The organism is Nannocystis exedens, assembly GCF_002343915.1.
GTDB lineage: Bacteria > Myxococcota_A > Polyangia > Nannocystales > Nannocystaceae > Nannocystis > Nannocystis exedens.
This window is the reverse complement of sequence record NZ_NETK01000001.1, coordinates 10,479,291-10,709,976: the sequence shown is the minus strand read 5'-3', so window position 1 is coordinate 10,709,976 and position 230,686 is coordinate 10,479,291. Positions and strand designations below refer to the sequence as shown.

Below are 230,686 nucleotides of genomic sequence, written 5' to 3'. Positions count from 1 at the left end.
GACGACGGCCACTGCTGGGGCACCCTGTGCGGCTGCGAGCGCCTGGTCGAGTGCCAGGAGCCGACCGCCGAGCAGCTCAACGGCCCGTTCTCGACCGAGATCGGCGGCATCGACTTCGCCGACGACTGCAACGCCTGGATGGTGACGCTGCGCAGCGGGCCCGACTACGTGCGGCGCCTCAAGCCCGACGGCGAGCTGACCCAATGGACAGGTGTGGCCAACCTCAACATGGGCGAGGTCAAGGTGCTGCGCCGCCTGACGATCCCGCAGCTCACCGATGTCCCGCCGGTCGCCGCCGGGCCGAGCCGGCCGACCCCGGTCGAGGGCCTCGGCGAGGTCGCCATCACCTACACCTGCTGTCAGGCCTGCGGCTGCCAGGCCGACCCGCCGCAGGGCGTCGCCCGGCTCGACGAGGCCAACATGATGAGCCCGCTGCCGATCGTCATCGTCGCCCAGGTCACCCAGGGCGACGGCCCGTTCGGCAGCTCCGCCGCCGACGCCGGCCCGCACGGCCTCGCGTGGGGCGAGGACCGCGTCCTCTACGTCGGCAACAGCACGATGAACGGCGAGTACAACAGCGCCGACCTCGACGCCGCCACCCAGGACGTGGTCTTCACCTTCGACGCGCGCGTCACCGCCAGCGCCCCCGTCAGCCCGGTCCACCTGCTGGTCGCGCTCGACGGCGGCATCGTCTACCGCTTCAACGCCCAGACCCAGCAGGCCGAGTTCGTCGTCGACCTCATGTCCGACGTCACCAGCCTCGCCCACGACGCCTTCACCGGCCACGTCTACGCCGGCCTCGCCAACCTCGAGGTGGTCCGGATCGCCCCCTTCACCGGCGAGGTCGAGCCGTTCCAGACCATGCCCGGCGTCGGCCGCGTCGCCGTCAGCCCGAGCGGCAAGCTGTGGTACACGCCGGTCAAGTACCTCGCCGACCTGCCGCTGCAATCGTGGGACCTGCCGATGGCGTTCTGACGCGCCGCCCCGGCGTCGCCCGCGACGACCCCCCGCACCGGCTCCGCGGCACCTGCAAGGTCGAGCCGAAGCCGCGCCACCCGTCGCGCTCACACGCCCGCGAGCCGGGTGTGCCCCGACCATTGCGACCCGCTCCGCGGAGGCCGGCATGTCTGCGCCGGCCCCCAGCGCGGAGCGCCATGTCGACGCTTTCGCCGACCTGCGCCGCGGGTACAATCGGCCGATGCGGCTTATTTACGCTCCTGCGATCGCGATGCTCCTCCTGAATGCCGCGTGCCCGGGCCCGGCCGGCACCGACACCGACGGCACCGAAGGCACCGAAGGCACCGACGGCACCGACGGCACCGCGACCACGAGCAACGGCAGCGTCCCGACCGAGAGCAGCGACGCCACCTCGGTGCCGACCATGGGCGACCCGACCGAGACCAGCGTCGGCCCGACCACCGACGGCGGCGACGGCAACCTCGAGATCGCCATCGTCGGTGAAGGCACCGTCGCGGCCGATCCGCCGGGCCAGACCTGCACCGAGGCCGCCTGCGCCTACGACGTGCCGGCGGGCCCGGTCTCGCTCACCGCCGCCCCGTCGGCCGGCAACCGCTTCGCCGGGTGGTCGGGCGACTGCAGCGGCGCCGAGCTCACGACCGAGGTCGTCGTCGAGACCACCGCGAGCTGCACCGCCACCTTCGAGCCGCTGCCCCAGGGCGCCCTGCCGGCCAGCATCCGCGCCAGCCGCGAGATCGTGCGCGTCCCCGCCGACGACGCCCCGCCGAGCGACAGCGAGACCACCCTCGCGATCGACACCGCCGTCGCGCTGACCGGCGTCCAGTGGGCCGTGTTCGCGGCCGACGACGGCAGCGAGATCGCCACCGCCGACACCGCCGAGTACGTCTTCACCTGCCCCGACGGCCGCCGCGACTACGACGTGCGCGCCACCATCACCGACGGCCAGGTGCAGAGCACCCTGTTCGAGCGGCGGCTCGTCACCTGCGTCCCGCCGCGCAGCGACGCCGGCCGCACCGTGCACACCGCCGACATCGGCCAGGCCTCGTACTTCCAGAACGGCGAGATCGGCGGCGTCAAGGTCCAGCCCGGCGACCTCGTGCGGATCTCCGGCCAGGCCAGCAGCGACTTCGCCTTCTTCAACTTCCAGGGCACCGCCGAGGCCCCGATCCACATCATCAACGAGGGCGCGGTCAGCAACGACGACACGAGCTGGCTGATGCACCTCATCAATTGTCAACACGTCATCATCGACGGCAAGGGCGCCGACGACGTCGAGTACGGCTTCAAGCTGACCAACACCGGCGCCGGCGGCCAGGCGGTGTTCGTCCGCAATTACACGCAGGGCGGCAATACCAACACCGGCTCGACCGACATCGAGATCTTCGGCGTCGAGATCGCCGACGGCCCCGACAGCGGCTTCCGGATCTGGAACGGCGGCAGCGACGAGTTCAACGCCGACAACTGGACCTTCGAGAACCTGCGGCTGCACCACAACTACGTCCACGACGTCCTGACCGAGGGCTTTTACGTCGGCTACTACACCGACAGCATCGAGCAGCAGCCGCCGCCGTACCCGATCGAGGGCGCCAAGGTCTACCGCAACCGGGTCGAGAACAGCGGCTGGGACGGCATGCAGTTCGGCTCGTGCCGCAGCGGCCTCGAGGTCCACGACAACGTCGTCACCGCCTCGGGCCTGGCGAACGAGCCCAACCAGCGCTCCTCCTTGCAATGGAACCCGGGCAACAGCGGCGCCGCCTACAACAACCGCTTCATCGGCGGGGTCGGCGTCGACCTCCAGATCGGCTGCACCGGCGGCGACACCAAGATGTACGGCAACGTCTTCGTCCACAGCGACGGCGGCTTCTACCTCCACGCCGGCCAGGCCGACGCCCCGCGCTACTGGCTGTTCGCCAACAGCGTCGCCACCCCCAACGCCGCCGGCCTGCGGATCAACATGAACAGCGCGCCCGGCAACTGCGGCGCCGGGGCGCCGCTGAGCGAGATGCACTACGCCAGCAACCTGCTGGTCGGCAGCGTCGAGCAATCGTGGGAGTTCGCCGCCGGCGACGCCGACACCGCCGGCTGGACCCTCGCGCCCAACCTCGCCTGGACCGCCGATCCGGCCGAGCTCTGCCTCGACGAGGCGCTCGCGCCGACCTGCAGCGACTCGGCGGCCCTCGCCGGCGGTGGGGCTGCGCTCGCCGACCTCGGCCTCACCGCCGCCGACTTGCCCGGCGGCCACTTCGTCGACATCGACGGCCGCGTCCTGGCGGGCCCGAGCAACTTCGGCGCCCACCAGGCCGCCACCCCTTGACCCGGACCCGACATTCTCGAATGTCGACAGCGTCTGCGCCGACGGACCGTTCGAACTCGCGCCCGGGAGCTGCACCTCCGGCGCTCCCTGGCGTGCGGCGGGCGCCACGACCGCGTCCGCCCCAATCGCGGTTTGTTTACCGTCTTCGCTCGAGTGAGGCATCCTGAAGGCCGTGGAGCCGACGGCAGCCGAGCGCGCGATCGAGTACTACCGCCGGCGGCTCGACGAGCTCGTGCTCGAGTCGTGCGAGCGCGTCCGGGCCGCCGACCTGCCGTTTTACCGCGCCTTGCCGCTCCCGGTGATGCAGGCCTCGGTCAAGCGCGTGTTCGAGGCCGTCGCCGCCGACCTCGAGAGCGACGCTCCGCAGGCTTATCCCGCCATCCTCTCGGCGCTCGGCGTCCAGCGGGCCTCGATGGGCGTCTCGGTCACCGAGATCACCGCCGGCATGCACTTCGGCTTCGAGGTCGTCTCCGAGGCCTTCGCCGTCGACTTCGCCGCCGACCCGGATCCGATCCTGTTCTGGGAGCGCAAGCGCGGCAGGATCGCCTACGCCGGCGTGGCCGCGCTCGCCGACGCCTACCTCGTCGCCCGCGAGAAGCTGATCCGCACCCAGGCCGACGAGATCCTCGCGCTCTCGACCCAGGTGCTGCCGCTCTACCCCGGCGTCCTCGTGTGCCCGCTGATCGGCCACCTCGATCACGAGCGCGCCCAGGCCATGACCACCGCCGTGCTGGCCGCCGTGGTGCGCCACCGCTCGCGCGTCGTCGTCTTCGACCTGTCCGGCGTCCCGCTCGTCGACGCCGGGATGGCAAGCCACCTCGTCGGCGCCGCCCGGGCCGTCGGCCTGCTCGGCGCCCGCCCGCTGCTGGTCGGCCTCGGCCCGGGCGTCGCCCAGGCCATCGTCGCCGTCGGCCTCGACCTCGGCCAGATCCCCACCCTCGGCGACCTCGCCGGCGGCCTCGCCCACGCCCTGGCGGTGCTCGGCAAGACGATCGTCGACGCGTGAGCGCGGGCGCCCCGGCTGTCCTCTCGAACAGGCCACGCTCGCCGACGGACATCCTCGCGCAGGCCCGGCCGCCTCGCCCTCGCTGGCGGTGATCTCGCCCGCGCCCCCAGCCGGCGCAGCCCGACGGCACGCGCCCACGCAACGACGCTCGCGGCTCGCCCCGCGCACAGATACGGCGCCGGATTGACTGCTCTTTCAGACATGCTCAACAAAACATGATTCTTTGAACACGTCCTCATGGACATGTCTCGACTTCCGCACGAGCGGACAAATTTGTCTCGACCCGTTCGTCGCGCCCAGGGAGCCGCTCGCGCTCGCGCGACCGACCGCTCCGCGGCCACGCCCCCACTCCCGGCGTCGCTCGCCCGCCGCGAAGCCCCTCACCGGTCCCGAGGGCCATCCGCCCCGTCACCCTCCGCGCCGCTCGCTCAGCCGCGCCGCGCGGCCCAGCAGATAGTCCCGCTCCGGCAGGCTGGCCGTGCGCCCTGCCGCGCGGCGGTAGCCGGCGATCGCCGCCGCGACCTCGCCCGCGCGCTCGAGCAGGTGCGCGCGCACGGCCTCGAGGCGGTGATGGCCGGCCATCCGCGCGTCGCCGTCGAGGCTCGCCAGCAGCCGCAGCCCCGCCTCGGGCCCGTGGACCATCGCCGTCGCGATCGCGTGGTTCAGGCGCACCATCGGGTTGTCGGCCATGTGCAGCAGCACCCCGTAGAGCGCCAGGATCTGCGGCCAGTCGGTGTCCTCGGCCCGGGGCGCCTCGTCGTGCAGCGCCGAGATCGCCGCCTGCAATTGATACGGACCGACCTGTCCCCGCGGCAAGGTCGCCGAGATCAGGGCCACCCCCTCGGCGATGGCCGCCCGATCCCACCGGCTGCGATCCTGCTCGTCGAGCGGCACCAGCTCGCCCGCGGGCCCGCAGCGGGCCGCCCGGCGCGCGTCGGTCAGCAGCATCAGCGCCAGCAGGCCCGCCACCTCGCCGTCCTCGGGCAGCTGCGCGTGGACCAGGCGCGTCAGCCGGATCGCCTCGTCGGCCAGATCGCAGCGCTGCAGCGCCGGCCCCGAGCTGCTCGTGTAGCCCTCGTTGAAGATCAGGTACAGCACGTGCAGCACCGCCGTGAGCCGCTGCGCCCGCTCTTCCGCCGTCGGCAGCCGGAACGGCACCTTCGACGATTGGATGCTCTGCTTGGCGCGGCTGATCCGCTGGCCCATCGTCGCGTCGGGCACCAGGAACGCCCGCGCGATCTCGCCGGTCGTCAGCCCGCCGACCGCCCGCAGCGTCAGCGCGATCGCCGACGAGCTCGTCAGCGCCGGGTGACAGCACATGAACAGCAGGATCAGCGTGTCGTCCTGCTCGCCCGCCGCCTCGTCGGCCGCGAGCGCGAGCTGCAGCTCGGGCGGCACCAGGCCAACCACGATCTCCTCGCGCCGGCGGCGGGCCGCCTCGCTGCGGACCTGGTCCATCAGCCGCCGCGACGCGACGTGGATCAACCAGCCGCGCGGATTGACCGGCACGCCCTCCTGCGGCCACTGGCGGGCCGCGGCGAAGAGCGCCTCCTGGACCGCGTCCTCGGCGGCTGCGAAGTCGCGGTGGCGCCGGACGACCGCGCCGAGCACCTGCGGCGCCAGCTCGCGCAGCAGTCGCTCGGGGCGGACGTCCGGGAACGACGACGTCACGGGCCGTCGGGGGACGGCGCGGACATCACCTGCCGCACCTCGATCGCCAGGTTGAGCGGCGCCCCGCCGGGTCCGGGAGCCGCCGACGCCTGCGCCGCGAGCTGGTAGGCGCGCTCGGGGCTGTCGACGTCGACGATCCAGTAGCCGGCCAGGAACTCCTTGGACTCGGGGAACACCCCGTCGGTGATCGGCTGGCCGTCCTTGCCGGCGCGCACCCGCTTGGCCTGGTCGGGCCCCGCGAGCCCCTCGGCGGCCACCAGCTCGCCCGACTCGCGCAGCCTGGCCGCGAAGTCCTTCATGAACGCGACGTGCGCGCGGAAGTCCTCCTGCGTCCAGCCCTCGATCTGGTACGGCCCGGCCGGGGTGTTCATCATCATCATGTACTTCATGTTCGGCTCCCTCTCGGTGGGTGCGCCCCGGGGATCGGTGCGCATGCACCGACTCGTCGGAGCCGACGACGGGTTCTCGACATCGCCGCGACGATAACCGAAAAAAAACTCCGGGGCCGGCGCCGAGCAGCGGTCCGCGGCCCGATTCCCCCATACCGCCCCAGAGAACCCGCGCACGGATCGCCGTCGACGCTCACGGCCTGACCATTCGCACATGCCCTCGCGACAGGCCCCGCGCGACATGCTCGATCGAGCATGTCGCGCGGGGCATGTCCCTCACGACGCCGTCGTGGCGCCGCTCGACCGCCCGTCACCGCCGCCGGCGCACCCCGATCAGCCCGAGCCCCAGCAGCAGCAGCGAGCCGAGCCCGCCCTGGCCGTCGCTGTTGCACGCGCAGCCCTTGTCGGGGTCGTTCTCGCCGCCGGTGGCGCTGTCGCTGGTCTCCTCCTGCGCCCCGGTCTCGCTGCTGTCGCCGGTCTCGCCGGTCGCCCCGGTCGTCGGCGCCTCGCCGCTCTCGCTGTCCTCGCCGCCCGTCGGCTCCTCTCCGCCCGTCGAGGCGTCGCCGGTCGTCTCCGTCGCCGGCGCGCAGGCGCTGCCCGGCACCGCGTCGGCCTCGGTCCACAGCGGCTCGGGCGGCAGCGTCGACCCGTCCGCCAGCGGCGCCTCGTCGACGCGCATGAAGCACGGCGGGCACAGCTCGAACGGAGCCGCCGCGTTGCCGGCCGCGTCACGGGCCACCACCTCGAGGCACACGTCGGTGCGCACGTCGGCGGCGCCGAGCGTCCCGCTGTTGAGCGCGACCGGCACGATCGTCGTCGGCTCCAGCCCGCGCGCGACCCGGCGGATCCCGCTCCCGCCCAGCTCCTCGCCCCCGTCCCACGTCACCTCGAACAGCACCAGCGCCTCGCCGGCCGCCGGGGCCGGCTGCTCGAGGTGGACGTACATCGTCTGCGCGATTTCCCACTGATCGCAGCCCGACGTGAACTGGAACGGCGCGTGCTCGAGCACCGCGAAGAACGACGCCTCGGCGAGCGTCGCCGGCGCGGCGACATCCGGTTCACCGGCAGTGAACGTGATCGACGCCGGACAGCCGTCGTTCTCGGCGCAGAACTCGCCCGCGACGACCACCGTCTGGCCCGGCTGCGGCTCCGGTTCGACCTTCACCGCCAGCGGGGCCAGCCCCTCGGCGAACGCCGCCGGCACGAGCGCCGCCGGCTCGCCGTCGACCGTCACCGTCACCTTGTCGACCGAGATGGCGTCGCCCCAGAACAGCAGCGCCGCGTTGGCCGGATAGGTCTCGCCGTCGGCCGGCACGCTCTCGTGCAGCTCGGCCGGCGAAGCGCCGCAGGCGTCGGCGAGGCGGGGCAGACAAAACACGAGGGCGCACGTGCTCGCCAGCACGGCGCCCTCGGCGATACGGGTCCAACTATCAATCATGGGCATGCGACCCCCGTCTTCCACGAACCGTGCCGAGCCGGGTCTCCTGCGATCCCGCCGACCTCGACGCGCTCGGCGGCGCGAGAGGCATGGCGTCCGTGTCGGCCCCCCGACGTCCGCGCCGTGCGGCGATTCCGCATGGACGGCCCCCGGGGGCCGGTTCCGGCGCAAACAGCCGTCTTTCTGTTCGCGGCCGCGCGAGCCCGCGGCGACGCGTCGAGCCCTGTCGGCCCGGGCCGACCGCACGCGAGCAGCTCGGAGCGCACGCGCCGCTCGCCGACGCCGGCATGTCCCGAAGGACATGCTCTCAAGCCGCAGACATCGGACCTCCGGCGCGACCCGGTCGCTTCACCAGCAACGCCTACGACCTCGTCATCGAGGGCGAGTCGTTCCGCAGTCGCCAGAAACTCTCGTTCACCCGTCCGCCGAAAACTGGATCCCGCTCGCGCGCGCGAGCATGATCCCTCGTCACGCAGGGCGAACAAAAGGGGAAAGGTCGTGAGAAGGCCGGGGTCCCATGCTGGTGAAAACCGACACTCCGCGACTACGACGCCGAACCACGTCGAGCCGAGCCCGCGCGCCATGCCGAGGCACGCTCGACGTGCAGCGCCTCCGCAGACGATCGCGTCAGACCCAGGATCCTGGCCCGCGACGGCCGGGACTTTCACCCAACGCGAGCCCGCGCGACACCGAAGGATGCGCCCCGCTCGCCTCGCCGATACGACCCCACACGACAGGCCGCGCGTGCCACCTGCCGGCAGATGTCGCCTCGGGCCGCCCACGGGTTGCACCGTCGCGTCGTGAGCATGCGCGGCGCATCTCGCCGTGATCCCCTCGTCGCGCCGGCGCAGCAACCCGAGAGGGACGACGGCCTTCGCGCGTCGTCTCGACCTCTTCCCCTGAGCGATCTTCCATGCACCACGTCCGCTCGCACCTGAAGCACCGCGCCGACCAGTTCGCGCGCCACCCCTTCTTCGCCCTCCTGCGACCGACGAGCGAGCTGCGGCACGCCCTCGCGTTCGCCCGCGGCCTGTCGTTCTGGGTCTACGTGTTCCAGGACATCATTCGCCTCAACGCCGACCTCGCGCGCGAGCCCCGGCTGCGGGCCCTGCTGGTGCGTCACTGCGAGGAGGATCGCGGCCACGAGAAGTGGTTCCACGCCGACCTGCTCGAGATCTTCGGCGCCCCCGTCCCCCTCGACGAGCTGTTCGCGCCGGAGTTCGCCGACGCCCGCGCCGGCGCTCTGGCGATCGCCGCCGAGGTCTTCCGCCTCTCCGACGACCGCCTGCGCGTCGTCCTCGTCGACGCCCTCGAGGCCGCCGCCAAGGTCGGCTTCAGCCGCTTCGCCGCCCACGTCCGCGCCTCGGGCTGCGTCGATCGCCTGCAGTACTTCGACGGCCGTCACCTCGCCGTCGAGGACGACCACGAGCTCCACGACGAGCACGTCGCCCGCGAGCTCAACGCGCTCCACTTTGAAGCGGCCGAGCGCGCCGAGGCCCTCGCCCTGATCGATCGCGTGTTCGTCGCCTTCGCCCAGATCTTCACCGCCCTCATCCCCTCGATGACGGCCCCGCCGCTGGCCGCATGAGCGGTCGAACCGAATTCGTTCATCGCTCCCCGCGGGCGAGACCGCCGCTCGCTCGCCCGCGTCGCCGCCTCCCCGGCGACCGCCCGCGCGTCACCGCGTGAGCGGTCGATGCAAAATTGTTCACCGCTCCCCGCGCCCATCCCCCTGCTCGCTCGCCCGCCCTCGCCTGACCGCGCGGGAGCATCGGCCGCAGCTCGTCCGGCGCGGCGCGCGTCTCCTCGCCGACCCTCGCGCCTCGCGTCCTCCGACATGTCCTCGGGGACATCCTTTGTATTCGGCCGCGCCGGGCGCCGCAGCCCGGCGTCGCGAGCACTGCGCTCCTGCGGCGAATTGATGGCGACTTGACTGGTCGAGCTCGACGGGACCTGCATCCTCGGAGGACGTAGGGAGACGTGTGAATGCAGCGCGAAGGATGGTCGACGTGGATCCTGGCGAGCGCAGCGCTCGCGGGTGGTTGTTGCCTCGAAGAGCACCCGTCGGACGACGGCCGGACCCGCCGCTGGCTCGAGGCCGGCGAGCTCCATGACGAGCCCGACGGCGTCCCGTGCCGCGGCGGCTGCGACGACGCCCGGGCTTGCGAGCACGGCGCCGCCGACGACGAGTGGGACGTCGACGACAACCCCTCCTGCGACGGCGCGGTCGACGGCCTCGAGCGCGCCGACTGATGTCATCGCCCGCGAGCCGACCGCCGCCGGGGGCGGCGCATTGAACCTGACCTTCGGGCCAGTCGCTCGCTGCCGCAGCTCAGCGCGCGAACCCTCCGCCCCGGCAGCGACCGGACCCGTTCAGGTCACGATTCCCGTTCGTATGACGACACCCGCCGGGAGCGCGCGAGCAACCTGTCCTTCGCGCCAGCTCCACGGCCGCCCCGACGACCCCGCCGCGACTCACGCCGGAAAAGGTCCTCCTCCGCGGCGCTCTGCTCACTGGCTCTGCGCCGGGCAGCCGTCGCCGTCGGCCCGGCCATCGCGGACTTCGGGCACGTCGGGGCACTTGTCGAAGCGGTCGGAGATCCCGTCCCCGTCGCGGTCGACCACCGGGCAGCCGTCCCGCGGCCCGCCGGCCTGATCGGGGCACGCGTCGACGGCATCCGGCACGCGGTCTGCGTCGCGGTCGCTCGGCGTCGTCACCGGCTTGGGCCGCGACACCGGCCCGCTCGTCGCGTCGAGCGACACCGGCGGCGCCTGCGTGGCGCCCGACTGGGCGCACCCGAGGAGCAGGACGGGCAACAGAAGAAAGGCGGCGCGGGCCATGAGGATGCCGAGGGTAACACTCGGCCGGCGAGCGCGCGAGCGTATCGACCGGCCAGCGCGCCTCCGACGAGCCCTGAACGCCGTCGGCGCGGAGCGGCCGATCCCGCCCCAAAACCCCCGCCCGCAGAGCCCCCGAGCCCGTGACCGAGCGGACCGGACCGTTCCGGCCCGCCGCGCCGATCCGGTCGCTCGCGCCCTCATCCGTCCTCCGCCAGCCGACGCCCCGGGCCCGCGCCGTCCAGGGTCCGCTCATGTCCAGGAGAACATGCTCCGATCGCCATGCCTCTCCGAGCATGCCATGAGTCCATGTCCAATGAGACAGGGTCGATCCAGCATGTCCTTTTAAACCATCTCATGAAGCGCGCCGCAGCCGGCGCGCCAGCTCCGGGTAGCCCCCGAGCTCCGCCCAGTCCGCGGCCGTCCCGCCCCAGCGCCCGTCTCTCACCTCCGGATCGGCCCCGTGGGCCAGCAGTCGTTCGACCACCCCCACGTGCCCGCGCCGGGCCGCCTCGTGCAGCGGCGTGCGCGGCGGCTGCCCGCCCGGGCGCACCAGACGGTCGCCCTCCGCGCCGCAGCCCAGCAGCAGCGCCGCGGCCAGGTGTTGCTCGCGGATGCATGCGTACGCCAGCGCCTCGGCCAGCGCCTCGCGGTCGAGCTCCGGGCTGAGCAGATCGGTCAGCGTGTCGATGCGCCCGAGCGCCGCCGCGTGGCGCACGTCGATCTGCGCGCCCCGGTCCACCAGCTCCTCGGCCGTCGCCGGCGCCAGGTTCAGCAGCGGCTTCGACAACAAATCGGGATCGGCGAGATCGAGCCGGGCTCCGCCCGCGACCAGCAAGTCGATGAGCTCCGGCGCCGCCCCGGACTCGGACGCCCGCCGGCTCGTCAACACCAGCTCGAGCGTCGCCTGGGCCGCCCACGCCGCGCTGCCGCGGTCGAGCAGCAGCCGCGTGCACGCGGCGATGTTGCCCGGCAGCGGCCCGCGGTCGGGGTTGCCTGCCACGTGGTGCAGCAGCGTCGCCCCGGCGACGTAGCCCGTCTCGTAGCAATCGCCGACGCGGCAGCGCACCGCCACCAGCCCCGGATCGGCGTCGAGCAGCCGCGTCAGCCGATCGAGGTCTCCGCCGTCGATCGCCGCCACCGCCTCGCGGAACCTGTCCATCTGGGTGCTGTCCGCGTCCTGCATCGGCGAGCCCTCCCGGACGCGCAGATCACCGACGCCCGTTCGCAGGTCTATAGAAGCGATCGGTGAAAGTTCAAGCCCCGCGCCTCCTGCCGCCGTCGCGACGAACACCGTTCGTGAGCCCACAAGCCCCTGCAGCCGCGAGAACCACGATCGCGGACGGAAGCTCCACCGCTCGCCGGCGCGACGCACCTTGAGGCCTGCACGCCACGGCGTCCCGGCGTCGTGCGCCCTGCAGCGGCGATCATGCCGGCACGCCTTCGAGATCTCCATTCACGCGCCCGGGCATCGGAGACCGCGCAGCATGTCCCTTCGAACATGCCCCTCGCATCATCCTCCGATCGTGCAGCGCGCCGGCCGATCCGTCGCGAACGTCATGACCCCGCGCGTCGGCCCCGGGCGAGGCTCGAGCGCCACCGCGCCCGCTCCACGGCGCGAACAACCTCTTCGAAAAGAGAGAAAGAGAACAGAGAAACGGGCGCCGCGGCCCAGGACCGCCTCGGGCAAGACGGTCCTGGACCGCGTCACACGTGGGACGTGCGAGTGTCGGGCAACGCTCGCTCAATCGCCCCAACCGCCGACCACCGGCGGATTCGCGTTCGCTTGCCAGAGCTTCGGGCTCATCGCCCCGTCCTTGGTCACCCACCCGCGCGGATCGATGTGCAGCGGCGCTTGCCAGCCGTACGGATCGATCGCGTAGCGGTGGAAGTCGTGGGAGCCGCCGGTGCAGTACGTGCAGTTGTCGGCGTTGGCGACGAACCACCGGTCCTTCTGCGTCGGCGTGCCCACATTCGTCTCACGGATCACCGTGAGGTGCAGGTGCGGCGCCGTCGTCCAGCCGCCGTTGCCGACGTCGCCGATGATCGTGTTCTTGGTGACGTTCGTGCCGACCGCCGGGGTGACCGTGCGCTTGACGTGGAAGTAGCCGGCCACGAAGCTCTCGTTGTAGGTCGCCGGCGACGCCACGATCTTGTGGCGGACGTACACCTCGCCTTGCAGATAGCCGTCCCAGCCGGAGTTGCGGTACTCGATGTAGTCGCCGGCCGTGATCGCGTTCTGGCACGACGCGCTCATGTCGCTCCAGCTCGTGCAGGTCGCCGGCCAGCCCGCCGGGAAGTCGCGGTTGATGCAGCCGCCGTTCTTCTTCTTCGCCGCCTCGGCCGTCGCGCACACCACCGCCGACGTCTGGTAATCGCGGCTGACGATGATCTTCCCGTCGGTCATCGCATAGAGGTCGGTGTTCTCGGCCACGCCCCAGTCCCAGCCGTCGTGGTCGTCGATGTAGCCGGTGATCGCGTGGCCCTTGAAGTTGACCTTCGTCGCCATGCTGTTGAGGTACGGCGCGACCGCCCCGAACCACCCGGTATTGAGGGTCGGCGCCCCTTCGCGGGCGAAGTCGACGCCCGTGCTGGTCCACGAGAACGTCGCCGGCGAGCGCTCGAAGATCGGCAGCTCGAGCGGCGACACCGTCATCACGCAGTTGGGCTGCTCGGCCGCCACCGACGCGTCGAACGCCCACGTCAGCGGCGCCCCGCCAAACCCGCGGTAGACGCCCGGGCCCCACGCCTGGCCGTCGCACCAGATCACCGTCTCGTTCGCGCCGGCGGCCGAGAACAGGCCCGCCTTGCGGATCGTGCCCGCGCCGAACTCGCTGGTCAGATAGCCGCACGGGTCGCCGCCGTTCGTGTCCCACGCGTAGGCCCAGCCGCCGCCCGGCCAGGTCATGCTGCAATAGTGGCCGTAGCCGGCGGGCTCCGCGATCTCGCCGGCCGCCAGGCTCGGCTTGCTCGGGGCCGCGATGTCGCCTGTCTCGGGGGACAGGTGACGCGACATCTCGCCGGGCGCGAACACCCGGACATCGGGCGCGTCCTCGGTGCCGGCGAAGCCCGCGAACGCCTCGTTCGCCTCCTCGCCGACGATCCGGTCGTACTCCGCGACCTCGGTGATCGCCTGCGGCGCGCCGGGGGCGATGGTCGGCGCCGCCTCGCCGTCCGCCGGCGGCGCCTCGTCACAGCCGACATGGCCGGCGAACACAGCGATGAATAGGACCCGCTTGAAACAAGAATACACGGCTCGCTCCTGCCCCTCTACCGAGTGGGCTCGCAAGACAGGTGACGGCCGGGCCCCGAACAATTGCGTCCTTCGCCGCCGCCGGCAAAAACCGTGACGGGCGACGGATGACCCGGGTCACGTGCCGCGCCGCAATTGATTCGACCGCCGCCGACACCGCGTCGCTCGCTCGGCGCGGGGCGGATCGCACGTGGCTCGGCGCGTCGCCCGGGCTCGGCGTCTAGGACGTCGAGGCGCGGGTCGCCCTCGACATCGCCAGGCCGGCCCGGTCGCCGCCGATCTTGCGCAGGTCGGCCGTCGTGGTGCTCGGGCCGCTCGTGCCGGGGTTACTCGGGCGCGACCGTGGCGGCAGTGCTGCCCGCATCGGCGGCAAGGCCTGGGCCGCCATCGCCCCGCTCCTCCCCGGGCGCCATCGCGCGCGGGGAGGTTCGGCGGGCTTCGCCGCCGAGACAAGAACGCGAAATTTTTGGATCACACCCTCTTCACCCGCGAGCGGCGGGCCCGCCGGGCCCGCCGATACCTGGCGAGACGGCGACGGCCTCCCGTGCATCCGCCCGTCCTCGGCGACCGCACGCGCGACGCCGGACCCGGTAGATTGCCGGGCTCGGAGGACATGCCCTGGAAGACATGCCTTATGAACCATGTCTTTCGATCTATGCCCCGACGGACAGCAGCGCCGCCGCGGCCGCGCGGACGGCCGAGCGGATGGCCGCCTCGTCCGCCTCGTCCGGCGCCTGCAGGGCCCCCGGGAACGCGGCAGTCAGGTCGATGAGCACGTCGAGCTCGACCTCGTCGAGGATCGCCTGGCGGTCGTGGCGGCCCCACTTCGACGCCGCGCTGGCCACCCGCGCCGGGTTCGTCAGCCGCTCGGCCCACGCCACCAGGGCCGCGCGGTCGGGCCGCTGCGACGGGTCCCACGCCTCGCTGTCCTGGAACCGCTGCTCGTCGAACTCGGCGATCTTGCGCTTGTACGTCGGCCGCGCCCCCGGGCGCGCGCGCGCGTCGGGGCGGACCACCAGGCCCTCGGCGAAGTTGTCGGCCAGCGCCGGCAGCCCGAGCAGCGCCGGCACGCGCGTCGGTGACCGCGTCGGCGCCGCCTCGACGTGCGGCCGCGGGCCCGCGCGCACCGGCGGCGGCACCAGCATCCCTGTCTCTCGGGACAGCTCGGCCAGCTCGCTCCACGCCAGCAGCTCGCCCTCGTCGTCCTCGCCGGCGGCCACCAGCGCGTCGAAGACCGCCCAGCGCAGGTCCGGCGCGTACCAGATCCCCGTCTGCACCGGCTGCAGGCCCGGCACCGGCGCCACCTCCGGGTGGGGATAGCCGCCGCCGAACAGCTCGCCGTAGAACACCACCAGCGGCGCGCCGACGCGCCGCGCCGCCGCGCGCGCCGTCTCGGCCAGCCCGGCCCGCACCAGCTGCCAGCCGAAGAACGGGTCGTCGTCGGCGAGCCACGCCTTGCGCTTGCCGAAGCGGACCTGCTCGCCCGCGACCGCGATCAGCATCTGCGCCCCGTGGATCTTCTCCAGCGCGACCCAGGGCCCGCCCGGGACGAGCCCGAGCGGATCGCCGGGCCCCGCGATCTTGCCGTAGTAGCGGTGACGCACCGCGCCAGTGTAGCCGATCCGACGCCGCTCCGTGCCCACCCGCTCGCGCGCTCGCCCCCGCTCGCGCGCGGATCCGGCATGTCCCATCGAACATGTCTCGACCACCATGCGCCCCGCCGCCTCCCCGTCGGCGGCGACTTGTGGCACCGTCGCCCGGCCATGCTCGCCAAGATCTACGTCCAGCGCGACCCTGCCAGCGGCGAGTTCATCAACAAGAACGTCTACAACGCCTGGTACGGGTTCACCAAGATGGGCGTGTGGGCCGAGTCGTTCGTGTTCTCGGACCTCCACGAGGGCCGGCTGGCGCTCGAGCGCGACACTGCGGTGATCGGCGGGATCCTCACCGTCCGCGCCGCCCTGGCCCGGTTAGGCGCTCCGGACCCGATCAACATCGACTATCCGGCCACCCTCGAGCCGTTCCTGCGCCGGCGCGTGCGGCGGGCCACGATCCGCGAGGCGCACGCCCTGTGCCGCGACGACCGCTTCGACCCGCCCGTCTTCATCAAACCCGTCACCGGCCACAAGGAGTTCACCGGCCACGTCCTCGCCGTCTACCGCGATTTGCTGCGCACCGCCGGCTGGGCGCACGAGGAGCCGGACACCCCGGTGTGGCTGTCGGATGTCGTCGAATTCGTGGCCGAGTGGCGCTACTTCGTCCACGCCGGCGAGATCCTCGGCGTCGGCCACTACCACGGCGATCCGCTGCGGTTCCCCGATCCCGAGGTCGTCCGCGCCGCCGTCGCCGCCTACACCGACGCGCCCGCCGCCTACGTCATCGACTTCGGCGTGCTCGCCGACGGCAGCACCGCGATGGTCGAGGTCAACGACGGCTTCTCCTTCGGCTGCTACGGCCTCAACCCCTACGCCCACGCGCGCATGCTGGCCGCCCGCTGGCTCGAGATGGTCGGCCTCGCCGACGCCTGATCGCCCCGCCGCAGCCCGTCCCCTGCCAGCCATGCTCTTGAAGACATGACCTCCAGGACATGTCGACAGAGACATGTCGAGAGGCGCTCCGTCCGGGCCCTGCCCGGCCCCGTCTGCTCCGACCCCGACCGCCGCGCTCAGCGCACGCGATAGCCCCCGTGTTCGGCCGCGATCTCGTTGTAGCGGGCGAACCCGAGCATCCACTTGAGGCCGTCTTCCCGCGACACATCCGCGTCGGGGAAGTAATCGCGGGCGATCACCTCGGCGTGCTGGCGCAGCTTGCGGGCCAGCGCCGCGCACTCCTCGGGCGTCACCAGCCAGCCGTCGTTCGTCTGGAACTTGAACGCGCCGACGCGGCCGTCCTGCAGCGACGACGCCGACACAGCGGCCTCGTGCGCTTGCACGTACGCGCGCGCCGCCGCCAGCTCGGCCTGCGTCGGCGTCGGCGCGTCGGCGGGCGCATCGCCGCGGAGCGCCTCGATCGCCGTGAACACGCGGTCCTCGTCGAGCCCGTTCAGCTCGAGATCGGGGATCTCCGGCGCCGGTCCGTCGTGGATCGCGTCGGCCCACTCGAGCGCGCCGACGGTCATCCGCATGCCCCACAGGTTGAAGCGGTAGTACCCGGCGATCCCGTGCGAGTTCGGCAGCTCGGTCTCGTCGGCGGCCTCGGGGGTGCGCACCATCTGCAGGTCGTAGCCCATCCTCCAGCCCTACCACGAACCGGCGCGCGCCGCGTCGCCTCACGTCCGCCGCAGCGGCCCTTCCGCGGCTTGCGTGCCAAGCTCTCGCCGTGCCGCCCTCCGCCCGCTATCGGCCGGATCCCCGGTTCCTCGCCCTCGGCGACGGCTTCGCCGACGTCGTCGCCCCCGCGCGGTTCCCCGTCCACCTGCTGCGTCACCGCGACGATCGCTGGGCCGCGCGGATCGGCCTCGACAGCTTGAGCGACGCCGAGTGGGAGCGGCACTTCGCCCGCTTCGAGCCGCTGCCGGGCAACCTGCCCGAGCCGCTCGCCCTGCGCTACCACGGCCATCAGTTCGGCAGCTACAACCCCGCGCTCGGCGACGGTCGCGGGTTCTTGTTCGCCCAGCTGCGCGACGCCGTCGACGACCGGCTGCTCGACCTCGGCACCAAGGGCAGCGGCGCCACCCCGTACGCCCGCGGCGGCGACGGCCGCCTCACCCTCAAGGGCGGCGTGCGCGAGATCTTGGCCGCCGAGCTGCTCGCCGCCCGCGGCGTCGACACTTGCAAGATCCTCAGCGTGTTCGAGACCGGCGAGCGGCTGTGGCGCGGCGACGAGCCCTCGCCGACGCGCTCGTGCGTGCTCGTCCGGCTCAGCCACTCCAACCTGCGGATCGGCACCTTCCAGCGCCACGCCTACCACCGCGACGTCGCCCGCCTCGGCGCCCTGGTCGACTACGCCGCCCTGCACCACTTCCCGGCCGCGCGCCGCGGCGACCTGGCCGGCACCACCGCCGCGCTGCTGCGCCTCGTCGTCGAGCGGGCCGCCGCCACCGCCGCCGCCTGGACCGTCGCCGGCTTCGTCCACGGCGTCCTCAACACCGACAACCTCAACATCACCGGCGAGAGCTTCGACTACGGCCCCTGGCGCTTCCTCCCCGCCTACGACCTCGGCTTCACCGCCGCCTACTTCGACGAGACCGGCTTCTACGCGTTCGGCCGCCAGCCGAGCGCCGTGCTGTGGAACCTCGGGCGCCTGGCCGAGACGCTGCTCCCGCTCGCCGCGCGAGATGTCCTCGAGGACAGCCTCGGCGCGTTCGAGCCGGCCTTCCACGCCGCCGTCCGCCGCGCCTTCCTCGACCGCCTCGGCCTCGAGCCCCGCGGCGACGCGGCCGACGACGTCGTCATGGACGCCTGCTACGCCTTCCTCGCCGCCCGCCGGCTCGACCTCGACCGCTTCTACTTCGACTGGTACGGCGGCGAGGCCAGCGCCGCGCGGGCGCTCGCCGGGCCTGCCGCCGCCCATTACGTCCACCCCGAGTTCAGCGAGGTGCGGCGCGCCTGGGCCGAGCACCTCCCGGCCGCCCCCGAGCGGCTGGCCCATTCGTACTACGGCGGCGACGCCCCGTGCTCGCTGCTCATCGACGAGGTCGAGGCGCTGTGGGCCCCGATCGCCGAGCGCGACGACTGGGCGCCGCTCGCCGCCAAGCTGGCCGCGATCCGCGGGGTCGCCGCCCTCCACGGCCGCGACCCGCTCCAGGACATGTCTTGAGCGCCATGTCCGTCGCGACATGGCCCTTTTCACATGTCTCTTCGCGCACGCGCCGCGCGCACACGACCGGTGCAGCCCCCGCCGTCGCGCGCGCCGTGGGCCGCGAGCGAGGCCGGCGGGTTCTCGGCCGGCGCTGCCGCCTCCGGGGCCGGCTCCTCCTCGGCCGCGAGCTCCGCCCACTCCTGCTCGACCTCGTCCTCGGCCAGCAGCCACGCCTCCTCGCCCGCGAGCTCCGCCATCTCCTGCTCGACCCCGAACTCGGTCAGCAGCCCCGCCTCCTCGCCCGCGAGCTCCGCCCTCTCCTGCTCGACCTCGTCCTCGGCCAGCAGCCACGCCTCCTCGCCCGCGAGCTCCGCCCTCTCCTGCTCGACCCCGATCTCGGTCAGCTCCCAGTCGTCCTCCGGAGCGCAGCCTGTCAGCCACAAGCCCCACGCCGCGCAGACGATCGCGCCCACGCTGCGGATCCCTCGATCGCGTCCGCTCTGCTGCATGGGCCCATCCTCGCAGCACCTCTCTGTCTCGCGCGGATCAGGCGTCCCGAGGCCCTGCGCGCGGCTGCGCCCGGTCCCCACGACTCGACGCGTCCGGTACGGCCGGCCCAGCCGCGGGGAGCCGGCTCGCTTCGACGGTCGTCTCGCCCTCGCCACCCGCGACGCGCGTTTCGTCTGCATGGAGCGCGAGCCGCTCGGCGAGCGCCGGTCACGGGTCGAGCGCTGCAGCGACCTTTGAGCCGCTCGCGCCGCCGGCTCGGGCGCGGCGCGACGACCTGTCCCTCGCGCCATCTCCTGCCCTTTTCAAGCATAAACTCAGCCCGAAGGGACATGTCCCTTCGGGCTACTCCTCAGCACGCCGGGCTTTAGCCGATCTTGAAGAAGTTGAGCTTGTTGCCGTCGAGGTCGCGGAAGTACGCCGCGTAGAAGCCGGGCCCGCGCTCGCCGGGGGCGCCCTCGTCGGTCGCGCCGAGGGCGAGCGCGCGGGCGTGCAGGCGATCGACCTCCGCCCGGTCGGCGCAGGCCAGGGCCACCATCACGCCGTTGCCGACCGTCGCGCGCTTGCCGTCGTACGGCGTGCACACGGCGAGCGCCGGCTCGGACGGGCTCTTGCCCCAAATGACGAAGCGGTCGAAGTTCAGCGTGCGTCCCGCCCCCATCTCGCCGAGGAGCGCGTCGTAGAAGGCGGAGGCCCGCTGCATGTCGTTGGTACCGAGACTGACGTAGCCGATCATGGGTGCGGACAGTAGCGCGGCCCGCCGACGTCGAGAAGGCCGCGCCCGTCGCCGGGCGCTCGCATCCTTGCCTCGCGCCGGCCCGGCGAAGCGGCCTGCACGACTGCCCCCTCGTCCCTGCGCCGGCGCAGCCGCCTGCGCGACGACACGGTCAGATCGGCCCACGCGGCCGCACCCGCGATTGGGCGCCGCCTCGCGGTACGTCGTTGAGCGCGCGTCCGACCTCCACGCGTCCTCGCGTATCACGCCGATGCGCGTGCGGCTCCTCGGCCTCGCGCCCCTGCTCGCCTTTACGGCCCCACCCGAGCCGCCCGCGACCCGCAGAACCCCGCCTTCCGCTCAGCCCCCGCCGCTGCGTGAGCAGCGGTCGCCCTCGCGAAGCTCGGAACGCCGAGCCTTCGCGCTGTCCCCCGGGACATCTCGAATGTCCGCGCGGACAGGTCGAGCGCCGCCGGCTCCGCGCCCCCGGGCTCGACCTGTCTCCCCGGACAGGTCTCCTCGCGGCCGCCGCCGACCTGTCTCTGCAGCCAGGTGCGCTGCTGACCCGGGTTCGGCCGGGCCCGCGCGCCCCGGCGCCGCGACTGGCCGGCGCGGGCGTCGACGCGTACACTCCGCCCCCGTTCGATGCCGGTCGTCCTCGCCGCTCTGCTCACCGCGCTCGCGCGCGCGGCCGATCCCGCGGATCCGGTCGTCGTCGCCTGGCAGGTGCCGGAGGGTTGTCCCGGCGTCCAGGCGCTGCATGCAGGGATCCGGCGCTCGCTCGGCAACCTCGCGGTCGACCGCCGCGAGCCCGTGCAGGTCGGCGTGGTCGTCGTCCGCGAGGCGCCGCAGCGGTTCCGCCTCGAGCTGCGGCTCGACGCCGGCGACGGGCCGAGCGAACGCGTGCTCACCAGCGACACCTGCAGCGCCGCCGTCGACACCGCCGCCTGGCTGATCGCCGTCGCCATCGACATCCGCGCCACCGACCCCGCCGCCACCACGAGCCCCGAGACCACCGTCCCCGAGCCGCCCCCCGGGCCCACGCCCGGCCTCGACAGCCCGCGCGTCCCCGAGCCCGCTCCGCAACCGTCCCCGGACCCGAGCCCGCCGCCCGCTCCAGCCCCGCAGCCCCCGCAAGACCCCGCGGGTCCCACCGAGCCCCTCGCGCCCCCGCCCGCGCCGCGAGCGAAATCGCCCCCCACGCGCGATCGCGCCCTCCACCTCGAGCTCTGGGCCGGCGGCGGCCTCGGCCTCGGCGTCTTGCCGCGGCCGGCGCCGACCGCCGCGCTCGGCCTCACCCTCGCCGGTTCCCGCTGGGAGGCCGAGCTCAGCGGTCATTACTGGGCCCTCCGTCGCGTCGATTTCGGCGACGGCCGCGGCGGCAAGTTCGCGCACGGCCACGTCGCCGTCCGCGGCTGCGGCGCCTGGGAGCGCGGCCGCGTGCGCGTGCCCCTGTGCGGCGGCCTGGCGATCGGCGGCGTCAGCGGCGAGGGCGTCGGTGCGCTGATCCCCCGGACCGCCCGCTCCCTGTGGCTCGGCCTGCTCGTCGGCGCCGGCCTGCGGGTCGCGCTGCACCCCCGCGTCGGCCTGCTTTTGCGCGCCGAGGCCGTGTTCGGCCTGCGGCGGCCCGGCTTTTTGCTCGAACCGGCCCCCGGCGTGGTGTTCCGGCCCGCATCCGTGGGCCTCTCCACCTTCCTCGCGCTCACGATTCGCCTGCGCTGACCATGTCCGACTCGGCCCGGTGGTGGACATCTAGGGGTTCGATGCCCGCCAGCGGGGTCCTCTACGACGCGCTCCGGTCTCCGGCCGAGCCGCTCACCGTCGCCGACGTGTACCGCACGCACGCCGACTTCGTGTGGCGCGTGGTCCAGCGCCTGGGCGTCCCCGCGGCCGAGGCCGAGGACGTCGTCCACGAGGTCTTCCTGGTCGTCCAGCGCCGGCTCGGCGAGTTCGACGGCCGCGGCGCGATCACCAGCTGGCTGTACGCCATCGGCCGCGGCGTCGCGGCCAACTACCGCCGCGGCCACGCGCGCGCCGCCCGGCGCATCGATCGCGTCGAGCCCCCGGCCCCGCCGCGCTCGCCCGAGGAAGACGCCGCCCACCGCGAGGCCGCCGACGTCATCGAGACCTTCCTCGGTCAGCTCGACCCGGAGACCCGCGAGATCTTCGAGCTCGCCGACATCGAGGGCATGACCTGCCCCGAGGTCGCGCGCGCCCTCGGCCTCGATCTGCATCGCGTGCACGCGCGGCTCAAGACCGCCCGCCGCCGCTTCAACGCCTTCGTCGCCCAGCGCGGCGCCACTGCGAGGACCCCGTGACCGAACCCCGCGACGACCTGCCGGCCCTCGATCCCCGCGCCGCCGCCCTGCTGGCCACCTATCGCCGCGGCCGCGCCATGCCGCCGGCCGCCCGCGCGCGCGTCCAGGACAGGCTCTCTGGGACAGGTCCGAAAGCACATGTCCTTCCGCTCATGTCCCGGAGCGACCGCGGCACCGCCCGCGGCACCGCGTGGGCCGTCGCCCTCGCGCTGGCCGCCGCCGTCCTGCTGTGGCTGGCCCGGCGCGGCCCCGACCTGGCCGAGCGGACAGGTGACGCCGCCACCATGAGCCCGGCCCACGCCGTTCCGACCGCCCCGAGCGGCGCCAGCCTCGTCGCCCCGCCCCTCATCGACCCGCGCCCCGAGCCGGCCCTCGCGCCCGCCGCCGCGCCCGCGCCCGCGGTCGACGTCGTCCGGCCGCGAACCAGGCCCGCCGGCCCCGCGCCGGCGCGCGACCCCGCGACGAGCGAAGGCCGCGGGGCTCCCACCCCGGCGTCGACCGACCTCGACGGCGCCGCCGCGCGCCCGCAGATCGATCGACGCGACGAAGACCCCGCGGACGCGTCGACCGACCTCGACGGCGCCGCTCCGCCCGCCACCGACCTGCGCGGCGAGCAAGCGCTGCTGGCCCGCGGCTGGCAGTCGCTCGCGCAGGGCGACGCCCGGGCCGCCGCGCGGGACGCCGGCGAGCACGCGCGCCGCTGGCCCGCCGGCGTGCTCGCGCCGGAGCGACGCGCGCTCGCGGCCGCTGCCGCCTGCGTCGACGATCCGTCCCGTGGCGCCGAGCTCGCTCGCGCCTTCCTCGCCGACCACCCGCGGAGCCCGCTCGCGCGGCGCGTCCGCGACGCCTGCGACCTCGCCCCGTGAACCTCGACGCGAAATCTCCACCCGCGTTGTCCCACTGGTTCGCGTTGCGGACATGAAGGGGCGACCCCCGACGAGAGAGGACCTACCCCATGCGACTTCACCTAAACCACACCCCGCTGTACGCCCTCGCCCTCGCCGCCGGCGCGCTGATCGGCGCCTGCGACATCGACAAGCCGATCGGCGAGCTCGGCCCCTACGAGCCCTGCGCGGGCAAGAAGTGCGGCGACGCCTGCACCGTGTGCGACCCCGACGACAAGGACTGCGTCGAGACCGCGGTGATCAAGGCCTGCGACGCCCAGGGCGCCTGCGTGGCCGGCAACCCCGGCGTGTGCGAAGAGGGTCCCGGCTGGAATCCGTGCGCGGACCAGCCCTGCGGTACGAGCTGCAGCGTGTGCGCCCCGGACGACGAGGACTGCGTCGAGACCGACGTCATCAAGGCCTGCGACGGCAAGGGCCAGTGCGTCCCCGAGACCCCCGACCTGTGCGAGCCCTCCGGCTACGACCCGTGCGCGGGCAAGGCCGTGTGCGACCCGTGCACGATCTGCGATCCCGCCGACCCCGACTGCGCCGAGACGCTCGTGCTCAAGGTCTGCGACGAGTCGCTGCAGTGCGTCGTCGGCATCCCCCAGGTGTGCGAGGAGTCCGGGTGGGCCCCGTGCGAGGACAAGCCGTGCGGCGAGCCCTGCACGCAGTGCGACCCCGACGACCCCAATTGCGCCGAGGACGCCGTGATCAAGGCCTGCGACGGCCAGGGCCAGTGCGTCCCCGTGAGCGACGAGCTGTGCGAGTCCCCCGGCTACGACCCGTGCGGCGGCAAGTCGACCTGCGATCAGTGCTCCTTCTGCGATCCCGCCGACCCCGACTGCATCGAGGACGCGGCGGTCAAGGTCTGCGACGAGTCGCTGCAGTGCGTCTACCAGCTCCCGGGCATCTGCCAGCCGGCCTACAACGACTGCGAGGACAAGGCCTGCGGCGACGACTGCACGATCTGCGACCCCGCCGACCCCGACTGCGCCGAGGACTTGATCTACAAGACCTGCAACAGCCTCGGCATCTGCACCCCCGGCCAGCCCGGCGTGTGCAAGTGAGCCGCCCGCGCGGCTGAGCCCCGAGGCACCTGGCCGATCGGCCAGGTGCCTCGCCGTCTTCGCCGGCGACGGGCCCACCTGTCTCTCGGGACAGAAGCCCGTCGCCGCGGCCCCGACGCGATCGCGGCCGCCTGTCCCTCGAGACAGCAGACCATCGCCCCGACCGGCGCGACCGCAGCCGCATGGCCCTTCGGTCCGCGCACCGCCCGCTGCGCTCGTCCTCGTCGCCGTCACCCACCTGGTCGACGGCGCCCTCGAGCCCCCCGCGCCGCGACCGACCGGCGCCCGGCATCCTGTCCTTTCGGCCACACCGGTTTCGCCCGCCCTGCGCCTGCTTTCCCGCGACCCGGACCCCGGGTCAGGAGCGTCGGCGAGCGACGATCACCGGGCTCGCGGCCCTGCGCCCCGGCCTCGCGCGCCTCGGCGGAACCCCGGCTCCCTGCCTGTCCGGCCAGGCCACGCTGTTCCGGGCCCGTCCGCGCCCGGCCCGCGTCGCTCCGGATCGCCCTGCGCGCGCTGGTCAGCCGCCGCATTTTTTGGCACTCCTGCAGCCGGTGCTCCTCGCGCTCGCGATCCTGGCCGTCCTCGCGGCCGCGCCGATCGAAGTCGGCACCGACCTCGTCGACGCCGGGCGGCTCGAGGCCGGCCTGCGCGCGCGGATCGGCCCGACGCTCGACGACTGGAAGATCACCGTCACTCCGACCGGTCAGGCCGGGCAGGTCCACGTCTCGATCGCCCTCCGCGACGGCCAGCGCTTCGGCCAGGCGGTGCAGTTCGCGGGCAAGACCGTCGAAGATCGCACCCGCGAGCTGGCCGCCAGCGTCGCCCTGCTGATCGAGGTCTACCCGCAGCACCAGGCGTCTCCGCTTGACGGTTCGACCTCCCCGCCGGCCTCCGGCTCGTCCGCCGGTCAGGAGCAGCCACCGCGGCAGCCCGGCCCAGGCGAGCCGGCGCCCGCCAAGCCGCTGCGGCCCGCGCTGCGCGGCTGGCTCGGCCTCGGCCCGCGGATCGAGCTCGGCAGCGGCCTGCGCTTCGAGGCCGGCGTCGACCTCATGGGCGGCCTGTGGCTCGCCCGCGACCACGTCCAGCCGATCCTCAGCCTCAATTTCAGCGGCGGCGCGCGCCACGGGATCTCCGTGCTCCACGGTCGCTTCGGCGCCGGCGCGGCCTTCGGCGCCCCGCTCGGCCCCGGCGACCGCCTCTGGCTCGGCGCCCACCTCCTCGCCCACGCCCTCTACATCCACGCCGCCGAGAAGGCCACCGACGCCACCTGGCTGTCCTCGACCGAGATCGGCGGCCTCCTGCAGTACCGCGGCCGCCGCCTGTTCCTCGGCCTGCGCACCGGCATCGACCTCACCCTCCCGGCGGTCTCGATCCGCGGCACGCGGGGGGTGGTCCGGCGGGAGATCCCGCGCTGGTGCTTCGGCCTGATGGTCGGCGTGGTGTTCGGCTGAACGATACCTGTCCTCCAGGACATGTTCGTCCGCCCCTGTCGCGGGACCTGGGCGTTCACGACCGCTGCGAACCGCGCGCGCCAGCCGATACGCTGGCCGTCACGGCCAGGAAGAGCGCGCGCGTCCAGGACCGCTTCGTCGACCCGGACCTCGGTCTCGCCGTCGTCGAGGCGACGGTGCGGGCCGGGCTGGTGGAGACGGACCTGCCACGGGTGCCGACATTCCGGCGCCGAAGCGACGAATGCCGCCTGCGTCCCCGACCTCGCGGGCGCGAAGCTCCCTGTCCGCCTGGACAGGCTCATGAGGACATGCTCCAGCCGACATGTTTGCGAGGACATGCCCGAGAGACCATCTCGGCTCACTCGTGGAGCTTCCCGCCGCGGGCCAGCATCTCGACGAATTGGGCGATCCGTCGCTCCCGCGTCTCCGGCTTCTTCGCCGTCTGCAGGCGCCACAGCATCGCGTAGCGGTTGGCCCCGTCGAGCCCGGCGAACGCCGCCTGCGCGGCGGGGTTGCGGGCCAGCGCCGCCGCGAACGCCTCGGGCACCTCGATGCGGCTCGCCGGCGCGTACGCGGCGTCCCAGCGGCCGTCGGCGCGAGCGCGCTCGACCTCCGCCAGCCCGGCGGGCTGCATCGCCCCGCGCTCGATCAGCGCCTCCACGCGCTCGCGGTTGATCTGCGACCACAGGCTCCGCGGTCCGCGCGGCGTGAATCGCTGCAACCAGCTGTCGGCGTCGTGGGCCTTCTTCTGGCTGTCGATCCAGCCCCACGTCAGCGCCACGTCGACCGCCTCCGAGTAGCTCAGCGAGCGCAGGCGCTTGCCCTTCTTGGCCAGCTGCAACCATAGCCCCGGCGAGCTGCGGTGGTGCGTCGCCAGCCAGCGCGAGAACGCCTCGGCGTCGACGAACAGCATGATGGGCAACGCGGGCGCGGTCGGCACGACCCGAGCAGAGCACCGCCGGGGGCGCTCGCGCTTGTAAAAACCCGACACGCCGGGCCCGCCCGGCGCGCAGGCCGGCGCTGACCCGGCTCTCAGCGCATGTCCGCCGAAGCCCCGTCGACATCACCTGGCCTTCAGGACATGTCCGTCAAAGCAGAGACGCGGCGCCCCGGCCTTCGGCACATGTCCGTCGAAGCAGAGGTGACGCGCCCCGCCGAGCGGGGGCTCGCCGTGGCCGCCCCACCTCGCCATTTTGGGCGGGCGTCCGCGCCACCTGTCGTTCGGGCCAGGTCCTCCTCGCCCGCCCTTGACGCCGGGCTGCCGTTGCCGCACACCTTGCCGACAGTGGCCAGCACCGGCACGGACGACCGCGCCTGCGGATCGAGGCGCGCATGAGCGCGGCGCACCTGCTCTCGTTCGTGCTCGCGCTCCAGGCCCCCGAGCAGCAGGCCGCCGACGCCATCCAGTGGCGCGCCCCGGCCGGCTGCCCCGATCGCGCCGCGCTCCTCGCCGGCATCGCCCGGCGGCGCGGCAAGCCGCTCGAGCCCGGGCAGGCGCGGGTGGTCGCTCGCGCTCGCGCCCAGGGCCCGCACCGCTATCGTCTTCAGCTCGAGCTCGAGGTCGCAGGCCGCCGCGAGCGGCGGGTCCTCCACGCCAGGACCTGCGAGGCCCTCGTCGACGGCGTCGCGCTGGTCGTCGCCCTCGCTGTCGACGGCAACCCGGGCGCGCCCCCGCTCGGAGCCGACCTCCCTGGGCCGGCGGACCCGCCGCTCGAGCCCGACCCGCCCCTCGCTCCTGGGGTCGTCTCGCCACCCGGCAGCCCAGCGACGCCCCCCGAGACCGTCGCGCCACCCTCTGACGGCCCGGCGACGCCCGCCGGAACCGTCCCGTCCGCCCCCGGCAGCGCGCCAACGCCCCCGCCGCCCCCGTCCCGCCCGCTTCCCGGAGCCCGGCGACGCCCCCCACCGCCGTCCCGCCCGCTTCCAACGGCCCGGCGACGCCCGCCGCCCCGTCCCGCCAGCCCCGGGCGCCCCGGCGACGGTCCCCGAGCCCGTCCCCGTCCGCCGGGCCCCCGACGATCGAGCCGCCGCGCCCGGGTCCGTCCCCGTCGCGCCCGCCCCGAGCCCGCCGCCGCGCCGGAATCGCCCCTCGACGCCCCCGTCGACCGCTCGCCCCCCGACGCGCGCGCGCGCTGGCGCCCCGGCGGCTTCCTGCGCCTGCACGGCCTCGGCGAGGTCGGCGCGCTCCCGGGCCCGACCGGCGGCGTCGGCCTCGCGGGCGGCCTCCTGTGGCGGTGGTTCCGCCTCGAGGTGCACGCCGGCTACCTCGCGCCGCGCCTCCTCGACCGCCCGGAGCTGCGCGCTCGCGTCTCCCTCTTCACCGTCGCCGTCCACGGCTGCGCCCGCCTCGGCCGCGGCCGCCTCGAGGTCCCGATCTGCCTCGGTGCCGAGGCCGGCGGGATTCCGGCCGTCGCCGACACCGGCCGCGCCGCCCTCGGCCGCTGGCTCGCCCTGACCGGGGGCGTCGGCGCGGCCGTGCGCGTCCACCCGCGCGTGGCCCTGTGGGCCTTCCTGCAGGGCCTCGCCGCCGTCCAGCGGGGCACCCTCGCCGTGCGCGAACCCGGCCCCGACGGCGAGCTCCGGATCCTCTACGACCCCGGCACCGGCTCTGCGCGGCTCGCTCTCGGGGTCGAGGTGAAGTTCGGCGATCCGCGGTGATAGATCCTCGGACTGCCGGAGACGACCTCTTTTCAGAGCCGCCATGCGCTCCGAACCCCAGCCCGACGACTCGCGGATCCGCGCCTTCCGCGAGCTCTACCTCGCCGAGTTCGCCTTCGTGTGGGCGACCGCGCGGCGCCTCGGCGTCCCGCCGACCCTCCTCGAGGACGCCGTCCAGGACGTGTTCATGACCGCCTTCCGCCGCCTCGACGAGGTCCGGTTCGAGGTCTCGGCGCGGGCCTGGCTGCACGGCGTGACCCGCCGGATCGCCTCCCGGTATCGCCGCACCGCCGCTCGTCTGAGCCGCCGCCTCGCCGCCGTCGCCGCCGTCCCGATCGGCCCCGCCGACCCCCCGCAGGATCGCCTCGCTGCCGCCGAGCAGCTCGAGCGCCTGCTCGCCCGCCTCGGCGGTCCGACCCGCGCCGCCTTCGAGATGGCCGAGCTCTACGGCATGAGCGGCCCCGAGATCGCCGGCGAGCTCGGGATCCCGGTCGCCACCGTCTACTCGCGGGTCCGTCTGGCCCGCGAACAGCTGCTGCGCGAGCTCGGCGGCCCCGGCCTCGAGCGCGAGCTCTCGGCCGCCCGCGCCCGCGAGGCCCCGCCGCCGGCCGCCGTCCAGCGCACCTGGGCCGCCATGCTCCCCGGCCTGTGGACCACCCGCACCGGCCTCGGGCTCGCTGTCCTCGCCACCACTCGCGCCGCCGTGATGACCACCCTCGTCGCCGCCGCCGGGGCCGTCGCCATCGCCTGGCCGAAAGGACAGGTCGAGGGCGCCGCCTCCGTCACCGCCGGACGAGCCGCCGAATCATCCTCCCGCCCGCTCGATCACCCCACCGGCTCCGCCGATCCGCGCACCGACCCCGACCTCCTCGCGACCCCGCCCGATCCCCCGCTCTCGGCGTTCGCTGCCCAGGCAGGCCGCGAAGGCCCCGGCGATGCCGCCGGCGCAGGTCCCTCGCTCTCGGCGTCCGAATCGCGAGCAGGCCGCGCCGCCCCTGGCGAATCCACCGCTCTCACCGCCGGCGTAGGCCCCTCGCTCTCACCGAGAGACCCCTCGGCCGGCCGCCCATTCACCGGCGAATCCCACGACTCCGGCCGCCCCGCCGGTCTCGCCCCCTCGCACGAATCATCACTGCCTCCGGTCTCTGGCGAATCCCACGACTCCGGCCGCCCCGCCGGTCCCGCCCCCTCGCACGAATCATCACTGCCTCCGGCCTCCGCCGGATCCTCGCCTTCGCCGCACCCCGCCCGCGAATCGCCCGCCTCCCGCGAATCCTCGTATTCGCCGCCTCCCGCCGGCCCATCGTCTCCGGCGGCCCGCGACCGCGAATCATCGGCCCCGGCCGACGACGCCCGCGGAACCTCTCACGACCCGCTCGCGACCCTCGCTCACACCACCCCGCGCAGCGGCGACGCCGACGAGCTCGCCGCCGAGATCGCCGTCCTCGATCGAGCGCGCGCCGAGCTCGCGCGCGGGGCCGTCGCGGCCGCCCGCGAGCACCTCGCCGAGCACGCGCGGCGCTTCCCCGCCGGCCAGTTCGCCGACCTGCGCGGCGCCACCGAGATCGAGCTCTTGTGCCGCCAGGGCGACCGCGCCGGGGCGACCGCGCGGGCCGCGGCGCTGGTGGTCGCGCACCCGCGGTCGGCGGTGGCCCAGCGCTTCAAGAATTTTTCGTGCCCGGACTGATAGGAACCGGGCGGGGTGGAGACGACAGAGATCAGAGGACGATGCTTATGCCCCGCTTCACCTATCTCTCCACCCTCTTCATGCTTTCGGCCGCGCTCGCGCCGGCCTGCACCTACCCCAAGGTCCTCGGCGAAGCCCCCCTCGAGGGCGACACCTCGAGCGGCACCGACACCTCGAGCCCCGGCACCGACACCGCCATGCCGAGCACCGACGGCGACCCGCCCGGCGCGTGCGGCAACCCGGCCTTCACCTGCAGCCAGCCCGTCGACTGCGAGCAATGGGACTGCGGCGCCCTCGCCAGCCCCTTCGACGCCGACGGCTGCCTGCGCCCGACCTGCACCGATTCGCCCTGCGCCGCCGACGAGATCTGCTACAGCGTCGAGCAGCCCAGCGAGTGCCCCGTCGGCGTCGTCGCCTGCGGCGACGATCCTCAGACCGGCGAGTGCGTCTGCGAATTGTCCGACGCCTGCACCACCAAGCATTGCATCCCCGCCGACGAGGGCCCGCCGGTCGAGTGCCCGGCGATCACCGACGAGGCGGCCTGCCTGGCCGCCGGCTGCAGCGAGTTCGCCGCCGGCGTCCCGCTCTACCGCCTCGACGAGGGCCAACAGTGCATCCTCGACGAGATCGTCCCCGCCTGCCTGTGGTTCCCGGGCGACTCCTGGGGCGGCCCCGACGCGCCCGGCACCTTCTACGACAAGGCCACCGGCCGCGCGACCCAGTTCGGCACCGACTGGGTCGTCCCGCCGCACGGCTGGGGCGACTGCGACGACCCCGACGCCCCGCCGGTCTGCGCCTGCGTCGGCCAGTGCATCGATCTTCAGGCCGAGGGCGACCACCTGCTCGCGATCGACAAGCCGTGCAACGACGTGAGCGACTGCGTCCTCGCCGACGCCATCTGCTACGCTGGCGACACCTGCGGCAGCGTCGGCGTGCACAAGGACAACATCGACGCCTGGAACGCCCTCCACGCCCAGCTCGAGACCTCGAGCTGCTGCGACGGCGCCGCCGCCTGCGGCTCCGACCTCGCGTGCGAGAACAACCGCTGCGTCGCCGTGTTCCCCCCGTGATCTGTCCGCAAGGACATGCGCCGGTCCTCGCCGCGACCGGGTCCGGCGCGCGCCCGGGCCCGGCCTGTCCTCTTGGACAGGTCGTGGCATCCGGCACCGCTCGGATCGCGGCCGAAGCCGGCAGCGGCCCGCCTCGCCGAGCGCGGGCCCGCTCCGCGGCTGCGGCTCGGGCGGCCGCGAGCGCCGACGAGCGATTCGCTGCATCTACGGGGCGAGCTCGCCCCCTCCACGCCGCGGCGTCGACGAGCGATCCGCGGCCCGGACCGGCGGCGAGGTTCGCCGCGCTCCGTCCGCGTCGTCGCGTCGAGCCCGCGACCCTCGCCCCATCGCCGCCGCGCCCCTGAGTCGCCGGCGCCGCGCGGGACCTCCCTATCGTGACTGCAGCGAACGGACGAGCTCGCTGCGGCCCCAGGGGCGACCCCGACGCGCACGCCCCTGCGCGCTGGCCGGCCCGGCGGCTTTCTTTTAAAAAACGCCGCCATGCATCCACGCTCGCTCGTCCTCTCCTGCCTCGTCGCGACCTTTGCTTGCAGCCCCGAGGAGGAAGACGCCCCGGTCGTCGAGGTGCGCGAGGGCAGCGAGCTGCCCGACCACATCCAGCCGGCCCTGCTCGAGTTCCGCGACGACTGGACGATCGTCAACAGCGGCGGCCCGCTGGTCGCAGGCAACACCGTCCAGGTCGGCTACGACGTCGACCGCCTGACCGACTGCCGCGGCGATCAGAACGGCAAGCCTGCGTGGTCGATCACCGGCTATCACCAGCTCGACGGCGGCGACGTCGGCAGCTTCGAGGCCGGCGGCTACTCGCCGTCGCAGGGCACCGAGCCGCCGATCTTCACCCTCGAGGACTCCGGCGATCTGACGATGTGGTTCCACAACACGAGCGTGTGGGGCTGCTCCGCCTACGACTCGAACTACGGCGCCAACTGGCACTTCGGCGTCGGTGCCAGCCTGTCCTTCAAGGCAGACTGGGTCACCGAGGTGCTCGGCACCCCGCGCGCCGGCGCCCCGCTGGTGATCGCCTTCGACCCGGCGCGCCTGCCCGACTGCCGCGCCACCAAGTACGGCCACGACGCCTGGAACATCCGCGTCCACTACCGCTTCGACGGCGGCCCGGCCAAGTACGCCCTCGTCACCGCCCCCCAGGGCAACATCCAGGTCCCCTGGCCGGCCGTGATCGACGTGCCCGCGGGCGCCGGCGAGGTCGAGCTGTGGTTCGAGAACCAGGACTACTACGGCTGCAAGGCCTGGGACTCGCAGTTCGGCGCCAACTACCACTTCGACCTCGAGTGAGCCGCGGCGGGGCCGTCGCGGGCGCTGTCCGTTCCTGCCGCCAGCGGCCGCACCGCGAGCTCCGACCGCGAGGCCGCAGCGGCGCCGGCGCGCCCCGTCGCAGCTCGGCCGTCCGGCCTCGCCGCCGCCGATGTTCCTCAAGCGTGTTCGCCACGGCTTGCTCGCTGAGACACGCCCTCATGGTCGAGCGATCCCGGCCTCGGCGCAGATGTCTCTCCCAGCATGTTCGAACGGGCATGGTCCGTAAGACATGCCCTTCCGGGCATGCCCTTGAGATCGCCCACCCTTTCTCACGCGCGTCCGCCGAACAGCCGATCCACCTGCGCCTGCGCCGCGGCGAAGCGCTGCGACCGCGTGGCCTCGTCGTGCGCCGTTCCCTCGACCGTGATCACCTCGACCCGGGTGATGCCGACGAAGCCGAGGATCGCCCGCAGATAGGGCGTCTCGAAGTCGTCGACCCGCGCCGAAGTCACCCCGCCGCGCGCGATCACGATCGACGCCGACGTGCCGTCGAGCAGCCCCACCGGCCGGCGGTCGCGGGTCACGAACGTGTGTCCCTCGCGGACCACGTGATCGATCCACGCCTTGAGCGTCGACGGCAGCGATTGATTGTAGAGCGGGCTGCTGACGAGCAGGTGATCGGCCGCGCGGAGCTCGGCGATCAGCGCGTCCGAAAGCGCCACGCCGGCCGGCCGATCCGGGCCCACCGGCGCGCCGTAGAACGCCGCGATCGTCGGTCCGTCGACGTGCGGCACCGGCGTGCGCGCCAGGTCGCGGACGATCACCTGCGCCCCCGGATGGGTCGCCCTCCAGCGCGCTTCGAAGTGATCGGCGAGCCGCCGCGAGCTCGAGCCCTCGAAGCGGGCGCTGGCGTCGATCCTGAGCAAGGTCGTCATCGTCTCTCGAAGACCCGCCAGCCGGTCACGACGTGACCGGCCCGGAGAAGAAACAGGGGACTCGATCGCGCGTCGCGCGGAACCGCTGCGGGCAAGCGCTCGGTGAGCGAACGGACATTATCGACCACGAGCCGTCGACGGTCGACGGGCGCGCGGTGCCCGAGGCGCACGCGTTCGCGGCCGAGCGCGAGGCGGCCGCGTCGCCGACCCCGCCCGTCGGGCTGGTGCGCGACCGAGCGCCCGAGCCTCACTCCCAGCCGTACTGCTCGACCGCCGCCTTGAAGCGCGCCACGTGCTCTTCCTGCAGGGCAGCCAGGTCGCCCAGCGCCGCCTCGCCGAGCGGGTCCAGCACCTCCAGAAACTCTTCGCCGGCGGGGGCCGTCTTCCAGTCGTTCTCGACGAGGATCACCGCCGCCTCGCCGGCCTGGGCCAGCGCCGCCTTGTAGGGCGCGAAGCTGTCCGCCGCCTCCTCGAGGGCGGCGACGAACGAGTCGTCGTCGAGTCCGCTGTACGGCTCGCCGTCGGACCCGCGCAGGTTGAGGTAGATGACCTCCGAGTCGAACGCGAAGTAGCCGCCGCCGAGGCCCGCGTCGACGTCGGCCGCGTGGTCGAAGAACGCCTGGCCGAGCTCCGGGTCGACCTCCGCCACGTCGAACGACACCACCGCGTAGCCCGTCCCGCCGTCCTCCGCCGCGAAGTCGGCCACCAGCACGCTCCACTGGCTGAACACGTAGCCGAGCGCCGCCGCCAGCGACTCGACCTCGGCCCCGCTCGCCATCAGCCGCGTCTGCAGCGACGGGTTCGTCACCCGCTGGAACCCGCCCGGCGTCAGCTCGGTGTCCAGCATCGCGTCCGCCAGCCCGACCAGCGCGACGACGTCGGGCAGCATCGCGTCGCGGACCGCGATCGTGAACGCCTCGCGCTGCTCGTAGCTCGCGTTCTCGAGCGTCAGGTCGAGCATCCCCAGCTCGTACAGCGGCGTCGGGATGACCTCGTACGACACCTGCTGCACCGGCCCGATCGGCAGCGGCCTTGGATCCTCCTCCCCGCCGCACGCCGCCAGCAGCGGCGCGCAGACCCAGCCGAGACCCGACAGAACGACGCGCGACCACGGAGCGACGCACTTCACGCGTCTTTTGCATGCCGGATCGATGCCGCCTCCGTCAAGCCCTTCGGCCGCGCCGAGTGCGGCCACGAATCGCCGTTCGAACGACGTGGCCGCGCCGCCGCATTCTCACGACGTGTCTCGAAGGACATCTCGAACCTCGGGCGCGCGCCGTCGCTCGCCGCTCCCGGGCTCGCCATGGCGCGCGTCGAACATTCACGACGGTGAGCGCGAGCGGCGTACTTCAATTGCAATGAGCGTCGGCACGAGTGTCATCGACGCCGCAAGCCGCAGACCCGCGATCGACCTCGTCAATTCCTCGCCACGCGCGCTGCCGCCGCCGCGAGGATTGCATCTCGCTCCGGCAAATCGTGCCAACCGGCGACCACCTGTCTTTGTCCACACCAACGGCCGCCCGGCCTTCGGCGAAGCACCGTCACCCACAGCCCCGCATGAGCCCCCGCGCCTTCCTGCAATTCCGCCGCGACTCCCCTCTTCGCTCCGTTGGCCGGCCGCCCGCCGTTCGCCGGTTAGCGTTCGTGTCGCTCGGCCCCACCGTCGCCCGCGACGCGGGGGCGACTTCGCCCCACCTCCCGCCCCGCAAGCAGCGTCCCCGCTCGCGGACGATGAGCCGCGGCGCGACATCGACTACCGTGGAACCCAGGAGGCCGCATGACCCGATCGCGCCTGTACATGTTCGGATTCGCGGCCGTGCTCGCGTGCGGCGAGTCCGGCGCCCCGACCACCGAGAGCACCAGCGACGGCAGCACCACCGGCACCACCGGCGCGCCCACCACGGGCACCACCACCGGCACCACCGACACCCCGCCCGCGACCACCGACCTCCCCACCGGCGGCAGCATGGGCGGCACCGACAGCGCGAGCGGCACCACCGACGCCGCCACCGGCACCACCGACGCCAACGAGGGCACCGGCGGCGGCGGCGAGGGCAGCGGCATGGCCTGCGCCAAGTGGTACGACGCCTTCGTCGACTCCTACCGCCCGCAGTGCGAGTGCCAGGTCTCGCTCGGCATGTACGACAGCGTCGACGAGTGCCTCGCCGCCACCGTCCCGCCGCAGAGCTGCACGTGCGAGATCTTCGCCCAGTCGCCCGACACCGCCGACCAGCTCAAGTGCTACGAAAAGGCCGCCCAGGACAAGGCCGACTGTCTGTCCGGCCTCGGCCTGTGCGCCGCCGAGCCGATGCTCGAGCTGTGCGACGACCTCCAGCTCAGCGCCCTCCTGCTGTGCGGCAACCCGCCCAAGGAGATCTGCGACGCCATCACCATGATGTGCGAGGACGCCCCGCTGCTGATCTGCCTGTTTTGAAGCGGCGCTCGCCGCCACCCGATCCTCGCCCCGCAGGTCCGGGCGCGGTCGCCCCGACCGAGCTCCTGCCTCGTCGGAGCCAGCGACCTCTCCGGCGCTCGCCGTCCGCAGACGATCGGCTCTCCACGCGCGCCGCGACGGCACGCCGACGATCGCGAGGAGCCGGACGCGCTCGTGGCCCCGGTGGTACGCTCGCGTCGCATGCCCATCGGCGATCCGCAGGACCTTCGCGTCCGTGCCTTGACCGAGGAATTGATCCATCGTCTGCGCGGCTTCATCGCCGGGCGAGAGACCCCTGCCACCTTGCAGCAGTGGGCCCAGGCCACCTGGGGTAAGGGGCAGGAGGGCCCCGTCGCCGCCAATCGTCTGGCCACCGAGGCGCTCCACGACCTGTGGAACGCCGACTCGCGCTTTCCGCCCGGCGACCTCACCAGTCCCCCCATCTTTCGCCCCGTCGACGCTGCCGCGACGCTGCGACGATTGACGCGCGGCAGCCTCGACGGCCCGGTCTGCGAGGTCGCCGCCCTGAAGGCCCCGCTGCACCAATTCGCCGCCCGACTCGACCTCGAGACCGAGCGCCACGTCCTCGACGGCCTCGGCTGGTTCGAGTTCTTGCAATTCGCCTCGCCCGGCACCGGCAGGGCGTTCGACCTCCAGCGCCCGCTCGAGCGCCGCGACACCGACAATCTCCCCACTTTGGTCCGCGCCTCGGCGACCGGCGACGCGCAGGAGATCCTGCAGGACCTGTTCGAGACCCTCGTCATCGACCACGACGACGTCGCCGCGCTCGCCGACGATTTCGCCGCCCTCGAGCTGCCGAAGCGGACGCTGTGGCGGCAGGACGACAACGGCAACCGCGCTCAGGTGGCCAGCTTCACCGGCGTCCGCAAGGCCGAGGCCGCGCTGACCCATTACGCCGCATTGATGCACAAGCAATTGTACTGGCTCGAATGAGCGCGGCGGCCCGCCGACCGCCGTGTCGACCCCGCACCATCACCGAATCCATCGAGGCGCTGTTTCGTCGCGCCGCGAACCGACGAACCGGCGCGCCTCGTCGATCACGTGTCGCTCCGACGGCTCCGCCCGGACCGCGTCGGACGCACGCACGCATTCGCCTTCGTGGTTCGCGTGATGATGTCCGCGTTCGCGGTGTTCGAGTCGATGTCGAGAGCCGACCCCCATCTCACTCCTCGCAGCGCGCTGTCCGGCGTATCATCCGCGGATGCCCGCAGGTCCCCGGCTCCCCTGGATCGCGCTCGTCGCCCTCGTCGCCGCGTGCGGCGACAACACTCCGGCGCTCGTCCCCGCCACCGCGTCGACGACCGCGGGCAGCACCTCGACCGGCGGCGAGGGTGGCCCCCCGACGAGCACCGCGAACCCCGACGACGGCACCACCGACCCGCCCGTCACCACCGCCCCCCCGACCACCGGCGGCGAACCGGGCACCACCGGCGAGCCGGGCACCACCGGCGAGCCGGGCACCACCGGCGAGCCGACCCTGCCCGGCTGCGGCGACGCCCCGCCGGCCGACTTCGTGGCCGAGCCGAGCGCGCCCGCCGACGGCGCCGCGGTCCCCGGGCCGTCGGTCGATCTCGTGGTCACGATCGGCGGCACGATCCTCGCCGACGCCACCGCCAAGTTCCACCTCCGCGAGGTGCACACGCTGACCGACGCCGACGATTTCACCATCGTCATCCTGCCCGACACGCAGAACTACACCCAGTTCCCGGGCAACTTCCCACAATACCCGGCGCAGACCCAATGGGTGTGGGACCACCGCAACACCGACAACATCGTCGCCGTGCTGCACAACGGCGACGTCGTCCAGCACGGCAACATCGAGGAGATCGAGTGGCAGCGCGCCGACACGGCGATGAGCACCCTCGAGAAGACCGGGACCAAGTTCCCCGACGGGATCCCCTACGGGATCGCCGTCGGCAACCACGACAACGGCGCCAGCTTCCACGACGACATCCCGTTCTCGACCGCCCTCTTCAACAAGTACTTCGGCGTCGACCGCTTCGAGGGCCGCGCCTACTACGGCGGGCACTACGGCAAGAAGAACGACAACAACTGGATCCTCGTCCGCGCCGGCAACCTCGACATCCTCATGGTGAGCCTCGAGTACCGCGGCGACCTCGGCCAGGACCCCGACGTCCTCGCCTGGGCCAGGGGCGTCTTCGAGGAGCACCCCCACGCGCTCGGCATCGTCAACTCGCACCACATCGTCAAGGCGAACGGCGACTTCTCGGCCGAGGGCAAGCAGATCTACGACGTGATGAAGAAGGTCGACAACGTCCAGTTGATGACGAGCGGGCACATCAAGGAGTTCCGGGCGCGCCGCACCGACAATTACATGGGTCACCGGATCCACTCGATGCTCGCCGACTACCAGGACCTCATCGTCCCCGCCGACGACTGCGCCGGCGGCTGCGGCTACATGCGGATCTGGCGGTTCTCCCCGCAGAAGAACCAGCTCAAGGTCGAGACCTACTCGCCGTCGCTCGACAAGTTCATGACCGGCGACAAGGAGCAGTTCACCCTGACCGTCGACCTCTCGGCGGCCACCGGCGTGTTCGAGGTCGTCGGCCAGACCGCCGGCCACGACGCCACGCTCGTCCACACCGTGACCGACCTGAAGCCCGGCGCGACCTACGAGTGGTACGCGATCGTCCGCGAGTGCGGCGCCAAGGTCACGACGCCGACGCGGACCTTCACCGTCGAATGACTCGTTCTTGCCGAGGGTCGCGGCAGAACGGCTGCCACGCCCGACGCGAGCTCACCGGCCTCGGTAGGGGGTGAGCCGGGGGATCCAGCAGCGGACGTGGCCGCGGTAATGATCATAGCTGTCCCCGAAGCGCCGCGAGAGATCGTCCTCCTCCATCGGACGGGCGACGAGGTGCCAGATCACCCCGCCCGCGACGGCGTAGGCGAGCGTGCCCCACGAGCCGACGTACAGGCCGACGGCGAAGCCGACCCCGAGGCCGCCGACGGCCATCGGGTTGCGCAACCAGCGGTACGGGCCGGAGACGACGAGCTCGCGCGCGGTCTGGGTCGGGAACGGGGTGCCGCGGCCGGTGACCGCCAGCGCGACGCCCGACCAGAGGTTGAGCGCCGCGGCGACGACCCCGAACGCGAGCGCGGCGAGCTGCTGCCCCGCGAACGCGAACGCCGGCACCCCGAGCGCGCCCTCGACCCGCCCGATCGCCCACGGCAGCGCGACAATGAAGACGGACCAGAACACGAGCGTCTGGCCGAGCGTCGTGGCGAGGTTGGCGGCGACGGAGCGCTCGGCGGCGGGCGTGAACACCTGCATCTTCGGCCGGCGAGAGTGTAACAAGAACCGGGCGCGGCGGCGTCGCGACCGGGGCATGCCGCGCGGCCCGCGGTCGCGTACCATCCCCGCGTGACCGTCGACCCCCGAGCGCCCGCCGAACGCCGCGCGACCCCGGCGGGGCCATCTGCACGGCGCGCGGGTGCCCTCGCCTTCGGCTGGAAGACCGCGCTCGCGCTGCCGCTCGCCGCGCTCGTGGTCGCCGAGACGCTCACCGCGTTCGCGGCGATCCTTCGGGACCACCTCGCCATCCATTACGACCGCTGGTTCGAGCTCGGCATGGTGGCCGGGCAGGTGGTGTTCCAGTGGGCGGTGCTGTGGCGCCGCACCTGGCGCGACCGGCTCGACTACGCCGTGATCCTCGTGTTCGTCTCGAGCCTCGGCGCCGCGCTCCTGTGGCCGCTGCTGCTCTGGAATCGCGTCGCGCCGGTCCGGCCGCTCGTCGCCGTGACCTACTTCTTCGCGGTCGTCGCGGTGATGTTCGCCGTCCACGCCCGGCTCGTGAAGCAGGCCGCGCTCCCGCTCGTGCTGTGCGTGACGTGGGTCGTGTATCGACTGCTCATCCTGCTCGTCGTGCTCCCCTGGTGACGCGAGGAGGCCGCCCGTCGCCGTGCGACCCTGCAGCCTGCGCCGATGCCCGTCGTACCGATCGACAGGCTTCGCGGCGCAGCTCCGGCGATCCCTCGCTACGCCTGCCGAGCGGGTCGCTGAAGGAAGTCGCGTGTGTCGTGGCCCTTGTCGGCCGCGACGGTGCGACGGGGCACGCGAGGCGCCGCCACCGGACATGGGGCGCCTCGGCTCACCGACGACAGGCAGTCCAGCTCACTCCGGCGATTGCCCGTGGCCGACCCGCGAGGCTGCGCGGGGCCGCAGGACGGCCTTCTGTCCGTGGCCGGGGGCCCGGAGGGTGTGCAGTTCGAGCTCCGGCTGCGGGGCAGGCGCACCGTTGGAGCCGCCGGCGTCGGTGGGGCAGAGCCACGACAGGTTGTCGTCGTCCATCGTCAGCTCGACCTCGAGGTCGGTGAATTGGACCTTCGGGTTGGTCGTGGTCGCCAGGTTGCCGGCGAGCGCGATGTCGGCGGTGGGGACGGTCAGGACGATGGCGTTGCCGCCCGAGAGCACGCAAGGGGTGGCGACTCCGGCGAGCACGGTGAGCCCTTCGATCGCGATCGGCACGCTCGACGGCGGGTCCATGGTCGCAGAGAAGGTCAGGAAGACCTCCGATTGGTTCGGGTCCTCGGCGAGGTAGTAGAATCCGCCGACGTTGAACGAGCCGGCGATCCAGTTCATGCTCACGACGACGCGCGTGAACTGGGGGTCCTGCATCGCCGCCAGCATCGGCTCGATCTCGGCGCCGACGACCATGTTGCGGGCATCGACGGCCGCCTGCGCGTCCGCCTGCAGGGCCCCGTCGTCGGGCTGGGCGGCGGGGGCGACGTCGGCGAGCAATAGGTCCGCGGGCGGGTCGCCGTCCTCGACCTTGAGCTCCCAGCCCGGGACGGCGTCGCGGCGGAGGAGCAGGCCGGACAGCACGCCGAGGTCGTAGAATTCACGGCCGCTGTCGAAGGTGTCGCCGCCGAGGAAGACGCCGTCGGCGAGGTGAGAGACCGCGAGCGCGAGCAATTCCTCGTCGGCGGCGTCGCAGCCGAGCTCGGCGAGGGCGCTCATCATCAGGCTGGCGTACTCCGCCGAGCCTTCGGTGCAATCGTAGCGGCGGCTCGCCGCCATCTCGTCGGCGTGCTCGGAGAGCAGGCGCTCGCGCCAGTGGGCCGCGGCGGCCAGGCCGTCCTCGCCGTGCACTTCGGCGAGCAGCGACCGCAGCAGCTGCGCGCGCAGGTAGCGGGGCTCCCACGGCTCGGGGTACGGCGCGGAGCGGCTGCCGTTGCCGACGTTCCAGTCGTTCTGGTCGCTGAGGAAGTGGAACCCCTCGTGGAAGATCAAGGCGGTGGCGAAGTCGGGCCAGACCACCCCGCCGTTCATCATGATCGCCTCATTGGTCTCCTGCGTCCCGTCGAGCGAGATCCCCAGGGTCAGCGCCCCGCCGAGCTGGTTGATGTTGAAGAAGGCGGTCCACTCCGGCGGCAGCGTATCGAGCGGCCCCTCGGTGACTCTCGGCGGCTCGCCGTCGCCCTGCTGATAATTCCACACCCACGCCCGGTTCTCCGACTCCGAGGCCAGCAGCACCTGGCGCGCGCGATAATTGGCCTCGACGTCGGGCCAGATCCGCTCGGGGCACTCGTACATCGCCACGTCGAGCGCGGCGAGGATCTTCTCGACGCGGGTCAGCGGCTCGCCGTCGGTGGTTTCGCCGGTCGTCGGCGGCATCGTCGTCGAATCGCCGCCGGTCGGCGAATCGGTGGTGGTATCATCGGTCGTGCCGGTGCCGTCGGTCGTGCTCGTCGAGGTCGATCCGGTCGGGCTGTCGGTCGATTCGCCCGAATCGTTGTTGCAGGCGGCGAGCGCCGCCCCGACGAGGATGATCAAGGGTCGTATCGAGATGATCATGACGACCCGAGGGTCACATTCCGCAAGGAGTCTGTCGAGAGACGCCGATCGGACGCGCGAGCCGCGAATTTCGGCTGCGCACGCGTCGACCCGGACTCGTCCTGCGGCGCTGAAGCACCAGCGCGGCGCCATGGTGCCCCCGAGTGCCCGGCCGGCCCGCGCGTCGACGAGGACGCCCCGACGCGCGCGTCGGAGGCGGTGTTGCTCGCGGTGCCGCCGCACGCGCCCAGCCGGCGGCCTCACGGGCAATCGACGGCGTCGGCCGGGTGCGCCTGCAGCACCGCGTGGAGCGTCGCCTCGAGCAGCGCGCTCGCGTCGGCGACCGGGAGGCCGTAGCCGACGTGGATGTGGCCGGCGGCGACGTTGTGCGGGGCCAGCTGGTTGTAGTAGAGGCCGTGCAGGCCGAGGAAGCCGGACAGGAAGTTGCCGCTGGTCTGCTGGTCGACGACGACGCTCGTCAGGCCGAGCGGCTCGGTCGCGGCGACGATCGCCTCGATCGGGAGCTGGCTCGGCAGCGTCTTGCCCTGGCGGTATTCGCTGATCGCGTCCCACGAGCGCGACTCGGTCGTCGCCTTCGTCGGGTGGTGTTCGGCGCCGTGGGCGTCGGACAGCCAGTCCTGGGCGGGACCGCCGGGGTTGTCCAGGCCGTGTCCGCCCTCGCGCGCCTCGACCTCCCAGCCGATGTCGCCGCCGCGGCTGGTCGTCACGAGGATCACCGGCTGGTATTCGTCCACCAGCCGCCAGAAGTCCGCCGAGGTCGCCTGGTAGTCGACGCGCAGGTCGTAATCCGGCGAGCCGACCGCGCCCGGCTCGCCGATATCGTCATCGGTCGGATCGCCGTCGGGCGGAAACTCGGGGAAGAACGCGTAGACATCGTAGCCGTGGCCGCCCCAGTTCGCCCCGATCCAGCCGTCCGGGTTCTGCGTCGGATCGGTGCTCCACGGCCGCAGCATCTCGTTCGTCGGCGGCCAGTAGCCCATCAGCACCACGTTCTTGGCGCAGCCGATCGGGCCGGTGGTGGAACCTTCGCCGGTCGTCGGGTCACCGGTGGTCGCGTCGCTGCTCGACGCGTCGCTCGACCCGCTCGTCGACGAGCCCGTCGACGATTCACCGGTGGTCGGGGCCGTGATCGCGTCGCCGGTCGACGACGTCGTGGACGGCTCGGTCGTCGCCGGGACCGCGGTGGACGAGCCGGTGTTCTCGCCGGGATCCGCCGGCTCGCCGCAGGCCGCCAGACTCGCGAGCAATGTTGCGAGGCGTCGGCGTGAAGCCATGGGTTCGGCAGGCGTGAAGCTCCGGTTTCGCAGGCACAGGGCGTAGGACATCGCCGTACGATACCTGGAGGTCGGTGAGCCTGGATCGGCCGCCGGACGGGTCCGCGCATGCGTTCGCGCCTCCCCCTGGCGTCGCGACCTGCGACCCGCGGACGACGCACGTGATGCCGAGCGCTCGGGGCGAGCTCCGGGGGTCACCCTGCCACGTCCGGCGTGTCGAGGGCGCGACGCGGCTCCCGCCACGACCACGCCGCACCGCTCACCACGACCACGTCAGCGTCTCGCCCTCCGCGACCGCGGCCCAGCGATCGCGGGCGGCGTCGAGCGCCGCGAGGGCCTTCGTCAGCTGGGCGTCCGTCAGCGGGCACGGTTTGAGGCCGCGCCCCTCCGTGCGCTGGCCGCTCCACACCCGGTGGGCCCACGACACCATCAATTCGGCCGGCATGGCCGCGTCGCCGTAGCGGCGCAGCTCCTTGAGCCCGGCGCGCTTGTTGCGGCCCTTGAGGACGAGCTCGAACCCCTCGAACATCGCGCCCTTCTCCACCGCCGCCCAGAAGCCGTCGGTGAGCCCGAGCGCCGCCTCGACGGCCGCGTGCGCCAGATCGTGGGGGATCGTCGGCCCCGTCTCGCGCGCGGGCAGGCGGATGTCGGGCCCGCGTCGCTCGCGGACCTCGATCGAGTGCCGATTGCCGGGCTCCTTCTTGAAAACGATCTGCATGCCGCGATTCGTCCGGGCCCACAGCTAACCGAAGCCCCGCCGCCCTCGCAAGGCCCGGGCTTGGTCCGACCCGGCCCGCGGATCCGCGCCGGCGCGCCGGCCCCCGGTGAGCACGTCTCCGGCGCTCGCCGGCGCCGTGCTCCCAGGGGCGCGCCGCGGCTCACTGCACCACCACGCCGCTCTTCATCACCCCGTGGATGTTGCCGATCAGCACGCTCGTGTCGGCGAGCGGGTCGCCGTCGACCGCGACGATGTCGGCGAAGTAGCCGACGGCGACGCGACCGACCTCGTGTTCGACGCCGATGCTGGCCGCGCCCTCGATCGTCGCCGCGCGCAGCGCCGCGAGCGGCGTCATCCCGGCCTGGATGAACTGCTCGAGCTCGCGGGTGTTCTCGCCGAACCCGCTGAACACCGCGTCGGAGCCCATCGCGATGTCGACGCCCGCGAGGTAGGCCTGGTTGGCGGTGGCCAGGTTCAACGCGATGTAAGCCTCGAACTCCGCGGCCTTGCCCGGGTCGTAGCCGAAGTAGGCGATGTTGTCCCTGTAATAGCGGTTGTGATCGATCGTCGGGACGTACGTGACGCCCATCGCCATCATGTCCATGAAGTCGATGGTATCGAGGCCCTCGGGGTGCTCCAGCGAGTCGGGCCCGGCCATGATCGCCAGCTTCGCCGTGTCCGCGTGGTAGGCGTGGATCGCGATCGGCCTGCCGAGCGCGTGCGCCTCGTCGACCGCGGCCTTGAGCTGCTCGAAGCTGAACTTCGAGCTGCAGACCAGCTTGTCGTCGCTGCAGTCGTCGGCCCACACCTTGATCAGGTCGGCGCCGTCGGCCACGTTCTGCTGGATCCACCCCTTCATCACCTCGATCGACGGCACCGGTCCGCTGATGCCGTAGCCGGCCGTGTAGATCCGCGGACCTGGGACCTCGCCGGCCGCGATCGCGTCGCGCAGCTCGGCGACGAGGTAGTCGCCGGGGCCGCAACCCTTGTCGATCGCCGTGGTGACGCCGAGCTTGACCGTCTTCTCCGCCGCCTGCCGCGCCAGCTCGGCCAGGGTCTCCGGCGAGTTCTGGAACAGCCACCAGCTCCGCTGCCACGGGAAGGTCCCGGGCTCGTCGTCGGTCTGATAGATGAAGTGGGTGTGGGCGTCGACCAGCCCGGGGACGCCGGTGTAGCCCGACCAGTCGATGACCTCGGCGCCGCACGGGATCTCGGCCTCGTCGGTCTCGACCGCGACGATCCGGTCCTCGTGGACGATCACGATCGCGGGCTCGAGCACGCTGCCGTCGGCCGGATCGATCAGCCGCGCGAGCTTGACCGCCCGAGAGCCGCTCTCGCAGCCCTCGGTCGTGCTGGCCTCGGTCGTGCTGGCCTCGGTCGTGCTGGCCTCGGTCGTGCTGGCCTCGGTCGTGCTGGCCTCGGTCGTGCTGGCCTCGCTCGTGCTGTGCTCGCTCGTGCTCTCGGTCGTCGCGCTCTCGGTCGTCGCGCTCGCGGCCGTGGTGTCCTCGGTCGTACCGTTCGTGCCGACCTCGCTCGTGCTCGCCTCGCTCGCGGAGCCGTCGCTCGTGCTGCCGGCGGTCGGATCGGTCTCACTGGTGATCGCGGTGGTGCTCGTGTCCGGCCCGCCGGTGCTCTCCGGCGCGGACGTGGCGGCCGCGGTCGAGCCGTCGCTCGTGCCGTGTTCGGTCGTCCCGGCGGTGCTCGTCGCGCCGCCGCCGTCACAGCCGGCGATCGCGACGATCCAGCAACCCAGGCTCGCGCACCGGGTGATCCTATGGAGCGAGTGCATGCGGCTGCGCAGCCGGACGGCGGAGGTCGTAAAGGAATAGGAGTCGGTGACGGGACGTGGCGTCGAATGCATGCCCGCCCATCTCCGGCAGCGCCGATTCCCGTCGAAAAATTTTTCGACCCCTCACGATTGTCGCGCGGCGCGACGTGACGACGAGCGGCGCGCGGAATGGCGCGCCGATCCTCGGTGTCGACCTGAATCGCGACCCCGCGAGGATCCGCCTCGCGCTCCAGCGGTCCCCCGGAGGTCACGCCGGCGCTCGCAGCCGCCGCCCGGCTTGTCGGCGCCGACCGGCCTCGCTACCCTCGCAGGCCGGCGTCGCGGCGCACATGTCTCTTCGACCATGTCCCTGCCTCGCGGCGCTGTGGCTGGCGCTCCTCGGCCCGCGCGAGGCCGCGGCCGCGCCGTCGTGGCTCGAGCTGCGCTGGCCCGAGCTGGCCGGGTGCCCGCCGCGGGCCGAGGTCGAGGCGACGGCCGCACGGCTGACCGCCGGCGGGACGCCGCGGCGGGTGACCGCCGAGGCCCGCCTCGCCGCCGACGCCGGCGGCTACACCCTCGAGCTGCACGTGCGCGACGCCGGGGCGGTCCAGCGGCGGACGCTCCGCAGCCCGCGCTGCGCCGCGCTGGCGGACGCCACCGCGGTGATCGTGGCCCTCGCCGCCGCGCCGACCGCCGTCGCCGCGCGAGTCGTCCCCGGGCCGCCCGCGAGCGCGGGCGATTCACTCGAGGTCGACGTCGGCCCGGCCCCGCCCGCGCCCCCCGCGAGCCCGGGCGACCCGCTCGAGGGCGACGGCGGCCCGGCCCCGCCCGCGAACCCGGGCGACCCGCTCGAGGGCGACGGCGGCCCGGCTCCGCCCGCGTCGCCCGCATCGGCCGCGGCCGACCCTGGCGAGCAGGCCGCCGCCCCCCCGCGCGCACCGGCGCCCGCGCGACGAGGGCCCGGGCTCGCCCTCGGGTTCGGCGCGGCCGCCGGCATCGGGCCCAGCCAGCGCTTCGCCGCCGGCCTGTCCGGCACCTTCACCCTGCTGTGGCCGCGCGCCCGGCTCGACCTGCGCGGCAGCGGCTGGCTCCCAAGCCCGCTGCGCGACGCCGACCACCCGGGGGCCGGCGCGTCGCTGCGGCTCGCCGCCGGGGCCGTGCGCGGCTGTCCGCGCCTCGTGCGGCGCGCGTTCGCGCTCGAGCTGTGCGGCGGCGTCGAGCTCGGAGAGCTGCGCGCCGCGGGGCTCGGCCTCGAGAGGAGCGAGACCAGCCGCCGCTTGTGGGCAGCCGGCCTGCTCGCGCCCGGCCTGCAGTGGCGGCCGCTGCGACGGCTCGCGCTCGGGTTCGAGGTCGAGGCCGTGGTCGCCTTCACGCGCCGCAGCTACGCCACCCGCGACGGCGGCGTGTTCTACACTGTGCCGCCGGTGGGCGTGCGTCTGGGCGGCGGGATCGCCGTGCAGTTTTTCTGACGGATCCGTCGCCGGCCGGAGATACCGCGACCACATGCAGCTGCAGCCCCTCGAGCCCGAGCTCCGCGCGGACACGCCCGCCTCGTTCGAGGCGCTGTTCCGCGAGCACTTCGGCTTCGTGTACCGCAATTTGCGGCGCCTCGGCGTGCCGCCGGCGGCCGTCGAGGACGCGGTCCAGGAGGTCTTCCTCGTCGTCCTGCGCCGCCCCGACGCGCCGATCACCTCGGTGCGCGGCTGGCTGTACGGCATCGCCCGCCGGATCGCCTGGCGGCAGCGGCGAAGCGTCGGACGGCAGAACCGCCTGGCCCAGGCGTTCGCCGACGAGGCCCCCCGCGCGCTCGACGGCGCCGTCGCGGTCGCCGAGCGCGAGGCCGCCGAGCTGCTCGAGCGCTTCCTCGGCCAGCTCGACGAGGACAAACGCGCGGTCTTCCTGCTCGCCGAGCTCGAACAGATGACGGCGCCGGAGATCGCCCGCGCCCTCGAGGTCAAGGAGAACACGGTGTATTCGCGGCTGCGGGCGGCCCGGCAGGAGTTCGACCGCACCTTCGCGCGCGTCCGCCTGCGCGAGCGCCGGGCCACCGGCGAGGCCGCGCTCGACGAGCGCGCGCTGCTGCTGAGCCGCGCGCGGCGGGCCGGCGAGCCGCACGCGGCCGCGCGTCAGCGCGTGTGGCTCGCGCTGGTCGCGGGGGCCGGGCTGGCCGGGGCCGGCGAGGCCGCGGCCGCGTCCGGCGGCGCCGCGCCGGCCCAGACCTCGGCCTGGAGCGGCGGCGCGGCGCGGGTCGAACCGCTCGCCGCCTGGTCCGGCACCACCGCCGGCGGGCACGCGCTCGGGGTCGCGGTCGTCGGGCTCGTCGGCGCGGTGCTCGTCGCCGCCCGCCCTGCCGTGAGCGACGCCCCCGCGACCCCCGCGGCCCCGTCGCGGCCGCGGCCCGCAGCACGCACGACGGCCTTCCCGCAGCGCCGCCTCCGACCGAAGCCGCCGGAGCCGCGCCCGCCGCCCCCCCTCGGAGGCCTTCGCCCGCCTCGCCGCCGCGGCCGCCCGCGCCAGCCAGGCGCCGCCGCTCGCGTCCCGCCCGCCCGCCGGGGCTCCTATCAATGTCCCCAAGGTCATGTCCGAAAGGTCATCCAACGAATCGCCGCCCGCCTCCGCCCGCACACAGGCCCCGCTCGACCTCGACGTCCTGCGCCGCGAGTCCAGCCTGATGGCCGACGCCCGCGCCGCCCTGAGCGCCGGCGCCTGGTCGCGCGCCCACGCGCTGCTGCAGCGGCACGCGCTCGAGTTCCCGGCCGGCGCCCTGGTCGAGGAGCGCCGGCTCTCGCTCGTCACCGCGCTCTGCTCGCTCGGGCAGGTCGAAGCGGCCCGCGCCGAGATCGCCCGGATCGACGGCGAACGCCCCGGCTCGGCCGCGGCGCGCAAGGCCCGGGGGCTCTGTCCCGCGGCGGCAGGAGGTTGAACGTGCGCTCGCCCCCGCCTCGCCCGCTGCTCCTCGCGTTCGCGCTGACGGCCGCCGCCTGCCCGCTCCCGCCGGACTTCGTCGGCGAGACGCTCCCCGAGCGCACGAGCAGCGATTCGGCCAGCGTCACCGGCCCCGAGACGGGCATGAGCGTCACCACCGTGGCCCAGGACCCGACCACGACCACCACCGGCGGCACGACCGCCACCAGCGACGAGACCGGCGCGAGCACCACCGCGGGGGCCGGCGCCTACGGCTCGTTCTGCGAGCTCGTCGGCGCCGAGCCCGACCTTCAGCGGACGGTGATCGTCCCGCAGCCGGCCTGCGACGGCGGGATCTGCCTGCTCGTGAGCGACGGCGCCCCGCTCGCCTGCATGACCGACGTCGAGTGCGCCGACGAGGCCGAGGGCTCGGTGTGCGCCGGGAACGGCCTGTGCAACCTGTCGCCCGCGTTCATCGAGGCCAACGCGCGCTGCACCCGGGCCTGCGAGACCGACGACGATTGCCCGGCCGTGCCCGGCTGCGCGGACGGGCTTCGCTGCGCCCCGATCACCCTCACCGGCGACCTGTGCTGCCAGCGGGTGTGCGCCTGCAAAGACCACCTGTCCGCCGTGCAGGCGAACGAGGCCGAGGTGCTGTGCACGCAGCCCCGGACGTGCGGCTGACGCGATTCGGCGGGCCGCGGTCTCGATAATAGAACTCCGCCCGGATCCCGTGCTCGGAAGTGTCCTGCGCGCAGCCTTGGGCGTGCGGCTGACGCGATCCGGCCGGGGCCGCGGTCTCAATAATAGAATTCCGCCCGGATCCCGCGGTGCTCGGAATAGTTCAGCTCCGGGTCGGTGTCGCCCGTGAGCTGCTTCGCCGCGGCCTCGGCCTCGGCGTACGTGATCGTGTGGGCGCGGCGGGAGCGGGCGCGGCAGCCGTGGCCGTCCTGGCCGAACAGCATGTCGATCCGGCGCTCGCCGCCGATCGTCCAGTTGTCGTCGAGGCAGGCCTGCAGGCCGCCGCCGGACTTGCACGCGCGGAAGATCGGGTCGCGGTAATTGAGCGCGCCGCCGACCTCGCCGTTGGCCTCGGCGTACCACGGGCGCCAGTCGTCGTTGTCCTTGCGGTCGGGCTCGTTGAAGTCGCCGCCGAAGATCAGCAGGTCGCCGCCGAACTCCTTCTTGTGCAGCTTCGCGTCGGCCTCGAGCACGTTCTGCTTCGCGCAGGCCGGATCGGGCCCCTCGCCCTGCGCGGTCGCCCAGTGCAGCGAGGCGACGGTCACGTCCTTGTCGGCGATCTTGTCGTGCAGCTTGATCATCACGTTGCGGGTGCGCGCCTGGTGGTTGCGCACGCACTCGCCGTCCTTGTTGACCCACGACTGCCACACGTGCTTCTCTGAGGCCTTGGCGAAGCGACCCTGGCGGATGATGATCGCGTTGGTCTGCTTCTCCTTCTCCTTGCCGCACGGCGACAGCTGCGTCCACGGGTCGGCGTCGGCGATGATGCCCTCGAAGATCCCGGGCAGCTCGTCGGTCATGCGCTGGACCAGCGTGTCGAGCTGCGCGGCGTCCGAGATCTGCTGGACCAGGAACAGGTCCGGGCTCGGCTCGATCGACTTCATGTACGCGATGAGGTCGGTCCAGTCGCCCGGGCACTGCTCGCCCTGGATCTTCAGGTTCTCGATGTTGTTGACGTAGACCTGGATGAACGCCGGGTCGTCGTTGATCGCCTTCGGCGCGTCCACGGCCGGCGGGGCGTCGTCCTGGTGCGCGCACGGATCGACCGGCGGCTCGTCGCCGGTCGACGCCGGCTCGCCCGTGCTCCCGGCCTCGCCCGTGCTCCCGGCCTCGCCCGTGCCGTCGGTGGTCGCGGGCTCGCCCGTGTCCGACAGCGCGCCGGTGGTCCCCGTCGTCGACGTCGTCGACGTCGTCGGAGGATCGCCGGTCGTGCGGCTCGTCGGCGCGTCGGTCGTCCCGGCCTCGGTCCCGGTCGTCGCGACCGCGCCGGAGGTGCTCGTCGCGTCGGTGGTCGCGGTCTGCTCGGTGCCGGCGCTCGTGTCCGAGCCGCAGGCGGCGGCGAGGAGCACGAGCAGGAGCGCGAACCGGCGAGCCGGCGCGGGAGGAGAGTCGGCGGGTAGGATGCCTTCCATGGCCGCTCGAGCCTAGCCCATCCCGCGCAGGCTCGCGCGAGCTCGCGAACGCGGGCCTGCTGCCGGGCTCAGGGGTACGTCGCCCGCAGGTTCATCATGTACTCGGCCAGGGTCTGCGAGATCCGGATCCCCGCCGACGAGTAGTCCGTGTTCGCCGCGCAGGTGCTCGAGTTGCACTGGTTCCACACGGTGTTGCCGATGATGTACGGCCCGTTCACGCCGGGGCTGTTGCTGTAGATCGGGCCGCCGCTGTGGCCCGCGCTCGAGTCGCAGCCGGTGCGCAGCTTGCCGTTGGTGCCGTAGAGCGGCCACCGCGAGTCCGGATCCGACACCGCCGGGGCGACGCCGGCGCAGGTCAGGTCGGCGTAGGCGATGTTGCTCGTGCAGGGCGACGGCGCCAGCGAGTCGTCGCAGGCGGGGTAGCCGACGTTGCTGGTCGCCCAGGTCGCGACCGTCGCGTCGCCGGCCCAGTACACGCCGAAGTACCCCGGCGCGCCGTTCGGGCTGCTCGCCCACGGGTTCGCCGGCAGGATCAGGATCGCCCAGTCGTTCTTCACGCACGACGCGGTGTAGCTGGTGTTGCAGCCGTCGTTGAGGTACGAGATCGGATACACCGCGCCCTGCGACGTCACCGTGCCGTAGGGCAGCTCGGCGCCGTTGCGGCGGGCCCGGAAGGTGTGGTTGGCGCTGTAGTTGCCGGCGTCGTCGAAGATGCAGTGCGCCGCGGTCAGCACCAGGCGGTTGCCGAACAGCGCGCCGGTGCAGCCGCCGCCGACCTTGCCGACCCGGCGGAACGTCGAGTGCGTGAGCGAGATGCCCTCGAGCGAGATCCGGTTGTCGACGTCGTGCGACCACCCGCGCGGCGTCACGATCCCCTCGACCTCGTCGTCCTCGCCCGGGCTGGCGTCGCCGAACCCGAGGGCCTGCAGCTCCTCGGCCGCCGCGTGCACCGCCGCCGCATCATAGGTGGCGATGTACTCCGCGCTCTCCTCGTAATCGACGTAGACGACGCCGAACTTGCCGCCCTCGCCGGCCTCGTACTGCGACAGCAGCGGGTCGCGGCTGGCCAGCCGGTGCTGCGGATCCTCGTCGACGATCGTCGGGTGGAACTCGTAGTCGTCCGGCAGCGTGACCAGCTCGATCGGCGCCCGGAACTGCAGCTCGGGCGCGACGCCGAGCTCCGAACCCTCGGCGGCCTGGGTCTCCTCGCCGGCCTCCGGCGCCGCGTCGCAGGCCGCAGCGGGCAGCAGCAAGGCGCTCAGGGCACAGGCGAGGCGGGACGCGGATACGCGACGAGTGCGGGTCGAAATCGTGGAGGCAGGGACTGGGCTGCGATGCATGCCGGAGGAGTGCCACTCGACCGCCCGTCAATTGCACCGCCGTCGTTTTTGCCTCGCAGACCGCTCCGCGCGCTCCTGCGACCCTCCGCGGCCCGCGGCGTGTGACCTCCTTCACCGGCGGCGTCGGCGATAACGTCCCGAACCGCGCCTCATTCGCGGGCCTCTCCCGCGAGCCTGTCGAGGACCCTCTCGATCACCGCACACCGCCTTTGAATGTCCCCAAGGACATGTCTGAAAAACCATGCGCGCTTCGCCCTCGCCCCGCCCGCGCGGCGCCGCGACCTGTCGCCCGGCGGTCCTCGTCTGCACGTCCTGCGCGACCTCGTGGAGGTCACGGTTCGCCGCGCCGCCGCGCCGCCGCACGGGCGCGCTCAGGCCAGGCGGCGCCCGTGGTACACGGTCACCGGCGAGCCCTCGGCGAGGAACGCCGAGCGCGGCGCCGCGGCCAGGGCGGGCGCGAGCTCGCGGCCGTAGAGCGCGGCCACGTCGAGGTCGAGCTGCGGCTCGAGGCCGGCCCAGGCTCGCCAGGGCGGGTGCTCGACGCGGTACTCGACGGTCGGGCGCCCGGGCCCGGCGACGTAGCCCCAGTAGTGCTCGGCGATGAACTCCGCCTCCGACCCGGGCACGAGCGCCGCCGGCTCGCCGCGGTACCCGAGGCTCAGCGCGTGCCAGCGACCGCCCACGCGCACCCCGTAGCCGACCCGGCCCGCCGCCTCGGCCGCGGCCGCCGTCCGGGTATGTCTCATCGGCCAGGCCTCGTAGCGCTCGCCGTACAGCCGCCGCGCCACCATCGCCACCGCCGCCCGCGGCACGATCTCCTTGAGGAACGCGACCCCGCGCTTGTACCCGTCGGGGCCGACGTGGGGCTCGTCGTCGCGTCCGCGGCGACGGACGTAGAACCGGAGGTTGAGCTCCTCGAAGTTCCGGTGCCACGGGATCGGGCAGCCGAGCAGGCGCGTGCGCAGGAACATGAACCCGACCAGGCTGACGTAGGCCTCGCCGGCGAACAGGTCGAGCTCGGTGCCCGGCGGCACGTGCGGCGCGAGCACGGCCGGGTCGACGGCGAAGTTCAACATCACGAGGTCGCGCCACTCGGCGGTGAGGAACGCGGCGTCGGCCATTGGTAGAGAGTAGCCGACTCGCGGCGCGCCGCGCCTGCCCCTCGCGGGCTGCGACCGGATGCCCCGCGAGCAGAACTGCGCGAGCGCGGAACGCGACCGTCAAAGATTTTCTTCGCCGCGGGAAATTGAATCCCCGACGACCACCACTGACCGATCGCCGACCGGCCCGTCCCCCGCTCCGGACGCCGTTCCGCGGCCTCTCCTCGACCTCCCGGCGAGACGACATCGCATGCACGCCCTCACCAAGACCGTCACCCTCATCGTAACCTCGCTCGGGCTCACCGCCTGTCCGGCCGACATCCCCGCCTCGACGGACGGGACGTCGAGCACCGGCGATCCCACCGGCGACACCAGCGACGAGCCGAACCCGACCACCGGCACGCCGACGTCGACCTCCGACGAACCGTCTCCGACCACGACCGACGCGCCCGCGACCACCGACGCCCCGGAGACCACCGACGCCCCGGAGACCACCACGACGACCGAGGGCGCGACCGACACCCAGCCCGTCGACACGACCACCACGGACGGCGAAACCACCACCACGACCTCGACCGACGGCACCACCACCACCCTCGGCGACACCACCACCCCCGACGACACGAGCACGACCGCGGGAGACACCGACGGCGGCGGGCCCGACCTCGACGATCCGCACCAGCTCGACTGCTTCTGGCAGGACGCGCTGCCGAACCTCAAGCTCCCCGGCTACGCCGGCCCGCTGCTCTCGGTCGACCTCGACGGCGACGCCCGCGAGGAGCTCGTCGTCGGCCTCGGCAAGTCCAATTTGCTCCCCTCGCAGACCAGCGTGGCCGTGCTGGGCGGCCTCGGCGGCACCGCCTTCGCGCCGCCCGTCGTCACCCCCACCGGGCCGATGGTCCTCTCGCCCTGGTCGCTCGCCAGCGCCGACTTCGACGGCGACGGCAAGGCCGATCTCGCCGTCGCCGACCGCCTGAACCAGGCCGTGCAAGTGCTGCGCAACCAGGGCGACGGCAGCTTCGCCCCGCCCGTCTCCTACTTCGGCGTGACCAGCCCGAGGGCCGTCGTCACCGGCGACTTCGACGGCGACGGCAAGGCCGACATCGTCGCGCTCACCCCCCAGAGCGACATCGTCTTCCTGCGCAACCAGGGCGACGGCACCTTCGCCATCGCCGGCAGCATCAACTCGGGCGCAAGCAGCTTCCTCAGCCGGCCCGTCGCCGCCGCCGACCTCGACGGCGACGGCGACCTCGACCTCGCGCTGCCGAGCTTCAACACCGACAGCATGGTCGTGCGGTTCGGCAAGGGCGACGGCACCTTCCCCACCTCCGCCGTCCTCCCGACCGGCGACAACCCCGGCTCCGTGGTCGCGGTCGACTTCGACAGCGACGGCGACGTCGATCTGGCGCTCGGCCACGGCGGCGAGGACGCCGCCGTGCAGGTGCTGTGGAACCTCGGCGGCGGCAGCTTCGACGTCCCGCAGACCGTCGAGGTCGACGCCACCTACGACGACACCGTGGTGGTCTTCGCCGCCGACATGGACGACGACGGCCACGTCGACATCATCACCGCCAGCCCCGGCTCGCACTGGATCAACGTCGTCCACAACAGCGGCGTCGGCGACTTCTTCGACAGCGGCACCTGGGACGCCGGGCAGAGCCCGATTTCGCTGGTCGCCCGCGACGTCGACGAGGACGGCCGCCGCGACCTCGTCGTCAGCAACAGCGACGACCTCAGCCTCTCCATCCTGCGCCAGCACGAGGACGGCACGTTCGGCGAGACGCCGACGCGGCTCGACGAGGGCGACTTCTGGGGCGTGCTGCTCGAGGACGTCACCGGCGACAGCAAGCTCGACATCATCGCCGCCGGCTACGGCTTCGTCCGCGTGCTGGCCGACGACGGCGCCGGCAACTTCCTGCCCCCCGTCGCCTACGGCGCGCTGGGCACCAACGGGGAGAACCCGGACGCCGTCGACCTCGACGGCGACGGCGACACCGACCTCGTGGCGTGCGGCGGGAGCAACGTGACGGTGCTCCTCAACCAGGGCGACGGCGCCTTCGTCCCCACCGCCTATCCCAGCGGCCAGTGGCTCCGGGACGCCGTGCCCGGCGACTTCGACGGCGACGGCGTGCTCGACCTCGTCAGCATCGACTTCACCAGCGTCGCCCTCCTGCGCGGCCTCGGCGGCGGCACCTTCGGCCCGGCGGAGGCGAAGTTGGCGGGCACCCATCCGGCCATGATCGAGGCCGCCGACTTCGACGCCGACGGCGACCTCGACCTCGCGCTCGCCGACGACCCCGACAACCAGCCGCACCGGATCACCGTCATGCTCAACGACGGCGCCGGCGGCTTCGCCAGCGCGACCGTCCGCACCGACCCCCTCTACTACATGCATCTGCACGTGCGCGACCTCAACGGCGACGGCAAGCCGGACCTCGCGGTGTCGCGGAACGACCGGATCGACCTGCTCGCCGGCCAGGGCGACGGCACCTTCGTCGAGAGCGGCAGCCATGACATGGGCGTCAACCGCAGCATTTACATCCAGTCCGCCGACGTCGATTTTGACGGCGTCCTCGACCTCATCGCCCCCGACGCCACGCTGTCGGGCGTCGGCGTGCTGCGCGGGCAAGGCGGCGGCGCGTTCGCCCCGGCGGTCAAGACCGTCATGCACGCCAACGCCAACACGTACGGCGACGTGCTCCTCGCCGACGTCGACGGCGACGCCGCGCCCGACCTCGTGTCCGGCGGCAGCGCCCTGTCGACCGCCCTCAACGACGGCGCCGGCAACTTCGCCCCGAGCACCCCGTACACCGCGGACTTCATCCGCGCCGTCGCGGCCCGCGACGCTGACGGCGACGGCAAGGCCGAGATCGTGTACGGCAACGAAAAGGGCCTCTACTTCATCCCGAGCACCTGCCGCTGACGCGCCCGGGGACCGCGGGCGCGGCGCGAACCGCCGCGCTCGCGTTCCCGAGCGAGCACCCCGTGCCTGCCTAGCGGACCTCGTCGAGCCACGCGACCAGCCCGTCGAGCAGCGCGGGCACCACGGGCAGGCTCGGATCGACGTACGCCTGCCACTGCGACGCATCGTCGAGCGTCGCCGCCTTGAGCACGTGATTCATCCCCTCGACGATCATCAGCCGCGCCTTCGGGGCGGCCGACGCCAGCCGCTCCGCGTCGACGATGCTCACCTGAATGTCCGTCGTGCCCTGGACGATCGCGACCGGCACCTCGAGCTCCGCGACGATCGCCGCCGGATCGTGCGGGAACAACGACAGCAGGTACGGCTGCACGCTCGGCCGGAACAGGCCGTACAGCTCGGGCGACACCTCGGCCACCTCCTCGCCGGCCTCGAGCGACGCGATGATCGCGTTCGCCTCCGCGAGCAGCCGCCCGCTCAAACGCTCCGCCAATTGCTCGCGCAGCACCTCCGCCGCGGGCCGACCCGCGCCGGCGATCGACACGAACGCGTCCGCCGGGCTCTCCTGCGCCGCCAGCATCCCGATCAGCGCGCCCTCGCTGTGGCCCGCGATCGTCACCCCGCGGAAGCGCTCGTCCCCGGCGAGCCGCTCCACCCACGCCGCCGCGTCGTCGACGTACATGTCGAGGCGATAGTCGCGCTCCGACGCCGGCCCGGCGGCGGCGCTGGCCGCCACCCCGCGCTTGTCGAAGCGCACCGCCGCCACCCCGCGATCGGCCAGCCCCTCGGCCAACAGCTTCAGCGAGTCGTTGACCATCCCGGGGGAGTTGCCGTCGCGGTCCGTCGGCCCGGAGCCGGCGTGGATCAGCACCACCTCGAACGGGCCGCAACCGGCCGGCAGCAGCAGCGAGCCGTCGATGTCGCCGGTCGGCGTCGCCAGCACGATCGGCGCGCTGCTGGCTCCCGGACACGGCGCCGCCAGCTCGCTCACGGCGCTGTCGCCCGCGCCGGCCGGCTCGTCCGCCGCCACAGCACCGCCCGGCTCCGGGCCGTCGCAGGCGCCCGCCGCGAACAGCAGCGCCAGCGCCGCGCCGGCCAAGCACACAATTCCCGGACGCACGAATCGCCCGGACCCTCGAAGATCGTCGTTGCGCATGAATCACATCACCCCGGAGACCCGCCGTCCGACGAGGCCTCGCACACGAGGCCCGGATGTGCTCCGAGACCCGGCCCGCGTCAAGGCGGCGAGGCGAAAGAAGCGTCATCGGCCGCCTTCGCGGCGAAACGCCCGACCCGGCGCCCGTCTCGCGCGACCCCTTCGCGGTGTAAGCAATGCGTAATGTCTGGACCCGGATCGACCCGGCGAAGCACCGGGTCGACGTCGTCGCCCCGTGCCGCGGCGGACTCGACGGACCGCTCCGCGGCTCGTCCGCCCGTGGCACCGCGCTAGCGATGCCTCCACGCCGCGCTCGCCGGTTGCGGCCCCGTCGCCAGGTTCTGCGACGGCGTCGCCTCCTCGTGGCGCGACGCGAACACCCCGATCGCCGCCTGCAGCGCCTGCGCGGCCGCCTCGAAGCGGCGCACCGAGCCTGCCAGCGTCACCTCGAGCCAGGTCGTGCGCGCGGGCGGGGGCAGGCGCTCGAACGCCTCGCGCGTCATCACGTGGACCCATCCGGCCGTCGTCGCCACGATCGACGCCGTGCGCGCGGCGCCGGCGAACGCATCGATCCCGACCAGCGCGCCCGGCTCGAGGCGACCCAGCAGCAGCGCCCCGCCGCGGGCGTCGACCGTCCGCAGCACGTCGGCCTGGCCCGCCGCCAGCACCAGCACGCGCGCGTCGGCGTCGCCCTGGCGCAGCAGCACCTGGCCGGCGCGGAACGCCTGCGGCGTGAACGCCTCGGCGATCGCCGCGCGCACCTGCGGGGTCGCGCGGCCGAGCAGCGGATGGTGCGCCAGGAACCCGGTCAGCGGCGGACAGTCCGCCGGGTTCGGCGTGGTGCGGGCCACCCGGCGCCACAGTCGGCGGAAGATCCCCGACGACCCCGACGACGGCGCCGCGAACTTGCCCACCTGCAATTGCGCGAGCACCCGGTCGAACACCTGGCTGCGGTGCGTCGCCCCGGCGATCGCCCGCCGCAGCAGCGCGTCGTGGACCGGGCAGCCCAGCGCGCGGAGCTGGACGATGCCGGCCCGCGACAGCACCAGCGCGTGCGTCCGCACGCTCGCGCGCACGCTGGCGAATCGCCGCCCCTCCCCGGTGTAGAGCGCCGACTCGCCGATCGTATCGCCCGCCTCGACCCGCCCGATCACCGTGCCGTCGACCAGCACGTCGAGCGCGCCGGCGAGGACCAGCGCGAACGCGTCCGCGGGTCGTCCTTGCCGCCACAGGAACGACTGCTCGCGGACCTGCACCACGCTCCACAGCGGCAGCGTCGCCCGCAGCGCCGCCTCGGGCACCTCCGCCAGCACCCCCGACAATGCGAACAGCAGCGGCTCCATCTCCCGTTCGTGGCCCGAACTCCTGCGCTGCGCCACGCGACGCGATCACGCGTCACCCGGCGGCCGCTCCCGCGCGTCCGCATGTCATGAATCGCGCGACCTCGGCGACCGCGCGATCACCGTCGGCGTCTGGCGACAGCGCGGGGGCGGGCAGCGCCACGGACGCCGCAGCCACCTGGCCGATCGACCATGGCCTCTGGACCATCCCCGTCCGGCGCCTGCCCTGGGCCGTCGCGCCCGGCCCGGAGCACCGCGGCCGGCGCGAGCCCGGCCCCGGCGTCCCTGCAGCGGCCGATGCCCTCCAAAAAGCCGAGCTTAAATGCGAACGGCGGAAGCATTGCTGCGAACCTGTCGCAGCGCCCCGCCGACACCATCGATTACCATGTCCCATCATTCGCGTCAAATCGCGTTTCCGATCGCGCGCGCCGGCGCTCCCCAGGGCCGGCAGCCCCCGCCCGCCAGCGCTCGCGCGGCATTCGGCGAATCGCGTTCATCCGCCCGCCATCGCCGTCACCGACGGCAATCGTGCATGGCCCTTCCGACAGCGCTCGACGCACCCGTCCCTCCGAACACCGTCAACAAAGCGCCCGACCACCGGCTGTCGTGGCCGGCCGCGCGCACCGATCCCGCCGACGTCCTCGCCGCCGCGCAGCCCCGCCCGTCGGCGCCGACGAGCGGCGGCGCCTCCCCACGCCCTCCTCGCCCGCCCCGCCGCGCTTTCGCAGCGACCCGCGGCGCTCCGACGACCCGGCGACCTGCACCATCGACCATGTCGTCGGGTTCATGCGCATTCCGCCGGTCGTGCCCGTCGCCTCGCGGGCGCGCTGCCGTGAATGCGCCTACATCGCCGCCTCGGTGCATCGCCATCGATCCGCGGACGCCGGCATGAGCACGTCCCCCGCCCGCGCCGCCACGCAAGTCGTCGGCGCGCAGCCGGTCGTCCTCCTCGTGCCCCGGCTCCCGCGGCGGGTCGAACCGTTGCGGCCGGCGGACGCGTCCGAGGGGCGCAGGCCGGTCCCTGGCCGCGCGGCGTGCCGGATCGCCTCGACTCGGCGGGGACCTCTCCGGGGCCGGCCATCGCCGCCGCAGCGTCGAGCCTGCTGTGCGCCGCGAGTCGCAGGGCTCCCTCGCGGCTGGCCTCCGGGGCGCCCGCCCCGCTTGCAGGTACAATTCCGAGTCGGCGATTCGCGGTGAAATCGGCTCGTACGCGCGTGCGGCCCGTGCTACTCGTCTCTCCCGGCGATGCGGATCGGGATCACCTACGACCTCAAACCTGCGGATGCACCGGCCGCGTCGGAGCCGAACGACCTTTACGAGGAGCTCGAGGCGATCGACACCATCGTCGCCATCGAGCAGGTCTTGCGGCGTCGCGGGCACGACGTCGTCCGGCTCGGCGGCGGCCGGGCCCTGCTCGACCTCTTGATCCGCGGCGGCCTCGTCGAGCGCCTCGACGGCGTGTTCAACCTCGCCGAGGGCTTCGGCGGGCGCGGCCGCGAATCGCAGGTCCCCGCGCTGCTCGAGCTGCTGGGCGTCCCGTTCACCGGCAGCGACGCGCCTGCGCTCACCCTCACCCTCGACAAGCGGGTCGCCAAGCTCGTCGCCCTCGATCACGGCCTGCCGACCCCGCCGTTCCGCCTCGTCCCGGTCGGCGACACCTGCGACGACCGCGGCCTGCGTTACCCGCTGTTCCTCAAGCCCGTGGGCGAGGGCTCCTCGATCGGGATCCGCAGCCGCTCCCGCTGCACCGCACCCGCGCAGCTGCACGACCTCGTCCGCTCCTTGCACGCCGCCTACCGCCAGCCCGTGCTGGTCGAGGAGTTCTTGCCGGGCGAGGAGTACACCGTCGGCGTGATCGGCAACGGCGACGACGCGCGCGTCCTCGGCGCCATGCAGATCGTCCCCAGCGGGCCGCTCGACGAGTTCGTCTATTCGCTCGAGTACAAGCGCGATTATTCGGTCGACGTCCGCTATCACATGACCGACGAGCTGCTGCGCCGCGGCGCCGTCTCGCCGGCGCGCCTCGACCGGATCCACGAGCTCGCGCTCGCCGCCCACCGCGTGTTCGAGTGCCGCGACATCTCGCGCGTCGACCTGCGCTGCGATCGCGACGGCCGGGTCCAGTTCCTCGAGATCAACCCCCTGCCCGGCCTGCGGCCCGGCTTCAGCGACCTCGCCAACCTCGCGGCCGGGCACGGCTGGAGCTACGACGCCCTCGTCGGCGGGATCCTCGACGCCGCCCGCGGGCGCTGGCAGGCCGCCTCGACCGTCGCCCGCCCGCCCGCGCTGGCGGCGATCACGGCCGCCGCCTTGCCGGCGGTGACCGGCGATTCGCCCGACGTCCTGACCTGATTCGACCGCCGCGCCGCGCCGCGACTGCCCCCATTCCGGCGGCGCCGCGCCGGCTCCGGGGCCGCGCGATGAAGCCGATTGCGCGCCCCGGGCGGACGCGCGCCCGCAGCCGGCGCGCGTGCTCGTTCGATCCCGCGAATTCGCCCGATCGTCGCGCTGCCGCGGCCCCGGCGTCACCTCGCAATCGCCGCAGCACGCTTCGCCGGTCCGATCCGCAAGCGCCGACTTGTCATCGTCGGGTCGTACGTGGTCCCATCCTCGCAATGCGTCGCGCGATTTTGGCCCCCAACCTCCTCGTAGCGCTCGTCGCCGGCTGCGGCGACAGCGGTCGTCCGGCCGACAGCGCGACCCCGACGACCCCCGGGACCACGCTCCCGGGCACCGAGGGCCTGACCGGCACCACCACCGACGGCACCACCGACGTCGTCCCGACCGAGGGCAGCGGCGGGCTCACCGAGTCCACGAGCACCACCGGCGCCGCCTGCTCCGTCGAGAGCTGCCCCGACGGCACCTGCGTCGGCGACGTCTGCTGCGCCGCCGATCTCGCCTGCGGCGAAATTTGCTGCGAGTCCGACCAGGTGTGCTCGTTCCAGCAATGCGTGGTCCCCGGCGCCGAATGCGTCGACGCCGCCGAATGCCCCGAGGGCAACTATTGCGAATATACCCTCGGCGATCCGGGCAGCATGGGCGGCGACCAGTGCGGCGGCGGCTTCGTGCCGGCGACCGGCAAGTGCCTGCCGGAGCCGCCCGAGTGCGACCCCGGCGTCGTGCCCGAGGGCGACGACATCGACTGCCTGCCCAGATGTGAATACAAGCCGCAGACCAGCTTCGAGCCGGTGCTCAAGTACGCCTGGACCGACGCCAGCGTGATGATGCCGCCGATCGTCATCCAGCTCGACGACGACGACTGCAACGGCGAGGTCGACGAGCGCGACATCCCCGAGATCGTGTTCATGTCGTTCGACGAGGGCAACTACAGCGCCAACGGCACCCTGCACGCGATCTCGATCGTCAACGGCGCGCTGGTCACCAAGTGGACGCAGAAGCCGGCCGTCGACACCCTGTTCCCCGGGCGCGCGCTGGCGGGCGGCAACATCGACGGCGTGCCGGGCAACGAGGTCGTCGCCTGCACCGCCGAGGGCAAGGTGCGGGCCTACACCGCCGCCGGCGCCGAGCTGTGGCTCACCGCCGAGGTCGTCGGCTGCGACCACATCTCGCTGGCCGACTTCGATGGCGACGGCAACGTCGAGATCCTCACCGAGTCGAGCGTGCTCGACGGCAAGACCGGCGCGCTCGAGCTGAGCATCGACGGGCTCACCAGCAGCTGGTGGAACAAGAAGGCGATCGCCGCCGACGCCGACGGCGACGGCCAGCTCGAGATCGTCACCCCGACCCGGATCCTCGAGGCCGACGGCACCGTCCTCGTCGACACCGGCCTCGGCGGCACCTTCCCCGCCGTCGCCGACTTCGACCTCGACGGCGTGCCCGAGATCGTCGGCATCGACAACGTCCACGGCACCGGCACCCACGACCTGAACATCTGGCGCTACGACCCGAACGCCCCCGGCATGTTCGTCGTCGTCCGCCAGGACATCGACATCAACGGCTCGCTGTCGCCCGACCTGTGCCCGGCCGACAGCGCCGGCCACATCGGCGGCGGCGGCCCGCCGACCATCGCCGACTTCAACGGCGACGGCACCCCCGACATCGGCGTCGCCGGCGGGATCGGCTACGCCGTGTTCGACGGCAAGAAGCTGCTCGACCCCAACGTCGCCCCGGCCGACACCTTCCTGTGGATCAAGCAGACGCAGGACTGCTCGTCGGCGTTCACCGGCAGCTCGGTGTTCGACTTCGACGGCTCCGGCTCGGCCGAGGTCGTCTACGCCGACGAGCAGTACATGCGGATCTACGACGGCGCCACCGGCGAGGTCCTGCTCGAGGTCTGCAACACCTCCGGCACCCTCCACGAGTACCCGCTGGTCGCCGATGTCGACAACGACGGCCAGGCCGACATCGTCGTCACCTCCAACGATTACTCGGGACTCATCTGCCCCAAAGAACAGATGAAGACCCGCGGCGTGCGGATCTTCGGCGACGCCAACAACCAGTGGGTGCGCACGCGCCGGATCTGGAACCAGCACGCCTATCACGTCACCAACGTCGCCGAGGACGGCACGATCCCGACCGTCGAGGCGGCCAACTGGACCACCCCGGGCCTCAACAACTTCCGCCAGAACGTCCAGCCCGAGGGCGAGTTCGCCGCGCCCGACCTCGTCGTCTCCGGCCACACCCAGTGCTTCGACGGCTTCAAGGCGTTCGCCCGCGTGCGCAACCTCGGCCAGGCCGCCGTGCCCGCCGGCGTGCCGGTCGGCTTCTACGAGGGCGACCCCGACCAGGGCGGCACCCTGCTCGGCACCCTCAGCACCACCAAGGTCCTGTACCCCGCCGAGGCCCAGGAGCTCGTGCTCGAGCTGCCCGACCTCCCGCCGAGCTTCGTCGACGGCAGCAAGTCGCTGGTGCTCGTCGTCGACGACGGCATGCCCGACCACCCGTGGCACGAGTGCCGCACCGACAACAACACCGCGACCCTCGACCCGGCCTGCAAGGTCATCGGCTGAGCGAAGGCCGGACCGAGACACGCCGCTCGCGGGCGCGTCACGCCGGCGCGACCCGCAGGACGAACCAGTCCTGCATCGTCGCCACCGACACGTGCTCGCTGTCGGGCGCGAACGCGATCGCCTGGACCGCGCGCCCGCGCGTCGGCAGGCGCTCGACCAGCGTGTCCGTCGACAGATCCCACAACTCGAGCCCGCGTCCCGCTCGCGTCACGCGATCGGCGACCAGCCAGCGGCCGTCGGGCGAACCGCCGCGCGCGGCCAGTCGTACGCCGGGCCCAGCGAGCGGCCCGCCCCGCGCGCCAGGTCCCACACCACCAGTTGAAACGCGTCGCCGCCGATCCCCGGCCGGCCCGTCGCCGGATCGATCACCTGCATGTACACGACCGGCCCCGCGGGGTGCCACGCGACCAGCGTCGACGGCGAGAACTCGCCGGCCGGCGCCCGCCAGCAGGCGATGAGCTCCCCGTCCCAGCGCCACTGCGACCACGTATCGAACGTGGCCACCACCAGCGTCTCGCCGAGGTCGCACAGCGCGGTGACGTGCAGCCGCGCCTCACCGAGGATCTGCCGCACCGGCTCGAGCGACCACGGCCGCAGCGGGCCGTGCGCGCCCTCCGCGAACCACGACAGCCTCGACCCGCGCCCGTGGCGGAGGACGATCCGCCGGCCGTCGGTGATCACGCCGGTGTCTACATGTTCTTCCGGCCATGTCCATGCCGACATGTCCTTGTGTCCGCGCGTCACCACGATCCGCGCCCCCGCGCCGCACTCGTGGACGATCACCAGGCCGTCGCCCGCGCGCGGCGCCCCCATGCCCATCAGCCGCGGCCCGCCGCTCGACGCGCGCAGCCCCGACTCCCCGGCCCGGACCGCCGATTCGCGCACCAGTTCGGCCGTATGGAAGTTCCAGCGCACCAGGCAGAGCGGCTCGTCGTCGGCCCACCACGTCCGCTGCGCCTGGCCCCACAGCTCGCCGATCGTCCGCACGAACACCAGCCGCCGACCGGCCCGGAACGGCGTCGTCCGCTGCGACGTCACCGGCGCAGCGTACACCTCCGCCGTCCCGCGATCGACCGACCCCGGAGCCCTCGGCGCGCCTCGGCTACAGCTCGATCCCGGCCTCGATGGTGGCCTCGATGCTGGCCGACACCAGCGCCGGCAGCTCGCAGCGGGCCAGCGCGGCCGCGATCGTGTTGAACCACCCGGACGGGGGATCCTCGACCGGATCGGCGAGCTCGCCGAGGCCGAGGCCGATGTGTCGCAGCGTCGGCGACGCCAGCGGTGGCAGCTGCAGCACCGCCGCGCCGATCACGAGCAGCTCCTCGAGCGCCGGCGCGGCCGCGACCGCCGCCGGCAGCGCGGCCAGCGAGCCTGCGCGGGCGTCGACCACGACCCGGCGCAGCGCCGGCATCGGCGTCTCGGCGAGCGCCTGCAGCCACGCGACGTCGCAGACCAGCAGCTCGGAGAGCACCCGCCAGCTCGCCGTCTGCGGCAGCGCCGGGTCCAGCGGCCCGCCGACCGCCGAGCGCAACCCACCCGGCAGCCACCCTCGCGGCCCGCTCGGCTGCCCGATCTCCTCGAGCACCCAGCCCTCCTCGGTCTCCATCGTCGTGCGCACGATCCCCGCGCCCCAGCGCACCGCCTCGCTGCGGCCGCCGTCGCGCAAGAACCGCTCGACCACCGCGACCGCGGCGTCGCGGTCGATCGCGCAGGCGCTGTCGATCACGAACGGCTCGGCCCCGCCGTCGAACGCCAGCGCCAGGCCGTGACGTCCGCCGCCGATCGCCGCCAGCGTGCCGTGTCCGGTGCGCTCGTGCCACAGGCACAGGAACCCCTCGGCGCCGCAGCGGATGTGGCTGACCTCGAGCACCGCCTCGCCGTGCTCGATCCAGAACGAGCTGTCGAGCGTCTCGTGGCGCGCCACCAGCGACGCGGCGTCGTCCCCCGCGGGCTCCCCCTTGCTGGAGTCGTGGATCCTGGCCATCGCCGCGAGCCTCGCATAACCCGGGCCGTCGCCGCGAGCGGCGATCGCCGACGAACCGCGCCCGCGACGTGGTTCGACCGGGCCGTCCCGTCCCCGCCGCACGCCGAAGGAAACGCACGCGCGCGAGCGCTGCACGCCCGCTCGACGTTTCGCCGCGCACGCTGTCGAACAAGGTTCATTCGCCGGCCAATGGGCATTCGCAGCACCCCCCGGCCTCCGCGCCTCGGCGCCGCTGGCTCGTTCCGGGTCTTTCCTTGCGCGCGCACGCGTGGTCTGCTCGGAGCCGCGATGACCTCCCTTGAACGCCTCCGCGCCTGTGCGGAATCCTTGCTGCCACGAACGGGCCGCGGATCGGGCGGCACAATCGACGATATCGCCGCGGACGCCGCCCGGTGGTTCGGCCTCGACGAGCGGCAGACCGAGCAGGTGCGTGTCACCGCGAGCAAGTGGTTCGCCCGCGCTCCGCTCGATCCTGCCGATCTGAATTGCCTCGAGGCGATCCTTTTACCCAAGGAGCGGCCGGTCGCCGACCTCGCCGACGGCCGAATCGTCGGACTGCCGCCCGGCGAGTTCTTCGACTATTATCATGACACCGTCCTCCGCGCGCGCCTCGAGGCCTGTCTGCCCGCGATCGGCCGCATCGAGCTGCCCGCCAACGTATCGGTCCCGTACGGCGGCACCGGCTTCGTCGTCGGCGACGGCCTCGTCATGACCAATCGCCACGTCGCCCAGCTGTTCGCCAGCGGCGTCGGGCGCCGGCGCCTGCGCTTCCTCCCCGGCCAGACCGTCGGCTTCGCGCCGCGGCGCGAGCAACCCGACGAGCCGGACGGCCCGACCTACGCCGTCTCCGGGCTCGTCATGATCCATCCTTACTGGGACATGGCCCTGCTGCGCGTCGACGGCCTCCGCGTCGCCCCGCTGGCGCTCGCCGTCGACGACGTCGGGGCGCAGCGGCGCGTCGCCGTCGTCGGCTATCCCGGCTTCGATCCGCGCAACGACCACGAGGTCCAGCACCGCGTCTTCCGCGGCCGCTACAACCTCAAGCGCCTCGCGCCCGGGTACTTCGGCGGGCGCCGCTCCGTCCTCAGCTTCGGCCGCCCCGTCCCGGCCGCGCTGCACGACTCCTCGACGCTCGGCGGCTGCTCGGGCGCCGCCATCCTCGACGTCGCCACCGGCCACGTGCTCGGGCTCCACTTCGGCGGCGTCTACCTCGACCGCAACTTCGCCGTCCCGGCCGCCGAGCTCGCCTGGGACCCGCGGGTCGTCGACGCCGGGGTTCGTTTCGCCGGCCAGGCGACCGCGCGCGCCCTCCCTCCCGACTGGAGCGCCGCCTGGACCGACGCGGAAGAGGTCCTGCCCGCGCCCGCGCCGACGCGCGGCCCGCCAGTCGCCGTCGTCGACCCTTCGGCCGGGACCCTGCGCCTCACCGTGCCGATCGAGATCACCGTGCGGATCGGCCAGCCGCTCGCGCAGGGTGCCGCCATTGCCTCGCCCGCCGAATCGACTGCCATCATTCCCCCCGCGCTGCGCCGGCTCGTCGCCGCCGCGCGCGAGCGCAGCTATTACGACGCCGGTCAGGACGCCGCCGATCGCGCCCAGTACTACGCCGACGTCGTCCACGACGTCTGCTACGAGACGCTCTCGGCCCTGGTCGCGGCCACCCACCGCAACACCCCGCCTTACGATCCGAGCCTTCACGTCTATCCCTGGGTCGACCTCCGGCCCGACCTCCGCCTGGCCTCGATCTACTCCGACGCCACCTTCTCGCCCGAGGAGCTGATCGCCGCCGACGCCCGGATCGACGCCGAACGGCGGGCCCGCCGGGCCGAGGCGCTGATCCGCCGGGCGTTCGCCTCGCTGACCGATGTCGACGCCGCGATCGAGGCCGAGCTGCCGTACAACTGCGAGCACGTCGTCCCGCAGAGCTGGTTCCGCAAGCGCGAGCCGATGCGCGGCGACCTGCACCACCTTTTCACCTGCGACGTGCATTGCAACGCCCTGCGCGCCAATCGCTCCTATCATGAATTCCCCGGCGACGAGCCGCTGCCGCCCTGCGGCCTCGGCGACGGTCCGCACTTCGAGCCGGGCAACGGCCACGGCCCCGTCGCGCGCGCCACCCTCTATTTCCTGGTCCGCTACCCCGGCGAGATCGACGCCCCGCACGAGTTCACGCCGAAGCAGATCGAGCTGCTCAAGCGCTGGTCCAAGGACGATCCGCCCGGGCAATACGAGCGCCACCGCAATCAGGCGATCTTCGCCGTCCAGGGCAACCGCAACCCGTTCATCGATCACCCGCAGTGGGTCGACCTCGTCGACTTCGCGCTCGGCCTGAAGGCCGCATGACCGCGCCGAGCGCTCCCGGCGTCGTCGTCGAGCTCACCGTCGTCAGGGCGGCCGAGGCCACCGCGCCGTCGCGCGCGCCGTGGCGGCGCTCCGCCCTGCCGCTCGCGGCTGGCGGGTCCCCGGCCCCGTCGACCCCGGCGCGCCGCGGCGCCGCGTCGAGGCCCTCGCGCCCGCCGGCACCGACATGCGGCGCGCCTGGAACACCGCCCCCGCGCTCGCCGTCCAGCCCGGGCTCGCCGCCGTCGCCGAGGCCGAGGTCGACCACGAGCGAGCCGAGATCGACGCCCGCGTTGCTATACTCGCCGAGGTTTTTCTCGCGGAGTATCGATGCGACGCCAACGGTTGGAGCGACTATTGCTCAGTATGTTCAGCGCCGACGAGCTGCGGCGATTTTTGCGGTACCGCTACGGCGACGAGGTGACGCCGTCGCTGCCGGGCCCGACCAGCTCGCCCGCGCACCTGGTGGAGACCGCCTGCGACGTGCTCGAGCGGCACAGCCTCGTCGACCGGGCCTTCTTCGCCGCCCTGCGCGACGAACGGCCGCGCCGCGGCGCCGAGATCGACGCCGTCATGAAGCTGTGGGACGAGCCGCAGGAGGCCGTCAAGCCGTTCACGTGGAGCTCGCCCGAACAGCTGGCGAAGATCCAGCTCGAGGCCTTGCCGACCCATCGCGACCGCACGATCTCCGCCCGCTTCCTCGTCCGCGGCGCCGCGGCCGCGAGGTCGGTGGCCAAGGTGCTCGTGCATCGCCACTTCGGCGACAAGCCGCGGTTCCTCAGCGACGAGAGCCCCGAGTGCGCCTCGGGCACCGGCTGGCTGATCGCGCCGACCCTCTTCATCACCAACCATCACGTCATCGCCGCCCGTCACGACGGCGACCCGCCCGTCGCGCCCGGCGACTTCGACCGGCAGGCCCGGAGCACCACCCTGCACTTCGACTACCTCGCCGCCGACGCGCAGTTCGAGCCGGTGCGGGCGATCGAGTCGGTCGCCGCCGACCCTGACCTCGACTTCGCGCTGCTGCGGCTGCCCCCCGGCGATCGCCCGCCGCTGCGCCTGCGCAAGCGGCTGCTCGAGCGCAGCCGCGACACGCCGCTGTCCGAGTGCGTCAACGTGCTGCAGCACCCCAACGGCGAGCCGATGCGGATCGGCCTGCGCAACAACTTCGTCGTCCACGGCGACGCCACCTGGCTCAGCTACCTCACCGACACCCGCCACGGCGCCTCCGGCTCGCCGGTGTGCGACGACGACTGGGGCGTCGTCGCCTTGCACCGCGGTCACCGCGAGCTCACGGGCGTCTCGATCAAGCTCGACAACGTCGCCGTGCGCACCGAGAACTACGGCGTCCAGCTCCCGGCCGTCCTCGAGTGGTTGAGACAGCACGCCCCCGCCGTGCAGCGCGAGATCGAAGCCGCGCAGGCGCGGCTCTGACGCGCTGGCGCGGGTTCGGTCAGCCGGCCCGGAACAGCGCCGCGAGCCCGCCCGGCAGCGTCGCCGCCGTCACCCCGCGCAGCAGCGCGACCGGTCCGAGCGCCTTGGCCCGGTGGCGCTGCAGCTCGGGCTCCGGGTAGCGGCGGGTGATGACGTGCCAGTCGAGGATCCCGGCCATCCAGTCCTTGAGGCCCTCGATGTAGGCGTCCAGCGCCGCGCGGGCGTCGGCGTCGAGGTCGAGGTCGGCGATCATCGGCGGCACGTCGTGCGCCAGCACGTGCTCGAACTGCTCCATGCGCGAGGTCATCAGCTTGTTCACCGCCTCGACCGCCTCGTCGCGCGACAGGTCGAGGAACGTCTGCAGCACCAGCACGATGTTGTGGAGCTCGCCCTCGTACTCGATCTCCTTCTGGTACGAGAAGATGTCGTTGGTGAAGCAGGCGTAGTCCTGCGCCGAGACCTCGAGCCAGCGGATCGGGCGGGAGTTCAGCGCCTCGGGCGGGATCCGGCCGCCCTTGGTGATCCGCGCCAGGTTCATCGTCATGTCGGAGCCGAAGGTCGCGCGCCGCATCTCGACGTAGTCGACCGGATCGGGGATCCGGTGCTGGGTCTGGTTCATCAGCTCCCACAACCAGCTCGCGGTCATGTCCTCCACGCTCTTGCGGAAGCTCGCGCGCTGGCTCGGCGACAGCGGGCCGGCGGTGCGGCGCCACAGGTCGGCGAGGCCGGCCTCGACCGGGTTCAGCGGCGGCGGGCTCGGCTCGCCGTCCAGCGGCATGAACAGCGACAGGCGATCGTTCTGCAGCTTGGCCGCCGCGAAGTTGCGCGTGTTGCCGAACACCACCGGGAAGTAGTCGTCGCCGTAGGTGCCCCACGTCAGCCACGCCGACGACACGTCGAGCTCGTCGCCCGTCGCGTCGGGGTGGATCCGCGCCGCGCACTCGGCGAAGTCGTAGCCCGCCAGGCGATCCTCGTCCCAGATGCACGCGCCCGGCACCCCGGGCACCTCGGCGAGCATGCCCGTCGCCCGCGCGTAGTCGATGCAGTGCTGCTTGGCGCGCGCGAGGTTGCCGTTCACCCGCGCCTTGTAGGGCATGTAGAACTCGGGCAGCGTCGTCGGCCCGACCGGCCGGAACAGCAGGTGCGAGTGGTTCTTGAGCCGCTTGAGCCCGAGCGCCGACGGCGACAGCGTCAATCGCACGCCCGAGGTGCCGAGCCCGGTCGGCCCGCGGAGCACCCGCTCGATCAGCGTCGCCGCGCGGCTGGCCGCCTCGTCGCGCTCGCCCCGGGCCAGCCGCCGCTCGGTGCCGACGCGGAAGTGGGTCGGCAGCCCCGCCGGGGCCGGCAGCTCGATCGTCGGCGACGACCCGCCGCCCTCGCCGCCGCCGTTCATGTAGCGGCTCGAGCGCATGTGCCACTCGTGGCCGCCCGACTGCCAGTCCTGCAGCCCCTTGACGTAGAGGAACACCCCCTGGCGCTCGAGCGGGTCGAGCCCGTACTCCTCGAACAGCGGCGGCAGCTCGACGAACGCGGTGTTCTCGAACTGCTGCAGCCGCGACGTCAGCAGGTCGTTGGTGATCTCGGCCGCCTTTTGGGTCGGCACCCCGAAGAAGCGCTCGACGACCAGCACGCAGTTGGCGTTCTCGCCCTCGCGCTCGACCTCGCGCTGGTACGAGAACAGGTCGTTGCGCAGGTGGACGCCGTCGCTGAACGTGTCCTTGAGGACCCGCAGCGGCCGCGTCTCGGCGATCCGCGCCGGGATCTCGGCCCCGACCGCGTGCTCGACCAGGCCGGCCGACCACGGCGCGCCGCCGACCTTGCGCCGCATCTCGATGTACTCGATCGGGTTCGAGACCCGCGCCTGGCGGATGTTGCCGAGCTCCCACAGCGACTCCTCGAGCAGGTGCCGCGTGGCCTCGTGGAACCGCCGCCGCCAGTCGGCCGACGTCGTCGGCGTGGTGCGGCGCCACAGATCGAGCAGCCCCGCCTCGACCGGGTTCGTCGGCTCGGGGATCGGCGTCGCCAGGTCGACCGGCATGAACGCCGGCAAGCGGGCCAGGTACTCCTTCGCGCCGGCCATGTCGCGGGTCTTCTTGTAGACCTCGAGGAAGTGGTCGTCGAAGAAGAACACCCACACGTACCAGTCGGTGATGAGGTCGAGCTCCTCGCCCGAGCAGTCCGGATGGGTGTAGGCGCACAGCAGCGCGTAGTCGTGGTTGTCGAGGTCCTCCTCGGTCCACACGCCGGTGTCGATCATCTCCATCGCGTAGGCCCACTCCTTGGTGTGCCGGCGCGCGCCTTCGAGGTGGGGATTGATCCGCGCCGGATGCGGCATGTAGAAGTCCGGCAACTGGAACGGCTGCTTCTGCGTCATGGCTACTCCTGGCGGCCGATCGCCACGTCCTCGAGCATCCCGAGCGCGTCGGGCACCAGCACGGCCGCCGAGAAATAGGCGGTGACCAGGTATTCGTGGATCGCCCGGTCGTCGACCCCGATCGACCGCACCGACAGGCTCGGCTCGACCTCGTCGGGGATCCCGGTCTGGTGCAGCCCGATCACGCCCTGCGAGTCGGCGCCGGTGCGCATCGCCAGGATCGAGCTGGTGCCTTCCGGCGTGATCGGGATCTTGTCGCTCGGCACGATCGGCACCCCGCGCCAGGCGATCATCGCGCTGCCCTCGAGGTGCAGCGTCTGCGGGTAGAACCCGCGGCGCGTGCACTCGCGGGCGAACGCCGCGATCGTGCGCGGGTGGGCCAGGAACAGCCGCGTCGAGCGGCGGCGGCACAGCAGCTCGTCGAGGTCCTCGGGCGTCGGCGGCCCGCTGCGGGTCGGGATCCGCTGCTTGAGGTCGACGTTGTGCAGCAGCCCGAACTCCCGGTTGTTGAGGATCTCGTGCTCCTGCTGCTCGCGCACCGCCTCGATCGTCAGGCGCAGCTGCTCCCGCGTCTGATCCATCGGCTCGTTGTAGATGTCGGCCACGCGGGTGTGGACGCGCAGGATCGTCTGCACCAGCGAGAGCTCGTACTCGCGCGGCTTCAGCTCGTAGTCGACGAAGCTGGTCGGCAGCGTCACCTCGCCCTTGTGTCCGGCCGCCATGGCGATCGCCTGCTGGCCGTTCTTGTCCTGCGGCTGCGCGCGCAGGCGCGCGTAGGCCTCGACGTGGGCCTGCAGCGCCGGCGAGTCGGCGATCGCCCGCGTCAGCGCCTGCTCCGACAGCGTCAGGACGATGCAGCGGGTGATCGCCTTGACGGTGAACGGCCACACGTCGCCGCGGGCGACCAGGCCGTCGTCGCCGAAGTGGTCGCCGTCGACCAGCACGCCGAGGATCAGCGAATCGTCGTACTTGCCGACGCCGAGCTTGTGGGCCTTGCCGTGCGCCAGCAGCACCACCTGGTCGGCCGGCGCCCCGGCGGCGACGATGACCTCGCCGGCGGCCACCTCGCGCTGGACGAAGCGGTCGGCCAGCGCGCCGAGCACCGCGTCGTCCTCGAACCCGCGCAGCAGCGGCAGCTCGGTCAGCTCGCGCGGGATCACCTGCACGCGCGGGCCGACGCTGGTAAACCCGACCCGGCCGTCGCCGACCGCGTACGTCAGGCGGCGATTGACGCGGTAGGTCCCGCCGGGCACGTCGACCCACGGGAGCAGGCGCAGCAGCCAGCGCGGGCTGATGCCCGCCATCTGCGGCGCCGACTTGGTGGTCGTCGCCAGGTTGCGAGCCGCCGCGACGGCGAGGCTCGTCTGCGCGTGGTCTCTCGGGGTCGACACGTCCGTCATGGCCAAAGGCTCCTCTGCTGCCACGTCCGCCGGCTATCGCCGCCTCAGCGGCCGATCTCCGCGTCCTCGAGCACCGCCAGCGCGTCGGGCACCAGCACGGCGGCCGAGTAGTAGGCGCTGACGAGGTACGAGATGATCGCCTTCTCGTTGATGCCCATGAAGCGGACCGACAGGCTCGGCTCGACCTCGTCGGGGATGCCCGGCTGATGGAGGCCGATCACGCCCTGGTTCTTCTCGCCGGCGCGCAGCAGGATGATCGAGCTGGTGCGCGTGTCGGTCACCGGGATCTTGTTGCACGGCAGGATCGGCACCCCGCGCCAGGCCGGCAGGTGGTGGCCGGCGAACTCGACGGGGTGCGGGTAGATGCCGCGCTTGCTGCACTCCTGGCCGAAGGCCGCGATCGTGCGCGGGTGGGCCAAGAACGCCGTCGGCTCCTTCCACACCAGCGCCAGCAGCTCGTCGAGGTCGTCCGGGGTCGGCGGGCCCGAGCGGGTGTGGATGCGCTGCTTGAGGTCGGCGTTGTGGAGCAGGCCGAACTCGGGGCTGTTGATCATCTCGTGCTCTTGCCGCTCGCGCAGCGCCTCGATGGTCAGCCGCAACTGCTGCTGCGTCTGGTTCATCGGCTCGTTGTACAGGTCGGCCACGCGGGTGTGGATCTGCAGCACCGTCTGCGCCACGCTGAGCTCGTACTCCCGCGGGGCCAGCTCGTAGTCGACGAAGGTGCCCGGCAGCACGACCTCGCCGCGGTGGCCCGAGGACAGCGCGATCTCGGCCTCGCCCTGGCCGGTCTGCGGCTTGTTGCGATTGGCCATGAACTTCTCGACCTGGGCCCGCAGCCCCGGCGACTGCTCGACCGCGTCGGCGAGCGCCTTCTCGGGCAGGGTCAGCGCGATCACGCGGGTGACCGCCTTGACCGTGAAGCCCCACGTGTCGTTCTGCTCGACCAGGTTCTGGTCGCCGAAGTGGGCGCCGTCGGCGAGCACGGCGAGCACGGTCTCGTCGCCGTACTTGCCGGTGCCGAGCTTGTTCACCTTGCCGTGGGCGATGAGGAACACCTGGTCGGCCGGCTTGCCCGCCTCGACCAGCACGTCGCCGGCCTTGTACTCGCGCTGCACGAACTTGCCGGCCAGGGCGGTCAGCACCTCGACGTCGTCGAACCCGCGCAGCAGCGGCAGCTCGGTCAGCTCCTGCGGCACCACCGACACCTTGGCGCCGACGTTGGTGAAGCTGAGGCGGCCGTCGCCGACCGCGTAGCTGAGCCGGCGGTTGACGCGGTAGACGCCGCCCGCGGCGCGCACCCACGGCAGCAGCTTCAGCAGCCACCGCGAGCTGATTCCTTGCATCTGCGGCTCCGACTTGGTCGTCGTCGCCAAATTTCGCGCCGCTGCGGTCGCCAGGCTGGTCTGCTGCGCGCTCTCACCGGGTTTCTGTGCATTCGTCATGACGTACCTCGAGGTTGCTCAAACTGCGACGATTGACCCGCACCGCCGAATCGACGCACCGACACCCGCTGCCGACTCGCAGGGCGCTCGCCATTCGATGGCCACAAGAACCGTACGGGCTCGTGACACTCCGCCGCGCCCGTATTCGCGCGGGGAGTATGGTGATTGGACTTTGCGGGCCGAGCTAGTACCGACTCACCATTGGCCTGTCAACGTTAAACAACGGCGCGAATGCGAGCCGACGCCCCACCAATATTCTCACGCAACGTGGACGCGTATGGCGAGATTCGCCGATGGGCGCCCGGAGGCGCCCAGTGGGCGCCCACCGCTGTCGCCTGCGACATGTTTCAATGCGCGGTTCTGCATGTCGGTTCTTTCATGCAATTTCGTGGAATGCCCCGGAAGAAATCGGTGTACATCGGAGGTCTCGACGAAGTAGCGGCCGATGATCAAGACTGTCGCGCCGATGACCGCCGCCACGTTGTTGAATAACGCGCTCATCTTCGGCGCGGCCCTCTTCCTCGTCATCGCCACGGCGCTGATCGTGTCGCGGCAGTCCGGACGCCTGTTGCGGGTCGCGCTGCGCCTCGTCCGCGCGCCCGACCACGAGGCGCTGGCGGCGACGCTGGCGAGCCGGGCCTCGCGCGCCATCGTCGTCGTCGCCACCGTGGTCGGCATCGCGCTGATCTGCGCCGGCGTGTCGCTGACCATGTACGAAATCGACTGCGCGCCGCGGCTGTGGGCGTGGGCCGAGGCGTCGCTCCTCCGCGATCCGATGGCGACGCTGCGCCTGGCCCTCAGCGTGCTGGGCGTCGCGCTCGGGGCCGTCGTCGTCCACCGCTTCGTCCGCGTCGTCGCCCACTACTTGATCGCCGGCCTGCGACGCAACGCCGCCTTCGCCCACCACGACGCGCAGCTCGCCACCCTGCTCGAGCGCCTGCTCCTCACCCTGCGCTGGGGCATCGCCCTCGGCGCGGCCGGCCTGTGCGTCGCGCTCGCACCTCCCCCCGAAATCGTGGTGCGGGCGCTCGAGACCGTCACGATCATCGCGCTCGGAGTGCTCATCGCGCGGACGATGATCGTCATCGCGCACCTCGCAGTGGACGTCGTGTTTCAGTTCGCCCGCGGGCGCGAGGGCCACCGCACCCTGCGCTACGTCGGCCGGCTCGAGCACCTCGCCGGCATCACCAAGCGCACCCTCGACTACTTCTTCTTCGTCGGCGCGGCCACCTGGATCTTCGATCAGATCAACCCGGGCGGGCGGATGAGCGAGCTGGGCCTCATCGGCATCCGCATCATCGCCCTCGTGTACGCCGGCCGGGTGCTGATCGAGGTGTTCGAGCTGTTCGTGCGCGAGCTGCTGCTGGCCGACCCGGACAAGCGCAGCGAGGCCGAGAACCAGCAGCGCCTGACCCTCGTCCCGGTCGCCAGCAGCATCCTCCGCTACGCGATCTACTTCTGCATGACGGTCATGGCGCTGCAGGAGCTCGGCGTCGACACCTCGCCGATCCTCGCCGGCGCCGGCCTGCTCGGCCTCGCCGTCGGCCTCGGCGCGCAGGCGTTCGTCGGCGACGTCGTGTCCGGCTTCTTCATCCTGTTCGAGGGCCTGTTCCTGGTCGGCGACCGCGTGCGCGTCGGCGACGTCGTCGGCAACGTCGAAGAGATCGGCGTCCGCGTGCTCAAGATCCGCGACGAGGCCGGCGTGCTCCACTGCATCCCCAACGGCGAGGTGCGCAGCATCGCCAACCACGCGCGCCTCTACGTCAACGCGCTGGTCGAGTTCCGCCTACCCTACGCCGCCGACGTCGCCGGCGTCCTCGCCGGCCTCAAGGCCCACCTGGCCGCGTTCCGCCCGCGCTGCCCCGACCTGCTCGAGGACCCCGAATTCGTGGTCCAGGACCTGCAGGACACCGGCGTCCTCATCCGCTGCGTCGCCCGCGTCAAGCCCGGCCGCGACGACGCCACCTGCGAGCTGCTGCGCGCCGGGCTGCTCACCGCCCTGGTCGCCGCCGGCGTCGCGCCGCAGGCCTGTCACGTGGTCGTCCTGCCCAACGGCGCCGCCCCGCGCTGACGCCGCGAGCACATGCCCTCGCGGTCGCGGACGCACCCTGTCAGCCGCGCCCGGCGTGCATCCGGAACGATTGCTGGCCGCGCTCGCCGTGCGCGAGCGCCTGCTCGATCGCCGCGCCGAAGTCGGCCAGCGCGTGGCGCCCGGCCACCCGCGTCTTGAACCCGGGCGCGCCGGCATCGGCACCTCGATGTTCGCGCTGGCCCGCCGCGACGGCCTGGTCCGCGTGCTGCCCCGGCTGCCGCCGCTCGCGGTCGACGCCTGGCTCGCCATGCACGAGGGCCTGCGCACGCCCCGGCGCGTCCGCCTGCGCTTCGACCTCCTCGCCGCGCGGCTCGGCGGCTACGTCACGGGCGAGGGCCCGACCCGCCCGGCGCCCCCCCGCGGCCCCGCGCCGAAGGCTCCGACCGCTCGTCGCTCGAAGTAGCGCGGGAGCGGCGAGAGCTCGCGCGCGCCCGCGGCTCGCCGGCCCCGACCACGGTTTCGCGGCATCCGGCGGCGGCCGAAGGACATGTCCCGAGAGACAGCACCGGGAGCTCGCCATCCATCGCCCGTCGCCGCGCTTGCCACGCTCGACGGCCGTCTCGTAGCATCCGCCGATGCACCTAAATTACCGTCCCCTCGTCGTCGTCTGCGCCCTGCTCGCCTGCGGTCCCAAGAGCCCCGGGACCACCGACGGGACCACCACCGGCACCACCACCGACGGTCCGACGACCACGTCGACGACCGCGCCCACCACGACACCGACGACGACCGAGGGCGCGCCGGAGCACACCCGCCCCTCGACCGAGCAGCAGCTCTGCATCGACCTCTGCCTCAACCTGGGCGAGCGCGATCCCGGCTGCTCGCGCGCCGACTACACCTGCTACGAATGGTGCATGGCCGGCTTCACGTACGCGGAACACGAGTGCCGGGACGAGCTGCGGGCCGCCCGGCGCTGCGAGGCCGAGGCGACCGCGTTCGACGACCACTGGGCGTGCGAGTCCCCCGAGTGCGCCTCCGTCTACGCCGCCCTGGACGTCTGCCGCGGCTATTGCTCGCACCTCGGCGGCGTCCCCTCGAGCGGCAGCTCGACGCAGCAGTGCGACTGGGGCAGCGACTGCCTCGACGGTCACGAGTACGAGATGCAGTGCGCGACCGGCGACGCTCCGCTCTGCACCTGCTGGATCGACAACACCAAGGTGGGCACCTGCCTGCTCGCGGGCGAGCTCGAGGCGTTCTCCTGCGGCGAGCTCGATCTGTTCGACGGCTGCTGCAACGAGTTCTTCCTGCCCGTCCTGCAGCCCGCCGCCGTCGACGAGCCGATCCCGAGCGAGCCCGAGGCCAGCGGCACCGCTTCGCCCGGCGATCCATGCCCGCTGGTCGGCCTCAACCTCCCCTGCGAGCAGAACGGCTCCGCCGGCCTGACCTACTGCGACGACATCGGCGGCAGCGTGCGATTCGGCCCGTGCATCGCCGAGCCGGACTGCGACCTGCTGGCCGCGGCGTGCGAGGGCACCTGCCAGCTCCTCGAGGGCGTGCCGACGTGGGTCGAGCAGGAGTGCTCGGGCGAGTCCACCTCCGGCTGACCCTGCAGCGGGCCGCGCGGCGCACCGCGGGCGCCGGCGGGCTCCCGGGCGGCCTGTCCCGAGAGCCGTTCGGCGCGTTCGCTCACCGGCACGGGCAGATCGAGCGCCGGCGGGCTCCCGGAGCCACCTGCCCCGAGAGCCAGCCGTCGCATCCGCTCACTGGCACGGGCAGATCGAGCGCCGGCTGCCGGCGCCGCAGGCGACGCCGATCTGGTCCATGTTGTTGAGGTGCTCGTTCGGGCACCCGGCGTAGGTCGAGCAGTACATCGGCCCGACCAGCGGCGTGTTGGTGTGGTCGCCGTACTCGTCCTCGAGGCAGGCGTAGGTCCAGCTGTTCATCGAGATGCCGTTGAGGCCGAACGCGGCGCTCAGCGCCTGGCACTCCGGCTCGGAGTCCTGGGCGGCGAACCACACGTTCTTGTCGGCCACCGGCGTCAGCCCGAAGTGCGCGCACACGGCGTTGCACGGCTGCCCGCAGGCGGTCGGGTTGTAGCACCAGTTGAGCCCGTTGACGCTGCGGCAGGAGGTCCCGCAGCCGGGGTTGCAGCCGTCGTTGGGGATGTTGTTGCCGTCGTCGCAGGTCTCGCCGATGCCGGGCTGGACGAACCCGTCGCCGCACTTGGCCGGCGCGCACGCGTTGGTGCAGCCGTCGGTGTTGCTCGGGTTGCCGTCGTCGCACTGCTCGCCCGGCTGGACGAACCCGTCGCCGCAGCTCGCGTTCTGGCACGTGTTCGTGCAGGCGTCGTTGTTGTTCTGGTTGGCGTCGTCGCACTGCTCGCCCGGGGCCACGAAGCCGTCGCCGCACACCGCGTTCTTGCAGGCCAGCGTGCACAGCCCCTGGTTGCTGTTGAGCAGCCCGAGGTCGCACTGCTCGCCGGCCTGCACGAACCCGTCGCCGCAGCTGGCGAATTTGCAGACGTTGGTGCACATGTCCGCGTTGCTCTGGTTGCCGTCGTCGCAGCCCTCGCCGGGGCCGACGAAGCCGTCGCCGCACACGTTCAGGCTGCAGTCGGCCTTGCACGCGTTGTTGTCGGCGTTGTTCGCCCCGTCGTCGCACTGCTCGACGTTGGCCTGGACCAGCCCGTCGCCGCACTCGGCGTCCTTGCAGCCGGCGGTGCAGGCCCCGGCGTCGCTGTTGCCGGGCCCGAGGTCGCACTCCTCGCCGGCGCTCGGCGACTCGAAGCCGTCGCCGCAGGCGGGCAGCTTGCACACGTCGGTGCAGCCGTCGTCGTTGTCGCCGTCCTTGCCGTCGTCGCAGTCCTCGTTGGGGTCGACGATCGCGTTGCCGCAGCCCTCTAGCTTGCACGTCGGCGAGCAGCCGTCGCCGGCCGTCATGTTGCCGTCGTCGCACTCCTCCCCGGGGCCCTTGTCGACGTCGCCGCACACGTTGAGCACGCACATCGCGTTGCACACCGCCCCGGGCCCGTTGTTGGCGCCCTCGTCGCACTCCTCGACGCCGGCGTGGGCGAACCCGTCGCCGCACACGTTCTCCTTGCACTCGAGGGTGCAGGCGCCGGTGTTGCTGTTCTCCGGCCCGTCGTCGCAGGCCTCGCCCGGTCCGACGAATCCGTCGCCGCAGGCGGCCAGGGTGCAATTGTTGGTACACGCGTCGGTGTCGTCCTGGTTGCCGTCGTCGCACGCCTCGGTCGGCGCGACGATGCCGTCGCCGCAGCTGGCCAGCGCGCAGCTGTTGGTGCAGTCGTCGTCGTCGACCCGATTGCCGTCGTCGCAGCCCTCGCCCGGTCCGACGAATCCGTCGCCGCAGGTCGCCTGCGTGCAATCCGACTTGCAGCTGTTCATGTCGCCGTTCATCGCCCCGTTGTCGCACGCCTCCTCGGGGCCCGGGTCGCCGTCGCCGCAGACATTGAGCGCACACTCGGCGTTGCAGCTCTCGCCCGGCCCATTGCCGGCACCGTCGTCGCACGCCTCGCCGTCGTCGAGCTCGCCGTTGCCACATTCGGGCTCGACGTCCCCCGTCGTCCCGGTCGTCGTCGTGCCCGTCCCCGTCGGCACCGTCGTCGTCGTCGGCACCCCGGTCGTCGTCGGCACCCCGGTCGTCGTCCCGGGCGCCGTCGTCCCGGTCTCGGTCCCCGACGAGGTCGACGTCCCATTCGACGTCTCGGTCGTCGTCGCGTCAGTTTCGCCACACCCCACCACTGTGAGGACAAACGCCCCCATCACCCCGAGCCAGCTCCGCTTCATCGTTGAAATCCTCCGCGAGCGACTCTAGGGGCCGCCGTTCGCCCCCGAGACGCTCCGCCGATGATGGCCCGGCGTCCGCGCCCGCAGAGGCAGCACCTGCGCGGGTTCACGCGGCGCCCACGGGCCGGACGGCGGGCGCAGGCGCGCAAAGTGCAGCCTTTGCGGGCGCGCCTCCCCGCGCACGAGGCCCCTCCGCACTCGAGAAGGCGCGCGTTCGCAGCGGGGCTCGCGGTGCCTGCATTGGCGACACCGCGAATCCGCCGCCCGGAGATCGCGCGGCAAACTCAGCCCCCCGCGAATGCCGCGGTCGCGCCAATGCCGAGCTCGACCGACTGCGGCAATTCGAAGTCTCTCACGCGATTCCAGGTGAACGGATTTCGCGTGCTGTTGTACCAATCCCACCACACCACCGCGCCGTCGGGCGGCGAGACCGACGCGTGCAGCGCCGTCCATTGCGCGGGGGTCTTGCCGAACGTCGGGCAGGCCGGGATCACCCGCGAGAAGCCGAGCGCCCGGTAGGCGGCGATCGATCGCTGCGGGTACCCGGACCCCTGATCATTGGCGATGTCGTAGATCTGCGGCGCCGCGAAGTCGACCCCGGTGAACGCCGCCCACGGGAACCGCGGGAAGTTCCACGGCGCCCCGTACGAGGTCAGCCCGACCGCCAGCCCGGCCGCGCGCGCGGCCGGCAGCAGCAGCGCCATCAATCGCGCCGCCGCCTCCGGCGCGTCGTCGTAGGGCGCCTCGGCGTCGACCACCACCCCGCTCGCCCCGCAGCTCGTCGCCGACGACAGCAGCACCTCGACGAATTCCGCCTCGCGCCCCGGCCACGGGAATCCCCACACCCAGCAGGCGTGCCCGGCCGCCCGCAGCGCCTGCGCGTGCCCGCCGAAGCCGGTCCAGCGGCTGCTCTTCCTGTCCGCGTATTGCCAGATGCTCTGGAACGCCAGCCAGCGCAGCCCCGTCTGCGCCACCCGGGCCAGCATCGCCTCGATCGAGCCGACGTGCTTGACCGAGCGGACGAACATCCCCTTGCCGCGCGGCAGCCCGGCGGGCCGGCGCAGCAGCGCGTCGAGGACGGCGCGGGTCCGCGGACCGACGATTCCGTCGACCACCAGCCCGTGCTCGGCCTGGACCGCCCGGATCCCGCGATCCAGCAGGAACAGCGCCTCGCGCAGCGACAAATCGAGGCTCTCGGCCCGCACCGTCACGATCGCACCTCCACCCTTCTCCGCCTATTTCGCCAGCGTACTCGCCCCGGCGCCCGCGTTCAACTCGGCCGCGCGGCCTGCCCCGGAATCGTCGCTCGCCCCGACTTCGGCGACGGTGGCAATGCGCGCACCACGGTCCCACCATTGTCCCGCGCCGGCGCCCCGGCGGGACCCCGAGGCGCCGACGTCCGTCGCGGTTCCGATCCGCCCTCGGGCCCGGGCCCGGCGCTGCCGCTAGAGTTCCATGCGGAGGACGCACTCATGCCGCGGACGAACCCGATCTTCTGGCGCCTCGCCCCGCTCGCCCTCGCGCTCGCGTGCGAGGCGGCCGGCGGTCACGCCACCACCGACCAGCCGCTGGACGACGTCGACGACGGCGAGCCGGCCGACACCGGCGAGCTCCCCGGCCCGACCAAGAAGGAGCCGGACGTCGGCCCCGGCCCGGCCTTCGAGTGCGATCCCTGGCAACAGGACTGTCCCGAAGGCCAGAAGTGCAACCTCTACAGCCTGGGCGGCGACGCCACGCTCGACGGCGCCAAGTGTGTGCCGCTCGACGACAACCCGGCGCAGGTCGGCGAGCTGTGCATCGCCCAGGGCGGCTACGGCGCGGGCCCCGACGACTGCGACGCGGGCCTCCTGTGCTGGAACGTGATCCCCGGCGGGCAGGGCGTGTGCGTCCAGGTCTGCGACGGCCAGGCTGTCAGCCCGCAGTGTCCCGAGGGCCAGCTCTGCACCAAGAGCTTCGGCGACTACCACTACAAGTGCCTGCCCACCTGCGACCCGCTCGAGCAGGACTGCATCGAGGGCGAGCTGTGCGCCTCCGGCGACGCGGGCTTCGTCTGCGCCCCCGACGTCTCCGGCGAGGGCGGCCGGATCTACGACGTCTGCACCGCCGCCAACGACTGCGACCGCGGCCTCATGTGCTCCGCGCCCGACGCCGCCCCGCAGTGCCCGAACGACCCCGCGGGCGGCTGCTGCCTGCCCTTCTGCGAGCTCGGCGGCGTCTGCCCCGACGGCCTCGAGTGCCACGACTTCGAGGATCCGAACGAGCCGCCCGAGCTGGCCGCCGTCGGCGCCTGCGGCCTCGTCCCATGACCTTTGGGACATGCATTCGAGGACATGCCCGGCCGGACATGTCCCCGAGACCACCGCCCGCTCACGCGCTGGCTTCGCGGTCGAGCAGCTTGCGCTTGCGCTCGACGCCCCAGCGGTAGCCCGACAGCCCGCCGTCGCGCTGGACCACGCGGTGGCACGGGATGGCGACCGCCAGCGCGTTCGCGGCGCAGGCCTGGGCGACCGCCCGGACCGAGCGCGGCGCGCCGATCCGCTCGGCGATGTCGGCGTAGCAGACCGTCGCCCCGGCGGGGATCGATCGGAGCGCCTGCCACACGCGCTGCTGGAACGCGGTGCCGCGGACGTCGAGCGGCAAATCGAGGCCGAGCCCGGGCGCCTCGACGAACGCGACCACCGACGCCACCTGGCGCTCGAACTCCGGGTCGCCGCCGATCAGCTCGGCGCGCGGGAACCGGTCCTGCAGGTCGCGCACCAGCTTGTCCGGATCGTCGCCCAGCAGGATCGCACACACCCCGCGCTCGCTGGCCGCCACGAGGATCGATCCGAGCGAGCACTCGCCGACGGCGAAGCGGATCGCCGTGGCCGCCCCGCCGGCGCGGTAGGCCGACGGCGTCATCCCGAGCACCTGCTCGGCGCGCGCGTAGAAGCGGCCGCCCGAGCCGTAGCCGGCCCCGTAGATCGCCTCCGTGACCGTGCTGCCGCGCTCCAGCTCCTCGCGCAGCCGGGCGTCGCGGCGGGCCGCCGCGTAGGCCCGCGGGGTCAGGCCGGTGATGGCCTTGAAGATCCGGTGGACGTGGTACGCGCTGAGGCCCGCGCGCTCCGCCAGGGCCGTGAGCCGCGGCGCCGTCTCGGCGTCCTCGATGTAGCGACACAGCGCGGCCACCATCTCCGCGTGCAGCTCGGCCTGCGACTGCCCGCCCGGCTTGCAGCGCTTGCACGCGCGGAAACCTGCCGCCTCGGCCTCGGCCACCGAGGCGTGGAAGGCCACGTTCTCCGGCCGCGGCGTCCGCGAGGCGCACGACGGCCGGCAGTACACGCCCGTCGTCACGACCGAGTAGAAGAAGCTGTCGTCGGCGGCCGGATCGGCCGCGACCACGGCCGCCCAGCGAGGGTCGCTGACGACGGCTGCCGCGCGCGCTGCGGACTTGGTGGACATGGCGCTCGTGCTCTCCTGTGCTGTGTTCCGGCGGACCCGCCCGCCGCTTCCGTCACGCTAGCCGGTCCGACGGCGCAGGGCACTCCGGGTCTTGCTGTCGCATTCGCCTCGCGCAGACGACGCCGGATCCGCCGCATTCGCCGACCTCGCCGCACCGTCACCTGTCGCAACGGACATGTCGTCTCGCCTCGCGCGCGGCGCCCGCCCGCCCCTGCCGGCCGTGGTTGCGCGGGCCCGGGCCATCGCGCATCCTGCAGACGAGGCCCGCCGTTCGGCGGGCTTCATTTTTTTTCCCGAGGCCATCGCCATGAAGTCCGTCCCACCGATCACGATCTCTCGCCTCGACCTCGGCCGCCTCAAGCGCCTGCTCTCGAGCCCGCTGGTGCGAGGCACCGACGCCGCCGACGCCCTCGACGACGAGCTCGAGCGCGCCGCCGTCGTCGACCCCGAGGCGCTCCCGCCCCACGTGGTGTCGATGAATTCGCGCGTGCGCCTGCGAGAGCGCCGCAGCGAGCGCGAGCTCGAGCTGACCCTCGTCTACCCCGACGACGCCGGCCCCGACCGCGTGTCCGTGCTCGCCCCGGTCGGCAGCGCCCTGCTCGGCCTCTCCGTCGGCCAGGACATCGAGTGGCCCCTGCCGGGCGGCCGGATCGCCGAGCTCACCGTGCTCGAGATCCTCTACCAGCCCGAGGCCATGGGCGACCTCGACCTGTGAGGCTCGCGGGACATTGTCCGAAGAGCATGTCCTTCAAAACATGCTCTTTTGCACATATCGCTTCGGACATGTCCCCGGGTCCACCCTCTACGCCAGCTCCGCGACCGCCTCGCGCTCGCCGGGGAACAGCTCGAACACGCCGCTGAGCTGCGTGATGTGCAGGATCTCCAGCACCTTCGGCGGCACGCGGCACAGCGCCAGCCGGCCGCCGCCGTTGGCCGTCGCCGAGTAGGCGCTGACCAGCGCGCCGATCCCCGACGAGTCGATCGCCGTCACCCGGCCCATGTCGATCACGACGTTGCGCGCCCCGCCCTCCAGCGCCGCCAGCACCTCCTCGCGCAGGCGGACCGCGCCGGCGCCGATCGTGATCTTGCCGACCGCCTCGAACACGCTGGCGTCGCCGTGTCGACGGCTGGTGAGGGTCATGCCGGCCTCTCGCGGCTCCGGATCGTAGGCCCCGCGCGGCGGGCGGGCGGGGTCCTGCAGGCGCGTGGACATGGTCACCGTCGTCCCCCCGCCGGCGCGGCGGTCGTGGACCACCTCGTCCATGAAGTGGCGCATCAGGAACACGCCGCGCCCGCGCGGCTCCAGCCGGCGCGTCGTGTCGCGCGGGTCGGCCAGGCGCTTGCCGTCCCAGCCGGGGCCCTCGTCGTGGACGCGCACGACCAGGCGGCCGCCGCCGAGCTCGACGGCCACGCCGACCTGTTTGCCGGGGTCCTCGCGGTTGCCGTGGACGATCGCGTTGGCGACCGCCTCGCGCACCGCCGCTTCGGTGCGCCAGCAGGCGTCGTCGTCGACCCCGATTCGGCGCAGGAAACCCTTCACGGCCTGCGACGCGGACTCGACCTCCACGCGTCTGCTGGCGATTGCGAGGCAGAGGTGTGCTGACCCATTCACGGCGATCCGTGTAGCACCGTGTCGCGGGCGTGCAGACGCAGGCCCACCGCGCGTGGGCGAGCGCCGGCGCGGCCGCCCGGCCCTCGCTCGTCTGCGACGGCCTCGTACCGCCGCGCCGCCGCGGACCGCCGCGCCGCCGCGCCGGCCCATCGGCAGGGCCTCGCCCGACCTGCGCGGGCCGCGACCGCGAACCGAGCGAATGCATCGAGTCCTGGGGCGTGCCTGGAGCCGCTCGTCGCGGGTGACATGTCCGTTCGGACATCCGCGCCCGGGGCCGGCTGGCGGGCCCGTGGTGGCCGGTGCCGGCGCGATCCATCACCGTCGCCGCCGGCCTGCCCGTGATGTCACGCCCCGGCCCCAGCGGCCGCGGCCGCTCGCAACCCGCGTAGCCTGGGAGGATGTCGGCCGCCTCGTCGTCGCTCGCGTGTCTTCGCGTCGCCCTCCTCCACGCCCTCGGCCTCACCGCCGCCGCCGGGTGTACCCGCCCGCCGCTCGGCGACGACCCCGGCACCGCGAGCGGCACGAGCACGGGCGCCACCACCAGCACGGCCACCACCGCCCCGGCGACCACCGGCGTCCCCTCCGACCCCACCACCGGCGCGGGGACGACGACCACCACCACCACCGGCGCCGGCACCACGCTCGTCACCACCTCCACCACGGGCGTCGACAGCACCGGCCCGGTCGCCACGACCACCGGCCCCGTCGAGCCCGCGACCACCACGACCACCACCACGTCCGGCACCACCGACGAGACCACCACCGGCACCACCGGCCCGGCCTGCGTCAACCTCATGGATCTCGGCGACGAATTGATGCCCGCCGACGTGCTCGAGATCCCCGGGTGCGAGAATTACAACGCCTCCGACTGCCATGATTACCTGCGGATCTGCGTGCCGCTCCCGGACGGCCTGCAGAGCTGCGACCAGTGCGCCCCCGACTGCCTCGGCCCGCTGCCCGAGCTGTGCCCCGACTTCGGCTTCACGCTCGCCTGCGGCCCGCTGTCCGTCGACGGCCAGTGCTGTCACGTCGTCGAGTACAGCTGGAACTGCACCGACGGCCGGCCCTTCCTGGTCGAAGGGACAGCTCGCACCGCCGCCCCGACGCGCCGCCGCGACTGGCAGGCCGACGCCCCCGGCCCTTCGCCCGCCTTCCTCGCCGCCCTCGATGCGGCCGCCCGCGCCGAGCTGGCGGCGCTGTGGACCGCCGACGCCCTCGCCGAGCACGCCTCGGTCGCCTCGTTCGCGCGCTTCACCCTGCAGCTGCTCGCCCACGGCGCCCCGCCCGGGCTGGTCCAGGAGGCCTGCGCCGCCCAGCTCGACGAGGTCGCGCACGCCCGCCTGATCTTCGCCCTCGCCGGCGACTACGCCGGCGCCCCGGTCGGTCCCGGGCCGCTCGCCACCGACGACGCCCTCGGCGGCCCCGGCGACCTGGCTGCCGTCGTCGCCGCTGTCGTCCGCGAGGGCTGCGTCGGCGAGACGCTCGCCGCGGCCGAGCTCGACCTGGCCGCGAGGACATGCGAAGACCCGGCCCTCGCCGCCACCTTGCGGCGGATCGCCGCCGACGAGCAGCGCCACGCCGCCCTGGCCTGGCGCACCGTCCAGTGGGCCCTCGCCCGCGGCGGCCCGGCCCTGCGCCGCGTCGTCGTCGAGGCGCTGGCCGTGCGGATCGCCGCGCCCCCGCCCGACCGCCTCGACCCGGCGCTGATGCGCCGCCACGGCCGCCTCCCGGCCGCCGAGCGGGTCGCCCTGGCGGCCCAGTGCATGCGCTCGGTCGTGATCCCGTGCGCCCGCGCCCTGCTCGACGACCTCGCCGTCGGGCGCCCGACCGCCGACCTGCCGGTCTGACGCGAACGCGGCCGGCGTGCGCTCGCGGCCGACGTCTCCCGCGCGCCGCCGGCTGGCTCGCAAACGACAGTCGCCGGCGGAACGCGGCGCCGCAGCAGCCCGGGCGCGCCGCGAGGTCGAGGAGCCGAAGGTGTCGCGCCGCGACCGCGAGGTCGCCGGAGGTGTCGCCCTTCAGGTCTGCGCCGGCGCTCCGCACGTCCCGCGAGTTCTTCCCGCGCGCGTCCGACTCACGGGCCCTCGCGGCAGTCCGAGACGCACCCGCCCTCGTCCCAGGTGATGCCGGCGTCGCCGAGCTCGCACAGCGCCGGCAGCACGACCGTGCTGGTCTCGTCGTCGAGCGGGTTGTCCCAGACCTCGAGGACCGCGCAATTGTCGACCAGCCACGGAGCGTCGGCGAGCGGCGCCAGCGAGGTGATCGCGTTGCCCCACGCGACCACCTCGGTCAGCGCCTCGTGACCGGCGAGCGCGTCGAGGTCGACGAGCGCGTTCTCCGAGGCGAAGAGCCTGGTCAGGGTCGCCGGGGCCACCGGCACGAGCTCGGTGATCGCGTTGTTCTGGACGCCGAGCTCGGTCAGGTTCGTCAGCGCTTCGAGCCCGGCCAGGCTGGTGATCGCGTTGAGCCGCAGCTCGAGGGTGACGAGCGTTCCGATCTGCCCGAGCGGAGCCACGTCGGTCAGCGCGTTGTCGACGAGGCGCAGGTGCTCCAGCGCCGGCAGCCCGGCGAGCGGCGAGACGTCGACCAGCTGGTTGCGCTCCGCCTCCAACGACCGCAGCGTGGCCACGCCTTCGAGCCCCTCGAGGCTGGCCAGCGCGCAGCCGTTGACCACCAGCTCGCGGAGCACGGGCGCACCGCTCAGGCCCGCGAGGTTCGGCAAGCCGCTGCCGCTGTTGACGAGCCGCAGCGTGCGCAGCCCGGGCATCTGGCCGAACGGCTGCAGGTCGGGCAGCTCGCCCTCGCCCGCGAGGCTGAACGTGACGTCGGCCAGCGCGGGATGCCCGGCGAGCGGCGCGAAGTCGACTGGCACGCTCTCGCGCAGCGACAACCTGCGCAGCTCCGGCAGGCCGGCGAGCGGGCTCAAGTCGGCGGCCTGGGACCCCGCCAAGTCGAGGTCCTGGAGCTGCTGCAGACCCGCGAGCGGTCCGAAGTCGGACACCTGCGCGTTGTCGAGGCCGAGCGTCGTCAGGTTGACGAAGCACTGCAGGCCCTGCAGCGACAGGATGGGCGTATCCTTCACGCCGCCGAACAGCTGCTCGACCTGCTGCGCCTGCGCCGGCGAGATCTCGGCCTCGTCGATCAGCCCGAGCAGCTCGCGGACGGCGTCGAACAGGACGGGATCGGGGATCACGAACGGCTGCTCGCACTCGCCGAGGGGCCCGGTCGTCGGCGCCAGCGTGTCGCTCTCCACGGTCGTGCTCGTGTCGGTCGGCTCCGGGCCCGTGGTCGTGGTCGTGGTCGTCTGCTCCGGATCGCCGGTCGTGCTGCCCTGATCGTCCGTCGTGGCGCCGCCGCCCGGTGCCTGACAGGCCGCGACGAGCAGACCGACGGTGGCGAAGCATGCAAGGTAATTCATGGCCCGATCGTCGCACAGATCGAGGCCGTCTCACCACCTCGCTGCGAACGACGACCACCGCCGACGCGGCGAGCGGCCGCACGCGGTCTTCCGCCCTCGGATCGGGCAACTCGACGACAGCCCCCGTCGCGCCCGCCGCGGCTCGCCGGTGTTACCATCGCCGCGTGCGCGCCTCCGTCGCCGCCTCGCCTTCGCCGCGCCTCGCCCGCCGCCCCGGCTCCGCCCTCGCGCGCATCCTCGCCCTGCTGCTCCTGTCCTCAGGGACAGGCGCGTGCAACCGCCCCGCGGCCGACGAGCCCGCGCCCGCCGCCGCGCCGGTCGCCGCCGCCGATCAGCCCTTGCCGGCCCCGGCTCCGCCGGCGCGGGTCCGCGGGCGGAAGGTCCTCGCCGAGGTCACCTCCCCCTATTCGAAGATCCGCGTGCAGCAGAGCGGCACCAGGCGCACGCTCGGGTTCATCCGCAAGCGCGGCGACGAATACGTGCAGACGATCGTCGACCTCGCGGACCCGGACGTGCCCGCGCACCCCTACATCGAAGCCATGGCCGCGCCCTTCATGCTCGTCGACGATCCGCGGCGGCTCCTGGTCGTCGGCCTCGGCGGCGGGACCCTGGTCCGCTACCTCCATGCACGCGTGCCGGCGGCGCACATCGACGCCGTCGAGATCGATCCGGAGGTCGTGCGTCTGGCGGCCGAGTGGTTCGGCGTGGTCCCGGGGCCGCGGCTGCAAATCGTCACCGACGACGCCGTGCGCTTCATCGCCGGCGAGGGTGAATCGTACGACGTCATCTGGCTCGATGCCTTCCTCGATCCCGGCGCCCCGGGCACCGACAACGCGGGCGTGCCCGAGGAATTGCGCGGCCTCGGGTTCCTCCGCCGCGTCGAAGCCCGCCTGAAACCCGGCGGCGTCGCGGCGTTCAACATTCATCATTTGACCGGCTACGACGCCCACGTGAATGCGATCGCCGAGGTGTTCCCGCACGTCCAGGTGGTCCGCCGGTCCGGCACCAACGAATGGATCGTCCTCGCATCGACGGCCGACGCGGCGCCGACCCCCGAGGCCCTGCGCAGCCGCGCGGCCGCCCTCGACGCGCTCGGTACCTGGAAGATCTCGTTCACCGAGCTCGCCGAGGCCACCTCGGCGTGGGAGCGGCGGCCCTCACTCTGAATCCGGCTCGCGGGTCACAGGCCGCGCAATCCACGGCTCGCGGCTCGCGCGTAAGCGCACGGGCGTCACGGCGTCGTCACGCCTCCGTGTCAGCGCACGTCGGCCCGGCGGAGGCGGTGCGGCGAGCTGTGATAAGACGGACCGAGGGAGACTCTAGCGTGATCCGGAAAAGCCCGCTCGCCGCCACGTTCGCCGCCTTGACGCTCACCGCCCTCGTCGGCGCCTGCGGCGACTCTGCCACCGAATCCGCCTCCGACGGCACGACCACGGGGTCGACCGGCACCACCGACGAGCCGCCGACCGGCACCGGCACCACCGCCCCGACCACCACCACCACGGGGGACACGAGCGACACCACGACCGGCCCGGTGCTGCCCGAGCCCGACCCGAACGTCGACTGGCCGACCCTCGAGTGCGACCCGCTCGACCCCAATTATTGCCTGTTCCCGTTCCCCAACAATGTTTATACCACCGCCGACGCGACCACCCCGACCGGCCGCCGCGTCGCCCTCCCGCGCAATTCGCTGCCGATGTCGACCGGCGGCATCTTGCCGGAGACCGACGTGTTCGCCGAGCTCGACGGCTTCTCCGGCGGCCTGCCGGGCATGGTCCACATGCCGGGTGCCACCATTACCGGCCTGCCCGGCCCGTGGAGCATCGAGATCTCGGTCACGCCCGACAGCCCCACGATCATCCTCGACGTCGACACCGGCGAGCTCGTGCCGCACTTCACCGAGCTCGACATGTCGCACGGCGACGACGCCCGGCGCACCCTGCTGATCCGCCCGGTCACCCGCCCGCGCGACGGCGCCCGCCTGATCTACGCCGTGCGCAACGTCGTCGACGCCGGCGGCGAGCCGCTCGCGCCCTCGCCGGCGTTCGCCGCCCTGCGCGACCTGACCCCGTTCCCCGACGACCCCTCGATCGACGCCCGCCGCCCGCTCTACGCCGACATCTTCCAGCGCCTCGAGGCCGTCGGCGTCACCCGCGACGATCTGCAGCTCGCCTGGGACTACACCGTCAGCAGCACCGAGAACACCACCGGGCGGATGCTCCACATCCGCGACCACGCGCTCGCGCAGGTCGGCGCGGCCGGGCCCGCCTACGAGATCGAGACGATCACCGAGGATTGCGCCGAGTTCATCGCCCTGTGCGTCGAGGGCGAGATGACGGTCCCGCTGTACCTCGACAAGCCCGAGTCGGGCGGCCGCATGGTCCTCGACGACGCCGGCCTGCCGACCCAAAACGGCACCGCGACCTACCCGTTCACCGTCCTCATCCCCTACAGCGCGTTCGAGGCGCCCTCGGCCCCGGTCGGCTACGGCCACGGCCTGCTCGGCAGCCGCTCGCAGGTCAAGGCCAGCGAGTTCCGCCAGTTCGCCGAGGACTACAACTACATCCTGTTCTCCGTCGATTGGGTCGGCATGGCCGAGGACGACATCGTCACCATCGTCGGCGCGCTGGGCGGCCACCTCCATCAATTCGCGGCGGTCCCCGACCGCGGCCAGCAGGGCATCCTCAACTTCATCCTCGCCACGCGGATGATGCTCGGCGACTTCGCCACCGACCCGGCCCTGACCTACCAGGGCGAACAGGCGATGTTCGACACCTCGGCCGCGTACTACTTCGGCAACAGCCAGGGGGGCATCTTCGGCGCGTCGCTGATGGCGGTGCAGGTCGACGTCACCCGCGGCATGCTCGGCGTCCCCGGCCAGCCGTACAACCTCCTGCTCAACCGCAGCGTCGACTTCGACAGCTTCTTCTCGATCGTCAAGGGCGCCTACCCCGACCCGATCGACATCCAGGTGGTGCTCGGCCTGGTGCAGATGCTGTGGGACCGCTCCGAACCCAACGGCTACAGCCATCACATCCGCGAGCCGCTGCCGAACACGCCGGCGCACGACGTCCTGCTCAACGTGGCCATCGGCGACCACCAGGTGACGACCCTGGGCGCCCACGTCATGGCCCGCGCGATCGGCGGGGTGGTCAACATGGGCCCGGTCAATCGCTCGATCTGGGGGATCGAGGAGGTGGAGGGCAGCCACTCCGGCTCGGCGATGGTGGAGTTCGACTTCGGGCTGCCGCCGGAGCCGACGGTGAACGTGCCGATGAAGGAAGGCGACGACCCCCACGGCGGGCCGCGCAAGCTGGCGGCGGCGAACGCTTCGATGGACAAGTTCTTCCGCGAGGGCGTGGTCGAGACGTTCTGCGACGGGGCCTGTGATCCGGACTGAGCTGCGCGAAGCTCGGGTGTTTCATGGCATGTCCTTCGGGGCATGTCATGGCTCGTCTATCGGCTACTCGACGCCGATTGCCTACGAGGAGAACTTTACGACGGACAGGCGCCGACACAAGCGGCGTAAGAAAAGTGCTCACTTTTTCGGAGCAATCCCATGGCCGACCTAGCGCGTTCTCACGTCATCGATGGTGCAAGCAAACGCGCCTACCTCGCGCTCCTCGCCGCCGAGCGGGGTCCGGAGGTCGTCGCGACGCCGGAGATCGTCGTGTCCCTCGACGCCGAGGCCGTCGCGGACGTGGAGCGCGAGCTCGGGCTGCGCTTCGATCCGGCGGTCCTGCTCCTGTTCGCCGTCGTCGACGTCTTCGGCATGTACGATCTCGATCTGGCGCGGCTTCCCTCCCTCCGGAATGAGGCGGAGGCGGCTTCCGTGCCAGCATCGCTCGTCCCGCTGGGCCGCGATGGGCACGAATGGATCTGCGTCGAGCGACGCGCCGCGGCGGCGCGGATCGTCGTGTACCTGGATGACGACCAGAGCCGGAGATCGCTGCCCGTGGCCGACTGGCTCGACGAGGTCGTCGAGCAACACCTCCACGGGTCGGATCCGACGGACGCCGAGCGCCGGGCGCTCGAAGCGTGGATGAAGAAGGCGACGCTCGAAGTCCGCATGACTGCTGCGGATCGAACGCCACGAAGTTTCTGCCGCGTGAGGCATCCCAAGTTCGGAGAGGGCGTCGTCCGACGCGAAGAGCGCAGCGGCGCCGATACGAAGCTGGAGATCGACTTCGGCCAAGCCGGCGTACGTGTCCTGCTGAGCCGCTTCGTGGAGCGCCTGCCGTCGTAAGCGCCCGGCGATGGGCGTTGTACAGTTCCACGGCACATCGCGACGTGGTCGACCTCGGCGTCGCCGACGGCCTCGCCTACCTCATCATGGAGCACCTCGAGGGCGAGAGCCTGCACGAGACGCTGAGCCGCCACGGGCCGCTCGAGGATCTTGAGCGCGACGTAGCGCGTCCCGTCGCGATCCTCCGAATGGGCGGTCCCGGGGAAAGTAGCGATCGGGCCTGCGCCACACCTCGATCGGCGTCGCGCTCGCCTGCCAGGCGAAGGGCGCCAGGTACGAGTCGCCGCCGACCAGCATGCGCTCGCCCGGGCCGCCGCCGACCCACGTCGTCGACCCGCGCATGTATTCCTCCACGTGCCCGAGCCAGGTCGCGCCTTCGCCGAACCACGTGCTCAGCACCATCCCCTGCGGAACGCTGACGCCCGTGAGGCCGCTGCTGGCCACCGGCCCCACGGCCATCCCGGGACCGTCGGGGAAGACGTCGAAGAACGGCAGCGCCGTCGGGCTCGAGAAGTTGCCGTCGCCGTCGTTGCGATGGACCAGCACCGCCGTCACGGGCGTACGCGCGAGCGCGTCGAGGTCGCCGTCGCCGTCGTGATCGGCGAGCTCGAGCCAGTACACGCCGGCGCTCGACGGGCTCGAGGAGACCAGCTTCAGGGTGCCGTCGCCCTCGCCGCGGAGTACATGCAATGCGCGCTCGCCCGTCACACCCGGGCTCACGTCGCCGCCGCCATCGACCACGACCACGTCGCGGCGCCCATCCGCGTCGACATCGCCGCTCGCGAGCGCCCACGGACGGGTGCCCGCGGGATACTCGCGCACCGCACTCGCGCGCGGATCGACGACCGCGACCGTGCCCGCGGCCGGCAACGACGCGATCAGCTCCGGCGCGCCGTCGCCGTCGAGGTCGGCCCCGCGGAGCGCCGCCGGCTCGGCGCCGAGGGCGATGTCCCGCCGCCGCTCGAGGCGACCGTCGGCGTCGACCCGAAGATCGCCACCCGCGATGGTTCGGCCAGCGCCACCGCCACCTCGCGCGGGAGGGCCGCGAGACCGACGGGCTCGCCCTCGAGGTACAGCGCCGAGCGCCTGGGGTCGTGCGCACCGCTGCCATACCCGAGCGTGAGCTTCCGGGCCTCGCGCGACAGCACCGCGCTCTCCTCCACCCCATCGCCGTCGACGTCGAGCAGCACCGCGTCATCGACGGGCGTCGCCACGATCCGCCACCGGCCCTCGCCCGCACACAGGCCGATGGCCGAGCCGCACGGGCCTTCGCTCCCGCAGGCGAGAACGGACGCCACGAGCGTCGCGCCGGCGGCGGAACCGAAGTTGCGCGATGTCGACCGGGGGCGACGAGCCATGAAGCCGGGAGAGGGTGAACGACCGTGCCGCTGCGAGCCAGCGAGGGAGCCGTGGAAGACCTCGTCCGCGCCCGTGACGACCACGAGCCGCGCCGAGGTCGTCCATCGTCACGCATCGATGTCGGCGACCTCGAGCCCTGCCCGCGTCGTTCGCCGCGCGGTCGTCCCGGCGGTGATTTGACCGCGCCCGAGGCCCGCGGCATCCTGGGTTGCGCGTGTCCGACCCGTCGCCCGCAGACGACGTGCTCCTCGCCGCCTGGCTCGCGGGCGACCGCAAGGCCGGCTTCGCGCTGTTCGAGCGCCACTACGACGCGGTCGCGCGGTTCTTCCAGAGCAAGGTCGGCGACCAGGGCGGCGACCTGATCCAGCGCACCTTCCTCGCCTGCGTCGAGCAGCTGCCGAACTTCCAGGGCCGCGCCAGCTTCCGCTCGTACCTGTTCGCCATCGCCTACCGCCAGCTCTGCCGCCACTTCCGCGACCGCGCGCGCGAGCAGCAGCGCCTCGACTTCACCAGCGTCTCCGCCGAGGACCTCCAGCCCTCCGCCACCGCCGCGATCGGCCAGCGCGAGGAGGTGCGGCTCCTGCTCGCCGCGCTGCGCCGGATCCCGGTCGAGCTGCAGGTGCTGGTCGAGCTGCACTACTGGGAGGGGCTCACCACCGGCGAGATCGCCGAGGTGCTCGGCATCCCGCCCGGCACCGTGCGCACGCGGCTGATGCGGGCACGCGAGCAGCTCGACGCGGTGATGCAGCGGATCGCCGAGTCGCCGTCGCTGGCGCACAGCACCCAGTCCGGGTTCGAGCGCTGGGCGGCCGAGCTCGGCGCCCCGCTGCGGGCCCGGCGCGGGCCGGAGCGGCGGTGACCGGGGCGCCTGAAAAAAAATTCGACCGACCCGGCGAGCAGGACGGCGACGACGGGAACCACTCCGGTGGAGCCCAGCCGATGCCGATCCCGCCGTTCGACCGCACCTTCCAGTTCACCGACGCCGACCCCACCGGCCCCGACGCCGGCCTGCCGCGGCCCGAAGTGCGGCGCACGCCCGAGCTCGAGGTCGTGCGCGTCCGCCTCGCCGACGAGCTGTTCGGCGTATCGATGGCCCCGCCGCGGATCGGGCGCTTCCGCGTGCTCGGGCTGCTCGGCCGCGGCGGCATGGGCGAGGTCTACGCGGCCCACGACGACGAGCTCGATCGCCAGGTCGCCGTCAAGCTGCTGCACACCTCGCGCGAGGCCGGGCCGCAGGCGCGGGCCCGCATGACCCGCGAGGCGCAGTCGCTGGCCCGGCTGTCGCATCCCAACGTCGTCCAGATCCACGAGGTCGGCGAGCACGCCGGGCAGGTCTACGTCGCCATGGAGTTCGTCGACGGCCACGACCTGGCCCACTGGCTCGCCGCCCTGCCCGCCGGCCCGCGCCGCTGGGAGGCCGTCCTCGCGGTGTTCGTCGCCGCCGGCCGCGGGCTGCAGGCCGCGCACGAGGCCGGCCTGGTCCACCGCGACTTCAAGCCCGCCAACGTGCTGGTCGGCGCCGACGAGCGCGCGCGCGTGCTCGACTTCGGCCTGGCGCGCTTCTTCGGGGACCCGGAGGATGACCGCAAGAACATGTCCGAATCGCCAGGTGACGTCGCCGACCTCACGGCCACCGGCGCGCTGCTCGGCACCCCGGCCTACATGGCGCCGGAGCTGTTCACCGGCGGCGCCGCCAGCCCCGCGAGCGACCAGTACGCCTTCTGCGTCGCCCTCTACCAGGGCCTCTACGGCCAGTGGCCACACGCCGGCGAGACCCTCGCCGACCTCGTGGCCGCCAAGTCCTCCGGCGTGATCGCGACGCCGGTCGATCGCCGCGGCGTGCCCGGCTGGTTGCACGCCGCCGTCGTGCGCGGGCTGCAGGTCGCGCCGGCCTCGCGCTGGCCGTCGATGGCGGCGCTGCTGCGCGAGCTCGGCCGCGACCGGCGGGCGGCGGCCCGGCGCACCGTGCTGCGCATCGCCGGCGCCGCGCTGGTCGGGCTCGCGGGTTTCGCCGGCGTACAGGCGTGGCAGGCCGCGCGGGAGGCCGAGCGGGCCGACCGCGCCGAGCTGCAGGCCGAGCTGCGCGCGGCCGAGAGCGAGCGCGCGCAGTTCGAGCGGGCCGCGATCGCCGCCGCCGAGCAGGCCGCCGAGGTGCTGCGCCTGTCCTCGACGCCAGGTCGCGAGCGCGACGCCCTCGTGCGCGGGGTCCAGCTCGCCGCGCCGCACAAGCCCGACTTCGGCGGCGCCCCGGCGATGGTGTTCGACGGCCTCGCGGCCGCGCTGCCGGCCCTGATCCCGTACGCCACGCTCGACGGGGGGCACGGCGCCGTCGGCGTCGCCTTCTCGCCCGACGGCGCCCGCGTCGCCTCGCTCCACGTCGACGGCTCGCTGCGGCTGTGGGACGCGAGCATCGGCGCCGAGCTGTGGGCCACCCCGCGCGTCGACGGCGACACGAACGCCAGCCAGTTCAGCGCCCTCGCCTTCGACCGCGCCGGCGCTCGCCTGCTCACCGACGGCGCCGGCCCGCGCGAGCCCTCGCGCTGCACCGTGTGGGACGTCGCCACCGGCACGCTCGCGCGCGAGCTCCCGAACTGCGGGTCCCCGCGGTTCGCCGCCGACGACACTCGCATCGTCGGCCGGATCGCCCCCGACGACGACGATCGCGGCCTCGCGGCCTGGGACCTCGCCACCGGCGCGGTCGCGTGGCGCCTGAACGGCAAGGACCTCGGCGACTGGCTGCTCGCCCGCGACGGCCGGACGCTGCTCGTCGCCCGCGACGACAACGCGATCGACCTGCTCGCCGTCGCCGACGGGCGCCGCGTGGCCCGCCTGCCACCTGTCCCCGGGGCCAGGCCGTCGCGCTTCAACCGCCTCGGCCTGGCCGCCGGCGGCGACCGGCTCGCCGTCGCCGAGGCCGAGGGCGAGCTGCGCCTGTGGGACCTCGACGCGCGCCGCCTCCTGCGCTCGCTCGGTCCCGCGCAGGGCACGCCGCGCTTCATCCGCGACGACACTCGCCTCGTCCTCGACGGCGGGAACCAGCGCCTCTACGACCTCGGCAGCGACCAGCTCCTCGCGCTGTGGCCCGAGCCCAGCCTCGGCGTCGTCGAGCTCGCCGACGACACCGTCGTCTCGCACTTCGGCGACGAGCTCTTCCTGCGCAGCGGCGACACCGGGCGACTCGTCACCCGCACCCGCGGCCACCGCGGGTTCATCCGCAGCGCCGCCGCCTCGCCCGACGGCACCCGCTTCGCCACCGCCAGCGACGACGGCACCGTGCGCCTGTGGCAGACCGGCGACCCGCGGGTGCTCCGGCGCCGCCAGCCGCCGCGGGGCGAGCGCGTCCTCGCCTTCGACGACGCGTTCTTCGCCACCGTCGACGCCGCCGGCGTCACCCGGATCCGCACCGACGGCGACGCGCCCGTGGCCACCGTCCCGGCGTTCACGGGCATCTTCGGCGTGCCGCGGGTCGTCCGCACCGCCGCCGGCTTCCTCGTCTGGCCGGTCGCCATCCGCCCGCGCGGCGAGTGGTCGATCCGCCTGCTCGATCCGGAGACAGGCGCCGAGCGGTTCCGCCACGTCGTCGTCGGCACGGACGACGCGTGGCTCGACGTCGTGACCGCCCACGCCCGCGACGCCGACCGCGTCGCCGTCGTCCAGCGCGACGGCTCGCTCGCCGTGTTCGACACCCGCACCGGCGAGCGCGCCTGCACCCTCGTCGGCGACGGTCCGGCGCTGACCGCCGCCGCCTTGCGCGACGACGGCCGCCTCGCCGCCGCCTTCGACCTCGACGGCAACCTCCTCGGCTGGGACCTCGCCACCTGCGGGCGGCTCTTCAGCGTCCCCACGCCCGGACCGAAAGAACATGTCCGAGAGTTCAGGTTCGTGGGGACAGGTTCGCTGCTGGTCCAGCGCGGCGGGCGGACCGCCGTGCACGACGTCGCCAACGGCCAGGTCGAGCTCAGCGTCGAGGTCCCCTGCGCCGCCGACCACTACGGCGACTCGGATCTCTCGCCCGACGAGACCCGCCTCGTCACCTGGTGCTACGGCCCGGGTCGCGGGTGGATCCAGGACGTCCCGAGCGGGGAGCTCGTCGCCACCCTCGAGGGCATCGACGCCTACGGCGACGTCGAGGACCGCTTCTCGCGCACCGGCGATCGCCTGACCGTGTTCGCCGACGACGGCGACGTGCTGGTGTGGAACGCCCGCACCGGCGAGCTGCTGCTCCGGATCCGCGACCTCGACAAGAGCGACTGGCACCTTCCCCGGCTCGCCGACGACGGCCTCAGCGTTCACCTCCACCAGCGCAACGGCGCCGTCCTCACCCTCCCCGCGACCCGCGCCGGCACGTTCGCGGCCGCCTGCAGGGCCCTCGCCGCCACCGACGCGCGCGCCGAGGTCGAGCGCGCCTGCGGCGGCGCGTCGGGGTGATCGCGGTAAATGTCCCGGAGGGCATGTTCACAAAGACAGGCCAAATCATCCACCTCCTACGCGCCGCGGCCGGCGGAGCGCCGCGACGAACTTCAGCAACGCACCGAGCCGTCTGCGCGATGGGGTCATGCGGCGACGTACGGCATACGCGGCCTCCGGTGAATGCGCCGAGTTTTACCGGAGCACGGCGCGCCCGTTCGGATCGGCGCCGCCCCGATCGCCGCCTCGCGCCGGGGCTCGGGCGAGCCTCGCGGCCCCGCAGCGCCGCCGCCCCACGCCGGCTCGCGGGTGCCCTCAATACGGGCTCGCCGTCGGCCGCACGATCATCTCGCTGACGTCGACCTCGGGCGGCTGCTCGATGGCGAACAGGATCGCGCGGGCGATCGCCGCCGCCGGGATGGCGATCTTGCGGAACTCCTTCATCCCCTCGCGCGCCCCCGGGTCGGTGATGGTGTCGGCCAGCTCCGACTCGGTCACGCCCGGCGAGATGACCGTCACCCTGATATCGCCGCCGACCTCCTGCCGCAGCCCGTCCGAGATCGCCCGCACCGCGAACTTCGTGGCGCAGTACACCGCCGCGGTCGGCACCACGTAGTGCCCGCCGATCGACGACAGGTTGACGAAGTGCCCGCGCCTTTGCTGCTGCATCACCGGCAGCGCGGCCGCGATCCCGTGCAGCACCCCGCGGATGTTGACGTCGATCGTGCGGTCCCACTCCTCGACCTTGAGCGCCTCGAGGTTCGACAGCGGCATCACCCCCGCGTTGTTGACGATCACGTCGACGCGGCCGAACGTCGCCCTGGCGAACGCCACGAACGCGGCCACGTCTTCGCGCTGCGTCACGTCGAGCCGGCGGTAGCGGACCGAGCCGCCGTCGCCCGCGATCTCGTCGGCCAGCGCCGCCAGCCGGTCGGTGCGGCGGGCCCCGAGCACCACGTGTGCCCCGTGTTTGGCCAGCAGGCGGGCGGTCGCCTCGCCGATGCCGCTGCTCGCGCCAGTGATCAATACGACCTTGTTCTCGATTTCGGACATGGTGACTCTCCTGTCTGCGCCGGGCCGCCCGCGGGCGGGCGTGCCGGCTGCGCAATCACCATAGGAGCGGGCCTGCGGGCGCGTTAGCCTGTTCCTCGCCGCCTCTTGCCCGATCCTCCGCCGCGCGCCGACCGGCCCGTTCTTGCCGCCCCGGGGGCCCGCGAGTAAGCTCGGCCGATGGCGACCACTGCGCCCGGGACCGCCGAGCTGGCCGCTCAATTGCTGCGGCACACCTCCGGCGACGGCGTGCACGCGACCCCGATCCCACGCCTCTCGCTGATCCGCGCCGCGCGGCCCGGCGAGCCGCTCGTGCTGCTGCACGAGCCCGCGCTGTGCGTGGTGGCGCAGGGCAAAAAGCGCGTCCACCTGGCCGACGAGGTCTACGTCTACGACGCCTCGCGCTTCCTCGTCGTCTCGATCGACCTGCCGGTCACGGGTCAGGTCGTCGAGGCCAGCCCCGCCGCGCCGTACCTGTGCCTGCGCCTCGACCTCGACCCCGGCGAGCTGGCGCAGATGCTGCTGGAGTTCGGCCCCCCGCCGCCCGCTGCGCAGCGGCCCGCCCGCGGCCTCTACCTCAGCGCCATGACGCCGGCGATGCTCGACGCCGTGCTCCGGCTGACGCGCCTGCTCGACGCCCCCGAGGACATCGCCGCCCTCGCGCCGCTGGCCGTGCGCGAGCTGACCTACCGCCTGCTCAAGAGCGACGAGGGCTGGCGGCTGCGCCAGATCGCCGCCGGCGACGGCCAGGCCCGCCGGATCGCCCGCGCCATCGACTGGCTCAAGCAGCACTACGCCGAGCCGCTGCGGATCGAGGAGTTCGCCCGCGAGCTGCACATGAGCCCGTCCTCGCTGCACCACCACTTCAAGGCCGTCACCGCCATGAGCCCGCTGCAGTACCAGAAGCAGCTGCGGCTGCAGGAGGCCCGCCGGCTGATGTTCAGCGAGGCGCTCGACGCCACCAGCGCCGCCTTCCGCGTCGGCTACGAGAGCCCCTCGCAGTTCAGCCGCGAGTACAGCCGGCTGTTCGGCGAGCCGCCGGCGCGCGACCTGCGGCGCCTGCGCGAGACCGGCGGCCTGGTCCGCCCGGCTTGACCCCGGCAAGCGCCTGTCCCCACAGACATGCTCTCGAGGACATCCCGCGCGCGCCTGCGAGCCGTCAAGCTCGTCGACTGTCGCGCCGTCGTCACCGGCGTGAGCGCCGGCGTCGCCCGGACCCTCTCGACCCTCGACCAGGCCCCGCGCGACCTGCAGTGCCTGCCGACCCTGCGCGAGGGCCTGCGCCGCTGCCTGCTCGCGCGCAGCGAGGCGCAGCGGCCCGCCGCGGTAGCCCCGGGCCGGTGATCGACGCCCTCGCCGAGCCGTGACGCGTCCTGGGACGACGGCCCGGGCGCCGTCCTCATGACCTGGCCGAAGAGACCCATTGACATGTCCCTTCGGACAGCCACCGATTCACCGCCGCCGCGGCGCCGGGAGCGTCGACGCCGGCGCCGCGCCCGGCGTCACGGCTGGCACAGCCGCAAGCGCAGCCGCGGCGCCGTCCCCGACTCGCGCGCGTGCAGGCGGAGGCCGGGGTACGGCACGTGCTCCACGAACGCCTGGTCCATGAACGTCGACGAGCTCGGGACCACGACCACCCCGCCGGCGATCTCCGGCACCCACTCGCTCGCCGCGCCCAGCGGCGCGAGGTCGATCGGCAGCAGCCCCGCGTCCTGGTCCGGGAGCCCGTCGACGATCGCGAGCGGCGGCGACGTCCCCGGCGGCTCCGTCCAGGGGCTCTCGCACTCCCCGCCCACGGTCTTGCCGCACCCGAGGCAGGCGAACGACGCCAGGCCGTCGACGCACCCCGTCGCCGCCTCGTCCTGGCTCTCTTGCCAGATCGCGTCGGCGCCGAGCCCGTGGACGGAAAATCGCAGGTCGTCGAACAAGGTCCAGTCGACCTCGGCCGACAGCTCGAGGTGAGCGGCCTGAATCCATTCATTCGGGACCGGCTCGCCGGCGAGCAGCAGCGTCCCGTCCGCGCTCGGGAACTTCAGCGCCATCACGCTCCGCCCCACCACCGGCGCGGAGATGCCCCCGTCGTCGTTGAACACCTGCAGCTCCGCGATCGCGCCGAAGCTGAAGTGCTCGCATCGCAGCGCGGTGAACTCGGGCGGCGCAAAATCCACCAGCGGGCAGCCCTCGACGATCCCGCCGATCGCGTCGGAGAAGAACGTGTCGGCCTCGACCTCGATCGCCACCTCGCAGCACCCGTCCATGTCGACCGGGCAGAAGAACGGATCGCCGGTGGTCGTCGTCGACGTGCTCGTCGGCGCCTCCGTGGTGCCGGGTTCGGTCGTCGAGGTGCTCGTGCTCGTCGGCGAGGCCGTGGTCGCCTCGGACTCCGAACCGACCGTGCTCGACGTCGTCGTCATGGCCGTCGTCGACGTCGTCGTCTCCGTCGCGCCGCCCGAATCGCTCGAGCCGCTGTTGTCCCCCGGGTCGCCGCCGCCGCAGGCGAACGACCCTACCATCACCAGTGAAGCGAAGACGAGGCGGCGTGAAGTCATGGCGACAGCCTATCAGCCGGGGCCGCGCGAGTCGGCGCATTCACCCCGGCAATTGCAGTCGAGGCCGCTCGCCGCGGCGGGCCTCGGGGCCGCCGTCGCCGTCCCGCGCGGATCACCGATTCGGTAACTCGCCGCGCGGGCGCGGGCGCCCATTCGCGCGTCCGCGCCCCCCCAGCGCCGGCGAGACTTCGTGGGGCGTGCCTCATGGCTTGCCGGCGGCCCGCAGCGCCTCCGGAAGCCCCGGCACGTGCTCCGCGCCGGTCTTCACGATCAGGCTGGCGCCCTTGAAGTCGTCGCCGATCGGCTGGTAGGGCCCGCCGAGGCAGCGGGCCAGGAACGCCTCCGTGACCGCGTTGAACGAGATGTCGTTCTCGGGCCGGGCGAACCCGTGGCCCTCGTCCGGGTACAGCACGTAGGTCACCGGCAGGCGCCGGGCCTCCATCGCCGCGACGATCTGGTCCGACTCCTGCTGCTTGACCCGCGGATCGTTGGCCCCCTGGCCGATCAGCAGCGGCCGCCGGATCGCGTCGACCCGGTGCAGCGGCGAGCGCTCGCGCAGCAGCTTGCGCCCCTCCTCGGTGTTGACGTCGCCCCAGCGCGCCCAGAAGCGCAGCGCGACCGCCACCCAGTACGGCGGGAACGACTGCAGCAGCGTCTCGAGGTTCGACGGGCCGACGATGTCGACCCCGCAGGCGAAGGTCTCCGGCGTGAACGTCAGCCCGACCAGCGTCGCGTAGCCGCCGTAGCTCCCGCCCATGATCGCCACCCGCGCGGGATCGGCGATCTTCTTGTCGACCGCCCAGGCGACCGCGTCGAGCAGGTCGTCGTGCATCTTGCCGCCCATCTCGTGGTCGCCGGCGTTGATGAAGCTCTTGGTGAACCCGGCCGAGCCGCGGAAGTTGACGCTCAGCACCGCATAGCCGCGGCTCGCCAGCCACTGATGCTGCGGCTCGAAGCCCCACTGGTCGCGGTGCCACGGCCCGCCATGCACCACCAGCACCATCGGCAGCGGCGCGTTCGGCAGGCCGTCGCCGTCCGGGTCGGCCGCGAGCGGCAGCGTGTAGTACGACACCAGCTCGAGCCCGTCACGCGCGGGGATCACCACCGGTCGCATCTTCGCCAGCTTCTGCGCCGCCAGCTCGGCGTCGGCGGTGAACAGCAGCTTCGCCTGCCGGTCCTTGCGCTCGTACAGGTAATAGCGGGCGGGCCCGTCGTCGACGCGGTACTGCACCACCCAACGCCGGCCGTCGCGCGACTGGCTGACCACCGCGAGCTCGCCGTCGGCGACCGCCCGCAGCGCCGCCAGGTCGGCCTCGACCGTCTTGTCGATCGCCTGCCACTCCTGGCGCAGGTGCGTGAACGCGACCGCCAGCGGGCGATGCGTCTTGCGGTCGTCGATCCAGCCGCTGAAACCGGCCTTCGGGTGCTCGGCGAGCACCTGCTCCTCGCCGGTCTTGATGTCGCGGGCGACCAGCGCCGCCGTCTCGCGCCCGCGGCTGTCCTCGAGGTACAGCGTGGTGCCGGCGGCGTCGATGCCGAGCGGCATGGTGGTCCGCTCGTCCTCGATCCCGATCGCGAACGCCTGCTGCCACTGCTTGCCCTTCGGCGCGAGCATCTCCATGCCGCCGTCGGCGGTCGCCCGCATGGCGAAGCGCAGCTTGAAGTCGTCGTCGAGGACGAACACGCTGAGGCGCTGATCGTTCTTGAGGATCAGCCGGCGCTTCCCGGTCCGCACGTCGACGGCGTAGAGGTCGTTCCACGCCGGGTCGCGGTCGTTCATGAGGACGGCGACCTCGTGCGGCCGGCGGTCGCTGAGGTGCACGGGCACCGCGCGCACGTTCGGATACGGCGTCAGTTCGGTCGTCTTCGCGGTCGCCGGATCGGCGGCATACAGCCGCCAGTTCTCGTCGCCGCCCTGATCCTGCAGGTACAGCACGCGCTCGCCGCTGGCGCTCCACAGCGCGAACCGGATGCCCCGCAGCGTGTCCTGCGTGATCGGCCTGGCCTCGTCGGGCCGATCGGCGGGGCCGACCCACACGTTGAGCACCCCCTGCGCCGGCGCCAGATACAGCAGCTTTTGGCCGTCGGGGCTCAGCGCCGGCGCTTCGCGCTCCGGGTTGCCGAACAGCACCGCGCGCGGGATGAGCGTGGCGTCCGGACGGGCCTGGACCTGCGCCGCCGCGCTCGCCGGCGCCGGGCCCGGTGCCGAACCCGAGCCCGCCTCCGGCACCTGCGGCACGGCCTTTGGGCCGCACGCGAGGGCGCACGCGAGCGCGCCGGCGGCGAATCGGGATCCTCCGATCCGCCGAGGAGCGCGGCCGCGGCGGCGCCCGGAGGGATCGATGGGAACGGTCGGCTCGACGACTCGCCCGACGCCGCGGGTCCCCGCATGGAAAGTGAGGCCCGGCGCCGGCGCGCCGCCGATCGGGCGCCGGCGCGAGCGCCGGCCGAGCAAGGTGAAGATGTCGGGGATCCGCAGCTCAATCATCGCTCGCGCTCGAGTGTCGGGCAGAGACGAGACGCTACACGAGCACGACGAGCTTTTTTTCGGCAGTCCGTGAGCGGTCACCAGCCGGGGCGAGCCGGCGCGTTATCGCGCTGCGGCTCGAGGGCCTGCGGACCTCGCCGAAGCGCAGACACGGGTCGACGTCGCATCGCGTCGCGCGGTGGGACGAGCGCATCGGCCATCGGCAGCGCGGCCCGAAGCCTCGGCGCCCTCGACGTACGACCGGCTCAGGCCGCCTGGCGTCGCGCCTGCGCGGCGACCCACCGCGCCAGCCGCAGCACCGCCTGCTCCTTGGCCTTGGCCTCGACGTCGACGGTGATCCTGCGGCCCAGCCACGCGCGCGGCACGTCGCTCGGGCGCACGTGGTCGTCGTGGATGAGCGGCTGCTTGCTGTCCCAGCCGCCCTTCGGGCTCGAGATGTGGGCCCACGGCTCGCGCGCCCCCCAGGTCGCGGCCGCCAGCTCGATCGCCTCGTCGACCTCGATCCGGCCGGGCAAGCAGCGGTGGTGATGGACGTCGTGGACGAGCGGCAGCCCGGCGCGGGCGCACACGGGCAGGAGGTCGTCGACGGTGAACACGCGATCGTCGTTCTCGAGGGCGATCCGCTCGCGCGCTCGCGGCGACAGGCGATCGAGGCCGCGCTCCAGCCGCGCGAGCGCGGTCGCCTTGTCGGGCTGGCCGCCGCCGCCGTGCAGCGTGATCTGTTCGGCGCCGACGAGCTCGGCCATGCGCCCGTGGTGCTCGAGCTCGGCGAGCGAGCTCTCGACCACCGCCGGCGAGGCCGAACCGGGGACCACGAATTGATCGGGGTGAAAGCTCAGGCGCACGTCCTTCGCCCGCGCCAGCTCGCGCACGGCCGCGAGCCGCCGCTCCACGCCGCTCCACGTCGGCAGCTCCTCGAGGGCGTAGCCGACCTCCGGGTGCGTCGCGAGCGGGAACAATTGCGAGGAGATCCGGAAGGCGCCGATTCGATGCTCGGCGCACCAGGTCACCGCCGCGGCCAGCGCCTCGGCGTTCGCGACCGCGATCTCGCCCAGGTACAGCCGCTGCGCCGGGCGCGGCTTGGCGCCGACGACCCGGGCGGTCGCGTGACGGAACTTGATCGGCTCGTCGAGGAAGGTGCAGCAGAGGCCTAGTCGCACGAGTTCAGCATGCGCCGTACTGCCCCCATTCACAATCGCGCCACCGCGGCCGACGCCCGTGATTCGCCGCTCTCGCGCTGCGGTGCGAGCATTCACGCGGCGGGCACAGCGGCGGCCGAGGCCGGCGGCGACGCCCGATCGGTGTGGCGTCCCGAGCGTCACGCCGGCGACCCGGAGCTGGTGCCGCCGACCCCGAATCGCCGCACCTGCGCCGTCGCGCGAGGGCTGGTGGCGACGCCGGCGGATCAATCCATACGCGGCGAACGAGCAGCCCATACGCGGCGAACGAGCAGCCCATACGCGGCGAACGAGCAGCCCATACGCGGCGAACGAGCAGCCCATACGCGGCGAACGAGCAGCACGCCGGACGATCCAGCCCCTCCGGCCGCGCACGCCGCACCCGCCGTCGGGCGAATGCGACGGTTCCACCTGCCAGGCGCTCACGCCGTCGCGTTGGTCTCGAGGCCGAGCTCGCTCTCCTCGCGCTTCCAGGCGCGGGCCAGCATCGTCCGGCTCTGGCGCTCGAGGTCGGCGACCGGCAGATTGTCCTCGCGGAGCTCCTGCGCCACCAGGCTCGGCAGGATCCGGTCGATGTGCATCACCAGGCGGGCCGCGTCGCGGTAGCCCTGCTCGGCCAGCACGGCCGTCTCGCGGTCGCCGAGGCCGTTCGCGGTGGTGAACAGCATGAGGTAGCTGACCGCGACGAGCGACAGGAACGTGTAGTCGTCGCGGATCGCCTTGCACGCGCTCAGGGGGCGCACGCGGCTGACGAGGCCGGCGACGAAGCCCGTGACCGTGGTGACGGCGTCCTTGATCGGCTGGGTGACTTTGCCGCCGAGCGCCGCGGCGCGCGCGTCGAGCAGCTTGAGGTGGCCCTCGAGCGTGCGCTGGAACTCCTGCACGGCGCCGAGCGCCTGCAGGTGGCTCGTGCCGGTCAGCATGCGCGCCTGGCGGTCGATGGCCCGCAGGCCGTGATTCACCAGCGCGTGCATGTCCGTGATGTAGGTCGTCAGGGTCGCGGTCGTCTTCTCGGTCATGATCTCGTCTCTCGCGTCGTCGGTTCGCGCGCAGGCATGCGACATCGCGTCGCCGCGGCAACCGGGCTGTGCCGGGCGCGTCCACGATTCGCCGCGACCGGCGGGCGCCGAGGGCCGCAGGCCGGCGAATCAGCGCAGCTCGACTCGTCGCGCGCAAGCACCGCCCGAATCGGCGGGCGCCGCGTACGGTCGATCAATCGAGCGAGAAGCTGGTGCCCTCGTAACAACCCGCGAACGAGGTGAGGCTCAGCCCGGTCGCCGCCTCGGCGCCGGCCACCAGCCCCGGCGTGTCGCAGCCGCCGTCGTTCTCCGGCCAGAAGTAGCCGCACGCGGCGAAGAAGTTGAACTGGCCCGACACGTCGGTCACCGTCGCCGCGCCCTGGCCCTGCACGGTGTGCGCGTTGTAGCCGTTGAGGATCACGTGCTCGAGCAGCACCCCGGGCCCGAGGTTCAGCGTGAACGCGACCGGCTCGTACGACGACAGCACCAGGGTCAGCGGCACGTCGGCGCGGGTCACGTCGACCGTGATCGCATTGCCGGCCGCCTGATACACGCCGATCACGTGCAGCTCCTCGGCCTGCGCCATCGGCTCGACGAAGCTCGTCAGCTGGCCGGCCGTACATACCCCCGCGGGCACCGGCGGCCCGACGACCTCGCCGGTGTCGCCGGTGGTGTCGCCGGTCGTCGTCGTGTCGCCGGTCGTCGTCGTCGTCGTGTCGCCGGTCGTCGTCGTCGTCGTCGTCGTCTCCTCGGCGGTCGTGCCGGTCGTCGTCGTCGTCGTGCCGCTGGTCGAGGTGTCCTCGCCGCTCGACGAGCTGGTGTCGACGCCCTGCGTGGTCGAGCCGGTCGTCGTCGTCGTGCCGGTCGTCACCGGGTCGACCGTGGTGCTGCTGGCGTCGGAGTCGCTGCCCGTCGACGTCGTCGTCGTCGCGGTGGCGCCGTCGCTCGTGGTCGGCGTCGGTCCCGTCGTCGTGGTGCTCGAGCTGCTCCCGCCGGAGCCGTCGTCCGTGGTGGCGATGGAGTCGTCGCCGCAGGCGGCGAGCAGCAGACTGAAGAGGAGGACCGCGCGGATCATGCCGCCGATCCTAGGACGTTTCTCGCCCGGATTTCCGCCCGCCGGACCACGCGCCCGTCGGCCGACCGCGCGCCCGGCCGGCCGGGCGCTCCGGCTCGGCTCGGTCGCCATGCGTCCGCCCGAGGGCTGTCCCCCGCTCCCGCCGCCCGATGCCCCGCGGAACGTCGATTCGACGGCCTCGCCCGCGAGCTCGGCTCACCGCCTGCGGACCGGGTCCGGCACCTCGAGATCGCCGCGGAGGTACCCACGAATTCGCCTTCGCCGATCCGGGGTCCGCGCCCACGAGCACCTCCGCGCCCGCCAGGGCCGGATCACGCATCAACGGGTCTTCAGGACATGACCCGTTCGACATGTCTCTTCAGACAGCCATTGCCACCACTGCGGCCGATCCTCGCCCGTCCCGCGGCGGTCGCGCGCTGGCGCGCGAATCAGCAGGGTCGCCGCGACCGGTCGGGGGCGACGCACGTCGGGCGGTCCTGGCATCTCGGCGGCAGTCCCCTCGCCCGACCGGAAGAGGCCGGCAAAGTCACGCCCGACGGCGAAAAAACCGGTGATCCGGTGGGCCCGAGAGGACGCGCAGGGGCCGGCCTGGCGGCCCGGCGGGCCACTTTACCGGCGACGGCGCCGGGGCTAGCCTCGCGTCGTGAAGTTCACCCAGGAGGAGCTCGGCGAGGCGGAGCAGGCCGAGGCGCACGTCACCTCGACGATGCACCCGCCGCCCCGGGCCGACACGCGCGTGGGCGTCCTCCTCGAAGACCGCTACCGGATCATGGAGCGGCTGGGCAAGGGCGGCATGGCGGCGGTGTACCGCGCGGTCGACCGCCAGTCGGGCATGGAGTACGCGGTCAAGTTCCTCGATCGCCGCTTCACGGCCGACCCCGACATGGGCCGACGCTGTCAACGCGAGGCGCGGACGATGGCGGAGATCGAGAGTCGCCACGTGCCGCGGGCGTTCCTGGTCGGCACGACGGCGGAGAACGAGATCTACTTCGTGATGGAGTTCCTGCGCGGCCGCGACCTCGACCAGGTGCTCTCGCGCGAGGGCCCGCTGCCGTGGCGGCGCGCCGCGACGATCGGCCTCCAGCTGTGCGAGGCGCTGGCGGCCGCGCACGCCCGCAACATCATCCACCGCGACGTCAAGCCGTCGAACTGCTTCCTCGTCGAGGGCGGCGACCACGGCGAGGACTTCGTCAAGCTGATCGACTTCGGCATCGCCAAGGACCTCGACGCCAGCGGCGAACAGACCGGCCTCGGCCTGGTGCTCGGCACGCCCGGCTACGTCGCCCCGGAGCTGCTCGCGGGCGAGTCGCGGGCCTCGCCGGCGACCGACGTGTACGGCCTCGGCGTGACGCTCTACAAGCTCATGACCGGGCGCCTGCCGTGGCAGCCCGGCAGCGCCGGCGACATGACCTACGCGCAGATGCACGAGCCGCCGCGGCCGCTGCACGACCACGTGCGCGGCCAGGTGCCGGTGACCGTCGAGGCCGCGGTGATGCAGGCGTTCGAGCGCGACCCGGCGCGGCGGTTCCGCTCGGTCGACGAGGTCACGGCGGCGCTGCGGCTGGCGCTCGCGGAGCCGCGGGCGGTCCCGCCGAGCGGCTCGGCGCTGCGCGAGGCGACGGTGAGGTCGGCGTCGACGGCCGGCCCGAGCTGGCGGCGCGAGGCCGCGATCGCGGCGGCGGTCGCCGCGGCGCTGTTCGGCGGCGCGTGGTCGCTGGCGCCGGCCGACAAGCCGGGTCGCGGCGGCTCGGGCCGGGTCCCGGTCGCCGCCGTGCGCCCGGCGCCGACGCACCAGCTGCTCGTGCGCGAGGCGGCGGTCCGCACCGAGCCGGCCCGCGTGGCCGTGGCGACCCCCGAGACCCGGGCAGCGCCGGCCGAGCCCGCGCCGGCGCCGATCGAGGCCGCGCGCATCGAGGCGCCGGTCGACGTCGCCGCTGCCGCTCCCCCGCCCGTCACCGCGCCCGCCCCCGCGCCCGCCCCTGCGCCCGCCCCGACCTCGACCCCGCCGCCCGCTCCCGGGCCCGCGCGGCCGTTCTCGGCCAGCAAGGTCCAGGCCCAGCTCGATCGCCGGCTGACCGACCTGCGCGTGTGCGCCACGCCCGGGGCCGACCGCCTGCGCTTCACCCTGCTGGTCGCCCCCGACGGCGCCGTCGCCGACGTGCAGGCGACCCCGGCGTCGTTCCGCCAGTGCATCGCCGACCAGCTCGACGGCGTGGTCTTCCCCGCCAGCGACGGCGGCGGCGAGCTGACGTACACGTTCCGGGCCAAGGACGCCGCCAAGCCGGCGCCGTCCGGCAAGACCCCCGCCAAGAAGAAGGCGCAGCCCGAGGACGACATGGCCGACGACCTGCTGCCCGTGGGAGGCAAGTGACCGCGCCGACGATCGCCACGCCCGCCTCGCCCCCGCCGCGGATCCGCGTCGGCGCGTGGTTGACGCTCGCGTCCGGCCTCGTCGGCCTGGCCGTCAGCGCCTGGCTGGTGCGCCTCAAGTTCGGCGCCGACCACCTGTGCGACGCCAGCGGCTGCCCCGGCGGCGAGGACGGCCCGGCCTGCGCCGAGGCGCTGGCGAGCGGCTGGTCGCAGCTGCTCGGGCTGCCGCTCGGCGTGTGGTCGATCGGACATGTCGTGACGACCATGTTCCTCGCGGCCGCGGTGCTGCGCCGGCGCGGGCCGCTGGCCGAGGTCGCCGCGCCCGCGCTGCTGGCGCTCGGCGCCCTCGGGGTCGCCGTGTCGCTGCTGCTCGGGCTGTACGCGTTCACCCAGTTCGCGCACATGTGCCCGTTCTGCGTCGCGCTGTACGGCACCTTGACGGTCGCGTGCGTCGGCGCCCTGCTGGTCCGCGGCGCCGCCCCGATCTGCCCCGGAGGACAGGCGCGCGTCGGCGCCGCCCGGGCCGCGCTGATCTGGGCGCTCGCCACCGGCGGGACCGCGCTCGGCTACCAGCTCGCGGCGCGCGCGGTGACCTGCCCGCCCCCGCCGCCCGATCCGCCGCCCGTCACCCTGGCGGCCACCGTCGACGCCCCGCGGACCGCGGTGATGCTGTTCGTCGATCCGACCTGCCCGCTGTGCCGCCGCGAGCTGCACTTCCTGCAGCAGTCGCTGCCGCGCCTGCGCGCGCACGGGGCCGAGCTGTGGGTCTACCTGTTCCCGCGGGCCAACTGCGACGAGCGCTACTTGCCGTCGCACGAGTTCGTCGACGCCGACGGCAAGCCGCAGACCCACGGCGAGGCGCGCAGCAACAACGCCTGCCTCGGCGCGTTGGCGGCCCTGTGCGCCGAGCGGCTGGCCCCCGGGCGCGGCCTCGACGGCCTGGCCGCCCTGTTCGACCTGCAGGACACCGAGGCGCCGCGGTTCACCACCGACAAGGTCGAGCGGGCGCTCGGCGAGGTCGCCGAGGTGCTCGGCCCCGGCGGCAAGCTGCGCACCTGCATCGACGGCGAGGAGGCGTCGGCGACGCTGGCGGCCCAGCAGCGCTACCTGCTGGCGTGGGTCAAGGCGCGCGGCGGCCGGGTCGGCGTGCCGCAGGCGTTCGTGGTGCCGATCGTCGACGGCGAGCTGCACCTCGACGAGGCCATGCCGGCGACCAGCGCGGGCAAGATCCTCAAGCTCGTCGAGGTCCCCGGCGCGAAGTGATGCTTGCGATGGCGATCGATCGAGTGTCCGCGACCTTGATCGCCCTGACGGCCGGCGTCTGGGCGATGGTGCTGTTCGTGGCCTGGGCCGTGGTCTCCGTGCCGACCGCGGCCGTCGACGACGCGAGCGACGCGCAGCAGTGCGACCCGCGGCGCCCCGACGAGGAGCAGTGCCCCGACGGCCACTGGTGCGTCCACGGCCGGTGTACCCCGCGCGAGGAGCCCCAGGTCGCGCAGCGCGGCGAGCAGTGCCGCGACTGCCCGTGCGACGTCGGCCTGCAGTGCGGCGCCGACCTGCGCTGCCGCCCGCGCGGCGAGCCCGAGGCCCCGGCCCCGACCTGCGGCGATCCTGCCGTCGAGGCGGCCGTCTCGCGGCTGACGCAGGCGTGCCTGCAGCGGCGCACCAGCGTGCAGGACCGCGTCGAGAGCGGCGAGGGCTGCAGCGCCGACGAGTGGCGGGCCCTGCTCGCCAACGACGACGAGATGAACTCGCTGCTGGCCGCCTTCCCCGACCGGCTCGCCGTCTACTTCCCCTCCGGCGAGCCGCGCGCGCGCCAGCCCTGGCCCGATCCGGCCACGCGGGCGCACATGGTCGGCGAGCTCGCGCGCCACGCCAAGGCCCTGCGCGAGGCCAAGATGTTGTTCGTCATCGGCCGCTCGAGCCCCGACGGCAACCCGACCGACGATCACGCGCTGGCCCTGCGCCGGATCAACGCCGTCGAGCGGCTGATCGACCAGGCCCTCGGCCGCGACAAGCCGAGCGAGCGCGGCGAGGGCCCGATGCTGATCGGCTGGGGCGCCCCGAGCGACCGCCCGGTCGCGCTCGAGGCGTTCGTCCGCAACTACGCCGGCACCCAGACCCCGATCGCCACCACCCGCGAAGCCAGCGAGCACCTCGCCGCCGCCTTCGCGGCCGTCCGCGCCGGCGAGCCGATCCCGAACCGCCGCACGCTCGAGCGCGACATCAACCGCGTGGTCCTGGTGATCCCCGTCCCCTGCGCCGGGACCAAGGAGAAGCGGTGAGACGCGTTCCCTGCTGCGCGGCCGCGGTGATCTCAAGCGCCCGCCTCGAGGAGGCAGTGACGCTCGCCACGGCCCGGCGCAGTCCGGTTGCTCTCCATCCTGCGCGCCGACACCAAGAAGACGTGGTGGCGCCCGCCATCCACCGCGTGGTCCCGGGCGCTCCCCGTCGCCCGAAGGAGGCGCGGTGAAGCCCGCCCTCTCCCGCGCGGTCCCCGTCTCCTGCATCGGCATCCAGGAGGCGCGATGAGACCCGCCACCGCCCGCCGCCTGCTGCTCGCCGCCGCCCTGGCCGCGACCACGGCCGTGGCCGCGGCCGCGGCCGGCATCTGGCACTTCATGCAGGTCCGAAGGGACATGTCCCGAGCGCTGGAAGCCTGCGCCTGCTGCGAGGATCCCGCCCCTTGACGGAGCTGAGCGTCTCCCGACCTGGCGCTTCAGACATGCCCCATGAGCCATGCGCTGCATCGCTCGCGCCCACGCTCGCCCGGCCGCGCGAAGGCGGAAGCGGACGCCGACGGTGATGTTCTCGTAAAACCTGGACCTCCCGCCCCCGGCGACCGGCCGCGGGCGGATCCTCCGGCGGATGACCCGGCTCCCTCTCGCAGCGCTGGTGCTCCTGGTCGCCTGCGAGCCGCCCGCGGTCACGACGGAGCGGGCCGAGCTCCCCGCCCTGCGGTGTTCGCTCGACGTGCCGGCCGGCACCCGGGTCGAGCTCGCGGACGATCCCCCGCGACCAGAACAGCTCGACCAGCGCCGCCGAGGTCGTCCGGATCGCATGCCTCAAGTCGTTCTCCTTCACGAGCAGCGGGCCTGTCGCCGACCGGGTCCGGCCCGCGGATCACCGCCGCCGCGCGTCGCCCGGGCGACGAGCTCACGCGCGTGCGCATCGGCCGGCGAAGCCGCGAGGACGATCGCGCCCTGCGCTGCGAACGGCGCCCCCCGAGGCGACTGGCGCGCCCATCGCTGTTTGCAGGCCTCGCGATCGCCGCGGTGACACTTCCGGCCGCGCGCGGTGTTGAGGGCGGACATGCAGCCCCGAACCGCCTTCTATGCGCTCTCTCTGCTCCTAACTGCCTGCGACACCAACGAGGACCCGCCGCAGGACGAGCCGACCATCGCCGAGCTGGCCGCGTGCGACGAGTCCGACCTCGAGATCAGCCCTTTCATGGGCCCCGCGTTCGACGACACCGGCAAGCTGATCGCCCCGCTGCCGCTGCCGCACGTGGTCGCCACCACCGTCGGCTGGCACACGCCGGACCAGACCGACGCCCTGGCGGCCGAGACCCAGCCGCCGATGATGGACCTCTTCACCCACGACGGCCTGCTCGGCGCCGCCTTCGCCACCTCCGAGCGCTGCGGCAGCGCCCGCACCATCTCGCTGTGGCGCGACGACGCCGCGCGCATGAAGTTCGTGTTCGGCACCGTCCACAGCAAGGCGATCAAGAACGGCCTCAAGCACACCCAGGGGTGGGAGACCACCAACTGGAGCGAGACCGAGGCCGATCAGCCGCCGACCTGGGAGGACGTGCGGCGGCGGCTGAACGAGCTCCGCCAGTGAAGTCATGTCCTCGAGAGCATGCCCCATGCAGCATGCCCTCGAGGACATTGCACTTCGGACATTCCCCAAGAGACATCTCCTACGGCAGCGCCAGCGCGAGCATCGCCACGTCGGGGGCGCCGAGCCCGGTCGGATAGTCCCAGCCGGGCCCGGCCTGATAATGCTCGGTGAAGCCGTACAGGATGTCGCGGAAGGTCGAGCGGGTCGGCTGGTGCCCGTACAGGATCGGGTTCAGGAAGCCGACGCGCGGCAGGCCGAGGCTGCGGCGGTAGCCGTTCACCACCGCGATCATCCCGGCGAACGCCGGCGCGGCGAACGACGTGCCGCCGAAGAACTCCCACTTGGCCCAGCGGCGCATCCACATCGGGTACTCCGTCGACGAGCTCAGCGCCAGGTCGGCCATCGCGCGCCGGTCGGCGGTCACGTCGGCGTCCTGCCAGTACGGGCGGGCGAACGTCTTCGCCAGCCCCGAGCCCGACATCTGCCACGCCCACTCCTTCTCGATCACCCCCTCTTGCGAGGCGATGAGCTGCGTCCCGCCGACGCACGTCACGTACGGGCTCGAGCACGGCGTGTCGGGCTTGCCCGAGTCGCCGCTGGCCGACACCAGCGTCATCCCGATCGCCGCGCCCATCAGCGCCGATTCGTCGTACTGGTGGCGCAGCGGCTTGGGCTCGGAGTCCTCGCGATGGGCGAACGAGAACGTCAGCACGTCGACCTCGTCGGCCGCGATCGCGTGGTTCCAGGTGAACAGCAGCGACGTGTTGCGCGCGTCGGGGCCCTCGTAGACCACCGCCTCGGCGCCCGGCGCCAGCGCCGTCGCCCACTGGACGTCGAGCGCCGTCTCGGTCACGCGCTCGAACACCGGCTCCATCACCGGCACGCGCTTCGGCAGCGCGCGCTCGACCCCGAACGACTTCCAGAAGATCTGCAGGTCGATCGCATGATAGGTGCCGGCCGCGACCACCCCGACCGAGGACCCGCGCCCCGTGAACCCGGCGTCGAACAGCGGGTGCATGTTGTACGCCCCGTAGAACGCCCGCGGCCCGTACGCCTCCGGCCCCGGCGGGTCGGGCACCACCTTGCCCACCTCGGGCGTCAGCTCGCCCTTCTCGGCCGGCAGGTCGGCGGTCGCCAGCCCGTTGGTGCGCTCGGCGACGAACTTCGGCAGCGTGAACCTGTCGAGCGTGCAGTAGACCGGGAACGGCGGGTCGTCCCACAGCGGGTTTTTGCGCATGCAAATGTGCAGCTCGGTCTGGAACGTCGCGTTGAAGTCGGCGACCGTGCCCGAGAACTGGACCAGCAGCCGGTTCTTGGCCTCGAAGTCGATCGTGAACCCGCGCGAGCGCAGCCAGTTCTCGATCAGCGCCACCTCGGTCGGGTCGGGCGCGTGCTCGGCCATCCACTGCTCCACCGTCATGTAGCTGCGGAACAGCGGGCTGCCGGGCGCGTACATCAGCGCCACGCGGCTCTCGAGCAGCTCGCGCTGGCGGGTCGGGAACCCGAGCAGGGCCCGGAACCCGGCGTCGGGCGGGGCCGGGCCCTGATCGTCGTAGACCCCCGGCAGCGGGCTCGGCAGCCCGTCGGGCTTCGCGGTCGGCACCATCTCGCTCGGCGGCAGGCAGGTCGGATCGTCGCCGCACGGGCCGACCGGATCGTCGGGCCCTGTCGTCACCCAGCCGCTCGAGCCCGACCAGCCGACCATCGTCTCGAACCCGTCGTCGACCGAGCCGGTGCCGCTGCCGAACGACGCCGTCGCGGTGCCCACGGCCTCCGGCTCGCCGCACCCGGCGACGAGCGCCAGCGCGGCCCACCACGACGCGACACCGACGAGACGGCCCACCGCATGACCCGCGCGAATCATCATACATCGCCCCCTGTGCCGGGAGTCGCGTCCGGTGAAATCCGGGCGTGGCGGCACGGCTTGACCGTGTTCCAGCTTCACCGGCCCGCAAGCAGTCTCATGCGATTTGCCGGGAGCGCCCGCGCCGGGCCACGAATCACCACACCACGCGCGGGCGAGCGGCCGGCGATTGTCGCCGCTCGCGGCCGCCGCTCACGGGCGGCCGGCCATGAACGCCTCGAGCTGGCGCCGCGCCTTGCGTTGCAGCGAGCGCTCGAAGAAGCCGGTCCACCCGAGCACGAGCCCCGGCAGGCCCACCGCCTGCCGCGCCCACGCCCACAGCGGGAACTCGTCGTCGTGGCGCACGATCTTGCCGTCGCGGAATTCGAAGCGCGCCTCGACCACGTTGTGCACCTTCCGCCCGGTGCCGAACGTGTACCACGCCTCCCAGTGCGCCGAGCCGCGCTGGTCGTCGGCCGTCACGTCGCGGAACTCGATCTTCAGGTCCTTGCCGCGCTCGCACAGCATGCGCCACATCTCGCCGGCCTCGCGCCCGCGCAGGCCCGGGAACGCGTGGTCGCTGAACACCACGTCGTCGGCGTAGCAGGCCGCCATCCCGGCCGCGTCACGGGCGGCGAAGCAGGTGTAAAAGCGCTGGATGGTCTCGGCGTTGGGGTGCATGCGCGCCGCGAGTCTACCCCAGCGACGGCCGCCGCAGCGCCCCGGAGGTCCCCTGCGCGCCCGCGCTCGCTTTCGCCCCGCGGCCCCCGGGCGCGCGAGCGCGGGGCTTGATCGCCGCATTCGTCACGGCCTACCTTCCTTCGAAGTGAGCGAGGAAGGCCCCTTCGTCGCGGCCGGCGACGACGACGCGCTGCGGCTGCCCGACAGCGCCGACCTGCTCAAGCACCTGCGCTTCTCGCCGAAGGACGGCCGGATCACCCTCGGCGACGAGCGCATGGTCCTCGTCCACGTCGGCGCCCTCGCGGCGCTGCGGCGCGAGCTGATCGCGGCGCTCGGCGTGGCGCGGGCGCGGGCCGTGCTGACGCGCATGGGCTACGTCTCCGGCCAACGCGACGGCGAGCACGCCCGCCGGGTCCGCGGCACCGCCAGCTACTACGATTTGTTCGCCGCCGGTCCGCAGCTCCACGCGCTCGAGGGCATGGTCGCCGTGCGCCCGCTCGAGGTGCAATTCGACATCGAGCGCGGCCACTTCCGCGGCGAGTTCGCCTGGCGCAGCTCGGCCGAGGTCGAGGCCCACCTCGACAGCGAGGGCCGCGCGGCCGAGCCGGTGTGCTGGAACTTGATCGGCTACGCCAGCGGCTTCACCACCGTCTTCATGGGCCGGCCGATCGTCTTCCGCGAGGTCGCCTGTCGCGCCTGCGGCGCGCGTCACTGCCGGATCGTCGGTCGCCCGCTGGGCGACGGCCCGCCCCCGCCCGAGTTCGAATTCCTGGCCACGCACCCGCCTCCGCGCCCGCCCGGCGACGCCGCCACCCCGCCCCCGCGCGACGACGGCCCCGTCATCGGCTGCGCCACCGGTCTGCGCGCCGCCTGGGCCCTGGTCGAGCGGGTCGCCGGCGCCGAGCTCCCGGTCCTCCTCGAGGGCGAGCCCGGCGTCGGCAAGCGCCACCTCGCCCGCGCCGTCCACGATCGCAGCCGCCGCGCCGCCGGCCCCTTCGTCGTCGTCCGCGCCGGCGCCCTCGACCGCGCCGGCCTCGACGACGCGCTCGCGCGGGCCCGCGGCGGCAGCCTGCTGGTCGCCGACCTCGATCGCCTCTCGCCTGACCTTCAGGACAGATTACTTCACGCCTTCGACCTCGGCGATCACGACCTGCGCTGGCTCGCCAGCACGCGGGTCGACCTGCGGCGCGGCGGCCTCGTGCGCGACGAGCTGGTCCAGCGCCTCGGCGCCTTCCCGATCTGGCTGCCGCCGCTGCGCGAGCGGCGGGAGGACATCCCGCTGCTGCTGGGCCGCTTCCTCGATCAGCAGGCGCGCGCGCTCGGGCGGCGCCTCGGCGGCGTGACCGAGGCGGCCAACAACGCCCTCCTCGACCACGACTACCCCGGCAACGTGCGCGAGCTGTGGGGCCGGGTCGCGCGCGCCGCGGTGCTCGTCGGCGACGACGAGCCGGTCGATCGCGGCCACCTCTTCGGCGGCGACGAGGCTCCACCCGCGCGCCTCGAGCTCGCGCCCGCCGGCGTGCTGCAGCCGATCCGCCCCGCGACCGATCCGGCCGCGCCCGGCGTCGACGACCTGATCGACGCCCTGCTCGATCGGCGCGCCGGCATCGAGGCCCTCGAGCAGGCCCTGATCCGCGGCGCCGTCACCCGCGCCGGGGGCAACCTCGCCGCGGCCGCGCGCCTGCTCGGGCTCACCCGGCCGCAGCTCGCCTATCGCTTCCGCAAGACCGACGGCTGAGCCGCGCGCTCACGCGATCTGGCTGTAGCGCACGATCTGCGGCGGCGCGGCCAGCAGCGGCCCGAGCTTGCCCAGGACCTCCCCGACGTGCGGGCTCGTCATGTGCGCGTCGACCGAGGCCGGCCCGTCCCAGTGCTCGATCGTGATCAGTTGGTTCGGGTTCGACGATTGCTGGTGGACGTCGAAGCGCAGGTTGCCCGGCTGCTTGCGGCTCGTGCGCGCCAGCTCGCCGAGCAGCGCCGCCAGCTCGGCGACGTGGTCGGGGTGGGCCTGGAGGGTCGCGACGACGTGGACGTGATCGTGGGCAGTGGTCATGGCGCGAGGCTGGCTTCGCGGCGGCCCGCTGTCACTTGCGCATATCGTCGATCGCCCGGCCCGTTCGGGCCGCTCGATCTCACCGAATGATGCACCCCGCGCATTCGCGCGCCGGACTCCCCACGTCCGGCGCACGTCGCCGCGTTCAGGAATCGGGCGCCGCGCGGGTCCGCGCGGCGCCCGCTTCAATTCAGCAGCTTGATCTCGGTCACGATGCCGCCCTCGACCGCGACCTCGAATTCGTTGAACGTCCCGTCGCAGGCGCTCGTGGCCTGCACGTAGCGGCCGGTCTTCGGCCCGCTCGTGCAGCGGATGAAGGTGTGGAACGCCACCTCGCGCTCGCCGGCGGCGCGGCGCTGCGTGTCCGCGGGCGGGCCCCAGGCCATGAACGCCGCGAACTCGTGCGACCCGGCCTGGAGCTCGCCGCGCTTCGCCGCCGCGCGCTCGGCCTCCGGGAGCGCCTGCCACCTGTCCCAAAGGCCCTTGCTCTCGAGGAAGGCTTGCCGCTGCGCCTTCGGCACCTTCAGGTAGGCCGCGCGGTCCTCCGCGCTGTCGAGGTTCTGGTAGAAGCGCCGGTCGAGGCCCCGGAGACGCTCGGGCGACGAGGCGCAGGCCAGGGCGCCGCACACGAGCGTGCCCACGAGTGTACGAAAGATCGGGTGTGACATCGGTACCTGCGGTCGGCGACGACCGGCGTCCGCGCGCGGTCCGTCGAGCGTGTCGCCTCGACGGTCACGGCCCGTCGTCGCTTCTGACGCGCGCGTCAACCGGCGGTAAACGGCGAGCGCGTCCGCGTTCACAAATCGCCGTCGTCGCCGCCCGCGTTCGTCGCGCCTCGTGTTCGGCCCGAGGACCGTCGTCGCTCGCGGACAAGCGCAGAAACAGCCCGGGGGCCCGCCGGGTTGATCGGCCCAGGGTCCTGTGATGATCTTCGCCGGCGATGCAGCGAACGAGGTTGGGTCGGAGTACTGGTTTGATGTTGTGGTTCGTCGGCGCGGTCGGCTGCGGCGACAACGGGGGCACGGTCACTGCCAGCGAGGGCAACACCGGTTCCAACACCACCGGCACCACCGACGGCACCGCCGGCACCGAGCCCACCACCACCGTCGTCCCGACCACCGGGCCGACCTCGGGCGGCATGACGGCGGGCGAGACGATGACGGGCACCACCGCCGTCACCACCGACGTCACCACCGGCACCACCGACCCGATCACCGGCACCAGCACCACCGGCGACGACCTGTGCGAGGGCGGCACCCTGTGCGGCCAGCCGGCCACCTGCTGTCCGGCCGGCAACGAGTGCCTCGACGACAACTGCCTGCCGCTGTGTGACAGCGGCGTCCACTGCGGCCCGAGCCTCGAGTGCTGCGCCGTCGGCCAGCTGTGCTCGGGGGCCGAGTGCGTCACTCCGGGCGCCCCGTGCCAGGACTCCTACGACTGCCAGCCCGGCGAGTACTGCGAGCAGACCCTCGGCCAGTGCCTGCCGCAGCCCGATCCGCTGACCTGCGAGATCGTGCCCGAGTTCGACACCCTCAACGCGATCCCCGAGTGGTCGTGGATCGAGGAGGAGGTGTTCTCGAGCCCCGCGGTCGCCGACCTCGACGGCGACGGCACGCCCGAGGTCGTCATCAACACCACCCGCTACAAGGAGTCCGACGATTACACCGTCGGCGTGATCATCGTCCTCGACGGGGCCACCGGCGTCGAGAAGTTCCGCATCGACCACGACCCGAACAACAACAAGTTCGGCTCGCACGGCCGCACCACCATCGCCGTCGGCGACGTCAGCGGCGACGGCCTGCCCGACATCGTCTACGCCGGCCGCACGATCGGCGGCAAGAGCCCGATCCACGCCGTCGACGGCACGGGTGCCTGGCTGTGGACCTCGCACTCGCCCAACCCGAACACCCTCTCGCCGACCACCCGCGTCGACAACGGCGGCGTCACCCTCGCCAACTTCGACGACGACGAGCAGGCCGAGATCGTCATCGGCGCCACGCTGTTCGACCACGACGGCCTCGTCGTGTGGAACCTGAACAACAACGGCGGCATCGTCGGCTCGCCGCCCGACTACCAGGGCGGCCTCTCGGCCGTCGCCGACATGACCGGCGACGGCTACCCCGAGATCATCAGCGGCAAGCAGGCGTGGTCGGTCGCCTGGACCGCGGGCGACCCGCCGACGGTCGCCGTCACCGAGCTGTGGAACAACACCGACGGCGGCGACGGCTGGCCGGCGATCGCCGACCTCGATCAGAACGGCACCCCCGAGGTCATCCTGGCCGCCAGCGGCTTCGTGCGCGTGCTCGACGGCCTCACCGGCAAGCTGTGGTGCGGCATCGATCCGACCGGCGTCATGTGCGAGGGCAACGACGCCATGCGGACCCAGCCGCGGGCCATCCCGGGCGGCGGTCTCGGCGGTCCGCCGACGGTCGCCGACTTCGACGGCGACGGCCGGCCCGAGCTCGCGGTCGCCGGCGCCTCGCGCTACACCGTGTTCGACCTCAACCGCGACGGCGAGGAGATCGTCAAGCCCAACGGCGACCCGATGCCGGCGGCCGGCGCCATCTACCGCCGCTGGTCGGCCACCACCCAGGATCAGTCGTCGAACGCCACCGGCTCGTCGGTGTTCGACTTCCAGGGCGACGGCGCCGCCGAGGTCACCTACAACGACGAGTGCTACGCCCGCGTCTACTCCGGCAAGGACGGCACCGTCCTGTTGCAGGTCGAGAACTCGAGCGCCACCGTCCACGAGTACCCGCTGGTCGTCGACGCCGACGCCGACGGCAACTCGGAGATCCTCATGGTCGCCACCAACGTCGGCGGCTGCAACGCGCAGGGCTACCAGCAGCGCCGCGGCGTCTTCCTCTACGGCGACGCCGGCGACGGCTGGGTGCCGACGCGGCGCGTGTGGACGCAGCACACCTACCACGTCACCGGCACCACCTCGGCCGGCAACGTCCCGGCCAAGGAGGCCGACAACTGGACCACGCCGGGCCTCAACAACTACCGCCAGAACGTCCAGGGCGAGGGCGTGTTCAACGCCCCCGACCTCACCGTCGAGCTCTCGATCGGCCTCGGCTTCTGCGCCGAGCAGCTCGAGCTCATCGCCACCGTCCGCAACGAGGGCGCCCTCGGCGTGCCGGCCGGCGTGATCGTCGACTTCTACCAGGGCCAGGACGCCACCGGCACCCTGCTGCAGAGCACCGTCACCGCCGCCGCCCTCCTCCCCGGCGGCTCGGAGAAGGTCAAGCTGCTGGTCCAGGCCCCGCCGGGCGACATGACCGCCGACTTCTACGTCGAGATCGACGAGGCCAGCAAGGGCGACGGCGCGATCCTCGAGTGCAACGAGGACAACAACAGCGACCTCACCACCTCCGCCGCCTGCCCCGCGCCGGGCTGATCGGTCTCCGGGGGCATGTTCTCCAGGACATGCCCCGAAGGTCCTGCCCCCGGGGACATGCCTAAATGGCCATGTCCTCGACCCTCGAGCGGGCCGCCAGCGCCGGCAGGCGCACCACGCCCACGCACACGTCGTCGCAGGGGCCCACCCCGTCCGCGCCGCGCGAGCACACGCGCCGCGCCGCCGGCGTACGACTCCGCTCGTAGCGCCGGCGCCACGGGTCGGCGGCGACCTTCGGCGTCAGGCCGGCCGCCCGCACCTCCGCGCGGTCGCGCGGGCAGCGGCGTGGCGCCGCTCGAACTCCTCGGCCGCGGCCGGCCGCCGGAGGCCCTCGGTCGCCGCGACCCGGGGCTTCGTCAGGCACCCGCACGCGGGGCGCGGCCGCAGCACCCCGAACACGACCACGAGCGTCGACGCCAGGCCGACGACCCAGCCGCACGTGCGGCGGACGAGGGTTTGTCGGAGGGACAGGAATCGCAGGGGCAGCGAGAGGTCCATGCCCGCCCGAGAGCACGCCCCGTGCCAGCGCGGGAAGCGAGCCGAACCGGCTCTCCCGGCGCGCTCGCGGCCCGGCGGCGCGCCAACGCGGCGGCCCGCGCCCGCGGCCCCGCCAAACTGGCGATCACCTGCGCGGCGGATACGGCGTCCCGTCGCGATGCACGTACCCGTCCGGCGTCGCGCGCAGGTCGACGTCGGGGTACTCGGCCACGTCCTGCTTGTCGTCGGTGCCGACCTCGAGCACCACCGCCACGGCGGTCCCGCGGTTCTGCAGGTGGTGCCCGTCGGCCACCCCATGAGGAAAGCCCGCGCAGTCGCCCGCGCGCAGCACCGTCTCGCCGGCGTCCGTCACCAGCACCACCTCGCCGGCCAGCACGTAGATGAACTCGTCCTCGCGGGTGTGCCAGTGGCGCTGGCTCGACCACGTGCCCGGCTGCAGGTGGAGCAGGTTCACGCCGAACTGCGACAGCCCCGCCGCCGCGCCCAGGCGGACCCGCGTGCGGTCCAGGCACGGCGCGTCGAACGGAGCCGGATAGCCGCTGCCGACCCACGTCGGCGCCTTGTCGATGTCGATCTTCATGCCCGCTTCTAGCACGCCCGCGCCCGCGCGCCTGGCCCTTCGCCGCCGACCGCCCGTACACTGAGCCCGTCATGGCTCCCGGCGAGGCCTTCGCCCACGAACTCGACGCCCTGCTCGCCGCCGCAGGCTGCGAGGACGCGCGCACCGACGACGGCGCCCGCCTCACCGCCGGCACCCTCGACCTCGCCGTCCACCTCCGCGGCGCCCGGCTCACCGTCGACCTGTCCGGCTGGACATACGCCGCCGAGCTCACCGACGACGACGACGGCCGCGACCACGCCGCCCTCGCCCTCGACCTGATCGGCGCCGCCCTGTTCGGCGACCTCCGGATCGTCGGCGAGCGCTGGCCCGGTCGGCCCGGCCGCTTCACCCTCGAGCTCCGCCTCGGCGAGCGCTGGCAGCCCGGCCCCGTCCAGGGCCAGCGCCCGTGGAACCCGTTCGCCCGCGCCAGCGTCACCGTCCACCACGGCGCCCTCCCGCGGCCCGCCGCCTACCGCCCGCGGGCCGTCGCGCCGCTGCCGTGGGCCCCGTGGGCCGGCCGCGCCGGCTTCTTCGGCGCCCTCGCCGATCCCGACCGCGCCGCCGAGCTGCCCGTCGACGGCGAGCTCGACCTCCACAACTTCAGCCCCAGGGACGTGAAGCGCCTCGTGCTCGAGTACCTCGACGTCTGCCTCGCGCGCGGCATCACCGAGGTCCGCATCGTCCACGGCAAGGGCATCGGCGCCCTGCGGCGGACCGTGCATGCCATCCTCGATCGTCACCCTCGCGTCGTCGGCTACCGCCTCGGCGGCCACCGCGGCGGCGGATGGGGCGCCACCGTCGTCGACCTGTCCCCCGGGCCATCTTCGCCCGGCGACCGCGGCGATTGACGTGGACCGCCTCGCGCGCCCGCGTTCGCCGGCGCCGCGCGGCTGCTGCACCACGAACTCCTGCTCGTCCTCTCGCTGCCGTTCGCGATCGACGTCCTGCAGCTGCTCCGCGGCCGGCTCCGCGTCGGCACGACCCGCCGAGCCGCGCCAGTCCGCCGTCGTCGATCGCGTGCGGGCCCGCCACCACGAACGCGCGATCGACCTCGTCCACGTGCAAAGGCGGGCGCTGCTGCTGGCCCTCGCCGCGGAGGCGCCTCCGATCACGACGTCCGTTTGCGCCGCCCCGGTGCATGGACCTTTGCTTGGCTTTCGTCCGGCCGAGGCGATACAGTCTGCGCGTGAGGCCTCGCGTCGCCCGCCTGTCCGTCCTCGTCCTGTGCGGGTGCCTGCGCCCGAACCCCGGCTACGACGGCCCGAACGGCAGCGGCACCGCCGACGCGACGACCACCACCGGCACCACCACCACGACCACCGGCGGCACCACCACCACCGGCGTCCCGACCAGCGGGCCCGGGCCGACCACCGAGGACATCGGCTCGACCCTCGCCCTCACCTCCACCTCCACCTCCGGCTCGAGCACCGCCGCCGAGCAGACCACCGACCCGCCCGGGCCCGTCACCTTGCGCCCGTACGACCCGATCCACTGCGTCGACGGCCCCTTCTGCATGAGCAGCGGCGACCCGGTCTCGGCCAAGATCGAGGCCGTCGAGTGCTTCACCGCCCCGGCGCCGCCGCCCCTGCAGCTGACCCGGGTCGGCTTCCAGATCCGCTTCGCCGTCGGCGAGCCCGCGGCCACGCTCGACGTCCTCCCCTACGACCCCGGCAACCACGCCCCCGTGCTCGCCGTGCTCGACACCCGCGAGCTCGGCCCGATCGCCGACGACATGGCCTACCGCAGCTTCGACCTCGACCCGCCTGTCCTTTTGGACATCCAGGACTTCTGCCTGCGGATCACCGGCGGCGGCCCGAGCTCGACCCTCGTCCTCAACACCGACCACGAGGGGATGGCCCCCGGCGACGGTCTCGTCGCCATCGACGACCCCGGCGACTTCTGCGACACCCCGCTCACCAACTTGCGCGAGTGGTACGACGAGCCGTTCGCCCACTTCTGCCTCGACGTCGACCTCGGCTCGCCCTGACCGTCACCTGCTCCCAAGGCCAGTTGAGCCCGCATGCGGCGGCGCCGCCGCCCTCCTCGCGCGCCCGTCGTCGCCCGGTTCACCCGCGCGCCCGGGCCTCGGCGCCGTCTGCGATGCGCATCTCCAGCCTTTACCGCCTCCGCGTACGCGGGCCCCGCATTGGCCGCGGGGATACCCGCCGGTACAATTCCTGAAATGCGCCACGACCGTCGCCACGATGCTGCCTCCGGGGCCACCGTCGAGCGCGCTCCCTCCCTTGCGACCGTCGGCGAGCTCGAGCGCCTGCTCGATCTGAGCGTCCGCCTGTCCTCCGGCCTCGAGCCGGGCCCGATCCTCGCCGCCATCCTCGCCGAGGCCGCCGCGATCGCCGGCACCGACATGGGCGTGCTGCGCCTCGTCGACGACGGCGCTCGACCCGGCCTCGGCACCAGCCTCGGCCTCGCCCTCGACCCGCTCGCGCCGCTCGGCAGCGTCGCCCTCCTGTGCCTTCAGCGAGGCGCCCCTGTCGTCGTCGTCGACACCGACGACGGCCCGCTCGCGCTCGCGGCCCACGAGGCCGCCCCGGGGCGCGTTCGAGCCCTCCACGCCGCCCCGTTGATCGGTCGCGGCGGCCGGGTCCTCGGCGTCCTCACCCTCTACTTCGCCCGCCCGGGGCAGCTCCCGGACCGCGCCGTCGAGCTCCTCGGCCGCTGCCTCGGGCTCGCGGTCGGGCCGCTCGAGAACGCCTTGCAGCACCGCCGCACCGTGCGGGAGCTCGCCGACAGCCGCGCCGGCGAGGCCGCGCGCGGGGCCGAGGCCGAGCGCCTCTCGCTCGGGCTCAAAGCCGCCGGCGTGTGCGCCTGGGAGTGGAACATCGAGACCGGCGAGATCCTGTGGTCCGACACCATCTTCGAGATGTTGGGCCTGCAGCCCGGCGACCCGACCCCGAACGCCGACGAGTGGTTCTCGCTCATGCACCCCGACGACGTCGCCGAGGTCCGCCGCCACACCGAGGGATCCCTGCGCACCCGCGCCTCGTGCTACGCCGAGTTCCGGATCCGCCGCACCGACGGCACCTACCGGTGGATCGCCGCCAAGGGCGACCGGATGCCGGCCACGAGCCCTCCGGGGCCCGTCCGCTACGTCGGCGCCAACTACGACATCACCGCCCGCCGCGAGGCCGAGGCCGCCCTGCGCGACAGCGAGGAGCGCCAGCGCAAGCTCGCCGACAACCTGCCGTCCGGCTTCATCTACCAGGTCCTCGAGCCGCGCGACGGCGCCCGCCGCTTCGCCTACGTCAGCCGCGGCGTCGAGGCCATCTCGGGGGCCACGCCCGCCGAGATCATGGCCCACCCGAACGGCCTCTACGCCTGGATCGTCCCCGAGGACCTGCCGCTGGTGATGCGCGACGAGGCCGCCGCGTTCCGCTCGCGCGAGCACTTCGACTGTCAGTTCCGGCTCCGCGCCCGCGACGAGGTCCGGTGGTTGCACTGTCGTTCGGCGCCGCGGCCGTTGGCCGACGGCGACACCGCCTGGGACGGCATCGCCCTCGACGTCACCGAGCGCATGCAGGCCGAGGAGGCCCTGCGGGCCAGCGAGGCGCGCTACCGGACCCTCTTCAACTCGATCGACGAGGGCTTCTGCGTCATCGAGGTGCTGTTCGCCGGCGACCGCGCCGTCGACTACCGCTTCCTCGAGGTCAACCCCGCCTTCGAGAAGCACACCGGCGTGCGCGACGCCGCCGGCAAGTCCATGCGCGAGCTGGCCCCGGATCTCGACGCCCACTGGTTCGAGATTTTCGGCCGGGTCGTGCGCACCGGGCGGCCGACGCGGTTCGTCAACGAGGCCCGGGCGCTCGACCAGCGGTGGTTCGACGTCTACGCCTTCAAGCTCGGCGAGGGCGACCGCGTCGCCATCCTGTTCACCGACATCAGCGCGCGCCGGCAGGCCGAGGCCGAGCGCGAGCGCCTGGTCGAGCAGCTGCGCGACGCCGACCGCAAGAAGGACGACTTCCTCGCCCTCCTCGCCCACGAGCTGCGCAACCCGCTGGCCCCGCTCCGCACCGGCCTGCAGGTCATGCGGCTGGCCCGCGGCAACGCCGACGTGATCGAGCGCGCGCAGGCCATGATGGACCGCCAGCTGTCGCACATGGTCCGGCTGATCGACGACCTCATGGACGTCAGCCGGATCAGCCGCAACAAGCTCGAGCTCCGGCGCGAGCGGATCCTGCTCGCCGACGTGATCGGCAGCGCCGTCGAGACCGCGCGGCCGCAGATCGAGGCCGCGGGCCACGACCTGCAGGTCTCGCTGCCGCCCGGGCCGGTCTACCTCGACGCCGACCTCACCCGGCTGGCCCAGGTGTTCAGCAACCTGCTGACCAACAGCGCCAAGTACACCGCGCCCGGCGGGCGGATCCGGCTCGCGGCCGAGCGCCGCGGCGACGAGATCGTCGTCGCCGTGACCGACAACGGCATCGGCATCCCGGCCGACTCGCTGTCCTCGATCTTCGACATGTTCAGCCAGGTCGATCGCAGCCTCGAGCGCAGCGCCGGCGGCCTCGGCGTCGGCCTCGCGCTCGTCAAGGGCCTGGTCGAGATGCACGGCGGCAGCGTCACCGCCGCCAGCGCCGGCGAGGGCCGCGGCAGCACCTTCACCGTGCGGCTCGGGGCGCTCGCCGACCCGTCCCGCCCCCACGCCGCCGACCCGCCCGCGGCCGGGCGCGGCCCGAGCTGCCGCGTCCTCGTCGTCGACGACAACCACGACGGCGCCGGCGCCATGGCGATGATGCTCGAGATGCTCGGCCACGAGGTCCAGACCGCGCACGACGGCGTCGAGGCCGTCGAGGCCGCCGACGCCTTCCGCCCGCAGGTCATTTTCATGGACGTCGGCATGCCGCGCCTCAACGGCCTCGACGCCACCCGCCGGATCCGCGAGCGACCGTGGGGCAAGGACATCGCCGTCATCGCCCTCACCGGCTGGGGCCAGGAGGCCGACCGCGCCCGCTCGAGGGCCGCCGGCTGCGACTGTCACCTCGTCAAGCCGGTCAAGGTCGAGGACCTCGAGCGCCTGCTCGACCAGTACGCCGTCCGCTGCTCCTGACGTGGCCCTTCGAACATGTCCTGATGCGCATGTTCGTTCGATCATGCCCGATCGCGCACGCCCTCGCGGACATGCCATAACCCGGTCAGCTCGTCGGCCCCTGCACGAGCGTCAGCAAGAACGCCAGGGAGTCGACGTCCGCGTCGCGCATCGCGCACAGCTCGCGCAGCGACAGGTCGGCCGCCTCGGTCTCCGTGCACTTCGTCGTCGGGAACGTCAGGTCGCCGGCGCGATCGAAGCTGTGGCCCACGCCCGGGTAGGTGCGCCAGATCAGCTCGTCGGCGGTGCCCGGGTCGGCCCCGTACACGTCCCACGCGTTCGTCACCCGGCGCTGGCAATACCCGCGGTGGTTGTCGGCCTCGCCCATGTGCAGCCGCACCGGGTTGGCCGGCCGCCACCAGCCGTCGATCGGCTGCGAGATCTTGAACCCGTAGCCCATCTGCGACCCGCAGCCGGGGTAGAACGCCGTCGCGGCCGCCCACGGGATCGCCGTCGTGTACGGCGTGTTGCTCGTGCTCGGCGTCGCCGCCATCGCCACCAGCACCGACTGGGCGCCCTGCGACCAGCCGAGCAGCCCGATCCCGCCGGGGTGGACGTCGTACGTGTCGATCAGGTACGCCCGCGCCGCCGCCAGGTCGTCGACCCGCTCGCCGTACGGATCGACCTCGCCCTCGAACGCGTCGCCGCTGCACTGATTCTGGAACTCGACCTCGTCCTCGCCCGGCAGCGTGCGCGTCGTGAAGCTGTCGACCGCCAGCACCACGTAGCCCTGCGCCGCCAGCTCGCGGCCCCACTTCTCGATGTGCCGCTGCGCCACCGCGGTCGACGGGTCGTTCTCCGACCACATCCCCGAGCAGCCGTGCGCCATCACGATCGCCGGCGGGTGCTCCACCGGCGAATCGGGCACATACAGCCGCCCGTCGAGCGACAGCCCCGACTCCAGCGAATCGAACGAGATATTTGTATAGGTGTCGGCCCGAGCCGCTGCCGGTGCGGCGATCCAGAACAGGCCCGTGGTGATGAGTGCGAGGGTAATGCGCGTGTGCATGATGCTCGCCGCGGTGAGCAAGACGCGAGCCCGACCCCGTTGCGCGCCACGAAACCGCAGCGACTTCCGACCCTTGCCTCACCCCGGCGGGCCCGATGAGCCGACGAAACCGCGTGCGCGCGCATCTCCTCGATGCGCGCGCATCGACTCGGCAGCGCCGGCGTGCGCGGGCCCCCTCGGGGCATGCACGAGGACGACGATTTGCAGGCGATCGCCGACGTCCGCGGCCCTTACCCTGTCCGGGCCGGCAACCAGGTGATCCCCTGGATCGACGGCGTCCCGTTCTACCAGCGCCTCGCCGCCGCCGTCCGTGCCGTGTGGGCCGTCGTCTCCTTCATCGAGCCCGGCTTCTGCTTCCCCGACGGCCTCGCCTGGTGGGACCTGCTCGACCGCTGCCGCGCGCGCGGTCTCGACGTGCGGGGGCTGTTCTGGCGCAACCCGCGGTTCTCGAGCACCCGCCACGTCTTCCTCGGCGGCCCGGCCGAGCGTCAGTTCCTCGCCGCGCGCGGAGCGACCTGGGCTGCCCGTTGGGACAGCTCCGCCGAGCCCGATCATTGTCACCACCAGAGGGCCTTCATCGTCGACGCCGGCGAGCCCGACGCGATCGCCTTCGTCGGCGGCATGGTCCTCAGCAATTCCACCCTCGCCCGGCCCGGCCATCACCGCGGTCCGCCCAAGCACGACGCCTTCGTCGAGTTGCGGGGCCCCGTCGTCGCCGACGCCGAGCACAACTTCGTCCAGCGGTGGAACCTCGCCCGCCAGGATCCCGCCGCCCCGCCGTGGCCCGACGACCTGCGGGCCGGCCCGCTGCCCTGGCCCGAGCGCCTCCCGCCCGAATGCGGCGACGTCCGGGTCCAGCTCGCCCGCAGCCTCGCGCCCGGCGACTACCGCGGCCCGACCCCGATCGTCGGCGCCCGCGATTTCGACAGCGCGGCCGGCGAGGCCACCATCCTCGCGCACTACCTCGCCGCCATCGCCGCCGCCCGGCGCACGATCTACATCGAGAACAGCACCCCGGCCAGCACGCCGTCTTGCTCGCCCTCGCCGCCGCCCTGCGCCGGGGCGTCCGCGTCGTCATGGTCGTCCCGGGCGAACCCATGCCCGCCATCGACCGCGCCGCCGCCGAGGTCGCCGCCCTCGCCCGCGACGGCCGCGCGCACGAGCACCGCTACGGCCCGACCTTCACGCAATTGGCCGCCCTCGGCGAGCACCCCGGCTTCACCCTCGCCGCCCTCGCCCGCAGCGACGCGCACGGCCACCGCGAGATCTACACCCACGCCAAGCTGTGCATCGTCGACGGCGCCTGGCCCACTCTCGGCTCCGCCAACCTCGTCGATCTCAGCCTCGACCGGGACCACACCGAGCTCAACGCCGCCTGGTGGGGCCGCGCGCACTGCCTCCCGCTCCTCCTCCAGCTCGTCGCCGAGCACACCGACATCGTCGCCGAAGGCGACCTCGACGCCCTCGACCGCTTCGCCGCCCGCGCCCGCGCCGGCCGCGACAGCCTGCTCCGCGGCGACCCGCTGCCCGCGGCTGCTACGCCCTCGATCCCGCCACCTACGGCCGCCGCCCGCCGCTCACCCGGGGCGCGTGAGCCCATCGCTCTCCGCAATGCCCGATCGGACATTGTCTCGGCGACATGTTCATTTCGACACTGTCGATTCGACATGTCCTTGTCGCCATTCATCGGACCCGGCGCTCGGCCCCGGCCTCGCCTGACCGCGGTCTGCCCCGCGGGTCGGCGCCCCGAGCAACCAGGCCAGGCCGGCGTCGAGCTCGGCGAGTTTGAAGTCGCGGTGGTGGTCCAGGGCCTCGGGCTCGAAACCGGTCGTGGCGGGGACGGGCCGGCCGAGGGCGGCAGCGTCGGATCACGAGCGAACGTTATTACGGTGAGCACCCGCCGTCGGGCGGCTCGTCGAACCCGCAGCCGAGGCCCCCGGAAGCCGTGAGCTCGAGGCTCTCGCCTTCGATCTCGAAGGTGGCGACGACGGGGGGGCTCGGCAGCGCTTCGTCGCCGCAGTCCGAGCCGACGACGCTGCTGTCGAAGGACACGTAAAAGCTCAGCTCCGCGGTCGCCCCTGCAGCGACCGGCAGGTCTTCGGCGACGACCGCGAGAGCGTCGGAGGTCCACCAGTCCGTGAAGCTCACGGAGGTCAGCATCGCAGCGTCGATCGGCCGATCGTCCGGGGCGGTGACGCGGACGCGGAGGTGGACGTGGGTCCGGACGCTGCACCCGTAGATCGACTCGAGATGGGCGCCGACCAATTCCGCCGAGAAGGGCTGCTCGACCGACCCGGTGGTGGGCTCGGTCGTCGCCGGGGCGCCCGAGCTGTCGCCCGTGTCCGAGTCGGTCGCGCCGGTGGTCACGTCGCGGCTGGGTGCGCACCCGGCCAGGGCGACGGCGAGACAGAGGCCGAAGCGAGCCGAGGAGCGTCGATAAGCCGTGAGCATCCGGAGATGCTATACGGAGTCTGGCTCGCGAGCACTGGCGGGTTCGCAGCGGCTCCTCGCCTGGCCTGGCGCCTCGGGTCGAGGCACCGCGTCACAGGGACCTCACCGCAGCGATTCCGCGACCAGCGACGACAGCGCCGTGCGCGTCTTCGGCTCCGGCGTCTCGCTGACCGCGATCCCGAGCTCCGCGAGGAACCCCGAGAACCCCGCCGAAGCCGAGGCAGCGGCCGCCGGATCGGCCTTGATCGACAGCTCGAGCAGCGAGCCCCCGTCCGGCATCCGCCACGCCTCCGCGCACACGCGGTGCGGCAGCCCCGGGTGGCGCACCTGCCAGCGGCGCGCGTGCACCGGCCCGAGCGACAGCAGCTCCGACAGCTCGATCGGCTCCGGCGCCAGCGCGCGCAGGAACGCCTCCTGCGCCTGCGAGAACAGCTTGGCGACCGCCCGCTCCCCGCGGGCGACCGCGTCGATCTCGTCGCGTCCCTGGCGGACCGTGAACGACGCCGAGCGGATCACCGTCGTCCCGACGATGTCGGCCTCGAGCTTGAACCCGGGCACCCCGCGCCAGCGCTCGACCCGGCTCGGGTCGACCGGGCGGATCTTCACCGTCGAGTCGTCCGGCTCGCCCACCGTCGCGCGCGCCCGCAGCACCACCCCGCAGCGGTGCAGGTCGAGCCCGGGCGTGTCGTAGAAGAACAGGCGCCGCCACAGCGCCTCCTGCGGCCGCAGCTGGAGCACCGCCAGCGCGCGCGCGTGGGCGTGCGCCGCCACCGTCTGCTTGACCTCGACCGCCTCGATCCCCGCGGTCGCCCGCGCCATCGTCCCTGGAGCTGCGTCGAATCGCATCCCCACACCGTGGCCCGGCGGCGCCCCCGCGATTGCGACCCCGATCACCACCGCCGCTCGCTCGCCGACCGGGCCGTCGCGATTGGCATGACATGTCCTTTCGAACATATCCTGGGTGGGCCCGCGATCCATCTGCGCGCGCACCGCAGCGCCCGCGCGCGTGACCGCGCCGCCGCGAATGCGGCCTCGCGCGCGACGCGAGGACTCCCGCGAGCATCACCGCGCGGGAGACAACCGCATCGTGACAGCGCCATTCGCCCGCTCCGTCGCGATCGCGCATGCGGGCGCGAGGCCGCGATCGCGGCCATGCCGGCATCACCGCACGCGAGGCCGCCGCATCGTGACAGCGCCACGCGCCCGCCCCGTCGCGACCGCGCCCGCGGTCGCGCGCGGGCCCGGCCTCACCGCTGCATGCCCGGCTTCACCGCACCCGGCTTCACGCTCGGCGTCTGGCTCGGGTTCAGCTTGCTCGCGCGGGCCGTGTTGACCTGCTGGACCAGATCCTTGCCGAAGTTCGTCTTGGCGAACGCGTCGCCGTTCGTGATCTCGATGACGTGCTCCGACCCCGGCTTGCGGACGATCCCGCATTGCGGGCACTTCGAGGGGTCGAGCATGTCCTTCAGCTCCTTGAGCTTGCTCGGCGCCACGCCCTTCCCGCCGCCGCCGCCGCCGCACTTGCCGGCGCCGCCGAGGATCACCTGCCCGTTGCCGCCTTCGAGCGGCAGCGGGGCGAGCAGCTCGTTGAACACCAGGCTCTTGCCGGCCGCGGTGACCTCGAGGAAGCGGTCCTTCGCCGCCACGTGGTGGGCCGCCACCGCCCCGCCGGTCTCGAGCTCGACCACCGCCGCGTCGGGCAGCCCGGCGATCTCGAACTTGCACGCGTACCAGTCCGCCTCGGCGACCAGGTTGCCCTTCCACGTCAGCGACCCCGAAGGCTTCCACGACGGCAGGCTCTGCGCCGTCGCCCCGAGCACCGTGCGGGGGCTCGCGCCGAGGTACACCTGGCGCGCGATGCCGTCGGCCCCGAGCACCGCCGAGCACGCCTGCCCGACCTTCGCCTGCAGGTCCTGGTTCGCGTCCACCAGGCCCAGCGGGATCGTCGCGCCCTTGAGCGGCCCGCCGTGGACCTTCGCGTACTCGCAGGTCTTCTTCGGCAAGCGCACCGACCCGTGGATCTTCCCGCCCGCCGGCGCCCCGGTCATGCGGACGAGCGCCGACGCTGCGAACCCGCCGTCGGGCGTCACCGTGTGCAGCTCGATCGACGCCCCGAGCTTCCCGAGCAGCTGCCCGACCGACTTGCCCGTCCCCTTGATCGGCTTGTTCAGCAGCTTGTCCTTGATGTCGTGGACCTGCTGGACGTACGGCTCGATGTAGTCGTTGACCATGTCCTCGAGCCCGCGCGTCGCCTCGGCGAGCAGCTGCTCGGTGCGGTCGTAGAACACCTGGCTGACCCGCTGCTCGGCGACGTCGGCCGCCTCGTCGCCGAGGATCGCCAGCAGCGGCCCGAGGATCGGCCCGCCGACCAGGAGCCCGACCGGCGACAGGCCGATGATCGTGCCCCACTTCATGCCCAGGCCCACCGCCGTGCCGTTGAGCTCGAGGTCGATGTTCTTGTCGTCGAGGGTGAACTCGAGCTGGACCGGCTTCGGGTCGATCTTCGGCCACAACCCGAACTCGACCGACGCCTTCACGCCGACGACCACGAACACGTCGACCGGCACGTCGACGCTGTCGAACCACGTCTCCGCGTGGACATCGGCGTGGACCGACACCTTCGCCTGGGTGCTCAGCTCGACCTTGACCCGCGCGTCGCCCGACGGCCCGATCTTCGTCACCACCGGCTGGTTCTTCTTCGTGAACTTGAAGGTCGGCTGGATCCGGATGCTCCACGTCACATCGGGGCACGGATCGGTGCACACCACCGTGTCGCCGATCTTGTTCGGCACCAGTTCGTCGAGCTTGTCGTCGATCAGCTCCTCGAGCGGGTCGTAGGGGATCTCGAAGCTCTGGTCGAACAGCGCCGCGCCGTAGTGCTCGAGCGAGTCGAGGCGGGTCGCCAGGGGGTTGTGGAAGTCGACCGGGGCCTGTACGTGGATCCGGACCTGCTTGCCGGCCGCGGCCGCGTCGGCGGGCGCCAGGGCGAAGAGGCCGGAGACCGCGAGCGCAGCGGCGCCGGGCAGGACGAACGATGGACGGGTCGAATTGCGCATACGGTGTTCCTCTCGACATCGGCCGCGAAGCACGAGATCTTGGGCGTCCGCGTCCGCGCACGCGCCCCGTGATCTTCGCCGATTAAAACACCAGTGATCGGCGGCCCTCGGCCAATTGCGCCGCGACTCGTATGTTGACGCACGCGCGCGATCGGGGGCAGCGGGCACCGCGGGCATTCCCGCCCCCTCCGCGGGCGCCCGCGGCCGCGCCCCCTCGCGCGCACGCGCCTCGCGGCGAATGTCATCACATGTCCTGAAGGTCATTCACCGCAGCGTCGCCCCACCCCGCGGCATCGCTCCGCGCCGCGCGACTCGCCGCTCCGCCGGCCTTGCGCAGCACCTTGACGAGCGCCGCGTGCTCCTCCGCCCCGTAACCGGCCGCGATCGCCCGCCGGAACAGGCTCGCCGCGAACCGCGGCACCTCGGCGTCGATCCCCGCCTCCTCCGCGTGCTGCACCAGCCGCGCCACGTCGCCGCCCGCCGTCGCCAGCGTGCTCTCCGGGCGGTCGAACCGGCCGGTGGCGATGACCTCGCCCATGTGCCTCGCGTCCTCCGCCAGCGCGCCCGCCAGGCCCGCCAGCACCTCGCCGAAGCCGGCCACGCCGAGGCCCTCGGCCTCGCAGATGCGGGCGCCGTGACAGATGCCGATCCAGCGCATCGCCAGGTACGCCAGCACCGCGGCGAACAGCGCCGCCGACGAGCCGAGCTCGGCGCCCATCGGCGTCAGGCCGCCGGCGAGGCAGCGCAGGGCCACCTCCGCGCGCGCCAGCGCCGGCGCTTCGCCCGACACCAGGATGACCGCCGACGGCCCGCCGATCTGCCGCGGCCACGCCAGGATCGCCCCGTCCACGTAATCGGCGCCGCGCGCCCGGGCCCACGCGCCGAGCTCGCGCGCCTCCTTCGGCGTGCCGGTGCTCAGCTGGACCAGCACGCGGCCCGCCAGCGCCTCCGCGACCGCGGGGGTTTGCAGCAGCTCGCGCGTCGCCGCATAGTTCGACACGCAGACGATGACGATCGGGCTCGCCGACACCGCCGCGGCCGCGCTCGCGGCGAGCGTGGCCCCCTCCTCCACCAGCGCCTCCGCCTTCGCCGTCGTGCGGTTCCAGACCGTCACCGAGAATCCGCCGCGCAGCAGCGCCCGCGCCAGCGCGGAGCCCATCTCACCCGAACCGATGATCGTCGTATCGCCCATGTCCATCCTTTCGTCGCAGCCGGTGCGACGGGGACAACATGCGCGCCGCGATCGACCGCGACAAGTACTTACAATTACGTAAGTGGTCCTGCGAATCGGACCCCGAGGAAGCACGCATGACAAAGACGACGCGAGGCGAGACCTGCGGGCTCGGCGCGGCCCTCGACATCATCGGCGGCAAGTGGAAGCCGGCGATCCTCTGGCAATTGCACGCGCGGCCGCTCCGCTTCGGCGAGCTGCGGCGGCTCGTGCCCGGCATCAGCGAGAAGATTCTGTTCGAGCAGCTGCGCCAGCTCGAGGACGACGGCGTCGTGCATCGCGAGGCGCACCCCGAGGTCCCGCCGCGCGTCGAGTACTCGCTGACGCCCGCCGGCGCCGCCCTCAACGCGGCCGTCCACGCGCTCGCCGAGTGGGGCACCCGCCACGGCCGGCCGGCGCGGGCCGAGGCGGCCGAGGGCGCGGCGCGGCGCTGACCCGTCCTCGCGGCTCGACCCTCCCGCGTGCGGGTCGCCGCTCCCCCGGCGAACTCTGCCTTGGTGGACTCGCGCCCGCGCTGCCGCCACGCGTGCACGTACACGCGGCGCGAGCACCCGCCGCCTCGCCTCGCAGCGTTTGCACCGGTCCCTCGTGCACCGATCACCTGTCGCCACGGACAGGATCACCGTCCCCCGGCGCGCCGCCGAAAGATCGCCGCGGCGTGCGCCTGCCGTTGTGATAGAACGCGCCGCGACCGTGCCACGCGCGACATTGAGGCAGAGGCTGCGCTATCGATTCGACAACGCCATGGCGCGCGGGGTCGGCTCGCAGATCGCCATGCTGGCGATCGTCACCCTGATCCTGATCCTCGTCACCTCGACCCTGCTCACCCTCACCGGGCTCAGCCCGCAGGGCAGCGACGGACAGCCGGTCTCGTTCGGGCGGCTCGTGTGGCTCGGGCTGATGCACGCCATCGATCCCGGGGCCGTCGGCAGCGACGTCGGCTCGTGGAGCTTCCTCTTCATCATGCTCGCCGTCTCGTTCGGCGGCATCTTCGTGTTCTCGGCCCTGATCGGCGTCCTGACCGGCGGCTTCGGCGAGATCCTCGATCGCCTGCGCAAGGGTCGGAGCGTCGTCATCGAGCGCGACCACACCGTCATCCTCGGCTGGACCGGCAAGATCCACGCCCTCCTCGCCGAGCTCGCCGAGGCGAACGCCAACCGCCCGGGCGCCTCCGTGGTCATCCTCGCCGAGCACGACAAGGTCGCCATGGACGACGAGCTGCGCAGCGTCCTCGGCGACGTGCCGATGCGGGTCGTCACGCGCACCGGCAGCCCGCTGGTGCGGCGCGACCTCGACCTCGTCAACCTCGGCGAGGCGCGCTCGGTCATCGTCATGTCGCCGGACGGGCCCGAGGCCGACACCGTCGTCCTCAAGACCTTGCTCGCGGTCGCCAAGGCCGGCGACAAGGCCGGCAAGCAGCCGCACGTGGTCGCCGAGATCAAGAGCGAGAAGACCCTCTCGGTCGCGCGCATGGTCGTCGGCGACGCCGCCGGCCTGATCCTCACCCCGCCGCTGGTCAGCCGCGTGCTCGTGCAGACCGGGCGGCAGTCGGGGCTCTCGGTCGTCTACACCGAGCTCCTGTCGTTCAGCGGCGACGAGCTCTACATCCAGCCCCAGCCGCAGCTGGTCGGCAAGACCTTCCGCGAGGCCCTGTTCGCCTACGAGGACAGCGCGCTGGTCGGCATCTACACGGCCGCGGGCGAGCGGCTGATGCCGCCGCCGCTTCACCGCCGGTTCGAGCCCGGCGATCAGGTCATCGCCATCAGCCGCGACGACGACACCGTGGTCGCCAACGGCCGGCCGACCCCGGTCGCCGACGACGTGCTCGCGCCGCTGCACCCGCACGCCACCCCGAAGCCGGAGCGGACCCTCGTGCTCGGCGAGAGCCAGCTCCTCCCGCTCGTGCTGCGCGAGCTCGACGCCTACGTCGCCCCCGGCTCGACCGTCCTCGTCGTCGGCGAGGCGCGGCACCTCGAGGCCCGGCTCGGCGGCGACGAGCTCGAGCACATGCAGGTGCAGGTGCGGGTCGGTGACGTCACCGACCGCGCCGTCCTCGACGGCCTCGACGTCGCCGGCTTCGACAACATCCTCGTGCTCGCCGAGACCGAGGGCCGCACGCAGGAGATGACCGACTCGCGGACCATGATCACCCTCCTGCACCTGCGCGACATCCTGCGCCGCCAGGGCAAGTCGGTCCCGATCACCAGCGAGATGCTCGACGGTCAGAACCGCGACCTCGCCGCCGTCACCGAGGCCGACGACTTCATCATCAGCAACACCCTCGTCTCGCTGGTCGTCTCGCAGATCAGCGAAAACCAGCGGATCGCCGCCGTGCTCGACGACCTGCTGTCGCCCGAGGGCCACGAGATCTACCTCAAGCCGGCCCGCGACTACGTCCAGCCCGGCGCCGACATCGACTTCTACGCCGTCGTCGAGGCCGCCGCCCGGCGCGGCGAGATCGCCCTCGGCTACCGCCTCGCCGCCCGCGCCCACGACCCGGAGCACGCCTACGGCGTCGTCCTCAACCCGCGCAAGTCGGAGCGGATCCGCCTCGGCGCCGGCGATCGCGTGGTCGTCCTCGCCGAGCACTGAGCCTGTCTCGAAAGGCATGTCCCATCGAGCATGCCCTTTCGAGCATGCCTCCTTCGACATGTCCCGCAGGCACCGCGGCCCGCAGCCCCCGTCCTGTCGCGCGCCGCGACGCCGCCCGTCCCTGACCGAGACCCGTCCGGCCGGAGCGCCGCCCCGCTCCGCGGACGCCTGCTCGCCGGCCGCTGGCGCGAGCTCCGGCCGGCTTGCCGCCGTCCGCCGTTCCGGCGCGGCCCTGCGCGCCTCGGCGGCCTCGCTTGCTGGCCCCTCGGCCCCGGGCTAGCATCGAGGCTCCTTTCCTTTTCTTTGCCTTGACCTGACTGGAACTCGCTTATGAAGCCTCTGCGACCTTCGTGGACGCTGCCCCTGGGCCTCGCCTCGTCTCTCGCCGGCTGCTCCGCCTCCTACGAGGGGGCCGGCGACGGCTTCCTCAGCGCCACCGAGGGCGGCTGGACCAGCGGGGCCAGCAACGGCGTCGGCACCGACGCCACCACCGCCGGCGAGCCGCCGCCGCCCGAGACCGAGGACGACGGTGATTTCCGCGTCCCCCGGGCCAGCGGCAAGTACGTCTACAGCGCCAGCGAGTCGACCGACTCGGTCGCCGTCATCGACACTTCCAACCTCGTGATCGACGTCGTCGAGGTCGGCCAGGGCCCCACGGTCGTCGAACCGATCCCCGGCCAGGCGAGCGACGCCGGCAGCGTCGTCGTCCTCGATCAGGGCAGCAACGACGTCGCCGTCCTCCGCACCAGCGAGGCCGGCGTCACCACCGTCACCATTCACCCCGTCACCCCCGGCGCCAACAACCTCGCCGTCTCGCCCGGCGGCAACTACGTGTTCGTCTACCACGACGTCGACGGCCCCGAGCAGCAGGGCCCCGGCAGCGACCAGGAGCTCACCGTCCTCGACCTCGCGACCGGCGTCGCCCACCGCATGACCGTCGGCGCCCACCCGCGCGACGTCGTGTTCGCCCCCGACGAGAGCACCGCCTGGATCGTCACCGCCGCCGGCGTCAACGTCGTCTCGTTCGCCGCCCTCGGCGACGTCGGCAAGCCGCCGCTGCTCCCCGTCGTCGCCGATCCGGGCGTCGATCCGGCGCGCGTCGAGGTCCACATCGTCGCCGCCGAAAGCCTCGCCCTCGCGCGCGTCGACGGCGAGTCGTGGCTGGCGATCACCCAGCTCCCCGGCGGCGAGCTCACCGTCCTCGACCTCCCCGGCGTGCCCACCGACCTCGACGTCGCCCCTGCCGGCGACTTCGCCGTCCTCACCCTCCCGGGCGCCGGCGGCAGCACCGTCCTCGAGGTCCCGCTCCCGCTCGGCCCCGGCATGTTCGTGCCGCACGACGTCCCGGGCGAGTACGTCGGCCTCGCCAGCGTCGCCGCCGACGGCGACACCATGCTGCTCTACACCACCGTCAACCCGTTCGCGCGCACCGAGGGTTCTGCCTCCGACCTCCCGCTCGTCGGCGACCACGCCGTGTTCGCCGCGAGCACCGGCGACACCGACACCACGACCACCACCGGCGGCGACGACGACGGCGGCCTGCAGCCCGACCCGCGTCAGCGGATCACCCTCGCGCGGCGCGACGGCGACGCCTGGGACCTCGTCACCCTGTTCGTAGAAGTCCCGCTGGTCAGCGTCGGCCTCGCGCCCGACAGCCGCAGCGCGATCCTCGTCCACGACGCCGATCCGGCCGCCCCCGCGGCCGCCTGGTCGTACAGCCTGTTCGACCTCACCCCGGCCTTCCCGCTGCTCAAGCGGCAGACCACCCTCGCCCCGCCCGGCCCGATCCTCTTCACCCCCGAGGGCGACCGCGCCGCCGTCCTGCTGCGCGACGACCTCGCCGACCTGCGCAAGGTCGACCTCGTCAACCTCGACAACTTCATCGTCCGGCCGCTGCTGCTCGGCTCCCCGCCCGAGGGCGCCGGCTACGTCGACCCGACGCGGAAGGTGTTCGTCTCGCAGGCCCACCCGACCGGCCGGATCACCTTCATCGGCCCCGACGGCGACGTCCAGACCGTCACCGGCTACGTCCTCAACGACTCGGTCAAGGACTGACCTGCGCAGCCTCGCCCGCTCGCGTCGCGGCGGCACGAAAATTTCGTCGCCCGCAATTTCTCCGCCGTCCCCGGTTACTCCACCGGCGGCCCCTCGCGCGAGCCCGTCTCGCGCGCCGCCTCGAACCTCCTGGAGATTCGCCCGATGCCCCGGCACCCCGTCTCGATGTGGCCCGTCTGTCTCAGCCTCCTCGTCGCCTGCGGCAACGACGGCAGTTCCAGCGGCTACTACACCGACAGCTACGGCCCCGGCATCACCGGACCCGGCGGCACCGACGGCGGCGGCACCGGCGGCACCGACGGCGCGCCGACGACCGGCGACCCGCCGCCCGAGACCGAGGACGAGGGCGACTTCCGCGTCCCCAGGGCCAGCGGCAAGTACGTCTACAGCGCCAGCCAGACGACCGACTCCGTCGCCGTCATCGACACCGCCAACCTCGTCATCGACGTCGTCGAGGTCGGCCAGGGCCCCACCGTCGTCCAGCCGGTCCCCGGGCAGGCGGGCGACGCCGGCAGCGTCGTCGTCCTCGATCAGGGCAGCCATGACGTCGCCGTCCTCCGCACCAGCGAGGCCGGCGCCACCACCGTCAGCATTCACCCCGTCACCCCCGGCGCCAACAACCTCGCCGTCTCGCCCGGCGGCAACTTCGTGTTCGTCTACCACGACGTCGACGGCCCCGAGCAGCTCGGCGCCGGCAGCGACCAGGAGCTCTCCGTCCTCGACGTCGCCACCGGCACCGCCTACGAGATGACCGTCGGCGCCCACCCGCGCGAGGTCGTGTTCGCGCCCGACGACAGCACCGCGTACGTCATCACCGCCGCCGGCGTCAACGTCATCCCGTTCGCCACTCTCGGCGCCATCGGCAAGCCGCCGCTCCTCCCCGTCGTCCAGGACCCGGGCATCGATCCGGCCACGCTCGAGGTCCAGATCGTCGCCGGCCTCGGCATCGCCCTCGCGCGCGTCGACGGCGAGCCGTGGCTCGCCGTCACCCAGCTCCCCGGCGGCGAGCTCACCGTCCTCGACCTCCCCGGCGTGCCGACCGACCTCGACGTCTCGAGCTCCGGCGCGTTCGCCGTCCTGACCCTCCCGGGCCCCGGCGGCAGCCGCTTCCTCGAGGTCCCGCTCCCGCTCGGCCCCGGCGAGTTCGAGGAGCACGCCGTCCCCGGCGAGTACGTCGGCCTCGCCAGCGTCGCCGCCGACGGCGACACCATGCTGCTCTACACCACCGTCGACCCGTTCGCGCGCACCGAGGCGCCGGCCCCCGCCCTCCCGCTGAACGACGACCACGCCGTCTACGCCTCCTCGTCGTCCTCGTCCACCTCGACCACCGGCGACGACTCGACCGCCAGCGGCACCGGCGACGACTCCACCACCGGCACCACCACCACCACCACGACCGGCGACGACGGCCCGCCGCTGCCCGACCCCCGCCAGCGGATCACCCTCGCGCGGCGCGACGGCGCCGGCTGGGACCTCGTCACCCTGTTCGTCGAGGTCCCCGTCGTCAGCGTCGGCATCGCCCCCGACAGCCGCAACGCCATCCTCGTCCACGGCGCCGATCCGGGCGCCGACCCGGCCACCGCCTTCTCCTACAGCCTGTTCGACCTCACCCCCGCCTTCCCGCTGCTCAAGCGGCAGAACACCGAGGCCGCCCCGGGGCCCGTGCTGTTCACCCCCGACGGCGGGCGCGCGGCCGTGCTGCTGCGCGACGACCTCGCCGGCGTGCGCAAGGTCGACCTCGTCGACCTCGGCAACTTCATCGTCGAGCCGCTGCTGCTCGGGTCGCCGCCCGAGGGCGCCGGCTACGTCGAGCCGACCGAGAAGATCTTCGTCTCGCAGCAGCACCCCACCGGCCGGATCACCTTCGTCGACCCGCAGGGCGACGTCCAGACCGTCACCGGCTACGTCCTCAACGACTCGGTGAAGGATTGATCATGCACCCACCGCTTCGCCCACGCTCCGTCTTCGCCCTCGCCCTTCTCGCCGGCGCCTGTGCCCCGCCCGACCCCTACGAGGGCACCTTCGAGCTGCTCCCGCCGGTCACCACCCGCGACGGCCTCGTATGGGTCGACCCGGCGCGCGACGAGGTCGTGTTCGTCTTGCCCGAGGGCGAGAGCGTCACCACCCGGCGCGCGGCCGTCGGCGACGAGCACACCGTCGTCGCCTGGAGCGCCGCCAGCCGCGATCAGAAGTCCGTCCTCGCGCTCACGATCCCGGCCAGCGCCAAGGAGGAGGACATCGACGAGCAGCTCTACCGCTTCCCCGCCGACGGCGAGGGCGAGCCGGTCGTCTACGACGTGCAGGCCCCGTTCACCGCGCTCGCGCTGAGCCCCGATCACCGGCGGGCGATCCTCTACTTCGGCGGCGACGGCAGCTCCGAGCAGCTCCACAACGCCAACCAGATCGCCATCGTCGACCTCGCGGGCAAGGGCGTCGAGAACGTCACCCTCAACGGCTTCGGCGGCACCTTGAAGGCCGTCGAGTTCCCTGGCCAGATCGTCGAGGGAGAGGAGACCCCGATCGTCATCGGCGGCGTCGCCCACGACATCGCCGCCTTCCTCGCCGACAGCGAGGTCGTGCTGATGGACCTCGACGATCCGGCCCTCGATCAGGTCGCCGTCCCGCTCGGCAGCGACATCGGCTTCTCCCCGCGCACCACCCTCTTGCGGCCCGGCAACGACCTGTTCGTCGACCCGGCCCTGTTCGTGCTGTCGGCCCAGGGCGGCGAGGTCGGCATGCTCACCCTGGTCGCCGAGGGCGACGGCAGCGGCTTCACCGCCCAGATCAGTTTGATTCCCGTCGGCCAGACCAGCAGCGACTTCATCTTCTACGACAGCCCCAGCGTCCCCTACCTCATCACCGTCGACGCCGCCGCCGGCGCCCTCGTGTTCACCGATATCCGCACCCAGGGCGGCTTCACGGTCCCGCTCGCCAGCGCCGCCGAGTCGCTGTTCCTGCGCGACGTCGACGGCGGCAAGCAGGCCGTCGTGTGGGCCCGCGGCGGCACCCAGCTCAGCACCCTCGACCTCGACGGCATCGAGGACAGCCTCGGGCGCAAGCCGAAGCGCCTCAAGATCGAGACCGGCATCGACGAGCTCGTCGTCCTCGACAACGACCGCGTCCTGGTCGGCAGCGGCAACAAGCTCTACGTCGTCGCCTTCCCCGAAGAACAGGTCACCCCGCTGTCCTCGCAGGTCGCCTACGACCCGCGCGGCAGCGCCCTCGTCGGCGATCGCCTGCTGCTCGGCACCGCCGGTCAGCAGTGGGTCAGCACCGTCGACCTCCAGACCTTGAACCCCGAGTCGATGCTGCTCGACCACGCCATCGGCGCCTTCCATTACTTGCCCGGCCCCGACCGGATCGTCATCACCCACGACGATCCCGCCGGCCACCTCACGATCGTCGATCCGGCCGACCCGTCGCGATCGACCAGCCACGTGCACTGGGGCTTCTTGCTGCAGGGCGTGCTCGATCAGGAGTGAGACATGCCGTCCCTTGTCCTTGCCCTCGTATTCGCCGCTGCTCCTGCCGCCACCGATCGCGGCGCCGCCGAGGCCGAAGCCCCGACCGCCGTCGAGGCGTGGACGCCGGCTCCGGCCGATCCTCCGCCCGCCGCCGTTGCGCCCACGCCCGCGCCGATGCCCATGCCCGTGCCGGTCGCTGCGCCGACGCAACCTCCTCCCCCGGCGGTCACCCAGCCGCCGCCGCCGAGCGCCGGCCCGCCGACCCCGCCGCCGACGCGCAAGCGGACCTGGCCCGATCGTCCGATCCGCTGGCGCGTCGACCTCGGCGGCGACATCGGCACCACCGTCAACTTCGACCCCGCCTGGCGCGCCTTCGACGACAACCGCTCCGCCTTCCACGCCGGCGGCACCATCCGCGGCGACTTCCGCCTCGGCGACGGCCGCGTCTTCCTCGGCGGCGGCGCCAGCTTCCGCCGCTTCGCCAGCTACAACACCCTCTACCAGGCCTTCGGCGCCGACATCACCGTCCGCGAGCCGCTGGCCTTCCTCCGCCTCGCCGTGGTCGTGCGCGAAGGCTTCGACGTGTTCGCCCACGTCGGCGGCGGCCCCAGCTTCACCGCCCTGTCGCTGTCCTCGTGGACCAGCACCTACAACAGCGGCTACCAGCAGGCCGTCACCGGCATGGCCGACGCCCAGGCCGGCGTCTCGCTGTACTTGCCGAAGAAGTGGCTGCCGCGGCGCGGCGCGGCGCGGGCCACCGCCGGCTTCGAGCTGTCCGCCGGCTACACCTTCCGCAGCAAGATCAAGGTCCGCCCCGAGCCCGACGTCTACGACGACCCGCTCCCGACCCACAGCAGCGACCTCGGCGACCTCGCCGTCCGCGGCTTCGTCTGGCGCTTCGGCGTGTTCGTCCGCTTCCAGTGATTCGCACGCCGGGCGCCGCGATGCGCGTGCATCGGCGCTGTTCCGTAGCGACCGTGTGGGGTGCCCCGCACGCACGCCGCACGCCTCGCGCCGCGCCTCAAGACGCCGCGTGCCCCGGCGACCGCACCACCGACCCCGCGGCCGCGGCCTCGTCGTTCTCGAGCGTGCGCACCAGCGAGTTCGTCTGGCGCAGCGCCTCCTCGAGCCGCGCGCGGATGTCGACCGCCCCGTCTTGCACCGCCGTCAGCGCCTCGTGCATCGCCATCCGCAGGGACGCCACCGTCGGGTCGTATTCGCGGGGCAGGCGCTCCTGCGCCTGGTCGAGCAGGTCCGTCGCCTCGACCAGCGTGCGCAACGCCTCCTCGTACGCGCGGCCCTCGGCCAGCGCCTCGGCGCGGCGCGTCTTGTACTTCGCGCGCAGCAGCGCCACCCGGCCCTCGATCGTCCGCACCCGCTGCGACAGCGCCCGCTCGGCCTGTTCGGCGCTGGCGATCGTCGAGTCGCGGGTCTTTCGCGCCTCGAGCTCCACCGTCGCCACCAGCCGGTCGACGTCGGCCTCCGTCCGGTCGAGCTGTTGCTTCAGCTCTGCCTCCGCCCGGTCCTTCTCGATCCGCAGCAGCTCGCGCACGCGGGTCAGGCGGTCGCGGCTGTTCTGGTACGCCGCGTCGAGCGACCCGCGCGTGTGGTCCACCAGCTCCGTCTGCTTCTCGCGCAGCGACTCGACCGCCGCGCGGATCTCCGCGTGCGTCCGCTCGGCGTCTTGCCGGCCGCCCGCGCGCCAGTACGCCAGGAGGGCCACCGCGATGCTGAACGCCGACACGGCCAGCGCGCCGCCGGCCATCCGGCGGGTCGTCTCCGGCGTCACCGGAACCCTCCGGCCGCCCGCGCGCGCTCGATCGGCCCGCCGCCTTGCACGTGCAAGATCTCCTTGATCCCGTCGGCGCGGACCAGCTCGAACGTCGCGATCACGTCCTCCCGATCGCCCTCGAGCACCCAGACCTCCGCCGGCCGGAACACCAGGTGATCCGAGCCCTCGAGCTGCACCTCGAGCGTCTTCCCGTGGGGGTCGTAGGAGATGCCGAGGAGGCGCGCGTTCTCGGCGAACATCTGGTCGCCGATCCGCTGCGACACCGCCTGGATCGTCACGATCCCGGCCGCGTCCGGCCGCAGGTGCTTGCGCGAGAACGCGTCGAAGTACGTCTTCCACTCGTGCACCGGGAGCTGCTTGGTCGTCTTCATCGAGGCCTCCTCTGCTCGCCTGCTCGCGCGAAGGATCGCGCGCAGCCTGGCCTGATAGCACCGGCGCGGAGGCGAGCAAGCGGTCCGGAGGGCGCATCCGCCCCGCCGGCGGGTGATCGCCGGCCCCGCACATCGGCGGCGACGCGATCGCGGTCGTGACGAGTTTGCGACGTTGCGCTCGCGCCGCGGCTCGCCGTGTCGCTATTGGCGACGCCAGGGCGCCTGCGTCCGCCGGGGCGTCGCGCGCCGCGTGGCCGCCGGGGCGAACCGCTCAACGATTGCGGCGAGCACGACCCTCATGCCGCCTCACAACGTCGCGACTGTCCGTCGATTGGTCTTCGCTGGCGCCGCGCTGCTCGGCTGCGCGGGCAACCTCGAGCCTGCGCCCGGGTCGAAACGGGTCGCGGGCATCGCCTCCTCGGCCGTCGACGAGCAGGCCGGCGTCGAGCTCGTCGCCGTCGCCGACGCCTGGCGCGGCCATCCGCCCGAGCTCGACGAGCTCGTCACCCCCGTCCTCGTCACCCTCACCAACCGCGGCGAGCGGCCGCTCGAGCTGCGCTACGAGCACTTCGCCCTCGTCACCCCGGCGGGCGTGCGCTTCGCCGCCTTGCCGCCGGTCATCGTCACCGGCGTCGCCTACGGCCCGGTCGACCTCGTCTATCCGCCGATGGGCTTCGGCCTCGCCCCCTACCTCTCGCCGTGGTACCCCGCGCTGTCCACGTGGGGCGGCAGCTTCCCGTTCCGCGCCGACTACTACGGCAATTGTTACACCTCCTGCCGCCACTTCCCCCTGCCTGACGGCGAGCTGTTGCAGCGAGCCTTGCCCGAGGGCGTCCTCAGCCCCGGCGGGCGGATCACCGGCTTCCTCTACTTCGAGGAGCTCGAGGACGTGCGCCACATCGACCTGATGTTCGAGCTCGTCGATCCCACCACCGGCGAGCGCTTCGGCGGCCTCGACATCCCCTTCGTCTACGACGATTGAGCCGCCCGCCCCCTCGCCCGACGGGAGTGCACGGGCGAGCGTCGGTGGATCGCGACGATCGGCCTCCCTCCCGTGATTCCGCTGCCGCGACGCCGCACCCCCCTCGCGTTCGCGTCCCCTCGCCGCGACGAGCGGCTTCCCTCCCGTGATTGCACTGCCGCGACCCCCGCACCCCTCGCGTTCGCGTCCACGCGCCGCGATCCGCCTCCCTCTCCTGATTCCGCTGCCGCGACAATCGCAGCCAGGTCGCGTTCGCGGCTCTCGCGTGAATGATCCCGCGCGCACCGCCGGGCGGCCGTCCTCTCTCCGACGAGAGAGCGACCCCGGCTCGCACGATCGCTCGCCGACCGACGCGCGTCTCCTCGCTGCCGCGGCCGACCGCTCGCCTAGACCGCGTGCGGCTGCAACCACGGCTTGCTGCGGTAGCGGTCCCAGCTGTCGGGCAGCACCGTCACCACCGGCCCCTCGAGCCCCCCGCGGGCCGCCACGCGCAGCGCCGCCGCCACGTTCGTCCCCGCCGACCCGCCGACCAGCAGCCCTTCCTCTGCGATCAGCCGGCGCGCCGTCGCGAAGCTCTCCGCGTCCGACACGCGCTCCGCCGCGTCGATCACCGCGCGATCGAGGTTGCCCGGCGGCTCGCTCGCGCCGATGCCCTCGACCGCGTACGCCCCGTCGGGCCCGAGCGTCCCCGACTCGACCCATTGCGCGAGGCCCGAGCCGATCGGGTCGGCCAGAACCACCTGCACCTTCGGACATGCCCTCTTGAGCACCCGACCGACCCCCGTGATCGTCCCGCCCGTGCCGGCCCCGGCCACGAACGCCCCGACCACCCCGCCCGTCTGGGCCAGGATCTCCGCCGCCGTCGTGCGCGCGTGGACCTCGACGTTGGCCGGGTTGTTGAACTGGTCGGCCAGGAACCACCCGCGCTCGCGGGCCAGGCGTTCGGCCACCCGGCGGAAGTTGTCAGGGTGCGACGGCGCCGCGTTCGGCGTCACGATCACCTCCGCCCCGAGCGTCGCCAGGGCCGCCCGCTTGTCGGCCGACATCTTCTCCGGCAGCACGCAGACCAGCCGGTAGCCGCGGGCCGCGGCCACCAGCGCCAGCCCCACCCCCGTGTTGCCGGCCGTCGCCTCGACGATCGTCATCCCCGGCCGCAGCAGCCCGCGCGCCTCCGCGTCGTCCGCGATCGCCACCGCGATCCGGTCCTTCACGCTCCCGCCCGGGTTCAGGTGCTCGCACTTCACCAGCACCGGCGCCGCCAGCCCCGCGGTCAGTCGGCGCAGCGGCACCAGCGGCGTCCCGCCGACGTGCCCCAGGATCCCGCCCGCGCACCGATGACCTGGCGTTTCGTGCATGTCCGAAGGGCCAGCCGGGGGCGGCCTCGCCCCACAGCTACCGCGCCGCTCGCCCGCCCGCAAGCGCCGACTGCGGACCTCGCGCGATCGCGCGCAGGGCTCCCCGGGGCCGGCGCTTGCCGCGACCGCGCGCCCGTGGCAGCGTTGTCGAATGAGGGCCCACCTGGCGTCCGCGCTGGCGCTGCTGCTCGTCGGCTGCACCGATCGTCCGCTCGGCGAGACCGACGGCGACAGCGGCGCCGGCGGCGGCGGCGGCACCGAGGGCTTCACCGGCGGCGGCCCCGGCGGCGAAGGCACCGGCGGCCCCGGCGGCGAAGGCACCGGCGGCCTCACCAGCCTCGACCCGACCGAAGATCCGACCGGCGACCCGACCGACGGACCCGGCGGCGACCTCAGCCCCGCCATCGAGCCCTACTCGCTCGAGGTCGCGGACTTCGACGGCGACGGCCACGACGACCTGCTCGTCATGGGCCTCGACGACGCCGAGCTGATCGCCGGCTGGGTCGCGCGCGGCCACGGCGACGGCAGCTTCACCGCCGATCTCGCGCCCACGCTCAAGGGCGCCAGCGCCTATCCGGCGATCGGCCAGCTCGACGGCGACGCCGGGGTCGACGTCATGGTCGCCCAGTTCGCCGACGCCGCCCGGATCTTCCGCTGGCAAGTCGCCGAGTTCGCCGCCTACAAGACGCTCAAGAGCCCGCCCACCCCGCGCAACCACGTCGTCGCCGACATCGATCGCGACGGCCGCAACGACGTCGTCGCCCTCTGCCACGGCGCCCACAAGTTCGGCCTCACCGTCCACCGGGGCAGCGACGCCGCCGCCTGGACCACCACCACCACCGTCCTCGGCGCCGTCGCCGACTTCGCCCCCGCCAATTTGCTCGTCGGCCAGCTCGACGGCGACGGCGTCCCCGACGCGCTCCTGTTCGAGGCCGACGCCCCGCGGGGCTTCCTCCGCGTGCTCGGCCGGCCCGGCGGCGAGTTCGTCGAGCCCGAGGTCCAGGTCGGCCACGTGCGCCCGTGGAGCGCCGCGCTCGGCGACCTCGACGAGGACGGCGCGCTCGACATCCTCGCCGCCGAGCACTTCCCCACCCGCCTGTCCCTTGCGACAGGTGACGGCGCCGGCGGCTTCACCCACGCCGGCGCCATCGCCATCGACCCGCCCTTCACCCCGCACGCCCTCGACATCGACGACCTCGACGGCGACGGCCACCTCGACGTCGTCGCCGTCGACGCCCTCAGCCCGATCCTGCTCTACTGGACCGGCCACGGCGACGGCGCCTTCGAGCCCGCCCAGGCCCTCCAGTTGCCCTCCGGCGCCGTCCGGGTCCACGCCGCCCGCCTCGATCCCGGCCCCGCCCTCGACCTCGCCGTCGCCACCTTCGACGCCGGCGCCGTCACCGTCCTCCTCAACCCCGTCGCTCCCTGAGCCTATTCCTCCGGCCATGTCCGCCGGGACATGCGCAAAAGCGCATGTCCCGAGGGACACACGCTCTGCTCCGGCCGGCGCGGCCCCGCCCCCCTTCACCGCCGCGACTCCGCTCGCCGCACGCATCACCCCCCACGATTCGCTCGCTCTCTGCCGCGCATCCGGTCCCGACCGCGCCTCGCCTCACGACCCGCGCTCGCGCATCCGGTCCCGACCGCGCCCCGCCTCACGACCCGCGCTCGCGCATCCGGTCCCGACCGCGCCTCACAGGCCGCTCTCGCGCGCATCCCAGCTCGACCTCGCCCCCCTCACGTCCCGCTCGCGCGCGCATCCCGGCTCGACCTCGCCCCGGATCCCTCGACCTACGCTCGCGGGCGCCCTCTCGCCGCGACTCCACGCTCGGCTGCCCTCGCCGCGCCCGCCGCTCCGCGCCGATCGCCCCGGCCGCACGTTACCCGACCGTGACCACGCGCCCTCTCATCCTCGGCCTCGCGCTCCTCGGCGCCTGCGATCGCCGCGACGCCGCCGACCTCGAGCACGCGACCGACGCCTCGCCTGCGATCGCCGTCCCGGGCGCCGCCCCTCAACCCGGCCCCGACTCTTCCGCGAGCACGACTTCGCCTGCGCCAGCCAGCCCGACCGGCAGCGCCACCACCTCCGAGCCCGCCGTCCCGACTGCGAGCCCTCCCGCCACCGCTCCGCCCGGCACGGCTGCGAGCCCGCCCGCCACCGCTCCGGCCGGCACGGCCGCGAGCCCTCCCGCCACCGCCCCGAACGGCACGCCCGCCTCCACCTTCCCCGCCGCTCCGCCGACGCTCGCCGCCATCCCGCCCGATCGCCGCTGCGGCGAGGCCGGCGAGCAGCCCACCGAGCTCCCGCCGGACCTCGCCCGCGGCCGCGCCCCGATCGGCAAGGGCACCCTGCGACCCGGCGACACGCGGAAGATCGGCAAGGCCGAGCTCCACTACGATCCAGACGCCTGGATCGGCACGCGCAAGGCCGGCCACCGCGGCCCCGGGCTGCGCATCGAGATCGATCGCGCCGAGGTCGGCCCGCACGATCCCTGGGGCGCGCACGAGGATCTGCACCCCGATCAGGAGCACCACACCTTCGTCGGTCCGTACCGCTTCGACCTCCGCACCGGCGCCGGCGATCCGCCCGCGAGCGTCGCCGTCACCGTCAGCCGCGAGGTCTGCCCGGCCGCGGCCGTCATGCCCGCCACCACCGCCTCGCGCTCCTTCTGGCTCAGCACCGAGGCCATCCGCACCTACACTTACGACCTCCAGGGCGAGCTCCTGCAGTTCAACCTCGACGGCCGCGGCGACGCCCCGCGCCTCGACATCACCGACCTCGGCTATCGCCACTGGCTCGCGCCGCGGCCCGACGGCGCCCATCGCTTCCGCGTCGGCCCGCACTTCATCACCCTCGATCGCGTCACGCCCGGCCCCGGCACCCGCTACGACGGCGCCTGGCAGGCCGACGGCGACGCCCGCCTCCACGTCCGCGTGCGCATCGATCCCGCCGCCGCGCTCCCGCAGCCCGCCCCGGTCGCCGCCACCGATCCCTGCGCCGAGTCGGCCGTCCGCACCACCGTCCCCGCCGCCCTGACGAAGCTGCCCGCGCTCCAGCGGGCGCGCACCCTCGACGTCGGCAAGGAGCTCGCGCTCGGCCCGCTCACCTTCAAGTACGTCACCCTCGAGATCCCTGCCCGCGGCAGCGGCCCGTACCGCGAGGAGGCCGAGCAGGTCCCGCTGCTGCAGGTGTTCGGCGGCGCGCTCGGGGGCTTCACCGTCAGCAACCCGCGCATGACCCCGCGGATCGTCCGACTCGGCCGCGAGCTCGTGCGCGTCGACACCGACGGCCACGGCGATCGCGTCCGCCTGCGCCGCGCCACCGTCACCTGTCCTCACGAACACAAGCTGCCCGCCCCGCAGGCCCCCGTGTACGTCTGGCTCAGCGCCCTCGGCCGCACCCTCGTCACCTTCCCCGGCCGCGGGACCATCCCCCTGTCGCTGCAGCTCTACACCGAGCTCTCCGGCCCCGGCCTGTCGGTCGGCAGCGAGAACGCTTACCTCTCGCGCCAGCTCCGCCCCGACAGCGCCGGCGCCTACACCCTCGACGACTACCTCGTCGAGATCGTCGACATCGTCGCCGGCCCGGACACCAGCCACGACGGCCAGCGCTGGCAGTCGAGCGGCGTGCTCCCGATCGTCCACGTCCAGCTCGAGGTCACGCCCCAGCCCGGCGGCCCATGACCGTCGGACTCGTCCGGGCCCCCCATGTCTTGAAGACAATGCCCCATTCGACATTTCCTTACAAACATGTCCGAAAAAACATGTCCTGACGCACCACTCTGCCGCCCGAAACGCCCGCGCACCGAACCACGCTCGGCGAGCGTGAACCAGCCCGTCGCGGCCCGTATGGGCCACGGACGGCGAGTTCAGCGAGCCTTCCTTGTCCCCCCTCATCCACCCGCGCCGCTCGGCCTCCGGCGCGGGCCGCTCCCCGTCCAGCTCCGGGTCACGCCCCGGCCCGTCGGGCCGTGACCCGGAGAACATGCCCTCGACGACATGTCCTCGAATTCTCGAGGCTGGCCCGCTCGTGACCGTGCGGCCGCTCGCCGCCGGCGCGCTCGAGCCCCGACGCCCGTCCGCCCGGCCGCCCTCGCTCAGCCCGCGCTGGCCTGCGGCGCACCTGTCTCTTCGGCCAGCTCCCCGTCCTCGTCCTCCGCGCCCGGGCTGAGCGCGCGGAACGGCTGGCGGCGGCTCGACCCGGCCAGCGCGTCGCGGTAGTGGGCCAGGTTCTTCACCAGCGAGCGCCAGCGGCGGAGGTCCTCGCGCAGCGCCGTGTCGCGTTCGACCAGGGCCAGCGCGCGGACCCAGCCGAGGACCGCCTGGCGTTCGCCGAACCATGCCCCGACGTTCGCCCCGATCGCCAGGCCGACCACCATGATCACCGCCACCAGCAGCCCGCCGAGGAAGAACATCATGTCGACCGTGAACCCTGGCGGATGCGTCAGCAGCTCGACGCACAGCGCCAGCAGGGCCGAGGCGCCGGCCAGCGATCCGGCCAGGCGCAGGCGGTCGGTCGCGCGGGCGGCTCGCAGCTCCACCGCGGCCAGCCGCTGCGAGCCTGCGTACCCGCGCAGCCACAGCCGTGACCGCCGCGGCCCCGTCGTCGCCGCCACCTCGACCTCGCCGCAGAAATCGCCGCGTCGGACCTGCAGGCGCATCCCCGGCTGCCGCGCGCGGCCGCGCGAGGGCGACGGCTCGGGCACCGACACCACCTCCGAGCGGGACACCGCGTAGCCGGCCCCAGGCGGAAAGAACGACGCCCAGAGCCCTTCCACGTGGCGTGCAGCGGCTTCCTCGGCCGTCGCCGGACACGCCACCGCCCATCCGAAGCCCTGACCGAGACGCGCATCCATCATCCTCAGGCTACCTGCCCGATCCGGCCCCGTCCAGCGGCGGCCACGGCGCGAATTCGCCGGAGCCTGCGAGCGCCCTGCTCCGCGGCGTCGCCCACCGGCGGCCCGCGATCGATCTCCGCGCCCACATCCCCTCGCGCCGCGTCCGCACCAGCGCCCCGCGGCGAACGGCCCACGCCGTCTCGCACCGACCGAGCCTCAGTTGCCGCCGCCGGCGCGCTCGCGCAACAGGTTCGTCGCGCGCGGCCGCAGCTCGGCCTCCGCCTCGGCCACCGCCGCGGCGATCGCCGGCGGGGCGGCTGCCACCGTCGCGCGTCCGCGTCGCGTCGTCGTCGCCCACATCAGCGCCTCCGCCAGATCGGCCAGGTCGAGCCCGGCCAGCCCCTCGTTCGGCGCCGACACCAGGGCGCGGCGCCACACCGCCGCGTGCTCGGCGAACACCTGTCTCGAAGACCATGTCGCCTCCTCGCCCGGCGTCACCACCACCGCCTCTCCCGAGTGGATCAGCAGCCGATACGTCAGCGCCGCGAACACCATGTGCTCGAGCAGGCGCGCGTCCAGGCGCGGCTCGCCGGCGGCCAGCCCCGACTGCAGGCGCAGCAGCATCCCGCCGCCGAACTCGTCGGTGATGTGGAACACCGCCAGCTCCGGCGCCGTCGCCAGCAGCCAGCTCACCGCCAGGCGCAGCAGCGCCGCCCGCGTCTCCGGGGCCACCTGCGCCCAGGGGGACCCGGTCGGCGGCGCCACCAGATCGAGCCCTGCGAGCCGCGGCGCCGGCCCGGCACCGAGCCCCGCCGCGGCCGCCCGCCACGCCTGCCGGTCCGCCTGCAGCGCCGGCGGCGGCGTCGTGGTCAGCACCGCCACGCGCACGAACTCCGGCTGCCCCTCGCCGCTCTCGGCCGGTAACCCGAGCCCGCGCGACAGGTACAGCCCCAGCCGCTCCGGCTCGCTCAACGCGGCTCGCAACACCTCGGGATCGAGACTCTGGGGCGCCCGGCTGTCGTGCATCCCTCGCCGATACCACTGCTGCGCGCGAAAATACACCTTCCCGCGAGAACCGCCGCGGGGGCGCCGACAGCCCCCGGCACCCCCCGCCGGCCGCCCGCGTCCCCCGGCCCGCCCGCGCTCGCCGGAGAGGCTGTCCATCGCTGCATGTACGAAGAGCCAGCCCCTCTGTCCCCCCGGCCCCCGCGGGTGTCAACTGTCCCTTCAGACATGCGAAGCATCGCCCCACGAGCGCCTCCTGTCCCTTCCATGGGGGCGAGCATCGCAGCGGCGCGGGCGTCGGGGAACCGACGCCCGCGCTGCTTCGACAGGCCCACCTGCTCCTTCGGACATACGGAGCATCCCCCGCGAGCGCCCCCTGTCCCTTCGAACAGAGGAAAGCGCCCTGTCCCCTCGGGCAGGAGCTCCTGCCCCCTGCCCCTTCGAACAGGGGACACGCCCCCTGTCCCTTCGAACAGGGGGCCCTGCGTCCTGCCTCACCCCGCCACTTCGGCCAGCGCCCGCGGCGGCAGCGGCCCTTCGCGCATCCGCTGGATCGCCCGCGCCCCCGCGGCCAGCCCGGCGATCGTCGTGTAGCACGGGATCTTGCGCCCGGTCGCCGCCGCCCGCAGGCCGGCCGCGCCTGTCCCCGAGGCCAGGGCCAGCGTCACGCCGTCGAGCTCGGCGTCGACCCGCCCGATCGGGTAGCCGAGCCCCGCCAGCGCCTCGGCCGTCGCCGCCCCGGCCAGCACCTCGAACCCGAGCAGCCGCAGGTGGTCGGCCACCGCCACCAGCCCGGGCGCGTCCTCGTCGGCCACCTCGAGCGCCACGCGCCCCTGCAGCGGCAGCCGCACCCCCGCCCCGAGCTGCGCCTTCGCGTAGGCCTCGGCGAAGCTCTCGCCGCTGCCCATCACCTCGCCGGTCGACTTCATCTCCGGCCCGAGCATCGGGTCTGCGCCGGGGAAGCGGCGGAACGGCAGCACCGCCTCCTTCACGCTCGCCATCGTCGGCAGCCGCTCCTCCGTCACCCCGAGCTCGCGCAGCGTCGCCCCGGCCATCACCCGGGCCGCCAGCTTCGCCAGCGGGCGCCCCGTCGCCTTGGCCACGAACGGCACCGTCCGGGCCGCGCGCGGGTTCACCTCGAGCACGAAGACCTCGCCGCCGGCCACCGCGAACTGCACGTTCATCAGCCCGACCACCCCGAGCGCCCGCGCCAGCGCCACCGTCTGGCGCCGGATCTCCGCCTGGATCGCCGGCGGCAGCGAGTACGGCGGCAGCGCGCACGCCGAGTCGCCCGAGTGGACCCCGGCCTGCTCGATGTGCTCCATCACCCCGCCGATCACCACGTCTGTCCGATCGGCCAGCGCGTCGACGTCGACCTCGATCGCGTCTCGGAGGTAACGGTCGAGCAGCACCGGCTGCTCCTCCGCCGCCGCGAACGCCTCCGCCAGGTACCCTTCCAGCTCCGCCTGGGAGCGCGCGATCGCCATCGCCCGCCCGCCGAGCACGTACGACGGCCGGACCACCAGCGGGAACCCGAGCGCCTCCGCCTTGGCCAGCGCCTCGGGCATCGTCGTCGCCGTCGCGTTGTCGGGCTGCTTCAGCCCGAGCTCGTGCAGCAGCGCCTGGAACCGGGCCCGGTCCTCCGCCACGTCGATCGCGTCCGGCGACGTCCCGAGGATCGGCACCCCCGCCGCCTCGAGCCCGCGGGCCAGCTTCAGCGGCGTCTGCCCGCCGAGCTGCACGATCACCCCGCGCGGCTGCTCGACCGCGATCACCTCGAGCACGTCCTCGAGCGTCAGCGGCTCGAAGTACAGCCGGTCGGCCGTGTCGTAGTCGGTCGACACCGTCTCCGGGTTGCAGTTGACCATGATCGTCTCGACCCCCGCCTCGCGCAGCGCCAGCGCCGCGTGGACGCAGCAGTAGTCGAACTCGATCCCTTGCCCGATCCGGTTCGGCCCCGCGCCGAGGATCATCACCTTCTCGCGCGTCGTCGGCCGGGCCTCGCACTGCTCCTCGTAGCTCGAGTACAGATACGGCGTCTCCGACGCGAACTCGGCCGCGCACGTGTCGACGCGGAGGAACACCGGCCGCACCCCGAGCGCCTGCCGGCGCTCGCGCACCGCCGCCTCCTTCACCTGCAGCAGCTGGCCGATCCGGCGGTCGGAGAAGCCCATCCGCTTGAGCGCCCGCATCCGCCCCGCGTCGAGCTCGACCAGCGAGCGACCCGCGAGCGCCAGCTCGACCTCGACCAGCTCCGCCAGCTGGTCGACGAACCACGCGTCGATCCCGGTCAGGCGCTCGACCTGTCCCTTGGGCCAGCCGCGCCGCAGCGCCTCCGCCACCGCGAACAGCCGCTCCGGCCCCGGCTCGGCCAGCGCCGCCGTCAACCCCGGCTCGTCGAGCTCGGGCCCGCGCCGCTCGAGCCCCGCCGCCCCGATCTCGAGCCCGCGGAGCGCCTTCTGCAGCGCCTCCTGGAACGTGCGTCCGATCGCCATCACCTCGCCGACCGACTTCATCTGCGTGCCGAGCCGGGTCTGCGCGCCCTTGAACTTCTCGAACGCGAAGCGCGGGCACTTCACCACCACGTAGTCGATCGCCGGCTCGAACGACGCCGGCGTCACCCGCGTGATCTCGTTGCCGAGCTCGTCGAGCGTGTAGCCGACGGCCAGGCGCGCGGCGACCTTGGCGATCGGGAACCCGGTCGCCTTGCTGGCCAGCGCCGAGCTGCGAGACACCCGCGGGTTCATCTCGATCACCACCATGCGGCCGGTCCGCGGGTCGATCGCGAACTGCACGTTCGAGCCGCCGGTCTCGACGCCGATCTCGCGGATCACCGCGAACGACGCCTCGCGCATGCGCTGGTACTCCTTGTCGGTCAGCGTCAGCGCCGGCGCCACCGTGATCGAGTCGCCGGTGTGGACCCCCATCGGATCGAGGTTCTCGATCGCGCACACGATCACGCAGTTGTCGGCGCGGTCGCGGACCACCTCCATCTCGAACTCTTTCCAGCCGAGCACCGACTGCTCGACCAGGATCTGGCCGATCGGGCTGGCCTCGATCCCGCGGGCCGCGATCGCCGCCAGCTCGCTCGCGTCGCCGGCGATCCCGCCGCCGGTCCCGCCGAGCGTGAACGACGGGCGCACGATCGCCGGGAAGCCGACCGACTCGGCCGCCTGCAGCGCCTCCGCCACCGAGCGGCAGAACACCGCCTGCGGCATCTCGAGCCCGATCGAACGCATCGCCTTGCTGAACAGCTCGCGGTCCTCGGCCTTCTCGATCGCCTCGACCTTCGCCCCGATCAGCTCGACCCCCAGCCGCTGCAGCACCCCGTTGCGGAACAGGTCGAGCGCGCAGTTCAGCGCCGTCTGCCCGCCCATCGTCGGCAGCAGCGCGTCGGGCCGCTCCCGCTCGAGGATCCTGGCCACCGTCTCCCACTCGACCGGCTCGATGTAGACCGCGTCGGCCGTCTCGGGGTCGGTCATGATCGTCGCGGGGTTCGAGTTGACCAGCACCACCCGGTAGCCCTCGGCGCGCAGCGCCTTGCAGGCCTGCACCCCCGAGTAGTCGAACTCGCACGCCTGGCCGATCACGATCGGCCCCGCGCCGAGGATCAGGATCGACTTCAGATCTGTCCTTTTGGGCATCTCACACCCCCCTCGCGGCCCGGCCCGCGACCACCTCGCGGGCGAACCTGTCGAAAAGACCAGCCAGCTCGCGCGGCCCCGGCGACGCCTCCGGGTGGCCCTGGAACGAGAACACCGGCCGGCCCGCCAGCTCGACCCCCTGCAGCGACCCGTCGAACAGCGACACGTGCGTCGGCCGCAGCGCCGGCGGCAGCGTCGCCGGGTCGGCCGCGAACCCGTGGTTCTGGCTCGTGATCAGCACCCGCCCCGTCGCCAGCTCGCGCACCGGGTGGTTGGCCCCGTGGTGGCCGAACTTCATCTTGAACGTGCGGGCCCCGAGCGCCAGGCACAGCAGCTGGTGCCCGAGGCAGATGCCGAACACCGGCAGCCCCGCCGCCACCAGCTCGCGGATCGCCGCCTGCTGGGCCTGCAGCGGCTCCGGGTCGCCCGGCCCGTTCGACAGGAAGATCCCGTCGGGCCGCAGCGCCAGCGCCTGGGCCGCCGTCGTCGCCGCCGGCACCACCGTCACCCGCAGCCCGCGGTCGACCAGCAGCCGCAGGATGTTGCGCTTAACCCCGAAGTCGAACGCCACCACGTGGCCGGCTAGCCCTTCAGACATGTCCTCGAGAGCCTGCCCAGCGAGACCTGTCCCGTCTGACCTGCCCTTCTGGACATGTCCGCCCAGCCAGCGGACCGAGCCCGCCGCCCAGCCGGCCGGCTCGGGCAGGCTGACCGCCTCGGCCAGCGCCGCCCCCTGCAGCCCCGGGAACGCCCGGGCCGCCGCCACGCAGGCCGCCTCGTCGCGGGCCGCCTCGCCGGCGGCGATGCAGCCGGCCATCGCCCCGCGCTCGCGCAGCAGGTGCGTCAGTCGGCGCGTGTCGATGTCGGCCACCGCCACCACCCCCGCGCGGCGCAGGTACGTGCCGAGGTCCTCGCGCCCGCGCCACGACGCGAACGTGCGCGGCGCGTCGCGGACCACCAGCCCGGCGACCTGCGGCCCGCGACCTTCCTCGTCGTCCGGGTTGACCCCGACCACCCCGACGTGCGCCGCCGTCAGCGTCACGATCTGCTGGTGATAGCTCGGGTCGGTGACGACCTCCTGGTATCCGGTCATCGCCGTGTTGAACACCACCTCGCCGCACGTCCGCCCCTCGGCCGCGAGCGCGCGGCCGCGGAACAGGGTCCCGTCGGCCAGCGCCAAGAGGCCCGGGGTGCTCGGTGGGTCGATCCTCGACAAAGCTGCAGCCATGGGCCTCCGCGTCGGGCACGCTAGCTAGCGCGTTCCCGCCCGGAGGGGAAGCGCCCGCGAACCCCGCCGGGGCGGTCGCTCCGCCGCCACGAAAACTGGCCCGAGGGACAGCTACGCGCCCGACCGCCGAGGGTCACGCCGCCGCCCCCCCGTCGTCCTGCGGGTCGCCGGCGACACCGGCGCGCCACCGGAGGCGCCGCACCGCGGGCCGCCTCACGCCAAGTCCGCCTGAAAAAGCTCCCGTGAAGCACGCCTCGACGCCCGGGCCGCGGGGCACCTCACGCACTCCCCGCACAGCGCGACGCGGAGCGAGGCGGCCCGCAGAGCCCGGTTCTGCGAGTCCCGCGACTTGCCGACGCTGCAGACTCGCTCGCGAGGGCGCTTGAGGCGTGCGAGGGCCACCGGGCTGGACCCCCGAGCGCAGCAGCACGGGCAGTTGCGGCGTGCGTGGGAGCGCTCACGAGCCCGCCCGACGGCGCTCGCCGGGATGACGCGCGCAAGGACCGAGTGTTGCGCCATCACCTGCGCGGGCGTCATCTCGCCGACGAACCGCGAGCCCACCGTGAGCCACGCTTCGCCGGGAAAGTTGGGGCCCTTCGTGACCCGCACGGCGCCTGTCCTGCACTCGAAGTTCTTCTCGATGTCGTCGGAACGATCGACGCCATCCCCGAGCGCCGCGACGGCTTGCGCGAGGTTGGCCCCTGCCGAGATCCGCGCCTCACCGACGCGAAAGTCCTGGGTGGAGCGAGTGACGACGCCGCGATGCCCTGCACGTGCCCTCTCGGGCTCCCGTGGAGCGAGTAAGGGAGCGTCGTGAGCCCCGAGCTCTTCGGGTGACGCTGGAGCCGCACGGCGGCGCGCACCTCGCTCGCCGACATCCCCAGGCGCACGGCGCCGATCCCGTGATCGGGTGCACCGCGATCGCGCCGTCCACCTCGGCCGGGAGCGCAGCCGACACCGGGACGGCGGGGGCCGCCTGCGGACCCGCCTCGCACCCCAGCAGTGCCGGGAGCACCGCGGCCTTCAACCTCTCGACATGGTTCCGCATCGTGCCCGCGTCGGCCGAGGGTACCACGCGCTCTCGCGGACGCTCCGATCAGGCAGATGGGCACTGCGCCCCCCCGGCACCCCCGCGAGCAGGGCTCCCCGCTCTTCCAAGTTCTCGTCGTCGTCCATCCTCGAACCTCCGAGGTGCTTGGTAGCCCCGCGAAGCCGAGCTCGTGACGACGCGGTTCGTCGCACGCTCACGCTGGATCGCCGCCGTCCGCGAGATCGCCGCCCGCCGCGGCGGCGCCCTGCTCGGCGAGCGCGACCTCCGATCGCGCAAGAAGCTGCGCTGGCGCTGCGCGCAGGGCCACGAGTGGCTCCGCGCCAGCGGCGACATCCTCGACGATCGCTGGTGCCCGCGATGCGCCGACACCCGCCTCGGCATCGCCGAGATGCAGCGCATGGCCGCCGCCCACGGCGGCAGCTGTATTTCGAAGAAATACGTCGACCGCCACACCCACCTCCAGTGGGAGTGCGGCGAGGGCCACCGCTGGTGGGCCCGCCCGAGCGCCGTCCGCGATCAGCACACCTGGTGCCCCGATTGCGCCCACGAGGCCAGGCGCGCCAACCTCCAGGCCATGGCCAGGGACCGCCGCTGACAGGACGCGGGCGCCGTGTCGCTCGCCGATCCGGGGACCAGGCCGGAGCGCCACCGCTCGAAAAAAAAATCGACGGCCCCGCGAACCAAGCCTCGGGGTGCTCGCACTACGCATGGGACGGCGACGCTGGTCGCCGAGCGTGGCCGCGCGACTGCGCGGCCCGAAGCACAGCGCTCTCATCTCATGACCATCTCCAAGCTCGTAACCAGGACTCCTTCTCTCCTCTCTCGCCGCGGGCGGCCCGTCTCGCCCCTCCTCCGCAGCTCCGCGGGGCTCGTCGTGCTGCTCGCCCTGGGCCTGGCCGCCGACGCTCACGCCTATCCGGTCGCGTTCCCGGCCCGCGGCGACTCCTTGCCCAACGGCGCCTATTTCCGGGCCACCGGCCACACCGGCTTCGACTACGGCCACAACAGCTGGGCCATCGACTTCCACGCCGCCGCATTCAGCGGCTCGCAATGGTCGCGCTACGAGAGCGGCACCTCCGGGACCGCCAACGAGCACGCCCTCATCTTCGGCGCGCCGCTGTACGCGCCCGAGGACGGCGAGATCATCGCTTGCTGGCGCACCACGCCCAACAAGCCGGCCCCCGGCGTCGACTACGACTTCAACAACGACGGGACCGCCGATCCTTCGCCGATGATCGGCGGCAACCATCTCCAGATCCGCAACGCCGACGGCGACTACATCGTCTATCTCGCGCACCTCGACGTCGACAGCATCCCGTCGTCGCTGTGTCCGCTGCCCGCGAATCGCGACGCCGACCTCGACGGCTGGCCCGACGACCTGTCGAAGCAGTGCTCGCTCGGCGGGACGTGGGACGGCATGATCACCAGCACCATCCTGCCGACCCCGGTGCCGGTGAAGAAGGGCGACTTCCTGGGCCGAGTGGGGCACTCGGGGGCTTCCGACGGGCCGCACCTGCACATGCACGTCAAGCCGTTCTCGTACGACGCATTCTCGCGCCCCTGCGAGGGGCCGAGCGAGGAGATCGAATTCGTCGAGGGCTGGGAGCAGATGTGCGAATCCGTGGACGTGACCATCGCCGGCTGGGATCCGCTGGCGGCCGACAACCCGCTCGAGCCGTGGTTCGAGATCGGCGAAAACGAGTGGATCCCGGGCCGTCCCTATTGCTTCCTGCCCGACGGGATCGGGGCCCAGCAGGACCACAACGATTACGACGTGGCGGCCACCGACCTCCACTTCACGACCCACGCGAACGGCGACCTGCTGGTGTACCAGAGCGGCGGCGCCCTCCGCCTGCGCTCGTACAAGCTCGAGACGGGCGGCACCATCACCGACCAGTACACCGTGAACGAGGGTTCGGTGCTCGACGCCGCGGTGGCCCGCCCGCGGAGCACGCGCGACGTCGTGGTCTCGATCCGCGGCAGCAACGGCGACCTCAAGCACATCCCCTACACCGTCTCGTCGACCACCGGGCAGATCGTGCGCCAGGACGGCAAGGAGCTGAGCGAGCCCGCCGTCTTCCGCGTCGAGACGACCAGGTCGCCGGCGCATGACGGCTACGTGGCGGCGATCGAGGACAGCGCGGGCAACCTCAAGGTCATCGACTACCACGTCGACTCGGGGCTCAACATCACCCGCGACCCCAACGGCACCGGCGCCGGCGGGGCGATCGACGACGTGGCGATCACCACGGTGACTTCCGGCTTCGACGGGGTCGTGACGGCCGAGATCACGACCGGGGGGCTGCTCGTGGTGCGGAGCTTCGAGGTCCCGGCGGCCGGCGGCGTCACCTGGGCCGACACGTTCGTCACGCTCGTCGGGGCGGACTCGGTCCGGGTGGACACCGTGCCGGTCGGCCTGACCGAGTACGTCGTCACCAGCGTGCAACAGCCCACCACCGGGAACCTGCGCCTGGACACCTGGGAGGTCGACGGCAGCGGCCAGATCACGTGGCTCGACACGATCTCGGCGGGGGAGGCCTCCGCCCACGACGCGACCCCCACGATCGCCGGCGGCGACCTCATCTCGGCGATGCGCGACGACGCCGGCAACTTCCGCATGATCGGCTGGCGGATCGACCCGTTCGGCGCCATCACCCGCCACGCGACGCGGAGTCTGAGCGCGGTCACCGACACCGCCATCGTGGCCCCCCTCGGCAGCGGTCAGGATCACCTGGTCGCCGCCCGCACCGACACATCGGGCGAGCTGCACCTGTTCTCGTACGGCGCCGCGTTCATGACGACGTTCTGATTCGCGCTCGGGCCGGGCTCGAGCGGCCGCGCGGTCGACTCGAGCCCGAGCCCCCCCGGTGATAGGCTCATGTCGAGCACGATGAGCGATCCGTCGACGTGGCGGGACCCTGCAGAGGACGCCTCGGCTGCCTTGCCGGCCCGCGAAGCCCCGGAGGGGTCGCAGGTCGACGGCTGGTGCGCCGAGTTGGTCGAGCGCGTCCGGCCCGGCGGCTTCGCGCCTGCCCCCGCGCGCGAGACGGCCACGATCGCCGGGCGCTATCGCCTGCTGCATCGCCTCGGTCGCGGCGGCGTCGGCGAGATCTGGTGCGCCGAGCACGTCGGCCTCCGCAAAGAGGTCGCCGTCAAGCTGCTGCGCGACGAGCTCGCCGCCGATCCGCTGGTTCGTCGCCGCTTCTTGCGCGAGGGCCGGCTCGCGGCCGCGGTGCGCCACCCCGGCGTCGTCGACATCCACGACGTCGGCGAGACCGAGGACGGCCTCGTGTACCTGGTGATGGAGCGGCTCGCCGGGCGCACCCTGTCCGAGGAGGTCGAGTGGTCCGGGCCGCTGCCGTGGAGCCGCGCGCGGGCGGTGCTGATCCAGCTCGCCGAGGCGCTGGTTTGCGCGCACGAGCGCGGGGTCGTCCACCGCGACCTCAAGCCGTCCAACGTGATGGTGGGTACGCGCGACGACGGCAGCGATCGTTGCAAGCTCATCGACTTTGGCATGGCGCGCGGGCTGCTCCGCGTCGACGAGTCGACCGAGCTGACGCGCACCGGCGTGGTCATCGGCAGCCCGGCGTACATGAGCCCCGAGCAGTTCCGCGGCGAGGAGGCCGACGCCCGCTCCGACGTCTACAGCCTCGGGTGCGTGGCGTACTTCGTGCTCACCGGGCAGCGTCCGTTCCCCGGGGCGACCCCGGCCGAGCTGATGTACCAGCACCTGATGCTGCCGCTGCCGCGCGTACGCGGGCTCGGCCTGCCGGCGCGCGCCGAGGCGGAGCTCCGCCGCTGGCTCGACCGCGCCTGTCACAAACGACCGGAGCAGCGCTTCGCCGGCATGGCGGTGATGCTCGCGGCGTTGCGTGAGATCGGGGGCCGCTCGCCGTCGCGCCGGCGCGCCGCCCCGCTGGCCGGAACTATCGTGTTGATGATGGGCTTCGGTGTCGCAGCGTTCGAGGTCTCGCGCCGGGATGTCGATCATTCGGAACCGCCGCCGCCCACGAGCGCGCTCGAACGGGGCGAGGACGGCGAGCGCCTCGCCGTCCTCGCCGCCCCCCGCTGCGGCGACGGCCGCGTCGACGCCGACGAGCAGTGCGACGACGGCAACACCGCCCCCGCCGACGGCTGTGAGGCCGATTGCAGTGACTCGGAGGTGGTCGACCTGCGCGCCGGCAACTCCTACACCTGCGCCCTCACCCGCAGCGGCCACGTGCGCTGCTGGGGCCGACAGGGGGCTCATCTGGCGCAGCCCGATCACGTCGGTCACATCGGCGACGACGAGCGGCCCTGCGACGTCCCGCCCATCGACCTCGGGCCCCGCCGCGCGCGGCAGATCGGCCTCGAGTTCCTCGCCCCGCACGTGTGCGCCGTCCTCGACGACGACACCGCCCGCTGCTGGGGCGGCGACGAGAGCGAGCAGCTCGGCCTCGGCCCCGGCGTGACGCACTGGGGCGACGCGTACGACGAGGTCCCGGCCCGGCTCCCGCCGCTGGCCTTGCCTCCCGTCCGCACCATCACCGCCAACGAGTCGAGCACATGCGCGCTGGCAGGCGCCGACCCCGAGCGACCCGGCGTGTACTGCTGGGGGAGCAACAGCCACGGACAGCTCGGCCGCGGCGACACCGAGCCGCGCGCCGAGCCCCCCGCGGAGCCGATCGACCTCGGTGACGTCGGCGTGCGCGAGCTGTCGCTCGGCATCAGCAACGTGTGCGCGCGGCTCGACGACGGCGCCGTGCGCTGCTGGGGCGGCAACCGCAACCTCCAGCTCGGCACCGGCTGGCCCGTGAACCGCTACGCCGGAGACGGTGTCGGCGACGGCACCCGCGGTCGCACGCCGAACACGCCCGAGCTCGACGTCGAGGGCCTCGCCGGCTTCGAGGTGGCCGCCGTGCGCATGAACGGCGGCTGGGCGTGCGTGCTGAGCGTGGCGGGCGAGGTGCGGTGTTGGGGAGGCAACGACGACGGCGCGCTCGGCGAGCGCTTCGACCGGATCGCCGCGTGCGACGAGGGCAGCCACGGCGTCGGCTGCCTGGTGCCGCGCCCGCTCCGCGCCGTCGAGCTCGGGGACCTCGACGGCGCCCGGGTGGTCGACCTGCGAATGGGCCGCAAGCGCGCCTGCGTCCTCGACGACGCCGGCCGCGTGCGCTGCTGGGGCTGGGGCATCCGCGGCAGCCTGGGCTACGGGCCGGGGCTCAGGGACACCACCGGCCACTGGAGCATCGGCCACCACCTCACGCCCGCGGAGGCCTACGCGGCGATGGGCAACGGCGGCGTGGTCGACGTCGGCGACCTCGACCACGACGGACAGATCGATCCGGTCGTCAAGATCGCGCTGGGTTACTCGCACACCTGCGTGCTCGCGGTCGACGGCACCGTGCGCTGCTGGGGCAGCAACTCCGAGGGTCAGCTCGGCTACGGCACGACCGAGGACATCGGCGACGACGAGACGCCCGGGGATTACTACGCCGCGCACGAATGCGGCGCGGTCCCCGTGTTCGCCGGGCCGGGCTGTTGAGCCGCGCCGTCGACTTGCTCTCGAAGCTCAGCGGGCGCTTCGCGCTGCGCCATCGAGGCGTTGACGGATCTCTCGCATGCACTCGTCGAGCCCCGTGAGCGTCGAGTCGATCAGCTGCACCGACTCGGCCGCGCGCTGCACCGCCACCGTCAATCGCTGGCGCGCGCGGTTGATCCGGCTCGACATGGTGTCGCGGCCCACCTCGTAGATTTCGGCCAGCTGGCGCGACGTCATCCCCTCGTACTCCTTGAGCTCGAGCACGATCTGGTCGTCGAGGGGCAGCGAGCGCAGGGCGCGGACGAGCAGCGCCTCGCGCTGCCGGCCCATGAACAGCGAGGTGATCGAGCGGTCGACCTCCGGCAGCTCGACCGAGTGCTCGAGCGGCTCGAAACGCTCGTCGTGCAGCCGTCGAGTCCTCAGGTGGTGAACGAGCTTCCACCGGGCGATGCCGAACAGGTAGGTCAGCACCGACGACTCGCCGCGAAAGACCACCTTCTTGGCGCACAGCGTCTCGAAGGTCGCCTGCGTCAGGTCGCGGCCGAGCTCGGGCCCGACCTTGGAGTAGAAGAACAGCAAGATCCGCCGGTAATGCCGCGTCACCAGCTGCTTGCCCGCCGCCGCGTCCCCGTCGATCCACGCGTGGAGCAGCGCCTCGTCACTCGTCTCCGTCATCCGACCTCAGCCTCGCACGATCGTGACGCCGCGACCGCCCATTGTTTGGGCGCCTGGCGAGTGCAAACGACGACCATTGCCCGCGGGAAATCGACCATGCGTCCGATCCGGCAACGTAGCAAGAAAATCGCCGAGCCGCCCCCGGCGGTGGGCCTTCGGGAGCCTCCGCCAATTGGGAGGCCGGCGGCCCGGCGGCTTCGAGCGGCCCGATAGCGGGCCTTGCAACACTGTACGTGCGCTATCATGCGAGCACCGGCCGCGCGCCGGTGAGGGAACATGCTCATCGCCCAGCTCAGCGACACCCACGTCAGCACGCCCGAGGGCCCCGAAGACGTCGTCCTTCACACGTCCGAGCACCTGGCCCGCGCCGTCGCGCACCTGAATCGTCTCCAGGCTCGGCCCGACCTCGTCGTCATCACCGGCGACCTCGTCGATCGCGGCGAGGTCGGCGAGTACGAGCGGCTGCGCGAGCTGCTCGCGCCGCTGCGGATGCCCGTGTACCTGCTGCCCGGCAACCACGACCATCGCGACAACCTCCGCCGCGTGTTCGCCGATCATTCGTACCTGCCGCGCGCCGGCTTTCTGCAGTACACCGTCGACGACGGGCCGGTGCGGCTCGTCGCGCTCGACACCCACATTCCGGGCGAGCCCGGAGGTCGGCTGTGTGGCGAGCGGCTCGCCTGGCTCGACGCTCGCCTCGCCGAGCAGCCGCAGCGTCCGACGCTCGTCGCCATGCATCACCCCCCGTTTGCGAGCGGCCTCGCGCTGATGGACGCCTTCGGGCTCGACGGCAGCGACGGACTCGCGGCCGTGCTCCGGCGGCACGCGCAGGTCGAGCGCGTCGTCTGCGGCCACCTTCACCGCCCGATCGTGCGCCGATTCGCGGGCACCGTGGCCTGCACCTGTCCGTCCACCAGGCACCAGCTCGCGCTCGACCTCCCCCCGGCGCACCGGCTCGCTCTCGCGATGGAGCCGCCCGCCTGCATGCTCCACCTCTGGCTCGGCGACGCCGGCGGGCTCGTCACCCACGTCAGCCTCATCCACGACAAGTACCCCCCGCTCGTCGTCCACGACGGTCAGGGATGGGTCCGCAACCCCCAGGTGCCGGCGAACTTTCACCCGGCCTGAGTTGCCGCGCTCAGGTCTGCACCACGCAGAAGCGATTCCCGTCCGGGTCGCACAGCACCACGTAATCGGCGCCCTCTTCGTAATCCCACCCCTCCACGCGCCGAGCCCCGAGCGCGAGCAGGCGCTCGACCTCCGCCGCCCGATCCTCCGCATACAGGTCGAGGTGATGCCGGCGAGCCTGCCCCGACTGGACCCGCTTCAGCGACATCCGCGGCCCCACCCCGTCGATCGGCGCCAGCGCGGCCCAGTCCTCCTCCGCCGGGTAGCGCAGCTCCATGCCCAGAAGAGCCCCCCGCTCCGTCGCTCGCAGAGGATGAAGCGGACGTGGGCTCGACGCCGGTGCTCGAACCGGTCGCCGCCGAGGACGAACTCGTCTCACCCGTCGACGTGGGCGCCGGCTCGCCCCCCGGTCGAGCCGTCGGGCTTGCCAGGTGAACAGGCCCACAGCAACACCCCACCCAGCCACCCCGTCGCCGCTCGAAGCCGCCGTCCCATCGACCTTCTCCCCGTCGATCCAGCATCGCACGCCCGCCTCAAAACCGATACCGCAGCAATCGACTGATCCGCCCCAGCGCCGGGATCCGCGTGAACAGCTTCACCGCCACGCGCGCCGCCCATGACAATCGCGCCACCTGCCGCGGATCGTACCCCCGCGGATCGTACGCGTAATAATCATCGATCAATCGCAACTTCGGAAATTCCCGCTCGAGCGCGCGCGGCTCCTCGATCGTCCAGTGCATCGACGCCCCCGTCGCCTTGACCGCCTGGTGGCGCAGGATCATCCGCGCCCCGCGCTTGCTGAACCCGTCGAACGCCAGCTCCCCGTGCGCGAAATGCTCGAGCAACCGCGAAACCAGGCGCGGCACCGCCTCCACCCCCACGTACATCATCAGCCCCTCCGCCAGGATCAGCGTCGGCCGGTCCGCTGGAATTTCCTCGATCCACCCCGGCCCCGTCACCGACGTCGGGATCATCGCATACCCCTCCCGCGCCGGATACAGCCGCTCCCGCAGCGCGATCACCTCCGGGTAGTCGACATCGAACCAGCGCACTCCCGGCCCCGGATCCACACGAAATACGCGCGTATCGAGCCCGCACCCCATGTGCAGCACCGTCGCCGCCGGATGCCGCGCCAGGAATTCGCGCGTCCACCCGTCGAAGATGTGCGCCCGCATCGACACCCCGATCATCAGGTTGCGGTCGACCTTCAATTTTTTGAAGTCGTAGTCGATGCGCTCCACCGCCCGGGCCGCGTATTCGTCGCGCAGCAGCGAGTCCGGCAGCCGGCTCTCGCCCGCCTTCGCGCACAGCGTGATCAGCAGCGTCTCCTTCTCGGCCGTCAGCGTCACTTTCTCCGGGGTCATCTTTGTAAAATCCTCCCATCGGCGATCACCGCCGCCACCGTGTCCGGCTCGATGAAGCGGATGCTCCCTGGCGGCAATCCGAGGATCCGCTCGACCGCCAGCCCGTGGAACCGCAAGCGGGCCTCGAGCGCCTGGATCGCCGCCTCTGCGTCGTCGGTCCCGACGGCCGCCAGCGCCCGGCCCATCGCCCCCTGAATCGTCGTACCGAGCTGCAGCACGATCTCGGCCGCCGCCAGCGGGTCCGGTACGTCGAACACCCCCTCGTCGCGCCCCTGCTCGAGGATCCGCGCCAGCACCGGCGCGATCACCGGATTGACCGCCGCGTGGATCCGCAGGTACAGCACCGTGTTCTCCGGCCTGAACAGCGAATCGTAGGTGGCGCGCAGCGCCGGCGCCTCCGCCACCTTGATCTCGCGCGCCCGGGCGAAGAACGCGTTCAGCCGCGCCAGCGCGTCCAGCCCCGGCGCCGCCAGCACGTCGTCGAATCGGGCCACCGTCGCCTGCGCCGTCCGGGCCGCCAGCGCCGCGAGCAGCTGCTCCTTCGATTCGAAGTGGTGATAGAAGCCGCCTTTTGACACCCCTGCCCGCGCGAGGATGTCGTTCATCGTCGTGCGCTCGTATCCGCGCTCGAAGAACAGCGCCTGCGCGCAATCGAGCAGCTCCCCCCGCCGTACCTCGGGTTTTTTGATGATCCGCGCCATCTCTCCTCAGACCGACCGCCGGTCTGTATAGTGACCGACCCGCGGTCGGTCGTCCAGTCTTTCCTCTTAAAAAAGAACTGCGCTCGTCGTGGTTCCTCATGCGCTCCCCCCCCAGCCGGCACCGCCGATGCACCGGCGGTGGTCCCTCGATCACGAGCCGAACCATCGCCCGTTCAGCGCCCCGCATGTCTCCTGCGACATGCCCCAAAGGACCTGTCCCGAATCACCAGCACCGCGCCGCCGGGGGCGAGCGCCCCGCCGGCCCGGCGAGGCCCACGCCGCCGCGACGGGCCAGCCCGCCGCGAACGCGAGAGGAAGTTCACAATCGCTCGATCGCCCGCGCCGCACGTCGGCCCCCGCGCCTATTTGGCCGCACGCCCCCCTGTGCTAGAGGAGCGCGCGTGCGCCACTTCCTCTCGACCCTCGACTACAGCCGCGCCGAGATCGAAGCGCTCCTCGCCGCCGCGCGCGCCTTCAAGGCCGGGCCGCACGCGCAGACTCTGGCCGGCAAGTCGATCGCCCTGGTCTTCTTCAACCCGTCGCTGCGCACGCGCACCAGCTTCGAGCTCGGCATGCACCAGCTCGGCGGCAAGGCCATCGTGCTCGAGCCGGGCAAGGGCGCCTGGCCGATCGAGTTCGACGACGGCGTCGTGATGGACGGCGAGCCCGAGGAGCACGTCCGCGAGGTCGCGCGGGTGCTCTCGCGCTACGTCGACGCCATCGCCGTGCGCGCCTTCCCCAAGTTCCAGCGCTGGGAGGTCGACCGCGAGGACCGCGTCATCCAGTCGTTCGCGCGCCACGCCACCGTGCCCGTGATCAACATGGAGACGATCACGCACCCGTGTCAGGAGCTCGCGCTGGCGCTGACGCTGCAGGAGAAGCTCGGCGACCTCGCGGGCAAGAAGATGTGCCTGACGTGGACGTACCACCCCAAGCCGCTCAACACCGCGGTCGCCAACTCGGCCCTGATCATCGCCGCCAAGCTCGGCATGGACGTCACCCTCCTGTGTCCCAGCCCCGAGTACGTGCTCGACCGGCGCTACATGGACGCCGCCGCCGAGTACACCAGGGCCGCCGGCAGCACCCTCACCGTCACCCACGACATCGAGCAGGGCTACCGCGGCGCCGACATCGTCTACGCCAAGAGCTGGGGCGCGCTGCCCTACTTCGGCCGCTGGGACGAGGAGAAGCCGATCCGCGAGGCCAGCCGGCGCTTCATGGTCGACGCCGCCAAGATGGCGATGACCCCGAACGCCCTGTTTAGCCACTGCCTCCCGGTCCGCCGCAACGTCAAGGTCACCGACGAGGTCCTCGACTCGCCGCGCGCGATCCACATCGACGAGGCCGAGAACCGCCTGCACGTCCAGAAAGCCGTGATGGACGCCCTGCTGCGCGGCGCCCTCTGATCCCCCGATTCGCCCGTCCCCGCCTCGCTCCCAGGATCCCCCAGATGTCCCAAAGTACAGCTTCGAACAAGAAGGTCGTGCTCGCCTTCTCCGGCGGCCTCGACACCAGCTTCTGCGTGCCCTACCTGCGCGAGCGCGGCTACGACGTGATCACCCTGTTCGTCGACACCGGCGGGGTCGACGACGCCGAGCGGGCCTACATCGAGCAGCGCGCGCGCGACCTCGGGGCCGTCGAGCACGTCACCGAGAGCGGCGCCCAGCCGATCTGGGACGACGTCGTCGTCCCGCTGGTCATCGGCGGTCAGCTCTACCAGGACGTCTACCCGCTGCTGGTCAGCGACCGCTACATCATCGTCGAGCGCGCCCTGGCGCTGTGCGACGCCCGCGGCACCCGCGTGTTCGCCCACGGCTGCACCGGCATGGGCAACGACCAGGTCCGCTTCGACCAGACCGTGCGCTCGCTCGGCGACTACGACATCGTCGCCCCGATCCGCGACATCCAGCACCAGCACCACGCCGTGCGCGCCTACGAGGCCGAGTACTTGCAGAAGCTCGGCCACCACGTGCGGCCGAAGACCGCCAAGTACAGCATCAACGTCAACCTCCTCGGCGTCACCGCCTCGGGCTCGGAGATCGACGAGTTCCAGGCCCCCGGCCCCGAGACCTGGCAGATGTGCGCGCGCCCGGAGAGCTGGCCGAAGCAGCCCCTGCGCGTCGACATCGAGTTCGAGCGCGGCGTCGCCGTCAAGCTCGACGGCGAGGCCATGCCGGGCCCCGAGATCCTGCGCCGCCTCAACGAGCGCCTCGGCGCCTACGGCGTCGGCCGCAACATCTACACCGGCGACACCACGATCGGCCTCAAGGGCCGGATCGTGTTCGAGTGCCCCGGCATCACCGGCCTGATGACGGCCCACCGCGCGCTCGAGGAGGCGATCCTCACCGCCCACCAAAACGGCTTCAAGCCGCTGGTCGCCAAGAAGTGGGTCGAGCTGGTCTACCGCGGCTTCTTCTTCGAGCCGCTCAAGGACGACCTCGAGGCGTTCCTCCGCTCCTCGCAGACGTTCGTCAGCGGCATCGTCACCCTCGAGACCGCCGGCGGCGTCGTCACCCCGGTCGCCGTCCGCTCCGAGCACATCCTGCGCAACAAGGGCGCCGTCTACGCCCAGTCGGCCGACTGGGACGCCCGCGAGGCCGAGGGCTTCATCAAGCTGCTCGGCATGAGCTCGACCCTGTCCGCGCGCGTCAACCCGCGCCGGCGCCCCGGGCAGCGATGACCGAGGCCACGCTGCGGCGCACCCTCGAGCACCTGGGGCGCCTCGTCGCGTTCGACACCCGCAACCCGCCGCGGGCGATCGCCGGCGACGCCGGCCTGTTCGCCTACCTGCGGGACATGCTCCAAGGGGCAGGTCTCGCCTGCGACACCGTCGACCTCGGCGACGGCTGCGTCTACCTGCTCGCCGTCCGCGGCGCCCCGCAGGTGCTGTTCAACGTCCACGTCGACACCGTCCCCGCCGACCCCGGCTGGACCGCCGACCCGCACGTCCTGCGCGTCGAGGGCGACCGCGCGATCGGCCTCGGCGCCTGCGACATCAAGGGCGCCGCCGCCTGCCTGCTCAGCGCGCTCGAGACCACCACCGGCCCCGCCGCCGTGCTGTTCTCGTCCGACGAGGAGGCCGGCAGCAGCCGCTGCGTCCGCGAGTTCCTGGCCCGCTCCGACCTGTCCCCGCGGACAGCGGACCTGTCCCCCGGACCCGCCGGCGCCGCGCCCGCCGACCTGTCTCCGCGGACATCTGACCTGTCCTCCGGACCAGCCGGCGCCGCCGCGTTCGCCGACCTGTCCACCCGGACCGCCGACCTGTCCCCGCGGTCATCCGCGCCCCGGCACCCGACCTTCCGCAGCGTCGTCGTCGGCGAGCCGACCCGCTGCCGGGCCGTGCTGGAGCACCGCGGGATCGGCACCGCCACCGCCGCCTTCTCCGGCACCGGCGGCCACGCCTCCGCCGCCCGGGCCCTGCGCGACAGCGCCGTCCACGAGGCTGTCCGATGGGCCAGCCTGGCCCTCGCCCGCGCCGAGGCCAGCGAGGCCGCGGGCGCCGTGGGCCCGCTCCGCGGCCTGCGCCTCAACCTCGGCGCCGTCGAGGGCGGCCTCAAGGCCAACATGATCGCCAGCGCCGCCGCCGTGCGCTTCGGCGTGCGGCCGCCGCCCGAGCTGCCGCCCGCGGCCGCGCTGGCCGAGCTGTTCGCCCTCGCGCCCGACCCCGAGCGCGTCCGCTTCACCCCCGGCTTCCTCGCCCCGCCGCTGCCCGCCGGCGGCCCCGCGCGCCTCGCCGAGGCCCGCGCGGCCGCCTCCGCCCTCGCCGCGCGGCTCGGCCTCCCGCCCGGCGACCCGGTCGACTTCTGGACCGAGGCCGCCCTGTTCTCCGCCGCCGGCTGCGACGTCCTGGTCTACGGGCCAGGTTCGATCGAACAGGCCCACACCGCGGGCGAGTACGTCCCGCTGGCCGACCTCGTCGAGGCGGCGTCCCGCTACCGCGCGATCCTGTCCTGAAGATCCAACGACCATGCCCAACCCCCGCGAGCTGATCGTCAAGCTCCTGCGCAACCTCGGCGGCCGCAAGGAGGTCGAGCAGTACCTCAAGCAGTTCTCGAGCGTCGAGCACAAGCGCTTCGCCGTCATCAAGGTCGGCGGCGGCCTGCTCGCCGACGACCTCGAGAGCCTCGCCTCCTCGCTCAACTTCCTCCACCAGGTCGGCCTCCACCCGGTCGTCGTCCACGGCGTCGGGCCGCAGCTGCAGGCCGCGTTCGAGGCTGCCGGCGTCGACCCGACCGACTGGGCCCAGCGCACCTCGCCGCGGGCGCTCGAGCAGGTGCGCCGGGTGTTCCGCGCCGAGAACCTGCGCCTCGTCGACATGCTCGAGGAGATGGGCGCGCGCGGCCGGCCCGTCGTCGGCGGCGTGTTCGCGGCCGAGCTGGACGAGGGCGAGCGCCCCGGCGAGCAGCGGGCCCGGATCGTCCGCGTCGACACCGACGCCATCGACTCGAGCCTCAAGGCCGGCTCGATGCCCGTGCTCGCCAGCATCGGCGAGACCGCCGGCGGCCAGATCCTCGACCTCGGGCCCGATCTCGCCGCGCACGCCCTCGCGCTGCGCCTGCAGCCGTACAAGATCATCCTCCTGCGCGCCCAGGGCGGCCTGCGCGACGAGTACGGCGACCTGATCTCGGCCGTCAACCTCGCCGAGGACTACGAGCCGCTGCTGGCCGAGCCGTGGCTGTCGAAGAGCACCCGCCACAAGCTCGAGCTGATCCACGACCTCCTCGGCAAGCTCCCGCGCGCCTCCTCGGTCTCGATCACCTCACCTGACCTTTTGGCCATGGAGCTCTTCACCCACAAGGGCTCGGGCACCCTCGTGCGCCGCGGCGAGCGGATCATCCTCCACGAGTCGCTGGCGAGCGTCGACCTGCCGCGCCTCGCCGGCCTCTTGACCGCCGCGTTCGGCCGCCCGCCGGTCGCCGACTACTTCACCCGCAAGCCGTTCCGCCGGATCTACCTGGCCGACAGCTACCGCGCCGCCGCGATCCTCACCGACGAGGGCCCGATCCCCTACCTCGACAAATTCGCCGTCACCGGCGAGGCCCAGGGCGAGGGGATCGGCGGCTCCTTGTGGCTGCGCATGACCCGGGAGACCCCCAAGCTGTTCTGGCGGGCCCGCGTCGACAACCCGATCAACCCCTGGTACTTCCAGCGCGCCGACGGCAGCTACACCGGCGGCGCCTGGACCGTGTTCTGGACCGGCATCACCGACTTCCCGACCATCCAGGAGTGCGTCGAGCGGGCCCTCGCCGCCCCCCGACCCTCGAGGCGGCGCACACGATCGGAGGCGCGGCATGACCGCGACCGCCAGCGCCCCCACCGACGCGCGGCATGACCGGGACGGCCTCGCAGGGCCGCGCAGGCGTGGCATGCCTCCGGCCGCATCGCGCTCGATGACCTCGAGGACATGCCCGAACGGTCATGGCGCGACTGCCATGCTCCCAGAGACATGTCGTAGGCGACAGGCAGGCCCCCGGGGGGCCGCGGGCGCGCCCGGCCGCGCACGGTGTCGCCTGTCCGGAAGGACATCCCCGCTCGACCGCCGCGCACGCCTCATGCCCCCGAGGACATGTCCCTCGGAGCACGCACCGCCCCGCGCGGGCGCCCCCGCCCCCGTCCGCCGCCCCGGAGGTCCGCGATGACCCCGACCCTCGGCCTCGTCGGCGCCCGCGGCCACGTCGGCGGCGAGCTCGCGCGCCTGCTCGCCGGCCACGGCGGCCTCCGCCTCGCGCGCGCCGCCTCCCGCCAGGGGGTCGGCGAGCCGCTCTCGGCCCACCTCGCCCACGCCCCCGCGGGCATTGTCCTCGAGGACATGTCCCCGGAGACAGTCGCTTCCTGGCCCGTCGACGCCGTCGTGCTCGCCCTGCCCAACGGCCTGGCCGCCGCCTACGCCGACGCGCTGGCCGCCGGCCCGCGCGCCCCCGTGCTCGTCGATCTCTCGGCCGACTTCCGCTTCGACCCGGCCTGGGCCTACGGCCTGCCCGAGCGCCACCGCGAACGGATCCGCGGCGCCCGCAAGATCGCCAACCCCGGCTGCTACGCCACCGGCATCCAGCTCGGCGTCGCCCCGCTGCTCGAGCTGCTGGCCGGCCCGCCGCAGGCCTTCGGCGTGTCCGGCTACAGCGGCGCCGGCACCACCCCCTCGCCGCGCAACGACCCCGAGCGGCTGCGCGACAACCTCATGCCGTACGCGCTCACCGGCCACCTGCACGAGCGCGAGGCCAGCCACCACCTCGGCCACGCGGTCCGCTTCGTCCCCCACGTCGCCCCGTTCTTCCGCGGCATCACCCTCACGATCACCCTCCCGCTCGCGCGCCCGCTGGAGCGCGACGCGCTGGTCCGCCGCTACCGCGACGTCTACGCCGGAGAGCCGCTCGTGCGCGTCACGGACGACATCCCCGAGGTCCGCGCCGCCGCCGGCCGCCACGACGTCACCATCGGCGGCTTCCAGGTCGACGACCGCCACGCCGTCGTCGTCGTCACCCTCGACAACCTGCTCAAGGGCGCCGCCTCGCAGGCCCTGCAGAACCTGAACCTCGCCCTCGGCCTGCCCGAGCGCCAGGGCGTGCCGCGAGACCCGAGCGCCTGACCCCGGCTCTTCCCATGTCCCGAAGGCCAGGCACCACCGCTCGCCGCCCGCCCCTGAGCGCCGCCCCTCTCCTGTCCCGAAGGCCAGGCACCACCGCGAGCCCGCCCGAGCGCCGCAGCAGCGCCCGTCCGCGCCTGCCCCGAAGGCCACGATCCCCGACTCACCCGCGACGAGCTCCCAGGAGAACCGCATGAGCACCCGACCGCTATGGGACAAGGGCCAGGCCGCGCTCGACGCCGCGGCCCAGGAGTTCTGCGCCGGCGACGACGTCGTCCTCGATCGCCGGCTCATCCTCCACGACATCCGCGCCTCGATCGCCCACGTCCACGGCCTGCAGCGCATCGACGTCCTCGCCGCCGCCGAGGCCGAGGCGCTGGTGAACGGCCTGGGCGAGCTCGCCGAGGCCGTGCGCGCCGGCAGCTTCGTGCTCGACGAGCGCTTCGAGGACGGTCACTCCGCCATCGAGTGGTACCTGAGCGAGCGGCTCGGCGACGTCGGCCGCAAGGTCCACACCGGCCGCAGCCGCAACGACCAGGTCCTCGTCGCCATGCGCCTGTGGCTCAAGGACGCCCTCGCCGACCTGCGAGCGCGCTGCCTCGACTGCGCCGACGCCTGCCTGCGCCGCGCCGAGACCACCCGGGACGTCGCCCTGCCCGGCTACACGCACCTGCAGCGGGCCGTGCCCTCGTCGCTCGCGGCCCTGCTCGCCGGCCACGCCGAGGCCTTCCTCGACGACGCCGAGACCGCCCGCGCCACCGCCGGCACCCTCGACTCGAGCCCGCTCGGCACGGCCGCCGGCTACGGCGTCAACCTCCCGCTCGACCGCGACGGCGTCGCCCGCGAGCTCGGCTTCTCGCGCGTCCAGGTCTCGCCGATCTACGCCCAGAACAGCCGCGGCAAGCTCGAGCTGCTGGCCGTCCAGGCGCTGCACCAGGCCCTGCTCGACGTCCGCCGCCTGGCCTGGGACCTCTCGCTGTACTCGACCGCCGAGTTCGCGTTCGTGCGCCTGCCCGACGCCTACACCACCGGCTCGTCGATCATGCCCAACAAGCGCAACCCCGACGTCGTCGAGCTGCTGCGCGCCGTCCCGTCGGTCACCGAGGGCGCGATGTCCGAGCTGTCGTCGCTGCTGTCGCTGCCGAGCGGCTACCACCGCGACCTCCAGGCCACCAAGGCCCCCGTCCTGCGCGCCTTCACCCGCGGCCTCGCCGGCCTCGCCCTCGTCCCCGCGCTCGTCCACACCCTCGAGCTCGACGTCGCCCGCATGGCCGCCGCGATCGACCCCGAGCTGTACGCCACCGACCGCGCCGTCGAGCTCGCCCGCGCCGGCGTGCCGTTCCGCGACGCCTACCGCCAAGCCGCCGCCGAGATGCATGACCTGAAGGACAGGTCTCCGGCGGAGAGCCTCGCCGCCCGCGTCAGCCTCGGCGGCCCCGGCAACCTCGGCCTCGACCGCCTGCGCGCCCGCCTCGACGCGCTGCGCTGAGCCGCGCCGCCGGCGGCGCTGCCGGATGTCCGCGTGGACATGCCCTTCAAGGCATGTCCGATACGACAGCTCGAAGGACGGGCGCCCACCCTCCCGACCTCCCGGCAGGGGCCGCTCCACCGCTGCAGACGCCCCTGGGTGCCGAGCACCACCGGCAGTCCCGTCGGACATGCCCTTCAAGCCATGTCTGAAGGTTCAGCACAGCGGCCGACCCTCGGCGCGAGCAGCCCGCGCCGCTCGCGACCCCCCTTCACGTGAAGCGGTTGCTCGGCACCGGGCTGCCGGCGCGGTGGATCAGCCGCGAGCCGGCCTCGCGGCGCAGCCCGAGCCGCTGCTCCGCCGGCAGCCCCGCGAGCGCGCGGTCGAGGTCGATCACCCGCTCGAGCGGCGTCGCGCTGTCGTCCGCCACCGCCGTCGCCGCGATGAGCCCGCCCAGCTCGGCCTCGTCGCGGCTGTCGGCCTCGGCCTCGGCGATCTTGCGCGTCGCCGGATCGTAGGTCAGCGCCCCGCCCGTGAACGGGTGCCGCACCACCTGCGCCAGGACTGTCGCCACGTCGGGCGCGTACGCGAACGGCTCGATCCAGTCGGTCACGTGCACGAACAGCGGCCGCCCCGGCGCGTGCATCCGCATGCCGCCGAGGAACGCCGGCTCCTCGACCGCGTCGAGGCTCCACGCCACCACCAGCCCGCGGCGGCGGGCGTCGTCGGTCCATGGCGCGAGCGGGAGGTCCAGCACCCGCGCCGCCGCGTGCGCGAGGATCCGGCTGGCGCGGTCGGGCGCGCTCAAGATCCGCTCCGGGCGGTGCCCCACCGCCGCCAGCAAGCGCTGCAGCCGATCGAGCCCGAGCCGCTGCAGCGCCGGCGAGTCGTTGAGGAACGCGTAGCGCCCGTGCATCGGCTCCGGGTAGCCGTGCGGCGACTCGTGAAGCAGCAGCGACCCGTTGAGCACCGCGTGCCAGGCCGTCAGCGCCCCCTCGTCGAGCCCGACGCCCGCGGCCGCCAGCGCGTCCGCCCGCGCCAGCATCGCGGCCAGCGCCTCGCGCATGAACACCAGGTTCGCCTCGGTCGCCCCGGCGAGCCGCTGCAGCCGCGCCCGCGGCCGCTCGAGGTCGCCGCACATCAGCCAGTAGAAGCCCGACAGGTACGCCAGCAGCGGATCGTCGTCCGCCCGCCCCGACGCCTCGACCACCAGCGCCGCCGGCCCGTAGTACAGCAGGTGCTCGAGCGCGTTCGCCAGCTCGCCCACGATCCCCGGCTGCCCCGGCGCGATCTGGTTGGCCCGCTCGAGCACGCTCGCCGCGATCGCGAACTGCCGCTGTTCGGCCAGCCACCAGCCGGCGTCGTAGAGCGCCCGCGGATCGTCCGGAGCCGTCGCCGCGCGCGCCAGGTCGGCCACCCCGTCCGGCCCGGCCAGCTCGCGCGTGATCGTCAGGGCCAGCGCCATCGCCTCCGCGAAACCCTCGGCGTCGAGCGACCCCCCGTGCGGGTAGCCGAACACCTGCGTGAGCGCCAACCAGCCGCCGGACGCGTCCCCGGCCGCCACCTGCTCGCGGATCGAAGCGAAGCTCGCAGTCATGCAGCCTGGACCATACCACGCCGCCGCTCCGCTCGCGTCGCGCGCTTTCGTGATCGAGGGGTGTTCTTTCGGACATGCCCGATAAGACATGTACAAGCTCGAACGAGGTCGCCGGAGAGACGCCGAAGGGGTCGATGAGCAGGACGACGGTTGGAGGACGCAGCCGCCCGCGGCGACCCGACACGACCCGTCGCCCCGCCGCGTGACGCAGGCCGGCCCACCTCTCCTCGCCCGCGCGCGACCGCCCCGACACCGTGGCGACCCGGAGCGCCTGCCCGCAAGGACAGGTGCTCCTTCGCCCCGCCGTGGGCCTTTGGGCCTCACCGGCTCGCGAAGTCGGCCGCGCCCGTCAGCCCGCCAGCACCCTGGCGAACACCGCCAGCGCCTCGTCGATCTCGGCCGCCGTGACGATCAGCGGCGGCACGAACCGGACCACCCGCGGCCCCGCCGGCACCACGAGGAGTCCGGCGTCGAGCGCCGCGCGGGCGATGTCGGCGGCCGTGCGCGGCTCCGTCGACCCGAGCTCCGCGCCGAGCAACAGGCCCCAGCCGCGCACCTCCGCGATCTTGCCCGGCGACGACTTCGCCAGCGCCTGCAGCCCCGCGCGCAGCTGGTCGCCGCGCAGGCGAGCGTTGTCGACCAGCTTGTCCTTCTCGATCGTCATCAGCACCGTCAGCGCCGCCGCGCAGGCCAGCGGGTTGCCGCCGAACGTGCTCGCGTGGTCGCCGGGCTGGAACACGTCGCAGCTGCGCTTGCACAGCATCGCCCCGATCGGCAGCCCGCCGGCCAGGCCCTTCGCCAGCGTGACGACATCGGCCTCGACCTCGAGGTGCTGGTGGCCCCACCACTTGCCGCTGCGGCCGACGCCCACCTGGACCTCGTCGAACATCAGCAGGATCCCGCGGGCGTCGCACAGCTCGCGGATCTTGCGGAACACCGCCGGGTCGCCGGGCCGGATCCCGCCCTCGCCCTGGAGCGGCTCGAGCAGCACCGCCGCCACCTGCTTGCGCTCGCGGTCGAGCTCGACGATCGCCTCGCCCAGCGCCGTCGCGTCGTTGAACGGCACGTGGACGAAGCCCGGCACCAGCGGGTCGAAGTTCTGCTGGTACTTCGCCTGCCCGGTGGCCGTCACCGTCGCCAGCGTGCGCCCGTGGAAGCTCGCCTGCGCCGCGATCACCACCGGCCGCTCGATCCCGAGGCGCGTGCGCCCGTACTTGCGCGCCAGCTTGATCGCCGCCTCGTTGGCCTCCGCCCCGGAATTGCAGAAGAACGCCCGCTCCCCGGCCCCGAGCGCCGCCAGCAGGGCCGCCAGCATGCCCTGCTCGGGGATGTAGTACAGGTTCGACACGTGGTGCAGCCGCCCGATCTGGCGCGTGACCGCTTCGACCAGGTTCTTGTGGGCATGTCCCAAAGTACAGGTCGCGATCCCGGCCGCGAAGTCGAGGTAGGACCGGCCCGTCGTGTCCCACACCCTGCAGCCCTCGCCCCGCTCGAGCGCGATCGGGAAGCGGGCGTAGGTCGACATCACGTGAGCATCGAACGCCTGCGGGTCGAACGGGGCGGGAGGCGGAGCGGACATGGCGCCGTGGACATTCCACATCGCGCCCCGGCTGTCGAGTAGCCGTCAGCACGAGGCGGCCGGCGGGAGCCCTGACGCGTCGCGCCGGAGCCGACGCGCGAGGACGCAGGCCGCGCTGGCTGGGGCGCGCCGCACCGTCCAGCCCGGCGTCATCGGCCAGCGACAGCGTCCTCACCGCGCCGTCCTCGGCCCCGCGAACGACGGCTCGGCCCGCGAGGCATCCTCGCCCGGCCCACGGGCAAGCGACCCGCGGCGGGTCGACGCAGCCGCCACCGCTGCGAGCACGCTTGCGAACACGGCCCACCCCCCACGTCGAGCTCGCTGCGAGGATCTTCGCCGCCGCGTCCGGTCACCTCGACCTCTCGAGGCCGGCCGCCGTCCTTCGATCCGTGGGCACCTGCCTGCAGGAGCCCGACTGGACCTCCGGCTCGCCGCCCCACCACCCGAGCGCCGCCGGGCGCGATCTCGTTCGCCTGCGCCCTGTGCGAACGCCGCGGCAGGCCCCGCGCGGCGACCTCCTCACGCGCGGCCGGATCCGCTACGATTCGAGGATGGCCCGCCGGAGCGAGCAGAGCCTCAACCAGATCGTCGGGCTCGTCGTCATCATCACCGGCCTCGTCATCCTGGTCACCCTCATGGTGTTCAGCCAGGGCACGAACCTGTGGAAGGAGCGGGTCGAGATCACCGCCGACTTCCGCCAGGTCTTGGGCCTGCGCGAGGGCAGCGCCGTCCAGATCGAGGGCATCGAGATCGGCACCGTCGTCAAGCGGGAGTTCGTGTGGGTCGACTACCCGTGCAACCCGCAGACCGAAGATCGCGGCCGCTTCGGCCAGGGCCGCACCGACGACTGCGACCGCACCATGTTCTGCGCGCCCGAGGGTCGCTGCGCCGAGCTCGAGTCGTACTCCTTCAACAAGGACCTCCACGCCCCCTGCGAGGAGGACTCGCAGTGCGGCCAGGGCGAGGTGTGCGTCACCGCCGAGATGCGCCGGCGCTACCGCGGCGTGCTGTGGACCGGCGGCACCGGCATCTGCGACGGCTTCACCACCGATCACAGCCGGATCCGCGTCACCCTGTCTGTCTTTCAGGACAGCATGCTGCACATCCGCGACGACAGCCGCGCCGTCATCTCGCAGAACGGCGTGCTCGGCGATCAGATCGTCCAGATCTCGGTCGGCCGCGGCGAGCCGATCCACCCCGGCGGGCGGATCCAGACCACGCCGTCGATGACCGAGACGATCGACGCCGTCAAGGAGAAGGTCGACGGCGGCTTCGTCAAGGTCGAGGAGGCCATCGGCGGGATCGCCGAGCTCGCGGCCGCGATGGGCGACGGCGAGACCGTCCGGAACATCCAGAACCGGCTCGCCGCCGCCGACGAGAACCTGCGCAACACGGCGGCCGGCAAGGGCATGATCGGCGCCATGCTCAACGACGAGGACCTGCTGCGCAGCTTCGGCAGCTCGCTCCGCGGCGTGCAGGACGGCGCCGCCGACCTCGACCACTTCCTCGCCAAGGGCCAGAAGGCGCTGACGAAGTTCGACGACAGCATGCAGCCGCTGGTCGACGACGGCCGCAAGAAGATGGCCGCGATCTCGAACGCCCTGCACGACCCGTACAACGTCAACATCTCGACCCGCCTGCTCTACGACTCGCAGGGCAAGATGCTCAAGAGCGTGCAGGACACGCTCGGCAACGTGAACAAGATCGTCGCCGGCATCGAGCGCGGCGAGGGCACCATGGGCCGCCTCGTGCGCGACCCGAAGATCTACGACGACCTGGTCGAGTTCTTCCGCGGCTTCCAGCGCGACGGCAAGATCCAGTTCCTGATCCGCTGGGCTCGCAACTCCGACAAGCCCGCGCGTCCAGCCCGCTGACAGCCCCCCTGCGAAGCGGCGCGAGCCCGCGGACAGGGCAAACTCTGGCCCGCCCGGGCGCGCGTGCTAGCTCGCGCGCCGCGGTGCCCAAGCTGTCTCACGAGGCGCTGGTCCAGCTCGTCCGCCACGCGCCGGCGCTGATCCCCGACCTCCTGTGGCCGGGCGCGCCGCCGGGTCCCGTCCGGATCAGCGCCGCCGAGTTCGTCGACCTCCACTTCGCCGAGCACCGCGCCGACGCGGTCCTTGGCCTCGGCGGCGCGCCCGAGCGGCCCGACGAGGCCCTGGTCGTCGAGGTCCAGGTCGAACGAGACCCGCGCAAGCGCTGGACCTGGCCGCTGTACGTCGCCGGCCTGCGCACGCGCCTCAACTGTCCCGTGACCCTCGTGGTCGTCTCGCTCGACCGCGACGTCGCCCGCTGGTGCGCCGAGCCGATCGACCTCGGCCGCCAGCGCAACGTTTTACTGCCGTGGGTCCTCGGGCCCGAGGCCGTCCCCGCGGTCACCGATTTCGATCGGGCGCGCGAGTTGCCGGAGCTGGCGGTGCTGTCGGTCGCCGCCCACGCCGACGAGCCCGGCGTCGAACGGATCGCCCTGGCCGCCCTCGACGCGAGCCGCGAGCTCGACGACGAACGGGGGATCCACTACCCTGACTTCGTCGTCGGCCTGCTCGGCCGCGCGGCCCGCCTCGCCCTGGAGCAGCTCATGGCCACCCAAAAGCGCTGGGAACCGATCAGCGACATGTTCCGCAAGCCCTGGCTCGAGGGCATCGCCGAGGGCGAGGTCAAGGGCCGCCTCGCCGGCAAGGCCGAGCTCGTCCTCAAGATGCTCCAGCTCAAGGGCTTCGGCCTCACCGACGCCCAGCGCCAGCGCGTCCTCGACTGCCGCGACGAGGCTCTCCTCGAGACCTGGGCCGCCCGCGTCCTGGTCGCCACGCGCCTCGACGAGGTCCTCACCGACCAGTGAGTCGCGGGCTCTGTCCGAAAGGACATCCTCGCCCCTCTTCGCTGGGCTCCGACCCGGAAGTCGCCCCGAGCTCGCGTCCGTCGCCCCCGGGTTGCGCCCGGCACGGCGCTCATCGAGGTCGGCAGACGCCCCGTTCCCCGCGTCCCCCGACCTGTCCCGAAAGCCATCCTCATTCTCCCGCCCCGGCGCGACCTCGCCCGGCCCGCCCTGCGCCACCGCCGGCGATTTGTGCGATCGTCGCCCCATGCGACTCAGCGAGATCCGGGGTCCCGGGGGCGGCGTCGTCCCGGTGGTCGAGCCTGACGGCGACGTCCGCGTCGACGCCTTGCGCGCCTGGCTCGACGCCGAGAAGACCTGGCTCTCCGGACAGCTTCGCACCCACGGCGCCGTCTTGCTGCGCGGCTTCGGCGTGCGCGTCCCGGTCGACCTCGAGCGGGTCGCGCGGGCGATCGACCCCGAGCTGAAGAACGAGTACCTCGGCACCTCGCCCCGCGACGCGCTCAGCGAGTACGTCTTTTCGGCCAGCGAGCTGCCCCCGTACTACCCGATCCCGCAGCACTGCGAGATGTCGTTCTTGCGCGACCCGCCGCGGCGGCTGTTCTTCGCCTGTCTGGTCGCTCCCCAGGGCGGCGGCGGCGAGACCCCGCTGTGCGACTTTCGTCGGGTCGCCGCCGGCCTCGCTCCCGACGTGCGCGACCGCTTCGTCCGCGGCGGGATCCGCATCATCCGCAACTACGACGGCCCGGACGGCGGCGGACGCTTCGACCTGTGGAAGCTCAAGCGCTGGGACGAGATGTTTCTGACCACCGACCGCGGCGTCGTCGAGGCCAAGTGCGCCGAGCAGGGCTTTCAGGTCACCTGGCTCCCGGGACAGCGGCTGCGCCTCGTCAGCGAGCAGGACGCCTTGCGGCCCCACCCCGAGTCCGGCGAGCCGGTGTGGTTCAACCACCTCCAGGTGTTCCACGCCGCCAGCGCCGCCGCCGAGCTGCGCCGCGTCCACGCCCGGCAGGGCGACCTGCGGAGCCTCGCCCTCGCGCGATTCGCCCGGGTCATGATCGGCGCGCGGCGCAAGTTCACCGCCGCCGACGCCCTGCCGATGCACTGCACCTACCGCGACGGCCGCGAGATCGACGACGCCGACCTCGAGCACCTGCGCGACGTCGTCTGGCGGCACATGGTCGTGTTCCCGTGGCGCGCCGGCGACGTGGTCGCGATCGACAACTTCGCCGTCTCGCACGGCCGCCTGCCGTACCGCGGCCCGCGTCAGGTCGTCGTCGCCTGGGCCTGAGCGTCCTCCTCGCGCAGCGCCCGGCGGCGCCACACGAACGCCAGCGAGAGGCCCGCGATCAGGTGCCACACGCCCCACCAGGCCGCGATCATCGCCGTCCCGCCGAGCCCCGGGAAGAAGTCGAACGCCAGCACCAGCGCCAGCCCGGCGTTTTGGATCCCCACCTCGATCGCGATCGCCCGCCGGTCGCGGCCCGGCAGCCCGGCTGTCCTTGCGGCCAGCCAGCCCGCCAGCAGCGCCAGCCCGTTGTGCAGCGCCACCACCCCGCCGAGCAGCAGCCAGTGGTCGGCCAGGATCCCCGCGTTGCGGCTCAGCCCGATCACGATGAACAGCGCCAGGCAGCCGACCGAGAGCAGCTTGAACGGCCCCCGCAGCTGCGCCGCCAGCCGGGGCCGACGCGCCGCCACCAGCATCCCGAGCGCCAGCGGGGCGCCCAGCACCGCCAGCACCGTCGCCACCAGCTCGCCCGGCGCCAGCGCGACCGCCCGGACCAGCGCCGCCGTGTCCGCCGACAGACCTGACCAAAAAGCCAGGTTGAACGGCGTCGTCACCACCGCCAGCACCGTCCCGATCGCCGTCAGCGTCACCGACAGCTCGGTGTTGCCGCGAGCCAGGTGGGTGATGAAGTTCGACATGTTGCCGCCCGGGCACGCCGCCACCAGGATCATCCCGAGCGCCACGCTCGGCGGCGGGTGCAGCAGCACCACCAGCGCGAACGTCAGCGCCGGCAGCACCACCACCTGGCCCAGCAGGCCGACCATCGCCGCGCGCGGGTGACGGAGCACCGCCGCGAAGTCGGCCGGCCGCAGGTCGAGCGCCACGCCGACCATCACCAGCGCCAGCACCACGTTGAGGACCACCAGGCTGCCGGGCTCGAACGCCAGCGTCACCCCGTCGAGCTCGGCGCCGGACATCGAGCCTCACCCTACCATCCTTCGCCGGGGCCCACGAGCGGCCCTGCCGCCGCGCCGCGAGCCGCCCTCATCGCCCGTCGGCGCGCACTTGCGCCGCCCGCCGCGATACGCTCGTCCCATGCCGACTCGCGCTCGCGCGGCCGCTGCCTTGCTGCTCCTCGCGGCCTGCACCGACCCTTCGCCCGCCGAAGACAGCGACGGCACCACGCTCGGCCTCACCTCCTCGACCTCGTCGACGACCGCGCTCGACCCGACCACCACCTCGACCTCCTCCTCCTCGACGAGCACCACCGGCGCCCCCGACCCCACCACCCGCACGTCCTCGACCTCGACCACCGCCGCCCCCACCGGCTGCGACGCCCCGCCGCCGTGCGACACCTGCACCTGCGAGGACGACGTCTTTCACTGTCACTGTCCCGAGCTGTCCCCCGAGGCAGGTTATCTCGACGTCGCCGGCGTCGACTACGAGATCGGCGAGGGCGACGGCGTCATCGCCATGACCAGCTCGCCGGCGCGGCTGTTCTACAGCTTCCACCCCGCCGACCACGATCCCGGCGACGCCCCGCTCCTCCTCTTCTTCAACGGCGGCCCCGGCGTGTCCACCGGCTTGATCCTCGCCGGCAACACCGCCCCCCAGGCCCTCGGCGACGACCTTCAGCCCGCACCCAGCCCCGCCCCCTGGACCGCCCTCGGCCACCTCCTCTACCTCGACGCCCGCAACACCGGCTTCTCGCAGCAGTCGATCGCCGACCCCTCCGAGATGCCGCTGCGCTCCGCCGAGCTCAACAGCCGCAACTTCAACAGCTACCTCGACGCGGCCGACTTCGCCCGGGCCCTCCTGCGCTTCTGGGACGACCACCCCGCGCTCGCCGGCCGCCGCCTCGTCCTCGTCGGCGAGAGCTACGGGGGCATCCGCGCCTCGATCCTCTTGCACATGCTGCTGTTCCCGGCCCGCTACGAGCAGGGGCCCGGCCGCTACCGCGACCCCGCGCTGGCCGCCGCGATCGCCGGCCACCTCGCCGCCCGCTTCCCCGGCGACGGGCCCCCGGGCCCCGACGTCGTCGGCGCCGCCCTCGGCCACCTCGTCCTCGTCCAGCCCAGTTTGGCCGGCTCGGCCCAGCAGGCGCGCGCCGGCGACCTGCTCGAAGCGCCAGGTTCTCCGGTTCATGTCCTCGCGGACAGCCTCGGCCTCGAGTTCGTCGCCTGCGCCGACAAGCCGGGCCCGTGCGACCCCTGGGCCAACGTGATCAACTTCGTCGAGAGCGCCGGCCGCAGCCGCTACGACATCGCCGGCCCCGGCACCTGGCTGGCCGACCTGTTCGCGCGCACGCGCGCCGGCCTGTCGCGCCGCGACACCCTCGCCGCCATCTTGCAGGTCGCGCCCGAGGACATCGACGGCCTCGCCGCCGCCGACCGCCCGACCGCCTTCCGCGTGCGCAACCCCGGCGACTACCCGGCCGACGCCCCCGACCTCGCCGACCACCTCGGCGTCCTGCCGGCGTGGGACCGCTACTACCTGCCGTTCTCGGTCGAAGCGCTCGACGGCTTCCGCGGCCCGGCCGCGATCATGGCCGGCGTCCACTCGAGCGACCCGCACTACGGCGCGCTGTTCCTCCACGACCTCGCCCACGCTCGCGTCTTCATCACCGACGCCGCCCGCGACCTCGCCGTGTGGGGCCCCTCGATCGAGCCCACCCTCGAGCTCTTCACGGCCCTCGTCGACGACGTCGAGCGCATCGACGACCTGCCGCGGGGCAGCGCGCGGCCCGGCGAGCTGCACGTCCAGTTCCGCCCCGACGCCTTCCCCGGCGAGCCCGACCCGGGCCTGCGGACGATCCGGCTGGCCCCGTACGACGCCTCCCACGCCGTCACCTACGACCGCCCGGTCGAGCTGCGCGCCGACGTCGCCGCCTGGCTGGCCGAAGCGCCATGACCCTGGGGACATGCCGGTTCGGGCATGCACGAAGGGCCATGGCTGAAGAGCCATGGCCCGCCGCTCCTCACCCCGCGCTCACAGGCGGCTGATCAGCAGCTCGCGCTCGAAGATCATCGTCTTCGGCAGCGCCTCGGACAGCTCGAGGAACAGCTCCTCGTGGGACAGCGTCTGCTTCTTGACGCGGTCGCGCGAGTAGCCCATCAGCTCGTCCCACTGGGCCTCGGAGAAGTCGAGGCCGCGCCAGTCGATGTCGTGGTAGTGGGGGATCCAGCCGAGCGGCGACTCGACGCCGATCGCCTGGCCGCGCGAGCGCTCGACCACCCAGCGGAGCACGCGCATGTTCTGGCCGAAGCCGGGCCACATGAACTTGCCGTCCTTCTTGCGGAACCAGTTGACGTGGAAGATCCGCGGCGGCTCCTTCACGCGCTTGGCCATCGACAGCCAGTGGCGGAAGTAGTCGCCCATGTTGTAGCCGCAGAACGGCAGCATCGCCATCGGATCGCGGCGCAGCGCCCCGACCTGGCCCTCGGCCGCCGCGGTCTGCTCCGAGCCCATGGTCGCGCCGATGTACACGCCGTGCGACCAGTTGAACGCCTGGTAGACCAGCGGCACGTCGTTCATGCGGCGGCCGCCGAAGATGATCGCGCGGATCGGCACGCCGGCCGGGTTCTCCCACTCGGGGTCGATGACCGGGCAGTTGCGGGCCGGCGCGGTGAAGCGGGCGTTCGGGTGCGCCGCGTTGCGGCCGCAGTCGGGCGTCCAGTCCTTGCCGGTCCAGTCGATCAGGTGCTTGGGCGGCTCCTGCGTCATGCCCTCCCACCACACGTCGCCGTCGTCGGTCAGCGCGACGTTGGTGAAGATCGAGTCGCGCGCGCACGAGATCATCGCGTTGGGGTTGGTCTCCATCGACGTGCCCGGGGCCACGCCGAAGAAGCCGGCCTCGGGGTTGATGGCGCGCAGGTTGCCCTCGGCGTCGGGCTTGAGCCAGGCGATGTCGTCGCCGACGCAGGTGACCTTCCAGCCGGTCATCTCCTTGGGCGGGATGAGCATGGCGAAGTTGGTCTTGCCGCAGGCGCTGGGGAACGCCGCGGTCACGTAGGTCTTCTTGCCGTCGGGGCCCTCGACGCCGAGGATGAGCATGTGCTCGGCGAGCCAGCCCTCGTCGCGGGCCATCGCCGAGGCGATGCGGAGCGCGAAGCACTTCTTGCCGAGCAGCGCATTGCCGCCGTAGCCGCTGCCGAACGACAGGATCGTGCGCTTCTCGGGGAAGTGGGTGATGTACGTGTTCTCGGGGTTGCACGGCCACGCGGGGCCGGTCTCGCCGGGCTCGAGCGGGTGCCCGACCGAGTGGACCGCCTTGACGAAGCGGCCGTCGTCGCCGAGCGCGTCGAGCACCGGCTTGCCCATGCGGGTCATGATCTTCATGTTGGCGACCACGTACGGCGAGTCGCTCAGCTGCACGCCGATCTGGGCGATCGGCGAGCCCAGCGGGCCCATGCAGAACGGGATCACGTACATCGTCCGCCCGCGCATGCAGCCGTCGTAGAGCGCGTTCAGCTTCTTGCGCATCACCAGCGGGTCCTCCCAGTTGTTGGTCGGGCCCGCGCCCTCCGGCGAGGCGCTGCAGATGAACGTCCGGCTCTCGACGCGCGCCACGTCGCGCGGGTCCGAGCGCACCAGGATGCTGTTGGGGCGCTTGCTGGGGTTCAAACGGATCGCCGCGCCGCTCTCGATCAGCAGCCCCAGCATGCGGTCGTACTCGGCGTCCGAGCCGTCGCACCACTCGACGCGGTCCGGCTTGCAGCGCGCCGCCCACTCGTCCACAAAGCGTTGCAGCTCTTGGTGTTTGGTCTTGGTCTCGCTCATCAGTACCTCGTGCGCTCGGCGACTGTTATGCGTCGCCAAGCCTACCCTGGGGCGCCGGGTGGGGGTAAGAAAACTCAACCGTCAGTCATGCGGCGAAGCTGGAGCGCCGGCCACCCGGGCGAACGGCGTCGGACGCCCGCGCCGCGCCGCGCGCACGCCGTTGCACAGGCGAGCCGCGGGGCCGCGTGACCGAACTCTGTCCGGGCGATCGCCGTGTCCGGCCGAGGCCGCTGCGGCCCGCCTCGGCCGGCGACGCACGCGTGTAAACGGCCGCTGCGGCGCGACCTCGGGGCCGCGAGGCCCTCGCACCACGCGTCGCGTCACCTCCGTGCGATCGCCGGGTCCCAAGCCCGATCTCGCGATTCGCCGGCTCGCTCGCAGCGACTGCCGCCGCCTGTCCGCGGCGTCGGGCTGCGGTCGCGGCCCTTCGCCGCGCCCCGGCGCACGGTCGAGCCCGGCGGCGCGGCGAGGCCCGCGCAACGCACCTCGCCGGCCCGGCCCTCCCTGGGCCCCCGCGGCGCATGTCCCGCGAGACATGCCCTGGAGACCATGTCCTCCGGCTCTCGTCGCCTCGGACATGCTCTGTCGGTCATGTCCTCGAGATCACCTCATCCACGCGGTGCGCCCGGCCCGCCGCTCGGCCGGGCGGCACCTGTCCCCGCGGACATCTCCGCCTCGCGGTCACTGCGGGATCAGCGGCGCGCAGGTCGACACGCCGGCGCCGACGATCCGCAGCGGCGCGTCCTCGACCACGACCTCGAGGTCCTGGACCCCGTTGCCGTCGCTGTCGTCGTAGTCGAGGTGGGTCACCTCGCTGGTGCTGTCGGAGTCCTTGTCGGTGAAGAAGTAGAAGTCGCCGCCGAAGAACGCGAACGCGAACCCGCCGCCGGTCTTCACGCCGGGCAGCGGCGTCACCTCGATCGTCGCCCCGGTCGCCTTGTCGACCTCGACCAGCACCGACGGGTCCGGCCCGGCGAACAGGAACGCCCGGCCGTCGCCGGTGCCTGTCACTTCGGCCAGGCCGTAGTCGCTGAGCCCGTGCGGCACCACCGCCAGCGTGTCGGGGTCGACGCTGAAGAACTCGCTGACCATGTCGCCGTTGGCGACGCCGTTGTAGTGGTTGCCGTAGATCCGGTCGCACTTGTCGTCGGCGCTGTTCGACACGAACGCCATCCCGAAATTCTCGATCCCGTCCTGCATCGGCACGAAGCCGGGGTCGCTGCACTGCGTCGTGTCGGTCACGTCGATCTTGCGCAGCTGCATGTCGCTGTACTGCACCCACGCGAAGCCCTCGCGGTCGACCCCCATCGAGAACGTCGACGGCAAGAGCCCGCAGTCGGCCGGGCCCAGCAGCTCGAAGTCGTTCGTCTGCGGGAAGTACTTCCACAGCTGCGCCGTCTTCGACAGCACGAAGATCCCGTCGTCGAGCGGCACCTCGAGGTCCGGGCACGGGCACTTCTCCTCGACCACCCCGGTCGTGCTCGTCTGCTCGGTGGTCGCCGTGGTGGTGCTGGTGCTCGTGCTCGTGCTCGTCGCGTCCGTCGTCGTCGCCGTCGTCGGCTCGCCGGTGGTGCTCGTGCTCGTCGGCGGCGCCGCGGTCGTCGGCGTCTCGCTGTCACTTTCGCTGGCGCCGTCGCTGCCCTCGCTGCTCGGCCCGCCGCTGTCGCTCTCGCTCGCGGTCCCGGTCGAGCTCGTGAGCCCCTGCCCGGTCACGCCGGTGATGCCGGTGCCCGCCGAGGCGTCGGCGGTGGTGTCGCCCGCGCTCCCGTTGCAAGCAGGGAGCAGCGCGGCGGCCAACAAGACGTAAGTCGTTCGCATGGCGGCACCATACCTCCCCGGCGGCCCCGCGCGTCGGCCCTGGCGCGGCGGCCCCCGGCCGCGGCGCCTCTCCGGGCAACCGCGGCACACGTCGCGCGCGACATCGCCGCCATCCCTCACGTGGCCGATCGGACATGGCCCTCACGACAGGTAACACCTCAAGGTCTCCCCGAGCTCCCAGCGGGCTCGACCCTCGCGCTTGCAGACCGGCGTACCCGGGTTATGACTCCCTGGTGGGCCTCGACCACGCGTGGATCCACACGGCACCGGCGCGGAAACCCTCGCGGTAGCGCTTACAGCGCGCTATCGAACAGCCGATGGTCTTTTCATGTCTTTTTCGACCCGTTCGCTCGCTCTCGGCTCCGTCGTCTCTCTCGTGCTCCTCGGCTGCGGCGACGACAAGGCCGGCACCGCCAGCGCGACCGCGACGATGGGGACCACCGCCCTCACGACCGCGCCGCCGCCGACCACGGGCGGGACCGATCAGCCGACCACCACCGACGGCAGCGCGAGCGGTGACGCCACGATGACGGGCACCACCACCACCACCACTACCGGCAGCGTCAGCATCACCGGGGTGACCACCACCGGCAACACCACCGAGCAGGTCAAGTTCGACCTCGGCGTCCAGCCGGACGGAGGGATGAGCGGCGGCTGCGACGGCGGCGGCGGCGGCGGCGGCGGCGGCGGCATGCCGGCGTTCAGCTTCATCTGGATCGCCAACTCGGTCGAGGGCACCGTCAGCAAGATCGATACCTTCACCGGCGTCGAGGTCGGCCGCTACGTCACCGGCCCGGACACCACCGGCCTCGGCGACAGCAACAACGGCCCCAGCCGCACGTCGGTCAACCTCTACGGCGACGCGGCGGTCGCCAACCGCAACGGCGGCGTCACCAAGATCGCCGCGCGCGTCGAGGACTGCCCCGACACCAACGGCAACGGCGTGGCCGACACCTCGACCGGCCCGCTCGACGTGAAGCCGTGGGGCCAGGACGAGTGCGTACTGTGGCACCACCCGACCCCGACCAACCCGCTCGCGTATCAGGAGGGCCCGCGCCCGCTCGCGTGGGTCGGGGAGATCCAGCCCGACCAGTGCCCGGCCAAGAACCCGCCGCTGTGGCTCGGCTATTACAAGCAGGCGCAGAACCTCGGCGCCTTCGAGCGGCTCGACGGCGCCACCGGCCAGACCCTCGACATGGTCGACGTGCCGTGGAGCGGCAACTCGTGGGGCCCGTACGGCGGCGCGGTCAACAAGGACGGCGACTTCTTCGTCACCGGCTGGTCCTCGGGCCCGGCGATCCGGATCGCCCACGACACCCTCGCCGTCACCGTCTTCACCAACAACGGCTTCCCCTCCTATTACGGCATGGCCCTCGACGCCAAGGGCGAGCTATGGGTCGCCGGCTGCGACGCCATCCTCTACCACCTCGACCCGGCGTCGCAGATCTGGACGAACGTCGGCACCGGCCCCGGCTGCCTGCGCGGGATCATGGTCGACAAGCTGGGCCGCGCCTTCATCGCCCACAACGGCTTCCCCGCGGGCATGGTCGTCGTCGACACCACCACCAAGACGATCTTGAACTTCAACGTCGCCCTGCCCGGCGCGGTCACGCCCGTGGGGATCAGCATCGACGTCGAGGGCTACGTGTGGGTCGTCGATCAAGGCGGGTGGGCCTACAAGGTCGACCCCGACACCTATCAGGTGGTCCTCCAGGTCATGGGCCTCAACCAGCCCTACACGTATTCGGACATGACCGGCGCCGGCCTCGATTTGGTCGTCAACCCGCCGGGGTGACCTTTCCCTGCCCGAAGAGACATGTCTCGAACGCCAGTTCACCCCCGCGGGCCGGCGCGCGGCCTCGCGCCGCGCGAAACCGAACAGAGAGGATCCACTCATCCACGGGCAGGTTAATCCACTCGCCGAACCACCGAAGTCCACCGCGCTTTCGCATGATGGGAACCATGCAGAAGACAAGCGTTGGCAAGCGGTGGCTCGCGGCGTCCCTGGCGGTGGGCCTCGCGGCGTGCGGTGACTCGGGGACGGCGACCGGCACGGAGACGGCCGGGATGACCCAGGGGTCGACGCTGGACCCGACGATGGGGACCACGGCGACGACGGTGCCGACCGGCACCGACACCACCAGCCCCACCACCGCCTCGGGCTCCGAGTCCAACGGCGAGACGACGACGACGAGCACGACCTCGCCGACGACCACGACTTCGCCGACCACGACCGGGTCCGACACGACCACGACGACCGAGGGCGTCACGACGACGACCGGCACGACGTCGACGACGACCACCACCCAGGGCACCACCACCACCGAGGGCACCACCACCACCGGCACCACCGGCAACCCGGTGTGCGAGCCCGGCGACGGCATGGGCATGGGACCGGTGGAGAAGAGCTTCATCTGGATCCCCAGCCAGGACCTCAGCGACGTCGCCAAGGTCAACACCCAGACGCTCGTCGAGGTCGCGCGCTACAAGACCGGCCCCGGCGGCGACAGCCCGTCGCGCACCGCCGTCAGCGCCGACGGCCGCTTCGTCGTCGTCAACAACCGCCAGACCGGCACCTCGTCGATGTTCGCCGCCAACGTCGAGGACTGCGTCGACAAGAACGGCAACGGCATGATCGACACCTCGCAGAACAAGAACGACGTCCGCCCGTGGATGGCCGACGAGTGTCTGCGCTGGCACCATCAGTGGCCGTTCGCCGGCGGCTTCTCCAACGGCCCGCGCGGCGTCACCTGGACGCCCGGCACCTGGGACTACAACCTCTGCAAGTACGTCGAGCCCAAGGTGTGGCTCGGCTACAACGCGCCCGGCGGGTTCGCCCACTTCGTCCGCATCGACGGCGAGTCCGGCACGATCGAGGAGACCATCCAGGTCCCGAACTGGAACGGCCAGGGCTACGCCCCCTACGGCGGCGCGCTCGACCCCGAGTTCCGCCCGTGGTTCGGCGGCCTGCGCGGCGAGTTCGTGCGCATCAACACCGACCAGAACCCGATCACCGTGTCGCGCTGGACCCCGCCGTTCAACGTCCAGTCGTACGGCTTCACCGTCGACGGCGACGGCAACCCGTGGTTCGCCGGCTGCTCCGGCCCGGTCAGCACCTTCGACGCCGACACCGAGCAGTACACCTCGGTCGCCGGCACCAACGCCTGCTTCCGCGGCATCACGGCGGACAAAGACCACGTGTGGGTCGCCTCCAACGGCCCGTGCGCGCTGGTCCAGATCGATCGCGCCACCAAGACCCTGGTCGCCAACCACAACACCAACCCCTGCTCGACCGCGATCGGCCTCAGCGTCGACGCCGAGAAGTTCGTGTGGCTGGTCGACCAGGAGGGCTGGGCCTGGAAGATCGACCCCGACAACGTCCCCGGCATGCAGCAGGTCCAGGTGCCCGGCAGCCACTACGTCTACTCCGACATGACGGGCGGCCAGCTGCTCAGCATCCTGCCGATGTGACCTCCCGCGCCTGAGCGCGAAAGGGCATGTCCACATGGACATGCCCTTTCGCGCATTGTCGATCGAGCATGCCCATACGGACATGCCCTCTCGGCCTCACGGGCAGGTCAGGTCGTCGTAGCCGGCCGGGATCGTCGCCACCGCCGCCGCCTTGCCGCTGGCGCCCGCGAGGCCGGCGACGCTCGCGTTGGTCGCCGGGACGGTCCCGCCGGCCCCGCCGTCGACGCGGCGCATGCCGGTGAACGTGTCGGCCGGCGAGAACACCTTGATCCGGCCGCCGCCGCCGCCCCCGCCGCCCCAGGCCCACGTCTCGGACTGATCGCCGAGCGCGTGGCCGCCGTTGCCGCCGCGGGCGTCGAGCGAGCCGGCGCCGAGCACCGCGTCCGCGGCGACCACGATGCCGCCGCCCGAGCCGCCGCCGCCGCCGCCGCGATAACCACAGGCCGAGTTGTCGCCCGGCGGTTCCTCGCCGCGCGCGCTCACCGTCCCGTCGACCTGCACCCAGTCGTTGGCCAGGAGCAGCACCGCTCCGCCGCCGCGGCCGCCGCGGGCGCCCGCGTTGCTGCACCCGCTCGAGTTGCCGGCCGCGCCGCCGCCGGCGCCGATCGCCACGTCCTCGCCCATGTCGGTGCCACCGACCCCGCCCACCGCCCCCGAGCAGTGGGCGATGGTCGCCTGGTCGCAGACGTTGCACGGGTTGTTGAGGCCGTACGAGTTGCCCGGCGCGCCGCCGACCCCGCCGTAGCCCGCGCCCGAGCCGGCCTGCCCCACCGCGTTGCCGGGCCCGCCGCCGCAGCCCTTGCCGGTGCCCTGCCCGCCGAAGCCGCCGGTCGTGAGCTGCGGCGACGGGTCGCCGCCGGCCATGCCCGCGCTGTCGGCGACGACCTTGCCGCTCGCGCCGACCAGGATCGTCTGCGACTTCAGCGTCAGCGTGCCGGTGTTCGGGTCGTTGGCGTACGGCGGCACGGTGACCGTCCCGTCGATCTTCACCCACTGCGCGTACAGTGCGTGCCGCCGAGCTCGATCGTCGCGCCCTCCGGCACGTACAGCACGTCGCCGTTGTCGATCGCTTCCTCGTCGCACAGGTCGCCGACCCCGTCCTGATCGCCGTCGGCCTGGTCCGGGTTCGGATCGTTCACGCAATTGTCGCACGCGTCGCCGGCCCCGTCCTCGTCGCCGTCCTCCTGGCCCGGGTTCGGCGCGTCGACGCAGTTGTCGCTGGCGTCCAGCACCCCGTCGCCGTCGCCGTCGTCCGGGTTGCCGGTGGTGGTCGTCGTGCTCGTGTCCGTGCTGGTCGTCGAGGAGTCCGTCGTCGTCGTGTCCGGCCCGGTCGTCGTCGTCGTGTCCGGCCCGGTCGTCGTCGTCGTCGTGTCCGGCCCGGTCGTCGTCGTCGTGTCCGGGTCGGTCGTCGACGTCGTGGTCGTCGTCGTGTCCGCCTCGGTCGTCGTCGACGTCGCCGTCGTCGACGTCGTCGGCCCCTCGGTCGTCGGCCCCTCGGTCGTCATCGACGTGGTCGACGTCGAGGTCGACGTCGACGTGTCCGGGAGCCCCTCCGTCCCCGCGCTGGAATCACCGCACGCGGCCACGGCCGCGAGAATCCATCCCCACCTGCTCGCATTGTCCATCCAAAGCGTGTCCCCAAACGCCTCCGTCCACGCGACGGAGGCGTTTGGTCACGTCCTCAATGGCACTGCCAGTCGATGTCGCCCGCGAACACGTACATCACCCCCGAGTCGCCGAGGTTGATGTGCGCGAGGCTCTCGTCGAACTGGAACAGGAAGTCCGGATCGACGCCCGGGTCGCCGTCTTGCAGCCAGAGCGGGCCGCCGCCGACGTACCCGGGCGAGCCGTAGACGATCCGGCGCACGCGCTTGGCCGCGCCGGTGAGCTCCCCGCCCGCGAAGATCTGCGCCGGCACGTCGAACACCTCGACGAGCAGCGTCGCCGCGTCCTCCGTCGATCCCGGCGCGCGCCCCAGCTCTTCTTCGCGGGTCCATACCAGCGCGCCGTGGCGGTGGCGCTCGCCCGTGTCGGGGTCGGGCAAGTAGAGCGACAGCGAGCGCACGCCCGGGCGCCGCGCGGCCAGCTCGGGCAGCTGCGCCAGGTCGAGCGTGAGGATGTGCGTCATCGCCTCCTTACGGTCGACCGGCGGCGTCGCCACCCCGCGCGGGGTCCCCCCGATCCGGGCCACCGCGTCCGCGGCCGGCTCGTCCTCGCCGCGGCGCAGGCGGTAGATCCGGACCTTCGGCCCCGGCACGCTCGCCGCCAGCCGCCGCAGCTCCTGCTCCGGCGTCTCGACCGCCTTGCCGAGCCCCTCCTTGATCGCCGCGAACACCGCCGGGGCGAGCGCCCGCTCGAGCTCCTTCATGAACGTGTTCTCGGCCGGCGCGTCGCCGATCGCCCGCAGCAGCGGCGCGACGAGCTCCGGCCCGAACGCTTGCAGCCGCCCGCCCAGCGAGCCGTGGCCGATCGCCTGCGGCTTCGCCATCACTGCCCCCAAGACCATGTCCAAAAGTTCAAGCGGTGCGTCGGGCCGCAACACCTTGACCAGCCGATCGGGCTCGCCGGCGCAGCGCTCGCGGTTGGCGGTGACGATCTTGACCCACCGCTCGAGCGGCAGCTCGTCGAGGAACGCCAGCACCGGGTCGACCTTGCTGCCGCCGTAGCTGAAGCGGATCTGGTCGAGCTGCACGTGCTCGTCGAGGGCGGGGTCCCACGTCTGCCCGGCCGCCGACGCGCGCGCCAGGATGTAGAGGATCCCCTCGCCGAGCCCAGCCTTGACGTCGGGGGCGGTCGCGCGCGCCTGGGCCCGCGCCGCGTACGGCACGATCGCGGGCGAGCAGTACCCGAGCAGCCCGGCGTCGACGTAATTGCCCGCGGCCACCCGCGCGAGCCCCTCCTCGACCCGCGCGGGATCGAAGTGGACGTCGAGGAACGCGATCGCCTTGCCGTACCAGAACTCCTTGGCCAGCGTCTTCCGCAGGATCGCGTGTGTGCGGGCCGGGCCGAGGATCTGCATCACCCCGCGCAGCCGCGTGACGAGCTGCGCCTCGTTCTCGCTCACGCGGTCGAGGTCGATGCGCCCGTCCACCTCGCTCGGGATCGCCTGCCCGGCCGCGTGGGCCCGCTCGACGCCGACGACCGTCAAGATCGTCGCCAGCAGCCGCACGCGCTCCTCGCTGCCGTCGGCCTCCTCGATGGCATCGTCCGGGTCCTCGTCGCTGCCGTCGTCGACGTCGCCGTACGCGTCGAACTCGTCGTCGTCGCCGTACTCGTCGTCGCCGTCCTCGTCGTCCTCGTCGTCGTCGCTCGACCGCGCCGGCTGCTCCGGCTTCACCTGCGGCACCGCGATCTTGAACGGCGCCGTGCCCTCCTCGGCGAGCTTCAGCGCGGCTGCGAACAGGGCCGCCGGCGGATCGGCGCGCGCGTCGAGCACCGTGAACAGCGACTCCGGGTACCACCAGCCGTTGCCGAACAAGTAGATCACGTCCGACAGCGCGGCCAGCCGGAGCCCGGCCAGGCCGTTGCGGCTGATGTCGCCGGAGCGCTCGCGGAACAGCTTCACGCGCGGCAGGATCCACGCCAGCGCCTCCTCGGCCCACGACGACCCGAACCGCGCCGCCAGCTCCTCCACGTGGGCCGTCGACTGCAGCCGCCAGGGCACCAGCTCGCCGTTCTCGATCCACGGGCAGTCCCAGTGGCCGGCCAGGCCGTGCTCGAGGTGATGCGCCACCAGGTGCCGCAGGATCTTCACGCTCGCGTCCGCCGAGATCGTCTCGCCGGCGCGGCGGCGGACGAAGTCGATCGCCAGCTGGAGGTTCTCCGGCAGCTCGTCGCGCACGGCCAGCACCGCCGCCGGGTCGACGACGTACGCGGCCGTGATCAGATCGTTCACGGCGGTGAGGACCCCGGGCGTGAACGTGGCCCAGGTGCGCGCCTGGCCCTTGTCGAGCACGCCCATGTCGGGGGGCAGGCGGCGCAGCACCGCGATGATGTCGGATGCCGACGCGTCGCGGGTGTTCTCGCCGAGGATCCGGAGGATGCCGGCGGACTGCACCGTCTGCAGCGCGAGGCCGTGGCGCACCAGGTGCCACAACAGCGGCGCCGCCTGGTCGGCGCTCTTCCACAACAAGTTGTTGTGCTTGAAGCCGTTGGGGTCGCCGAGCTTGTCGAGCTTCTGGCCGAGCGAGCGCAGCTTCTTCTCGGTCAGCTCGCCGTACGCGGGGATGGTCGACTTGGGGGGAGTCTTCTTCATCGCCGCCAGCGATACCAGAACGGCGGCCGACGCGCAGCCCACGCGGGGGCCGTCATCCGCCCGCGCTCCTCATGGCTCGCGACATCCGTGTCGCGCTTGCAGCTCGCACATCCGATCGCGTCCAGGGCCGCCCCCGGCGCTCATCCGAACACGCGCTCGAACGCCTGCAGCGTGGCCCTCTCGCGGCTCCTGTCGTAGATCGCGAACACCACCCGGGCGAACGAGCGGGCGTAGGTCGTGCGCAGCAGGTCGGCGAACACCTGCGCCACTTCCTTCGGGTCGTTGCGGAACACCCCGCAGCCCCACGCCCCGAGCACCAGCGTGTGCTGCCCGTGGCGCGCCAGCACCCGCAGCACCCGTTCCGCGCGGCGCCGGAGCGCGGTCGAGACGTCGGCGCGACCGTGCGGCTGGCGGCGCAGGTGCTCGCCGGCGTTGGGGGCTGGCGCCGTCACGATGCCGACGTGGAACGGCCGGTCGAGCAGGTCGAGCCGCTCGTCGCGGAAGAACGGCACGCCCGGCGACCAGATGACGTGGTCGGTGTAGAGCACCGACTCGTCGGCGCGGTTGACGTCGTAGTACTCGCGGGCCTCGAGCAGGCAGTGGTAGAGCGCCGAGCAGCGGGCGAGATCCTCCTCCTGCGCCTTGGCCCCGCCGAGGAACCCGCCGCCTGGGTTGCGCGCCGAGGCGAAGTTGAGCGCCGCGACCTCGGCCACGCCCTCCTGCTCGACGAGCTTGCGGGCCGCGCTGCCGGTCGTGTCGGCCCACACCTCGATCTTCGCCCCCTGCCCCGACCCGGCCGGGATCGGCAGGTCGTCGAAGTCGCGGGGCCGGTACAGCACCGTCCCGCGCTGCGCCGCCGCGACCGCCTCCGCGATCGACACCACCTGTCCCGAAGGACCGGTGTAACTCCCGCGCTCGACGATCGCCACCGTCTCCTTGGCCAACCCTGCGAGTGACATGCCGGGGATCGTACGCCAGCCGATGCCGCGTGCCACCCGCACGCGATCGACCCTGCCGGGGCCGGGCACACGCGTACCCTCGGCGCAGGACCGCGTCGGAGTCTTGCGGCTGCGCTCGCAACCGAAACCGCCCGACTTCCCCCGCGCCCTCCACCGCGCCGGCTCGCCTCGGCGCCGAGCTGCGCTGCGCTCACGACCGAACCCTTTCGACCTCCTGCTCCCCGCTCCCGGCCCAGCCGCCCTCGGCTCTCCGCTCCCGCGCCCGGCTGCGGCTGCGCTCACGGCCGGATGGCCCTCGGCGAGCCGTCCTCGCCTCGACACGCTTCGGCATCGGCCCTTGCTCGCGCGGCCGCCGGCGAGGGACACTCTCGCGCATTGATCCGGCGCCTCCTCCGCGAACCGCTCGTCCAATTCCTCGTCGTGGGGCTGGCCCTGTTCGCCCTGCACGCGCGCGTCCGCCCCGATCTCGATCGGGCCATGCGCGTCGATCCCGGCCGCGTCGAATCGACCCGCGCCGGCCTGGCCGAGCGGCTCGGGCGCGCCCCGGACGAGGGCGAGCTCGCGGCGGCCCTGCGCGACGCGCTCGACGACGAGCGCATGGTCCGCGAGGCCGTGCGCCTCGGCCTCGATCGCGACGACCCGATCGTGCGGCGGCGCCTGATCCAGAAGCTGCGCCTCGCTTACGAGTCGACCGCCGACGTCGACGAATTCGACGACGCCGCCTTGCTCGCCCTGCGCGACGCCGAGCCGGCCCGCTACTCCGCGCCGGCCCGGCTCGCCCTGACCCAGGTCCTCGCCGCGCGCGGCCGTCACCCCGACCCCGAGGCCGCCGCGCGCGAGCTGGTGCGCCAGCTCGCCGCCGGGGCCGATCCGGGCGCGCTCGGCGATCCGGGCCCGCACGCCCGCCGCTTCGGCCTGCGCCCCGCCGGCGACTACGCCGGCATGTTCGGGCCCGAGTTCGCGGCTGCGCTTGCGGACATGCCCGAAGGGACATGGACGATCGTCCCGTCGCAGCTCGGCGCCCACGCCGTCCGCATCGACGCCCGCGCCGCCGCCGAGCTGCTGCCCCTGCCCGCCGCGCGCCCGCGGCTGGAGGCCGACCTGGCCGAGCGCCGGCGCGCCGAGGCCGTCCGGGCCGCCCTCGACGACCTGCGCCGCAGCGACCCCGCCGACCTCACGGCCCTGCCGGCCGACCTCGCCGCCGCGCTCGCGGAGCACGACCTGTGAGCGCACCTCGCCCCGCCGCCGGGACACATGTCCCTTCGGCCATCCCCGCGCCGCCCGGAGGTCGCTCGATCTCGGCCGTATCTGCGCCGCTCGAGACACCTGTCCCTTCGGACACCTCTGGTTGGACGGGGACCGCCCCGGCCGTCGCCGCCCTGGCCTGCGCCGCCGCGCTGCTCGCCGCCCCCGCCGCGCACGCCCACGAGTTCCGCCCGGCGGTGCTCGTGCTCGAGGAGGCCGCCGACGGCCGCGTCGACGGGCGCCTCGAGCGCCAGCCCGAGCCCGACGCCCGCGACCTCGTCGTCGAGCTCCCGCCGCACTGTCGCGCGCTCCCGGCCGCCCCGGGCCGCCTGCGCGCCGACTGCGGCCTCGACGGTCTGCGCGGTCCGCTGACCGTGACCGGCCTCGAGCGCGGCGAGCTGATCGTCCGCCTGCGGCGCCCGGGAGCTGGCCTTTCGACCCTGGTCCTGCGGCCAGGTCGGACCACGGCCCCCCTGGACCCGGACCCTGGCCCGCCGCCGGGCTACCTCGCGCTCGGCGTCGAGCACATCCTCGGCGGCGCCGACCACCTGCTCTTCGTCGCCGGCCTCACCCTGCTCGTGCGCCCGGCGCTGCGCCTCGCCGGCGCGCTCACGGCCTTCACCGCGGCGCACAGCCTGACCCTCGCGCTCGCGGCCCTCGGCCTGCTCGCGCTGCCGCAGCCGCCGGTCGAGGCCTGCATCGCCGTCTCCCTGGTGCTGCTCGCCCGCGCCCTCGCCCGCGACGAGCGACCCTCGGCCGGAGCGGCCTGGCGCCTCGCCGCCGCCTGCGGCCTGCTCCACGGCCTCGGCTTCGCCGGCGCGCTCGCCGAGGTCGGCCTGCCGCCCGGCGCCGCCGTGCCGGCGCTGCTCGCCTTCAACGCCGGCGTCGAGCTCGGCCAGCTGCTCGTCGCCGTCGTCGTGCTCGCCCTCGCCGCCCTCGCCCGCGCCGTCCTCGCGGCCCTGCCCGCCCGCGCTCGCGCCCCGCTGCGCGCCCTCCCGGCCCTCGTCCTCGGCGGCGTCGCCGTCGCCTGGACCCTGGAGCGCGTCCTCGCCTTCTGGAGCCCCGCATGACTCGCCAGCCCCTTCAGACATGCTCTTCAAACCATGTCGCATCGGCCATGTCCCTCGCGGCATGCCTGATCGGCCCGCTCGCCTGCCGGGCCGAGCCGGAGCCGTTCGTCGACCGCCGCGAGCCGTGCAGCGACCGCAACCCGCAGCGCAACCTCTACTTCGGCGACCTCCACGTCCACACCTCGTACTCGTTCGACGCCTGGATCAACGACGTCCGCACCGACCCGGCCGGCGCCTACAAATTCGCCCGCGGCGAGGAGGTCGCGGGGCAGCGGCTCGCGCGCCCGCTCGACTTCGCCGCCGTCACCGATCACGCCGAGTACCTGGCCGAGGTCGAGGGCTGCACCACCCCCGGCTCCGCCGTCTACGACAGCGCGCGCTGCAAGGACTTCCGCGCCGGCACCACCGCGGCGCTGGTCAACTTCGGCCTCGGCCTCGACGGCGACGAGGCCTCGCGCTGGGACGACCTGTGCGGCCAGGGCGGGCTCGACTGCGAGGCGCGGGCCGGCGCGGTGTGGACGCGCGTGCAGGAGGCCGCGGAGGCCGCCTACGACCGCACCTCCGCCTGCCGGTTCACCAGCTTCGTCGCCTACGAGTGGTCCGGCTCGCGCATGCTGTCGAACCTCCACCGCAACGTCATCTTCCGCTCGAGCCGCGTGCCCGCGCTGCCGGTCACGCACTTCGAGGCGCCGACCGCCGGCGAGCTGTGGCGGCGCCTGCAGGGCGAGTGCCGCGACGGCGTCGACGGCTGCGAGGTGCTGGCGATCCCGCACAACAGCAACTGGTCGAACGGCAACCTGTTCACGCCGGAGCTCCCGGCCGGCACCGACGAGGCGGAGCTCGCCGAGGTCCGCGCCGACCTCGAGCCGCTGCTCGAGATCTACCAGCACAAGGGCGACTCCGAGTGCTCGCGCGGGGTCGCCGGCCTCGGCCCGCCCGACGAGCTGTGCGACTTCGAGAAGCTGCGCGTGCTGCCCTTCGACGACTGCGGCGGCGGCACCGGCAGCCAGGGCATGGTCGGCCGCGGCTGCGTCTCGCGCCTCGACTTCCTGCGCGGGATCCTCCTCGCCGGCCTCGGCGCCGAGCAGCGCCTCGGCGTCAACCCGTTCCGCCTCGGCGTCATCGCCAGCACCGACACCCACAACGGCACGCCCGGCAACGTCGAGGAGGCGACCTACCCCGGTCACTTCGGCACCCGCGAGAGCGACCCGACCGCGCGCCTCACCGGCAACGTCCCCGCCGGCGCACGCAACGGCCCCGGCGGCCTCGTCGCCGTGTGGGCCGAGGAGAACAGCCGCGAGGCGATCTGGGACGCCCTCCGCCGCCGCGAGGTCTACGGCACCAGCGGCCCGCGTATGGCCGTGCGCGTGTTCGGCGGCTGGGACCTCCCCGACGACCTGTGCGGCGCCGGCGACTTCGTCGCGGCGGCCGAGCGGGGCGGCGTGCCGATGGGCGCGATCCTGCCCGAACGGACAGGTTCTTCGGGGCCGGTCATCGCCGTCAGCGCGCAGATGGACCCCGGCAGCGCCGGCGCACCCGGGTCGCGGCTCGAGCGGATCCAGGTGATCAAGGGCTGGCAGGACGCCGACGGGGTCGGCCAGATCGCCGTCGTCGACGTCGCCGGCGGCCCCGACGGCTCCGTCGTCGACGAGGCGACCTGCGCCGCCGAGCAGCGCGGTTCGGCCCTCCTGTGCGGCGTCTGGCGCGACCCAGACTTCGACCCCGCGCGCCCCGCCTTCTACTACGTGCGCGTGCTCGAGGACCCGGTGTGCCGCTGGAGCTGGCGCGACTGCCTCGGCCTCCCCGAGGACGCGCGCCCGCCCGCGTGCAGCGACCCGACCCTCCCGCGCACGATCCAGGAGCGCGCCTGGACCAGCCCGATCTGGTACTCGCCGGGCGCTTGACGCATCCGGACAGGTTCTTCAGGACATGCTCCGAAAACTCGTAAATCCTCATTGCCTGAATTTCAGGACACGGCGATCGAGACATGTCCTGAAGAACATCCACGGCGCGTGAAGACGCGGTGCGGACGCGGCCGCCCACGAGGCCGACACACGCGGCCGCGCCGCTCCGCCTGTCCCTCGGGACATCTCGATGTCCGAGGCCGACGCACGCGGCCGCGCCGCTCCGTCTGTCCCTCGGGACAGCTCGACGTCCGGCAGGCCGGCGTCGGCGTGTCGAACGCCGTCACCTCGGCGGCTCGTGCCCCGCCGCGGCGGGGCACGGGTCGCCCGGGTGGACGGCAGGATCGAGCCGACCCTGCTTACTTGCCCGCGGTCTCCGGCTTGGCCTTCTCGTTCGCCTTGCCGTTCTTCGCGTTCCCCGAGCCCTTGTCGTCGGGCGCCTTGCCCTCCGCGCCGGCCTTGCCGGGCGGCTCCTTGTCGCCCGGCGCCTTTCCTTCGGCCGCCCCGGCGCCGTTCGGCCCCTTGTCGCCGGGAGCCTTGCCCTCGGCGGCGTCCTGGCCCGGCGGGCCCTTGTCATCCGGCCCCTTGCCGTCGGGCCCCTTGCCGTCGGGCCCCTTGCCTTCGGGCCCCTTGCCCTCCGGCCCCTTGTCGTCCGCGGGCCCGCCGTGCGGCGGTCCGTCGCTCTTCGCCTCCGGCCCCTTGCCCTCCGGCGGACCTTTCCCTTCGGACTTGCCCTTGCCCTTGCCGCGCGCCGCGTGCTCCTCGCGGATCGCCGCCGCCAGGTCACGCCCGCGCAGGCCGGCGTCGAGCTTGGCCTGCACGAACGCGCCGAAGTTGTCGACGGGGCCGTGATCGCGGGTAGCCTTGGCCGCCTCGTCGAGCACCTCGGCCGCGTCGCCGGCCGGCAGCTTCTTGTCCTTGGCCGCCTTCAGCCCCGCCTTGACCTCGCCCTCGCCGACGCCGGCCTTGCGCAGCGCCTGGGCCTTCAGCGGCAGCGTGAGCGCGCCGAGGATCCGCTCGTTGGGGGTGCGCCGGTCGGCGGCGCTCTCGCTCGCCTCGATCGCGGCCGGGGCCGCGTGGGCCACCATCGGCGCGGCGACGAGGCCGATCGCAAATGCATGAAGGATCATGGATCGCACGGGAAACCTCCTCGATTCGTCGCTACTTCTTCTGCAAACCGGCCTCGAACTGCTCCGCCATCGCGGGATCGCTGGCGATCTCGTACATCAGCGCCTCCCACTGATCGGCGGTCATCTGATGCGCGCCGAGGATTTTCTCCGCCTCATCGGGTTTTTCGCGGATCTCCTTGGCGATCGTCACCGCCTGGTCGACCTTGCCGGCAGAGCCTCCGCAAGCGACGACGAGCGCGAGAAGTACGGGAACCATTGCACGTATCATGAGCGAGTCCTCGCGCCTGGGACCGCTCCGCCGGCCCGGGTTCCAACTCGGGCGAGCTCGCGGTCCGGACGCGCTCGTGCAGTCACGAGCCCCTCGGCCTCGCTCGGCGCGCGGCGACGCCGGCCGCCGCGCGCCGCTCCTCACCAATTCACTGCGGCACGACCACCACGCAGCAGCCCGTCTGGCAGAACTCGCCCTCGGGGCACTCGGCGGTGTCGACGCAGGGCGTCACGCCGGGCTCGCAGGTCGGCATCCCGTTGCACTCGGGCGGCAGGTCGTCGGCGTCCTGGCCGAAGCACACCTCGCACATCTCCGGCTCGCACTGGTTCGCGCACTGCGGGAAGAACGTGCAGCTGTTGCACGCGTCGAGGTTGTCGAGGCTGCAGTCGGGGTTCGAGTTGAGGTAGACGAACTGGTCGCCGATCTGGCAGCAGCCGAAGCAGTCGCAGCCGTTCGGGATCAGCGGCACGCAGACGTCGAGGCACTGGGCCGGCACCTTGGGCGTGCACATCTTCAGCGACGGGTCGAAGCCGCAGCCGATGTCGGCCCCCGGGTTCTGCATGTCGCACTTGAGGTTCCACTCGCATTGATCGTTGCCGACGCCGCTGTCCGCGTCCCAGTAGCAGTCGGACTTGCAGTCGAGGTTCTGCCCGGGGAGGCTGGTCTGGTACGACGACTCGTCGTCGTCGCACGGCGTCGTGCACTCCGGGTCGGCCAGGTCGATCGCGCCGTCGCCGTCGTCGTCGACGCCGTTGCCGCACTTGTAGAGCTTGTTCCCGCACATCAGCTCTTCGTGGCAGGTCGCGCTGCAGCCGTCGAGGCCGAGCGTGTTGCCGTCGTCGCAGGTCTCGTTCGGACCGTCGAGGCCGTCGCCGCACACGTCGAGCTCGCAGTCGGCGTGGCACTGCTTGTCGTCGCCGTTGTTCGCGCCGTCGTCGCACGCCTCGCCGGGGCCCTTGTCGCCGTCGCCGCACACGTTGTTCTTGCAGGTGGCGAGGCAGGCCTGGTTCGGCCCGTTGCTCGCCCCCTCGTCGCACTGCTCGACGCCGGCGTGGATTAGCCCGTCGCCGCAGCTGGCCGCCTGGCAAACGGACGTACACGCGCCCGCGTCCGAGTTCGCGTTGCCCTCGTCGCACCCCTCGCCGTCCGACACGATCGCGTCGCCGCAGATCGGCGTCGTACACGCGTTCGTGCACGCGTCGGTGTCGACGGCGTTGCCGTCGTCGCACGCCTCGCCGTCCTGCACGCTGCCGTCGCCGCAGCTCGCCAGAGCGCACTGCGCGGTGCAGGCGTCCCCGTCGTCGAGGTTGCCGTCGTCGCAGCCCTCGCCCGGACCTTGATCGCCGTCGCCGCAGACGTTGCTCTTACACGTGCCCAGACACGCCTTGCCCGGCCCGTTGTCGGCGCCGGCGTCGCACTCCTCGCCCGCCTGGACCACCCCGTCGCCGCAGACCGGCAGCTCGCAGAGGTGGTTGCAGGCGTCGTCGGGCACCAGGTTGCCGTCGTCGCAGGCCTCTCCTTCATCGACCTCGCCGTCGCCGCAGACCGCCGGGTCCGGCCCGGTCGTCGTCGACGTCGTCGTCCCGCCGGTCGAACCATCGGTGGTGGTGGTCGTCGCTACGCCGGTCGTCGGCGAACCCTCGGTCGCTCCGCCGGTCCCGCCCTCGGTCGACTCGGTCGTCGTCGGCGCGGGCGAACCGGTGGAGTCGGCGGTGCTGGCCTCGGGAGACGACGTACTCGTCGTCTGCGGCCCCGCGGCGGTGGTGTCGGAAGAGGTGCTCGCGGGGCCTCCGCAAGCCAACAAGCACCCACTCAGCGCAATACACACGGACACGATTCGACGGACCATCGGCCTTTTGACAATCCGTGCCCGCCGAATTTCCACGACGATCGCCACACCGTTCGCGAGCGCAAAAGAACATGTCTCCGAGGACAGACCGGCCGCGCGCCGCGCGTCACGCCTCGAGCCCGAGCACCGCGAGCCCGAGTTCGTGGGCCGCTCCGGTCGCCGCGAGGCTCGCGGGCGTCGCCAGCGAGCGGAAGGCTCGCTCATGAAAACGCTCTTGCGGCAAGATCCTGGCGAACACCTCGCGGATGTCCGGCGGCGCCGCCGCATCGCCGGCGATCGCCTCGATCCGCGCCAGCCGCATCGCCTCCGCGTGCGCCCCGACGGCGCAGCCCGTCTCGAGATCGACGACCGCGGGCAGCGTCTGCTTCCAGTAGCGCGCCTCGGGCGCCCCGACCACCACCGGCGCCAGGCCGCGCGCGTGGAGCAGCTCGCCCACCCAGTCGGCGTGGTCCCGCTCCTGCCCGGCGATGACCGTCAGCAGACGGTGGGCCCGGCTGCCCGGGGCCGCGTGGGCGTCGCGCAGGGCGAGGATCCGCCGCGCGGCCGTGACCTCGCCGCGGTACTGCGCGAACAGCCAGGCGTGGAGGCGCGAGGGGTCGGTCCGGGTCTCGGCCCACCAGGCAGCCGAGGTGCGAGGGGCTGAATCGACGGTGTGCATGCCGCCAGGGTGGCCCCGCGAACTATCGGCGTCGACTAGAATGCATCGATATGTCATCGGTCGTGCCGATACTCGACGGCGAGCTGCTGCGCGCGTTCGTGGCCTTCGCCGACGCCCTCAACTTCACCCGCGCGGCCCGGGTCGTCGGTTTGTCGCAGCCGGCCCTGTTCGAGCGGATCGCCCGCCTCGGCCAGGAGGTCGGCGCGGCCCTGTACGAGCGCGAGGGCCGGCAGCTGCGGCTCACCGACGCGGGCGTGCGCGTGGCGGCGTTCGCCCGCGAGGAGCTGGCGCGCACGCAGGACTTCCTCGCCGAGCTGCGCGGCGAGGCCCGCCGCGAGCGCGTCGTCCTGGCCGCCGGCGAGGGCGCATACCTCTACCTGCTGGGCCCGGCCTTGCGGGCCTTCGCGCGCGACGAACCCGACGCCACGCTGTGCCCGCTCACCCGCGGCGGCCCCGATGCCGCCGAGGCCGTGCGCGAGGGCGCGGCCCACCTCGCGGTCGGCGTCGTCGACCTCGTGCCCGAAGAGCTGGTCGCCCGCGATCTCCTGCGCACGCCGCTGTGCGTGGCCATGTCGGCCGGCCACCGCCTGGCTCGACGCCGCCGCGTGCGGCTGGCCGATCTGGCCGGCGAACGCCTCGTCCTCGCCCCGCCGGGCCAATCGCACCGCGCCTTCGTCGGCCGCGCGCTGGCCGGCCTGCCCGACGCCGCCGCGCCGCCGATCGAGGCCGACGGCTGGCCGCTGATGCTCCACCTCGCGGGCCTCGGCCTCGGCGTCGCCGTCGTCAACGGCATCTGCGGCCTGCCGCGCGGCGCGGTCGCGCGGCCGGTGCCCGAGCTCGGCCACGTCACGTACCGCCTCATGTGGCGGCGCGGCGCGACCTTGCCGCCCGCGGCGTCGCGGCTGCGCGACCGACTCCTCGCCCTCGACGGCCGCACCGCGTCGCGCGCCGCGAGACCGACGTGAACGTCTCCGCGCGCCCCCAGGCCCGTCGCCGCACCCCACGCTACACTGCGCCCGATGTCCGACTCCGCTGCCAGCGCTCCCCGCGACGTCGACGTGGTCATCGTCGGCGCCGGCTTCTCCGGCCTGTGCATGGCGATCCAGCTGCGCCGCGTCGGCATCACCGACTTCGTCGTGCTCGAGAAGGCCGACCGCGTCGGCGGCACCTGGCGCGACAACACCTACCCCGGGGCGGCCTGCGACATCCCCTCGCACCTCTACTCGTACTCGTTCGAGCAGAACCCGAACTGGACCCGGGCCTTCCCGCTGCAGTCGGAGATCCAGCAGTACCTCGAGCGCTGCGCCGACAAGTACGACGTCCGCCGTCACATCCGCTTCGGCGCCGAGGTCGACCACGCCGAGTTCGACCGCGCCGCCGGGCGCTGGCACGTCCGCACCCGCGCGGGCGAGCGGCTCTCCGCCCGCGCCCTCGTGCTCGGCAACGGCGCCCTCCACCTGCCCGCCTACCCCGAGCTGCGCGGGCTCGACACGTTCGCCGGCAAGACCTTCCACTCGGCCCGCTGGGACCACGGCTACGACCTGTCCCAAAAGACCGTCGCGGTCATCGGCACCGGCGCCAGCGCGATCCAGTTCGTGCCGCAGATCGCCCCGGTCGTGCAGCGCCTGCACCTGTTCCAGCGCACCCCGGCGTGGGTCGTGCCCAAGCCCGACCACCCGATCGGCGAGCTCGCGCGCAGGGTCTACGCCCGCGTGCCCGCCCTGCAGCGGCTGGTGCGGAACGGCCTCTACTGGCAGCACGAGGCGCGCGCGTTCGCCTTCCTGCGGCCCAAGGTCATGCGCCTGGTCGAGCCGCTGGCGCGCAAGCACGTGCAGCGCCAGATCGCCGACCCCGGCCTGCGCGCCCGCCTGTCGCCCGACTACCGCATGGGCTGCAAGCGCGTCCTGATCTCCAACGACTTCTACCCGGCGCTGACGCGGCCGAACGTCGAGCTCGTCACCGACCCGATCGACCGCGTCGAGCCGACCGGCGTGCGCACCCAGGACGGCGCCTTGCGCGAGGTCGACGCCATCATCCTCGGCACCGGCTTCCGCGCCACCGAGTATCTCTCGGCGGTCCGGATCGTCGGGGTCGACGGCCAGGAGCTGAACGAGCGCTGGCGCGGCCAGCCCGAGACGTACCTCGGGATCACCGTCTCGGGCTTCCCGAACCTGTACCTGCTGATGGGCCCGGGCACCGGCCTCGGTCACAACTCGATGATCTTCATGATCGAGGCCCAGGTCCGCTACGCCCTGCAGTGCATCGCCACCCTGCGCGACCGCAACCTGCGCATGCTCGACGTCCGCCCCGAGGTCCAGACCGCCTTCGCCAGCGAGCTCTACGAGCGGCTCGGCCGCACGGTGTGGTCGTCCGGCTGCAAGAGCTGGTACCAGACCGCCGACGGTCGGGCCGCCGCGCTGTGGCCTGGCTTTACGGTCAGCTACTGGCTGCGCACCCGGCAGCTCGACCTGCGCGACTACCAGCCCGTCGCCTGAAGCGGCGTTGCGCGCGCCGGGCGATCGGCTACGGTGGGGCATGCAGCTCCACCGCGGCCGACTCATCGATCACATCCAACTCGTCGTCGCCGACCTCCCCGCGGCCAAGCGCTTCTACGGCGCGGTGCTCGGCGCCCTCGGCCTCCCGCGCTGCGGCGAGGGCGACGACCACGTGTGGTACGACGAACTCTACATCTCCACCGCCGAGAGCAAGGCCGCCATGGGCCAGCTGACCGGCCGGGTCCACCTCGCCTTCCAGGCCCCCGACCGCGGCGCCGTCGACCGCTTCCACACCGCCGGCCTGGCGGCAGGCGGCCGCGACAACGGCGCCCCCGGCGAGCGCTCCTACCACCCGGGCTACTACTCGGCGTTCCTCCTCGACCCCGAGGGCAACAACATCGAGGCGGTCTACCACGGCCCCGCCAAGTTCTCGGCCCGCTCGGTCGTCGTCGACTTCTGAGTTACCCACCGGCTGGCGCCGACCCGCGGGGATGAAACGGCCCTGGAACCCTCGCGGGAGGCCGATGGCGGGCTTGGCGCGGATTCGCACACTGGGTTAGCTTTGCCGCGAATGCCGGCAAAGAGGTCGTTCACGCACTGGCGCAGGGTGAGCCCGTTTCTGAGTTGGACCGGAGGGCCCGTGAGCACCCTTGTTTGCGAGCAGCGGGTCCTGGGACTCGCTGGAGCGCGTTTGAGAGACTTCGAGTTAGGGGCCCTCGCGCCGGCGTTCTTCACGGAGGAACGTCATGGAAGTGATGTACGGGACGTGCGCGGGCATGGATGTCCACAAGGACAGCATCGTCGCCTGCGTGCGGTGCATGAAGGGCAACAAGGTCGACCGGGAGGTTCGAACCTTCGGCACGAGCACTTCGGAGTTGATCGGGCTGGGCGATTGGCTCGAGGACCGCGGCTGCGTCATCGCAGTGATGGAGGCGACGGGCGTGTACTGGAAGCCCGTCTGGGCCGTGCTCACGGGCCGTGTCGAGCTGGTGCTGGCGAACGCGCACGAAGTCCGCAACGTGCCCGGGCGCAAGACCGACATGAACGACGCGATGTGGCTCGCGGACTTGATCGCACACGGGCTCGTGCGCGCGAGCTTCGTGCCACCCGAGCCGATCGCGGATCTGCGGGACTTGACCCGGACGCGGAAGCAGCTCTCGCGCGAGGTCGTCGAGCACACGCAGCGGATCCAGAAGGTGCTGGAGACCTGCAACATCAAGCTCGCGTCGGTCGCCTCCAACATCCTCGGGAAGAGCGGGCGGGCGATGCTCGAGGCGATGGTCGCCGGCGAGAGCGACCCGGAGAAGCTCGCGGGGCTTGCTCGTGGGACGCTGAAGGCCAAGCGCGGCAAGCTCATGGAGGCGCTCCACGGCCGCGTGCGCGACCATCACCGGATGCTCATCTCGACGCATCTCCGGCTCATCGACGCCCTGCAGGCGTCGATCGCCGATGTCGAGAAGCGGATCGAGGCCGAGCTCCGCCCTTTTTCTGAAGCCGTCGAACTGCTCCAGACGATCCCTGGAGTCGGAACGACGGCCGCGCAGGCCATCATCGCGGAGGTCGGCGTCGATATGAACCGCTTCCGCTCGGCCGGTCACCTGCGCTCCTGGGCAGGTCTGTGTCCACGCATGGACGAGAGCGCCGGCAAGCGCCGCTCCAACCGCATGCGCAAGGGCAACGCGTGGCTCAAGACGATGCTTATCCAGTGTGCCTGGTCGAGCATCCGCGGGGAGGGCTATCTCCGGGCGCTCTTCCTCCGCGTCCGAGCGCGGCAAGGCAAGAAGAAGGCGATCGGAGCCGTTGCCGCGGCGATCCTCACCGCAGTCCACGGGATCCTCCGCGACCACGAGCCCTACCGCGACCTCGGTGCCGAGCACTTCAACCGCAACGACCGCCAGCGCACCGCATCACGACTCGCGCGCCGCATCCGCAGCCTCGGCTACGAAGTCGAGATGCGCCCGGCGGCCTGATCGTCCGCGCCCCGCAGGCCTGGGCCCCGCGACGAGAAGACGTCCTGCGAACCAGGCCCGGGCCGCGCGGAGAGGGCCGTTTCTTGAGAGGCGCCAAGGACATGTCTTGACCGACATGTCCTTTCGCACATGGCGTGAGGAGTATGCCCTTTCGGGCATGTCCTGAACGCTCTGCCGAGCGCCGCCCGCTCGGCCCGGCAGAAGCGGCGAAGGACATGCCCGCGTGGACATGTCCTTCGAGTCGTCTGCGCCGCGCGAGCGCGGCGCTTCCGCGATCCCCGCGCCTCAGCGCCGGCGGCGCCGTCCCGCCAGCAGCCCGAGCCCCGCGAGCGCGAGCAGACCCCCGCCCGGCGCCCCGTCGCTGCGGCAGCCGCAGCCGCTGGCGTCGTTTTGCCCGCCGCTCGTCGCCGAGTCCGGCCCGCCCTCGCTGGACCCCGAGCTGTCGGTGTCGGTGTCGCTCGCGCTGGTGGTGGGCGCCCCCTCGGGGAAGCGCGGCCAGCCGTGGGCGAGGTTCCACTCCTCGATCTTCTTGTTGATCGCGGCCGTGTTGTTGACGAGGTGCATCGGCTTGCCCTTGAGGGCGACCTGCTGGACCTCCTCGGCCCACCACATCTCGCCGATGAAGTCGGGCCACGGCCCGCCGTTGGGCACGAAGATCTCGCGCTCGTCGGGCAGCGTGACCACGCTGTTGCCGTCGCACAGGTTGTACTCGGTGGCCGAGCGGAAGTTCGGCACGTCCTGCAGGTCCGGGTTGATGTGGAAGATCGGGTCCGCGATCATCTCGTTCGGCGAGATGACCGTGTACATGCGCGTCAGGTACGGGTAGGCGTCGACCAGCTCCTGCGCGTGCTCGCCGGGGGCGATGATCCGGCTGTCGAGCGCCTGCGCGAACGCGCTGCCGTCGCCCCACGCCATCGCGTCGATCTGGTCGGCGTAGGCCTGCAGGTTCGCGTAGAACTCTTCCGCCGTCAGCCCATCCGGCACCGGCAGGAAGTCATTGAGCAGGCCCTCGACCAGCGGGTGGTTGTAGAAGCAGAAGTCGGCGCCGAAGCAGTTGGCCAGGCCCTGGTTGTTGAGGGTGCTTATCACCTCTTCGGGCGGCAGGCCGACGAACGCCGCCTCGTTCCACGACGTGCTGTAGAAGTTGAACGCGAACGGCTGGACCACGTTCGACGGCCCGGCGTACTCGGTCACGAACGCCAGCCCCTCGGCCTCGAGGTCGTCGACCGCCTTGGTGATGACGTCCTTGTAGTTGGCCGCGAACTGCAGCCAGTCGATCTTCAGCGGGTTGACGAGGACGTGGCGGTAGTTGGTCGGCGCCGCGCGGCTGTTGCCGAGCACGAACACGCGGATGTCCATGTTCTCGATCGACGCGAACCGCGTCAGCCGCAGCGGGAAGCAGTTCTCGTTCGACGGGTAGCGCAGCACGATCGGGTGGACGTCGCCGCCGTCGGACCCGGCCGCCAGCTTGAGCGCGACGATCACGTTGCCCTCGTCGAGGTACTGCTGCAGCACCATCTCCGAGCCGTCGATCCACTGGTACTCGTTGTCGATCAGCCACTGCTTGATCGGCTCGATCGTCTGGTCCTGCAGCACCACGATCTCGAACGCGCCCGCGGTGGTCTTGAACACCACCGGGTCCTCGCCGCCGCTGTCGTTGCCCTCGGTGCCGGTGCCGCCGTCGCCGCTGCTGAGGCCCGGATCGCCGTTGCTCGCGCTCGAGAGCCCGCCGGAGATGCCGTCCTCGCCGCACACCTCGAACGTCTGCTGCAGCTGATACGTCGGCACCGACGAGTTCAGCAGCGCGTCGAACAGCGGCTGCGAGCCGACCTCGAACTCGGGGATCTGGGCGATCGGGATCAGCCACGCGAACTTCTGCGCGTTGGTGTTGGGGTCGATGCTGATCTGGATGTGGACCTCGACCTCGTTCTGATTGAGGACGAAGAGCACGTTCTCGCCGTCCTGGTTGACGGGCATCGAGTTCGGCAGCCCGCCGTCGCAGAACACGCCGCCGCAGGCCTCGGCCGTCTGCGGGATCGCCAGGGTCCACGCCGCGCCGAGGGCGGCGCACGCGCTGGCGACCCGGCTCCAACACTTCCGATTAAGGATTCGCATCACGGACACTCCCGCTCGCTGAGATCACAGGTAAGAGCCCCCAGGCAACGGCAGCGGCCCGGGGACGACAAGTCAGCAGGCATAGGCTGAACCAGTTCGCGCCGGAGCACCACCGCCAGGCGGCGGCCGCTCGCTCACGACATCGCTGGCGAACAACGTTGGGCCTGGCCGCCTCGCGCCCCGCAAACGCCGACGACGCGCACCCCGGAGCCTCCGGGCGTGCGCGTCGTCGTTCTTGGCGCCAGGGCGCCGGGGCGCGTCAGTTCTGGCGCTGCCGCGGCGGCGGCAGGCTGTCGAGGATCCGCTTGAACTCCGGGTGGTCCGGGATCATCTGCAGCGCCGCGCTGCAGACCTGGCGCGCCTCCTCGAACATGTTGGCGTCGCGCATCGCCGAGGCGAGGTTGACGACCGGCTCGATCTCGCGCGGGTTGATCGCCACGACCGCACGCAGGTGCTCGACGGCCTCGCGCGCGCGGCCCTGCTTGCGCAGGATCGCCGCCATGAGGTTGCGGATCTCGGCGTCGTTGGGGCGCAGGCGGACCGCGTCGTTGAGGTGCGACAGCGCCGCGGCGTCGCCCTCGCTGTCGCGCACGGCCAGCGCGAGCATCAGGTGCGGCTGCCAGTACCGCGGGTCGCGGCCGATCATCTCGCGCAGGAACTTGGCCGCGGCCAGGTGCTTCTGCGGGTCGCCGCTGCGCACGTAGTCGATGGCCTGGTCGTAGCGGTCCTCGAAGTTGTCGACCTCGAGGGTGAGGATCGCCCGGCGCGCGAACGCGTCGTCGTCGAGGCTGCGGCGCTGCAGCTTGAGGATCGCGTCGAGGTACGGGCGGGCGCGGGCCGGCTCGTCGCCCTCGAGGTACATGCTGGCGACGTAGCGCAGCACGGTCGCGTTCTCGGCGTGCTTCTCGGCGGCGCGCAGCATCAGCACCGTCGCCTTCTCGAGCTTCTCCTCCTCGTGGAGGTCGAGCAGGATGTCGAGGGTGCTCTTGTGGATCGACGGCTGCTCGACGGCCTGGGCCAGCAGCGCGAGCGCCTCGTCGCGGTCCTCCTGGATCCGCTTCGGATCCTCCTCGGTGGTCTCCCACAGCACGTTCGCGAGGTCGCCGTAGGCGCTGGGGACCTTGCCCTCCTCGACCGCGCGGCGGAGGAACGGCTCGGCCTCGTCGAACTGGTCGTTCTCGATCAGGAGGCTGCCGAGCTGGGCCATCACCACCGGGCCCTCGTTGCCGTTCTCGACCGCGAACTGGGCCACCTTGAGCGCGTTCTCGAGGTCGCCGGCGGTGCGCAGGGTGTCGATGAAGCCGGCCGCGACCGCGGGGTTCTGCGGGCCGAGGTTGATCGCCTGCTGGAACGCCTGCACGGCCGAGCCGAGGTCGCCGACGCGGCGCAGCACCAGCGCGAGGTGATGCCACGCGCCCTGGTCGTTCTTGCGCTTCTGCGCCGCGATCGACAGCGCCTGCACCGACAGCGGGATGGCGGCCTGGTCGGGCTGACCGGCGATGAGGATGTCGGTCATCGCGTGCAGCGCCTGCATCGTCACGTCCATCTCGGGCGCGCGGCCGAGGGCGTCCATCAGCGGCGACAGCAGCTGGTCGGACGTCGTCGGCACGCAGCGGCCCTGGAGCGCGCTGAGGTTGCCGAGGCCGACCAGGAACGAGATGATCGCCTGCACGTTGGCGGTGCCGAACGCGTCCTGCCAGGTCGGCTTGGCCACCGACTTGCCGAGCGCGCCGGCGATCTTCTGCGTCAGCGCGAACACCTCGCCCGGCAGCTGCTCGGCCGTGGTCTCGGCGGTGAACGTGTCGACGGTCTCGAGCGCGGGACCCGGCTTCACCGCGATTAGGCGGGCCGTCAGCGTCACCTTGTCCTCCTGGGCGAACATGTCGGTGGCCAGGCCGAACTTGGCGTTGGCGAACCGGTTGATGCCCTCGAGCGCGCGGTCGTCGGTCCACGGCTCACGGAAGATCATCAGCGCCGGCGCGCGGCGGCCGTTCTGCTCCTGGATCGCGGTGAACACCGGCGCGGCGGCCCGGACCCCGGCCTCGGCCAGCTCCTGGGCCCAGAAGCGCTGGATGCCCATGCCGAGCGGCGCGCCCTTGCCCTCGTTGGTGCACGAGACCGGCAGCGTGACGAGCTCGATCGCCTGGGCCGCCTCCTGGATCTCCTCCTCCGAGGCTGCGCCCTCCTCCTCGTCGCCCTCGTCGAACATCAGCTCGCCGGGCTCGAGGTCGCCTTCGGTGTCGTCGTAATCAGGGTCTTTGGGGTCGCCGGACATGAGGCGCGAAGCCTGCCAAACCCGCACCGGGCGCGCAAGGCTGGTACCCTGGGGGTGGTGGCCACGGCGACACCAGGCGGGGGAGTGAAGTCACAAGCGACCGCCCCGCGCGCGTCCGCGGGCCCGGGCCTCGGCGCTCGCTCGGGCTCGGTCGCCCTGCTGGTCGCGTGGCTGGCCGCTTGCGGCCCGCCCACGGTCGACGCGCGCGCGGTGTGGATCGCGTCGGAGCGCGACAAGGGGGGCGCTCGCACCCTGACGATCTACGACGCCGGCCGCCTCGTCGAGCGCGAGCTCCTGCCCGCCGATCCCGGGCCCGAGACCGACATGCTGCCGCTGGTCGTCGAGCTCGACCCGCGCGGCCAAGGCGCGCTGGTCCGCGCCGGCGACGGCGGCTGGCAACATGAACTCGGGGACAGCCTCGGCCCCCTCCGCGCCGGCTACGTCGACCTCGCCGGCGAGCGCGTCCTGCCGCTCGCCCTGCCCGCCCGCCTCGCGCCCGACGCCACCGGCTTCGCCCCCACCGGCGGCGCGCTGTGGTGGACCGCGGGCTGCCCGGCCGAGCTGCAGCTGGTGCCGCTGTCGCCGCGGGTCGCGACCCCGACCGCCGGCGACCCGGCCGCGGTCGTGCCGCTCGCCTGGCCGCTGCCGGCCGGCTGCGCCGAGGTCTGGGGGGCCGTGGGCGCCGCCGACGCCCCCGTCCTGTTCGTCCTCCAAGGTGTCCCCGAGGACGGGTTCTTGCGGCCAGGTCCCGGCGGACATGTCCTTGCGCTCAGGTACCCGCGGCCGAGCGAGGGCTACGACGCCGCGCCGACCCTGACCGAGCTGGCCGCCGTGCGACTGCCGGACGTCCCGCTGGCGCGCACCCAGCGGGTCCGCTGCGTCGGCGGCCCCGGGCCGAGCTGCGGCCTGGGCGCGGTCGACCCCGACGGCCGCGCGGTGAGCGTGGGCGGGGCCGACGGCAGCTGCCGCGTGTGGCGCTGGGCCGTCGGCGAGCCCGAGGCCGCGTGCGCCGTCGCGACCGACGCCCCCGAGTGGACCGACCCCTCGCACCTGATCGCGGCCATCTCGCCGCGCCACTACGTGTTCCGCGAGGGCCTGGTGGTCCGCCGCTACGATCACACCACCGGCGAGCACGACGGCCGGCCGCTGATCGGCGACACCGGCGAGCTGTTCACCCGCGTCAGCGCCGACGGGCGCGCGCTCCTGTTCGTCACCACCCGCGGCGCCGCCCTGCGCGTCGACGAGGCCCGGCTCGAGCTGCTGAGCGCCGAGCAGGCGCCGTGCGTCGGCGGCCAGCCGCCGGTCGCCTCGCCGAACGCCCGCTTCGCCGCCTGGACCTGCGTCAGCGACACGCAGGACGTCGGCGGCGTGACCGCCGGCGAGATCGTGCGCGTCTCGTCGGCCGGCATGGAGCGGTTCCAGGGCGTGCCGATGTGGGCCCTGGCGATCGACGACGACGGCGACCTCCTGCTCCACAGCCGCGACGACCAGGACTTCAGCCTCGAGCTGCTGCTGCCGCCGGCCGCCCCCCGCAACCTCTACGTGCTGGCGGCCGACGGCGAGCTCGCCCGCGTCGACGCGCTCGAGCCCGACCCCGAGCTGATGCGCGGCACGGGCGCCGCGGTGTTCCGCTGGATCGCCGCCCAGGCACTCTGACCCGGAGAGCATGCCCTCGAGGACATGCCCCAGGCGGCATGTCCTGAGAGACATGCTTTGAAGCACGAGACGCGCGTCACGCCGACGACCGCGGGCGGCCAGCCGCGTCGCCGTCCGTGCGATCGGGCGTCGCGAGCCGGCGCGTCGATGGATGGGCTCGCCGCGGCGCATCGTCGATCAGCAGCGCCATGCGCAGCGCCCGGGGGACTCGGCCGTCAGCGCGACCAAGCGGCGCGGGCCGGGCGCGTCGATCGGCGCGCTCGCCTCGGCGCATCGTCGATCAGCAGCGCCATGCGCAGCGCCCGGGGACTCGGCCGTCAGCGCGACCGAGCCGCGCGGGCCGGCGCGTCGATCGGCGCGCTCGCCTCGGCGCGGCCGCGTCGTCGATCCGCGCCACGCCCAGCGCGCCGGGGACGCGGCCGTCCGTGCGACCAGGCCGTCAGTGCGACCAGGTGCCGCGGGCCGGCGCGTCGAGCGGCGCGCTCGCCTCGGCGCGGCCGACCGCGTGGCCGCGGTGGAACGCGTCGTCGATCAGCAGCGCCATGCGCAGCGCGTCCTCGGTGAAGGACGCGACCACGTCGGCGGGCACCCCTGCGTCGCGGGCCTGGGCGAACTTCCGCAGCAGCCGACGCGCGCGCGGCGGCAGGCCGGCCGGGGCCGGCGCGACGTCGGCGACGACCGCCAGCACCGCGCGCAGGACGTCGGGCGTCACCCCGTCGGCGACGAGGTCCCAGGCGGCGGCCTCGATCCGCTGCAGCAGATCGGCCGCCGCCGCGTCGAGGCCGCAGCGGCGCACGATCAGCGCCATCAGCGAATTGTCGGGGGTCGAGGGTCGGGGCATGAGACTCCTAGAAGAAGCGGGCGTAGTACTCGACCACCAGCTGGACATCGAGCTCGAACGGGGCCGCGTCGCCGCGCGGGCTGCCGACCATCTTCACCTTGCGCTGCGGCAGGTCGCACTCGAGCCACGTCGGGAGCGGGATCCGGGTCGGCGTCGCCACCGCGCGCTGGACGATGTCGAGGTCGTGGCTGCGCGGGCGCAGCGTGATCTCGGCCCCGGTGCGCACGCGGAACGAGGCGATGTCGACGCGGTGGCCGTCGACGCGGATGTGCCCGTGCGTCACCAGCTGGCGGGCCGCCGGGATCGTCGGCGCCAGCCCGGCGCGGAACACCACGTTGTCGAGCCGGCGCTCGAGGTACTCGAGCAGCACCTCGCCGGTGACCCCCTTCGCCGCGATCGCCTCGGCGAACAGGCGCCGCATCTGCCGCTCGCTGACGCCGTAGTTGAAGCAGAGCTTCTGCTTCTCCGCGAGCTGCATGCCGTAGGCCGACGGCCGCTTGCGCCGCGCCTGCCCGTGCTGTCCGGGGGGATAGGGCCGCTTCTCGCGCGACTTGGCGGTCAACCCCGGGAGGTCGACGTCGAGGCGGCGGAGGATGCGGAGACGAGGTCCGGTGTAACGACTCATGGTGCGCTTCCGAGCGAGGATGCAATTGATATCAATTTTCAAAATCATATGTCAAGCCCAACGCCGGCCCTGCGGGAGCAGGTCTGCGAGGAAGACTCACGAAATTAACTTTGATTTCCATTTTCAAAATGTGCTACCGACCTTCCTGGACCGACCGCCCCGCGGTGTCATCGGCCTGGAGCTGCATGTCCGCCTCGACCGTCCTCCGCTCGCTCGTCCTCGCCGTCGCGCTGGTCCTCGCCTGTGCTGTCCCCGAGGACAGCCCCGCTCCCGCCGCCGCGCAGGTCACCGCGCCGCAGCGGATCGTCACCCTCGGCAGCTCGGTCACCGAGGCCGTGTTCGCGCTCGGGGCCGGCGACCGCGTCGTCGGCGTCGACCTCTCGAGCCTCTATCCCGAGAGCGCCGCCGCCCTCCCGCGCGTCGGCTACTACCGCCAGTTCTCGGCCGAGGGCGTGCTCGGCCTGCGCCCCGACCTCGTGCTCGCCAGCAGCGAGGCCGGCCCGGCCGCCGCGCTCGAGCAGATCCGCAGCGCCGGCGTCCGCCTCGAGCGGGTGCCGGCCGGCGAGAACCTCGACGCCGCCCGCGGCAACATCACCGCCGTGGCCGCCGCGATCGGTCGGCCGGACGCGGCGGCCGCCGTGCTCGCCGCGCTCGAGGCCGACCTCGCCGAGGCCGACCGGCTGCGCGCCCGCGTCACCTCGCGCCCACGCGTCCTGTTCGTCTACGCCCGCGGACCGGGCCGCCTGCTCGTCGCCGGCCGCGAGACCACCGGCGCCGAGCTCGTCCGCCTGGCCGCCGCCGACAACGCCGGCGACGCCCTGACCGGCATGCGGCCGTGGAGCGCCGAGGCGGTCGTCGCCGCCGCCCCCGACTTCGTGGTCCTGCCGTCCCGCGGCCTCGAGAGCCTCGGCGGCGTCCCGGGCCTGCTCGCGCTCCCCGGCCTGGCCGAGACCCCCGCGGGCCGCGCCCAGCGGGTCGTCGCCGTCGACGACCTCAAGCTGCTCGGCTTCGGCCCCCGGATCGGCCAGGGCGTCCGCGAGCTCCTGGTGGCCCTCCACCCCGAGCTCGGCGAAGGAGCCGCCCCGTGAGGCCTGCCCGTTCGGACATGCCTTCCGAGGAAGACACTGCGGGCCGATCGCGCATGTCCTCCTGGGCAGATCGGCCTGCCCGTCGGTGCATGTCCTTCGCAGCAGACCGGCCTTCGCACATGCGCACCCCCTCCGAGGACCGGCGCCCCGGCCCCCGGCCTCGCTCGTCCGGGGCCTCGGCCACCACCGAGCGCCGAACCCGAGCCGCCTGCCAGGCGGGCTGCCATGCGCCGCTCCCCGGTGTCCGGCCTCGCCCCGCGTCCGCGCCCCTCCACAGGCCCCGCGGCCTCGCCCGCCGTCCCCGCCCGTCCCTGCCCGTACCGCTGGCGCCCCACCCGTCCCGCACCGGAGCGGCCGTGTGATCCCTGTCCAGGCGAGCATGTCCGCCGGGACAGCTCGGCGCGTCCGTCCGGTCCTGCTGGGCCTCGCCGTCCTCGTCGTCCTCGGCGTCCTGCTCGAGCTGGCCGTCGGCGCCGCCTCGCTCGACCTCCCGCGCGCGGTCGCCTGCCTCGTCGCCCCCGATCCCGGCTGCGACCCCGGCGACCGCTACATCCTCCTCGCCTTGCGGGTGCCGCGCGCCCTCGGCGCCGTCGTCGTCGGCGCCGGCCTCGCGGTGGCCGGCTGTGCCATGCAGGGCCTGTTTCGCAACCCCCTGGCCGACCCGACCCTCGTCGGCGTCAGCAGCGGGGCCGCGCTCGGGGCCGGCCTGGCGATCGTCTTCGCGCGGCTCCTGCCGGTCCTGCCGGGCGGCTTCACCCAGCCCGTCCTCGCCTTCGCCGGCGGGCTCGCGGCCACCTGGCTCGTCCACGCCCTCGCGCGCGCGCGCGGCCAGACCTCGGTCGTCGGCCTGCTGCTCGCCGGCATCGCCGTCACCGCCCTCGCCGGCTCCGCTCTCGGCCTGCTCAGCTATCTCTCCGACGACCGCCAGCTGCGCGACCTCAGCCTGTGGCTGCTCGGCGGCCTCGGCGGCATCACCCGCGGCGTCACCCTCGTCCTCGTCCCCCTGGTCGCCCTCGCCGGCGGCCTGCTGTGGCGCCGCGCCCGCGACCTCGACGCCCTCCTCCTCGGCGAGGCCGAGGCCTTCCACCTCGGCGTCGACGTCGAGCGCCTGCGCCGGCGCGTGATCATCGAGGTCGCCCTCGCCGTCGGCGTCTGCGTCGCCTTCACCGGCATCATCGGCTTCGTCGGCCTGGTCGTCCCGCACCTCCTGCGCGGCCTCGTCGGCCCGCGGCACCGCGTGCTTCTCCCCGCCGCCGCCCTCGGCGGCGCCGGCCTGCTGCTGTTCGCCGACGCCGTCGCCCGCACGATGCTCGCCCCCGCCGAGCTGCCGGTCGGGATCCTGACCTCCCTCCTCGGCGCCCCCGTGTTCCTCGCCCTGCTCGCCCGCGTGCGTGCGACGGAGCTCGTATGAGCGGAACACAAAATCTTTGCATGTCGATAATTTACGCCGACATCTTGAATCTTCTAAATAAACCTCCGCAGCGACGCCCGCTCGCCGCGCGACCTGTCCTGAAGGACACGCTCCGACGCGCGCTCCGCCGGACGCTCCGCGGCAGATCGAGCGAACCTCGCAACCGATGCTCCGCCCCTCTGCCCCCGTCCGTCCCACGGGGGCGGGCGGGCCCGCCTGGTTCGAAGACGCCGCTCGGGTCCGCGGCCTCGCTCCGGGCGTCGCGCCCGAGCCGGCTCACCGGCCGCGCGCGCACCTCCGCGCCACCCGGCCACCACGATCTCACATTAAAAACATATACATCCTGCTGCATTATCTCATTCAGCTCATGTTTCACATGAGCGGCGCTGCCTCGCCACCTGTCCCGAAAGCCATGCGCTCCCCTCGCCACCCCGCCCCTGCTCGGAGGCCCGCATGAGCCTCGAGGCCACGGGGGTCACCGTCGACGTCCGGGGCGCCGTCTTGCTCCGCGACCTCTCGCTCGTCGCCGAGTGCGCGCGGGTGCTCGCCGTCGTCGGCCCGAGCGGGGCCGGCAAGTCGACCCTGCTCCGCGTCTGGGCCGGCGAGCAGGCCCCGAGCGCCGGCGACCTCCGCTTCGACGGCTGCCCGATCGGCCGGCTCCACCCGATCGCGCTCGCGCGCCTGCGGGCCGTCCTGCCGCAGGCCACCGCCCTGCGCTTCCCGCTCACGGCCCTCGAGGTCGCCACGCTGGGGCGCCTCCCGCACCCCGGCCGGGGCGAGACGCGCCGCGACCGCGACATCGCCTGGGCCGCGCTCGAGGTGGCCGAGGTCGCCCACCTCGCCGACCGGCTCGCGCCGACCCTCTCCGGCGGCGAGCAGCAGCGCGTCCACCTCGCCCGCGTGCTCGCCCAGATCTGGGAGCCCACCCCCGAGTTCCCGCGCCGCTACCTCCTGCTCGACGAGCCGACCGCCAACCTCGACCCCGGGCACGCCGTCCGGATCCTCGCGCGCCTGCGGCAGTTCGCGCGCGCCACCGACACCGCCCTGGTCCTCGTCGTCCACGACCTCGGCGCCGCCAGCCAGTGCGCCGACGACCTCGCCCTCTTGCACGCCGGCCGCTGCGTCGCCCACGGCGACCCGGCCGCCGTCCTCACCCCCGAGCGCCTCGAGGAGTGCTTCGGCGCCCGCTTCGACCTCGTGCCCGCCCCCGCCGGCCGCGGCTTCGCCGTCCTCCCGCGCCCGCCCGACGACCTCCCCTCCTGACCTGCCCCAAAGACCAGCTCCCCTGAGCCCGCTCCGACCCCCCTGCCCAAGAGTTCAGCTCCCCGATCGGCTCCTCTCCGCGCCGCTCCCGCCTCCGAGAAACCTGACCCGAAGTTCAGCTCCCTCACCCGGTCGGCCTCCCTTCACTCCGTCCTGCGAGCCCCGCGCACATGTCCTTCACGACCTGTCCCAAAATTCACCTCATCCTCTTCGCCCTGCTGGCCGCCTGCAACGGCAACGAGCCGGACCTCTCCTCCGACTCCGGCAACCCGGCCGCGACCGGCAGCGATGCCGGGGCCGGCAGCGACGCTGACCCCGGCACCACCGGCGCCGGCAGCGACACCGACCCCGGCACCACCGACCCTCCCACCACCGGAGGCACCCCGGACCCGGTCGACCCGAACGCCTGCCCGCTCGTCGAAGTCCCCTGCGTCGACGCCGCGATCCAGGACCTCTCCCTGGTGGACGACAAGGTCAGCGACGCCGAGGTCACGAGCGAGCAGGACGGCGCCGACTGGGTCTCGCGGATCGACGCCTCCGCCGGCGGGACCATGGCCGCCGCCATGAACCCGTGGGTCTACCTCCGCTTCACCGACGACGGCCTCGAGCGGGTCGACCTCGACGACGTCGCCGCGCTCGAGAGCGGCGCCTGGGACATCGCCGCCAAGCGCTTCGGGATCCGCGTCAACAGCGGCAGCTCCGGCCCCTCCTGCGTCACCGTCGCCACCCCCGCCGGCGACTACGCCGACCTCGACGCCGCCCCGCCCGACGCCGAGTTCGCGCCCGAGGACTACTACGATGACGCCTGCGCCCTGCAGGAAGACGGCTCCGGCCTGCCCGGCAGCCCGGCCTACCGCATGGCGAGCTGGTGGGGCTACACCGGCTGCGTCACCACCACCGGCTTCCCGTTCGCCCTCCGCCTCGCCGACGGCCGGACCGTCAAGCTGAGGGTCGAGGCCTACTACGAGACCGGCCAGGCCGACTGCAACGAGAACGGCACCATGGGCACGGGCGCCGCCCTCATGACCTGGCGCTGGAGCTTCCTCCCGTGACCCGCGCCGCGCCGCCCGGCATCGACGTCGCCGACGTCGTCACCGGCACCGCCGACACTGGCGACGACCGCGTCGCCTCCCGCTTCGTCTCCGACACCGACCTCGTCGCCGAGGTTGGCGACGCTCGCGTCGCCCCCATCGACGTCGTCTCCGGCCCCGACCTCGTCGCCGAGGCTGGCGACGCTCGCGTCGCCACCATCGACGTCGTCTTCGGCCCCGGCGACGCTCGCGTCCTCCCCATCGAGCGCCCGGGCGCGCGCCGCCGCGGCACTCTCGTCGCGCTCGCGGCCGTCCTCCTGCTCCCCGGCCTCGCCCGCGCCGAGCGACCGACCGAGGGCGGCCTGTGGCCGTATGACCCGAAGGACATCCTCGCCACCCACGATCACCCCGACGGCTTGCGCGTCCACTACAGCGTCGACGGCCCGAGCGTCGTCCCGCTCGCCGATCTCGACGCCGACGGCGTCCCCGACTACGTCACGCGCGTCGCCGACACTGCCGCCGAGGTCCTCGCGCTCTACCGCGACGTCTTCGGGCTGAGGCCGCCGCGCAGCGAGGCCGAGCACGACCTCGGCTCGCTCGGCGGCAGCGAGGCGCTCGACATCTACCTCGTCGAATTCGCCGGCGCCGCCGACGGTCACTTCGGCCACGACGCTTGCGATCCCGACGCCTGCGCCGGTCATCTGCTGCTCGAGAACGACTTCGCCGGCTACGCCTACGCCGACCTCGCCGAGGCCGTCGACACCGTCGTCAGCCACGAGCTGTTCCACGCCGTCCAGGCCGCCTACGTCGTCGACCCGCCGGTGTGGTTCTCCGAGGGCACCGCGGTGTGGGCCGAGCGGGCCTATCGCCCCGACTCGCGCGACTTCCTGCGCCTGTGCGACGCCTACCTCGCCGACACCGGCCGCTCCCTCTTCAAGCCGCCCGCCGGTCCCGTCCCGGCCTTCGCCTACGGCACTGCGCTGTGGTGGGACTTCCTGATCGAGCGCCACGGCCCCGAATTCGTCGACGCCCTCCTGCAGGTCGGTGGTACCCCCGACCTGCCGGCCGCGATCGCCGAGCTCCTGCTCGGCCGCGGCGACGACCTGCGCGCCGCCTGGCTCGAGTTCAGCGCCTGGAACCTCGCCACCGGCCCGCGCGCCGGCGCCCGCGACAGCCACGCCTACGCCGAACAGCTCGCGGGCGTGATCGCCGAGCAGGACGGCTCGTCGCTCGACGACGACGACCGCTTCTTCTCGCTGACCGCCCGCTACTACCGCCTCGACCACCCGGGCGGGCCGCTGTGGTTCGGCCTCGCCGCGCCCGCGCCAGGCCTCGAGTTCACCTTGCAGGCCGTCGCCGGCGGCGCCCCGGACGGCCCCGTCGAGCCGCCGCAGCTCGCCTGGGACGGCGCCGACCCCGAGCCGCGGATCCTCGCCGACCTGCCCGCGGGCGGCTTCTGGCTGGCCGCCGTCAACCCTGTCCTCTCGGACATGTCGATCCAGGCCCACCTGTGCGCCGCCGCCACCCGCGAGGCGCTCGCCTGCGTCGACCCGCTGCCCGCGCCCGGGTCCACCGGCGACGACACCACCGGCGAGGGCACCACCGGCGACGACACCGACGAGCCTGCCCCGCCCGAGCGCGACGCCTGCGGCGGCTGCCGCACCGGCAGCCCCGTCCTCGCCTGGCTGCTCCCCCTCCTCCGGCGGCGGCGTCGACGTGTCCCTTGAACCATGCCCAACCGGCCATCCGCCGCCCAGCTCCGCCGCTCCGCGTCGCCTCGACGACGGCGCCTGCCTCCCCCTTGAACCCTGTCCCATCGGCCCTCACCGCCCCAGCGCCGCCGCTCCGCGTCGCCTCGACGACGGCGCCTGCCTGACCCTTGAACCCTGTCCCTTCGGCCCTCACCGCCCCAGCGCCGCCGCTCCGCGTCGCCTCGACGACGGCGCCTGCCTGCCCCTCGAATCATGTCCCTTCGGCCATCGCCGCCTCAGCTCCGCCGCTCCGCGTCGCTTCGACGACGGCGCCTGCCTGGCCCTTGAACCCTGTCCCATCGGCCATCACAGCCCAGCTCCGTCGCTCCCCGTCGCCTCGACGACGGCGCCGGCCTGCCCCTCGAATCATGTCCCATCGGCCATCACCGCCCGACGCCCAGCGCCGCTCGCGCCTCGTCGCCTGCCTCGACATGTCCCTTGAGACATCCCTGTCCCGCCCGCCGCGACCTCACCTTTGTCCGCTCCCTCCCCGCGTCCAGCCGTCGCCCGGACGGCCCCATTCCTGGAGGTTTCCGATGCCCGAGATCCCCGCATTCTTGGCCGCGCGCGCCGAGGCATGGTTCGGCCGCGCCTGCACCGTCCTCGAGACCGAGACCCTCGCCCCGCGCCTGCGTCGCGTCCGCTTCGGCGGCGCCCCCCTGAAGCGCTGCGGCTGGCGCCCTGGCCACGAGGTCGAGGTGCGCGTGGGCGCCCGTGAATTTCGCCACTACACCCCGATGCGCTGGGACGACGCGCGCGGCGAGGTCGACATCCTCTTCTACTTGCATGGTCGCGGCCCCGGCAGCGCCTGGGCGGAGGCCTTGCGCGAGGGCGACGCCACCCACCTCATGGGTCCCGGCGGCCGGCTGCGCCTCGACGCCGACGCCGCGCATCACGTCTTCCTCGGCGACGAGACCACCGCCGGCCTGTTCGCCGCGCTCGCCCGCGCCGTCCCGCCCTCCGCCGGCCTCACCGGGGCCGTCGAGGGGGAAGGCCTGCCGCCCGACCTCTTCACCGCCATGGGCCTCCCGCTCGACGTCCTCTCGCGCGGCCCCACCCGCGGCGCCGCCCTGCTCGCCTGGCTCGACCGCGTCGTCACCGTCGACAGCGTCTACTACCTCGCCGGCCACGCCGAGAGCGTCGTCGCCCTGCGCCGCGCGCTGCAGCGTCAGTGGTCGATCCCCGCCCGCCGGATCCGGACGAAGGCCTACTGGAGCGACAACCGCCGCGGCCTCTGACATGTCTGGAACGCCATGCTCCATCGAGCATGTCTCCTTGGACATGTCATGGGCGACATGTCCCGGGAGCTTCCCCTTCGCGTGGAGCCGGACCACGGGAGCGAGGCGGGCTCCCGCCGGAGCAGGGCGCGTCGATGCCCTGTCGAGCGCGAGTCGGCGGTCGACGACGGCGCCGAGGCCCGACGAGCCGCGGTCGAGGCAGGCTGAGCGCAGGTCGAGCGTCCGCTCGCTCTGCGCGTCGACGACCCGGGTCGCCTCGCACCCGTCGACGGCGACCCGCGACCCGGGCTCGGCACCCGGCCTCGACCGACCGCCCATGCCCACCTCCCCGGCGAACCTCGACAGCGCCGCTCCCGCGACCCGGCCGACCCCCTCCGGCCGCCTCCATCTCGGCGAGATCGCCTGCGCGTCTTGCAGCCGCCCGCCGCTCGGCGCACTCTGGACCTGCCGCCCGCGCCGAGCTGTCCCGATGGACCTGTCCAAACATACAGGCTTCGCGCGCCTCGCCTGCCGCCCGCAGCCGCCCGCCTCGACCGAGCCGCCCCCCCGCGGCCCGCGGTCCCTCGCAGCCCTCCCGCCCCTCGCCTGCCGCCCGCGGCCGCCCGCCCGGGCCGAGCCGTCCACCCGCGCGCCGCGGTCCCTCGCAGCCCTCCCGCCCCTCGCCTGCCGCCCGCGGCCGCCCGCCCGGGCCGAGCCGTCCACCCGCTCGCCGCGGCCCCTCGCAGGCCTCGCGCTCCTCGCCGCCGTGCTCGCTTGCCGGCCGCAGCCCGCCGATTCGAGCGAGCCGCGCAGCCCGCCGCCGCTGTTCGTCGCCACCCCCGATCGCCTGTACACGACCGCCCCGCTGACCGACGGCCTCGCCTACGTCCCGGTGGCCGAGAAGTCGATCGCGCGCCGGCCGGGCCAGGTCGCCGTCGCCATCAGCTACCCCGAGATCGACCTCCCCGACGACGACCGCGAGCGCGAGCTGGCCGCGCTGATCCGCGAGGCCGCCATGCTCGACGCGTGGACCGACGAGCGGCTCGAGGGCAAGGTCGGCACCGTCGAGGTCACCTGCGTCACGCCGCTGGCCACCACCCAGGTCGTCAGCCTCGTGTGCGAGCGCATCGACGCCACCGTCGACCCCAAGGCCGTCGACCCTCAGGCTGCCGCGCCGGAGCTCGTCGCGCGCACCTTCGCCGTCGACGGCGCCCACGTCGTCGCGCTGACCTGGGCCGACGTCCTGCTGCCTGCCGTCAGTCCGCGCCTCGTCGTCATGGCCGCCCTCGACGGCCACGACGCCCGCGACGCCTGGCTCTCGGGACAGTGCGCCGCCGGCGAGCCCGGCTTCAGCGTGTTCGCCTCCGGCCTCGACATCTGGCCGGATCGCCGCACCCCCGAGTGCCCGCAGCTCACCCTCGATCGCCAGCGGATCGCCCCGTTCGTCGTGCCCAACGGGCTCTTGGCCCGGATCTTCCGCCTCGCCGGCGGGCCGGCCGAGCCCGCCGAGGCACCCCCGCCGAACCGCCCCCCGAAGCCTCCGCCGAGCCAGCGCCCTGAGCCGCGCGAACCTCCGCGCTCCACGCCGCGCCCCCCTCGAGTCGGCCATTTTCACGAGCCTTCCCGCACCACGCCGACCTTCGCCACCGCTCCCCCCGCACCCCTCGACTCGGCCTTCCCCACGAGCCTCGCACCACGCCGACCTGCGCCTCCGCTCACGCCGCGACCGCTCGACTCGACCCTCCCACACCAGCCTTCCCCGCTCCGCCGGCCTGCGCTCCGCTCACCCTGCGACCGCCCGGCCCGACTCGGCTTCCCCAGCAGCCTTCTCCGCGCCACGCCGACCCGCGCCGGCACTCCCGCCGCGCCGACCTGCGCCTCCGCTCACGCCGCCCGCCGCGAGCCGGCCGTCCCCCCCCGAGCCTCCCTGCACCACGCCGACCTGCGCTCGCAAGGCCCGCCCGCGTCCCCGCTCTGGCCCCCCGCGCCCTCGCTCGCGCCGCGACTTTCCGAGTCCACCACGCCGCGGCCAGGCCCGACCTCCGCGCCTGCACGCCCTGGCGCGAAAGCCTCCCGCGCCGACGCCCGCGCGATCGTGCTTGCGCGTGCGCGCGCGAACGCCCACCCTGTCCGCCCGTGACCTCTCCCGGCGCCCACGAGCACGACGCGACGGTTCGGCCTGCCGGCCCCGGGGCAGCGCGGGCGGAGCTCGGCTCTGAGGACGCGCCCGACTTCCTCGGCGCCCTGCGGCGGCTCGGCTACCAGTCCTTTCGGCCAGGTCAGGCCGAGGCGATCGAGGTCCTCATGCAGCGGCGGCGGCTGCTGCTGGTCGCGCCCACCGGCGGCGGCAAGAGCCTCACCTTTCAGCTCCCGGCCAGCGCCTTGCCGGGCACCACCATCGTCCTCTCGCCGCTGATCGCCCTCATGGCCGACCAGGTGCGCGCCCTCGAGGCGCGGGGCGTCACCGCCACCTTCCTCGCCAGCACCTTGCCCGGGCCCGAGATCAGCGCCCGCCTCGGCAACATGGCGCGCGGCCACTACAAGCTCGTCTACGTCGCCCCCGAGCGGCTCGGCGCGCCCGCCTTCCGCGAGATCTGCC

At 73.2% G+C, this 230,686-nt stretch carries 177 protein-coding genes and 1 pseudogene (2 of these 178 only partly in view); 94 read left to right on the top strand and 84 right to left on the bottom strand.

The window, feature by feature from the left end; translation table 11 throughout:
* The 3 genes from NAEX_RS51585 to NAEX_RS41710 all read left to right on the top strand — a co-directional run.
* Positions 1-975 carry the 3' portion of a hypothetical protein gene (locus NAEX_RS51585; protein ID WP_170136461.1) on the top strand. 549 nt of this gene lie to the left of the window's left edge, so the window shows 975 of its 1,524 coding nt (coding positions 550-1,524); its start codon lies off the left edge, out of view; its stop codon occupies positions 973-975.
* A gap of 253 nt (positions 976-1,228) precedes the next feature.
* Positions 1,229-3,292, top strand: a complete 2,064-nt coding sequence (locus NAEX_RS41715) for an InlB B-repeat-containing protein (RefSeq protein WP_100793044.1) — start codon at positions 1,229-1,231, stop codon at positions 3,290-3,292.
* Positions 3,293-3,464: 172 nt separating this feature from the next.
* The gene (locus NAEX_RS41710) at positions 3,465-4,298 is read left to right on the top strand and encodes an STAS domain-containing protein (protein ID WP_096333032.1); all 834 of its coding nucleotides are present in this window, start codon (positions 3,465-3,467) and stop codon (positions 4,296-4,298) included.
* Positions 4,299-4,706: 408 nt separating this feature from the next.
* Here the strand turns inward: NAEX_RS41710 and NAEX_RS41705 are convergent, their stop codons facing one another.
* The 3 genes from NAEX_RS41705 to NAEX_RS41700 form a co-directional block, all read right to left on the bottom strand.
* Complete coding sequence (locus NAEX_RS41705; protein WP_100793045.1) at positions 4,707-5,969, bottom strand: RNA polymerase sigma factor; 1,263 nt, start codon at positions 5,967-5,969, stop codon at positions 4,707-4,709.
* On the bottom strand, positions 5,966-6,358 hold the full coding sequence (locus NAEX_RS49025) for a YciI family protein (protein WP_100793068.1): 393 nt from the start codon (positions 6,356-6,358) through the stop codon (positions 5,966-5,968). The genes NAEX_RS41705 and NAEX_RS49025 overlap by 4 nt, the downstream gene beginning before the upstream one ends.
* Before the next feature lie 310 nt (positions 6,359-6,668).
* Positions 6,669-7,796: an MYXO-CTERM sorting domain-containing protein gene (locus NAEX_RS41700; protein ID WP_143140665.1), complete on the bottom strand. Its 1,128-nt coding sequence runs from the start codon at positions 7,794-7,796 to the stop codon at positions 6,669-6,671.
* Positions 7,797-8,709: 913 nt separating this feature from the next.
* Here NAEX_RS41700 and NAEX_RS41695 point away from each other — a divergent pair.
* Complete coding sequence (locus NAEX_RS41695; RefSeq protein WP_096333029.1) at positions 8,710-9,384, top strand: hypothetical protein; 675 nt, start codon at positions 8,710-8,712, stop codon at positions 9,382-9,384.
* 398 nt (positions 9,385-9,782) lie between these two features.
* The gene (locus NAEX_RS41690; protein WP_096333028.1) at positions 9,783-10,049 is read left to right on the top strand and encodes a hypothetical protein; all 267 of its coding nucleotides are present in this window, start codon (positions 9,783-9,785) and stop codon (positions 10,047-10,049) included.
* 258 nt (positions 10,050-10,307) lie between these two features.
* On the opposite strand, the gene NAEX_RS41685 is transcribed toward NAEX_RS41690, so the two are convergent.
* The 5 genes from NAEX_RS41685 to NAEX_RS41670 form a co-directional block, all read right to left on the bottom strand.
* Positions 10,308-10,637, bottom strand: a complete 330-nt coding sequence (locus tag NAEX_RS41685) for a hypothetical protein (protein ID WP_096333027.1) — start codon at positions 10,635-10,637, stop codon at positions 10,308-10,310.
* A gap of 352 nt (positions 10,638-10,989) precedes the next feature.
* Positions 10,990-11,820 (bottom strand): ankyrin repeat domain-containing protein, encoded by an 831-nt coding sequence (locus NAEX_RS41680; RefSeq protein ID WP_170136460.1) that lies wholly within the window; start codon positions 11,818-11,820, stop codon positions 10,990-10,992.
* 558 nt (positions 11,821-12,378) lie between these two features.
* Entirely contained in the window at positions 12,379-13,851 is a 1,473-nt protein-coding gene (locus NAEX_RS41675) for a M23 family metallopeptidase (protein ID WP_100793046.1), read from the bottom strand.
* 256 nt (positions 13,852-14,107) lie between these two features.
* The gene (locus NAEX_RS51580; RefSeq protein ID WP_170136459.1) at positions 14,108-14,275 is read right to left on the bottom strand and encodes a hypothetical protein; all 168 of its coding nucleotides are present in this window, start codon (positions 14,273-14,275) and stop codon (positions 14,108-14,110) included.
* A gap of 265 nt (positions 14,276-14,540) precedes the next feature.
* Positions 14,541-15,491: an RNA ligase family protein gene (locus NAEX_RS41670; RefSeq protein ID WP_245913915.1), complete on the bottom strand. Its 951-nt coding sequence runs from the start codon at positions 15,489-15,491 to the stop codon at positions 14,541-14,543.
* A gap of 159 nt (positions 15,492-15,650) precedes the next feature.
* Between NAEX_RS41670 and NAEX_RS41665 the strand changes: the two genes are divergently transcribed.
* The gene (locus NAEX_RS41665; RefSeq protein WP_170136458.1) at positions 15,651-16,415 is read left to right on the top strand and encodes an ATP-grasp domain-containing protein; all 765 of its coding nucleotides are present in this window, start codon (positions 15,651-15,653) and stop codon (positions 16,413-16,415) included.
* A 137-nt stretch (positions 16,416-16,552) separates the two neighbouring features.
* Here NAEX_RS41665 and NAEX_RS41660 read toward each other — a convergent pair whose 3' ends face one another.
* The gene (locus NAEX_RS41660) at positions 16,553-17,116 is read right to left on the bottom strand and encodes a hypothetical protein (protein WP_096333022.1); all 564 of its coding nucleotides are present in this window, start codon (positions 17,114-17,116) and stop codon (positions 16,553-16,555) included.
* Positions 17,117-17,205: 89 nt separating this feature from the next.
* On the opposite strand from NAEX_RS41660, the gene NAEX_RS41655 reads away from it, so the two are divergent.
* Positions 17,206-18,645 (top strand): protein adenylyltransferase SelO family protein, encoded by a 1,440-nt coding sequence (locus NAEX_RS41655; protein WP_096333021.1) that lies wholly within the window; start codon positions 17,206-17,208, stop codon positions 18,643-18,645.
* Positions 18,646-18,674: 29 nt separating this feature from the next.
* Here NAEX_RS41655 and NAEX_RS41650 read toward each other — a convergent pair whose 3' ends face one another.
* Together NAEX_RS41650 and NAEX_RS41645 are read right to left on the bottom strand one after the other, a co-directional pair.
* Positions 18,675-19,136 carry a hypothetical protein gene (locus NAEX_RS41650; protein ID WP_143825728.1) on the bottom strand — a complete coding sequence of 154 codons (462 nt, stop codon included), beginning with the start codon at positions 19,134-19,136 and terminating at the stop codon, positions 18,675-18,677.
* A gap of 365 nt (positions 19,137-19,501) precedes the next feature.
* Positions 19,502-19,870, bottom strand: a complete 369-nt coding sequence (locus tag NAEX_RS41645) for a VOC family protein (protein WP_096333019.1) — start codon at positions 19,868-19,870, stop codon at positions 19,502-19,504.
* Between the two features lie 624 nt (positions 19,871-20,494).
* On the opposite strand from NAEX_RS41645, the gene NAEX_RS41640 reads away from it, so the two are divergent.
* The 5 genes from NAEX_RS41640 to NAEX_RS41620 all read left to right on the top strand — a co-directional run bounded on the left by NAEX_RS41640 (position 20,495) and on the right by NAEX_RS41620 (position 25,575).
* A complete protein-coding gene (locus tag NAEX_RS41640) occupies positions 20,495-21,571 on the top strand; it encodes a hypothetical protein (protein ID WP_096333018.1) in 1,077 nt (358 codons plus the stop codon).
* Positions 21,572-21,612: 41 nt separating this feature from the next.
* Positions 21,613-22,167, top strand: coding sequence for an RNA polymerase sigma factor (locus NAEX_RS41635; protein ID WP_170136457.1), 555 nt, complete (start codon positions 21,613-21,615; stop codon positions 22,165-22,167).
* Positions 22,164-23,033, top strand: coding sequence for a hypothetical protein (locus NAEX_RS41630; RefSeq protein ID WP_096333016.1), 870 nt, complete (start codon positions 22,164-22,166; stop codon positions 23,031-23,033). The genes NAEX_RS41635 and NAEX_RS41630 overlap by 4 nt, the downstream gene beginning before the upstream one ends.
* Before the next feature lie 89 nt (positions 23,034-23,122).
* Entirely contained in the window at positions 23,123-24,121 is a 999-nt protein-coding gene (locus NAEX_RS41625) for a hypothetical protein (RefSeq protein ID WP_096333015.1), read from the top strand.
* Positions 24,122-24,675: 554 nt separating this feature from the next.
* Positions 24,676-25,575 (top strand): hypothetical protein, encoded by a 900-nt coding sequence (locus tag NAEX_RS41620; RefSeq protein WP_143140666.1) that lies wholly within the window; start codon positions 24,676-24,678, stop codon positions 25,573-25,575.
* Positions 25,576-25,933: 358 nt separating this feature from the next.
* Here the strand turns inward: NAEX_RS41620 and NAEX_RS41615 are convergent, their stop codons facing one another.
* Positions 25,934-26,515: a YdeI/OmpD-associated family protein gene (locus NAEX_RS41615; protein ID WP_245913914.1), complete on the bottom strand. Its 582-nt coding sequence runs from the start codon at positions 26,513-26,515 to the stop codon at positions 25,934-25,936.
* Positions 26,516-26,907: 392 nt separating this feature from the next.
* Between NAEX_RS41615 and NAEX_RS52530 the strand changes: the two genes are divergently transcribed.
* From NAEX_RS52530 to NAEX_RS41595, 4 genes are all read left to right on the top strand, one after another.
* On the top strand, positions 26,908-28,233 hold the full coding sequence (locus NAEX_RS52530; RefSeq protein WP_096333013.1) for a hypothetical protein: 1,326 nt from the start codon (positions 26,908-26,910) through the stop codon (positions 28,231-28,233).
* Positions 28,234-28,276: 43 nt separating this feature from the next.
* The gene (locus NAEX_RS41605; RefSeq protein ID WP_096333012.1) at positions 28,277-29,920 is read left to right on the top strand and encodes an RNA polymerase sigma factor; all 1,644 of its coding nucleotides are present in this window, start codon (positions 28,277-28,279) and stop codon (positions 29,918-29,920) included.
* A 41-nt stretch (positions 29,921-29,961) separates the two neighbouring features.
* On the top strand, positions 29,962-30,990 hold the full coding sequence (locus NAEX_RS54135) for a hypothetical protein (protein ID WP_143140667.1): 1,029 nt from the start codon (positions 29,962-29,964) through the stop codon (positions 30,988-30,990).
* Between the two features lie 480 nt (positions 30,991-31,470).
* Positions 31,471-32,283, top strand: coding sequence for a DUF6209 family protein (locus NAEX_RS41595; RefSeq protein WP_096333010.1), 813 nt, complete (start codon positions 31,471-31,473; stop codon positions 32,281-32,283).
* A gap of 290 nt (positions 32,284-32,573) precedes the next feature.
* Here the strand turns inward: NAEX_RS41595 and NAEX_RS41590 are convergent, their stop codons facing one another.
* Both NAEX_RS41590 and NAEX_RS41585 read right to left on the bottom strand, forming a co-directional pair.
* Positions 32,574-33,179, bottom strand: coding sequence for an FMN-dependent NADH-azoreductase (locus tag NAEX_RS41590; RefSeq protein WP_096333009.1), 606 nt, complete (start codon positions 33,177-33,179; stop codon positions 32,574-32,576).
* Positions 33,180-33,426: 247 nt separating this feature from the next.
* Positions 33,427-34,308, bottom strand: coding sequence for a hypothetical protein (locus tag NAEX_RS41585; RefSeq protein ID WP_096333008.1), 882 nt, complete (start codon positions 34,306-34,308; stop codon positions 33,427-33,429).
* Between the two features lie 648 nt (positions 34,309-34,956).
* Between NAEX_RS41585 and NAEX_RS41580 the strand changes: the two genes are divergently transcribed.
* From NAEX_RS41580 to NAEX_RS41570, 3 genes are all read left to right on the top strand, one after another.
* A complete protein-coding gene (locus tag NAEX_RS41580) occupies positions 34,957-35,613 on the top strand; it encodes a hypothetical protein (RefSeq protein WP_096333007.1) in 657 nt (218 codons plus the stop codon).
* A 201-nt stretch (positions 35,614-35,814) separates the two neighbouring features.
* A complete protein-coding gene (locus NAEX_RS41575) occupies positions 35,815-36,567 on the top strand; it encodes a hypothetical protein (RefSeq protein WP_096333006.1) in 753 nt (250 codons plus the stop codon).
* Positions 36,568-36,835: 268 nt separating this feature from the next.
* Positions 36,836-38,341, top strand: a complete 1,506-nt coding sequence (locus NAEX_RS41570; RefSeq protein ID WP_096333005.1) for a metallophosphoesterase — start codon at positions 36,836-36,838, stop codon at positions 38,339-38,341.
* A gap of 51 nt (positions 38,342-38,392) precedes the next feature.
* Here NAEX_RS41570 and NAEX_RS51565 read toward each other — a convergent pair whose 3' ends face one another.
* Entirely contained in the window at positions 38,393-38,923 is a 531-nt protein-coding gene (locus NAEX_RS51565; protein WP_170136454.1) for a methyltransferase family protein, read from the bottom strand.
* A 96-nt stretch (positions 38,924-39,019) separates the two neighbouring features.
* Here NAEX_RS51565 and NAEX_RS51560 point away from each other — a divergent pair, with 96 nt between their 5' ends.
* Positions 39,020-39,535 carry a hypothetical protein gene (locus NAEX_RS51560; RefSeq protein WP_170136453.1) on the top strand — a complete coding sequence of 172 codons (516 nt, stop codon included), beginning with the start codon at positions 39,020-39,022 and terminating at the stop codon, positions 39,533-39,535.
* A 234-nt stretch (positions 39,536-39,769) separates the two neighbouring features.
* Here the strand turns inward: NAEX_RS51560 and NAEX_RS41560 are convergent, their stop codons facing one another.
* From NAEX_RS41560 to NAEX_RS41545, 4 genes are all read right to left on the bottom strand, one after another.
* Positions 39,770-41,452 carry a hypothetical protein gene (locus NAEX_RS41560; RefSeq protein WP_096333003.1) on the bottom strand — a complete coding sequence of 561 codons (1,683 nt, stop codon included), beginning with the start codon at positions 41,450-41,452 and terminating at the stop codon, positions 39,770-39,772.
* Positions 41,453-41,691: 239 nt separating this feature from the next.
* Positions 41,692-42,699: a hypothetical protein gene (locus tag NAEX_RS41555; protein ID WP_096333002.1), complete on the bottom strand. Its 1,008-nt coding sequence runs from the start codon at positions 42,697-42,699 to the stop codon at positions 41,692-41,694.
* Between the two features lie 286 nt (positions 42,700-42,985).
* Positions 42,986-43,444, bottom strand: coding sequence for a hypothetical protein (locus NAEX_RS41550; protein WP_096333001.1), 459 nt, complete (start codon positions 43,442-43,444; stop codon positions 42,986-42,988).
* 160 nt (positions 43,445-43,604) lie between these two features.
* The gene (locus NAEX_RS41545) at positions 43,605-45,305 is read right to left on the bottom strand and encodes an amidohydrolase family protein (RefSeq protein WP_096333000.1); all 1,701 of its coding nucleotides are present in this window, start codon (positions 45,303-45,305) and stop codon (positions 43,605-43,607) included.
* A 257-nt stretch (positions 45,306-45,562) separates the two neighbouring features.
* Here NAEX_RS41545 and NAEX_RS41540 point away from each other — a divergent pair, with 257 nt between their 5' ends.
* Positions 45,563-46,681, top strand: a complete 1,119-nt coding sequence (locus NAEX_RS41540) for a hypothetical protein (RefSeq protein WP_096332999.1) — start codon at positions 45,563-45,565, stop codon at positions 46,679-46,681.
* A gap of 34 nt (positions 46,682-46,715) precedes the next feature.
* Positions 46,716-47,150: pseudogene (locus NAEX_RS53485) on the top strand (RNA polymerase sigma factor); the annotation flags it as partial.
* Positions 47,151-47,338: 188 nt separating this feature from the next.
* Here NAEX_RS53485 and NAEX_RS53480 read toward each other — a convergent pair.
* Positions 47,339-47,623, bottom strand: a complete 285-nt coding sequence (locus NAEX_RS53480; RefSeq protein ID WP_170135322.1) for a hypothetical protein — start codon at positions 47,621-47,623, stop codon at positions 47,339-47,341.
* Positions 47,624-47,790: 167 nt separating this feature from the next.
* Here NAEX_RS53480 and NAEX_RS53475 point away from each other — a divergent pair, with 167 nt between their 5' ends.
* Positions 47,791-48,135, top strand: coding sequence for a hypothetical protein (locus NAEX_RS53475; protein WP_170135321.1), 345 nt, complete (start codon positions 47,791-47,793; stop codon positions 48,133-48,135).
* A 2-nt stretch (positions 48,136-48,137) separates the two neighbouring features.
* Positions 48,138-48,800, top strand: coding sequence for a hypothetical protein (locus tag NAEX_RS53470; RefSeq protein ID WP_100793050.1), 663 nt, complete (start codon positions 48,138-48,140; stop codon positions 48,798-48,800).
* A 116-nt stretch (positions 48,801-48,916) separates the two neighbouring features.
* Here the strand turns inward: NAEX_RS53470 and NAEX_RS41530 are convergent, their stop codons facing one another.
* The 3 genes from NAEX_RS41530 to NAEX_RS41520 all read right to left on the bottom strand — a co-directional run bounded on the left by NAEX_RS41530 (position 48,917) and on the right by NAEX_RS41520 (position 52,730).
* Complete coding sequence (locus NAEX_RS41530; protein ID WP_096332998.1) at positions 48,917-50,269, bottom strand: exonuclease/endonuclease/phosphatase family protein; 1,353 nt, start codon at positions 50,267-50,269, stop codon at positions 48,917-48,919.
* A gap of 68 nt (positions 50,270-50,337) precedes the next feature.
* Positions 50,338-51,522 (bottom strand): trypsin-like serine peptidase, encoded by a 1,185-nt coding sequence (locus NAEX_RS41525; RefSeq protein ID WP_096332997.1) that lies wholly within the window; start codon positions 51,520-51,522, stop codon positions 50,338-50,340.
* 458 nt (positions 51,523-51,980) lie between these two features.
* Positions 51,981-52,730, bottom strand: a complete 750-nt coding sequence (locus NAEX_RS41520; RefSeq protein ID WP_096332996.1) for a YqjF family protein — start codon at positions 52,728-52,730, stop codon at positions 51,981-51,983.
* Positions 52,731-52,959: 229 nt separating this feature from the next.
* Between NAEX_RS41520 and NAEX_RS41515 the strand changes: the two genes are divergently transcribed.
* A complete protein-coding gene (locus NAEX_RS41515; RefSeq protein WP_170136451.1) occupies positions 52,960-55,632 on the top strand; it encodes an FG-GAP repeat domain-containing protein in 2,673 nt (890 codons plus the stop codon).
* A gap of 70 nt (positions 55,633-55,702) precedes the next feature.
* Here the strand turns inward: NAEX_RS41515 and NAEX_RS41510 are convergent, their stop codons facing one another.
* Both NAEX_RS41510 and NAEX_RS41505 read right to left on the bottom strand, forming a co-directional pair.
* Positions 55,703-56,749: an alpha/beta hydrolase family protein gene (locus NAEX_RS41510; RefSeq protein ID WP_211302560.1), complete on the bottom strand. Its 1,047-nt coding sequence runs from the start codon at positions 56,747-56,749 to the stop codon at positions 55,703-55,705.
* Positions 56,750-57,075: 326 nt separating this feature from the next.
* The gene (locus NAEX_RS41505; RefSeq protein WP_096332994.1) at positions 57,076-58,128 is read right to left on the bottom strand and encodes a cyclic nucleotide-binding domain-containing protein; all 1,053 of its coding nucleotides are present in this window, start codon (positions 58,126-58,128) and stop codon (positions 57,076-57,078) included.
* A 1,242-nt stretch (positions 58,129-59,370) separates the two neighbouring features.
* On the opposite strand from NAEX_RS41505, the gene NAEX_RS41500 reads away from it, so the two are divergent.
* A complete protein-coding gene (locus tag NAEX_RS41500; RefSeq protein ID WP_096332993.1) occupies positions 59,371-60,477 on the top strand; it encodes a D-alanine--D-alanine ligase family protein in 1,107 nt (368 codons plus the stop codon).
* A 263-nt stretch (positions 60,478-60,740) separates the two neighbouring features.
* A complete protein-coding gene (locus NAEX_RS41495) occupies positions 60,741-63,095 on the top strand; it encodes an FG-GAP-like repeat-containing protein (RefSeq protein WP_100793051.1) in 2,355 nt (784 codons plus the stop codon).
* 37 nt (positions 63,096-63,132) lie between these two features.
* Here the strand turns inward: NAEX_RS41495 and NAEX_RS51540 are convergent, their stop codons facing one another.
* The 3 genes from NAEX_RS51540 to NAEX_RS41485 form a co-directional block, all read right to left on the bottom strand.
* Positions 63,133-63,306, bottom strand: coding sequence for a hypothetical protein (locus NAEX_RS51540; RefSeq protein WP_170136450.1), 174 nt, complete (start codon positions 63,304-63,306; stop codon positions 63,133-63,135).
* Entirely contained in the window at positions 63,303-64,133 is an 831-nt protein-coding gene (locus NAEX_RS41490; RefSeq protein ID WP_096332991.1) for a hypothetical protein, read from the bottom strand. The genes NAEX_RS51540 and NAEX_RS41490 overlap by 4 nt, the downstream gene beginning before the upstream one ends.
* Positions 64,134-64,197: 64 nt before the next feature.
* Positions 64,198-65,079: a hypothetical protein gene (locus tag NAEX_RS41485; RefSeq protein ID WP_096332990.1), complete on the bottom strand. Its 882-nt coding sequence runs from the start codon at positions 65,077-65,079 to the stop codon at positions 64,198-64,200.
* Positions 65,080-65,406: 327 nt separating this feature from the next.
* On the opposite strand from NAEX_RS41485, the gene NAEX_RS41480 reads away from it, so the two are divergent.
* Complete coding sequence (locus tag NAEX_RS41480) at positions 65,407-67,422, top strand: endonuclease (RefSeq protein WP_170136449.1); 2,016 nt, start codon at positions 65,407-65,409, stop codon at positions 67,420-67,422.
* Between the two features lie 363 nt (positions 67,423-67,785).
* The gene (locus NAEX_RS41475; RefSeq protein ID WP_096332988.1) at positions 67,786-68,853 is read left to right on the top strand and encodes a trypsin-like serine peptidase; all 1,068 of its coding nucleotides are present in this window, start codon (positions 67,786-67,788) and stop codon (positions 68,851-68,853) included.
* A gap of 19 nt (positions 68,854-68,872) precedes the next feature.
* Here NAEX_RS41475 and NAEX_RS53465 read toward each other — a convergent pair whose 3' ends face one another.
* The 3 genes from NAEX_RS53465 to NAEX_RS41460 are packed head-to-tail and all read right to left on the bottom strand — an operon-like array spanning position 68,873 to position 74,069.
* A complete protein-coding gene (locus tag NAEX_RS53465; protein WP_245913913.1) occupies positions 68,873-71,227 on the bottom strand; it encodes a terpene synthase family protein in 2,355 nt (784 codons plus the stop codon).
* Positions 71,228-71,229: 2 nt separating this feature from the next.
* The gene (locus tag NAEX_RS41465) at positions 71,230-72,627 is read right to left on the bottom strand and encodes a family 2B encapsulin nanocompartment shell protein (protein ID WP_096332987.1); all 1,398 of its coding nucleotides are present in this window, start codon (positions 72,625-72,627) and stop codon (positions 71,230-71,232) included.
* 44 nt (positions 72,628-72,671) lie between these two features.
* The gene (locus NAEX_RS41460; RefSeq protein WP_096332986.1) at positions 72,672-74,069 is read right to left on the bottom strand and encodes a family 2B encapsulin nanocompartment shell protein; all 1,398 of its coding nucleotides are present in this window, start codon (positions 74,067-74,069) and stop codon (positions 72,672-72,674) included.
* A 445-nt stretch (positions 74,070-74,514) separates the two neighbouring features.
* Between NAEX_RS41460 and NAEX_RS41455 the strand changes: the two genes are divergently transcribed.
* From NAEX_RS41455 to NAEX_RS52520, 3 genes are all read left to right on the top strand, one after another.
* A complete protein-coding gene (locus NAEX_RS41455) occupies positions 74,515-76,140 on the top strand; it encodes a mechanosensitive ion channel family protein (protein ID WP_096332985.1) in 1,626 nt (541 codons plus the stop codon).
* Positions 76,141-76,195: 55 nt separating this feature from the next.
* Positions 76,196-76,564: a hypothetical protein gene (locus NAEX_RS41450; protein WP_143140669.1), complete on the top strand. Its 369-nt coding sequence runs from the start codon at positions 76,196-76,198 to the stop codon at positions 76,562-76,564.
* A gap of 172 nt (positions 76,565-76,736) precedes the next feature.
* Complete coding sequence (locus NAEX_RS52520; RefSeq protein ID WP_096332983.1) at positions 76,737-77,705, top strand: hypothetical protein; 969 nt, start codon at positions 76,737-76,739, stop codon at positions 77,703-77,705.
* Between the two features lie 156 nt (positions 77,706-77,861).
* Here the strand turns inward: NAEX_RS52520 and NAEX_RS41440 are convergent, their stop codons facing one another.
* Together NAEX_RS41440 and NAEX_RS41430 are read right to left on the bottom strand one after the other, a co-directional pair.
* A complete protein-coding gene (locus NAEX_RS41440; protein WP_100793054.1) occupies positions 77,862-79,907 on the bottom strand; it encodes a DUF4215 domain-containing protein in 2,046 nt (681 codons plus the stop codon).
* 284 nt (positions 79,908-80,191) lie between these two features.
* Positions 80,192-81,118, bottom strand: coding sequence for a peptidoglycan-binding domain-containing protein (locus NAEX_RS41430; RefSeq protein ID WP_096332980.1), 927 nt, complete (start codon positions 81,116-81,118; stop codon positions 80,192-80,194).
* A 261-nt stretch (positions 81,119-81,379) separates the two neighbouring features.
* Between NAEX_RS41430 and NAEX_RS41425 the strand changes: the two genes are divergently transcribed.
* Positions 81,380-82,213, top strand: a complete 834-nt coding sequence (locus tag NAEX_RS41425; RefSeq protein WP_096332979.1) for a hypothetical protein — start codon at positions 81,380-81,382, stop codon at positions 82,211-82,213.
* Positions 82,214-82,274: 61 nt separating this feature from the next.
* Here the strand turns inward: NAEX_RS41425 and ada are convergent, their stop codons facing one another.
* Positions 82,275-83,348: a bifunctional DNA-binding transcriptional regulator/O6-methylguanine-DNA methyltransferase Ada gene (ada, locus tag NAEX_RS41420; protein ID WP_096332978.1), complete on the bottom strand. Its 1,074-nt coding sequence runs from the start codon at positions 83,346-83,348 to the stop codon at positions 82,275-82,277.
* 307 nt (positions 83,349-83,655) lie between these two features.
* On the opposite strand from ada, the gene rnk reads away from it, so the two are divergent.
* Positions 83,656-84,063 (top strand): nucleoside diphosphate kinase regulator, encoded by a 408-nt coding sequence (rnk, locus tag NAEX_RS41415; RefSeq protein ID WP_096333898.1) that lies wholly within the window; start codon positions 83,656-83,658, stop codon positions 84,061-84,063.
* Positions 84,064-84,150: 87 nt separating this feature from the next.
* Here rnk and NAEX_RS41410 read toward each other — a convergent pair whose 3' ends face one another.
* A complete protein-coding gene (locus NAEX_RS41410) occupies positions 84,151-84,960 on the bottom strand; it encodes an anti-sigma factor antagonist (protein WP_170136448.1) in 810 nt (269 codons plus the stop codon).
* Positions 84,961-85,358: 398 nt separating this feature from the next.
* Between NAEX_RS41410 and NAEX_RS52515 the strand changes: the two genes are divergently transcribed.
* Complete coding sequence (locus tag NAEX_RS52515) at positions 85,359-86,807, top strand: ferritin-like domain-containing protein (protein ID WP_096332976.1); 1,449 nt, start codon at positions 85,359-85,361, stop codon at positions 86,805-86,807.
* Between the two features lie 227 nt (positions 86,808-87,034).
* Here NAEX_RS52515 and NAEX_RS41400 read toward each other — a convergent pair whose 3' ends face one another.
* Positions 87,035-88,378, bottom strand: coding sequence for a leucine-rich repeat domain-containing protein (locus NAEX_RS41400; RefSeq protein WP_096332975.1), 1,344 nt, complete (start codon positions 88,376-88,378; stop codon positions 87,035-87,037).
* A 164-nt stretch (positions 88,379-88,542) separates the two neighbouring features.
* Here NAEX_RS41400 and NAEX_RS41395 point away from each other — a divergent pair, with 164 nt between their 5' ends.
* The 3 genes from NAEX_RS41395 to NAEX_RS41385 all read left to right on the top strand — a co-directional run bounded on the left by NAEX_RS41395 (position 88,543) and on the right by NAEX_RS41385 (position 92,624).
* On the top strand, positions 88,543-89,544 hold the full coding sequence (locus tag NAEX_RS41395; protein WP_096332974.1) for a spermidine synthase: 1,002 nt from the start codon (positions 88,543-88,545) through the stop codon (positions 89,542-89,544).
* Positions 89,545-89,702: 158 nt separating this feature from the next.
* Positions 89,703-91,778: a hypothetical protein gene (locus NAEX_RS41390; protein ID WP_096332973.1), complete on the top strand. Its 2,076-nt coding sequence runs from the start codon at positions 89,703-89,705 to the stop codon at positions 91,776-91,778.
* Between the two features lie 159 nt (positions 91,779-91,937).
* Complete coding sequence (locus tag NAEX_RS41385) at positions 91,938-92,624, top strand: SMI1/KNR4 family protein (RefSeq protein WP_096332972.1); 687 nt, start codon at positions 91,938-91,940, stop codon at positions 92,622-92,624.
* An 84-nt stretch (positions 92,625-92,708) separates the two neighbouring features.
* On the opposite strand, the gene NAEX_RS41380 is transcribed toward NAEX_RS41385, so the two are convergent.
* Entirely contained in the window at positions 92,709-93,446 is a 738-nt protein-coding gene (locus NAEX_RS41380; protein ID WP_256254054.1) for an FG-GAP-like repeat-containing protein, read from the bottom strand.
* 56 nt (positions 93,447-93,502) lie between these two features.
* A complete protein-coding gene (locus tag NAEX_RS49010) occupies positions 93,503-93,838 on the bottom strand; it encodes a hypothetical protein (RefSeq protein WP_177325936.1) in 336 nt (111 codons plus the stop codon).
* Positions 93,839-94,197: 359 nt separating this feature from the next.
* Here NAEX_RS49010 and NAEX_RS41375 point away from each other — a divergent pair, with 359 nt between their 5' ends.
* Positions 94,198-94,842 carry an RNA polymerase sigma factor gene (locus NAEX_RS41375; RefSeq protein WP_170136447.1) on the top strand — a complete coding sequence of 215 codons (645 nt, stop codon included), beginning with the start codon at positions 94,198-94,200 and terminating at the stop codon, positions 94,840-94,842.
* Positions 94,839-98,411, top strand: coding sequence for a WD40 repeat domain-containing serine/threonine protein kinase (locus NAEX_RS41370; RefSeq protein ID WP_177325937.1), 3,573 nt, complete (start codon positions 94,839-94,841; stop codon positions 98,409-98,411). Before NAEX_RS41375 ends, NAEX_RS41370 begins: the two co-directional genes overlap by 4 nt.
* 294 nt (positions 98,412-98,705) lie before the next feature.
* Here the strand turns inward: NAEX_RS41370 and NAEX_RS41365 are convergent, their stop codons facing one another.
* On the bottom strand, positions 98,706-99,443 hold the full coding sequence (locus NAEX_RS41365) for an SDR family oxidoreductase (protein WP_096332968.1): 738 nt from the start codon (positions 99,441-99,443) through the stop codon (positions 98,706-98,708).
* A gap of 177 nt (positions 99,444-99,620) precedes the next feature.
* Here NAEX_RS41365 and NAEX_RS41360 point away from each other — a divergent pair, with 177 nt between their 5' ends.
* Together NAEX_RS41360 and NAEX_RS41355 are read left to right on the top strand one after the other, a co-directional pair.
* Entirely contained in the window at positions 99,621-100,535 is a 915-nt protein-coding gene (locus tag NAEX_RS41360; RefSeq protein ID WP_096332967.1) for an AraC family transcriptional regulator, read from the top strand.
* A 27-nt stretch (positions 100,536-100,562) separates the two neighbouring features.
* Complete coding sequence (locus NAEX_RS41355; protein ID WP_096332966.1) at positions 100,563-100,784, top strand: STAS domain-containing protein; 222 nt, start codon at positions 100,563-100,565, stop codon at positions 100,782-100,784.
* 158 nt (positions 100,785-100,942) lie between these two features.
* Here the strand turns inward: NAEX_RS41355 and NAEX_RS41350 are convergent, their stop codons facing one another.
* The 5 genes from NAEX_RS41350 to NAEX_RS41325 form a co-directional block, all read right to left on the bottom strand.
* Positions 100,943-101,989 (bottom strand): hypothetical protein, encoded by a 1,047-nt coding sequence (locus NAEX_RS41350; protein ID WP_143140672.1) that lies wholly within the window; start codon positions 101,987-101,989, stop codon positions 100,943-100,945.
* Between the two features lie 202 nt (positions 101,990-102,191).
* Positions 102,192-104,291, bottom strand: a complete 2,100-nt coding sequence (locus NAEX_RS41340; RefSeq protein WP_420814181.1) for a S9 family peptidase — start codon at positions 104,289-104,291, stop codon at positions 102,192-102,194.
* Positions 104,292-104,722: 431 nt separating this feature from the next.
* On the bottom strand, positions 104,723-105,637 hold the full coding sequence (gene uvsE / locus NAEX_RS41335) for a UV DNA damage repair endonuclease UvsE (protein WP_096332962.1): 915 nt from the start codon (positions 105,635-105,637) through the stop codon (positions 104,723-104,725).
* 440 nt (positions 105,638-106,077) lie between these two features.
* Positions 106,078-106,674 carry a hypothetical protein gene (locus tag NAEX_RS41330; protein WP_143140673.1) on the bottom strand — a complete coding sequence of 199 codons (597 nt, stop codon included), beginning with the start codon at positions 106,672-106,674 and terminating at the stop codon, positions 106,078-106,080.
* A gap of 193 nt (positions 106,675-106,867) precedes the next feature.
* Complete coding sequence (locus NAEX_RS41325; RefSeq protein WP_096332960.1) at positions 106,868-107,749, bottom strand: hypothetical protein; 882 nt, start codon at positions 107,747-107,749, stop codon at positions 106,868-106,870.
* Between the two features lie 643 nt (positions 107,750-108,392).
* Between NAEX_RS41325 and NAEX_RS41320 the strand changes: the two genes are divergently transcribed.
* The 5 genes from NAEX_RS41320 (at position 108,393) to NAEX_RS41305 (ending at position 113,962) form a co-directional block, all read left to right on the top strand.
* Positions 108,393-110,120: a serine/threonine-protein kinase gene (locus NAEX_RS41320; protein ID WP_096332959.1), complete on the top strand. Its 1,728-nt coding sequence runs from the start codon at positions 108,393-108,395 to the stop codon at positions 110,118-110,120.
* Positions 110,117-111,382: a vitamin K epoxide reductase family protein gene (locus tag NAEX_RS41315; RefSeq protein WP_170136446.1), complete on the top strand. Its 1,266-nt coding sequence runs from the start codon at positions 110,117-110,119 to the stop codon at positions 111,380-111,382. Before NAEX_RS41320 ends, NAEX_RS41315 begins: the two co-directional genes overlap by 4 nt.
* An 8-nt stretch (positions 111,383-111,390) precedes the next feature.
* The gene (locus tag NAEX_RS41310) at positions 111,391-112,404 is read left to right on the top strand and encodes a hypothetical protein (protein WP_096332958.1); all 1,014 of its coding nucleotides are present in this window, start codon (positions 111,391-111,393) and stop codon (positions 112,402-112,404) included.
* Positions 112,405-112,647: 243 nt separating this feature from the next.
* On the top strand, positions 112,648-112,809 hold the full coding sequence (locus NAEX_RS51530) for a hypothetical protein (RefSeq protein ID WP_170136445.1): 162 nt from the start codon (positions 112,648-112,650) through the stop codon (positions 112,807-112,809).
* A 622-nt stretch (positions 112,810-113,431) separates the two neighbouring features.
* On the top strand, positions 113,432-113,962 hold the full coding sequence (locus NAEX_RS41305; protein WP_096332957.1) for a DUF3291 domain-containing protein: 531 nt from the start codon (positions 113,432-113,434) through the stop codon (positions 113,960-113,962).
* 79 nt (positions 113,963-114,041) lie between these two features.
* On the opposite strand, the gene NAEX_RS41300 is transcribed toward NAEX_RS41305, so the two are convergent.
* Positions 114,042-115,805 carry a S53 family peptidase gene (locus NAEX_RS41300; RefSeq protein ID WP_170136444.1) on the bottom strand — a complete coding sequence of 588 codons (1,764 nt, stop codon included), beginning with the start codon at positions 115,803-115,805 and terminating at the stop codon, positions 114,042-114,044.
* Positions 115,806-116,018: 213 nt separating this feature from the next.
* A complete protein-coding gene (locus tag NAEX_RS41295; RefSeq protein WP_096332955.1) occupies positions 116,019-116,486 on the bottom strand; it encodes a nuclear transport factor 2 family protein in 468 nt (155 codons plus the stop codon).
* Between the two features lie 145 nt (positions 116,487-116,631).
* On the opposite strand from NAEX_RS41295, the gene NAEX_RS41290 reads away from it, so the two are divergent.
* On the top strand, positions 116,632-118,224 hold the full coding sequence (locus tag NAEX_RS41290) for a sigma-54-dependent Fis family transcriptional regulator (protein WP_170136443.1): 1,593 nt from the start codon (positions 116,632-116,634) through the stop codon (positions 118,222-118,224).
* 9 nt (positions 118,225-118,233) lie between these two features.
* Here the strand turns inward: NAEX_RS41290 and NAEX_RS41285 are convergent, their stop codons facing one another.
* Together NAEX_RS41285 and NAEX_RS41280 are read right to left on the bottom strand one after the other, a co-directional pair.
* Positions 118,234-118,539 carry a putative quinol monooxygenase gene (locus NAEX_RS41285; protein ID WP_096332953.1) on the bottom strand — a complete coding sequence of 102 codons (306 nt, stop codon included), beginning with the start codon at positions 118,537-118,539 and terminating at the stop codon, positions 118,234-118,236.
* Between the two features lie 185 nt (positions 118,540-118,724).
* Positions 118,725-119,180 carry a hypothetical protein gene (locus NAEX_RS41280; RefSeq protein ID WP_096332952.1) on the bottom strand — a complete coding sequence of 152 codons (456 nt, stop codon included), beginning with the start codon at positions 119,178-119,180 and terminating at the stop codon, positions 118,725-118,727.
* Between the two features lie 335 nt (positions 119,181-119,515).
* Between NAEX_RS41280 and NAEX_RS54130 the strand changes: the two genes are divergently transcribed.
* The gene (locus NAEX_RS54130) at positions 119,516-121,939 is read left to right on the top strand and encodes a hypothetical protein (RefSeq protein ID WP_096332951.1); all 2,424 of its coding nucleotides are present in this window, start codon (positions 119,516-119,518) and stop codon (positions 121,937-121,939) included.
* Between the two features lie 240 nt (positions 121,940-122,179).
* On the opposite strand, the gene NAEX_RS41265 is transcribed toward NAEX_RS54130, so the two are convergent.
* Both NAEX_RS41265 and NAEX_RS41260 read right to left on the bottom strand, forming a co-directional pair.
* Entirely contained in the window at positions 122,180-122,437 is a 258-nt protein-coding gene (locus NAEX_RS41265) for a hypothetical protein (protein WP_096332949.1), read from the bottom strand.
* A gap of 124 nt (positions 122,438-122,561) precedes the next feature.
* Positions 122,562-123,017, bottom strand: a complete 456-nt coding sequence (locus NAEX_RS41260; protein WP_096332948.1) for a cupin domain-containing protein — start codon at positions 123,015-123,017, stop codon at positions 122,562-122,564.
* A gap of 71 nt (positions 123,018-123,088) precedes the next feature.
* Here NAEX_RS41260 and NAEX_RS41255 point away from each other — a divergent pair, with 71 nt between their 5' ends.
* The 3 genes from NAEX_RS41255 (at position 123,089) to NAEX_RS41245 (ending at position 128,103) form a co-directional block, all read left to right on the top strand.
* The gene (locus tag NAEX_RS41255; RefSeq protein ID WP_096332947.1) at positions 123,089-123,886 is read left to right on the top strand and encodes a Smr/MutS family protein; all 798 of its coding nucleotides are present in this window, start codon (positions 123,089-123,091) and stop codon (positions 123,884-123,886) included.
* A gap of 338 nt (positions 123,887-124,224) precedes the next feature.
* Complete coding sequence (locus tag NAEX_RS41250; protein ID WP_096332946.1) at positions 124,225-125,025, top strand: hypothetical protein; 801 nt, start codon at positions 124,225-124,227, stop codon at positions 125,023-125,025.
* Between the two features lie 195 nt (positions 125,026-125,220).
* On the top strand, positions 125,221-128,103 hold the full coding sequence (locus tag NAEX_RS41245) for a hybrid sensor histidine kinase/response regulator (protein WP_170136442.1): 2,883 nt from the start codon (positions 125,221-125,223) through the stop codon (positions 128,101-128,103).
* Positions 128,104-128,188: 85 nt separating this feature from the next.
* Here NAEX_RS41245 and NAEX_RS41240 read toward each other — a convergent pair whose 3' ends face one another.
* Positions 128,189-129,151 (bottom strand): dienelactone hydrolase family protein, encoded by a 963-nt coding sequence (locus tag NAEX_RS41240; protein WP_143140674.1) that lies wholly within the window; start codon positions 129,149-129,151, stop codon positions 128,189-128,191.
* 78 nt (positions 129,152-129,229) lie between these two features.
* A complete protein-coding gene (locus NAEX_RS41235; protein WP_096332943.1) occupies positions 129,230-130,111 on the bottom strand; it encodes a hypothetical protein in 882 nt (293 codons plus the stop codon).
* A gap of 116 nt (positions 130,112-130,227) precedes the next feature.
* Here NAEX_RS41235 and NAEX_RS54830 point away from each other — a divergent pair, with 116 nt between their 5' ends.
* Positions 130,228-131,100 (top strand): phospholipase D-like domain-containing protein, encoded by an 873-nt coding sequence (locus tag NAEX_RS54830; RefSeq protein ID WP_420814180.1) that lies wholly within the window; start codon positions 130,228-130,230, stop codon positions 131,098-131,100.
* On the opposite strand, the gene NAEX_RS41225 is transcribed toward NAEX_RS54830, so the two are convergent.
* The 4 genes from NAEX_RS41225 to NAEX_RS41210 form a co-directional block, all read right to left on the bottom strand.
* Positions 131,036-131,602: a hypothetical protein gene (locus NAEX_RS41225; RefSeq protein ID WP_096332941.1), complete on the bottom strand. Its 567-nt coding sequence runs from the start codon at positions 131,600-131,602 to the stop codon at positions 131,036-131,038. The genes NAEX_RS54830 and NAEX_RS41225 overlap by 65 nt on opposite strands.
* Positions 131,603-131,704: 102 nt before the next feature.
* Positions 131,705-132,448 (bottom strand): hypothetical protein, encoded by a 744-nt coding sequence (locus NAEX_RS41220; RefSeq protein ID WP_143140677.1) that lies wholly within the window; start codon positions 132,446-132,448, stop codon positions 131,705-131,707.
* A 401-nt stretch (positions 132,449-132,849) separates the two neighbouring features.
* On the bottom strand, positions 132,850-134,658 hold the full coding sequence (locus NAEX_RS41215) for a hypothetical protein (RefSeq protein WP_096332939.1): 1,809 nt from the start codon (positions 134,656-134,658) through the stop codon (positions 132,850-132,852).
* A 244-nt stretch (positions 134,659-134,902) separates the two neighbouring features.
* Positions 134,903-135,850, bottom strand: coding sequence for an NAD(P)-dependent oxidoreductase (locus NAEX_RS41210; RefSeq protein WP_096332938.1), 948 nt, complete (start codon positions 135,848-135,850; stop codon positions 134,903-134,905).
* Between the two features lie 116 nt (positions 135,851-135,966).
* Between NAEX_RS41210 and NAEX_RS41205 the strand changes: the two genes are divergently transcribed.
* From NAEX_RS41205 to NAEX_RS41180, 6 genes are all read left to right on the top strand, one after another.
* Positions 135,967-136,323 (top strand): winged helix-turn-helix transcriptional regulator, encoded by a 357-nt coding sequence (locus NAEX_RS41205; RefSeq protein ID WP_096332937.1) that lies wholly within the window; start codon positions 135,967-135,969, stop codon positions 136,321-136,323.
* Positions 136,324-136,633: 310 nt separating this feature from the next.
* Entirely contained in the window at positions 136,634-138,481 is a 1,848-nt protein-coding gene (locus NAEX_RS41200) for a CASTOR/POLLUX-related putative ion channel (RefSeq protein WP_096332936.1), read from the top strand.
* A 330-nt stretch (positions 138,482-138,811) separates the two neighbouring features.
* Positions 138,812-140,536: a YncE family protein gene (locus NAEX_RS41195; RefSeq protein WP_096332935.1), complete on the top strand. Its 1,725-nt coding sequence runs from the start codon at positions 138,812-138,814 to the stop codon at positions 140,534-140,536.
* A 144-nt stretch (positions 140,537-140,680) separates the two neighbouring features.
* Positions 140,681-142,468 (top strand): YncE family protein, encoded by a 1,788-nt coding sequence (locus NAEX_RS51525; protein WP_096332934.1) that lies wholly within the window; start codon positions 140,681-140,683, stop codon positions 142,466-142,468.
* A 2-nt stretch (positions 142,469-142,470) separates the two neighbouring features.
* Positions 142,471-144,018 carry a hypothetical protein gene (locus NAEX_RS41185; protein ID WP_096332933.1) on the top strand — a complete coding sequence of 516 codons (1,548 nt, stop codon included), beginning with the start codon at positions 142,471-142,473 and terminating at the stop codon, positions 144,016-144,018.
* Between the two features lie 3 nt (positions 144,019-144,021).
* A complete protein-coding gene (locus NAEX_RS41180) occupies positions 144,022-144,924 on the top strand; it encodes a hypothetical protein (protein ID WP_096332932.1) in 903 nt (300 codons plus the stop codon).
* Positions 144,925-145,021: 97 nt separating this feature from the next.
* Here NAEX_RS41180 and NAEX_RS41175 read toward each other — a convergent pair whose 3' ends face one another.
* Both NAEX_RS41175 and NAEX_RS41170 read right to left on the bottom strand, forming a co-directional pair.
* Positions 145,022-145,789, bottom strand: a complete 768-nt coding sequence (locus tag NAEX_RS41175; RefSeq protein ID WP_096332931.1) for a coiled-coil domain-containing protein — start codon at positions 145,787-145,789, stop codon at positions 145,022-145,024.
* A complete protein-coding gene (locus NAEX_RS41170) occupies positions 145,786-146,163 on the bottom strand; it encodes a DUF5335 family protein (protein ID WP_096332930.1) in 378 nt (125 codons plus the stop codon). The genes NAEX_RS41175 and NAEX_RS41170 overlap by 4 nt, the downstream gene beginning before the upstream one ends.
* Positions 146,164-146,494: 331 nt before the next feature.
* On the opposite strand from NAEX_RS41170, the gene NAEX_RS41165 reads away from it, so the two are divergent.
* Entirely contained in the window at positions 146,495-147,145 is a 651-nt protein-coding gene (locus NAEX_RS41165) for a hypothetical protein (protein ID WP_096332929.1), read from the top strand.
* Positions 147,146-147,531: 386 nt separating this feature from the next.
* On the opposite strand, the gene NAEX_RS41160 is transcribed toward NAEX_RS41165, so the two are convergent.
* Positions 147,532-148,500: a PLP-dependent cysteine synthase family protein gene (locus tag NAEX_RS41160; RefSeq protein ID WP_096332928.1), complete on the bottom strand. Its 969-nt coding sequence runs from the start codon at positions 148,498-148,500 to the stop codon at positions 147,532-147,534.
* Between the two features lie 151 nt (positions 148,501-148,651).
* Between NAEX_RS41160 and NAEX_RS41155 the strand changes: the two genes are divergently transcribed.
* Together NAEX_RS41155 and NAEX_RS41150 are read left to right on the top strand one after the other, a co-directional pair.
* On the top strand, positions 148,652-149,929 hold the full coding sequence (locus NAEX_RS41155; protein ID WP_100793064.1) for an FG-GAP repeat domain-containing protein: 1,278 nt from the start codon (positions 148,652-148,654) through the stop codon (positions 149,927-149,929).
* A gap of 461 nt (positions 149,930-150,390) precedes the next feature.
* Entirely contained in the window at positions 150,391-152,184 is a 1,794-nt protein-coding gene (locus tag NAEX_RS41150) for a hypothetical protein (protein WP_096332926.1), read from the top strand.
* 413 nt (positions 152,185-152,597) lie between these two features.
* On the opposite strand, the gene NAEX_RS41145 is transcribed toward NAEX_RS41150, so the two are convergent.
* The 4 genes from NAEX_RS41145 to carA all read right to left on the bottom strand — a co-directional run bounded on the left by NAEX_RS41145 (position 152,598) and on the right by carA (position 159,215).
* Complete coding sequence (locus tag NAEX_RS41145) at positions 152,598-153,230, bottom strand: hypothetical protein (protein ID WP_143140678.1); 633 nt, start codon at positions 153,228-153,230, stop codon at positions 152,598-152,600.
* Between the two features lie 324 nt (positions 153,231-153,554).
* Entirely contained in the window at positions 153,555-154,364 is an 810-nt protein-coding gene (locus NAEX_RS41140; protein ID WP_096332924.1) for a hypothetical protein, read from the bottom strand.
* Between the two features lie 473 nt (positions 154,365-154,837).
* Positions 154,838-157,987, bottom strand: coding sequence for a carbamoyl-phosphate synthase large subunit (gene carB / locus NAEX_RS41135; RefSeq protein WP_096332923.1), 3,150 nt, complete (start codon positions 157,985-157,987; stop codon positions 154,838-154,840).
* A 1-nt stretch (position 157,988) separates the two neighbouring features.
* The gene (gene carA / locus NAEX_RS41130; RefSeq protein WP_096332922.1) at positions 157,989-159,215 is read right to left on the bottom strand and encodes a glutamine-hydrolyzing carbamoyl-phosphate synthase small subunit; all 1,227 of its coding nucleotides are present in this window, start codon (positions 159,213-159,215) and stop codon (positions 157,989-157,991) included.
* A gap of 1,220 nt (positions 159,216-160,435) precedes the next feature.
* On the opposite strand from carA, the gene NAEX_RS41120 reads away from it, so the two are divergent.
* From NAEX_RS41120 to NAEX_RS41110, 3 genes are all read left to right on the top strand, one after another.
* Entirely contained in the window at positions 160,436-160,861 is a 426-nt protein-coding gene (locus tag NAEX_RS41120; protein ID WP_096332920.1) for a hypothetical protein, read from the top strand.
* A 279-nt stretch (positions 160,862-161,140) separates the two neighbouring features.
* Entirely contained in the window at positions 161,141-163,075 is a 1,935-nt protein-coding gene (locus NAEX_RS41115) for a hypothetical protein (protein ID WP_096332919.1), read from the top strand.
* 69 nt (positions 163,076-163,144) lie between these two features.
* Positions 163,145-165,790: a protein kinase domain-containing protein gene (locus NAEX_RS41110; protein ID WP_096332918.1), complete on the top strand. Its 2,646-nt coding sequence runs from the start codon at positions 163,145-163,147 to the stop codon at positions 165,788-165,790.
* A gap of 27 nt (positions 165,791-165,817) precedes the next feature.
* Here NAEX_RS41110 and NAEX_RS41105 read toward each other — a convergent pair whose 3' ends face one another.
* Positions 165,818-166,462 carry an RNA polymerase sigma factor gene (locus NAEX_RS41105; RefSeq protein WP_096332917.1) on the bottom strand — a complete coding sequence of 215 codons (645 nt, stop codon included), beginning with the start codon at positions 166,460-166,462 and terminating at the stop codon, positions 165,818-165,820.
* A 276-nt stretch (positions 166,463-166,738) separates the two neighbouring features.
* Between NAEX_RS41105 and NAEX_RS41100 the strand changes: the two genes are divergently transcribed.
* Positions 166,739-167,590: a phosphodiesterase gene (locus NAEX_RS41100; RefSeq protein ID WP_096332916.1), complete on the top strand. Its 852-nt coding sequence runs from the start codon at positions 166,739-166,741 to the stop codon at positions 167,588-167,590.
* Positions 167,591-167,600: 10 nt separating this feature from the next.
* Here the strand turns inward: NAEX_RS41100 and NAEX_RS41095 are convergent, their stop codons facing one another.
* The 3 genes from NAEX_RS41095 to NAEX_RS41085 form a co-directional block, all read right to left on the bottom strand.
* Complete coding sequence (locus tag NAEX_RS41095) at positions 167,601-167,867, bottom strand: VOC family protein (RefSeq protein WP_170136441.1); 267 nt, start codon at positions 167,865-167,867, stop codon at positions 167,601-167,603.
* A gap of 256 nt (positions 167,868-168,123) precedes the next feature.
* On the bottom strand, positions 168,124-168,954 hold the full coding sequence (locus NAEX_RS41090) for a class I SAM-dependent methyltransferase (protein WP_096332914.1): 831 nt from the start codon (positions 168,952-168,954) through the stop codon (positions 168,124-168,126).
* Positions 168,951-169,655 carry a TetR/AcrR family transcriptional regulator gene (locus NAEX_RS41085; RefSeq protein WP_096332913.1) on the bottom strand — a complete coding sequence of 235 codons (705 nt, stop codon included), beginning with the start codon at positions 169,653-169,655 and terminating at the stop codon, positions 168,951-168,953. Before NAEX_RS41085 ends, NAEX_RS41090 begins: the two co-directional genes overlap by 4 nt.
* A gap of 401 nt (positions 169,656-170,056) precedes the next feature.
* On the opposite strand from NAEX_RS41085, the gene NAEX_RS41080 reads away from it, so the two are divergent.
* From NAEX_RS41080 to argH, 6 genes are all read left to right on the top strand, one after another.
* Positions 170,057-171,061, top strand: a complete 1,005-nt coding sequence (locus NAEX_RS41080) for an N-acetylornithine carbamoyltransferase (protein ID WP_211302559.1) — start codon at positions 170,057-170,059, stop codon at positions 171,059-171,061.
* Between the two features lie 44 nt (positions 171,062-171,105).
* Positions 171,106-172,335, top strand: coding sequence for an argininosuccinate synthase (locus tag NAEX_RS41075; RefSeq protein ID WP_096332911.1), 1,230 nt, complete (start codon positions 171,106-171,108; stop codon positions 172,333-172,335).
* Positions 172,332-173,609 carry a M20/M25/M40 family metallo-hydrolase gene (locus NAEX_RS41070; RefSeq protein WP_096332910.1) on the top strand — a complete coding sequence of 426 codons (1,278 nt, stop codon included), beginning with the start codon at positions 172,332-172,334 and terminating at the stop codon, positions 173,607-173,609. Before NAEX_RS41075 ends, NAEX_RS41070 begins: the two co-directional genes overlap by 4 nt.
* Positions 173,610-173,622: 13 nt before the next feature.
* The gene (locus NAEX_RS41065) at positions 173,623-174,987 is read left to right on the top strand and encodes an acetylglutamate kinase (RefSeq protein WP_096332909.1); all 1,365 of its coding nucleotides are present in this window, start codon (positions 173,623-173,625) and stop codon (positions 174,985-174,987) included.
* 303 nt (positions 174,988-175,290) lie between these two features.
* Positions 175,291-176,241 (top strand): N-acetyl-gamma-glutamyl-phosphate reductase, encoded by a 951-nt coding sequence (gene argC / locus NAEX_RS41060; protein ID WP_096332908.1) that lies wholly within the window; start codon positions 175,291-175,293, stop codon positions 176,239-176,241.
* Positions 176,242-176,431: 190 nt separating this feature from the next.
* Positions 176,432-177,727: an argininosuccinate lyase gene (gene argH, locus NAEX_RS41055; protein ID WP_096332907.1), complete on the top strand. Its 1,296-nt coding sequence runs from the start codon at positions 176,432-176,434 to the stop codon at positions 177,725-177,727.
* 250 nt (positions 177,728-177,977) lie between these two features.
* Here argH and NAEX_RS51520 read toward each other — a convergent pair whose 3' ends face one another.
* Complete coding sequence (locus tag NAEX_RS51520; protein ID WP_096332906.1) at positions 177,978-179,303, bottom strand: tetratricopeptide repeat protein; 1,326 nt, start codon at positions 179,301-179,303, stop codon at positions 177,978-177,980.
* A gap of 349 nt (positions 179,304-179,652) precedes the next feature.
* A complete protein-coding gene (locus NAEX_RS41045; RefSeq protein ID WP_096332905.1) occupies positions 179,653-180,882 on the bottom strand; it encodes an aspartate aminotransferase family protein in 1,230 nt (409 codons plus the stop codon).
* 551 nt (positions 180,883-181,433) lie between these two features.
* On the opposite strand from NAEX_RS41045, the gene NAEX_RS41040 reads away from it, so the two are divergent.
* The 3 genes from NAEX_RS41040 to NAEX_RS41030 all read left to right on the top strand — a co-directional run bounded on the left by NAEX_RS41040 (position 181,434) and on the right by NAEX_RS41030 (position 185,006).
* On the top strand, positions 181,434-182,756 hold the full coding sequence (locus NAEX_RS41040) for an MlaD family protein (RefSeq protein ID WP_143140679.1): 1,323 nt from the start codon (positions 181,434-181,436) through the stop codon (positions 182,754-182,756).
* A gap of 83 nt (positions 182,757-182,839) precedes the next feature.
* On the top strand, positions 182,840-183,718 hold the full coding sequence (locus NAEX_RS41035) for a hypothetical protein (RefSeq protein ID WP_096332903.1): 879 nt from the start codon (positions 182,840-182,842) through the stop codon (positions 183,716-183,718).
* Between the two features lie 244 nt (positions 183,719-183,962).
* Complete coding sequence (locus NAEX_RS41030; RefSeq protein WP_096332902.1) at positions 183,963-185,006, top strand: TauD/TfdA family dioxygenase; 1,044 nt, start codon at positions 183,963-183,965, stop codon at positions 185,004-185,006.
* Here NAEX_RS41030 and NAEX_RS41025 read toward each other — a convergent pair.
* On the bottom strand, positions 184,982-185,920 hold the full coding sequence (locus NAEX_RS41025) for a bile acid:sodium symporter family protein (protein ID WP_096332901.1): 939 nt from the start codon (positions 185,918-185,920) through the stop codon (positions 184,982-184,984). The genes NAEX_RS41030 and NAEX_RS41025 overlap by 25 nt on opposite strands.
* A 118-nt stretch (positions 185,921-186,038) precedes the next feature.
* Here NAEX_RS41025 and NAEX_RS41020 point away from each other — a divergent pair, with 118 nt between their 5' ends.
* Positions 186,039-187,853 carry a S10 family serine carboxypeptidase-like protein gene (locus tag NAEX_RS41020; RefSeq protein WP_177325938.1) on the top strand — a complete coding sequence of 605 codons (1,815 nt, stop codon included), beginning with the start codon at positions 186,039-186,041 and terminating at the stop codon, positions 187,851-187,853.
* Between the two features lie 78 nt (positions 187,854-187,931).
* Here NAEX_RS41020 and NAEX_RS41015 read toward each other — a convergent pair whose 3' ends face one another.
* Positions 187,932-189,761, bottom strand: a complete 1,830-nt coding sequence (locus NAEX_RS41015; protein ID WP_256254055.1) for a phosphoenolpyruvate carboxykinase (GTP) — start codon at positions 189,759-189,761, stop codon at positions 187,932-187,934.
* A gap of 642 nt (positions 189,762-190,403) precedes the next feature.
* Positions 190,404-191,540, bottom strand: coding sequence for a hypothetical protein (locus NAEX_RS41010; protein WP_143140681.1), 1,137 nt, complete (start codon positions 191,538-191,540; stop codon positions 190,404-190,406).
* 328 nt (positions 191,541-191,868) lie between these two features.
* Between NAEX_RS41010 and NAEX_RS41000 the strand changes: the two genes are divergently transcribed.
* Positions 191,869-193,335, top strand: coding sequence for an NHL repeat-containing protein (locus NAEX_RS41000; RefSeq protein ID WP_143140682.1), 1,467 nt, complete (start codon positions 191,869-191,871; stop codon positions 193,333-193,335).
* A 167-nt stretch (positions 193,336-193,502) separates the two neighbouring features.
* Complete coding sequence (locus tag NAEX_RS40995) at positions 193,503-195,011, top strand: NHL repeat-containing protein (RefSeq protein ID WP_143140683.1); 1,509 nt, start codon at positions 193,503-193,505, stop codon at positions 195,009-195,011.
* Positions 195,012-195,107: 96 nt separating this feature from the next.
* Here NAEX_RS40995 and NAEX_RS54125 read toward each other — a convergent pair whose 3' ends face one another.
* From NAEX_RS54125 to NAEX_RS40970, 4 genes are all read right to left on the bottom strand, one after another.
* Entirely contained in the window at positions 195,108-196,001 is an 894-nt protein-coding gene (locus NAEX_RS54125) for a hypothetical protein (RefSeq protein WP_096332894.1), read from the bottom strand.
* The gene (locus NAEX_RS54825; protein ID WP_170136439.1) at positions 195,998-196,597 is read right to left on the bottom strand and encodes a thrombospondin type 3 repeat-containing protein; all 600 of its coding nucleotides are present in this window, start codon (positions 196,595-196,597) and stop codon (positions 195,998-196,000) included. The genes NAEX_RS54125 and NAEX_RS54825 overlap by 4 nt, the downstream gene beginning before the upstream one ends.
* Before the next feature lie 95 nt (positions 196,598-196,692).
* On the bottom strand, positions 196,693-199,266 hold the full coding sequence (locus NAEX_RS40975; RefSeq protein WP_096332892.1) for a hypothetical protein: 2,574 nt from the start codon (positions 199,264-199,266) through the stop codon (positions 196,693-196,695).
* A gap of 140 nt (positions 199,267-199,406) precedes the next feature.
* Positions 199,407-200,225, bottom strand: coding sequence for a TIGR02452 family protein (locus NAEX_RS40970; RefSeq protein ID WP_096333896.1), 819 nt, complete (start codon positions 200,223-200,225; stop codon positions 199,407-199,409).
* 375 nt (positions 200,226-200,600) lie between these two features.
* Here NAEX_RS40970 and NAEX_RS51510 point away from each other — a divergent pair, with 375 nt between their 5' ends.
* Genes NAEX_RS51510 through NAEX_RS40960 form a run of 3 tightly spaced genes read left to right on the top strand, consistent with a single transcriptional unit; the run spans position 200,601 to position 204,444 of the window.
* The gene (locus tag NAEX_RS51510; RefSeq protein WP_170136438.1) at positions 200,601-201,452 is read left to right on the top strand and encodes a peptidyl-prolyl cis-trans isomerase; all 852 of its coding nucleotides are present in this window, start codon (positions 200,601-200,603) and stop codon (positions 201,450-201,452) included.
* Positions 201,449-202,540 carry a HupE/UreJ family protein gene (locus NAEX_RS40965; protein ID WP_170136437.1) on the top strand — a complete coding sequence of 364 codons (1,092 nt, stop codon included), beginning with the start codon at positions 201,449-201,451 and terminating at the stop codon, positions 202,538-202,540. Before NAEX_RS51510 ends, NAEX_RS40965 begins: the two co-directional genes overlap by 4 nt.
* 47 nt (positions 202,541-202,587) lie before the next feature.
* Entirely contained in the window at positions 202,588-204,444 is a 1,857-nt protein-coding gene (locus NAEX_RS40960) for a DUF3604 domain-containing protein (protein ID WP_170136436.1), read from the top strand.
* A 359-nt stretch (positions 204,445-204,803) separates the two neighbouring features.
* Here the strand turns inward: NAEX_RS40960 and NAEX_RS40955 are convergent, their stop codons facing one another.
* From NAEX_RS40955 to NAEX_RS40940, 4 genes are all read right to left on the bottom strand, one after another.
* Positions 204,804-205,583, bottom strand: a complete 780-nt coding sequence (locus NAEX_RS40955; RefSeq protein WP_143140684.1) for a hypothetical protein — start codon at positions 205,581-205,583, stop codon at positions 204,804-204,806.
* A 22-nt stretch (positions 205,584-205,605) separates the two neighbouring features.
* The gene (locus NAEX_RS40950) at positions 205,606-205,830 is read right to left on the bottom strand and encodes a hypothetical protein (protein ID WP_096332888.1); all 225 of its coding nucleotides are present in this window, start codon (positions 205,828-205,830) and stop codon (positions 205,606-205,608) included.
* A 160-nt stretch (positions 205,831-205,990) separates the two neighbouring features.
* Positions 205,991-207,646, bottom strand: coding sequence for a hypothetical protein (locus NAEX_RS40945; protein WP_170136435.1), 1,656 nt, complete (start codon positions 207,644-207,646; stop codon positions 205,991-205,993).
* 151 nt (positions 207,647-207,797) lie between these two features.
* Entirely contained in the window at positions 207,798-208,349 is a 552-nt protein-coding gene (locus NAEX_RS40940; protein ID WP_170136434.1) for a ferritin-like domain-containing protein, read from the bottom strand.
* A 62-nt stretch (positions 208,350-208,411) separates the two neighbouring features.
* Here NAEX_RS40940 and NAEX_RS40935 point away from each other — a divergent pair, with 62 nt between their 5' ends.
* The 4 genes from NAEX_RS40935 to NAEX_RS40920 all read left to right on the top strand — a co-directional run bounded on the left by NAEX_RS40935 (position 208,412) and on the right by NAEX_RS40920 (position 212,814).
* Positions 208,412-209,314 (top strand): LysR family transcriptional regulator, encoded by a 903-nt coding sequence (locus NAEX_RS40935; protein WP_170136433.1) that lies wholly within the window; start codon positions 208,412-208,414, stop codon positions 209,312-209,314.
* A 54-nt stretch (positions 209,315-209,368) separates the two neighbouring features.
* On the top strand, positions 209,369-210,844 hold the full coding sequence (locus tag NAEX_RS40930; protein WP_096332885.1) for a flavin-containing monooxygenase: 1,476 nt from the start codon (positions 209,369-209,371) through the stop codon (positions 210,842-210,844).
* Between the two features lie 40 nt (positions 210,845-210,884).
* Entirely contained in the window at positions 210,885-211,304 is a 420-nt protein-coding gene (locus NAEX_RS40925; RefSeq protein WP_096332884.1) for a VOC family protein, read from the top strand.
* A 286-nt stretch (positions 211,305-211,590) separates the two neighbouring features.
* Positions 211,591-212,814, top strand: a complete 1,224-nt coding sequence (locus NAEX_RS40920) for an IS110 family RNA-guided transposase (RefSeq protein WP_096326511.1) — start codon at positions 211,591-211,593, stop codon at positions 212,812-212,814.
* Positions 212,815-213,099: 285 nt separating this feature from the next.
* Here NAEX_RS40920 and NAEX_RS40915 read toward each other — a convergent pair whose 3' ends face one another.
* Positions 213,100-214,929 carry a DUF2330 domain-containing protein gene (locus NAEX_RS40915; RefSeq protein WP_096332883.1) on the bottom strand — a complete coding sequence of 610 codons (1,830 nt, stop codon included), beginning with the start codon at positions 214,927-214,929 and terminating at the stop codon, positions 213,100-213,102.
* Between the two features lie 259 nt (positions 214,930-215,188).
* Complete coding sequence (locus tag NAEX_RS48990; RefSeq protein WP_100793007.1) at positions 215,189-217,204, bottom strand: tetratricopeptide repeat protein; 2,016 nt, start codon at positions 217,202-217,204, stop codon at positions 215,189-215,191.
* Positions 217,205-217,261: 57 nt separating this feature from the next.
* Here NAEX_RS48990 and NAEX_RS40905 point away from each other — a divergent pair, with 57 nt between their 5' ends.
* Positions 217,262-218,860: a hypothetical protein gene (locus tag NAEX_RS40905; RefSeq protein ID WP_143140621.1), complete on the top strand. Its 1,599-nt coding sequence runs from the start codon at positions 217,262-217,264 to the stop codon at positions 218,858-218,860.
* 439 nt (positions 218,861-219,299) lie between these two features.
* Here the strand turns inward: NAEX_RS40905 and NAEX_RS40900 are convergent, their stop codons facing one another.
* Together NAEX_RS40900 and rpsD are read right to left on the bottom strand one after the other, a co-directional pair.
* Positions 219,300-219,701, bottom strand: a complete 402-nt coding sequence (locus NAEX_RS40900) for a hypothetical protein (protein WP_143140622.1) — start codon at positions 219,699-219,701, stop codon at positions 219,300-219,302.
* A 7-nt stretch (positions 219,702-219,708) separates the two neighbouring features.
* Entirely contained in the window at positions 219,709-220,326 is a 618-nt protein-coding gene (rpsD, locus tag NAEX_RS40895; RefSeq protein WP_096332880.1) for a 30S ribosomal protein S4, read from the bottom strand.
* Between the two features lie 185 nt (positions 220,327-220,511).
* Here rpsD and NAEX_RS40890 point away from each other — a divergent pair, with 185 nt between their 5' ends.
* From NAEX_RS40890 to NAEX_RS40855, 8 genes are all read left to right on the top strand, one after another.
* Entirely contained in the window at positions 220,512-221,414 is a 903-nt protein-coding gene (locus tag NAEX_RS40890) for a heme/hemin ABC transporter substrate-binding protein (RefSeq protein WP_170136432.1), read from the top strand.
* Between the two features lie 379 nt (positions 221,415-221,793).
* Entirely contained in the window at positions 221,794-222,825 is a 1,032-nt protein-coding gene (locus tag NAEX_RS40885) for a FecCD family ABC transporter permease (protein WP_096332878.1), read from the top strand.
* Positions 222,826-223,278: 453 nt separating this feature from the next.
* Positions 223,279-224,088, top strand: a complete 810-nt coding sequence (locus NAEX_RS40880) for an ATP-binding cassette domain-containing protein (RefSeq protein WP_096332877.1) — start codon at positions 223,279-223,281, stop codon at positions 224,086-224,088.
* A gap of 170 nt (positions 224,089-224,258) precedes the next feature.
* Positions 224,259-225,140 (top strand): HmuY family protein, encoded by an 882-nt coding sequence (locus tag NAEX_RS40875; RefSeq protein ID WP_096332876.1) that lies wholly within the window; start codon positions 224,259-224,261, stop codon positions 225,138-225,140.
* A complete protein-coding gene (locus NAEX_RS40870) occupies positions 225,137-226,846 on the top strand; it encodes an MXAN_6640 family putative metalloprotease (RefSeq protein WP_096332875.1) in 1,710 nt (569 codons plus the stop codon). Before NAEX_RS40875 ends, NAEX_RS40870 begins: the two co-directional genes overlap by 4 nt.
* 560 nt (positions 226,847-227,406) lie before the next feature.
* Positions 227,407-228,108, top strand: a complete 702-nt coding sequence (locus NAEX_RS40865; protein WP_096332874.1) for a siderophore-interacting protein — start codon at positions 227,407-227,409, stop codon at positions 228,106-228,108.
* A gap of 745 nt (positions 228,109-228,853) precedes the next feature.
* The gene (locus NAEX_RS40860; RefSeq protein WP_143825726.1) at positions 228,854-230,227 is read left to right on the top strand and encodes a hypothetical protein; all 1,374 of its coding nucleotides are present in this window, start codon (positions 228,854-228,856) and stop codon (positions 230,225-230,227) included.
* On the top strand, positions 230,224-230,686 hold the 5' end (the start) of the coding sequence (locus NAEX_RS40855) for a RecQ family ATP-dependent DNA helicase (RefSeq protein WP_245913910.1). The gene runs 1,565 nt beyond the window's last position; 463 of the gene's 2,028 nt are visible here — the first part of the coding sequence; it begins with the start codon at positions 230,224-230,226; the stop codon falls past the right edge of the window. Before NAEX_RS40860 ends, NAEX_RS40855 begins: the two co-directional genes overlap by 4 nt.

What these genes read in the sequence shown, in the direction of transcription:
- NAEX_RS41635 (WP_170136457.1), top strand. Translation starts at nt 21,613, where the DNA reads ATGCCCGCCAGCGGGGTCCTCTACGACGCGCTCCGGTCTCCGGCCGAG.
- NAEX_RS41440 (WP_100793054.1), bottom strand. Translation starts at nt 79,907, where the DNA reads ATGAAGCGGAGCTGGCTCGGGGTGATGGGGGCGTTTGTCCTCACAGTG.
- NAEX_RS40970 (WP_096333896.1), bottom strand. Translation starts at nt 200,225, where the DNA reads ATGTCACTCGCAGGGTTGGCCAAGGAGACGGTGGCGATCGTCGAGCGC.
- NAEX_RS41500 (WP_096332993.1), top strand. Translation starts at nt 59,371, where the DNA reads ATGCGGATCGGGATCACCTACGACCTCAAACCTGCGGATGCACCGGCC.
- rnk (WP_096333898.1), top strand. Translation starts at nt 83,656, where the DNA reads ATGAAGTCCGTCCCACCGATCACGATCTCTCGCCTCGACCTCGGCCGC.
- NAEX_RS41515 (WP_170136451.1), top strand. Translation starts at nt 52,960, where the DNA reads ATGCACGCCCTCACCAAGACCGTCACCCTCATCGTAACCTCGCTCGGG.
- NAEX_RS41645 (WP_096333019.1), bottom strand. Translation starts at nt 19,870, where the DNA reads ATGATCGGCTACGTCAGTCTCGGTACCAACGACATGCAGCGGGCCTCC.
- NAEX_RS54130 (WP_096332951.1), top strand. Translation starts at nt 119,516, where the DNA reads ATGTTGTGGTTCGTCGGCGCGGTCGGCTGCGGCGACAACGGGGGCACG.
- NAEX_RS41575 (WP_096333006.1), top strand. Translation starts at nt 35,815, where the DNA reads ATGCCCATCGGCGATCCGCAGGACCTTCGCGTCCGTGCCTTGACCGAG.
- NAEX_RS41400 (WP_096332975.1), bottom strand. Translation starts at nt 88,378, where the DNA reads ATGAATTACCTTGCATGCTTCGCCACCGTCGGTCTGCTCGTCGCGGCC.
- NAEX_RS40995 (WP_143140683.1), top strand. Translation starts at nt 193,503, where the DNA reads ATGCAGAAGACAAGCGTTGGCAAGCGGTGGCTCGCGGCGTCCCTGGCG.
- NAEX_RS41185 (WP_096332933.1), top strand. Translation starts at nt 142,471, where the DNA reads ATGCACCCACCGCTTCGCCCACGCTCCGTCTTCGCCCTCGCCCTTCTC.
- NAEX_RS41000 (WP_143140682.1), top strand. Translation starts at nt 191,869, where the DNA reads ATGTCTTTTTCGACCCGTTCGCTCGCTCTCGGCTCCGTCGTCTCTCTC.
- NAEX_RS40875 (WP_096332876.1), top strand. Translation starts at nt 224,259, where the DNA reads ATGTCCTTCACGACCTGTCCCAAAATTCACCTCATCCTCTTCGCCCTG.
- rpsD (WP_096332880.1), bottom strand. Translation starts at nt 220,326, where the DNA reads ATGAGTCGTTACACCGGACCTCGTCTCCGCATCCTCCGCCGCCTCGAC.
- NAEX_RS41140 (WP_096332924.1), bottom strand. Translation starts at nt 154,364, where the DNA reads ATGCACGACAGCCGGGCGCCCCAGAGTCTCGATCCCGAGGTGTTGCGA.
- NAEX_RS54135 (WP_143140667.1), top strand. Translation starts at nt 29,962, where the DNA reads ATGCTTATGCCCCGCTTCACCTATCTCTCCACCCTCTTCATGCTTTCG.
- NAEX_RS41155 (WP_100793064.1), top strand. Translation starts at nt 148,652, where the DNA reads ATGAGGGCCCACCTGGCGTCCGCGCTGGCGCTGCTGCTCGTCGGCTGC.
- NAEX_RS41010 (WP_143140681.1), bottom strand. Translation starts at nt 191,540, where the DNA reads ATGCGAACGACTTACGTCTTGTTGGCCGCCGCGCTGCTCCCTGCTTGC.
- NAEX_RS48990 (WP_100793007.1), bottom strand. Translation starts at nt 217,204, where the DNA reads ATGTCCGGCGACCCCAAAGACCCTGATTACGACGACACCGAAGGCGAC.
- NAEX_RS41195 (WP_096332935.1), top strand. Translation starts at nt 138,812, where the DNA reads ATGAAGCCTCTGCGACCTTCGTGGACGCTGCCCCTGGGCCTCGCCTCG.
- NAEX_RS41200 (WP_096332936.1), top strand. Translation starts at nt 136,634, where the DNA reads ATGGCGCGCGGGGTCGGCTCGCAGATCGCCATGCTGGCGATCGTCACC.
- NAEX_RS41425 (WP_096332979.1), top strand. Translation starts at nt 81,380, where the DNA reads ATGCCGCGGACGAACCCGATCTTCTGGCGCCTCGCCCCGCTCGCCCTC.
- NAEX_RS41665 (WP_170136458.1), top strand. Translation starts at nt 15,651, where the DNA reads ATGCTCGCCAAGATCTACGTCCAGCGCGACCCTGCCAGCGGCGAGTTC.
- NAEX_RS40915 (WP_096332883.1), bottom strand. Translation starts at nt 214,929, where the DNA reads ATGCGAATCCTTAATCGGAAGTGTTGGAGCCGGGTCGCCAGCGCGTGC.
- NAEX_RS40960 (WP_170136436.1), top strand. Translation starts at nt 202,588, where the DNA reads ATGTCCCTCGCGGCATGCCTGATCGGCCCGCTCGCCTGCCGGGCCGAG.
- NAEX_RS41355 (WP_096332966.1), top strand. Translation starts at nt 100,563, where the DNA reads ATGCTCTCGAGGACATCCCGCGCGCGCCTGCGAGCCGTCAAGCTCGTC.
- NAEX_RS40890 (WP_170136432.1), top strand. Translation starts at nt 220,512, where the DNA reads ATGTCCGCCTCGACCGTCCTCCGCTCGCTCGTCCTCGCCGTCGCGCTG.
- NAEX_RS41090 (WP_096332914.1), bottom strand. Translation starts at nt 168,954, where the DNA reads ATGACCCCGGAGAAAGTGACGCTGACGGCCGAGAAGGAGACGCTGCTG.
- NAEX_RS41245 (WP_170136442.1), top strand. Translation starts at nt 125,221, where the DNA reads ATGCGCCACGACCGTCGCCACGATGCTGCCTCCGGGGCCACCGTCGAG.
- NAEX_RS41265 (WP_096332949.1), bottom strand. Translation starts at nt 122,437, where the DNA reads ATGGACCTCTCGCTGCCCCTGCGATTCCTGTCCCTCCGACAAACCCTC.
- argC (WP_096332908.1), top strand. Translation starts at nt 175,291, where the DNA reads ATGACCCCGACCCTCGGCCTCGTCGGCGCCCGCGGCCACGTCGGCGGC.
- NAEX_RS41520 (WP_096332996.1), bottom strand. Translation starts at nt 52,730, where the DNA reads ATGGCCGACGCCGCGTTCCTCACCGCCGAGTGGCGCGACCTCGTGATG.
- NAEX_RS41680 (WP_170136460.1), bottom strand. Translation starts at nt 11,820, where the DNA reads ATGCAGGACGCGGACAGCACCCAGATGGACAGGTTCCGCGAGGCGGTG.
- NAEX_RS41360 (WP_096332967.1), top strand. Translation starts at nt 99,621, where the DNA reads ATGGCGACCACTGCGCCCGGGACCGCCGAGCTGGCCGCTCAATTGCTG.
- NAEX_RS41210 (WP_096332938.1), bottom strand. Translation starts at nt 135,850, where the DNA reads ATGGGCGATACGACGATCATCGGTTCGGGTGAGATGGGCTCCGCGCTG.
- NAEX_RS41330 (WP_143140673.1), bottom strand. Translation starts at nt 106,674, where the DNA reads ATGACCGAGAAGACGACCGCGACCCTGACGACCTACATCACGGACATG.
- NAEX_RS40950 (WP_096332888.1), bottom strand. Translation starts at nt 205,830, where the DNA reads ATGGTTCCCGTACTTCTCGCGCTCGTCGTCGCTTGCGGAGGCTCTGCC.
- NAEX_RS40880 (WP_096332877.1), top strand. Translation starts at nt 223,279, where the DNA reads ATGAGCCTCGAGGCCACGGGGGTCACCGTCGACGTCCGGGGCGCCGTC.
- NAEX_RS41590 (WP_096333009.1), bottom strand. Translation starts at nt 33,179, where the DNA reads ATGACGACCTTGCTCAGGATCGACGCCAGCGCCCGCTTCGAGGGCTCG.
- NAEX_RS41685 (WP_096333027.1), bottom strand. Translation starts at nt 10,637, where the DNA reads ATGGCCCGCGCCGCCTTTCTTCTGTTGCCCGTCCTGCTCCTCGGGTGC.
- NAEX_RS53475 (WP_170135321.1), top strand. Translation starts at nt 47,791, where the DNA reads ATGTCCGAAAGGTCATCCAACGAATCGCCGCCCGCCTCCGCCCGCACA.
- NAEX_RS41105 (WP_096332917.1), bottom strand. Translation starts at nt 166,462, where the DNA reads ATGACGGAGACGAGTGACGAGGCGCTGCTCCACGCGTGGATCGACGGG.
- NAEX_RS41180 (WP_096332932.1), top strand. Translation starts at nt 144,022, where the DNA reads ATGCCGTCCCTTGTCCTTGCCCTCGTATTCGCCGCTGCTCCTGCCGCC.
- NAEX_RS41475 (WP_096332988.1), top strand. Translation starts at nt 67,786, where the DNA reads ATGTTCAGCGCCGACGAGCTGCGGCGATTTTTGCGGTACCGCTACGGC.
- NAEX_RS41085 (WP_096332913.1), bottom strand. Translation starts at nt 169,655, where the DNA reads ATGGCGCGGATCATCAAAAAACCCGAGGTACGGCGGGGGGAGCTGCTC.
- NAEX_RS40900 (WP_143140622.1), bottom strand. Translation starts at nt 219,701, where the DNA reads ATGCCCCGACCCTCGACCCCCGACAATTCGCTGATGGCGCTGATCGTG.
- NAEX_RS41020 (WP_177325938.1), top strand. Translation starts at nt 186,039, where the DNA reads ATGCCGACTCGCGCTCGCGCGGCCGCTGCCTTGCTGCTCCTCGCGGCC.
- NAEX_RS41580 (WP_096333007.1), top strand. Translation starts at nt 34,957, where the DNA reads ATGACCCGATCGCGCCTGTACATGTTCGGATTCGCGGCCGTGCTCGCG.
- NAEX_RS41605 (WP_096333012.1), top strand. Translation starts at nt 28,277, where the DNA reads ATGCGCTCCGAACCCCAGCCCGACGACTCGCGGATCCGCGCCTTCCGC.
- NAEX_RS40975 (WP_096332892.1), bottom strand. Translation starts at nt 199,266, where the DNA reads ATGAAGAAGACTCCCCCCAAGTCGACCATCCCCGCGTACGGCGAGCTG.
- NAEX_RS41160 (WP_096332928.1), bottom strand. Translation starts at nt 148,500, where the DNA reads ATGCACGAAACGCCAGGTCATCGGTGCGCGGGCGGGATCCTGGGGCAC.
- NAEX_RS40930 (WP_096332885.1), top strand. Translation starts at nt 209,369, where the DNA reads ATGTCCGACTCCGCTGCCAGCGCTCCCCGCGACGTCGACGTGGTCATC.
- NAEX_RS41350 (WP_143140672.1), bottom strand. Translation starts at nt 101,989, where the DNA reads ATGACTTCACGCCGCCTCGTCTTCGCTTCACTGGTGATGGTAGGGTCG.
- NAEX_RS41240 (WP_143140674.1), bottom strand. Translation starts at nt 129,151, where the DNA reads ATGCACACGCGCATTACCCTCGCACTCATCACCACGGGCCTGTTCTGG.
- NAEX_RS41455 (WP_096332985.1), top strand. Translation starts at nt 74,515, where the DNA reads ATGATCAAGACTGTCGCGCCGATGACCGCCGCCACGTTGTTGAATAAC.
- NAEX_RS41285 (WP_096332953.1), bottom strand. Translation starts at nt 118,539, where the DNA reads ATGACCACTGCCCACGATCACGTCCACGTCGTCGCGACCCTCCAGGCC.
- NAEX_RS41550 (WP_096333001.1), bottom strand. Translation starts at nt 43,444, where the DNA reads ATGCAGATCGTTTTCAAGAAGGAGCCCGGCAATCGGCACTCGATCGAG.
- argH (WP_096332907.1), top strand. Translation starts at nt 176,432, where the DNA reads ATGAGCACCCGACCGCTATGGGACAAGGGCCAGGCCGCGCTCGACGCC.
- NAEX_RS41595 (WP_096333010.1), top strand. Translation starts at nt 31,471, where the DNA reads ATGCATCCACGCTCGCTCGTCCTCTCCTGCCTCGTCGCGACCTTTGCT.
- NAEX_RS41690 (WP_096333028.1), top strand. Translation starts at nt 9,783, where the DNA reads ATGCAGCGCGAAGGATGGTCGACGTGGATCCTGGCGAGCGCAGCGCTC.
- ada (WP_096332978.1), bottom strand. Translation starts at nt 83,348, where the DNA reads ATGTCCACCAAGTCCGCAGCGCGCGCGGCAGCCGTCGTCAGCGACCCT.
- NAEX_RS41260 (WP_096332948.1), bottom strand. Translation starts at nt 123,017, where the DNA reads ATGAAGATCGACATCGACAAGGCGCCGACGTGGGTCGGCAGCGGCTAT.
- NAEX_RS41045 (WP_096332905.1), bottom strand. Translation starts at nt 180,882, where the DNA reads ATGTCCGCTCCGCCTCCCGCCCCGTTCGACCCGCAGGCGTTCGATGCT.
- NAEX_RS41025 (WP_096332901.1), bottom strand. Translation starts at nt 185,920, where the DNA reads ATGTCCGGCGCCGAGCTCGACGGGGTGACGCTGGCGTTCGAGCCCGGC.
- NAEX_RS53465 (WP_245913913.1), bottom strand. Translation starts at nt 71,227, where the DNA reads ATGACGCAGAAGCAGCCGTTCCAGTTGCCGGACTTCTACATGCCGCAT.
- NAEX_RS41460 (WP_096332986.1), bottom strand. Translation starts at nt 74,069, where the DNA reads ATGACGAATGCACAGAAACCCGGTGAGAGCGCGCAGCAGACCAGCCTG.
- NAEX_RS51530 (WP_170136445.1), top strand. Translation starts at nt 112,648, where the DNA reads ATGAGACCCGCCACCGCCCGCCGCCTGCTGCTCGCCGCCGCCCTGGCC.
- NAEX_RS41700 (WP_143140665.1), bottom strand. Translation starts at nt 7,796, where the DNA reads ATGATTGATAGTTGGACCCGTATCGCCGAGGGCGCCGTGCTGGCGAGC.
- NAEX_RS41715 (WP_100793044.1), top strand. Translation starts at nt 1,229, where the DNA reads ATGCTCCTCCTGAATGCCGCGTGCCCGGGCCCGGCCGGCACCGACACC.
- NAEX_RS54830 (WP_420814180.1), top strand. Translation starts at nt 130,228, where the DNA reads ATGGTCGTCCCGGGCGAACCCATGCCCGCCATCGACCGCGCCGCCGCC.
- NAEX_RS41030 (WP_096332902.1), top strand. Translation starts at nt 183,963, where the DNA reads ATGCGACTCAGCGAGATCCGGGGTCCCGGGGGCGGCGTCGTCCCGGTG.
- NAEX_RS41100 (WP_096332916.1), top strand. Translation starts at nt 166,739, where the DNA reads ATGCTCATCGCCCAGCTCAGCGACACCCACGTCAGCACGCCCGAGGGC.
- NAEX_RS41545 (WP_096333000.1), bottom strand. Translation starts at nt 45,305, where the DNA reads ATGCATTCGACGCCACGTCCCGTCACCGACTCCTATTCCTTTACGACC.
- NAEX_RS41640 (WP_096333018.1), top strand. Translation starts at nt 20,495, where the DNA reads ATGCCGGTCGTCCTCGCCGCTCTGCTCACCGCGCTCGCGCGCGCGGCC.
- NAEX_RS41625 (WP_096333015.1), top strand. Translation starts at nt 23,123, where the DNA reads ATGCGACTTCACCTAAACCACACCCCGCTGTACGCCCTCGCCCTCGCC.
- NAEX_RS41070 (WP_096332910.1), top strand. Translation starts at nt 172,332, where the DNA reads ATGACCGAGGCCACGCTGCGGCGCACCCTCGAGCACCTGGGGCGCCTC.
- NAEX_RS41505 (WP_096332994.1), bottom strand. Translation starts at nt 58,128, where the DNA reads ATGGAGCCGCTGCTGTTCGCATTGTCGGGGGTGCTGGCGGAGGTGCCC.
- NAEX_RS41365 (WP_096332968.1), bottom strand. Translation starts at nt 99,443, where the DNA reads ATGTCCGAAATCGAGAACAAGGTCGTATTGATCACTGGCGCGAGCAGC.
- NAEX_RS41255 (WP_096332947.1), top strand. Translation starts at nt 123,089, where the DNA reads ATGGCTCCCGGCGAGGCCTTCGCCCACGAACTCGACGCCCTGCTCGCC.
- NAEX_RS41305 (WP_096332957.1), top strand. Translation starts at nt 113,432, where the DNA reads ATGCAGCCCCGAACCGCCTTCTATGCGCTCTCTCTGCTCCTAACTGCC.
- NAEX_RS49025 (WP_100793068.1), bottom strand. Translation starts at nt 6,358, where the DNA reads ATGAAGTACATGATGATGATGAACACCCCGGCCGGGCCGTACCAGATC.
- NAEX_RS51525 (WP_096332934.1), top strand. Translation starts at nt 140,681, where the DNA reads ATGCCCCGGCACCCCGTCTCGATGTGGCCCGTCTGTCTCAGCCTCCTC.
- NAEX_RS52520 (WP_096332983.1), top strand. Translation starts at nt 76,737, where the DNA reads ATGCACCTAAATTACCGTCCCCTCGTCGTCGTCTGCGCCCTGCTCGCC.
- NAEX_RS41170 (WP_096332930.1), bottom strand. Translation starts at nt 146,163, where the DNA reads ATGAAGACGACCAAGCAGCTCCCGGTGCACGAGTGGAAGACGTACTTC.
- NAEX_RS52515 (WP_096332976.1), top strand. Translation starts at nt 85,359, where the DNA reads ATGTCGGCCGCCTCGTCGTCGCTCGCGTGTCTTCGCGTCGCCCTCCTC.
- NAEX_RS41215 (WP_096332939.1), bottom strand. Translation starts at nt 134,658, where the DNA reads ATGCGCAATTCGACCCGTCCATCGTTCGTCCTGCCCGGCGCCGCTGCG.
- NAEX_RS41570 (WP_096333005.1), top strand. Translation starts at nt 36,836, where the DNA reads ATGCCCGCAGGTCCCCGGCTCCCCTGGATCGCGCTCGTCGCCCTCGTC.
- NAEX_RS41220 (WP_143140677.1), bottom strand. Translation starts at nt 132,448, where the DNA reads ATGCGATTCGACGCAGCTCCAGGGACGATGGCGCGGGCGACCGCGGGG.
- NAEX_RS40920 (WP_096326511.1), top strand. Translation starts at nt 211,591, where the DNA reads ATGGAAGTGATGTACGGGACGTGCGCGGGCATGGATGTCCACAAGGAC.
- NAEX_RS40925 (WP_096332884.1), top strand. Translation starts at nt 210,885, where the DNA reads ATGCAGCTCCACCGCGGCCGACTCATCGATCACATCCAACTCGTCGTC.
- NAEX_RS41310 (WP_096332958.1), top strand. Translation starts at nt 111,391, where the DNA reads ATGGCGATCGATCGAGTGTCCGCGACCTTGATCGCCCTGACGGCCGGC.
- NAEX_RS52530 (WP_096333013.1), top strand. Translation starts at nt 26,908, where the DNA reads ATGAGCGCGGCGCACCTGCTCTCGTTCGTGCTCGCGCTCCAGGCCCCC.
- NAEX_RS41205 (WP_096332937.1), top strand. Translation starts at nt 135,967, where the DNA reads ATGACAAAGACGACGCGAGGCGAGACCTGCGGGCTCGGCGCGGCCCTC.
- NAEX_RS41530 (WP_096332998.1), bottom strand. Translation starts at nt 50,269, where the DNA reads ATGGAAGGCATCCTACCCGCCGACTCTCCTCCCGCGCCGGCTCGCCGG.
- NAEX_RS41095 (WP_170136441.1), bottom strand. Translation starts at nt 167,867, where the DNA reads ATGGAGCTGCGCTACCCGGCGGAGGAGGACTGGGCCGCGCTGGCGCCG.
- NAEX_RS51580 (WP_170136459.1), bottom strand. Translation starts at nt 14,275, where the DNA reads ATGGCGGCCCAGGCCTTGCCGCCGATGCGGGCAGCACTGCCGCCACGG.
- NAEX_RS41465 (WP_096332987.1), bottom strand. Translation starts at nt 72,627, where the DNA reads ATGACGGACGTGTCGACCCCGAGAGACCACGCGCAGACGAGCCTCGCC.
- NAEX_RS40865 (WP_096332874.1), top strand. Translation starts at nt 227,407, where the DNA reads ATGCCCGAGATCCCCGCATTCTTGGCCGCGCGCGCCGAGGCATGGTTC.
- NAEX_RS41695 (WP_096333029.1), top strand. Translation starts at nt 8,710, where the DNA reads ATGCACCACGTCCGCTCGCACCTGAAGCACCGCGCCGACCAGTTCGCG.
- carB (WP_096332923.1), bottom strand. Translation starts at nt 157,987, where the DNA reads ATGCCCAAAAGGACAGATCTGAAGTCGATCCTGATCCTCGGCGCGGGG.
- NAEX_RS41295 (WP_096332955.1), bottom strand. Translation starts at nt 116,486, where the DNA reads ATGCACCCCAACGCCGAGACCATCCAGCGCTTTTACACCTGCTTCGCC.
- NAEX_RS40885 (WP_096332878.1), top strand. Translation starts at nt 221,794, where the DNA reads ATGTCCGCCGGGACAGCTCGGCGCGTCCGTCCGGTCCTGCTGGGCCTC.
- NAEX_RS41650 (WP_143825728.1), bottom strand. Translation starts at nt 19,136, where the DNA reads ATGCAGCAGAGCGGACGCGATCGAGGGATCCGCAGCGTGGGCGCGATC.
- NAEX_RS41225 (WP_096332941.1), bottom strand. Translation starts at nt 131,602, where the DNA reads ATGCTCACGGCTTATCGACGCTCCTCGGCTCGCTTCGGCCTCTGTCTC.
- NAEX_RS51520 (WP_096332906.1), bottom strand. Translation starts at nt 179,303, where the DNA reads ATGACTGCGAGCTTCGCTTCGATCCGCGAGCAGGTGGCGGCCGGGGAC.
- NAEX_RS41540 (WP_096332999.1), top strand. Translation starts at nt 45,563, where the DNA reads ATGTCTCTTCGACCATGTCCCTGCCTCGCGGCGCTGTGGCTGGCGCTC.
- NAEX_RS41485 (WP_096332990.1), bottom strand. Translation starts at nt 65,079, where the DNA reads ATGGCCAGGATCCACGACTCCAGCAAGGGGGAGCCCGCGGGGGACGAC.
- NAEX_RS41660 (WP_096333022.1), bottom strand. Translation starts at nt 17,116, where the DNA reads ATGGGCTACGACCTGCAGATGGTGCGCACCCCCGAGGCCGCCGACGAG.
- NAEX_RS41385 (WP_096332972.1), top strand. Translation starts at nt 91,938, where the DNA reads ATGGCCGACCTAGCGCGTTCTCACGTCATCGATGGTGCAAGCAAACGC.
- NAEX_RS41065 (WP_096332909.1), top strand. Translation starts at nt 173,623, where the DNA reads ATGCCCAACCCCCGCGAGCTGATCGTCAAGCTCCTGCGCAACCTCGGC.
- NAEX_RS41110 (WP_096332918.1), top strand. Translation starts at nt 163,145, where the DNA reads ATGTCGAGCACGATGAGCGATCCGTCGACGTGGCGGGACCCTGCAGAG.
- NAEX_RS41325 (WP_096332960.1), bottom strand. Translation starts at nt 107,749, where the DNA reads ATGATCCGCGCGGTCCTCCTCTTCAGTCTGCTGCTCGCCGCCTGCGGC.
- NAEX_RS41495 (WP_100793051.1), top strand. Translation starts at nt 60,741, where the DNA reads ATGCGTCGCGCGATTTTGGCCCCCAACCTCCTCGTAGCGCTCGTCGCC.
- NAEX_RS41075 (WP_096332911.1), top strand. Translation starts at nt 171,106, where the DNA reads ATGTCCCAAAGTACAGCTTCGAACAAGAAGGTCGTGCTCGCCTTCTCC.
- NAEX_RS41040 (WP_143140679.1), top strand. Translation starts at nt 181,434, where the DNA reads ATGGCCCGCCGGAGCGAGCAGAGCCTCAACCAGATCGTCGGGCTCGTC.
- NAEX_RS41560 (WP_096333003.1), bottom strand. Translation starts at nt 41,452, where the DNA reads ATGATCATCTCGATACGACCCTTGATCATCCTCGTCGGGGCGGCGCTC.
- NAEX_RS40940 (WP_170136434.1), bottom strand. Translation starts at nt 208,349, where the DNA reads ATGCACACCGTCGATTCAGCCCCTCGCACCTCGGCTGCCTGGTGGGCC.
- carA (WP_096332922.1), bottom strand. Translation starts at nt 159,215, where the DNA reads ATGGCTGCAGCTTTGTCGAGGATCGACCCACCGAGCACCCCGGGCCTC.